This window comes from Enterobacter sp. JJBC (genome assembly GCF_036936505.1).
In the GTDB taxonomy this organism is placed as follows: domain Bacteria; phylum Pseudomonadota; class Gammaproteobacteria; order Enterobacterales; family Enterobacteriaceae; genus Enterobacter; species Enterobacter hormaechei_C.
Genome location: NZ_CP136935.1, coordinates 4,588,784 through 4,819,469, shown reverse-complemented (window position 1 = coordinate 4,819,469; position 230,686 = coordinate 4,588,784). Strand labels below are relative to the sequence as shown.

At 55.9% G+C, this 230,686-nt stretch carries 187 protein-coding genes, 7 tRNA genes, 9 rRNA genes, 2 pseudogenes and 1 riboswitch (2 of these 206 cut by a window edge); of the genes and pseudogenes, 107 read left to right on the top strand and 98 right to left on the bottom strand.

Going from position 1 to position 230,686, the window contains the following annotated elements:
• Together mioC and asnC are read right to left on the bottom strand one after the other, a co-directional pair.
• Window positions 1-353 carry the 5' portion of an FMN-binding protein MioC gene (mioC, locus tag RY075_RS23105; RefSeq protein WP_003862381.1) on the bottom strand. Its footprint begins 97 nt before the window's first position, so 353 of the gene's 450 nt are visible here — the first part of the coding sequence; the start codon lies at window positions 351-353; the stop codon falls past the left edge of the window.
• 90 nt (window positions 354-443) lie between these two features.
• Entirely contained in the window at window positions 444-902 is a 459-nt protein-coding gene (gene asnC, locus RY075_RS23100; protein WP_003862383.1) for a transcriptional regulator AsnC, read from the bottom strand.
• 151 nt (window positions 903-1,053) lie between these two features.
• Here asnC and asnA point away from each other — a divergent pair, with 151 nt between their 5' ends.
• Window positions 1,054-2,046, top strand: a complete 993-nt coding sequence (asnA, locus tag RY075_RS23095) for an aspartate--ammonia ligase (protein WP_003862385.1) — start codon at window positions 1,054-1,056, stop codon at window positions 2,044-2,046.
• Here asnA and viaA read toward each other — a convergent pair whose 3' ends face one another.
• Both viaA and ravA read right to left on the bottom strand, forming a co-directional pair.
• Window positions 2,047-3,498 (bottom strand): ATPase RavA stimulator ViaA, encoded by a 1,452-nt coding sequence (gene viaA / locus RY075_RS23090; protein WP_032660852.1) that lies wholly within the window; start codon window positions 3,496-3,498, stop codon window positions 2,047-2,049.
• Window positions 3,492-4,988: an ATPase RavA gene (gene ravA, locus RY075_RS23085; protein WP_003862389.1), complete on the bottom strand. Its 1,497-nt coding sequence runs from the start codon at window positions 4,986-4,988 to the stop codon at window positions 3,492-3,494. The genes viaA and ravA overlap by 7 nt, the downstream gene beginning before the upstream one ends.
• Window positions 4,989-5,210: 222 nt before the next feature.
• Here ravA and kup point away from each other — a divergent pair, with 222 nt between their 5' ends.
• From kup to rbsR, 7 genes are all read left to right on the top strand, one after another.
• On the top strand, window positions 5,211-7,079 hold the full coding sequence (gene kup, locus RY075_RS23080; protein WP_003862390.1) for a low affinity potassium transporter Kup: 1,869 nt from the start codon (window positions 5,211-5,213) through the stop codon (window positions 7,077-7,079).
• Window positions 7,080-7,304: 225 nt separating this feature from the next.
• Window positions 7,305-7,724, top strand: coding sequence for a D-ribose pyranase (rbsD, locus tag RY075_RS23075; RefSeq protein ID WP_003862392.1), 420 nt, complete (start codon window positions 7,305-7,307; stop codon window positions 7,722-7,724).
• A gap of 7 nt (window positions 7,725-7,731) precedes the next feature.
• Window positions 7,732-9,237, top strand: coding sequence for a ribose ABC transporter ATP-binding protein RbsA (rbsA, locus tag RY075_RS23070; protein ID WP_003862393.1), 1,506 nt, complete (start codon window positions 7,732-7,734; stop codon window positions 9,235-9,237).
• 4 nt (window positions 9,238-9,241) lie between these two features.
• The gene (rbsC, locus tag RY075_RS23065; RefSeq protein WP_003862395.1) at window positions 9,242-10,207 is read left to right on the top strand and encodes a ribose ABC transporter permease; all 966 of its coding nucleotides are present in this window, start codon (window positions 9,242-9,244) and stop codon (window positions 10,205-10,207) included.
• 27 nt (window positions 10,208-10,234) lie between these two features.
• Window positions 10,235-11,125: a ribose ABC transporter substrate-binding protein RbsB gene (gene rbsB, locus RY075_RS23060; RefSeq protein ID WP_003862397.1), complete on the top strand. Its 891-nt coding sequence runs from the start codon at window positions 10,235-10,237 to the stop codon at window positions 11,123-11,125.
• 108 nt (window positions 11,126-11,233) lie between these two features.
• Window positions 11,234-12,163 carry a ribokinase gene (rbsK, locus tag RY075_RS23055; RefSeq protein WP_003862399.1) on the top strand — a complete coding sequence of 310 codons (930 nt, stop codon included), beginning with the start codon at window positions 11,234-11,236 and terminating at the stop codon, window positions 12,161-12,163.
• A 3-nt stretch (window positions 12,164-12,166) separates the two neighbouring features.
• Window positions 12,167-13,159 (top strand): ribose operon transcriptional repressor RbsR, encoded by a 993-nt coding sequence (gene rbsR, locus RY075_RS23050; protein ID WP_003862402.1) that lies wholly within the window; start codon window positions 12,167-12,169, stop codon window positions 13,157-13,159.
• Here rbsR and mdtD read toward each other — a convergent pair.
• On the bottom strand, window positions 13,125-14,558 hold the full coding sequence (gene mdtD / locus RY075_RS23045; RefSeq protein ID WP_045895400.1) for a multidrug transporter subunit MdtD: 1,434 nt from the start codon (window positions 14,556-14,558) through the stop codon (window positions 13,125-13,127). The genes rbsR and mdtD overlap by 35 nt on opposite strands.
• On the bottom strand, window positions 14,555-15,262 hold the full coding sequence (locus tag RY075_RS23040; RefSeq protein WP_003862405.1) for a FadR/GntR family transcriptional regulator: 708 nt from the start codon (window positions 15,260-15,262) through the stop codon (window positions 14,555-14,557). The genes mdtD and RY075_RS23040 overlap by 4 nt, the downstream gene beginning before the upstream one ends.
• A gap of 456 nt (window positions 15,263-15,718) precedes the next feature.
• Between RY075_RS23040 and RY075_RS23035 the strand changes: the two genes are divergently transcribed.
• The 4 genes from RY075_RS23035 to rrf (RY075_RS23020) all read left to right on the top strand — a co-directional run bounded on the left by RY075_RS23035 (window position 15,719) and on the right by rrf (RY075_RS23020) (window position 20,694).
• A 16S ribosomal RNA gene (locus RY075_RS23035) occupies window positions 15,719-17,260 on the top strand.
• A gap of 84 nt (window positions 17,261-17,344) precedes the next feature.
• Window positions 17,345-17,420, top strand: a tRNA-Glu gene (locus RY075_RS23030).
• A 182-nt stretch (window positions 17,421-17,602) separates the two neighbouring features.
• Window positions 17,603-20,508: ribosomal RNA gene (locus RY075_RS23025) — 23S ribosomal RNA — on the top strand.
• Between the two features lie 70 nt (window positions 20,509-20,578).
• Window positions 20,579-20,694: ribosomal RNA gene (rrf, locus tag RY075_RS23020) — 5S ribosomal RNA — on the top strand.
• The 16S, 23S and 5S rRNA genes sit together here with 1 tRNA gene alongside, the layout of an rRNA operon.
• Before the next feature lie 94 nt (window positions 20,695-20,788).
• On the opposite strand, the gene mobB is transcribed toward rrf (RY075_RS23020), so the two are convergent.
• A complete protein-coding gene (gene mobB, locus RY075_RS23015) occupies window positions 20,789-21,292 on the bottom strand; it encodes a molybdopterin-guanine dinucleotide biosynthesis protein MobB (RefSeq protein WP_003861899.1) in 504 nt (167 codons plus the stop codon).
• Window positions 21,289-21,873, bottom strand: a complete 585-nt coding sequence (gene mobA / locus RY075_RS23010) for a molybdenum cofactor guanylyltransferase MobA (protein WP_045895052.1) — start codon at window positions 21,871-21,873, stop codon at window positions 21,289-21,291. Before mobA ends, mobB begins: the two co-directional genes overlap by 4 nt.
• A 68-nt stretch (window positions 21,874-21,941) precedes the next feature.
• Between mobA and RY075_RS23005 the strand changes: the two genes are divergently transcribed.
• From RY075_RS23005 to dsbA, 3 genes are all read left to right on the top strand, one after another.
• Window positions 21,942-22,211, top strand: coding sequence for a YihD family protein (locus RY075_RS23005; RefSeq protein ID WP_003861904.1), 270 nt, complete (start codon window positions 21,942-21,944; stop codon window positions 22,209-22,211).
• A gap of 75 nt (window positions 22,212-22,286) precedes the next feature.
• A complete protein-coding gene (locus RY075_RS23000) occupies window positions 22,287-23,273 on the top strand; it encodes a serine/threonine protein kinase (protein WP_302378301.1) in 987 nt (328 codons plus the stop codon).
• A 27-nt stretch (window positions 23,274-23,300) separates the two neighbouring features.
• Entirely contained in the window at window positions 23,301-23,924 is a 624-nt protein-coding gene (gene dsbA, locus RY075_RS22995; RefSeq protein WP_003861908.1) for a thiol:disulfide interchange protein DsbA, read from the top strand.
• A gap of 22 nt (window positions 23,925-23,946) precedes the next feature.
• On the opposite strand, the gene RY075_RS22990 is transcribed toward dsbA, so the two are convergent.
• Window positions 23,947-24,855, bottom strand: coding sequence for an acyltransferase (locus RY075_RS22990; protein ID WP_232967682.1), 909 nt, complete (start codon window positions 24,853-24,855; stop codon window positions 23,947-23,949).
• A gap of 439 nt (window positions 24,856-25,294) precedes the next feature.
• Here RY075_RS22990 and polA point away from each other — a divergent pair, with 439 nt between their 5' ends.
• The gene (gene polA / locus RY075_RS22985) at window positions 25,295-28,087 is read left to right on the top strand and encodes a DNA polymerase I (protein WP_032608128.1); all 2,793 of its coding nucleotides are present in this window, start codon (window positions 25,295-25,297) and stop codon (window positions 28,085-28,087) included.
• Between the two features lie 311 nt (window positions 28,088-28,398).
• On the opposite strand, the gene yihA is transcribed toward polA, so the two are convergent.
• A complete protein-coding gene (gene yihA / locus RY075_RS22980; RefSeq protein WP_003861913.1) occupies window positions 28,399-29,028 on the bottom strand; it encodes a ribosome biogenesis GTP-binding protein YihA/YsxC in 630 nt (209 codons plus the stop codon).
• Window positions 29,029-29,607: 579 nt separating this feature from the next.
• Here yihA and yihI point away from each other — a divergent pair.
• Window positions 29,608-30,123 carry a Der GTPase-activating protein YihI gene (gene yihI, locus RY075_RS22975; protein WP_008501860.1) on the top strand — a complete coding sequence of 172 codons (516 nt, stop codon included), beginning with the start codon at window positions 29,608-29,610 and terminating at the stop codon, window positions 30,121-30,123.
• Window positions 30,124-30,311: 188 nt separating this feature from the next.
• Window positions 30,312-31,685 carry an oxygen-independent coproporphyrinogen III oxidase gene (gene hemN / locus RY075_RS22970; RefSeq protein ID WP_022652087.1) on the top strand — a complete coding sequence of 458 codons (1,374 nt, stop codon included), beginning with the start codon at window positions 30,312-30,314 and terminating at the stop codon, window positions 31,683-31,685.
• A 51-nt stretch (window positions 31,686-31,736) separates the two neighbouring features.
• Here hemN and RY075_RS22965 read toward each other — a convergent pair whose 3' ends face one another.
• The 4 genes from RY075_RS22965 to glnA all read right to left on the bottom strand — a co-directional run bounded on the left by RY075_RS22965 (window position 31,737) and on the right by glnA (window position 36,008).
• Window positions 31,737-31,847, bottom strand: coding sequence for a YshB family small membrane protein (locus RY075_RS22965; RefSeq protein ID WP_017382667.1), 111 nt, complete (start codon window positions 31,845-31,847; stop codon window positions 31,737-31,739).
• 110 nt (window positions 31,848-31,957) lie between these two features.
• The gene (gene glnG / locus RY075_RS22960) at window positions 31,958-33,370 is read right to left on the bottom strand and encodes a nitrogen regulation protein NR(I) (RefSeq protein WP_003861919.1); all 1,413 of its coding nucleotides are present in this window, start codon (window positions 33,368-33,370) and stop codon (window positions 31,958-31,960) included.
• A gap of 11 nt (window positions 33,371-33,381) precedes the next feature.
• Window positions 33,382-34,431, bottom strand: coding sequence for a nitrogen regulation protein NR(II) (gene glnL, locus RY075_RS22955; RefSeq protein ID WP_003861923.1), 1,050 nt, complete (start codon window positions 34,429-34,431; stop codon window positions 33,382-33,384).
• 167 nt (window positions 34,432-34,598) lie between these two features.
• Window positions 34,599-36,008, bottom strand: a complete 1,410-nt coding sequence (gene glnA / locus RY075_RS22950; RefSeq protein WP_003861925.1) for a glutamate--ammonia ligase — start codon at window positions 36,006-36,008, stop codon at window positions 34,599-34,601.
• 377 nt (window positions 36,009-36,385) lie between these two features.
• On the opposite strand from glnA, the gene typA reads away from it, so the two are divergent.
• Window positions 36,386-38,209 (top strand): ribosome-dependent GTPase TypA, encoded by a 1,824-nt coding sequence (gene typA, locus RY075_RS22945; protein WP_003861927.1) that lies wholly within the window; start codon window positions 36,386-36,388, stop codon window positions 38,207-38,209.
• A 79-nt stretch (window positions 38,210-38,288) separates the two neighbouring features.
• On the opposite strand, the gene ompL is transcribed toward typA, so the two are convergent.
• The 7 genes from ompL to yihU form a co-directional block, all read right to left on the bottom strand.
• Window positions 38,289-38,975 carry a porin OmpL gene (ompL, locus tag RY075_RS22940; RefSeq protein ID WP_003861929.1) on the bottom strand — a complete coding sequence of 229 codons (687 nt, stop codon included), beginning with the start codon at window positions 38,973-38,975 and terminating at the stop codon, window positions 38,289-38,291.
• Between the two features lie 74 nt (window positions 38,976-39,049).
• Window positions 39,050-40,474 carry an MFS transporter gene (locus RY075_RS22935; protein WP_023315060.1) on the bottom strand — a complete coding sequence of 475 codons (1,425 nt, stop codon included), beginning with the start codon at window positions 40,472-40,474 and terminating at the stop codon, window positions 39,050-39,052.
• Window positions 40,475-40,517: 43 nt separating this feature from the next.
• On the bottom strand, window positions 40,518-41,900 hold the full coding sequence (locus RY075_RS22930) for an MFS transporter (protein ID WP_003861932.1): 1,383 nt from the start codon (window positions 41,898-41,900) through the stop codon (window positions 40,518-40,520).
• Window positions 41,901-41,945: 45 nt separating this feature from the next.
• Complete coding sequence (locus RY075_RS22925) at window positions 41,946-43,970, bottom strand: alpha-glucosidase (protein WP_048209948.1); 2,025 nt, start codon at window positions 43,968-43,970, stop codon at window positions 41,946-41,948.
• Window positions 43,971-43,986: 16 nt separating this feature from the next.
• Entirely contained in the window at window positions 43,987-45,228 is a 1,242-nt protein-coding gene (yihS, locus tag RY075_RS22920; RefSeq protein ID WP_003861936.1) for a sulfoquinovose isomerase, read from the bottom strand.
• 14 nt (window positions 45,229-45,242) lie between these two features.
• Window positions 45,243-46,118: a sulfofructosephosphate aldolase gene (yihT, locus tag RY075_RS22915; protein WP_325773932.1), complete on the bottom strand. Its 876-nt coding sequence runs from the start codon at window positions 46,116-46,118 to the stop codon at window positions 45,243-45,245.
• 17 nt (window positions 46,119-46,135) lie between these two features.
• The gene (gene yihU / locus RY075_RS22910; RefSeq protein ID WP_023323900.1) at window positions 46,136-47,026 is read right to left on the bottom strand and encodes a sulfolactaldehyde 3-reductase; all 891 of its coding nucleotides are present in this window, start codon (window positions 47,024-47,026) and stop codon (window positions 46,136-46,138) included.
• Window positions 47,027-47,181: 155 nt separating this feature from the next.
• Here yihU and RY075_RS22905 point away from each other — a divergent pair, with 155 nt between their 5' ends.
• The 6 genes from RY075_RS22905 (at window position 47,182) to fabY (ending at window position 51,926) form a co-directional block, all read left to right on the top strand.
• Entirely contained in the window at window positions 47,182-48,078 is an 897-nt protein-coding gene (locus RY075_RS22905; protein WP_109949135.1) for a sugar kinase, read from the top strand.
• A gap of 34 nt (window positions 48,079-48,112) precedes the next feature.
• Window positions 48,113-48,913: a DeoR/GlpR family DNA-binding transcription regulator gene (locus tag RY075_RS22900; RefSeq protein WP_003861944.1), complete on the top strand. Its 801-nt coding sequence runs from the start codon at window positions 48,113-48,115 to the stop codon at window positions 48,911-48,913.
• A gap of 118 nt (window positions 48,914-49,031) precedes the next feature.
• The gene (yihX, locus tag RY075_RS22895) at window positions 49,032-49,631 is read left to right on the top strand and encodes a glucose-1-phosphatase (RefSeq protein ID WP_003861947.1); all 600 of its coding nucleotides are present in this window, start codon (window positions 49,032-49,034) and stop codon (window positions 49,629-49,631) included.
• Window positions 49,625-50,506 (top strand): virulence factor BrkB family protein, encoded by an 882-nt coding sequence (locus RY075_RS22890; RefSeq protein ID WP_003861949.1) that lies wholly within the window; start codon window positions 49,625-49,627, stop codon window positions 50,504-50,506. The genes yihX and RY075_RS22890 overlap by 7 nt, the downstream gene beginning before the upstream one ends.
• Complete coding sequence (dtd, locus tag RY075_RS22885; protein WP_015569909.1) at window positions 50,503-50,940, top strand: D-aminoacyl-tRNA deacylase; 438 nt, start codon at window positions 50,503-50,505, stop codon at window positions 50,938-50,940. The genes RY075_RS22890 and dtd overlap by 4 nt, the downstream gene beginning before the upstream one ends.
• A gap of 44 nt (window positions 50,941-50,984) precedes the next feature.
• The gene (gene fabY / locus RY075_RS22880; protein ID WP_015569910.1) at window positions 50,985-51,926 is read left to right on the top strand and encodes a fatty acid biosynthesis protein FabY; all 942 of its coding nucleotides are present in this window, start codon (window positions 50,985-50,987) and stop codon (window positions 51,924-51,926) included.
• An 8-nt stretch (window positions 51,927-51,934) separates the two neighbouring features.
• On the opposite strand, the gene RY075_RS22875 is transcribed toward fabY, so the two are convergent.
• The 5 genes from RY075_RS22875 to fdnG all read right to left on the bottom strand — a co-directional run bounded on the left by RY075_RS22875 (window position 51,935) and on the right by fdnG (window position 58,694).
• Window positions 51,935-52,855: an alpha/beta hydrolase gene (locus RY075_RS22875; protein WP_109949134.1), complete on the bottom strand. Its 921-nt coding sequence runs from the start codon at window positions 52,853-52,855 to the stop codon at window positions 51,935-51,937.
• 315 nt (window positions 52,856-53,170) lie between these two features.
• Window positions 53,171-54,100, bottom strand: coding sequence for a formate dehydrogenase accessory protein FdhE (gene fdhE, locus RY075_RS22870; protein WP_023323896.1), 930 nt, complete (start codon window positions 54,098-54,100; stop codon window positions 53,171-53,173).
• The gene (fdoI, locus tag RY075_RS22865; protein WP_003861958.1) at window positions 54,097-54,732 is read right to left on the bottom strand and encodes a formate dehydrogenase cytochrome b556 subunit; all 636 of its coding nucleotides are present in this window, start codon (window positions 54,730-54,732) and stop codon (window positions 54,097-54,099) included. Before fdoI ends, fdhE begins: the two co-directional genes overlap by 4 nt.
• Window positions 54,729-55,631: a formate dehydrogenase subunit beta gene (gene fdxH, locus RY075_RS22860; RefSeq protein WP_014072386.1), complete on the bottom strand. Its 903-nt coding sequence runs from the start codon at window positions 55,629-55,631 to the stop codon at window positions 54,729-54,731. The genes fdoI and fdxH overlap by 4 nt, the downstream gene beginning before the upstream one ends.
• 12 nt (window positions 55,632-55,643) lie before the next feature.
• The gene (fdnG, locus tag RY075_RS22855; protein WP_086527948.1) at window positions 55,644-58,694 is read right to left on the bottom strand and encodes a formate dehydrogenase-N subunit alpha; all 3,051 of its coding nucleotides are present in this window, start codon (window positions 58,692-58,694) and stop codon (window positions 55,644-55,646) included.
• A gap of 371 nt (window positions 58,695-59,065) precedes the next feature.
• On the opposite strand from fdnG, the gene fdhD reads away from it, so the two are divergent.
• Both fdhD and RY075_RS22845 read left to right on the top strand, forming a co-directional pair.
• On the top strand, window positions 59,066-59,902 hold the full coding sequence (gene fdhD / locus RY075_RS22850; RefSeq protein WP_047653791.1) for a formate dehydrogenase accessory sulfurtransferase FdhD: 837 nt from the start codon (window positions 59,066-59,068) through the stop codon (window positions 59,900-59,902).
• A gap of 114 nt (window positions 59,903-60,016) precedes the next feature.
• Window positions 60,017-60,229 (top strand): DUF1471 domain-containing protein, encoded by a 213-nt coding sequence (locus tag RY075_RS22845; protein ID WP_003861966.1) that lies wholly within the window; start codon window positions 60,017-60,019, stop codon window positions 60,227-60,229.
• Window positions 60,230-60,268: 39 nt separating this feature from the next.
• On the opposite strand, the gene RY075_RS22840 is transcribed toward RY075_RS22845, so the two are convergent.
• Window positions 60,269-60,592, bottom strand: a complete 324-nt coding sequence (locus RY075_RS22840) for an AzlD domain-containing protein (protein WP_003861969.1) — start codon at window positions 60,590-60,592, stop codon at window positions 60,269-60,271.
• Window positions 60,592-61,251, bottom strand: coding sequence for an AzlC family ABC transporter permease (locus RY075_RS22835; protein ID WP_022652076.1), 660 nt, complete (start codon window positions 61,249-61,251; stop codon window positions 60,592-60,594). The genes RY075_RS22840 and RY075_RS22835 overlap by 1 nt, the downstream gene beginning before the upstream one ends.
• A gap of 103 nt (window positions 61,252-61,354) precedes the next feature.
• On the opposite strand from RY075_RS22835, the gene RY075_RS22830 reads away from it, so the two are divergent.
• The 4 genes from RY075_RS22830 (at window position 61,355) to RY075_RS22815 (ending at window position 66,455) form a co-directional block, all read left to right on the top strand.
• Window positions 61,355-61,903: an XRE family transcriptional regulator gene (locus tag RY075_RS22830; protein WP_109949133.1), complete on the top strand. Its 549-nt coding sequence runs from the start codon at window positions 61,355-61,357 to the stop codon at window positions 61,901-61,903.
• Window positions 61,904-61,920: 17 nt separating this feature from the next.
• Window positions 61,921-62,916 (top strand): LacI family DNA-binding transcriptional regulator, encoded by a 996-nt coding sequence (locus tag RY075_RS22825; protein ID WP_003861974.1) that lies wholly within the window; start codon window positions 61,921-61,923, stop codon window positions 62,914-62,916.
• 105 nt (window positions 62,917-63,021) lie between these two features.
• Complete coding sequence (locus RY075_RS22820) at window positions 63,022-65,145, top strand: alpha-galactosidase (RefSeq protein WP_023323893.1); 2,124 nt, start codon at window positions 63,022-63,024, stop codon at window positions 65,143-65,145.
• 44 nt (window positions 65,146-65,189) lie between these two features.
• A complete protein-coding gene (locus RY075_RS22815) occupies window positions 65,190-66,455 on the top strand; it encodes an MFS transporter (RefSeq protein ID WP_109949131.1) in 1,266 nt (421 codons plus the stop codon).
• A 36-nt stretch (window positions 66,456-66,491) separates the two neighbouring features.
• Here RY075_RS22815 and RY075_RS22810 read toward each other — a convergent pair.
• From RY075_RS22810 to rhaB, 12 genes and pseudogenes are all read right to left on the bottom strand, one after another.
• Window positions 66,492-68,273: pseudogene (locus tag RY075_RS22810) on the bottom strand (hypothetical protein); the annotation flags it as partial.
• Between the two features lie 3 nt (window positions 68,274-68,276).
• Complete coding sequence (locus RY075_RS22805; protein ID WP_063855752.1) at window positions 68,277-68,795, bottom strand: DUF3304 domain-containing protein; 519 nt, start codon at window positions 68,793-68,795, stop codon at window positions 68,277-68,279.
• On the bottom strand, window positions 68,795-69,280 hold the full coding sequence (locus tag RY075_RS22800) for a DUF3304 domain-containing protein (RefSeq protein WP_252061844.1): 486 nt from the start codon (window positions 69,278-69,280) through the stop codon (window positions 68,795-68,797). Before RY075_RS22800 ends, RY075_RS22805 begins: the two co-directional genes overlap by 1 nt.
• 381 nt (window positions 69,281-69,661) lie before the next feature.
• Entirely contained in the window at window positions 69,662-69,976 is a 315-nt protein-coding gene (rhaM, locus tag RY075_RS22795; protein ID WP_109949079.1) for an L-rhamnose mutarotase, read from the bottom strand.
• A complete protein-coding gene (gene fucO, locus RY075_RS22790; RefSeq protein ID WP_022652073.1) occupies window positions 69,973-71,121 on the bottom strand; it encodes a lactaldehyde reductase in 1,149 nt (382 codons plus the stop codon). The genes rhaM and fucO overlap by 4 nt, the downstream gene beginning before the upstream one ends.
• A gap of 97 nt (window positions 71,122-71,218) precedes the next feature.
• Entirely contained in the window at window positions 71,219-72,223 is a 1,005-nt protein-coding gene (locus tag RY075_RS22785) for an ABC transporter permease (RefSeq protein WP_003861982.1), read from the bottom strand.
• Window positions 72,220-73,224, bottom strand: coding sequence for an ABC transporter permease (locus RY075_RS22780; protein ID WP_023315047.1), 1,005 nt, complete (start codon window positions 73,222-73,224; stop codon window positions 72,220-72,222). Before RY075_RS22780 ends, RY075_RS22785 begins: the two co-directional genes overlap by 4 nt.
• Window positions 73,225-74,727, bottom strand: coding sequence for a sugar ABC transporter ATP-binding protein (locus tag RY075_RS22775; RefSeq protein ID WP_045895067.1), 1,503 nt, complete (start codon window positions 74,725-74,727; stop codon window positions 73,225-73,227).
• Between the two features lie 75 nt (window positions 74,728-74,802).
• Complete coding sequence (rhaS, locus tag RY075_RS22770) at window positions 74,803-75,789, bottom strand: rhamnose ABC transporter substrate-binding protein (protein WP_003861987.1); 987 nt, start codon at window positions 75,787-75,789, stop codon at window positions 74,803-74,805.
• Between the two features lie 82 nt (window positions 75,790-75,871).
• Window positions 75,872-76,702 carry a rhamnulose-1-phosphate aldolase gene (gene rhaD, locus RY075_RS22765; RefSeq protein ID WP_022652070.1) on the bottom strand — a complete coding sequence of 277 codons (831 nt, stop codon included), beginning with the start codon at window positions 76,700-76,702 and terminating at the stop codon, window positions 75,872-75,874.
• Between the two features lie 96 nt (window positions 76,703-76,798).
• Entirely contained in the window at window positions 76,799-78,058 is a 1,260-nt protein-coding gene (rhaA, locus tag RY075_RS22760; RefSeq protein ID WP_003861990.1) for an L-rhamnose isomerase, read from the bottom strand.
• Complete coding sequence (gene rhaB, locus RY075_RS22755; RefSeq protein WP_022652069.1) at window positions 78,055-79,524, bottom strand: rhamnulokinase; 1,470 nt, start codon at window positions 79,522-79,524, stop codon at window positions 78,055-78,057. The genes rhaA and rhaB overlap by 4 nt, the downstream gene beginning before the upstream one ends.
• A 136-nt stretch (window positions 79,525-79,660) precedes the next feature.
• Here rhaB and RY075_RS22750 point away from each other — a divergent pair, with 136 nt between their 5' ends.
• The 3 genes from RY075_RS22750 (at window position 79,661) to rhaR (ending at window position 81,584) form a co-directional block, all read left to right on the top strand.
• Complete coding sequence (locus tag RY075_RS22750; protein WP_015569933.1) at window positions 79,661-79,765, top strand: hypothetical protein; 105 nt, start codon at window positions 79,661-79,663, stop codon at window positions 79,763-79,765.
• Between the two features lie 60 nt (window positions 79,766-79,825).
• A complete protein-coding gene (rhaS, locus tag RY075_RS22745) occupies window positions 79,826-80,662 on the top strand; it encodes an HTH-type transcriptional activator RhaS (protein ID WP_022652068.1) in 837 nt (278 codons plus the stop codon).
• Between the two features lie 73 nt (window positions 80,663-80,735).
• Window positions 80,736-81,584 (top strand): HTH-type transcriptional activator RhaR, encoded by an 849-nt coding sequence (gene rhaR / locus RY075_RS22740; protein WP_022652067.1) that lies wholly within the window; start codon window positions 80,736-80,738, stop codon window positions 81,582-81,584.
• On the opposite strand, the gene rhaT is transcribed toward rhaR, so the two are convergent.
• Window positions 81,585-82,619: an L-rhamnose/proton symporter RhaT gene (gene rhaT / locus RY075_RS22735; RefSeq protein WP_302378298.1), complete on the bottom strand. Its 1,035-nt coding sequence runs from the start codon at window positions 82,617-82,619 to the stop codon at window positions 81,585-81,587.
• A gap of 288 nt (window positions 82,620-82,907) precedes the next feature.
• On the opposite strand from rhaT, the gene sodA reads away from it, so the two are divergent.
• Together sodA and yiiM are read left to right on the top strand one after the other, a co-directional pair.
• Window positions 82,908-83,528 (top strand): superoxide dismutase [Mn], encoded by a 621-nt coding sequence (sodA, locus tag RY075_RS22730; protein ID WP_003861999.1) that lies wholly within the window; start codon window positions 82,908-82,910, stop codon window positions 83,526-83,528.
• Between the two features lie 66 nt (window positions 83,529-83,594).
• Complete coding sequence (yiiM, locus tag RY075_RS22725; RefSeq protein WP_003862001.1) at window positions 83,595-84,269, top strand: 6-hydroxyaminopurine reductase; 675 nt, start codon at window positions 83,595-83,597, stop codon at window positions 84,267-84,269.
• 52 nt (window positions 84,270-84,321) lie between these two features.
• On the opposite strand, the gene cpxA is transcribed toward yiiM, so the two are convergent.
• Both cpxA and cpxR read right to left on the bottom strand, forming a co-directional pair.
• Window positions 84,322-85,695: an envelope stress sensor histidine kinase CpxA gene (cpxA, locus tag RY075_RS22720; protein WP_015569937.1), complete on the bottom strand. Its 1,374-nt coding sequence runs from the start codon at window positions 85,693-85,695 to the stop codon at window positions 84,322-84,324.
• On the bottom strand, window positions 85,692-86,390 hold the full coding sequence (cpxR, locus tag RY075_RS22715) for an envelope stress response regulator transcription factor CpxR (protein WP_003862004.1): 699 nt from the start codon (window positions 86,388-86,390) through the stop codon (window positions 85,692-85,694). The genes cpxA and cpxR overlap by 4 nt, the downstream gene beginning before the upstream one ends.
• A gap of 150 nt (window positions 86,391-86,540) precedes the next feature.
• Here cpxR and cpxP point away from each other — a divergent pair, with 150 nt between their 5' ends.
• The 6 genes from cpxP (at window position 86,541) to RY075_RS22685 (ending at window position 92,685) form a co-directional block, all read left to right on the top strand.
• On the top strand, window positions 86,541-87,047 hold the full coding sequence (gene cpxP, locus RY075_RS22710; protein WP_003862006.1) for a cell-envelope stress modulator CpxP: 507 nt from the start codon (window positions 86,541-86,543) through the stop codon (window positions 87,045-87,047).
• Window positions 87,048-87,200: 153 nt separating this feature from the next.
• Entirely contained in the window at window positions 87,201-88,085 is an 885-nt protein-coding gene (gene fieF / locus RY075_RS22705; protein WP_022652064.1) for a CDF family cation-efflux transporter FieF, read from the top strand.
• A 184-nt stretch (window positions 88,086-88,269) separates the two neighbouring features.
• Complete coding sequence (pfkA, locus tag RY075_RS22700) at window positions 88,270-89,232, top strand: 6-phosphofructokinase (protein ID WP_003862009.1); 963 nt, start codon at window positions 88,270-88,272, stop codon at window positions 89,230-89,232.
• Window positions 89,233-89,462: 230 nt separating this feature from the next.
• Complete coding sequence (locus tag RY075_RS22695; RefSeq protein WP_003862012.1) at window positions 89,463-90,452, top strand: sulfate ABC transporter substrate-binding protein; 990 nt, start codon at window positions 89,463-89,465, stop codon at window positions 90,450-90,452.
• A 111-nt stretch (window positions 90,453-90,563) separates the two neighbouring features.
• Window positions 90,564-91,307: a CDP-diacylglycerol diphosphatase gene (locus RY075_RS22690; protein ID WP_003862014.1), complete on the top strand. Its 744-nt coding sequence runs from the start codon at window positions 90,564-90,566 to the stop codon at window positions 91,305-91,307.
• A gap of 73 nt (window positions 91,308-91,380) precedes the next feature.
• Window positions 91,381-92,685, top strand: coding sequence for an SLC13 family permease (locus tag RY075_RS22685; RefSeq protein ID WP_045895071.1), 1,305 nt, complete (start codon window positions 91,381-91,383; stop codon window positions 92,683-92,685).
• 47 nt (window positions 92,686-92,732) lie between these two features.
• On the opposite strand, the gene tpiA is transcribed toward RY075_RS22685, so the two are convergent.
• Together tpiA and RY075_RS22675 are read right to left on the bottom strand one after the other, a co-directional pair.
• Window positions 92,733-93,500, bottom strand: coding sequence for a triose-phosphate isomerase (gene tpiA, locus RY075_RS22680; RefSeq protein WP_003862019.1), 768 nt, complete (start codon window positions 93,498-93,500; stop codon window positions 92,733-92,735).
• Between the two features lie 111 nt (window positions 93,501-93,611).
• Complete coding sequence (locus RY075_RS22675) at window positions 93,612-94,208, bottom strand: DUF1454 family protein (RefSeq protein ID WP_022652062.1); 597 nt, start codon at window positions 94,206-94,208, stop codon at window positions 93,612-93,614.
• 112 nt (window positions 94,209-94,320) lie between these two features.
• Here RY075_RS22675 and RY075_RS22670 point away from each other — a divergent pair, with 112 nt between their 5' ends.
• Window positions 94,321-94,740, top strand: a complete 420-nt coding sequence (locus tag RY075_RS22670; protein WP_003862022.1) for a DUF805 domain-containing protein — start codon at window positions 94,321-94,323, stop codon at window positions 94,738-94,740.
• Here the strand turns inward: RY075_RS22670 and fpr are convergent, their stop codons facing one another.
• The 4 genes from fpr to RY075_RS22650 all read right to left on the bottom strand — a co-directional run bounded on the left by fpr (window position 94,741) and on the right by RY075_RS22650 (window position 99,093).
• Window positions 94,741-95,487, bottom strand: coding sequence for a ferredoxin--NADP(+) reductase (gene fpr / locus RY075_RS22665; protein ID WP_003862024.1), 747 nt, complete (start codon window positions 95,485-95,487; stop codon window positions 94,741-94,743).
• Window positions 95,488-95,583: 96 nt separating this feature from the next.
• Window positions 95,584-96,594 carry a class II fructose-bisphosphatase gene (gene glpX / locus RY075_RS22660; RefSeq protein WP_023315041.1) on the bottom strand — a complete coding sequence of 337 codons (1,011 nt, stop codon included), beginning with the start codon at window positions 96,592-96,594 and terminating at the stop codon, window positions 95,584-95,586.
• A 123-nt stretch (window positions 96,595-96,717) separates the two neighbouring features.
• On the bottom strand, window positions 96,718-98,226 hold the full coding sequence (glpK, locus tag RY075_RS22655; RefSeq protein WP_003862028.1) for a glycerol kinase GlpK: 1,509 nt from the start codon (window positions 98,224-98,226) through the stop codon (window positions 96,718-96,720).
• A gap of 21 nt (window positions 98,227-98,247) precedes the next feature.
• Window positions 98,248-99,093 (bottom strand): MIP/aquaporin family protein, encoded by an 846-nt coding sequence (locus RY075_RS22650; protein WP_003862030.1) that lies wholly within the window; start codon window positions 99,091-99,093, stop codon window positions 98,248-98,250.
• 399 nt (window positions 99,094-99,492) lie between these two features.
• On the opposite strand from RY075_RS22650, the gene zapB reads away from it, so the two are divergent.
• Window positions 99,493-99,732 (top strand): septal ring assembly protein ZapB, encoded by a 240-nt coding sequence (gene zapB, locus RY075_RS22645; protein WP_003862031.1) that lies wholly within the window; start codon window positions 99,493-99,495, stop codon window positions 99,730-99,732.
• Window positions 99,733-99,812: 80 nt separating this feature from the next.
• Here zapB and rraA read toward each other — a convergent pair whose 3' ends face one another.
• From rraA to priA, 7 genes are all read right to left on the bottom strand, one after another.
• Window positions 99,813-100,298 carry a ribonuclease E activity regulator RraA gene (gene rraA, locus RY075_RS22640; RefSeq protein ID WP_003862032.1) on the bottom strand — a complete coding sequence of 162 codons (486 nt, stop codon included), beginning with the start codon at window positions 100,296-100,298 and terminating at the stop codon, window positions 99,813-99,815.
• A gap of 92 nt (window positions 100,299-100,390) precedes the next feature.
• Window positions 100,391-101,311: a 1,4-dihydroxy-2-naphthoate polyprenyltransferase gene (gene menA, locus RY075_RS22635; RefSeq protein WP_022652060.1), complete on the bottom strand. Its 921-nt coding sequence runs from the start codon at window positions 101,309-101,311 to the stop codon at window positions 100,391-100,393.
• 68 nt (window positions 101,312-101,379) lie between these two features.
• Window positions 101,380-102,711, bottom strand: a complete 1,332-nt coding sequence (gene hslU, locus RY075_RS22630; RefSeq protein WP_003862035.1) for an HslU--HslV peptidase ATPase subunit — start codon at window positions 102,709-102,711, stop codon at window positions 101,380-101,382.
• A 9-nt stretch (window positions 102,712-102,720) separates the two neighbouring features.
• Window positions 102,721-103,251, bottom strand: coding sequence for an ATP-dependent protease subunit HslV (gene hslV, locus RY075_RS22625; protein ID WP_003862036.1), 531 nt, complete (start codon window positions 103,249-103,251; stop codon window positions 102,721-102,723).
• Window positions 103,252-103,345: 94 nt separating this feature from the next.
• Window positions 103,346-104,314, bottom strand: a complete 969-nt coding sequence (gene ftsN, locus RY075_RS22620) for a cell division protein FtsN (RefSeq protein ID WP_003862037.1) — start codon at window positions 104,312-104,314, stop codon at window positions 103,346-103,348.
• Window positions 104,315-104,406: 92 nt separating this feature from the next.
• Complete coding sequence (cytR, locus tag RY075_RS22615; RefSeq protein ID WP_003862038.1) at window positions 104,407-105,432, bottom strand: DNA-binding transcriptional regulator CytR; 1,026 nt, start codon at window positions 105,430-105,432, stop codon at window positions 104,407-104,409.
• 119 nt (window positions 105,433-105,551) lie between these two features.
• On the bottom strand, window positions 105,552-107,747 hold the full coding sequence (gene priA / locus RY075_RS22610) for a primosomal protein N' (RefSeq protein ID WP_232967681.1): 2,196 nt from the start codon (window positions 107,745-107,747) through the stop codon (window positions 105,552-105,554).
• A gap of 200 nt (window positions 107,748-107,947) precedes the next feature.
• Between priA and rpmE the strand changes: the two genes are divergently transcribed.
• Both rpmE and RY075_RS22600 read left to right on the top strand, forming a co-directional pair.
• The gene (gene rpmE, locus RY075_RS22605) at window positions 107,948-108,160 is read left to right on the top strand and encodes a 50S ribosomal protein L31 (RefSeq protein ID WP_003862040.1); all 213 of its coding nucleotides are present in this window, start codon (window positions 107,948-107,950) and stop codon (window positions 108,158-108,160) included.
• 321 nt (window positions 108,161-108,481) lie between these two features.
• A complete protein-coding gene (locus tag RY075_RS22600) occupies window positions 108,482-109,162 on the top strand; it encodes an oligogalacturonate-specific porin KdgM family protein (RefSeq protein ID WP_032608106.1) in 681 nt (226 codons plus the stop codon).
• Between the two features lie 42 nt (window positions 109,163-109,204).
• Here RY075_RS22600 and metJ read toward each other — a convergent pair whose 3' ends face one another.
• Window positions 109,205-109,522, bottom strand: a complete 318-nt coding sequence (gene metJ, locus RY075_RS22595) for a met regulon transcriptional regulator MetJ (RefSeq protein WP_003862042.1) — start codon at window positions 109,520-109,522, stop codon at window positions 109,205-109,207.
• Between the two features lie 275 nt (window positions 109,523-109,797).
• Between metJ and metB the strand changes: the two genes are divergently transcribed.
• The 4 genes from metB to katG all read left to right on the top strand — a co-directional run bounded on the left by metB (window position 109,798) and on the right by katG (window position 116,835).
• Entirely contained in the window at window positions 109,798-110,958 is a 1,161-nt protein-coding gene (gene metB / locus RY075_RS22590; protein WP_003862043.1) for a cystathionine gamma-synthase, read from the top strand.
• Between the two features lie 2 nt (window positions 110,959-110,960).
• The gene (locus RY075_RS22585; protein ID WP_003862044.1) at window positions 110,961-113,393 is read left to right on the top strand and encodes a bifunctional aspartate kinase/homoserine dehydrogenase II; all 2,433 of its coding nucleotides are present in this window, start codon (window positions 110,961-110,963) and stop codon (window positions 113,391-113,393) included.
• 226 nt (window positions 113,394-113,619) lie between these two features.
• The gene (gene metF, locus RY075_RS22580; RefSeq protein WP_338627970.1) at window positions 113,620-114,510 is read left to right on the top strand and encodes a methylenetetrahydrofolate reductase; all 891 of its coding nucleotides are present in this window, start codon (window positions 113,620-113,622) and stop codon (window positions 114,508-114,510) included.
• Window positions 114,511-114,654: 144 nt separating this feature from the next.
• Complete coding sequence (katG, locus tag RY075_RS22575; protein WP_003862046.1) at window positions 114,655-116,835, top strand: catalase/peroxidase HPI; 2,181 nt, start codon at window positions 114,655-114,657, stop codon at window positions 116,833-116,835.
• Between the two features lie 92 nt (window positions 116,836-116,927).
• On the opposite strand, the gene RY075_RS22570 is transcribed toward katG, so the two are convergent.
• From RY075_RS22570 to ptsP, 3 genes are read right to left on the bottom strand one after another with little or no spacing between them, the layout of a single operon-like run.
• A complete protein-coding gene (locus RY075_RS22570) occupies window positions 116,928-118,031 on the bottom strand; it encodes a glycerol dehydrogenase (RefSeq protein WP_109949076.1) in 1,104 nt (367 codons plus the stop codon).
• 12 nt (window positions 118,032-118,043) lie between these two features.
• Window positions 118,044-118,706 (bottom strand): fructose-6-phosphate aldolase, encoded by a 663-nt coding sequence (gene fsa / locus RY075_RS22565; protein ID WP_109949075.1) that lies wholly within the window; start codon window positions 118,704-118,706, stop codon window positions 118,044-118,046.
• A gap of 14 nt (window positions 118,707-118,720) precedes the next feature.
• The gene (gene ptsP / locus RY075_RS22560) at window positions 118,721-121,222 is read right to left on the bottom strand and encodes a phosphoenolpyruvate--protein phosphotransferase (RefSeq protein WP_338627969.1); all 2,502 of its coding nucleotides are present in this window, start codon (window positions 121,220-121,222) and stop codon (window positions 118,721-118,723) included.
• A gap of 305 nt (window positions 121,223-121,527) precedes the next feature.
• Here ptsP and RY075_RS22555 point away from each other — a divergent pair, with 305 nt between their 5' ends.
• From RY075_RS22555 to RY075_RS22535, 5 genes are read left to right on the top strand one after another with little or no spacing between them, the layout of a single operon-like run.
• Complete coding sequence (locus RY075_RS22555; protein ID WP_050870475.1) at window positions 121,528-122,607, top strand: PTS fructose transporter subunit EIIC; 1,080 nt, start codon at window positions 121,528-121,530, stop codon at window positions 122,605-122,607.
• A 14-nt stretch (window positions 122,608-122,621) separates the two neighbouring features.
• Entirely contained in the window at window positions 122,622-122,942 is a 321-nt protein-coding gene (locus RY075_RS22550) for a PTS fructose-like transporter subunit IIB (protein WP_045346531.1), read from the top strand.
• A gap of 51 nt (window positions 122,943-122,993) precedes the next feature.
• Entirely contained in the window at window positions 122,994-125,291 is a 2,298-nt protein-coding gene (locus tag RY075_RS22545) for a formate C-acetyltransferase (protein ID WP_048245113.1), read from the top strand.
• Window positions 125,257-126,132 carry a [formate-C-acetyltransferase]-activating enzyme gene (locus RY075_RS22540; RefSeq protein WP_109949073.1) on the top strand — a complete coding sequence of 292 codons (876 nt, stop codon included), beginning with the start codon at window positions 125,257-125,259 and terminating at the stop codon, window positions 126,130-126,132. The genes RY075_RS22545 and RY075_RS22540 overlap by 35 nt, the downstream gene beginning before the upstream one ends.
• A gap of 2 nt (window positions 126,133-126,134) precedes the next feature.
• Entirely contained in the window at window positions 126,135-126,491 is a 357-nt protein-coding gene (locus RY075_RS22535) for a PTS fructose-like transporter subunit IIB (RefSeq protein WP_045343485.1), read from the top strand.
• Here RY075_RS22535 and RY075_RS22530 read toward each other — a convergent pair.
• From RY075_RS22530 to argE, 3 genes are all read right to left on the bottom strand, one after another.
• The gene (locus RY075_RS22530) at window positions 126,478-127,326 is read right to left on the bottom strand and encodes an AraC family transcriptional regulator (RefSeq protein ID WP_045343486.1); all 849 of its coding nucleotides are present in this window, start codon (window positions 127,324-127,326) and stop codon (window positions 126,478-126,480) included. The two genes, RY075_RS22535 and RY075_RS22530, sit on opposite strands and share 14 nt — an antisense overlap.
• Before the next feature lie 102 nt (window positions 127,327-127,428).
• Window positions 127,429-130,080, bottom strand: a complete 2,652-nt coding sequence (gene ppc, locus RY075_RS22525; protein WP_017383108.1) for a phosphoenolpyruvate carboxylase — start codon at window positions 130,078-130,080, stop codon at window positions 127,429-127,431.
• Between the two features lie 271 nt (window positions 130,081-130,351).
• Entirely contained in the window at window positions 130,352-131,503 is a 1,152-nt protein-coding gene (argE, locus tag RY075_RS22520) for an acetylornithine deacetylase (protein WP_003862050.1), read from the bottom strand.
• A gap of 88 nt (window positions 131,504-131,591) precedes the next feature.
• On the opposite strand from argE, the gene argC reads away from it, so the two are divergent.
• The 4 genes from argC (at window position 131,592) to oxyR (ending at window position 136,081) form a co-directional block, all read left to right on the top strand.
• Window positions 131,592-132,596 carry an N-acetyl-gamma-glutamyl-phosphate reductase gene (argC, locus tag RY075_RS22515; RefSeq protein ID WP_023315030.1) on the top strand — a complete coding sequence of 335 codons (1,005 nt, stop codon included), beginning with the start codon at window positions 131,592-131,594 and terminating at the stop codon, window positions 132,594-132,596.
• A gap of 6 nt (window positions 132,597-132,602) precedes the next feature.
• Window positions 132,603-133,379, top strand: a complete 777-nt coding sequence (gene argB, locus RY075_RS22510) for an acetylglutamate kinase (RefSeq protein WP_086527949.1) — start codon at window positions 132,603-132,605, stop codon at window positions 133,377-133,379.
• Window positions 133,380-133,484: 105 nt separating this feature from the next.
• Entirely contained in the window at window positions 133,485-134,858 is a 1,374-nt protein-coding gene (gene argH, locus RY075_RS22505; RefSeq protein ID WP_003862053.1) for an argininosuccinate lyase, read from the top strand.
• Window positions 134,859-135,163: 305 nt separating this feature from the next.
• Entirely contained in the window at window positions 135,164-136,081 is a 918-nt protein-coding gene (oxyR, locus tag RY075_RS22500) for a DNA-binding transcriptional regulator OxyR (RefSeq protein ID WP_008501786.1), read from the top strand.
• On the opposite strand, the gene sthA is transcribed toward oxyR, so the two are convergent.
• Window positions 136,064-137,464 carry a Si-specific NAD(P)(+) transhydrogenase gene (gene sthA / locus RY075_RS22495; protein WP_003862057.1) on the bottom strand — a complete coding sequence of 467 codons (1,401 nt, stop codon included), beginning with the start codon at window positions 137,462-137,464 and terminating at the stop codon, window positions 136,064-136,066. The two genes, oxyR and sthA, sit on opposite strands and share 18 nt — an antisense overlap.
• A 196-nt stretch (window positions 137,465-137,660) precedes the next feature.
• On the opposite strand from sthA, the gene fabR reads away from it, so the two are divergent.
• On the top strand, window positions 137,661-138,299 hold the full coding sequence (fabR, locus tag RY075_RS22490; RefSeq protein WP_003862059.1) for an HTH-type transcriptional repressor FabR: 639 nt from the start codon (window positions 137,661-137,663) through the stop codon (window positions 138,297-138,299).
• Between the two features lie 9 nt (window positions 138,300-138,308).
• Window positions 138,309-138,668 (top strand): YijD family membrane protein, encoded by a 360-nt coding sequence (locus tag RY075_RS22485; RefSeq protein ID WP_003862061.1) that lies wholly within the window; start codon window positions 138,309-138,311, stop codon window positions 138,666-138,668.
• 90 nt (window positions 138,669-138,758) lie between these two features.
• On the opposite strand, the gene trmA is transcribed toward RY075_RS22485, so the two are convergent.
• Complete coding sequence (gene trmA, locus RY075_RS22480) at window positions 138,759-139,859, bottom strand: tRNA (uridine(54)-C5)-methyltransferase TrmA (protein ID WP_003862063.1); 1,101 nt, start codon at window positions 139,857-139,859, stop codon at window positions 138,759-138,761.
• A 104-nt stretch (window positions 139,860-139,963) separates the two neighbouring features.
• Window positions 139,964-140,140, top strand: a riboswitch (cobalamin riboswitch).
• A 65-nt stretch (window positions 140,141-140,205) separates the two neighbouring features.
• Between trmA and btuB the strand changes: the two genes are divergently transcribed.
• The 9 genes from btuB (at window position 140,206) to RY075_RS22435 (ending at window position 148,748) form a co-directional block, all read left to right on the top strand.
• A complete protein-coding gene (gene btuB / locus RY075_RS22475; RefSeq protein WP_003862065.1) occupies window positions 140,206-142,056 on the top strand; it encodes a TonB-dependent vitamin B12 receptor BtuB in 1,851 nt (616 codons plus the stop codon).
• The gene (murI, locus tag RY075_RS22470; protein ID WP_032608099.1) at window positions 142,001-142,852 is read left to right on the top strand and encodes a glutamate racemase; all 852 of its coding nucleotides are present in this window, start codon (window positions 142,001-142,003) and stop codon (window positions 142,850-142,852) included. The genes btuB and murI overlap by 56 nt, the downstream gene beginning before the upstream one ends.
• Window positions 142,853-143,238: 386 nt before the next feature.
• Window positions 143,239-144,780, top strand: a 16S ribosomal RNA gene (locus RY075_RS22465).
• A gap of 70 nt (window positions 144,781-144,850) precedes the next feature.
• A tRNA-Ile gene (locus RY075_RS22460) sits at window positions 144,851-144,927 on the top strand.
• Window positions 144,928-145,032: 105 nt separating this feature from the next.
• Window positions 145,033-145,108 (top strand) — tRNA-Ala (locus RY075_RS22455).
• A 170-nt stretch (window positions 145,109-145,278) separates the two neighbouring features.
• Window positions 145,279-148,184 (top strand): 23S ribosomal RNA (locus RY075_RS22450).
• Between the two features lie 188 nt (window positions 148,185-148,372).
• Window positions 148,373-148,488 (top strand): 5S ribosomal RNA (gene rrf / locus RY075_RS22445).
• 55 nt (window positions 148,489-148,543) lie between these two features.
• Window positions 148,544-148,620 (top strand) — tRNA-Asp (locus RY075_RS22440).
• Window positions 148,621-148,672: 52 nt separating this feature from the next.
• Window positions 148,673-148,748 (top strand) — tRNA-Trp (locus tag RY075_RS22435).
• A 100-nt stretch (window positions 148,749-148,848) separates the two neighbouring features.
• Here RY075_RS22435 and hdfR read toward each other — a convergent pair.
• The gene (gene hdfR / locus RY075_RS22430) at window positions 148,849-149,670 is read right to left on the bottom strand and encodes an HTH-type transcriptional regulator HdfR (RefSeq protein WP_003860190.1); all 822 of its coding nucleotides are present in this window, start codon (window positions 149,668-149,670) and stop codon (window positions 148,849-148,851) included.
• A 118-nt stretch (window positions 149,671-149,788) separates the two neighbouring features.
• Between hdfR and RY075_RS22425 the strand changes: the two genes are divergently transcribed.
• Window positions 149,789-150,127 (top strand): DUF413 domain-containing protein, encoded by a 339-nt coding sequence (locus tag RY075_RS22425; protein ID WP_006808641.1) that lies wholly within the window; start codon window positions 149,789-149,791, stop codon window positions 150,125-150,127.
• Between the two features lie 30 nt (window positions 150,128-150,157).
• Here the strand turns inward: RY075_RS22425 and RY075_RS22420 are convergent, their stop codons facing one another.
• Entirely contained in the window at window positions 150,158-151,678 is a 1,521-nt protein-coding gene (locus RY075_RS22420) for a YifB family Mg chelatase-like AAA ATPase (RefSeq protein ID WP_109948947.1), read from the bottom strand.
• Between the two features lie 341 nt (window positions 151,679-152,019).
• Between RY075_RS22420 and ilvL the strand changes: the two genes are divergently transcribed.
• From ilvL to ilvA, 7 genes are all read left to right on the top strand, one after another.
• Complete coding sequence (ilvL, locus tag RY075_RS22415; RefSeq protein ID WP_001311244.1) at window positions 152,020-152,118, top strand: ilv operon leader peptide; 99 nt, start codon at window positions 152,020-152,022, stop codon at window positions 152,116-152,118.
• Between the two features lie 86 nt (window positions 152,119-152,204).
• Window positions 152,205-152,255 (top strand): peptide IlvX, encoded by a 51-nt coding sequence (ilvX, locus tag RY075_RS22410; RefSeq protein ID WP_192930497.1) that lies wholly within the window; start codon window positions 152,205-152,207, stop codon window positions 152,253-152,255.
• 2 nt (window positions 152,256-152,257) lie between these two features.
• Complete coding sequence (ilvG, locus tag RY075_RS22405) at window positions 152,258-153,904, top strand: acetolactate synthase 2 catalytic subunit (RefSeq protein ID WP_023323880.1); 1,647 nt, start codon at window positions 152,258-152,260, stop codon at window positions 153,902-153,904.
• Window positions 153,901-154,164 carry an acetolactate synthase 2 small subunit gene (ilvM, locus tag RY075_RS22400; protein WP_003860184.1) on the top strand — a complete coding sequence of 88 codons (264 nt, stop codon included), beginning with the start codon at window positions 153,901-153,903 and terminating at the stop codon, window positions 154,162-154,164. Before ilvG ends, ilvM begins: the two co-directional genes overlap by 4 nt.
• Window positions 154,165-154,182: 18 nt before the next feature.
• Window positions 154,183-155,112 carry a branched-chain-amino-acid transaminase gene (gene ilvE / locus RY075_RS22395; RefSeq protein WP_023323879.1) on the top strand — a complete coding sequence of 310 codons (930 nt, stop codon included), beginning with the start codon at window positions 154,183-154,185 and terminating at the stop codon, window positions 155,110-155,112.
• Window positions 155,113-155,172: 60 nt separating this feature from the next.
• The gene (ilvD, locus tag RY075_RS22390; RefSeq protein WP_109948950.1) at window positions 155,173-157,023 is read left to right on the top strand and encodes a dihydroxy-acid dehydratase; all 1,851 of its coding nucleotides are present in this window, start codon (window positions 155,173-155,175) and stop codon (window positions 157,021-157,023) included.
• Window positions 157,024-157,025: 2 nt separating this feature from the next.
• A complete protein-coding gene (gene ilvA, locus RY075_RS22385) occupies window positions 157,026-158,570 on the top strand; it encodes a threonine ammonia-lyase, biosynthetic (protein ID WP_032660750.1) in 1,545 nt (514 codons plus the stop codon).
• On the opposite strand, the gene ilvY is transcribed toward ilvA, so the two are convergent.
• Window positions 158,567-159,457 carry an HTH-type transcriptional activator IlvY gene (ilvY, locus tag RY075_RS22380; RefSeq protein ID WP_017693777.1) on the bottom strand — a complete coding sequence of 297 codons (891 nt, stop codon included), beginning with the start codon at window positions 159,455-159,457 and terminating at the stop codon, window positions 158,567-158,569. The two genes, ilvA and ilvY, sit on opposite strands and share 4 nt — an antisense overlap.
• Before the next feature lie 281 nt (window positions 159,458-159,738).
• On the opposite strand from ilvY, the gene ilvC reads away from it, so the two are divergent.
• Window positions 159,739-161,214: a ketol-acid reductoisomerase gene (gene ilvC / locus RY075_RS22375; RefSeq protein WP_109948951.1), complete on the top strand. Its 1,476-nt coding sequence runs from the start codon at window positions 159,739-159,741 to the stop codon at window positions 161,212-161,214.
• A gap of 38 nt (window positions 161,215-161,252) precedes the next feature.
• Here the strand turns inward: ilvC and trmL are convergent, their stop codons facing one another.
• The 5 genes from trmL to lldP all read right to left on the bottom strand — a co-directional run bounded on the left by trmL (window position 161,253) and on the right by lldP (window position 166,901).
• On the bottom strand, window positions 161,253-161,726 hold the full coding sequence (gene trmL / locus RY075_RS22370) for a tRNA (uridine(34)/cytosine(34)/5-carboxymethylaminomethyluridine(34)-2'-O)-methyltransferase TrmL (protein WP_003860178.1): 474 nt from the start codon (window positions 161,724-161,726) through the stop codon (window positions 161,253-161,255).
• A 45-nt stretch (window positions 161,727-161,771) separates the two neighbouring features.
• Window positions 161,772-163,112 (bottom strand): aromatic acid/H+ symport family MFS transporter, encoded by a 1,341-nt coding sequence (locus tag RY075_RS22365; RefSeq protein ID WP_023315025.1) that lies wholly within the window; start codon window positions 163,110-163,112, stop codon window positions 161,772-161,774.
• Between the two features lie 179 nt (window positions 163,113-163,291).
• On the bottom strand, window positions 163,292-164,479 hold the full coding sequence (gene lldD, locus RY075_RS22360; RefSeq protein ID WP_006808631.1) for a quinone-dependent L-lactate dehydrogenase: 1,188 nt from the start codon (window positions 164,477-164,479) through the stop codon (window positions 163,292-163,294).
• Window positions 164,476-165,249 (bottom strand): transcriptional regulator LldR, encoded by a 774-nt coding sequence (gene lldR, locus RY075_RS22355; RefSeq protein ID WP_006808630.1) that lies wholly within the window; start codon window positions 165,247-165,249, stop codon window positions 164,476-164,478. The genes lldD and lldR overlap by 4 nt, the downstream gene beginning before the upstream one ends.
• The gene (gene lldP, locus RY075_RS22350; RefSeq protein WP_338627968.1) at window positions 165,246-166,901 is read right to left on the bottom strand and encodes an L-lactate permease; all 1,656 of its coding nucleotides are present in this window, start codon (window positions 166,899-166,901) and stop codon (window positions 165,246-165,248) included. The genes lldR and lldP overlap by 4 nt, the downstream gene beginning before the upstream one ends.
• 1,099 nt (window positions 166,902-168,000) lie before the next feature.
• On the opposite strand from lldP, the gene RY075_RS22345 reads away from it, so the two are divergent.
• The 4 genes from RY075_RS22345 to RY075_RS22330 are packed head-to-tail and all read left to right on the top strand — an operon-like array spanning window position 168,001 to window position 172,876.
• Entirely contained in the window at window positions 168,001-168,582 is a 582-nt protein-coding gene (locus RY075_RS22345; RefSeq protein WP_032627973.1) for a fimbrial protein, read from the top strand.
• Between the two features lie 30 nt (window positions 168,583-168,612).
• Complete coding sequence (locus RY075_RS22340; protein WP_109948952.1) at window positions 168,613-169,287, top strand: molecular chaperone; 675 nt, start codon at window positions 168,613-168,615, stop codon at window positions 169,285-169,287.
• A gap of 4 nt (window positions 169,288-169,291) precedes the next feature.
• Window positions 169,292-171,772: a fimbria/pilus outer membrane usher protein gene (locus tag RY075_RS22335; RefSeq protein ID WP_032608568.1), complete on the top strand. Its 2,481-nt coding sequence runs from the start codon at window positions 169,292-169,294 to the stop codon at window positions 171,770-171,772.
• Window positions 171,773-171,781: 9 nt separating this feature from the next.
• On the top strand, window positions 171,782-172,876 hold the full coding sequence (locus RY075_RS22330; RefSeq protein WP_032608569.1) for a fimbrial protein: 1,095 nt from the start codon (window positions 171,782-171,784) through the stop codon (window positions 172,874-172,876).
• 32 nt (window positions 172,877-172,908) lie between these two features.
• Here RY075_RS22330 and RY075_RS22325 read toward each other — a convergent pair whose 3' ends face one another.
• From RY075_RS22325 to RY075_RS22310, 4 genes are all read right to left on the bottom strand, one after another.
• On the bottom strand, window positions 172,909-173,271 hold the full coding sequence (locus tag RY075_RS22325; RefSeq protein ID WP_022652042.1) for a YibL family ribosome-associated protein: 363 nt from the start codon (window positions 173,269-173,271) through the stop codon (window positions 172,909-172,911).
• A gap of 58 nt (window positions 173,272-173,329) precedes the next feature.
• On the bottom strand, window positions 173,330-173,920 hold the full coding sequence (gene mtlR, locus RY075_RS22320; protein ID WP_023315021.1) for a mannitol operon repressor MtlR: 591 nt from the start codon (window positions 173,918-173,920) through the stop codon (window positions 173,330-173,332).
• Entirely contained in the window at window positions 173,917-175,065 is a 1,149-nt protein-coding gene (mtlD, locus tag RY075_RS22315) for a mannitol-1-phosphate 5-dehydrogenase (RefSeq protein WP_232967750.1), read from the bottom strand. Before mtlD ends, mtlR begins: the two co-directional genes overlap by 4 nt.
• A gap of 100 nt (window positions 175,066-175,165) precedes the next feature.
• Window positions 175,166-177,073 (bottom strand): PTS mannitol transporter subunit IICBA, encoded by a 1,908-nt coding sequence (locus RY075_RS22310; protein WP_023315019.1) that lies wholly within the window; start codon window positions 177,071-177,073, stop codon window positions 175,166-175,168.
• Between the two features lie 436 nt (window positions 177,074-177,509).
• On the opposite strand from RY075_RS22310, the gene RY075_RS22305 reads away from it, so the two are divergent.
• From RY075_RS22305 to selB, 3 genes are all read left to right on the top strand, one after another.
• Entirely contained in the window at window positions 177,510-178,118 is a 609-nt protein-coding gene (locus tag RY075_RS22305) for a glutathione S-transferase (protein ID WP_015572763.1), read from the top strand.
• A gap of 103 nt (window positions 178,119-178,221) precedes the next feature.
• Window positions 178,222-179,607 carry an L-seryl-tRNA(Sec) selenium transferase gene (gene selA / locus RY075_RS22300; RefSeq protein ID WP_047653395.1) on the top strand — a complete coding sequence of 462 codons (1,386 nt, stop codon included), beginning with the start codon at window positions 178,222-178,224 and terminating at the stop codon, window positions 179,605-179,607.
• Window positions 179,604-181,442 (top strand): selenocysteine-specific translation elongation factor, encoded by a 1,839-nt coding sequence (gene selB / locus RY075_RS22295; RefSeq protein ID WP_063944962.1) that lies wholly within the window; start codon window positions 179,604-179,606, stop codon window positions 181,440-181,442. Before selA ends, selB begins: the two co-directional genes overlap by 4 nt.
• Before the next feature lie 3 nt (window positions 181,443-181,445).
• Here the strand turns inward: selB and RY075_RS22290 are convergent, their stop codons facing one another.
• Window positions 181,446-182,330: an ROK family protein gene (locus RY075_RS22290; RefSeq protein ID WP_109948955.1), complete on the bottom strand. Its 885-nt coding sequence runs from the start codon at window positions 182,328-182,330 to the stop codon at window positions 181,446-181,448.
• A 166-nt stretch (window positions 182,331-182,496) separates the two neighbouring features.
• On the opposite strand from RY075_RS22290, the gene aldB reads away from it, so the two are divergent.
• Window positions 182,497-184,035: an aldehyde dehydrogenase AldB gene (gene aldB / locus RY075_RS22285; protein WP_109948956.1), complete on the top strand. Its 1,539-nt coding sequence runs from the start codon at window positions 182,497-182,499 to the stop codon at window positions 184,033-184,035.
• A 137-nt stretch (window positions 184,036-184,172) separates the two neighbouring features.
• On the opposite strand, the gene RY075_RS22280 is transcribed toward aldB, so the two are convergent.
• Together RY075_RS22280 and RY075_RS22275 are read right to left on the bottom strand one after the other, a co-directional pair.
• Window positions 184,173-186,122 (bottom strand): glycoside hydrolase family 127 protein, encoded by a 1,950-nt coding sequence (locus tag RY075_RS22280; RefSeq protein WP_109948957.1) that lies wholly within the window; start codon window positions 186,120-186,122, stop codon window positions 184,173-184,175.
• Between the two features lie 10 nt (window positions 186,123-186,132).
• Window positions 186,133-187,533: an MFS transporter gene (locus tag RY075_RS22275; protein WP_338627967.1), complete on the bottom strand. Its 1,401-nt coding sequence runs from the start codon at window positions 187,531-187,533 to the stop codon at window positions 186,133-186,135.
• Between the two features lie 226 nt (window positions 187,534-187,759).
• Between RY075_RS22275 and RY075_RS22270 the strand changes: the two genes are divergently transcribed.
• Window positions 187,760-188,578 carry a helix-turn-helix domain-containing protein gene (locus tag RY075_RS22270; RefSeq protein ID WP_032649828.1) on the top strand — a complete coding sequence of 273 codons (819 nt, stop codon included), beginning with the start codon at window positions 187,760-187,762 and terminating at the stop codon, window positions 188,576-188,578.
• Here RY075_RS22270 and araD read toward each other — a convergent pair whose 3' ends face one another.
• The 8 genes from araD to yiaK form a co-directional block, all read right to left on the bottom strand.
• Window positions 188,579-189,274, bottom strand: a complete 696-nt coding sequence (araD, locus tag RY075_RS22265) for an L-ribulose-5-phosphate 4-epimerase (RefSeq protein ID WP_017382588.1) — start codon at window positions 189,272-189,274, stop codon at window positions 188,579-188,581. It lies immediately after the preceding gene.
• Window positions 189,268-190,128, bottom strand: coding sequence for an L-ribulose-5-phosphate 3-epimerase (locus RY075_RS22260; protein ID WP_048241661.1), 861 nt, complete (start codon window positions 190,126-190,128; stop codon window positions 189,268-189,270). Before RY075_RS22260 ends, araD begins: the two co-directional genes overlap by 7 nt.
• Before the next feature lie 2 nt (window positions 190,129-190,130).
• Entirely contained in the window at window positions 190,131-190,784 is a 654-nt protein-coding gene (gene ulaD / locus RY075_RS22255) for a 3-keto-L-gulonate-6-phosphate decarboxylase UlaD (protein WP_022652033.1), read from the bottom strand.
• Window positions 190,781-192,286: an FGGY-family carbohydrate kinase gene (locus RY075_RS22250; protein WP_045331999.1), complete on the bottom strand. Its 1,506-nt coding sequence runs from the start codon at window positions 192,284-192,286 to the stop codon at window positions 190,781-190,783. Before RY075_RS22250 ends, ulaD begins: the two co-directional genes overlap by 4 nt.
• A gap of 92 nt (window positions 192,287-192,378) precedes the next feature.
• Window positions 192,379-193,698, bottom strand: coding sequence for an MFS transporter (locus tag RY075_RS22245; protein ID WP_022652031.1), 1,320 nt, complete (start codon window positions 193,696-193,698; stop codon window positions 192,379-192,381).
• Window positions 193,699-193,743: 45 nt separating this feature from the next.
• Window positions 193,744-194,670 (bottom strand): DUF4862 family protein, encoded by a 927-nt coding sequence (locus tag RY075_RS22240; protein WP_232967752.1) that lies wholly within the window; start codon window positions 194,668-194,670, stop codon window positions 193,744-193,746.
• A 26-nt stretch (window positions 194,671-194,696) separates the two neighbouring features.
• Entirely contained in the window at window positions 194,697-195,164 is a 468-nt protein-coding gene (locus tag RY075_RS22235; RefSeq protein ID WP_015572753.1) for a YhcH/YjgK/YiaL family protein, read from the bottom strand.
• 10 nt (window positions 195,165-195,174) lie between these two features.
• Window positions 195,175-196,173, bottom strand: a complete 999-nt coding sequence (gene yiaK, locus RY075_RS22230) for a 3-dehydro-L-gulonate 2-dehydrogenase (protein WP_058652511.1) — start codon at window positions 196,171-196,173, stop codon at window positions 195,175-195,177.
• 224 nt (window positions 196,174-196,397) lie between these two features.
• Between yiaK and yiaJ the strand changes: the two genes are divergently transcribed.
• Window positions 196,398-197,216 (top strand): IclR family transcriptional regulator YiaJ, encoded by an 819-nt coding sequence (gene yiaJ, locus RY075_RS22225; protein ID WP_015572751.1) that lies wholly within the window; start codon window positions 196,398-196,400, stop codon window positions 197,214-197,216.
• Between the two features lie 3 nt (window positions 197,217-197,219).
• On the top strand, window positions 197,220-197,675 hold the full coding sequence (locus tag RY075_RS22220; RefSeq protein ID WP_063944963.1) for a 4Fe-4S dicluster domain-containing protein: 456 nt from the start codon (window positions 197,220-197,222) through the stop codon (window positions 197,673-197,675).
• A gap of 7 nt (window positions 197,676-197,682) precedes the next feature.
• On the opposite strand, the gene avtA is transcribed toward RY075_RS22220, so the two are convergent.
• Window positions 197,683-198,936 (bottom strand): valine--pyruvate transaminase, encoded by a 1,254-nt coding sequence (gene avtA, locus RY075_RS22215; RefSeq protein ID WP_015572749.1) that lies wholly within the window; start codon window positions 198,934-198,936, stop codon window positions 197,683-197,685.
• 190 nt (window positions 198,937-199,126) lie between these two features.
• A complete protein-coding gene (locus RY075_RS22210; protein WP_232967753.1) occupies window positions 199,127-201,157 on the bottom strand; it encodes an alpha-amylase in 2,031 nt (676 codons plus the stop codon).
• A 314-nt stretch (window positions 201,158-201,471) separates the two neighbouring features.
• On the opposite strand from RY075_RS22210, the gene RY075_RS22205 reads away from it, so the two are divergent.
• Window positions 201,472-202,296: a protein bax gene (locus RY075_RS22205; RefSeq protein ID WP_022652025.1), complete on the top strand. Its 825-nt coding sequence runs from the start codon at window positions 201,472-201,474 to the stop codon at window positions 202,294-202,296.
• Window positions 202,297-202,331: 35 nt separating this feature from the next.
• Here RY075_RS22205 and xylR read toward each other — a convergent pair whose 3' ends face one another.
• The 4 genes and pseudogenes from xylR to xylF all read right to left on the bottom strand — a co-directional run bounded on the left by xylR (window position 202,332) and on the right by xylF (window position 207,309).
• Window positions 202,332-203,510: a D-xylose utilization transcriptional activator XylR gene (gene xylR / locus RY075_RS22200; protein ID WP_003860152.1), complete on the bottom strand. Its 1,179-nt coding sequence runs from the start codon at window positions 203,508-203,510 to the stop codon at window positions 202,332-202,334.
• Between the two features lie 33 nt (window positions 203,511-203,543).
• A complete protein-coding gene (gene xylH / locus RY075_RS22195; RefSeq protein ID WP_058658521.1) occupies window positions 203,544-204,725 on the bottom strand; it encodes a xylose ABC transporter permease XylH in 1,182 nt (393 codons plus the stop codon).
• Window positions 204,703-206,244: pseudogene (locus RY075_RS22190) on the bottom strand (xylose ABC transporter ATP-binding protein). The gene xylH and the pseudogene RY075_RS22190 overlap by 23 nt, the downstream one beginning before the upstream one ends.
• 72 nt (window positions 206,245-206,316) lie before the next feature.
• Complete coding sequence (xylF, locus tag RY075_RS22185; protein ID WP_006808602.1) at window positions 206,317-207,309, bottom strand: D-xylose ABC transporter substrate-binding protein; 993 nt, start codon at window positions 207,307-207,309, stop codon at window positions 206,317-206,319.
• Window positions 207,310-207,680: 371 nt separating this feature from the next.
• On the opposite strand from xylF, the gene xylA reads away from it, so the two are divergent.
• Both xylA and xylB read left to right on the top strand, forming a co-directional pair.
• On the top strand, window positions 207,681-209,003 hold the full coding sequence (gene xylA, locus RY075_RS22180; RefSeq protein ID WP_026080557.1) for a xylose isomerase: 1,323 nt from the start codon (window positions 207,681-207,683) through the stop codon (window positions 209,001-209,003).
• Window positions 209,004-209,062: 59 nt separating this feature from the next.
• The gene (gene xylB / locus RY075_RS22175; protein WP_232967754.1) at window positions 209,063-210,517 is read left to right on the top strand and encodes a xylulokinase; all 1,455 of its coding nucleotides are present in this window, start codon (window positions 209,063-209,065) and stop codon (window positions 210,515-210,517) included.
• 52 nt (window positions 210,518-210,569) lie between these two features.
• Here xylB and RY075_RS22170 read toward each other — a convergent pair whose 3' ends face one another.
• A complete protein-coding gene (locus RY075_RS22170) occupies window positions 210,570-211,565 on the bottom strand; it encodes an acyltransferase (protein WP_032608574.1) in 996 nt (331 codons plus the stop codon).
• A 184-nt stretch (window positions 211,566-211,749) separates the two neighbouring features.
• Between RY075_RS22170 and RY075_RS22165 the strand changes: the two genes are divergently transcribed.
• The 3 genes from RY075_RS22165 to glyS all read left to right on the top strand — a co-directional run bounded on the left by RY075_RS22165 (window position 211,750) and on the right by glyS (window position 215,206).
• Window positions 211,750-212,055 (top strand): YsaB family lipoprotein, encoded by a 306-nt coding sequence (locus RY075_RS22165; RefSeq protein ID WP_017693801.1) that lies wholly within the window; start codon window positions 211,750-211,752, stop codon window positions 212,053-212,055.
• A gap of 160 nt (window positions 212,056-212,215) precedes the next feature.
• The gene (gene glyQ, locus RY075_RS22160) at window positions 212,216-213,127 is read left to right on the top strand and encodes a glycine--tRNA ligase subunit alpha (protein ID WP_003860141.1); all 912 of its coding nucleotides are present in this window, start codon (window positions 212,216-212,218) and stop codon (window positions 213,125-213,127) included.
• Between the two features lie 9 nt (window positions 213,128-213,136).
• Window positions 213,137-215,206 carry a glycine--tRNA ligase subunit beta gene (glyS, locus tag RY075_RS22155; RefSeq protein WP_008502753.1) on the top strand — a complete coding sequence of 690 codons (2,070 nt, stop codon included), beginning with the start codon at window positions 213,137-213,139 and terminating at the stop codon, window positions 215,204-215,206.
• 202 nt (window positions 215,207-215,408) lie between these two features.
• On the opposite strand, the gene fadA is transcribed toward glyS, so the two are convergent.
• Window positions 215,409-216,572 carry an acetyl-CoA C-acyltransferase FadA gene (gene fadA, locus RY075_RS22150; RefSeq protein ID WP_000416981.1) on the bottom strand — a complete coding sequence of 388 codons (1,164 nt, stop codon included), beginning with the start codon at window positions 216,570-216,572 and terminating at the stop codon, window positions 215,409-215,411.
• Between the two features lie 9 nt (window positions 216,573-216,581).
• Window positions 216,582-218,771 carry a fatty acid oxidation complex subunit alpha FadB gene (gene fadB / locus RY075_RS22145; protein ID WP_023315008.1) on the bottom strand — a complete coding sequence of 730 codons (2,190 nt, stop codon included), beginning with the start codon at window positions 218,769-218,771 and terminating at the stop codon, window positions 216,582-216,584.
• Window positions 218,772-218,961: 190 nt separating this feature from the next.
• Here fadB and pepQ point away from each other — a divergent pair, with 190 nt between their 5' ends.
• The 11 genes from pepQ (at window position 218,962) to birA (ending at window position 230,565) form a co-directional block, all read left to right on the top strand.
• Complete coding sequence (gene pepQ / locus RY075_RS22140) at window positions 218,962-220,293, top strand: Xaa-Pro dipeptidase (RefSeq protein WP_003860124.1); 1,332 nt, start codon at window positions 218,962-218,964, stop codon at window positions 220,291-220,293.
• Complete coding sequence (locus tag RY075_RS22135) at window positions 220,293-220,907, top strand: IMPACT family protein (protein WP_023323863.1); 615 nt, start codon at window positions 220,293-220,295, stop codon at window positions 220,905-220,907. Before pepQ ends, RY075_RS22135 begins: the two co-directional genes overlap by 1 nt.
• A 41-nt stretch (window positions 220,908-220,948) precedes the next feature.
• The gene (gene trkH / locus RY075_RS22130) at window positions 220,949-222,400 is read left to right on the top strand and encodes a Trk system potassium transporter TrkH (RefSeq protein WP_022649737.1); all 1,452 of its coding nucleotides are present in this window, start codon (window positions 220,949-220,951) and stop codon (window positions 222,398-222,400) included.
• Between the two features lie 10 nt (window positions 222,401-222,410).
• Window positions 222,411-222,953: a menaquinone-dependent protoporphyrinogen IX dehydrogenase gene (gene hemG / locus RY075_RS22125; protein WP_003860122.1), complete on the top strand. Its 543-nt coding sequence runs from the start codon at window positions 222,411-222,413 to the stop codon at window positions 222,951-222,953.
• A gap of 358 nt (window positions 222,954-223,311) precedes the next feature.
• A 16S ribosomal RNA gene (locus RY075_RS22120) occupies window positions 223,312-224,853 on the top strand.
• Between the two features lie 70 nt (window positions 224,854-224,923).
• A tRNA-Ile gene (locus tag RY075_RS22115) sits at window positions 224,924-225,000 on the top strand.
• Between the two features lie 105 nt (window positions 225,001-225,105).
• Window positions 225,106-225,181 (top strand) — tRNA-Ala (locus RY075_RS22110).
• Between the two features lie 170 nt (window positions 225,182-225,351).
• Window positions 225,352-228,257 (top strand): 23S ribosomal RNA (locus RY075_RS22105).
• A gap of 70 nt (window positions 228,258-228,327) precedes the next feature.
• Window positions 228,328-228,443 (top strand): 5S ribosomal RNA (rrf, locus tag RY075_RS22100).
• A 134-nt stretch (window positions 228,444-228,577) separates the two neighbouring features.
• Complete coding sequence (murB, locus tag RY075_RS22095; RefSeq protein WP_302378230.1) at window positions 228,578-229,606, top strand: UDP-N-acetylmuramate dehydrogenase; 1,029 nt, start codon at window positions 228,578-228,580, stop codon at window positions 229,604-229,606.
• Window positions 229,603-230,565, top strand: coding sequence for a bifunctional biotin--[acetyl-CoA-carboxylase] ligase/biotin operon repressor BirA (gene birA / locus RY075_RS22090; RefSeq protein ID WP_003861169.1), 963 nt, complete (start codon window positions 229,603-229,605; stop codon window positions 230,563-230,565). Before murB ends, birA begins: the two co-directional genes overlap by 4 nt.
• A 35-nt stretch (window positions 230,566-230,600) precedes the next feature.
• Here birA and bcsG read toward each other — a convergent pair whose 3' ends face one another.
• Window positions 230,601-230,686: the 3' portion of a cellulose biosynthesis protein BcsG gene (bcsG, locus tag RY075_RS22085; RefSeq protein WP_058662934.1), read on the bottom strand. The gene runs 1,594 nt beyond the window's last position; 86 of the gene's 1,680 nt are visible here — the last part of the coding sequence; its start codon lies off the right edge, out of view; the stop codon is at window positions 230,601-230,603.

The window sequence follows — 230,686 nt, the reverse complement described above, 5'->3', positions numbered from 1 at the left end:
CCCAGCTGTTTTGCTCCGCAGGCGGTCACCGCAGCTTCTACTTTCTCTATGGCGCCACAGAAAGTGTCATATTCACGGCTACCTATCCCCACAGCGCCAAACCGGACGTTTGACAGATCGGGCTGTTGTTCCAGCAGTTCGTCATATAAAGGTTGCAGGTTATCTGGCAGATCGCCCGCGCCGTGCGTGGAGGTGATCAGCAGCCAGACCCCGTCAGTCGGGAGATCTTCCAGCAGCGGTCCGTGCAGCGTTTGTGTAGAAAAGCCCGCGTCTTCCAGCTTCTCAGCCAGATGTTCCGCTACATATTCCGCACCGCCCAGGGTGCTGCCGCTGATAAGAGTAATGTCCGCCATTGATCGCTCGCTCAGATAAAGAGGCGGCCATTGTACGCTGTGAACGAGCTGGGATCTACCTGTGGAAAATGTGGGAATGAAATTGCCCGATCACGGGCGGATAGTACGCATGATCGGGTTTTGCAGGGAGATCAGGGTTTCAGTGGACTGAATTTCATCGATTGTTTGGATCTTGTTGATAAGTACCTGCTGGAGGGCGTCAATGGATCGGCACATGACCTTTATAAAGATGCTGTAGTGCCCGGTGGTGTAGTACGCCTCGGTGACTTCATCCAGCGCGTTCAGTTTCTCCAGCGCGGAGGGGTAATCTTTGGCGCTTTTCAGAATAATGCCAATGAAGCAGCAGACGTCGTAGCCGAGTTGCTTCGGGCTGACATCAATGCGTGCGCCGGTGATAATCCCGGCCTGCTTCATTTTCTCTACGCGAACGTGAATGGTCCCCGGGCTGACGCCAAATTGTTTAGCCAGTTCGGCATACGCGGTGCGTGCGTTGGCCATGAGCGCTTCCAGAATGCCGCGGTCCAGATTGTCGATCTGATAATTTTCCATAGGTTTTTCTTATGAAGATTAATGATTCCTTCTATTCTAGCGTCTTATTTTAACGAATCAAAAGTGAAGGAGGCTTTTTGTTGATGAGTTATTGAATTAAGCGCCTGTTCTGTTGCTTAATCAGTATCAACAGGACGCAGGAGTATAAATAATGAAAACCGCTTACATCGCAAAACAACGCCAGATCAGTTTCGTTAAATCCCATTTTTCCCGCCAGCTGGAAGAGAAGCTTGGCCTTATTGAAGTTCAGGCGCCGATTCTGAGCCGCGTGGGTGACGGGACGCAGGATAACTTGTCTGGTTGCGAAAAAGCGGTACAGGTAAAAGTGAAAACACTGCCAGACGCCCAGTTCGAAGTGGTTCATTCCCTGGCGAAGTGGAAGCGTCAAACCCTGGGACAACACGACTTCAGCGCAGGCGAAGGGCTTTACACGCACATGAAAGCCCTTCGCCCCGATGAAGACCGTCTCTCCCCAATTCACTCTGTCTACGTTGACCAGTGGGACTGGGAGCGCGTAATGGGTGACGGCGAGCGCCACGTTGGCACGCTGAAGTCTACCGTTGAGGCGATCTACGCCGGGATCAAAGCGACCGAAGCGGCCGTAAGCAAAGAGTTTGGTCTGGCACCGTTCCTGCCGGAAACGATCCACTTTGTTCACAGTCAGGAATTGCTGAGCCGTTTCCCGGATCTGGATGCCAAAGGCCGTGAACGCGCGATTGCCAAAGAGCTTGGCGCGGTATTCCTGATCGGCATTGGCGGAAAATTGTCTGATGGTAAACGTCACGACGTCCGTGCGCCGGATTACGATGACTGGAGCACAGTGGGCGAAAGCGAATATGCTGGTCTGAACGGCGATATTCTGGTCTGGAACCCGGTTCTGGAAGATGCGTTTGAACTCTCTTCAATGGGGATCCGCGTGGATGCTGAAGCACTGAAGCGTCAGCTGGCCGTGACCGGTGATGAGGATCGTCTGCAACTGGAATGGCACCAGGCGCTGCTGCGCGGTGAAATGCCGCAGACCATCGGCGGTGGTATTGGCCAGTCTCGTCTGACCATGCTGCTGTTGCAACTGTCCCATATCGGTCAGGTGCAGTGTGGGGTCTGGCCGCAGCAGGTACGTGAGAGCGTCGGTTCTCTTCTTTAATTAACGTCGCCAGCGTCTGAGCAGGCGGCTACGCAACCCGGTATCAAAGCGCCAGATATGATCGAAGATGCGCATGATGCCGGGTTTTCCATGTGCAGACATCGCCACGGCATGGAAACGGTGCTGGTGCACGCGCTGCATCTCCTTCACTTTATTCACGACCTCGTCCGGCAGCCGCTGGGCAATAAAATCGGAAATCACCACCGCATCCGCGTCGTACCAGTCACCGCCCTGCATGCGCTCAATGATACTGCGAAAACAGCTGGCCAGATCGGTGCCGCCGCGAAAGCGCTGGCTTAAAAAGCGGATCGCCTGCTCCAGCCCCTGCGGGCTGGTCAGTTCATACCCCACCACTTCGCTGGAAAAGAGCATGATGTAGCAGCGACGACGATCGGCGAGCGCCACGCGCATCAGGGCCAGGCAGAACGCTTTTGCGCACTGTTCATTAAAGCCCCCCATCGATCCGGACGTATCGACGCAAACAATGAATGGGCCGCGCGGTTGCTCATCAAAATCCTGGTGCACCACCGGACGCTGGCTGATCTTCTCGCGCCAGGCTTCGCCATGCAGTCGATAGGTAATGAGCTGTTTTTCCACCAGCCGACGATAAAACTCATACTCCAGTTCGGTCATTCCCAGCGTGCTGAGTTCCGTTGGCAGCAGGCGCAGGATGTCATCGCTTTGCTGTAGCCCGTCCACCTGCTCCGGTACGGTGGAGGGTTCGCGTACCAGCGTTCGGAAGGTCTCCATCGGCGCATCTTTCTTTGGGACCGACCGGGCCTCCCGGGAGCGGCCGAGCTGTTCTGCGAGCTTCATCAGCTCCGGCTGTTGCGCCAGAAAGTCGCCGTACTTCACGATCAGCTGATAATCGCCCCGCTTTAACTGGCCGGCACTCATATCCCAGAGTCGACCAGCGGCGTTTTCATTCTCCACCAGCACCTGTTCTAACTGGCCGCTCAGGGTCATTCGCTCCTGGACCTCACTGAGCAACTGTTCGCGCTCTTCGTCCAGCAACTGCTGATTGAGGGCCGTGGCCTGGACCACAAGGCTCAGTCGCCAGCGCTGTAAAAACAGCGTATGCAGGGCGGAAGTGAAGCTGGGGTTGTCCGTGACCAGCGCTCTGGCCTGGCTGGCAAACGGGGAGTGAACGTTATCAAGCAGCGTCAGAGTTTGCTGTAGCTGGGCAATAAACTGCGGCGTTGAAAGCCGCTGGCACTGCTGGTAACCAGCCACTTCCTCTGTCAGTTCCGGTGGGACTTCCGTCTCCTTAAACCGCTGGCGCAGGTTATCGCGCCAGCGGGGAAGATCGTCCGTCATTGCTTTTCGGAGCTTCGGGAATTTTTCAAAGAAGGCCGCCAGCTGCGGTGAAGCGAGCAGGGTAATGACGACCTCTTCGATCAACCCTTCCTCGCTAACCGCCAGCATGACGTTAAGCGTGTCCAGCGTTAGCATTGACGCGCCTGTTTAATCTGCGCGCTGACATCCTGCAAGCTGGCTTCAATGCGACCTAACCAGTCGCTATGGATAAAGAGGCATTTCTGCTGCTCGCTGAAGCGGGTGTGCTGCTGATGCCATTCGTTATCCAGCGCGTCGAGCTGCTGTTTGATCTCCTCCGGCACAGTGTCGGAGGCCGTGCCCGGCAGAGCCAGGCGCGATCCCTGAAGGCTGACGTCGCGGATCACAAGGTGCTGGCTGCTGTCGACTTCCATCGACAACGGCTGTGCAAAGCCGATACCGTTGAGTTTACCGCGGATCTCACCGCCCTTATCCAGCCACTGAACCAGCGCAACGCGTTCGATAGTCACATGCACAACCTGCATATCATGAAGCTTCAGCGGCTGCTGAAGAAGAAGCGTTAGCGAGGCGTCAGTCAGCCCGGCTGGCAGTTCGTAGTGCGGTTTACGGGCAAACATCCCGCCAAGACGGTTCACCTTCAGCGCGGTTTTGTCACTTTGCTGCTGCTGGAGCTGAAGGCGACGTTGAGCAATCGCCCCCAGTTGATTAAGCATGGATTGCTGACCCCACGCGTGTCCGGTCATCAAAACGTCCAGCTGCTGCTGCATCAGATTCATCCCTTCTGCGTCATGCCACAGGCAGTCTTTCAGCAGGATCAGATCGATGGGAGCGACAGCATCGCGACCGCTAAACAGCGCGCTTGCCTGGAGCAGACGAATGGCTTTTTTCCAGCGACGATCGGAGACGTACGGCGCGGAGGGCAGTAAATCAAGCTGCTGGCGCAGCATGAAGATCAGCTCAAAAACGGGATCGGGCAGTTTTATCTTGCCGATCTCCTCCTGCCATTGGTGGTATTCCTCGTCCGTGACCTGCAATGACGCTGCCACCGGATTTTCGTTTTCATCCTGCTGGCTTACCAGCATAGAACGGAAGTTTGATTTATCCTGGACTTTATCCAGCCACAGGCGGATCAACATACGGTCATACAGCGCTTCCAGGCTGCTGTCGGCTTCGGGCAATTCGTTTGACGCGGCCACCAGCAGGCGCATGGGGATCTTCTCTTCGCTGGCGCCGTTGCGGAATCGGCGTTCGTTAATTGCCGTCAGCAGGGTATTCAGAATGGCCGGGCCGGCTTTCCAGATCTCATCAAGAAAGACGATTTCCGCTTCCGGGAGATAGCCCGCCGTCAGACGTTCATAGCGTCCCTCATCTTTTAGCGCCTGAATGGAGAGTGGGCCGAAAACCTCTTCCGGCGTGGAGAAGCGCGTCATCAAATACTCGAATGCGCGCGCGTTCTGGAAAGCGAATTTGAGGCGGCGTGCGATCAGACTTTTGGCAATGCCCGGCGGCCCCAGCAGAAACACGCTTTCCCCGCTCAGCGCCGCCAGTAAACAGAGACGAATGGCGTGGCTACGCTCGTAAAGGCCTTTTTCCAGCGCACTGCTAAGGCGGGAAATTCTTTCTGCTAATAAATGTGAGTGAGCCATAATAGTTTTGCATCCTTTCGCCGTCGTGGCGGCTAATTGAAGCGAGTATAGACGTTTCGGTCTGGCCTGGTAATAGGCTGAAGTGCGGCGCTATTTTCTTTGCGCTACATTAATGTGGCTGCATTTAGGGGTACGATTTTGCATTGAATCGTGCATACTGTGCGCTTTTTGTGGGCCAAGGGACTAAGCACACATTTGTTATTCAAACGAAAAGACTAGTCTATGAGCACTGATAATAAGCAATCATTACCCGCAGTAACGCTTGCGGCGATCGGGGTTGTCTACGGTGATATCGGCACCAGCCCGCTTTATACGCTTCGTGAATGTCTGTCCGGTCAGTTTGGTTTTGGTGTAGAGCGTGACGCCGTATTTGGTTTCCTCTCGCTCATCTTCTGGCTGCTGATCCTGGTGGTCTCCCTTAAATATCTCTCTTTCGTTATGCGGGCTGATAACGCGGGCGAGGGCGGTATTCTGACCCTGATGTCCCTTGCCGGGCGCAATACGTCTGCAAGAATGACCTCCGTGCTGGTCATCATTGGCCTGATTGGCGGCAGCTTCTTCTATGGAGAAGTCGTGATTACGCCGGCGATTTCGGTAATGTCGGCCATAGAGGGGCTGGAGATTGTCGCGCCACAGCTTGATACTTGGGTGGTGCCACTCGCTATTATCGTGCTGACGTTGCTGTTTGCTATACAAAAACACGGTACCGGGCTGGTGGGTAAGCTGTTCGCGCCTATTATGCTGGCCTGGTTCCTGATCCTGGCGGCGCTGGGCTTACGCAGTATTATCGCCAACCCGGATGTCCTGCACGCGCTGAACCCATTGTGGGCGGTGCATTTCTTCCTGGAATATAAAGTGGTGTCGTTTGTGGCGCTGGGCGCGGTGGTACTTTCCATTACCGGTGTTGAAGCGCTGTATGCGGATATGGGCCACTTCGGGAAACTCCCTATTCGCGTCGCATGGTTTAGCGTGGTCTTGCCTTCACTGGTGCTGAATTACTTCGGTCAGGGCGCGCTGCTGCTTGCACACCCTGAAGCGATTAAAAACCCGTTCTTCCTGCTGGCGCCGGACTGGGCGCTGGTTCCGATGCTGATCCTGGCGACGCTGGCGACGGTCATTGCCTCTCAGGCTGTCATTTCCGGCGTATTCTCCCTGACGCGTCAGGCCGTGCGGTTGGGTTATCTCTCCCCAATGCGCATTATCCATACCTCAGAGATGGAGTCTGGCCAGATCTACATTCCGTTCGTCAACTGGCTGCTCTACTTCGCGGTGGTGATTGTCATCGTCAGCTTTGAGCACTCCAGTAATCTGGCGGCGGCGTACGGTATCGCGGTAACCGGAACGATGGTGTTGACCTCTATTCTCTCCACCACGGTGGCGTACCGTAACTGGCACTGGAATAAGTTCCTCGTGGGGCTGATCCTGGTTGGCTTCCTCTGTATCGACGTGCCGCTGTTCTCTGCGAATCTCGACAAGATTGTCTCCGGTGGCTGGCTGCCGCTGACGCTGGGTCTGGTGATGTTTATTGTGATGACGACGTGGAAGAGCGAACGTTTCCGCCTGCTGCGTCGTATGCATGAGCACGGTAACTCTCTGGAGGCCATGATCGCCTCGCTGGAGAAATCCCCACCGGTGCGCGTGCCGGGCACGGCGGTGTATATGTCTCGCGCGCTGAACGTAATCCCGTTTGCGCTGATGCATAACCTCAAGCACAACAAAGTGCTGCACGAGCGCGTGATCCTGCTGACGCTGCGTACTGAAGATGCGCCGTACGTTCACAACGTGCGTCGCGTACAGATTGAACAGCTGTCGCCAACCTTCTGGCGCGTGGTGGCAAGCTACGGCTGGCGCGAAACGCCGAACGTGGAAGAGGTGTTCCACCGCTGCGGTCTGGAAGGCCTGAGTTGCCGCATGATGGAGACGTCGTTCTTTATGTCCCACGAGTCGCTGATCATCGGCAAGCGCCCATGGTATTTGCGCCTGCGCGGCAAGCTGTATCTCATTCTGCAACGTAACGCCCTGCGTGCGCCTGACCAGTTTGAGATCCCGCCTAATCGCGTGATTGAGCTGGGGACGCAGGTCGAGATTTAAGACTCCGTGCGGGCTGATGCCCTCACCCCGACCCTCTCCCACAGGGAGAGGGTGCAACCATAAAAAACGGTAACCTGACGGTTACCGTTTTGCATTTACCTCCTCTGCATTTCACTTAGCGAAACGTTTCGACGTTGATCACAAATCCGTTACGTCATGATGGTTTTCTGAACACTTCTGCGGCTACACTGTTTTTAGCGAAACGTTTCGCTAGTGGAGCAAAAAATGAAGAAAGGCACAGTACTCAACTCAGAAATCTCATCGGTGATTTCCCGTCTTGGGCATACCGATACGCTGGTGGTTTGCGATGCAGGCTTACCGGTTCCGCGCAGCACAACCCGTATCGATATGGCGTTAACGCAGGGCGTGCCCTCGTTCATGCAGGTACTGGAAGTGGTCACCGCGGAGATGCAGGTTGAGGCGGCCATTCTCGCGGCGGAAATCAAACAACATAATCCGCAACTCCACGAAACGTTGCTCAGCCACATTGAGCAACTGCAACAGCACCAGGGAAACACCATAGAAATTCGTTACACAACGCACGAGCAGTTCAAACAACAAACCGCAGACAGTCAGGCGGTGATTCGCAGCGGGGAGTGTTCCCCGTATGCGAATATCATTCTCTGTGCTGGCGTCACCTTCTGAGGCCATCATGGACGCATTACTGCAACTCAAAGGGATCGATAAATCGTTCCCGGGCGTAAAAGCCCTCTCCGGCGCGGCGCTGAACGTCTATTCCGGGCGCGTCATGGCGCTGGTGGGCGAAAACGGCGCCGGCAAATCCACCATGATGAAAGTGCTGACCGGTATCTACCAACGCGATGCCGGTTCGCTGCTGTGGCTGGGTAAAGAGACCACCTTCAACGGCCCTAAATCCTCTCAGGAAGCGGGCATCGGCATCATCCACCAGGAGCTGAACCTGATCCCGCAGCTCACCATTGCGGAGAACATCTTCCTCGGCCGTGAGTTCGTGAACCGGTTTGGCAAAATCGACTGGAAAACCATGTATGCCGAAGCGGACAAACTGCTGGCGAAGCTGAATCTGCGCTTTAAGAGCGACCGACTGGTGGGCGACCTTTCCATCGGCGATCAGCAGATGGTGGAAATCGCGAAGGTGCTGAGCTTCGAGTCGAAGGTCATCATTATGGATGAACCGACCGACGCCCTGACCGATACCGAAACCGAATCCTTGTTCCGCGTGATCCGTGAGCTGAAATCCCAGGGCCGCGGCATTGTCTATATCTCACACCGCATGAAAGAGATCTTCGAAATCTGCGACGACGTCACCGTCTTTCGCGACGGGCAGTTTATTGCCGAGCGCGAAGTAGCAACCCTGACCGAAGATTCGCTGATCGAAATGATGGTGGGACGTAAGCTCGAAGATCAGTATCCACATCTGGAGAAAGCGCCGGGTGAGATCCGCCTGAAGGTGGATAACCTCTGCGGACCGGGCGTGAATGACGTCTCCTTTACCCTGCGCAAGGGCGAGATCCTTGGCGTCGCGGGCCTGATGGGGGCGGGGCGTACTGAACTGATGAAAGTGCTCTATGGCGCACTGCCGCGCACCAGCGGCTACGTTACCCTTGACGGCCATGAAGTGGTCACCCGCTCGCCGCAGGACGGGCTGGCGAATGGCATCGTCTATATCTCTGAAGACCGTAAGCGCGACGGCTTAGTGCTGGGCATGTCGGTAAAAGAGAACATGTCCCTGACTGCGCTAGGCTATTTCAGCCGCAGCGGCGGCAGCCTGAAACACAAAGATGAGCAGCAGGCGGTCAGCGATTTTATCCGTCTCTTTAACGTTAAAACCCCATCGATGGAGCAGGCGATTGGCCTGTTGTCCGGCGGTAATCAGCAGAAAGTGGCGATTGCCCGCGGGTTGATGACGCGCCCGAAAGTACTGATCCTCGATGAGCCCACCCGCGGCGTGGACGTGGGCGCGAAAAAAGAGATCTATCAGCTGATTAACCAGTTCAAGGCCGACGGTCTGAGCATCATTCTGGTCTCTTCCGAGATGCCAGAAGTATTAGGCATGAGCGATCGCATTATCGTCATGCATGAAGGGCATCTCGGCGGTGAATTCACTCGCGAGCAGGCCACCCAGGAAGTTCTGATGGCTGCCGCTGTGGGCAAGCTTAATCGCGTGAATCAGGAGTAAGAAGATGACTACCCAGGCTGTTTCTGGTCGCCGCTATTTCACAAAGGCATGGCTGATGGAACAAAAATCGCTGATTGCCCTGCTGGTGCTGATCGCGATTGTCTCGACCATGAGCCCGAACTTTTTTACCGTCAATAACCTGTTCAACATTCTTCAGCAGACCTCTGTCAACGCCATTATGGCGGTGGGGATGACGCTGGTGATTTTGACCTCGGGTATCGATCTGTCCGTCGGTTCCCTGCTGGCCCTCACCGGCGCGATCGCCGCGTCGATTGTCGGTATTGAGGTCAACGCGCTGGTGGCCGTTGCCGCTGCGCTGGCGGCAGGTGCGGCAATTGGCGCCGTAACCGGCGTAATTGTGGCGAAAGGTCGCGTTCAGGCGTTCATCGCCACGCTGGTGATGATGCTGCTGCTGCGCGGTGTGACCATGGTGTACACCAACGGCAGCCCGATTAATACCGGCTTTACCGATAACGCCGATCTGTTTGGCTGGTTCGGTATCGGTCGCCCGCTGGGTGTCCCGACCCCGGTCTGGATCATGGCTATCGTTTTCCTGGCGGCGTGGTACATGCTGCACCATACCCGTCTGGGTCGTTATATCTATGCGCTGGGCGGTAACGAAGCGGCAACGCGCCTGTCCGGTATCAGCGTTAATAAAGTCAAAATTATCGTTTACTCCCTGTGCGGCCTGCTGGCGTCTCTGGCGGGCATCATCGAAGTGGCGCGCCTCTCTTCCGCACAGCCAACGGCGGGTACGGGCTATGAGCTGGATGCCATCGCGGCAGTGGTTCTGGGCGGTACGAGTCTTGCGGGCGGTAAAGGTCGCATTGTTGGGACATTGATCGGCGCACTGATCCTCGGTTTCCTGAATAATGGTTTGAATTTGTTAGGTGTTTCCTCCTATTACCAGATGATCGTTAAGGCAGTGGTGATTTTGCTGGCGGTACTGGTAGACAACAAAAAACAGTAACTGACGACACTACAGGACATCTTAGATATGAACATGAAAAAACTGGCTACCCTGGTTTCTGCTGTCGCGCTGAGCGCAACCGTAAGTGCTAACGCCATGGCGAAGGACACCATCGCGCTGGTTGTCTCTACCCTGAACAACCCGTTCTTCGTCTCCCTGAAGGATGGCGCGCAGAAAGAAGCAGATAAACTGGGCTACAACCTGGTGGTGCTGGATTCTCAGAACAACCCGGCGAAAGAGCTGGCTAACGTTCAGGACTTAACCGTTCGTGGCACCAAAATCCTGCTGATCAACCCAACCGATTCCGACGCGGTCGGTAATGCCGTGAAGATGGCAAACCAGGCGAAGATCCCGGTAATCACCCTTGACCGTCAGGCAACGAAAGGGGATGTGGTCAGCCACATTGCGTCTGATAACGTACTGGGCGGTAAAATCGCCGGCGACTACATCGCGAAGAAAGCCGGTGAAGGCGCGAAAGTGATTGAGTTGCAGGGTATCGCCGGGACTTCCGCGGCCCGTGAACGTGGTGAGGGTTTCCAGCAGGCTGTAGCGGCGCACAAATTCAACGTGCTGGCGAGCCAGCCGGCAGACTTCGACCGTACAAAGGGTCTGAACGTCATGCAGAACCTGCTGACCGCGCATCCTGATGTGCAGGCGGTATTCGCACAGAACGACGAAATGGCGCTCGGTGCGCTGCGTGCGCTCCAGACTGCGGGTAAATCAGATGTGATGGTTGTCGGATTTGACGGCACGCCGGATGGTGAAAAAGCAGTAAATGATGGCAAACTGGCTGCGACCATCGCTCAGCTGCCTGAGCAGATTGGCGCGACTGGCGTGCAAACTGCCGATAAAGTGCTGAAGGGCGAAAAAGTTCAGGCCAAATATCCTGTTGACCTGAAACTGGTCATTAAGCAGTAAAGGCGATTCAGGCAGTCGCTGGCTGCCTGAGGGACACCAAATAAAAGAAAAGTGTGGCATACGCCACCGGGTAATACCGGTGGCGCTCTTAGATGGACACCTCAATACATGAAAACCGCAGGCAACCTCGTCGTCCTTGGCAGTATCAATGCCGATCACATTCTTAACCTTGAAACGTTCCCCACTCCGGGCGAAACCGTCACCGGCAATCAGTATCAGGTGGCGTTCGGCGGTAAGGGCGCAAACCAGGCGGTTGCCGCCGGACGCAGCGGGGCGAATATCGCGTTTATCGCCTGTACGGGTGATGACGATACCGGCGAGCGCGTACGCAAACAGCTCGCAAGCGACAACATCGACATCGCACCCGTCAGCGTGGTTGCAGGGGAATCTACCGGCGTGGCGCTGATTTTTGTCAATGCGGAAGGTGAGAATGTCATCGGTATTCATGCAGGGGCTAATGCCGCGTTAACGACTGAACGCGTCGAAGCGCAGCGTGGGATCATCGCCGGAGCGGAAGCCCTGCTGATGCAGCTGGAGTCACCGGTCGAAAGCGTGCTGGCCGCTGCGAAAATTGCGCATGAAAATCATACCTCTGTCGTACTTAACCCGGCACCTGCCCGTGTATTATCAGACGAGCTGCTGGCGCTGGTGGATATTATCACCCCGAACGAAACCGAAGCGGAAAAGCTGACGGGTATCCGTGTCGAAAATGATGACGATGCAGCGCGTGCCGCGCTTGCGCTGCATGATAAAGGCATCGGCACCGTGATCATCACCCTCGGCAGCCGTGGGGTGTGGGCTAGCGTCAATGGCGAAGGTCGTCGCGTGCCGGGCTTTAAGGTCAAAGCCATTGATACCATCGCCGCAGGAGACACCTTCAACGGTGCGCTGGTAACGGCGCTGCTGGAAGGAAAAGCAATGGATGACGCGATCCGCTTCGCGCATGCCGCCGCTGCGATCGCGGTGACGCGTAAAGGCGCTCAGCCTTCTGTTCCATGGCGTAAAGAGATTGATGAATTCTTAAGTCAGCAGGGGTAACGCTTGGCCACAATGAAAGATGTCGCCCGTATGGCGGGCGTTTCTACCTCGACTGTTTCCCACGTTATCAATAACGATCGCTTCGTCAGCGAGGCGATTCGGGAGAAAGTTGACGCTGCAATTAAAGAACTCAACTATGCGCCGTCCGCGCTGGCGCGCAGCCTTAAGCTTAACCAGACGCGCACCATCGGCATGCTGATCACGGCCAGTACCAATCCTTTCTATTCTGAACTGGTGCGCGGCGTGGAGCGCAGCTGCTTCGAGCGCGGCTACAGCCTGGTGCTGTGCAATACCGAAGGCGATGAGCAGCGCATGAACCGTAACCTGGAAACGCTGATGCAAAAACGCGTCGACGGGCTGCTGCTGCTCTGTACCGAAACGCATCAACCTTCGAAAGAGATCATCCAGCGCTACCCTTCTATTCCCACGGTGATGATGGACTGGGCGCCGTTCGACGGCACCAGCGATCTGATCCAGGATAACTCGCTGCTGGGCGGCGATATGGCGACTCAGCATCTGATCGATAAAGGTCATACCCGCATTGCCTGTATTACCGGCCCGCTGGATAAAACCCCGGCGCGCTTGCGTCTGGAAGGCTATCTTTCGGCCATGGAACGTGCGGGGCTTGCCATTCCTGATGGCTATCGCATCACCGGCGATTTCGAATTTAACGGTGGATTTGAAGCAATGCAGAAACTGCTGGCGCAAGAGCCGCGCCCGCAGGCGGTGTTTATCGGTAATGATGCGATGGCATTCGGAGCTTATCAGGCGCTTTATCAGGCGGGATTACGTGTCCCGGACGACATGGCGATCGTCGGTTACGATGATATCGAACTGGCGCGCTACATGACGCCGCCGCTGACCACCATCCATCAGCCGAAAGATGAACTGGGCGAGCTGGCCATCGATGTGTTGATCCACCGCATGGCCCAGCCCACGCTGCAACAGCAACGTTTGCAGCTTACTCCTGTTCTGATGGAACGCGGTTCGGTTTAGCCTTCTCTTTGTGACGCTCTTTAATCAGGTTCCGGCCGTCTTTTGGTTTTAACAACATAAAGACCACCGCCGATACCACGGTAAGCGCGCCCATGGTGATAAAGGTATAGTGGAACTGCTCAACGGTATTTGTACCGTCAAACCCTTCATAAAACCGCAGTACCGCCGCGCTTACGGCAACCCCGAGGCTGATCGACAGCTGTTGAGTGACCGCCAGTACGCTGTTGCCGCTGCTGGCATTCTCGTCGGTGAGGTCCGCAAGGGTGATGGTGTTCATCGACGTAAACTGCGTCGACATGGCCATACCCAGCACAAACAGCGGCAGGATCAGCATCCAGATTGGTAACGCCGCAGATTGCAGAGAGAACTGCGCAATCATCAATCCGATAAAGATCGTCACGCCAACCAGCGTCTTACGATAGCCAAACCAGCGCAGCACCTGCGTGACCGTCGATTTTGCCAGAATCGAGCCCATCGCCGTGGGCGCCATCATGCAGCCAGCAATCAGGGCCGGATAGCCGAAACCGACCTGGAGCATCAGCGGCATCAGGAACGGTACGCAGCCCGTGCCCAGACGCGAGGCAATATTGCCCGCGATCCCGACGGAAAACGTTCGGGTGTTAAACAGAGATAAAGAGATAAGCGGTGTCGGATGGCGACGCGCATGACGTATATATAGAAGGAACAGCAGAATCCCGCTAATGATGACGGCCAGCGCCAGCCACGTCGCTACGATTTTCTCGCCAAACAGCTCCATCCCGCTGGAGAACAGGACCAGGCTCAGGCCAAACAGGAAGAAGCCGCCCATATCGAAGCTGCGTCTTGGCGTGGTGAAGTTCGGCATATATTTACGGGCATAAATCAGCCCTGCCACACCAATCGGAATATTAATCAGGAAGATCCAGTGCCAGCTTGCCCAGGTCACCAGGACGCCGCCGAGAACCGGGCCAAGTATCGGGCCGACCAGCCCCGGCATAGTCACAAAGTTGAGCACCGGGAGCAGTTCGCTGCGCGGATAGGCGCGCAATAACGCCAGACGCGCGACGGGCATCATCATCGCGCCGCCTATCCCCTGTAGAACGCGGAAGATAACCAGTTCCGTCAGAGAGGTGGAGAGGGCGCAAGCCAGAGAACCGAGGGTGAACAACGTCACCGCCAGCATGAATACTTTACGCGTGCCGAAACGATCGGCCAGCCAGCCGCTGACCGGAATAAGCATCGCCACCGTCAGGGTGTAGCTGATGATGGCGGATTGCATCGCCAGAGGGGAGCGGTTAAGGCTTTGTGCTATGGCGGGAAGGGCGGTATTGAGGATAGTGGCATCAAGTGCCTGCATAAAGAACGCCATGGCTGCAATCCACGGCAATCCGGCCATACTGCGTGCTTTTTTCTCTGTCATTTATTTACCTGCTGGTGGGTTGGCGCGGCCAGCAACGCCTGGCACGCACTCAGGGCTCGCTGCCCGTCGCTCTCCTGAATGGCATCGACTATCGCCTGATGCAGATCCAGCTTCACCACCTCATCCTGTGTGATAGAGGTAAAGTAAGTGTGGTACACAGAATGGAATAAAGAAGCAAAGGAGGTCAGGAAAGGATTTCCGCTCATATTATAGATATGTTCATGCCAGGCCATATCGACCGCTATCCAGCGCTCGCGGTTAAAGTGCTTTTTCAGATCCACCATCTCTTCCATCAAAGTATTGAGCTGCGCTTTTTGCTCTGCTGTGCCGAGCGTGGCGGCAAGCAGACAGGCCTGAGGTTCAAGACTGCTGCGCATGACCAGAAAGTGATCGACGACCTGATTAAAGTTATCTTCGGTCATCCACCAGGTGAGCAACTCCTGATCGAGAAAGTTCCAGTTTCCCTGAGGCATAACGCGGGTGCCAATGCGCGGGCGTGGAAGCACCATCCCTTTCGCCGTCAATGTTTTTACCGCTTCGCGAACGGCTGTACGGCTAACGCCAAACTGATCTCCCAGCTCCATCTCGCTGGGCAGGATGCTACCTGGAGCATATTTACCCGCTAAGATCAGCTGCGCCAGTTTCTCTGCCAGCACATAGGACAGGTTTTTTTGAGCTGCCAGCTGTTGTGCGCTTAATGGCATCGCTTTTATTCCTTAGATATTGATGCGGCTAATTATGCCATCTCAGGTGTGATTGTGGTTGCAGATACATCAAATAGAACAATTTGTAGCTGGATCTCATCGCTTTTGGTGAAAAAAAACACGGTCAGAAATTTTTTTTTAAATTTCCTCTTGTCACTTCAGAAGAACTCCCTATAATGCGCCTCCACTGACACGGAACAACGGCACACACGCCGCCGGGTCAGCAGAGAAAAGCAAAACAAACGCTTGACTCTGAAGCGGGAAAGCGTAATATGCACACCCCGCGCCGCAGCGAAAACGAAGCGGCACTGCTCTTTAACAATTTATCAGACAATCTGTGTGGGCACTCAAAGTGACATGGATTCTTAATGTCCTCGGACACTAAATGAATACCAAGTCTCAACGAGTGAACACGTAATTCATTACGAAGTTTAATTCATTGAGCATCAAACTTTTAAATTGAAGAGTTTGATCATGGCTCAGATTGAACGCTGGCGGCAGGCCTAACACATGCAAGTCGAACGGTAACAGGAAGCAGCTTGCTGCTTCGCTGACGAGTGGCGGACGGGTGAGTAATGTCTGGGAAACTGCCTGATGGAGGGGGATAACTACTGGAAACGGTAGCTAATACCGCATAACGTCGCAAGACCAAAGAGGGGGACCTTCGGGCCTCTTGCCATCGGATGTGCCCAGATGGGATTAGCTAGTAGGTGGGGTAACGGCTCACCTAGGCGACGATCCCTAGCTGGTCTGAGAGGATGACCAGCCACACTGGAACTGAGACACGGTCCAGACTCCTACGGGAGGCAGCAGTGGGGAATATTGCACAATGGGCGCAAGCCTGATGCAGCCATGCCGCGTGTATGAAGAAGGCCTTCGGGTTGTAAAGTACTTTCAGCGGGGAGGAAGGCGATAAGGTTAATAACCTTGTCGATTGACGTTACCCGCAGAAGAAGCACCGGCTAACTCCGTGCCAGCAGCCGCGGTAATACGGAGGGTGCAAGCGTTAATCGGAATTACTGGGCGTAAAGCGCACGCAGGCGGTCTGTCAAGTCGGATGTGAAATCCCCGGGCTCAACCTGGGAACTGCATTCGAAACTGGCAGGCTAGAGTCTTGTAGAGGGGGGTAGAATTCCAGGTGTAGCGGTGAAATGCGTAGAGATCTGGAGGAATACCGGTGGCGAAGGCGGCCCCCTGGACAAAGACTGACGCTCAGGTGCGAAAGCGTGGGGAGCAAACAGGATTAGATACCCTGGTAGTCCACGCCGTAAACGATGTCGACTTGGAGGTTGTGCCCTTGAGGCGTGGCTTCCGGAGCTAACGCGTTAAGTCGACCGCCTGGGGAGTACGGCCGCAAGGTTAAAACTCAAATGAATTGACGGGGGCCCGCACAAGCGGTGGAGCATGTGGTTTAATTCGATGCAACGCGAAGAACCTTACCTACTCTTGACATCCAGAGAACTTAGCAGAGATGCTTTGGTGCCTTCGGGAACTCTGAGACAGGTGCTGCATGGCTGTCGTCAGCTCGTGTTGTGAAATGTTGGGTTAAGTCCCGCAACGAGCGCAACCCTTATCCTTTGTTGCCAGCGGTTAGGCCGGGAACTCAAAGGAGACTGCCAGTGATAAACTGGAGGAAGGTGGGGATGACGTCAAGTCATCATGGCCCTTACGAGTAGGGCTACACACGTGCTACAATGGCGCATACAAAGAGAAGCGACCTCGCGAGAGCAAGCGGACCTCATAAAGTGCGTCGTAGTCCGGATTGGAGTCTGCAACTCGACTCCATGAAGTCGGAATCGCTAGTAATCGTGGATCAGAATGCCACGGTGAATACGTTCCCGGGCCTTGTACACACCGCCCGTCACACCATGGGAGTGGGTTGCAAAAGAAGTAGGTAGCTTAACCTTCGGGAGGGCGCTTACCACTTTGTGATTCATGACTGGGGTGAAGTCGTAACAAGGTAACCGTAGGGGAACCTGCGGTTGGATCACCTCCTTACCTTAAAGAACCTGCCTTTGCAGTGCTCACACAGATTGTCTGATGAAAAGTAAATAGCAAGGCGTCTTGCGATTGAGACTGTACGTCCCCTTCGTCTAGAGGCCCAGGACACCGCCCTTTCACGGCGGTAACAGGGGTTCGAATCCCCTAGGGGACGCCACTTGCTGGTTCGTGAGTGAAAGTCACCTGCCGTCATATCTCAAAACTGACTTGCGAGTCACGTTTGAGATATTTGCTCTTTAAAAATCTGGATCAAGCTGAAAATTGAAACGACACACAGCTCATGTGTGTTCGAGTCTCTCAAATTTTCGCAATCAGAAGTGAAACATCTTCGGGTTGTGAGGTTAAGCGACTAAGCGTACACGGTGGATGCCCTGGCAGTCAGAGGCGATGAAGGACGTGCTAATCTGCGAAAAGCGCCGGCGAGGTGATATGAACCTTTGACCCGGCGATGTCCGAATGGGGAAACCCAGTGTGTTCCGACACACTATCGTTAACTGAATACATAGGTTAACGAGGCGAACCGGGGGAACTGAAACATCTAAGTACCCCGAGGAAAAGAAATCAACCGAGATTCCCCCAGTAGCGGCGAGCGAACGGGGAGCAGCCCGGAGTCTGAATCAGCTTGTGTGTTAGTGGAACGGTCTGGAAAGTCCGACGGTACAGGGTGATAGTCCCGTACACGAAAATGCACATGCTGTGAACTCGAAGAGTAGGGCGGGACACGTGGTATCCTGTCTGAATATGGGGGGACCATCCTCCAAGGCTAAATACTCCTGACTGACCGATAGTGAACCAGTACCGTGAGGGAAAGGCGAAAAGAACCCCGGCGAGGGGAGTGAAAAAGAACCTGAAACCGTGTACGTACAAGCAGTGGGAGCCTCTTTATGGGGTGACTGCGTACCTTTTGTATAATGGGTCAGCGACTTATATTCTGTAGCAAGGTTAACCGTATAGGGGAGCCGAAGGGAAACCGAGTCTTAACTGGGCGTTAAGTTGCAGGGTATAGACCCGAAACCCGGTGATCTAGCCATGGGCAGGTTGAAGGTTGGGTAACACTAACTGGAGGACCGAACCGACTAATGTTGAAAAATTAGCGGATGACCTGTGGCTGGGGGTGAAAGGCCAATCAAACCGGGAGATAGCTGGTTCTCCCCGAAAGCTATTTAGGTAGCGCCTCGTGAACTCATCTTCGGGGGTAGAGCACTGTTTCGGCTAGGGGGCCATCCCGGCTTACCAACCCGATGCAAACTACGAATACCGAAGAATGTTATCACGGGAGACACACGGCGGGTGCTAACGTCCGTCGTGAAGAGGGAAACAACCCAGACCGCCAGCTAAGGTCCCAAAGTCATGGTTAAGTGGGAAACGATGTGGGAAGGCACAGACAGCCAGGATGTTGGCTTAGAAGCAGCCATCATTTAAAGAAAGCGTAATAGCTCACTGGTCGAGTCGGCCTGCGCGGAAGATGTAACGGGGCTAAACCATGCACCGAAGCTGCGGCAGCGACGCTTATGCGTTGTTGGGTAGGGGAGCGTTCTGTAAGCCGTTGAAGGTGTGCTGTGAGGCATGCTGGAGGTATCAGAAGTGCGAATGCTGACATAAGTAACGATAAAGCGGGTGAAAAGCCCGCTCGCCGGAAGACCAAGGGTTCCTGTCCAACGTTAATCGGGGCAGGGTGAGTCGACCCCTAAGGCGAGGCCGAAAGGCGTAGTCGATGGGAAACAGGTTAATATTCCTGTACTTGGTGTTACTGCGAAGGGGGGACGGAGAAGGCTATGTCAGCCGGGCGACGGTTGTCCCGGTTTAAGCATGTAGGCGGAGGTTCCAGGTAAATCCGGTACCTTGTTAACGCTGAGGTGTGATGACGAGGCACTACGGTGCTGAAGTGATAAATGCCCTGCTTCCAGGAAAAGCCTCTAAGCATCAGGTAACACGAAATCGTACCCCAAACCGACACAGGTGGTCAGGTAGAGAATACCAAGGCGCTTGAGAGAACTCGGGTGAAGGAACTAGGCAAAATGGTGCCGTAACTTCGGGAGAAGGCACGCTGATATGTAGGTGAAGTCCCTGCGGACGGAGCTGAAATCAGTCGAAGATACCAGCTGGCTGCAACTGTTTATTAAAAACACAGCACTGTGCAAACACGAAAGTGGACGTATACGGTGTGACGCCTGCCCGGTGCCGGAAGGTTAATTGATGGGGTCAGCGGCAACGCGAAGCTCTTGATCGAAGCCCCGGTAAACGGCGGCCGTAACTATAACGGTCCTAAGGTAGCGAAATTCCTTGTCGGGTAAGTTCCGACCTGCACGAATGGCGTAATGATGGCCAGGCTGTCTCCACCCGAGACTCAGTGAAATTGAACTCGCTGTGAAGATGCAGTGTACCCGCGGCAAGACGGAAAGACCCCGTGAACCTTTACTATAGCTTGACACTGAACACTGGTCCTTGATGTGTAGGATAGGTGGGAGGCTTTGAAGCGTGGACGCCAGTCTGCGTGGAGCCATCCTTGAAATACCACCCTTTAATGGCTGGTGTTCTAACGTAGACCCGTGATCCGGGTTGCGGACAGTGTCTGGTGGGTAGTTTGACTGGGGCGGTCTCCTCCCAAAGAGTAACGGAGGAGCACGAAGGTTGGCTAATCCTGGTCGGACATCAGGAGGTTAGTGCAATGGCATAAGCCAGCTTGACTGCGAGCGTGACGGCGCGAGCAGGTGCGAAAGCAGGTCATAGTGATCCGGTGGTTCTGAATGGAAGGGCCATCGCTCAACGGATAAAAGGTACTCCGGGGATAACAGGCTGATACCGCCCAAGAGTTCATATCGACGGCGGTGTTTGGCACCTCGATGTCGGCTCATCACATCCTGGGGCTGAAGTAGGTCCCAAGGGTATGGCTGTTCGCCATTTAAAGTGGTACGCGAGCTGGGTTTAGAACGTCGTGAGACAGTTCGGTCCCTATCTGCCGTGGGCGCTGGAGAATTGAGGGGGGCTGCTCCTAGTACGAGAGGACCGGAGTGGACGCATCACTGGTGTTCGGGTTGTCATGCCAATGGCACTGCCCGGTAGCTAAATGCGGAAGAGATAAGTGCTGAAAGCATCTAAGCACGAAACTTGCCCCGAGATGAGTTCTCCCTGAGACTTTAAGTCTCCTGAAGGAACGTTGAAGACGACGACGTTGATAGGTCGGGTGTGTAAGCGCAGCGATGCGTTGAGCTAACCGATACTAATGAACCGTGAGGCTTAACCTTACAACGCCGAAGGTGTTTTGGCGAAGAGACAGACACGATTTTCAGCCTGATACAGATTAAACAGAATTTGCCTGGCGGCTTTAGCGCGGTGGTCCCACCTGACCCCATGCCGAACTCAGAAGTGAAACGCCGTAGCGCCGATGGTAGTGTGGGGTCTCCCCATGTGAGAGTAGGGAACTGCCAGGCATCAAACAAGTGAAGAGGCCATCCGCAAGGATGGCCTTTTTGCGTTTGTTTGCTGAAAAACGGCAGGCCTTAAGAAGCCGTCACCCGGCAGATTTCAGACTGCACACCACGCCGAAATAAACGCTGCAATCCCCTCCACATTATTCAAATCCAGAACCGGTACTTTCAGCGTCAACGCAACGTCACTGGCCACGGCAATCACATGTTCATCCAGCGTTAACTCACTTACGTCATGTCCGGCATCGCTTCTGAATAGCAGGATCTTCGCAACAGCCTCATGCTTAAACCCCTCAACCAGCACCAAATCCAGCGTGGAGTGATCCATCCGGCTGACAAGATAAGCGAGATCCAGCGGTGCTTCATCCGGTGTTTCTGTCATTAACGCCCAGCGCTGGTTACTCGCCACCATCGTTTGTGCAGCGCCAGCCTTACGCAGCTCATAGCTATCTTTCCCCGGTTTATCGACATCCATGTTATGGTGCGTATGCTTAATCAATCCGGGACGAATGCCTTTGGCGCAAAGTGCAGGTATCAGTTTTTTTAGCAGCGAAGTTTTCCCGGTGCCACTCCAGGCTGAGATCGCTAATACGGGTATCATTTTCTCTCCTGCATCATCTGCAAATCTTCCGTCGTGTTTACATTCACAAACGCCGATTTCATGTCGCTGAAATCAACGGAATGCCCTCCGGACTGGCGCATAAATACCATGACGCGTCGCTCTCCTGCGGCCAGGTAATCTTCCAGCGCGGATATTAACGAGCGATTAATCAATGCGATCGTTGGATGGTCGCGTTCACCGTCGTGTACCCAGACGACGGGAGCACCACCGCGCCGCTGCACCAGACGTTCAACCAGACAGGACGGGATGAAGGGCGTATCACATGGACAAAAGAGAAACCACTCTCCGTACGACTGCTGCATAACAGAAAGCATTCCCGCCAGCGGACCGGGGTAGTCCACCAGGTTATCCTGATAAACCGGATACCCGCTGCGCTGATAGATATCAACATGTCGGTTAGCGCTGATCGCCATCGATGACACCTGATCTGCAAGCGTATCAGCAACATGCTGCCATAATGGTGTGTTGTTCAGGAGCTGAAGTCCCTTATCCTTTCCACCCATTCGCGTTGCCCTGCCCCCGGCCAGAACAACCCCGATGATTTCCTGGCATTGATTCACGAATATCGCCTCTTTTATTGTGGGATTGACCCTGCTAACGTGTCTCTCTAAATGAAAGGAGCACTACTATGAAATGTAAACGTCTTAATGAAGTCATTGAGCTTCTCCAGCCGGCCTGGCAAAAAGAGCCAGAGCTGAATCTGATGCAATTTTTACAGAAACTGGCGAAAGAGTCAGGTTTTGATGGCGAACTGGCGGACCTTTCTGACGACATCCTGATCTACCACCTGAAAATGCGTGACTCGGCTAAAGATGCTGTTATTCCTGGCATTCAGAAAGATTATGAAGAGGATTTTAAAACCGCATTACTGCGCGCCCGAGGCGTAATTAAAGAGTAAAAGCTTGTAAGCGGAGCCACCGAAATCGCCACAAGATGATATCCTGAATCATTCGTATAATTTCCGGATGATCGGATGAACGACCAGGCTTTTACTTTCCAGACACTACACCCGGATACCATTATGGATGCGCTGTTCGAGCAGGGTATTCGGGTGGATTCCGGGTTAACCGCTTTAAACAGCTACGAAAACCGTGTCTACCAATTTCAGGACGAAGAGCGCCAGCGCTTTGTCGTAAAGTTTTACCGTCCACAGCGCTGGTCCGCAGAACAAATTCAGGAAGAACATCAGTTTGCCCACGATCTACTGGATGATGATGTTCCCGTTGCGGCACCGATTAAATTCAATAACCAAACGCTGCTGACCCATCAGGGCTTTTACTACGCGGTATTTCCGAGCCTGGGCGGAAGACAGTTTGAGGCAGATAATATCGATCAGCTGGAATGGGTTGCCCGCTATCTGGGGCGCATTCATCAGACGGGACGTAAAAAACCGTTCGTTGCCCGTCCGACGATTGGTGTTAAGGAATATCTTATTGAGCCGCGACAGGTATTCGAAACATCGGCGCTGATCCCGAATGCACTAAAGGATAATTTCCTCACGGCGACCGATAAGCTTATTGATGCTGTAAAAGCCTGCTGGCGGGATGATATTACTACTCTGCGCCTGCACGGTGACTGCCACGCCGGGAATATTCTCTGGCGCGATGGGCCGCTATTTGTCGATCTTGATGACGCACGTATGGGACCCGCGGTGCAGGATCTGTGGATGCAACTCAACGGTGATAAAGCCGAGCAGCGCATGCAGCTTGAGACCATAATTGAAGCTTATGAAGAATTTAGCTCCTTTAATTCAGACGAAATTGCCTTGATAGAGCCTTTACGTGCGATGCGATTTGTTTATTATCTCGCGTGGTTAATCAGGCGTTGGGAAGACCCGGCTTTTCCCCGAAATTTCCCCTGGCTTACCGGGGAGGATTACTGGCGCAACCAGATATCTACATTTACCGAGCAGGTTAAGGTTCTACAGGAACCCCCTTTGCAATTAACGCCGATGTATTAATTGGACACACCCAGGAGAGAGTTGATCATGAAAAAAATTTGGCTGGCGCTGGCTGGTATGATTCTGGCATTTAGCGCAACTGCTGCGCAGTTTACCGACGGCAAGCAGTACATTACGCTAGACAAGCCTGTTGCTGGCGAGCCTCAGGTGCTGGAGTTCTTCTCCTTCTACTGCCCGCACTGCTACGAGTTTGAGCAGGTACTTCATGTTTCTGACAACGTGAAGAAAAAGCTGCCGGAAGGCACCAAAATGACGAAATACCACGTTGAGTTCCTTGGCCCACTGGGCAAAGATCTGACTCAGGCATGGGCGGTCGCGATTGCGCTGGGTGTGGAAGATAAGATCACCGCGCCTATGTTTGAAGCCGTACAGAAAACCCAGACCGTACAAACTACGGCAGATATCCGTAAAGTGTTCGTAGATGCCGGTGTGAAAGGTGAAGACTACGACGCTGCCTGGAACAGTTTTGTGGTGAAATCTCTCGTGGCACAGCAGGAAAAAGCTGCCGCTGACTTCCAGTTGCAGGGCGTGCCGGCGATGTATGTTAACGGCAAATACCAGGTGAATATGCGTGGTATGGACACGACCAGCATGGATATCTTCGTACAACAGTACGCTGATACCGTGAAATACCTGGTTGAGAAAAAGTAACAACCATAAAGAAAAACGCCGGTCACTGACCGGCGTTTTTGTATGAAGATTTAATCTTCGCTATCTGCTCGTCTTTCTCTTTCCAGAGTGTATTAAGCCAAAGCTGGAAACGACGTTTGAAGTTTTTATCGTTGACGTAATCCCCGTGCAGTTCAGTATTGACGGGCACCAGATCAACGCGGACAACGATACGCGTCAGCCTGCCGCTGAGCATGTCGTAGAATGGCGTCCTGTCGTTTTCCGGATAGCAGAGCGTTACGTTCAACAATTTATCGAACTGCTCCCCCAGCACGTTGAGCGCCATTGCGATGCCCGCAGCCTTTGGCGGCAACAGGTTCTGATAAGGAGAGCGAGTTTGTTGGCGCTTCTCTTCGGTAAAGCGCGATCCTTCGACGAAGTTAACAATGGTGGTGGGATGCGCGCGAAACTTCTCGCAAGAACGGCGCGTGGTTTCCACGTCCTTACCGCGGCGTTCCGGATGACGAATCAAATAGCTGCGTGAATAGCGTTTCATAAACGGCATATCCAGCGCCCAGCAGGCCAGACCAATGAAAGGCACCCAGGCCAGCTGCTGTTTCAGAAAGTATTTATTCATCGGAATGTGTTTGCGAAACAGTACGCACAATACAACAATGTCGGCCCAGCTGTGGTGATTGCAGATCAGCAGATACCAGTTCTTTTTGTTCAGCTTCTCCAGACCCTGAACGTCCCACTTCAGCCAGGGGTTCAGATGCAGCAGGATCGCCAGGCCTTCACACCAGCAGTACATCATAAAATTACAAAAAGCAGACACCGCGCGCCATACCGGAGGGACAGGCAACAGGAGCTTAATTATTCCGGCAACGATGATTGGCACAGAACAGACGATAGTAACCAGAATAGTTAAAATGACGCTTAACAATAATGTTATCGCAGCGAGTATTCTCGACATGATGAATTTTTTCAGATAGTTAGCTGTAATTGAGCAGCCGGCTATCCGGTGCTGGGCGCCGATCTTATCAGAAATTCGCTCAGACCAGGGCGCTTTCACACCAGGAGGCCGCGGCTTTTCCTGGCAGGCCGCGAATTTTTCCCTATAGACAAGGTGCTTAAGCCTTATATCCACAAAGACTAAATAACCATCAGTGAGGTGTGATCTTAATTGATCTTGTATTAATTGTTTGATTTAAATAGATAAATAAGTTTTCAATATCACTTTTATCAAGCTGTTATTCACCTGCATTAAAAATATGCACAAACTTATCCACAGTTTTGTTTTGCGAGCGATCTTCCCGATCGCAAAATCTTTTTCTGTATAAAGCGCTAAAACCTGATGTTTTCATCCTTCTGTGGCATCCTTTACCCATAAATTCATAACAGGCACGGACATTATGGTTCAGATCCCAGAAAACCCACTTATACTCGTCGATGGCTCTTCTTACCTGTATCGGGCGTATCATGCGTTTCCTCCTCTGACCAACAGCGCAGGGGAACCTACCGGCGCAATGTACGGCGTGCTGAATATGCTGCGCAGCCTGATTCTGCAATACCATCCAACCCATGCGGCCGTGGTGTTTGATGCGAAGGGTAAAACCTTCCGCGATGAATTATTTGAGCACTACAAATCACACCGTCCCCCTATGCCTGACGATCTGCGTGCGCAGATTGAACCGCTGCACGCTATGGTGAAAGCGATGGGGCTGCCACTGCTGGCGGTCTCTGGCGTTGAAGCTGACGACGTAATTGGTACCCTGGCGCGCGAAGCGGAAAAAGCAGGCCGCCCGGTTCTGATCAGTACCGGTGATAAAGACATGGCGCAGCTGGTAACGCCAGGGATTACGCTGATCAACACCATGACAAACACCATTCTTGGCCCGGAAGAAGTGGTCGCCAAATATGGTGTGCCGCCAGAGCTCATTATTGATTTCCTCGCCCTGATGGGCGATTCCTCGGATAACATTCCTGGCGTGCCGGGCGTGGGTGAAAAAACAGCTCAGGCGCTGCTGCAAGGGCTGGGCGGGCTGGATACGCTGTATGCAGAGTCCGACAAAATTGCCGGTCTTACCTTCCGTGGCGCAAAAACCATGGCCGGAAAGCTCGCCGATAACAAAGAGGTGGCTTATCTCTCCTATCAGTTGGCCACTATCAAAACTGACGTAGAGCTGGAGCTTACCTGCGAGCAGCTGGAAGTGCAGGAACCCGCCGCCGACGAACTGCTTGGTCTGTTCAGAAAATACGAATTTAAACGCTGGACCGCGGATGTTGAAGCCGGGAAATGGCTTCAGGCGAAAGGGGCTAAACCTGCGGCGAAGCCGAAAGAGACCATCGTTGTCGATGCCGAAGAGCAGGCAGAAGAAGAGGCGATAGCGCTCTCCTTCGACAACTATGAAACCATCCTGGAAGAGTCACGGCTCGTCGCCTGGATTGAAAAGCTGAAAAAAGCGCCAGTCTTTGCTTTCGATACCGAAACGGATAGCCTTGATAACATTACGGCTAATATGGTGGGTCTGTCATTCGCGACGGAGCCGGGTGTTGCCGCCTATGTTCCGGTTGCTCACGACTATCTGGATGCGCCGGAGCAAATCTCCCGCGAGCGCGCCTTAGAACTGCTGAAGCCGATTCTGGAAGACGAGAAAGCGCTGAAGGTCGGGCAAAACCTGAAGTATGACCGCGGTATTCTGCAAAACTACGGCATTGAGCTGCGTGGTATCGCTTTTGACACCATGCTTGAATCTTACATTCTGGACAGCGTGGCGGGCCGCCATGATATGGATTCCTTATCCGATCGTTGGCTGAAACACAAAACCATCACCTTTGAAGAAATTGCCGGTAAGGGTAAAAATCAGCTGACCTTTAACCAGATCGCGCTGGAAGAGGCAGGCCGCTACGCCGCGGAAGACGCTGACGTCACGCTACAGCTGCATCTCAAAATGTGGCCGAAATTGCAGAAGCACGAAGGGCCGCTGAATGTGTTCGAGAACATTGAGATGCCGCTGGTGCCTGTGCTGTCCCGCATTGAGCGCAATGGCGTTAAAATCGACCCAACGGTGCTGCATAACCACTCTGGTGAGCTGGCGCAGCGCCTGACCGAGCTTGAACAGAAAGCGCATGAGCTTGCTGGCGAGGCATTTAACCTGTCTTCACCGAAACAGCTGCAAACCATCCTGTTTGAAAAACAGGGTATCAAGCCGCTGAAGAAAACCCCGGGCGGCGCTCCTTCAACGTCTGAAGAGGTGCTGGAAGAGCTGGCGCTGGACTATCCGCTGCCAAAAGTTATTCTGCAATACCGCGGTCTGGCTAAGCTGAAATCGACCTATACCGACAAACTGCCGTTGATGATCAACCCGAAAACGGGCCGCGTGCACACCTCCTATCACCAGGCTGTGGCGGCGACCGGGCGACTTTCGTCAACCGATCCTAACCTTCAGAACATTCCGGTGCGTAATGAAGAGGGCCGCCGTATTCGCCAGGCTTTCATTGCGCCAGAGGATTATCTGATTGTCTCCGCGGACTACTCGCAAATCGAACTGCGTATTATGGCGCACCTGTCACGCGACAAAGGCCTGCTGACGGCCTTTGCCGAAGGGAAGGACATTCACCGGGCAACCGCTGCCGAAGTGTTTGGGCTGCCGCTGGAGAGCGTGACAAATGAGCAGCGTCGTAGCGCAAAAGCGATCAACTTCGGTCTGATTTACGGCATGAGTGCCTTTGGTCTTTCACGCCAGCTCAATATTCCGCGTAAAGAGTCGCAGAAGTATATGGATCTCTACTTCGAGCGGTATCCGGGCGTGCTGGAATATATGGAACGTACCCGCGCGCAGGCGAAAGAGAAAGGCTACGTTGAAACGCTGGATGGCCGTCGTCTCTACCTTCCGGACATCAAATCCAGCAACGCCGCGCGCCGCGCGGGTGCTGAACGTGCTGCGATTAACGCCCCTATGCAGGGCACTGCGGCGGACATCATTAAACGCGCAATGATCGCCGTCGATGCCTGGTTGGAAAAAGAGAAGCCGCGCGTGAAAATGATCATGCAGGTACACGATGAACTGGTCTTTGAAGTTCATAAAGACGATCTGGAGACGGTCTCTCAGAAGATCCATGAACTGATGGAAAACAGCATGAAGCTGGACGTTCCGTTGCTGGTGGAAGTGGGTAGCGGCGAAAACTGGGATCAGGCTCACTAAGGGCTAACGGAATAACGCGCGTTTTATGTAAGTAAGCAACATAAGTACGCGCGTTTTGTGACGATCATTAGAATTCCCTATGTAAAGAATGAAAAAAAACTACAAAAAGTGCTTTGTCCAGCGATAAAAAAAGAGTAGAGTTAACGACGTAGGGTACAGAGGTAAGATGTTCTATCTTTCAGACCTTTTACTTCACGTAATCGGATTTGGCTGAATATTTTAGCCGCCCCAGTCAGTAATGACTGGGGCGTTTTTTATTGCGGCAAAGAAAGTTTCAGGCGAAAAAAGCGCGGTCATCGCCGCGCCTGTTATTACTCTGCTTCCGCTTCTGTCGCCGGTTCCAGATCGTTAAACCAGCTGTCGAGCTTCTGACGCAGTTTATCCACGCCCTGCTTTTTCAGCGAGGAGAACGGTTCAACCTGTACATCACCGTTGAATGCCAGCACCGCTTCACGAACCTTATTCACCTGTGCCTTGCGCGCGCCGCTCGCCAGCTTATCCGCTTTTGTCAGCAGTACCAGCACCGCAATATCGCTTGCCACCGCCCAGTCAATCATCTGCTGGTCGAGATCTTTCAGCGGATGACGAATATCCATCAGCACCACCAGGCCTTTCAGACACATGCGTTTTTCCAGGTATTCACCCAGCGCACGCTGCCATTTGATCTTCATCTCTTCCGGTACCTGCGCGTAACCGTAGCCCGGTAAATCGACCAGGCGTTTGCCTTCAGCCACTTCAAACAGGTTAATCAGTTGTGTACGGCCAGGTGTTTTTGAGGTACGCGCCAGGTTTTTCTGATTGGTCAGCGTATTCAGGGCACTGGATTTTCCCGCATTGGAGCGGCCAGCAAATGCCACTTCAATCCCTGTGTCTGAGGGCAGGTGGCGAATATCGGGCGCACTAGTGACAAAATGCGTCTGTTGGTAGTTCCAGGTAGTCACGTGGTCGTCTCCAAAAATCGTAATCTGCGGGGATTATACCTGAATGCGGGCAAAAGGCTTTTCCCTTCGTCATTGACATGTAAGTGAAAGCCCTGCGAAATGTAAGAGATTTGCCCTTAAGCGTATGAGAAATTTAAGAGAAATCGCAGGGGCTAAAAAACTCAAGATATTAAAATTCAAAGAGTTATTAATGAGTAATTATCTGAAAATCCGGTTTTGTACCTTTTCGTTGCTTGTTAGTTTAAAGGAACAAGGTAAAGTGTGTGCTACGGCGAGGATGCCAACAGGATAACGACTTAAGGATAAGGGTCAGGAGCGCCAGGAGGCGAAGACTCAGGATTGTCAGGACGACCGGCGCCTGGAGGCGTTTTTAACAGGAAACGGAACCGTATCACGGACGGTAGTAGCCAAGGGATAAACAGGGTTTGTTGCAGGCAAACAGGGAATGTCTGACCCGTTAAGGGTTGTGAGTCAGGAAAAAAGGCGACAGATTGCTCTGTCGCCTTTTTTCTTTGCTTGCTTTCTGCTAGATTTCGCCGCAATTCTATACTGAAGAAAACGACTTAAAGATAAAACATCATGAAAAAACCGACCTCCGCTGCGGGCGCGAAACGCCCTGCAAAAGCACGCCGCAAAACGCGCGAAGAACTGAATCAGGAAGCGCGCGATCGCAAACGCGATAAAAAACATCGTGGCCATGCTGCGGGTAGCCGTGCTAACGGTGGCGGTGCCGCAGGCGCTTCTGCAAAAAGCAAGCAGCAGAAAGATCCTCGTATCGGCAGTAAAACTCCCATTCCACTGGGCGTGACAGACACCCCGGTCACTAAGCAGCACAAACCAAAGAGCGAGAAACCTATGCTTTCACCGCAGGCTGAGCTGGATTTGCTGGAGAACGATGAGCGCCTGGACGCGCTGCTGGAACGTCTTGAAGAGGGTGAAACCTTGACCGCCGAAGAGCAGTCATGGGTGGATGCCAAACTGGATCGCATCGACGAGCTGATGCAGAAGCTGGGTCTGTCTTACGATGACGAAGACGACGAAGAGGAAGACGAAAAGCAGGAAGATATGATGCGTCTTCTGAAGGGTGGAAACTAACATTTGCACCCGGCAGGTACACTCGTCCTGCTTATAACCCTTCCGGTTATATGTTATCTGGTGTGGTTATTCGTTAAACTACGGCGGTTGTCGCGGCGACAGAAGTGGCTGCGCACCCGAATGATGGCCCGCAACGGGACCAGAACGGGCCGCCGTATACGAACGCGACACCAACGGAAGGAGTGAGCATGTCTGTACCATCTATCGACTGGGATTTGGCCCTGATCCAGAAATATAACTATTCTGGGCCGCGTTATACCTCATACCCCACCGCGCTGGAGTTTTCTGACGCTTTCGGCGAGGCGGATTTTCAGCATGCTGTGGCGCGCTATCCCGAGCGCCCGCTGTCGCTCTACGTCCATATTCCATTCTGCCATAAGCTCTGCTACTTCTGCGGCTGCAATAAAATCGTTACCCGCCAGCAGCACAAAGCCGATCAATACCTCGATGCGCTCGAACAGGAAATTCTGCACCGCGCACCGCTGTTTAAAGGGCGTCACGTTAGCCAGCTTCACTGGGGCGGTGGTACGCCAACCTATCTGAATAAAGCGCAGATCAGCCGCCTGATGGCGCTGCTGCGCGACAATTTCAGTTTTAACGACGACGCCGAAATTTCGATCGAGGTCGATCCACGTGAAATCGAGCTGGATGTGCTGGATCATTTACGCGCTGAAGGCTTCAACCGCCTGAGTATGGGCGTACAGGACTTCAATAAAGAAGTACAGCGCCTGGTAAACCGCGAGCAGGACGAAGCGTTTATCTTTGCCTTACTCAACCATGCGCGTGAAATCGGCTTTACCTCAACGAATATAGACCTGATTTACGGCCTGCCGAAGCAGACGCCGGAGAGCTTCGCCTACACGCTTAAACGCGTGGCTGAGCTTAACCCGGACCGTCTGAGCGTCTTTAATTACGCGCACCTGCCGACGCTGTTCGCCGCTCAGCGCAAAATCAAAGATGCGGATCTGCCTTCCGCCCAGCAGAAGCTGGACATTTTGCAGGAGACCATCGCCTCGCTGACCGAAACCGGCTATCAGTTTATCGGGATGGATCACTTTGCCCGCCCTGACGACGAACTGGCAATTGCCCAGCGCGAAGGTGTTCTCCACCGTAACTTCCAGGGTTACACCACCCAGGGCGATACCGATCTGCTCGGAATGGGCGTCTCCGCCATCAGCATGATTGGCGACTGCTACGCTCAGAACCAGAAAGAGCTGAAGCTGTACTACCAGCAGGTTGATGAAACGGGTAACGCATTGTGGCGCGGCATTGCGTTAACGCGTGACGACTGCATCCGTCGTGATGTGATTAAGGCGCTTATCTGCAACTTCCGTCTCGAATTCCGCGAGGTGGAGTCGCAATGGGATCTGCAATTCAGCGATTACTTTGCCGAAGACCTGAAACTCCTTGCGCCGCTGGCGAAGGACGGGCTGGTGGATGTGTCGGAAAGCGCGGTGGTCGTCACGCCGAAAGGACGTCTGTTGATTCGTAATATCTGCATGTGCTTCGATGCCTATCTGCGTCAGAAGGCGCGTTTACAGCAGTTCTCGCGGGTGATTTAAGTTGAAAAGCCGGGTAAGCGAAGCGCCACCCGGCTTTTCATCAACAGCTCGTTAGCTAAACAGCCCAACCAGCGCCGCACACAGCACCGCCGCAACGGCAGTTTGTGGCGTGTGGCTTTCTGCTGCTCCGCTCGAAAGCAAAGTCACTAATGATTCCAGCATGATGCTCCCCCCTGTTTCCGGGCACGATCATACAAAACTCATCGGAACAGTAAAGCGCAAAATAACGGCACTTTGCGCTCAATTAGTAACCTTTACACAGCGGAGTAAGATCACTCCATTCCCAGCTCTTTCAGCTTGCGCGTCAGGGTGTTTCGACCCCATCCCAACAGGCGAGCCGCTTCCTGTTTGTGGCCCTGGGTATGACGAAGCGCGGTAGTTAACAGCGTGCGCTCCATCTCCGGCTGCGCTTCGGAGAGCAGATTTTGATGACCGGAACGCAGCGCGCGATCTGCCCACTGCGCCAGCAGCGTCGCCCAGCTGTCCGGCAGCGCATGTCCGGCGGTGCTTTCGGGCACGGTGGCTTCAAACAGCTCGGCGGGGAGATCCTGAATCAACACTTCCTGTCCGGCGGCCATCACGGTCAGCCAGCGACAGGTGTTTTCCAGCTGACGCACGTTGCCAGGCCACGCCAGACGGGTGAGGGCGGCATCCGTTTCCGGATGAAGCTGCTTGGCTTCCACGCCCAGCTCGCGGGCCGCCACTTGCAGGAAATGGCGCGCCAGACGCGGGATATCTTCCCGACGCTCGCGCAGCGGCGGCAGGTGGACACGGATCACGTTCAGACGATGGAATAAATCCTCACGGAATTTCCCCTCCTGCACGCGCAGCTCCAGGTTCTGGTGCGTCGCGGCAATAATACGCACGTCCACCTTCACCGGCGCATACCCGCCCACGCGGTAAAACTGGCCATCTGCCAGCACGCGCAGCAGTCGGGTCTGAACATCCAGCGGCATATCGCCGATTTCATCCAGGAAAAGCGTGCCGCCGTCAGCCTGTTCAAAGCGTCCCTGACGAATGGTATTGGCTCCGGTAAACGCCCCTTTTTCGTGGCCGAACAGCTCAGATTCAATTAAATCCTTAGGGATCGCTGCCATGTTCAGGGCGATAAAGGGGGCTTTCGCCCGCGGGCTGTGGCGATGCAGGGCGTGTGCAACCAGCTCTTTACCGGTCCCTGATTCACCGTTAATCAAGACGCTGATAGACGAGCGCGACAGACGCCCGATGATGCGAAACACGTCCTGCATGGCCGGCGCTTCACCGATGATGTCTGTCGTAGGCCCGAAATCCGGCGCGTGGCGGGGCTGCTGTTGCTCCTGATAGTGGCTGATGGCGCGTTCGACCAGGGCAACGGCTTCGTCGATATCAAACGGTTTTGGCAGATAATCAAACGCTCCCTGCTGGTAGGCGCTAACGGCGGCATCCAGGTCGGAGTGGGCGGTCATTATGATGACCGGAAGCATGGGGTGGCGCTGTTTGATCTGCTTTAAGAGCGCCAGTCCGTCCATGCCCGGCATGCGAATATCCGAGAGCAGAACGTCCGGCGTTTTGGTGGTGAGTGCGTCGAGCACCTCGCTGCCGCTCTCAAACGTCGTGCAGCTTAATCCCGCTCCTGTGAGCGCGCGTTCAAGCACCCAACGGATGGAGCTATCGTCATCGACTACCCAGACTATCCCTCGTTGCATAAACGTCACCTTTATTTTTTAATCGGCAGGAAAACCGAAAACTCGGTATGTCCCGGCCAACTGGTAAATTCAATTTTGCCGGAGTGTTGGTCAATCAAATTACGGGCTATGGATAACCCCAGCCCGGTGCCGCCTTCGCGACCGCTGACCATCGGGTAGAACAGAGTGTCCTGGAGATGCGGCGGGATCCCCGGCCCGTTATCTTCCACATCAATACGTGCCGCCAGACGATAACGCACGCCGTGCAGCGTCAGCTGGAACGCGGTGCGGGTACGCAGAATAATTTCGCCACCCTCCGGGCCCAGCGCCTGCAACGCGTTACGCACAATGTTCAACAGCACCTGTTCAATCTGGTCCGGATCGTGCGCCAGCTCCGGCAGGCTTGGGTCGTAATCACGCACCAGCGTGACGTTATCCGGCAGCTCCATAGAGACGAGTTTCACCACCCGCTCCGCGACCTTGTGAATGCTTTCTGAAACATGCATCCCCGGCTGCTGTGGCCCGAGCAGGCGATCGACCAGATTACGCAGACGGTCCGCCTGCTCGATAATGACGTTGGTATACTCCGCCAGGGCAGGGTCAGGCAGCGCTTTGGTCAAAAGCTGTGCCGCACCGCGTAAGCCGCCCAGCGGGTTTTTGATCTCATGGGCCAGCCCGCGCACCAGGTCGCGCGCCGCAATCTGCTGCGCATGCTGAAGCTGCTCCTGGCTGAGACGACGCTGGTTATCCATCGGCGCCATTTCCAGCAGAATCATGCCATCTGGCAGGCGCTGTGCGGTGAGGGACAAAATATGCGAGCGTCCGTCAATCACCAGCGTCACTTCGTTATCGGTGAAGCCCTGACCCGCCTGCAAACTCTCCTGCATCAGACCAATATTCAGCGAGAAATAGCTCAGCAGTTCCGGCAGCGGCGTGCCAAACAGTTTTCTGGCGCTTTGGGCGAGCAGCTGTTGCGCCGCCGGGTTGGCGTAATGCACCGCCAGCTCGTCGTCGACCAGCAAAATACTGTTAATCAAAGAATTGAGGATCTGCCCAGCATCGGGCAGCGTGCCAGTTGCCATTCAGCAGTCTCCTGGAGTCGTTGCACTATTTTAGTGCAGTATAGCGTTTTAGAGGTAAAAAGCGCGTGAGATCAGGTTGTTGGTGGAGAAAAAAGCCCATCCGAAGATGGGCTAAAGTTTCCACGGCAACTACTCCCGACGCGTATGCGCCGGGTAAAACAAAACAATTAAACGCTGTAGTACAGTTCAAACTCAACCGGGTGCGGCGTCATGCGAACGCGGTCGTTTTCTTCGGTACGCAGCGCGATGTAAGCGTCGATAGCTTCATCGGTGAACACACCGCCAGCGGTCAGGAACTCGCGGTCTGCGTCCAGCGCTTGCAGGGCTTCTTCCAGAGAGCCGGCAACCTGTGGGATCTCTTTCGCTTCTTCTGGCGGCAGGTCGTACAGGTTTTTGTCCATGGCTTCGCCCGGGTGGATCTTGTTCTTGATACCGTCCAGACCGGCCATCAGCAGTGCTGCGAAGCACAGGTATGGGTTAGCCGCCGGGTCCGGGAAGCGCACTTCGATACGACGCGCTTTCGGAGACGCAACCACCGGGATACGGATAGAAGCAGAACGGTTACGGGCAGAGTACGCCAGCATCACGGGTGCTTCGTAGCCTGGAACCAGACGCTTGTAGGAGTTCGTGGTCGGATTCGCCAGGGCGTTGATCGCTTTAGCGTGTTTGATAACACCGCCGATGTAGTGCAGCGCCTGCTCAGACAGACCCGCATACTTGTCACCAGAGAACAGGTTGGTGCCGTTCTTGGACAGGGACATGTGGCAGTGCATGCCGGAACCGTTGTCGCCAAACATTGGTTTTGGCATGAAGGTCGCGGTTTTACCGAAACGGTGCGCAACGTTGTGTACAACGTATTTGTAGATCTGAATCTCATCCGCTTTTTTGGTCATGGTGTTGAAGCGGGTAGCGATCTCGTTCTGGCCAGCCGTTGCCACTTCGTGGTGGTGCGCTTCAACAACCAGGCCCATCTCTTCCATGATCAGACACATGGTAGAACGGATGTCCTGTGAAGAATCGACCGGAGGAACCGGGAAGTAACCGCCTTTCACGCCCGGACGGTGACCTTTGTTACCACCTTCGTACTTGGTGGAAGAGTTCCATGCGCCTTCGATGTCATCGATAGCGACGTGGGAGCCAGAAATGGAAGCACCAAAACGGATGTCGTCGAACAGGAAGAACTCTGGCTCTGGCCCGAACAGAACGGTGTCTGCGATGCCGGTAGAGCGCAGGTACTCTTCAGCGCGTTTTGCGATGGAGCGTGGGTCACGGTCATAGCCTTGCAGCGTGCCAGGTTCCAGAATATCGCAGCGGATGATCAGCGTAGGTTCTTCGTAGAACGGGTCAATGAGCGCAGTGGTTGCATCTGGCATCAGAACCATGTCGGATTCGTTAATGCCTTTCCAGCCGCCAATGGAGGAGCCGTCAAACATTTTGCCTTCTTCAAAGAATTCGGCGTTCACCTGATGAGCAGGGATCGTGACGTGCTGTTCTTTACCTTTGGTATCGGTGAAGCGCAGATCAACAAACTTCACTTCATGTTCGTTCAGCATCGTCAAAACGTGTTCAGCGGACATACTTAACTCTCCAGATTGGTCATTGTCGTCGTGGTAACGAGGTCTTCAAATCGGCTGGGCTGCCATATTTTTACTGTATTTCTGTAAAGCGAAATCTGTGCCAACTTTTAAAACACCCCAAAAAGGCGTTATCATGCGCACCATAGTGCAGAAGGGCTGCACCACATTGGATTTGTTGCACCATTATAGTGCTTCTGTGTGAACATCGAGCACCATATTGGTGCAATTTACGTTAAAGTGCCCTTTTACCGCTCCGTGAAAGCGATCACAAAGCATCTCTGCAATACTTGTTTGCGGGGGATGTTTGTGATCCTGTTTTGTAGTGCGATTAATCCGTGTACAATAACGCGCTATTTCTAAATGCCTGAGGCAAAGTTGTGATCGAAAAATTGCGTAATATCGCCATCATCGCGCACGTCGACCATGGTAAAACTACCCTGGTTGATAAGCTGCTACAGCAGTCCGGTACGTTTGATGCTCGTGCCGAAACTCAAGAGCGTGTGATGGACTCCAACGATTTGGAGAAAGAGCGTGGGATTACCATCCTCGCCAAAAACACCGCTATCAAATGGAATGACTACCGTATCAACATCGTTGATACCCCAGGGCACGCCGACTTCGGTGGTGAAGTTGAGCGCGTGATGTCCATGGTGGATTCCGTGCTGCTGGTGGTTGACGCATTTGATGGCCCTATGCCGCAAACGCGCTTCGTGACCAAAAAAGCATTTGCCCACGGCCTGAAACCTATCGTTGTGATCAACAAGGTTGACCGTCCTGGCGCGCGTCCTGACTGGGTTGTTGACCAGGTCTTCGACCTGTTCGTTAACCTCGACGCGACCGATGAACAGCTGGACTTCCCTATCGTTTATGCGTCTGCGCTGAACGGTATCGCCGGTCTGGATCACGAAGACATGGCGGAAGACATGACTCCGCTGTACCAGACGATTGTTGACCGCGTTCCTGCGCCAAACGTTGACCTGGAAGGCACCCTGCAAATGCAGATCTCTCAGCTCGACTACAACAACTATGTTGGCGTAATCGGCATTGGTCGTATCAAGCGCGGTAAAGTGAAGCCTAATCAGCAGGTCACTATCATCGATAGCGAAGGCAAAACCCGTAACGGTAAAGTCGGTAAAGTGCTGACTCACCTGGGTCTTGAGCGTATCGAGAGCGACATCGCTGAAGCGGGCGACATCATCGCTATCACCGGTCTGGGTGAACTGAACATCTCCGACACCATCTGCGATCCGCAGAACGTCGAAGCGCTGCCAGCCCTGTCCGTTGATGAACCAACCGTATCCATGTTCTTCAACGTCAACACCTCTCCGTTCTGTGGTAAAGAAGGTAAGTTCGTTACCTCTCGTCAGATCCTTGACCGCCTGAACAAAGAGCTGGTGCACAACGTTGCGCTGCGCGTTGAAGAAACCGAAGACGCTGATGCATTCCGCGTTTCGGGTCGTGGTGAGCTGCACCTGTCTGTTCTGATTGAGAACATGCGTCGTGAAGGTTTCGAGATGGCGGTTTCCCGTCCGAAAGTTATCTTCCGCGAAATCGATGGCCGTAAACAAGAGCCGTTCGAAAACGTAACGCTGGACGTTGAAGAGCAGCACCAGGGTTCTGTGATGCAGGCACTGGGTGAGCGTAAAGGCGACCTGAAAAACATGAATCCAGATGGCAAAGGCCGCGTACGTCTCGACTACGTGATCCCAAGCCGTGGCCTGATCGGCTTCCGTTCTGAGTTCATGACCATGACTTCCGGTACCGGTCTGCTGTACTCCACCTTCAGCCACTACGACGACGTTCGTCCGGGCGAAGTGGGCCAGCGTAACAACGGCGTGCTGATCTCCAACGGTCAGGGTAAAGCGGTTGCGTTTGCGCTGTTCGGTTTGCAGGATCGCGGTAAGCTGTTCCTGGGTCACGGTGCTGAAGTTTACGAAGGCCAGATCATCGGTATTCACAGCCGTTCTAACGACCTGACGGTAAACTGCCTGACCGGTAAGAAACTGACCAACATGCGTGCGTCCGGTACTGACGAAGCAACGGTTCTGGTTCCACCGATCAAGATGACCCTGGAGCAGGCGCTGGAATTCATCGATGATGACGAACTGGTCGAAGTGACGCCTCAGTCAATTCGTATCCGTAAACGTCACCTGACTGAGAACGATCGTAAACGTGCAATGCGCGGTGCGAAAGAAGACTAATTCGGTTATGCCGTAGGCCGGGTAAGCGCATGCGCCACCCGGCAACGAAAAAGCCGCTGAGCGATCAGCGGCTTTTTTATTAGAACGAATACCGTAACCCTAAACGGATCCGGTACTGCTCCCGGTTGTAATCATTCCATCGGTCCAGCCACTGTAGCTCAAGATACGGCAGCCAGTTTCTGTCGATTTTATAGCTGAACTTGTTAGTAATTTCCCAGTGATGATCTTTGCCATTTTTGCTGTGGTAATCATTCACCCGCTGGAAAAAGTGCGGCTCAAAGGTGTAGAAAAACGCATCCGTCACTTTGAAATTCCAGTAGTTGGCGAATTCATGCGTGTCGTTCTTATCCATCTGCCCGTTATAGTCCGGCGTATCGTAATTGTTATGGTTATAGCGATAGCGGAACGTCAGATTAAACCAGTCCGTAAATTTGTAATTGGTATCTAAATAAACCGCGCCACCTGATCCTGCGCTGCTGTCATTAATTAAGCCGCCGGGCTGGAAGGTCAGTTTGTCGGTCGGTTTGAAGAGCGGATACCACCCCTCGATTTCGTTATAGCTGTGTTTCAGTTCGTCCCATTTCCCCACGTTATAAGCGTTGGTGAACATCAGCCCCGCGCCCATATCGAAGTTATAGCCCGCACGCAGGATCACTTCGTGCAGCTCTGAGGCGGTGTTGTAGGCTTCGCGCGTTTCGACGTAGGCCCCGGCAAATACCGGGCAGGACACAGACGACACGATCAGTACGGTGATGATTCTTTTCATAATTTGTCCATGTATCAGGTACAGAAAGGCCTCCCTCCTGATAAACAGGAAGGACATAGTGGCCGGATTTATTGTTATAAAGTGACTGCTGACGCTTTATTGTTGGTGGTTATCTCAGGGGTATTTGCTGTCTGTTTCTTCCGTTTTCCAATCTCCTCGATAATAAAGGCGAAGCGCGCTTCGTTGAGTTTATAAAATAGCCCCATGGTCACGGCGGCGACGATTGCCAGGCCGCACGGCCAGAGGAAAATAAGCTGACGCAACCCAAGCAGCGTGCCCGCGCTCTGCACGGCGTGAGGAACGTAGCCAATCTGGGTCAGCATGATGCCGGGCAGGAAACCGGCGAGCGCGGCGGAGATTTTGCGCGAGAAGGTATAGCCGGTATACACCGACCCTTCGGCGCGAATGCCGGTTTTCCACTCGCCGTAATCAACGGTATCCGGCACCAGCGCCCAGTTCAGGCTATTAACAAACGCCGTGCCGAAGAAGGCCATGCAGGAAAACAGCACGAACAGCAGGGAGCTGGTCCCCCAGAAAAAATTCAGCACGTCGCCCACCGCCCACAGCGTCAGCCCGCCCAGATAGACCGGCTTCTTGCCAAAGCGCTTCACCGCGCCGGGCACCAGAAACACGCCAATCAGAATGCAGCCCATGCTGAAAAAGCCCATCCACGACAGGAGATGCAGATCGTTCAGCACGTACTGGGTGTAATAGACCTGAATCGCCAGCTTGATGTTAAACGCGGCGAGGGTACAGAGGTTGGCGATGCACAGCACCAGCAGCGGCGGATTGCGGAAAATCGCGCAGAATGATTTCAGAATGCCGGGCTTATGGTGATCGGGCGTAAGCTCGACGTAGCGTTCTTTCACCCCGCTGTAGCACCACCACATGCAGAACAGTCCCCCGGTGACGAACACCAGCGCGGCCACCAGATAGCCGAGTGAGGGCTGGCTGATGAACAGCGCCTGAATCGGCATAAAGCCGACGGTGCAGAGCAACAGTCCTACCGTTGCGCCGCCTTGACGCCACGCCGCAAGCTGCGCGCGCTCGTTCGGGTTTTTGGTGATGGCCGGAACCATTGCACCGTAGGCGCAGTTCATCAGGCTGTAGCAGAGGCCAAACATCATGAAGAGCACGGTGGCGAGGGCCGTTTTCACCGTCAGGCTAAAGTCGTTGGCCATAAACTGCGCCGTCGCGACCAGCGCCACCGGAACGGAGGCGTAAAGTATGAATGGCCTGAACTTCCCCCTCGGGCCAATGTTACGCCGGGAATCCAGCAGCACCCCGGTCAGCATGTCGGTGAACGCGGTAAAGAACTTGGCGACCAGAAAAATGATGCCGCCGTAGAACGCGGGCATGCCCAGCTCGTCCGTGTAAAACTTAAGCAGATACAGCGTGCCAATACACAGCATCAGGTTCGAGCCAAAATCACCCATCCCGTAGGCGCACTTCTCTCGCAGGCTCAATTTCAGGGTTAACGGATCAGTATTATGTGTCATGGTCGATCCTCAAAGCGCCCCGCAGGGCGCTCAATCACGTCATTTATGCCGTACGTTTGCGCAGTTCGATCTCTTCCACTATGCGCACATACATCTTCTCGTTGAGGTTGTAGAAGCAGCCCATCGCCACGATGGTGATGACCGCCAGCAGGCTCGGGTAGATAAATATCAGCTGCCGCAGCCCTTCAACCGTCCCGGCGGACTGCACCACGTTCGGCACATAGCCGATCTGGGTGAGCATGATCCCCGGGAAGAAGCCCGCCAGCGCCTGCGAGACCTTCCTGAAGAAGGTAAAGCCGGTGTAGACCGTTCCCTCGGAGCGCACGCCGGTGCGCCACTCGCCGTATTCCACGGTATCGGACACCAGCGCCCAGTTCAGGCTGTTCACGAACGCGGAACCGAAGAACGCCAGGCAGGAGAACGCCACAAAGCTCACCGAGCCGCCGCCGAAGAAGTAGTTAAGCAGATCGCCCGCCACCCAAATCATCAGCCCGCTGATGTAGACCTTTTTCTTGCCGAAGCGCCGCACCGCGCCGGGCATCATAAAGACGCCGATAAAAATACAGCCCATGCTGAAGAAGCCCATATACGACAGCAGGATCGGGTCGTTCAGCACGTACTGCGTGTAGTAGACCTGAATGGCGAGTTTGACGTTAAAGGCGCCCAGCGTGCACAGGTTAGCGATGCACAGGATAAACAGCGGACGGTTCCCGGCGATGGCGCGAAACGACTGCAACAGCCCCGGTTTCTGCGCCGGGTTAGCAGGCTGCGTCTCGACGTAACGCTCGGTAACGCCCTTATAGCACCACCACATAAAGAACAGCCCGAACAGCGAGAAGAGGGTGGCGGCAAAGATGTAGCCAAGCTGGTCGTTGCCCTCAATCAGGTTCATCACCGGGACAAAGCCCACCGTACAGAGCAGCAGACCCAGCGTGGCGCCGCCCTGGCGCCAGGCGGCCAGCGAAGCACGCTCGTCCGGGTTTTTGGTAATGGCGGGCACCATCGCGCCGTAGGAGCAGTTCATCATGCTGAAGAACAGGCCGTACAGCATGAACAGCACCGTCGCCATCACCGTTTTACCGGTGATTTCAAACGGTGTTCCGACGAAGTTGGCAATCGCCAGCAACGTTACCGGGAAGGCTGCATACAGCACAAACGGGCGGAATTTCCCTTTCGGGCCGATCTTGCGCCGGGAATCGAGCATGATCCCGGTGCCCATATCGGTGAAGGCGGTAAAAAACTTCGCAATCAGGAAGATAATCCCGCCGTAGGTGCCCGGCAGCCCCAGCACGTCGGTGTAGAACTTCAGCAGATACAGCGTGCCGATATCAAGCAGGATGTTAGAGCCGAGATCGCCCATCCCGTAGGCGAGTTTTTCTTTAAACGGCAGGCGCAGGGTTGCCGGATCAGAAGTATGTTGACTCATTATTGTTCTCCGTCTGCCCGCAGGTTTCCCCGCGGGCGAGCCTTATCAGATATGACGTAAGGTGCTAAACAGATCGGCCCATTCGCTTTGCTGGCGATAGAAGACCGGCGGTTTGCCGAGCGGGGCATCAACGGTGATGTCACCGCCCTGGCAGGTTTCTCCGGTCCACGCATTGACCCAGGTGTCCTGCGGCAGATAGAGCGACCAGTCGCGGCGTCCCTCTTCATGGACCGGCGCCACCAGCAGATCGCGGCCAAACAGATACTGGTATTTCAGCGTGTAGGCGCGCGCGTCGTCCTCGTAGTGCAGGAAAAGCGGACGCATCACCGGCAGGCCGCTTTTCGCGTTCTGCGCAACCGCAGCTTTGATATACGGCTTCAGGGTGGTGAAGACGGTGGTCATGCGCGCGAAGTGCGCAATGGTTTCCGCGTCGCCGTCGAACTGCCAGTTATCGCCAGGGCGGTTGCCCTCGTGGGTACGCATCATCGGCGTAAAGGCGCTGAAATCACACCAGCGCAGCAGCAGCTCTTTGCTGCGCTTCATCTCGAAGAGCGTCGTATAGCCGCCAATGTCGCTGTGGTGCAGGCCGTGCCCGGTCATCGCCAGCGACAGCGCCGCCGGTACGACGGAAGCCAGACCGTCGTCCAGGCTCCAGTCGACGTTCTGATCCCCCGCCCACATCATCACCGAGTGCTTCTGGCTACCGGTGTAGCCTGCGCGCATGAAGAACAGGATCTCCCCGAGCTTGCCGGTCTCCTCCAGCGCTTCGAAGTTACATTTCGCCCACAGGGCAGGCCAGGCGTTATGCATGATCTCCGCGCTCACGCCGTTGTGCAGGAAGGTATCGGTCGGCAGATATTCCCCGAAATCGGCCATCCAGCCGCCGCAGCCCAGTTCGATCAGGTTCTTTTTAATGACCTCTTTGTACCAGTCGTAGGCTGCCGGGTTGGTCAGGTCGATAACGCCCGCGTAGAACTCGCCGAACTCGACGTGGTAGTCCTTGCCGTCGGCGTTTTTGGTCAGATAGCCGCGTTTCGCGGCCTCTTCGCAGAGATCTTTATCGCTGGCGACGTACGGGTTGATATAGGAGAGGAACTGCACGCCTTCCTCTTTCCACTGCGCAATACGCGCATCAAGCTGCGGATAGAGCGCGCTGTTCCACTTCCAGTTCCACATTACGCGTTTGCCAAAGGAGGTCATGCGGATGCCGGACCAGTCCTGCGCCCAGATGCCGTTCACCTTTACGCCGCCGTTACGCATGGTGTCGAGCTTCTGCTGGCACACCTCGGTGCCGCCCTGGATGCCCAGCGTCACGCCGTCGTACACCCAGTCCGGCAGCTCCGGCTGGCGTCCCAGCAGGCCGGTCAGTTTTTCCAGCAGATCGACGTACGTTTCCGCACATTCGAAGCGCAGCGTGGCGTTATCTTCCCAGAACGCCAGCTCGTGGAAGTCAGGGGCGCTGAAGTCAAAGTTCATGTAGCAGCTGTTATCCACGTGGCAGTAGTACTTCTGGGTGCTCACGAAGGTGGGCTGCGGGAAGAAGGTCCAGTAGTAGTCACCGCCCGCGTTCTCTTTGCAGTCGGCCTGCCAGGTGACGTAGGTCTGCTTATTGCGGCCCACGCCCTGCTCGCTGGTCCACAGCGGGAACGGCTTGCCGCGCAAATCGAAATACGAGAACTGCTCGCCGCAGCCGTAAATATGATCGTCAGGCTGAGCTGCCAGCCGCAACCAGATGCGGTTATGGCCGGGAGCATCATTTTTCAGCTTCAGCTCCAGACGGCCTTCACCATCCACGCCCACCAGCAGCGTCGCGCTTACCGCATCGCCGCGGGTAAAGCGGATTGCCCAGCCCGCGCTTTGCTGCGTAACGGTCGCGTTCGTCAGGGCAATCTTTTCGTTGAGCTTGTCTTTGATGCTGAAGTTGCCGCGAAACATCTCGATATCCGCCTCACCTGCGCCAATCCACAGGCAAGGGGCATCCGCGGTGTGGGATAAAATCAGACGGTCCTGCCAGCGCAGGGTGAAGCCACTTTCGTTATTTTTCAGGTCAATATTGTGTAGGGTACGCATAAAAACTCCATCTTAATTATTTGGCCTGGCTATCCAGTAATCCGGCGGCGACGGCAGGCGCTAAGCCCGGCGCCAGCGGCAGGCGGGGGATCACCAGGCAGTGCAGCAGATGGTAAATATCCTGCTTGCCGTCCCAGACTTTGGTGGTCACTTCGTTATTGGTGTCCAGCTCCTGCCACCAGGATCCGTTTTCGTAATCCATCAGGTACTTGATGCAGTAATCCCACCATTTCTGATACCAGGCTTCGTACTGCGCCTCGCCGGTCACGGTATAGAGGGCATAGGCCGTGCCCATCGCCTCGACGATTGGCCAGCGCACGCGTTCGCGCACGATTGGCTTGCCGTCCCAGCCCACGGAGTAGACAAAGCCGTCCGCCCCGTCGGGTGCCCAGGCGTCGCGGATGGTGGCGTGGAACAGTCCTTTCGCATCTTCCAGCAGCCACTCCGGCGGGGTTTCAAAGCGCGCTTCCAGGGCGGCGCGCAGGTGCAGCATCAGGCGGCCCCACTCGATCCAGTGCCCCGGCGTGCCGCCATAGGCGCGGAAGCGGTGGGCGGGGTTATCGATGTTATAGTCGCGGATCGGGTTCCAGTTGGTGTCAAAATGCTCGTTAACGCGGTACTCCCCTTTGCGCGCCACGTCGTGAATAATCACCGAGGCGATGCGCAGGGCGCGGTCGAGCCATTTGCGGTCGTGGGTCACGTCATAAACGATGAGGAAAGCTTCCACGGCGTGCATGTTGGCGTTACCGCCGCGATAGTCTTCCGTTTTGCTGAAGGCTTCGTCCCAGGACTCCAGGCACATCTGCTCCTGTTCGCTCCAGAAATAGCGCTCAATCACCTCGATGGCGTCGTCCAGCAACTTGCGTGCCTGCGGATGGCCGGTGGTGACGGCGCTCGCCGCGCCCAGCAGAACGAAGAAATGCTGATAGCCCTGCTTGGACGCATCAATCACGCCTTCATCGTTTACGCAGGCGTACCAGCCGCCGTGCTGCTTGTCGCGCAGCGGACCGTTCAGGGCATTAATGCCGTGCTCAACCAGGGCGTACGCGCCGGGGCGCCCCATGTTCGCCGCCACCGCGTACACATGCAGCATGCGGGCGGTGATCCACAGATGTGTGCCCATATCGCTACGCACCTGCCCGTTATTGCCCAGCCAGCCAAAGCCGGTCGGTACGGCGGCGTTTTTACCGAAATCGAGAATGCGGTCGGTCTCTTGTTCGAGCCAGCGGTTATGGCTCAGGGTGTTAAACCATTTCATGTTCGGATCCTTTCTTAACGGCGAGCCATCATTTCGTCGACGATCTCACCCAGACGCTGAAGTTTTGGTACGGAAATATCACGCAGCATCAGCTCGGTGTCCGGCAGGCCAATCACAGAGGACCAGACGGCGCGACCGGCTAAAAAGCCCGATGCCCCCGCCTGCATCGCCACGCTCACCGCGCGCGGGAATAACTTATCGTCAACGCCGGACGAGAGGATCACCCACGGCATGGCGATGTTCTCGTTAAGCTTTTGCGAGGCCGCCAGCAGCTCTTGCTGCGTGCCCTTGCCAAACAGTGGCATCTCCACTTTGTAGAGGTCGGCACCGCTGTCGCCCAGCTCTTTGGCCGCGTCGATAATCGCCTGTTCGCGGTTAAACGCGGCACCGCGACGCGGTGGACGCACCACCGGCTCGATAATGCTCAGCAGACCGTTATCGTGGCACAGCGTATTGAACGCTTTCACCATCTCCAGGCGCTGCTGCGGATCTTCATCGCTGCGCCACAGCACCAGCAGCTTCAGTGCTTTGCCGCCATCGCGTTTGACCGTCTGCGCGTCGACGTTCTTGTCGATCACCACGCTGTCGACCGGAATACCGTTCCCCGGAATAAACTCGTCGGCTGCAACAATCATCGCGCAGCTTTTTGCCACGGCCTGCTGCCCGACAATCTGGCGATAGCAGAACTGCTGGTCGACAAGGATCGCAGAGGCGTACGGCGACAGAATTTTTGCCGCGTTGACTTTAAAATCCGTCAGGTGCTGGTCGGTTACCGGTACCGGCGCGCCTGCCGCCGCAAACATCAGGCGCATCGCTTCGCGCTGATCCACGGCCAGCATCGCAAAACCGCCGGAAGGTCGGGTGATATCTTTCAGGGTGTACATCGTCATTCCTCAGTCCTTTCGTATCAGTGTGATTTTTTCAGCCCGGCAGATGCGCGAACCTGTTCAAGAATGGCCGTCCAGTCCTCGCGCCCGCGCCCGGCGGCGCGAGCCTGGTTGTAAACTTCGCGGGAGGCCGCGCCCAGCGGCATCGGAACGTGGAGCTGGTTGGCCACGTCGAGGGCGATCCCCAGGTCTTTATGCGCAAGGTCGATCATGAAGGCGGGAGAAAGATCCCCTTTCAGCACCTTGTTCGGCCAGGATGTCGTGAAGTGGCCTTTACCCGCAGGCGTACCGCTCATGACCTTGAGCGCCACGTCAAAGGAGAGGCCAAGCGCTTCGCACAGCACGGCGGCCTCGGCGGAAAGGGCGTTCAGGGCAATGCTCATGTAGTTATTGATAAGCTTCACGCGGATGCCCATGCCTGGCCCGCCGGCGTTAATCAGCTCATTGCCCATCGCCATTAAGACCGGGGTGGCGCGCTCAACCTGCTGGGCCGTGCCGCCTGCCAGCAGGAGCAGCGTGCCGGCGATGGCATGGTCAGAGGTGCGTCCGACGGGCACGTCCATCAGGCTGAAGCCTTGCTCAGCCATGTCGCGTATCAGCGCGTCGGTTTGCAGCGGGTGAATGGTGGACATATCAATGACCAGCGCGTCGCGGGATAATCCTTCGCACACGCCGTGCTCGCCGAACAGGACGCTGCGTACCAGGTCGCCGTTTGGCAGCATGGTAATTACGAATTCCGCGTCCGTTGCTGCCTGTGCTGGCGTAGCCGCCGCCCGAGCGCCGCTCTCTACCAGCGCCTGAACCGCCTGCGGGTTCACATCAAAAACGTTAAGCTGGTGGCCCTGTTTCAACAGATTCTTCGCCATGGGCGCGCCCATCTGTCCTAAGCCGATAAATGCGATTGCTGACATGCCTCTCTCCTGTCACATCGTGTCAATTTTTGCGCGTTTGTAGTGTCTGTTTTTGATCGTATTTGTAATTTATAGTCAAAAAATTGACACGGGTCACTTTTTAAACATTTGGTGAAATTAAAATGAAGGCATCAGAAATCGCAGAAGGAATCACCATGACTCGCATCGTTTGTGTCGGCATTACCGTGCTGGATCGCATCTGGTATCTCGATGATTTACCGAAAGAAGGTGGGAAATATGTCGCAAAAGACTATACGGAAGTGGGCGGCGGCCCGGCGGCAACGGCGGCAGTGGCAGCCGCGAAACTGGGCGCGGAAGTGGATTTTATTGGCCGGGTGGGGGACGACGATACCGGCAGACGGCTGCTTGCGGAGCTGGAATCCCTGGGGGTGAATACCCGCTACACGCACGTAGTTAAGGGAGCCCGATCGTCGCAATCGGCGGTGCTGGTGGACGCAGGTGGGGAAAGAGTGATTGCCAACTACCCCAGCCCCGATCTCCCTGCGGCGGCAGACTGGCTGCATGAAATCGACTTCTCGCAGTGGGACATTGTCTTAGCCGACGTGCGCTGGCATGACGGGGCAAAACAGGCATTTACCCTGGCCCGTCAGCAGGGCGTACCGACGTTGCTTGATGCGGATGTCACCCCGCAGGACATCGCGGAGCTGATCGCCCTAAGCGACCACGCGGCCTTCTCCGCGCCGGGATTGCGGCGTTTAACGCAGCGGGATGACACCGAAGACGCGCTGAAAAAAGCACAAACGCTCACAAATGGACATGTGTATGTTACGCAGGGGCGAGACGGCTGCTTCTGGCTGGAAAACGGCGCATTGTGTCATCAGCCCGGCTTTGAGGTGAACGTGGTGGATACCACGGGGGCGGGCGACGTGTTCCACGGTGCGCTGGCGGTCAGTCTGGGGCAACAATCGTCCACTTCAGACGCCGTGCGTTTTGCCAGCGCCGTCGCAGCGCTGAAATGCACAAAGCCCGGTGGACGCGCGGGTATACCCGACTGTGATCAAACCCGCTCTTTTTTGTCACTTTTTGTATAAAATGCGGGGCGTGATGGTTTTCAGAGGACAGCCCATGAGCCTTACCGAACTGACCGGCAACCCGCGTCACGATCAGCTGCTGACGCTGATTGCCGATCGCGGCTATATGAACATTGATGAACTGGCGCAGCTGCTGGATGTGTCGACGCAAACCGTGCGCCGGGATATCCGTAAGCTCAGCGAGCAGGGGCTGATCACCCGTCATCACGGCGGCGCGGGCAGGGCATCCAGCGTGGTCAACACGGCGTTCGAACAGCGTGAAGTCTCGCTTACCGAAGAGAAACGGGCGATTGCCGAAGCGATTGCGGACTATATTCCCGACGGTTCGACCATTTTTATCACCATCGGGACGACCGTGGAGCACGTTGCCCGGGCGCTGCTTAACCATAATCATCTGCGCATCATCACTAACAGCCTGCGGGTGGCGCACATTCTTTATAAGAATCCGCGCTTTGAGGTGATGGTGCCCGGCGGTACGCTGCGCCCGCATAACGGCGGCATTATCGGTCCTGCGGCAACGGCGTTCGTGTCAGGATTTCGCGCAGATTACCTGGTCACCAGCGTCGGGGCGATAGAGCACGACGGCGCGATGATGGAATTTGACGTTAACGAAGCCAGCGTGGTGAAAACCATGATCGCTCACTCCCGCCACATTTTACTGGCGGCCGATCATACGAAATACCACGCCTCCGCGGCGGTTGAAATTGGCAACGTGGCGCAGGCGACGGCGCTGTTCACCGATGAGCTGCCCGGCCCGGCGCTGCAAAATCACCTCAAATCCAGCAAGGTTGAGGTTGTCGAAGTCAATTCCGGAGAAGAACAGCAGGCTGGCTGATCCTCTTATGGCCCGATATTGCGATTCGGGCCTTTCCTTTCTCTAAGCTGAATCTGGCGCATAGCTAAAGTTTCTCTTTCCCGCTACAGTTACTTCTCCACGGCGAAAGGAGATAAACATGCTTTATATCTTTGACTTAGGAAATGTAATCGTCGATATCGATTTTAACCGGGTGTTGGGCGCATGGAGCGATTTTAGCCGTGTTCCGCTGGCGACGTTAAAGCAGAATTTCGCGATGGGTGAGACTTTCCATCTGCACGAGCGAGGTGAGATCAGCGACGAAGCGTTCGCAGAGCGTTTCTGCCAGGAAATGGGTCTTTCGTTAAGCTACGAGCAGTTTTCCCACGGCTGGCAGGCCATATTTGTCGCGATCCGCCCGGAAGTGATCGACATCATGCACAAGCTGCGCGAGCAGGGGCATCGTGTTGTCGTGCTGTCTAATACTAACCGCCTGCATACCACCTTCTGGCCGGATGAATACCCGGAAATTCACGCGGCGGCAGATAAAGTGTATCTCTCCCAGGAGATGGGGATGCGTAAACCTGAGGCGCGCATCTATCAGGCAGTATTGCAGGAAGAAGGATTCACGGCAGCGGATGCGGTCTTTTTTGACGACAACGCCGATAATATAGAAGGGGCTAATCAGTTAGGTATCACCTCCATTCTGGTGACCGGAAAAGAGACGATACCGAACTACTTTGCGAAGCAGTTATGCTAAAAACCGTTCATCAAAAAGCCAATCACCACACGCGCCCGCTGAGGGCGTGGCTGAAACTCCTCTGGCATCGCATTGATGAGGACAACATGACCACGCTGGCGGGCAATCTCGCTTACGTGTCGTTGCTCTCGCTGGTGCCGCTGGTGGCGGTGATTTTTGCGCTTTTTTCGGCATTTCCAATGTTTGCCGATGTGAGCATGCAGCTTCGCCATTTTGTTTTCGCAAACTTTATTCCTGCCACCGGCGATGTGATCCAGAACTACATTGAGCAGTTTGTCGCAAACTCCAGCAAGATGACGGCGGTGGGGGCGTGTGGGCTTATTGTTACCGCGCTGCTGCTGATGTACTCCATCGACAGTGCGCTCAACACCATCTGGCGGAGCAAAAAAGTCCGCCCGAAGGTTTACTCCTTTGCCGTCTACTGGATGATTTTAACCCTTGGCCCATTGCTGGCGGGGGCAAGCCTGGCGATCAGCTCCTACCTTCTTTCGCTGCGCTGGGCGACCGACTTAAACAGCGTGATCGATAACGTGCTGCGTATCTTCCCGCTGATTTTATCGTGGCTTTCGTTCTGGCTGCTCTACAGCGTGGTACCAACCACGCGCGTACCCAACCGGGATGCCGTGGTGGGTGCGCTGGTCGCGGCGTTGCTCTTTGAGCTGGGCAAGAAAGGATTCGCGCTTTATATCACCATGTTCCCCTCTTATCAGCTGATTTACGGTGTGCTGGCGGTGATCCCCATTTTGTTTGTCTGGGTCTACTGGACGTGGTGTATCGTCTTGCTTGGCGCCGAAATAACTGTCACTCTCGGAGTCTACCGCGAACTCAAAAAAGCAGCAGAAGCTGAAAAACAACAAGAAGCAGACCAACCATGATTGCATTGATTCAGCGCGTAACCCGTGCCAGCGTCACCGTGGCGGATGAGGTGACGGGTGAAATTGGCCCAGGACTTTTGGTGCTCCTGGGTGTCGAAAAAGATGACGACGAACAAAAAGCTAACCGCTTATGTGAGCGCGTGCTGGGCTACCGCATTTTCAGCGATGCGGAAGGCAAGATGAACCTGAACGTTCAGCAGGCGGGCGGCAGCGTGCTGGTGGTTTCCCAGTTTACGTTGGCTGCGGATACCGAACGCGGCATGCGGCCGAGTTTTTCGAAGGGCGCGGCACCGGATCGCGCAGAAGCCCTATACGAGTACTTTGTTGAGCGCTGTCGCCAACAGGACATGAATACACAAACCGGACGATTCGCTGCGGATATGCAGGTTTCGCTGGTGAACGATGGCCCCGTCACATTCTGGCTCCAGGTATGAGCCAACTGGCGGTATGGCCGCGGGTAACAAGAGAGAGTACAGCTATGTATCACCTTCGAGTACCGCAAACGGAAGAAGAATTAGACGCTTATTACCATTTCCGCTGGGAAATGCTGCGCAAACCACTGCATCAACCGAAAGGCTCTGAACGCGACGCCTGGGACGCGATGGCGCACCACCAGATGGTGGTTGATGAAGAGGGCAACCTCGTTGCCGTGGGACGTCTGTACATCAATGCCGACAACGAAGCTTCAATCCGCTTTATGGCCGTTCATCCCTCCGTGCAGGACAAAGGCCTTGGAACGCTGATGGCAATGACGCTGGAATCCGTTGCCCGTCAGGAAGGGGTCAAGCGCGTCACCTGTAGCGCCCGCGAAGATGCCGTTGAGTTCTTTGCCAAGCTTGGTTTCGTGAATCAGGGGGAAATCACCGCCCCGCAAACTACGCCGATTCGTCACTTTTTGATGATCAAACCCATCGCCACGCTGGACGATATTCTCCATCGCGCCGACTGGTGCGGGCAGCTCCAGCAGGCGTGGTATCAGCACATTCCGCTCAGTGAAAAAATGGGCGTGCGTATTCAGCAGTATACCGGACAAAAATTTATCACCACCATGCCGGAAACCGGCAACCAGAACCCGCACCATACCCTGTTTGCCGGCAGCCTGTTTTCACTCGCCACGCTCACCGGATGGGGACTGATCTGGCTGATGCTGCGCGAACGTCATCTCGGCGGCACCATTATTCTGGCCGATGCCCATATCCGCTACAGCGCGCCGATCAGCGGCAAGCCGAGCGCGGTAGCTGACCTGGGCGCACTGGGCGGCGATCTCGACCGTCTGGCGCGTGGACGTAAAGCACGCGTACAGATGCAGGTTGAGCTGTTCGGCGATGAAACGCCAGGCGCGGTGTTTGAAGGCACCTATATCGTTCTGCCTGCGAAGCCGTATGGCGCGTATGAAGAGGGTGGGAACGAGGAGGAGTAGTCTCCTTCTCACTCTCGCCCGGCATGGTTAATGCGCCAGGCAATATCTCGCATAATGTCTCGCGCTGACTGGCTAATTCCACCCAACTGGAAGAAGCCGTGAATTACACCCCGCCATTGTTGAGCGGTACACTTCACGCCTTGCGCCGTGAGGCGCTGATAAAGCGCCTCGCCTTCGTCACGTAACGGATCATACTCAGCGGTAACAATATGGACCTTCGGCAGGCCGCTGAAGTCTTCCCGCCACAGTGGGCTAGCTTCAGGATGCTGAAGGTCGGCTCCAGCCAGATATATTTCATAGCCGCTCAGCAGGGTATCGCTAGTAATCACGTAATCCATGCCGTTGAGGGTATAGCTTTCAAAACTGGCCGTGGCGTCGAGCATGGGATAGATAAGAATAAGCTGCGCAGGTTGCCACAGCCCTTTAACCTTAAGCCGCAGCGCCGTTACCAGCGCCAAATGCCCTCCTGCGCTGTCTCCACAGAGGGTGAGTCGGTTCTTATCCACGCCTAATTCGTCTGCATACTGCCAGACCAGATTCGCACCTCTTTCAGCATCGTCATGTGCGGCGGGGAAGGTATGCTCCGGCGCCAGTCTGTACTGAATCGCAATCACCCGGCAATTGCCGTAGTAGGCTAACTGACGGAGCTGGTTGTCATGGGTATCAAAGCCGCCGCTGATAAAACATCCGCCGTGGTAGTAGATGGCAGCAGGCAATATTTCAGGCGCATTGAGAGGTGAAAATACCCGAATGGTAAGACCCTCAAGAACAAGCGTCTCCAGCTGAACGCGCGTTTCGGTCTTCCCGGCAAGCTCCGTGCTGGCAATATAGCCTGCTCGTCGTACCTCAATTGTCTGGCGACGCGATGAGGGGCGACCTGCAGCGATAAATCCTTGAACCAGCCGTTCAATACCCTTTTCCAGTGCCATGAAAACACCTTTTAACTGTATGAATGTACAGCTTTATAGCCTGGTTTGATTCAAAAGAAAACAAGAATATTATTGAGGGGAAAAGTCTTGAAAGCTGCTCGCAAAGGCGAGAGCTTTTTTATTATCTGCTTTCGTCACAGACATAAAGTGCGGATGTTGCCTGAGATTTGCCGTGGAAGCGATGCTAAAGCGATAACGCGTCTTTAGACGGATCCTGGACTACGGGCTGAAGAGCATCTGGCATATAAGACGGCAGGTATTGCTGTCGAGGTGTAGGCCGGGCAAACTCGCGCCGCCCGGCATTCTCACAGGAGATTACTCCCCTTCCCCCGGGAACAGGAACGGGTTGATCGAGCTGCGGGCAAAGCCCTCCTGCTCCATCTTCGCGTCCAGAATCAGCGAGGCGAGATCGTCGGCCACCGCTTCGACTTTCGGGTCTTTTTCCTGATACAGAATCTTCAGGTAAGTCCCGCAGTCGCCGCAGCTTTCGGCTTTCACCGCCGCGTCTTCGTTTTCCAGCGACCAGTAGTTCAGATCGCGGGTCTGCTCGCAGTTGCTGCACTTCACGCGCACCACGTGCCATTCGGTTTCACACAGGTTGCAGTGCAGGTAGCGCAGCCCCTGTGTCGTACCAATCTGTACCATGCTGGAGACCGGCATTGAACCACACACCGGACAGAACTGGCGCGCTTCGCCGTATTCGGCGCGGGCTTTGCCTGGGATCAGGCTCGCCATTTGCGCCCAGTAGAGCGACAGCGCAGCCCAGATGAACGGCGCTTTATCGCTGCTCACCAGCGAGAAGTCGGAGGCAAACAGCGCGCTCGCCATCTCTTCCAGCTCTTGCTCTGAGGCTTTTTCCAGGTTCTCAATGACCGCCAGCGCCGTGCCGCTCATCTCGGGCTTCAGCTCGGCAATCAGCGAATGCAGCAGCTTATGCCAGTGCTTGTCGCGCGGCAGAACGTGAATGTCCAGCGGCGGCTTGCCTTGTTCGTTGGCTTCTTTGATGCGTGCGGTCAGGTCCATTTGCAGCGGATGGTCGTACAGCACCACTTCCTGCGCATGGGCGACCAGCGCGGCAAAACGCAGAAAATCGCCCAGCGGGTTGTTCTCTGCCAGCTCGCGCAGACGCTCTGCGCGGCGGTTGTAGAGGTTCTTGAGTCTGGGGAATAACAACGGCGGAATATACTCCGCCGTACGTTTCTCGCTCGACCCCAGCTCATCTTGCGGGATTATGCGAATACTCATTCAGATGACTTTTCCTGTTTCTGGCGGACTTCACGGTACCAGCGCGGGTGATGTTTCTTCGCCCACGTTTTGGTGACCCAGCCTTCCACCATCGCGGTAATGGTGCCTTTCACCCAAAGGGCGGCGTAAATATGCACCATGATAACCACAATTAACGCTACTGCGGCAAATGAATGCAGCATCAGCGCGAATCGGATCACCGGGATTGAGAAAGCAGGCGCAAAGTACGGACGCCAGATGATCACGCCGCTCACCAGCAACAGGACCAGGAAGATAATCGCCGCCCAGAATACGCATTTCTGGCCGAAGTTATAACGCCCGGTATCACCCACTTCCTCGTTGACGACGATCTTACGAATATTCTTCGCCCAAAAGATATCATCCCGATTGATTAGGTTATGGTGCCAGTAACGGAAAAACATGATGATGAACGACGCGAACATGATGACGCCCACAAACGGGTGCAGTATACGCGCCAGCTGTGGTGTCCCCATGATCTGCATCAGCCAGTTGAAGGACGGGAAGAAGAACCCCAGCCCGCTTATCGCCGCCAGCATGAAGCAGAAGGCGGTGACCCAGTGGTTGATGCGTTCCGGCGCGGTGTAGCGCACGATGGTGTCACGTTTTCTCATTTGCGCACCTCGTCTTTCTCTTCATGCAGGTTGTCGTCTTCCTCTTCCGCACGGTTCGGACCAACGCCGACGTAGTGGAAGATGCTCGCTGCGAAGGTGGCCGCAAAACCGACCGCGGCCAGCGGTTTCCAGATGCCTTTCCAGAACTTCACGGTCGCGCTGATTTCCGGGTTCTCCGGCAGGCCGTGATACAGGTTCGGCTTGTCGGCGTGGTGCAGCACGTACATCACGTGCGTACCGCCAACCCCGGCCGGATCGTACAGGCCCGCGTTATCGTAACCACGAGTTTTCAGCTCGCCCACGCGCTCTGCCGCCAGCGTTTTCATATCCTCTTTGGAGCCAAAGTGGATAGCGCCGGTTGGACAGGTCTTCACGCACGCTGGCTCCTGGCCGACATTTACGCGGTCAACGCACAGCGTACATTTGTAGACGCGGTTGTCTTCCGGGTTCAGGCGCGGCACGTCAAACGGACAGCCCGCGATGCAGTAGCCGCAGCCAATGCACTGCTCGGACTGGAAGTCGACGATGCCGTTGGCATACTGAATGATAGCCCCTTCTGACGGACACGCCTTCAGGCAGCCCGGATCCGCACAGTGCATACAGCCGTCTTTGCGAATAAGCCATTCCAGCTTGTCGTTCTGCTCCACTTCCGAGAAACGCATTACCGTCCAGGACTTGGCGGTCAGGTCCGCCGGGTTGTCGTACACCCCGACGTTGTGACCCACTTCGTCACGGATGTCGTTCCACTCAGAGCAGGCCACCTGACAGGCTTTACAGCCGATACAGGTGGTCACGTCGATAAGCTTCGCCACTTCCTGCTGGTGGTCCCGCGCCTGAGGCGCGGGCGTGAAACCGTTAGTCGCGGAACGACGGATAATGTCTTGAGATTGATAAGCCATAAGTCGTCTCCGTTACACCTTTTCCACGTTCACGAGGAAGGCCTTAAACTCCGGCGTCTGCGTGTTCGCATCACCGACGAACGGCGTCAGGGTGTTCGCAATGAACCCTTTCTTCGCCACGCCCTCATAACCCCAGTGAATCGGGATGCCGATGGTATCCACCTGCTGACCGTGAACGTTCAGCGTGCGAATACGCTTGGTCACCACCGCCTTGGCTTTGATGTAGCCGCGGTTAGAGGAGACCTTCACGGTATCGCCATGGGCAATGCCGAGTTTGTTCGCCAGCTTCTCGCCGATCTCCACAAACTGTTCCGGCTGCGCGATGGCATTCAGCAGCGCGTGCTTGGTCCAGTAGTGGAAGTGTTCGGTCAGACGGTAAGTGGTGCCGACATACGGGAACTTGTCCTTTTTACCCAGCGCTTCAAAATCGCTCTTGAAGATACGGGCTGCCGGGTTAGAGACCACGTTCGGGTGCAGCGGGTTAGTACCCAGCGGCGTCTCAAACGGCTCGTAGTGTTCCGGGAATGGCCCTTCCGCCATCTTATCGATAGCAAACAGACGGCCCATCCCTTCAGGCTGCATGATAAACGGCCCGACATCGCTGCCTGGTGCGGCAGTGCTGTAGTCCGGAATATCCACGCCGCCCCATTTCGCGCCGTCCCACTTCAGAAGCTGACGCTTCGGATCCCACGGGTTGCCCTGCGGATCAGCGGAGGCACGGTTATAGAGGATGCGGCGGTTAAGCGGCCACGCCCATGCCCAGCCCAGCGTATTACCGAGGCCCGACGGGTCGGCGTTATCGCGGTTGGCCATCTGGTTGCCTTTCGGCGTCCAGCTCCCGGCAAAGATCCAGCAGCCGCTGGAGGTCGTACCGTCATCGCGCAGGTGCGCGAAGGTGCTGAGCTGATCGCCTTTCTTCGCCAGCACCGCACCGGTCGCCGGGTCGATAACGTCCGCCAGCGCTTTACCGTTGCTCTCCATGGCCACTTCTTCCGGCGCTGGGTTTTCCGGCGTCGAGTAGTTCCAGGTCATGTTCAGTACCGGCTCAGGCGTTGCGCCGCCCTCAGAGGCGTACATCTTACGCAGGCGTAAGAAGATGCCGGCCAGGATCTCGCCGTCATTCAGGGCGATGCCCGGGGCGTCTGCGCCTTTCCAGTGCCACTGCAACCAGCGGCCGGAGTTGACGATAGACCCGTTCTCTTCCGCGAAGCAGGTGGACGGCAGACGGAACACTTCGGTCTGAATCTTCGACGGATCGACGTCGTTCGACTCACCGTGGTTCTGCCAGAACGTAGACGTTTCGGTATTGAGCGGGTCAATCGTCACCAGGAACTTCAGCTTCGACAGAGACTCGACAACCTTGTTCTTGTTCGGGAACGATGCCACCGGGTTAAAGCCCTGGCAGATATAGCCGTTGACCTGGCCCTGGTGCATCATTTCGAAGTACTGAAGTACGTCGTAACCTTTGTCCCACTTCGGCAGCCAGTCAAAGCCCCAGCTGTTTTCCGCCGTCGCCTTGTCGCCGTAGAAGGCTTTCATCAGCGAGACGAAGAACTTCGGATAGTTGCCCCAGTAGTTCACCTGGCCTTCGAGCAGCGGTTTTGGCGTGCTGGCCGTCAGGTAGGTTTGCAGGTCAGTCTGTTTCTCGCTCGGCAGGTTCATGTAACCCGTCAGGCTCTGAGACAGCAGGCCGAGGTCGGTCAGACCCTGAATGTTGGAGTGACCGCGCAGGGCGTTCACGCCGCCGCCTGCCATCCCCATGTTGCCGAGGAGCAGCTGAACCATCGCCATGGTGCGGATGTTCTGCGCGCCGATGGAGTGCTGCGTCCAGCCGAGCGCATACAGGAACGACGCGGTTTTATCTTTCGCGCTGGTTTCCGCAATCAACTCGCACACCTTCAGGAAATCCGCTTTCGGCGTCCCACAGATGTTTTCGACAACCTCCGGCGTGTAGCGGGAAACGTGCTCTTTCAGCAGGTTCCACACGCAGCGCGGGTGTTGCAGGGTGGTGTCGCGCTTCGCAAAGCCGTTTTCGTCCAGCTCGTAGTTCCAGCTGGTTTTGTCGTACTTGCGTTTTTCGGCGTCGTAACCGCTGAACAGGCCATCTTCGAAGTGGTAATCCTCACGCACGATCAGGCTGGCGTTGGTATAGGCTTCGGTGTACTCGCGGTTATATTTTTCGTTGGTCATCAGGTACAGCAGTACGCCTGACAGGAAAGTGATGTCAGTACCTGAACGAATAGGGGTGTAGAAATCCGCCACTGACGCTGTACGCGTAAAGCGGGGATCGATCACAATCAGCTTCGCGCCGTTGTGGATTTTGGCTTCCATCGCCCAGCGGAACCCGACAGGGTGCGCTTCAGCGGCGTTACCGCCCATCACCACAATAAGGTTGGCGTTCTTGATGTCGACCCAGTGGTTGGTCATCGCACCGCGACCAAATGTTGGAGCAAGACTTGCTACCGTTGGTCCGTGTCAGACACGCGCCTGGTTGTCGACCGCGAGCATACCGAGTGCGCGCGTAAATTTCTGGGTTAAATAGCCGGTTTCGTTACTGGACGCTGAAGCACACAGCATGCCGGTGGAGAGCCAACGGTTAACGGTGGTGCCTTCGGCATTCTTCGCGATAAAGTTGGCATCGCGGTCTTCTTTCATCAGCTTAGCGATGCGATCGAACGCTTCTTCCCAGCTGATTTGCTGCCATTTGTCAGAGCCGGGAGCGCGATACTCAGGAAACTTCAGGCGGCTTTCGGAGTGGATAAAATCTACCAGACCGGCCCCTTTCGGACAGAGTGCACCACGGTTTACCGGGTGATCCGGATCGCCTTCGATGTGGAAAATAGATGCTTTGGCGTTTTTCGCACCGTCGCCGAGGCTATACATTAACAGCCCACAGCCGACGGAGCAGTACGTACAGGTGTTACGGGTTTCGCGGGTGCGCAGCAGTTTATACTGCCGTGTTTCCGCCAGCGCTACACCGGGCGCAAAGCCCAGTGCCGCCGCCGTGGTGCCTGCCATACCGCCAGCGCAGATCTTAAAGAACTGCCTTCTGCTGACCTGCATGGGTCACTCCTTGGTTCATTACGACATTGCTATGTAGTTTTACTCTGCGGTTGAGAATTAACCGCAAAGGAGAAAAATTTGCGTTAATCCCTCATTTCTCCGAGGGATAAGCCCAGAATACCACAATGTCGGTACGCCTGTTCCAACGGGGTTAAAACAAAGTGAACGTATTATCACGGCATTGATTATAAAATGTGATATCAATCACATTTTACCCTGTGCATGTTAAAGAGGTGTAGCAGGTGATCGGTTGCACCCCTCCGTATTGAGTAGGAGAATGGTTGCTGAAAAGTTGATCCATACTATGCGTAAGGCCTGCCGTTTGTGTTGCAATAGCAGGCTCACTTCCGTGGTTGTTCAGGAATACCGTTGTGTCTAAACAAAACCGTGTTGCCCACGCGTCGCCACTGCCTGCGGGTATTGTGGAACTGTCGGTACACAGACCGCCTCACATTTCACATGCCACGCCGGATTTTCTGGCGGAAGAGGTCCCCGTTGCCCTGGTTTACAACGGTATTTCGCATGTGGTGATGATGGCCTCGCCGAAAGATCTGGAGCTGTTCGCCATAGGTTTTTCCCTCTCGGAAGGCATCATTGCGCATCCGCAGGAGATCTACGGCATGGATGTGGTTCATGCCTGTAATGGTCTTGAAGTGCAAATCGAACTCTCCAGCCGCCGCTTTATGGGGCTGAAAGAGCGCCGCCGGGCGCTGGCCGGACGTACCGGCTGCGGCGTGTGCGGCGTTGAACAGCTTAACGATATCGGCAAACCCATTATCCCGCTGCCGTTCACCCAGACGTTCAATCTGGCGCACCTTGATCGGGCGCTTGAGCACCTGAACGACGTGCAACCCATCGGTCAGCTCAGCGGCTGTACCCACGCGGCGGCATGGATATTGCCGTCAGGCAACATTGCCGGCGGTCATGAAGATGTGGGCCGCCACGTCGCGCTGGATAAGCTGTTAGGTCGCCGCGCTCGGGAAAGCAACGTCTGGCAGCAGGGCGCGGCGTTAGTCTCCAGCCGCGCCAGCTATGAGATGGTGCAAAAGTCCGCCATGTGCGGCGTGGAAATTCTGTTTGCGGTGTCAGCGGCAACCACGCTGGCGGTGGAAGTGGCGGAGCGCTGCAACCTGACGCTGGTGGGGTTCTGCAAGCCGGGTAAAGCAACTATTTACACCCATCCGCAGCGATTGATAGTTGATCAGTAATTTTGAATGAGTATAGCAAATCCTTCCGCTTTTAGTTGTTCATGATGAGATCTAATATTTATCTCATCAAGGCACAGCGCCTTATCTAAACAACTTAACGAAAGGGTTTATCTCATGAAAAGCATCAAAACTTTTGTCGCAGTAATCGCTCTGGCTACCTCTTTTGGTTCTTTCGCTGCGCAGACAGTGACCGCATCCGCCTCTACCCTGGATGGTGCAGAAGCTAAAATCGCTGCACAGGCTCAGGAAGCGGGCGCGTCATCCTACAAAATTACCCAGGCATTCACCGGTAACCGCGTACACATGACCGCTGAACTGAACAAATAATTCCGCTATACCGTCGAAAGAGCGCCCCTGGGGCGCTTTTTAGTTTATGCCTGCCAGACGCAGCAGTGCGGTCACCACCGCCGCCGCGACGATCACCACAATTAACGGCATTTTGCGCCAGGCCAGAAACACCGCGAACCCCACGCCCAGCACACGTGCCATCCCGGCAAAATGGTCCCCTTCATAAAACGTTGTCGCCAACGCGACGGAGAACAGCAAAACGGTAGCCGCGTCTGAAAGCAGCGCCTGCGACCGTTCTGAAAGCGCCAGCCGGTTGCCAAGCTTCGCTCCGCCAAGACGCATCAGATAGGTTCCGGCAGAAAGAATGGCGATGCCGAGAATAAAGACCGTCATGTTTTCCATTATTTTTTCCTCGCGGCAAGGCCGAGCAAAGAGAGCAGCACCGGCAGACCCACCGGCGCAAACGGTACGGCGGCCAGCGACAACACTGCGCCGCTACAGGCGCGGATCAGCGTGGTACGGTTTTTAAATGCCGGCACCACTAACGCCAGCAGGATCGCCGGGAACACCGCGTCCAGCCCGATGGTTTCCGGGTCTGGCAGCAGCTTGCCGACCATCGCCCCCAGTACCGCCCCCAGCGGCCAGATAATTGCCACGCCCAGGCCGCACAGCCAGTAGGCCGCTTTACGCTGCTCGGCGGTTTTTTGCGAAAGGCCGAACACCACGCTTTCATCGTTCATAATATGACAGCCCAGAAAGCTCAGGCCGCGCTTGCCCACCAGGTCACGCACCGTTACGCCGAACGGCACATGGCGTGCGTTTACCAGTAAACCGGCCGCGGCCGCTGCCAGCGGATTGCCGCCGCTTGCCACGATGCCAATAAACATAAACTCGGATGCGCCTGCCAGCACCGTGAGGGAGAGGACAAACGGCACCCACAGCGGGAAACCGTAGGCCATCGCCAGTGAGCCATAAGACATGCCGACTACGCCCACCGCGAGGCAGACCAGGACGATCGCTTTTATCGTGTCGCCTTTCAGACAGGAGAGGTGTTTCTTCATACCATTTTAGCCATATCGAACGTATTTCCATTATAATGAACGCATCAAAATCGTTTTACAAGGCGAACGATTCGTTCGTTATAGAGAGAAAGAGGCCGTTTTTATGGCGCAGCCAATCAGCGTGATCGCCAAAAGCCTGGTACGAGAACGCCTGCGAACCGGGCTCTCACTGGCGGAAATTGCCCGCCGTGCCGGGATCGCCAAATCCACGCTTTCACAACTGGAGTCTGGCAACGGCAATCCTAGCCTGGAAACGCTGTGGTCGCTTTGCGTGGCGCTGGATATTCCGTTTGCCCGGTTACTGGAGCCGCAGCAACCCGTCACGCAGGTGATCCGCCGCGGCGAGGGCACAAAAGTCGTCGCCGGGCAGGCGAACTACGAGGCGATTTTGCTCGCGGCGTGTCCGCCGGGCGCGCGTCGTGATATCTATCTGCTGCTGACTCAGCCGGGGGCAGACCGTATTTCCCAGCCCCATCCGCCTGGTTCGGTTGAGCATATTATCGTGACCCAGGGGCGGGCGATGGTCGGTCTGATCGACGCGGCGGAAGAACTCGGCCCGGGAGATTACATTTGCTACCCTGCTGACCAGCCGCATATCTTTAAGGCGCTGGAGCCCGATACGCACGCGCTGCTGGTGGCGGAACAAAACTAAAGAAGATACGGAAAATCATGTCGCTTAAAGCCATTGCCAAAGAACTGGGGCTGTCTGTTACCACCGTCAGCCGCGCCCTCAACGGATATGACGACGTTTCTGCTGAGACGCGCGCCCGCGTGGAAGCGGAGGCCCAGCGCCGTGGCTACCGACCAAATACCTTTGCCCGTCGCCTGAAGATGGGCAAAATCGACGCCGTCGGGCTGGTATTTCCGGTGCATCCTGTTCCGCTCAATAACAGCGTTTTTATGGACATGGTCGGCGAAATTAGCCACGAACTGGCGCGACATGAGATTGACCTGCTGCTCATCGCTGACGACGATCTGGCGGACAAACACAGCTATATGCGCATGGTGCAGAGCCGACGCGTGGATGCGCTGATAGTGGCGCATACGCTGGATCACGATCCGCGTCTTGAGCAGCTTCAGGCCGCCGGGTTTCCGTTTCTGGCGCTAGGCCGCAGCCAGCTCCCGCAGCCGTACGCGTGGTTCGATTTCGACAACTATGCCGGTACGTATCAGGCCACCCGCTGGCTGATCGAGAAAGGCCATCAGCGCATTGCGCTGCTGGGCGAAAGCAACAACCAGGCATTCATCACCCAGCGCCGCCAGGGCTACCTGGACGCGCTGCGGGAAGCCGGACTTTCCAGCGAATGGCTGCGCGCCATGCCTCCTTCGCGCCGCGTGGGTTATGCCACCACGCAAGAACTTCTCTCCCTGCCGCAGCCGCCCACGGCCATCATTACCGACTGCAACACCCACGGCGACGGCGCAGCGATGGCCCTGGCGCAGATGGGACGCTTAACCGGTGAAAATGCCGTCTCGCTGGTGGTCTATGACGGCTTACCGCAGGACAGCATTGTCGATATCGACGTCGCGGCGGTGATCCAGTCTACCCGTCAGGGCGTCGGGAAACAGATTGCCGATATGGTGCGCCAGCTGATTAACGGCGACGACATTGACACCCTTCAGGTGCTCTGGCAGCCAGAATTCTCCCCAGGCCAGACGGCCTAATCACACGAAAAATTCCAAACCCGATCACAGATCCGAAACGTTTTGGTTTGTATCCGAAACGTTTCGGATCAAAACTCAGGACATCCCGATGACAGGAGATGTCCGATGCAAGATGCCATTTTTCGACTTGAAAGCAATACGGTTGACGTGGTGCTAAAAACCCACCCATTCGCCGAAATTCTCTACTGGGGGCCGCACCTTCAGCACTTCTCGCCGCAGGATGTCCTGAGTATTGCGCGCCCGGTTGCTAACGGCAGGCTGGACGTCGACTCCCCCGTCACGCTGATGGCAGAGCTGGGGCATGGGCTGTTTGGCTCGCCGGGCATCGAGGGGCATCGCCAGGGGCTGGACGGATCGCCGGTATTTAAAACCACGCAGGTGCAGCAGGCGTTAAACGCCCTGACAATCACTGCTGAAGACGAGCATGCAGGCTTGCGCCTGACCAGTGAAATAACGCTGGATGCCAGCGGCGTACTGGTGGTGCGCCATGGGTTAACCAACCTGAAAACGCTGGCGTGGCAGGTGGATCGCTTTGCCGTGACGCTGCCGGTGGCCGAACGCGCGCAGGAGGTGATGGCCTTCCACGGACGCTGGATCAGGGAGTTTCAGCCGCACCGCGTTACGCTTGAGCACGACAGCTTCGTGATTGAAAACCGCCGGGGTAAAACCTCCCACGAACATTTCCCGGCACTGATTTCAGGTACGCCGTCATTCAGTGAAATGCACGGCCACGTCTGGGGTGTGCATCTGGGCTGGAGCGGCAACCACCGCCTGCGCGCAGAGGCGAAAACCGATGGCCGCCGCTATATGCAGGCCGAAGCGCTCTACCTGCCGGGTGAAATGGCGATTGAAGAGGGGGAAACGCTCTGGACGCCGCGCCTGTATGCCAGCCACTCCCCGCACGGGCTGAACGGCATGAGCCAGCAGTTCCACCGCTACCTGCGCGATAACGTTATCCGCTTCCCGGAAGATAAACCGCGCCCGGTGCATCTCAACACCTGGGAGGGGATCTACTTCGACCACGATCCGGACTACATCATGCGCATGGCCGACGAGGCCGCAGCGCTGGGCGTGGAGCGCTTTATCATTGACGACGGCTGGTTCAAAGGCCGCAACGACGACCACGCCGCGCTGGGCGACTGGTATCTGGACGAGAAAAAATACCCGAACGGCCTTAAGCCGGTGATCGATCACGTTAAACAGCTCGGCATGGAGTTTGGTATCTGGGTTGAGCCGGAGATGATTAACCCGGATTCCGATCTGTACCGCGCGCACCCTGACTGGGTGCTGGCGCTGCCGGGCTACGCCCAGGCGACCGGGCGACACCAGCTGGTGCTCAATCTTAATATTCCTCAGGCCTTTGATTATCTGGTCGAGCGCATGAGTTGGCTGCTGGGCGAACACGCGGTCGACTACGTGAAATGGGACATGAACCGCGAGCTGGTGCAGCCAGGGCACAAGGGCAAAGCCGCCGCCGACGCCCAGACGCGCCAGTTTTATCGCCTGCTGGACGTGCTGGGCGAGCGTTTCCCGCACATTGAGTTTGAATCCTGCTCCTCCGGCGGCGGGCGAATCGATTATGAAGTGCTGACCCGCTGCCACCGCTTCTGGGCGTCCGACAATAACGACGCGCTGGAGCGCAACACTATCCAGCGCGGCATGAGCTACTTCTTCCCGCCGGAGGTGATGGGGGCGCATATCGGTCATCATAAGTGTCACGCTACCTTCCGCCAGCACAGCATTCAGTTCCGCGGGCTGACGGCGCTGTTTGGTCACATGGGGCTGGAGCTGGATCCGCTCACCGTCGACGCGCAGGAGCGTGAAGGCTATCGACATTACGCCGCGCTGTATAAGCGGTGGCGCGAGGTCATTCATCACGGCACCCAGTGGCGCGTGGATATGCCGGACGCCACCACCCTGGCGCAGGGTATAGTGAGCGAAGACAAGACGCAGGGGCTGTTTTTGGTCAGCCAGCTCGCGATGCCGGATTACACCCTGATGATGCCGCTGCGTATGCCGGGGTTAGACGCCAGCGCGCAGTACCGCATCACGCTGCTCGATCACCCGAACATTCAGATTACGGGCGAGGGCGGGCACACCATGCGCAAGCTGCCGGCGTGGATGGACGCGCCGCAAACGGTAAGCGGTGAATGGCTGATGCAGGCGGGTATTGCGCTGCCGATTCTGGATCCGGAAACCACCATTCTGATTGGTGTGGAACGCGTGTAAGGGTGACGGGCCGGGCAACCGGCCCTCCGTTGAGGATAAAAATAATGAACACAACAACCTGTACCCACAAAGACAACCCTAACTTCTGGATCTTCGGGCTGTTCTTCTTTCTCTACTTCTTCATCATGGCCACCTGTTTTCCGTTCCTGCCGATCTGGCTGTCGGACATCATCGGCCTGAACAAAACCCATACGGGGATTGTTTTCTCCTGCATCTCGCTGTCGGCCATTGCCTTCCAGCCGGTGCTGGGGGTCATTTCGGACAAGCTGGGGCTGAAAAAACATTTGCTTTGGATCATTTCGGTGCTGCTGTTCCTGTTCGCGCCGTTCTTCCTGTACGTCTTCGCCCCGCTGCTGAAAACCAATATCTGGCTGGGAGCGCTGAGCGGTGGGTTGTATATCGGCTTTGTCTTCTCAGCGGGTTCGGGGGCGATTGAGGCCTACATTGAACGCGTGAGCCGCAACAGCTTTTTTGAGTACGGCAAGGCGCGCATGTTCGGCTGTCTCGGCTGGGGGCTGTGCGCCTCAACGGGCGGCATCCTGTTCGGCATCGATCCGTCGTATGTTTTCTGGATGGGATCGGCGGCGGCGCTGTTGCTAATGCTGCTGCTGGTGGTCGCGAAACCGAAGCCCAACCAGACGGCGCAGGTCATGAACGCCCTGGGCGCGAACCAGCGGCAGATCACTGCTAAAACAGTGTTCAACCTGTTCCGCCAGCGCAGAATGTGGATGTTCATCCTGTACGTGATTGGCGTGGCCTGCGTATATGACGTCTTCGACCAGCAGTTTGCTACCTTCTTCAAAACCTTCTTCGCCACGCCGCAGGAGGGGACCCGCGCCTTTGGTTTCGCCACCTCAGCGGGGGAAATCTGTAACGCGATCATCATGTTCTGCTCGCCGTGGATCATTAACCGCATCGGTGCGAAAAACACGCTGCTGATTGCCGGGGTGATCATGGCGACGCGCATTATCGGATCGTCGTTTGCCACCACCGCCGTGGAGGTGATTGCCCTGAAGATGCTGCACGCGCTGGAAGTCCCGTTCCTGCTGGTGGGGGCATTCAAGTACATCACCGGGGTGTTTGATACGCGCCTGTCGGCCACCATCTACCTGATTGGCTTCCAGTTTGCCAAACAGTCGGCGGCGATCTTCCTCTCCGCCTTTGCCGGAAATATGTATGACCGGGTCGGCTTCCAGGAGACGTATCTGATACTGGGCTGTTTCGTGCTGGCGATCACGGTGGTGTCGGCGTTTACGCTGAGTGGCAGGCGGGAGATTGCTGCTAGCAGGGGCGCGGTGGAGGTGAATTAGGGAAGGGTGCTGCCGCGAATGCGGCAGCATGACATAGGCTTCAGGCATCTCCATTGAGCGGATCGCAAAAAAGTCCTGCGAAATACCCGCCCCTTTGTCGACCGTCTGCAGATCGTGAACGAACCATGCGTATATTTCTGGCGGTGCGGTATCCAGGGGTAATGGCCGGGGCTTACCGAGATTTGCCGCGTGGAAGTATTCCAGAAACCGCTTCGCACGCCACAGCGCGGGTCCATATACGTTTGAAACGATATCCCTGCGTTTGTCCCTGGGGTCCTGTTCCATACTGTTTCGCATTCTTATGGCGGCATCCTTCACGTCATCAAGCCAGCCCCAGTTTTGCTGCAATACGGCCAGTTCACTGGCGTACTGCCCGGCGGTCTCTTTCGCCTCCTGCGTGATGCCAGCAAACCCTGCCGATGCGCCAGCTGCGGCCAGCGTATCCCCGCGATGTTTTTCATATTTCATGCATTCCGTGCGGTACTGATAGTACTGACGGCCCAGCCAGTCGATATAGCTGTCCAGATGACGGTTCTGGCATGCGGTGCTTAATGAAGTAAAGGGTAGTGCGCTCTGGTACGCCTCTGCCCACTGCAGGACGGACTGGTTTTTGACGTTGTCCTGGACGATGAAATACTCGGCAACAACAGGGTTGCTTTCATTTAACGACTGAAAATCAGGGAAAGGCACGCCCGCCATGGCCGCCTCACGGTACATCCTGTGGAGCGCCACGCGACAAAGCTCCGCACTGGGCTTCTGTTCGTCAGGTTTCAGGCCCCCGCCGATATCCTCCGCGCATCCGGGATAGAGTTCTTCCTTGTGCGCCGGGTTATTGCCGGTGCGGTACAGGCAGCGCCAGACGCGGGTTTCATGGGCGGCAACCAGATGCAGGCTTTTCTTTACCGACTCAGGCAAGGGGGTATCCTGGTCGATGGACTTGTCTCCCAGCAACACGCTAATCCCTTTTATCGGCCCGCCAAACGCAGAGATAAAGTAATCCACGCCGTTGTTGTTGCTGGCCGACGTGCGTCGCGAGCAGTCAAACAGGCCGGTAAAGACGATATCGACGGGTATGCCCTGGTAGGTGTATTTATCCCCCTCTTTCTTACAGATATCTTTCAGCAGACTGTCCAGGAATTTACGTGCCAAGGTAGCGCCGAGGTCAAAACCGAAAAGGGAGACAGAAATGAGTTTAACGGGGACCGGGCTTTTTTTAACGGCTTCTTTGTATCCCTCTTCAAACGTTATTTTGGTCGATACAATACGGGTATCGGCGCCAGTCACCAGCATATCCGCTATTGTGGGGTTATCGCGCAGCCAGGGGGTGGCTTCGATACTGACTTTTTTGGCCGCATTTTTTGCAGTGTCGAAGGCCAGATTTTTCCATTCCACAGGGTTAAGGAGTTTCTTACCCTGATGTTTTAAAATCTCGTACCAGCTGTTGCCTTTTAAAAAATCCACACCCGATTCTTTGGCCATTTCACCGGGCTGATCTTTTAAATTATCCGTTATGCTGTCCAGGCCGCCATCCATGATGGTGTGAAGCTTTTCAGCAATGGTTTCATGGAAAGGGGTACCCAGGCCAGAAATGTAAAACTTTGAGTAGTACTCTTTACTTGTTTTTTGCGCATCATCAGGAAATGCACGAAACAAACGAGCAATATTGCTAAGTCGACGTTCTGCTGCGTCCTGTTCTATATTCCTGTGAATACCGTCAAAGAAGAAGCCAACATGCCATATCCGCGAACAGTTCCCTAAACCAGCATCTTCTGCCTGCTGGGCCCGATTTGCCGCGGCGATAAGGCTTTCAATATCCATATATTATTTATCCTTTTTTAATTCTGAGGTTTGGTCTTTAATATCGCGAGAATCAGGATGATTAAAACCGGTACTCCACCATAACCGGACGTTTTCTTCAGGCAGGAAATAGGTATGAAGGTAATTTTCTCCCCACTGACGTTGCGGCATGGGCAATATTTTTTTGTGGACTTCTGATCGCACCCCCGCCTTGTATTGCGCAAGTGTGTAATCTACAGTCCAGATAATTTCTGCCTTATCCCCGCTTATGCTGCCGCAGCAGGTTGCTCCACCGCCACCATAAGCAAATGCATTTGCCCCCGCCACGCCGTTTACGCTAAACTCTCTTATTGGCCTGTCAATTTCACTGTGAATAATCAGCGTTACCGGCCCTGACGGTGGTCCCCAGACCGCAGCCCATACCGACCAGCCAAGATAAATCACCACCGGCAGTATCAGTGCTCCCCAGAGCCATTTTCCCCAGCGGGCATAACCGCGATTCACGGCGCTGTCTATATTTTGATATTTACCGAACCATCCCATTATTTTGTTTCCCTGTTATTAGCATTCTCCTGATGCGTTTCATAAGGCGACCATGCGTTATCACTCCATCCCAACAGGACTTTATCGCCCGGGAGGAAATGAACGTGTAAATCATTTTCGCCCTGCTTCCGTACTGGCATAGGCATTTCTGTGCGACGAGTTTCGAGACGCATACCTTTAAGATATTGTTCATGAGTAATATCCAGCGTCCAGATTATTTCAGCCTTATCCCCGCTAATATTCCCACAGCAGGTTGCCCCTCCCCCCCCTTGCGCAAAGGCATTCGCCCCCGCCACGCCATTTACGCTAAACCCCAGGATAGGTCTGTCAATTTCACTGTGAATAATCAGCGTTACCGGCCCTGACGGTGGTCCCCAGACCGCAGCCCACACCGACCAGCCAAGATAAACCACCACCGGCAGTATAAGTGTTCCCCAGAGCCATTTTCCCCAGCGGGCATAACCCCGGTTAACCGCGCCGTCTATTTTTTATACACGCTGAAAAATCCCATTCTGTGCATTCATCCATGATGTTGGGGGTTGTTAATCAAGAAGTCGTAAAGCAGTGTCATACGCTAACTCAGTACCACCCTGTAATGGGGCAGCCCGGAAAAATGTATGGTTCATCTAAAGGCAAGTGGCAGGGTTACCCTGCCACAAAATGCGGAGAATCTGACGTGATCGGATAATTTAGTCACGCGAGGTTGTCCGTTGAAATGCTTTCGCCAGTAATCCATCATTAAAACCTGACTTATCTTAAGGTTAATCAGGATGGTTACATGAAGAAGAGATGCTGTAAACGGATGAAATGCATGTCTAATTCTGAAAAATGCCTCCCCGTAGAGCGGCCTCCAGGGGGAGTATTCATCAGTCCAGGTAAAACACCTCTTCCAGCTCCGCACTCACCGGGCTGTTATCCGGGTTCGACGGCATAACGTCACCCATATGCTTCCACCAGCGCTGGCAGACGTCGGTATTCGCTACCGCGTTCCAGCGCTCCTCCGATTCAATCTCCACCGTCGCAAACAGCAGGTTGCGGGCTTTGTCGAGGTAAATGGCGTAGTGGCGCGCGCCGTGGGCTTTCAGTACCGCCTCCAGCTCAGGCCAGATCGGGTTGTGGCGACGCGCGTACTCCTCGTGCGCGTCCGGGTTTACCTGCATCACAAACGCTTTGCGGATCATAAAGCCTCCAGGTACAGCTCGCGGACCTCATCGCGGCTGGCGGTGCGCGGGTTACACGGCGCGCACGGGTCTGCGAGAGCTTTATCCAGCCAGCCTTCAATATCGGCTTTGGTCACGCCGAGCTGGCTAAATCCGGACGGAATGCCGACCCGGGCGCTCAGGTCGCGAATCGCCTGAATGGCTGACATGCTGGCCGCTTCATCGCTCATGCCGCGCGTGTCAACGCCCATCGCCTGCGCCACGCGGGCAAATCGGGCAACCGCGTTCGGGCGGTTAAAGTTTTCGATGATCGGCAGCAGAATGGCGTTGCACACGCCGTGCGGCAGGTTGTGCGTCGCGCCCGGCTGGTGCGCCAGGGCATGCACCAGCCCCAGACCGGCGCTGTTAAACGCCATGCCCGCCAGATACTGACCAAAGGCCATCTGCTCGCGCGCTTCCAGGTTGTGACCGTCGTCGACCGCTTTCGGCAGCCAGAGGTTGATCAGGCGAATCGCCTCCAGCGCGTTGGCATCGGTCAGCGGGTGCGCGCCGACGGACACGTAGGCTTCAATCGCATGAGTCAACGCATCCATGCCGGTTGCGGCGGTCACGGAGGCGGGAATATCGAGCATCACGCTGGCATCGTCCACGGCGATATCCGGGATGATGTTCGGGTCGATGATCACCTCTTTCACCTGCCGCGCGGAGTCGATGATCACCGCGTTGCTGGTCATCTCCGCTGCCGTGCCTGCGGTGGTGTTGATCGCCACCAGCGGCACGCCCGCGTTTTTCACCTTGCCGACGCCAGAGTAATCGGTTGACGGACCGGGGTTGGCGGTGAGGATTTTGATTGCCTTGGCGGTATCAATCGGGCTGCCGCCGCCAAAGGCAATCAGGTAATCACACTCCGCATCCTGATATGCCGCATAGCCTTTTTGCACCAGCGCTTCCGTCGGATTCGGGAATACCTCATCGAACAGGTGATACGACATCTGATGGGCGTCGAGCGCGGTAAACAGGCTGTCGAGCAGGCCCAGCTTCACCAGCTGACCGTCGGTGACAATCAGCGCTTTTCCCCACTGTTTGTTTGCCACCAGATTGACCATATCGCCGATCGCGCCCGCGCCGTGCAGGCTGATTTTGGGGAGTGCCAACATAAAGCTCATGATAATTCTCCTTAATTACTGTGAATTTTATGCCCGGCGGCGCTGCGCTTGCGCGGGCCTACGGTTAAGCAGGCCGGGTAAACGCAGTGCCACCCGGCTATGAGATCCGTCTTCGCTGCATAATCCGGCGGGTAATAATCGGCAGCGAAATCACCACGATCAGCATCGCGCCGATAATCACCGACATCACAATGCCGGGCACGTTGAGCAGGCTCAGGCCGAAGGTCACCAGCCCCATCAGGAAGGCGGCGATAATCACGCCCACCATGCTGCCGGACCCACCGAGAATATTGACGCCGCCGAGCACCGCCATCGTCACCACCGCCAGCTCCCAGCCCATCGCGATGGTCGGACGGGTGCTGCCCAGACGCGAGGTGAGCAGCACCGACGCCAGGCCGGACATCAGCCCCACCAGCGCGAAGAGGATCAGGTTGTGGCGCTTCACGTTGATGCCGGAGTACCACGCGCCGGTCGGGTTGTTGCCGATGGCGTAGGTGCGGCGGCCAAAGTTGGTACGGTGCAGCACAAAGGCAAACAGAGCGGCCAGGACGATAAACAGCGCGAACTCAAACGACAACGCGCCCCAGACGTAGCCCTGGCCGAACCAGGCAAAGCTCTCCGGGTAGCTGTTCAGCGCCTGGTCCCCGAGCAGGATGTAGGTGATCCCGCGGTACAGGCTCATGGTGCCGATGGTGATGACGATGGACGACAGGTTAAAGCGCGTCACCAGAATGCCGTTGAACAACCCGCACAGTAGCCCGACGCCTAATCCCACGCACACCAGCAGTGGCGTATCGACGCCCGCCGCCGCGCAAAAGCCCATCACCGTGGAGCTGAGCGCGATGGTGGAGGCCACCGACAGGTCAATTTCCCGGGCGATAATCAGCATCGCCATCGGCAACACAATGATCGCTTTTTCCGTGAAGTTGAACGTCGCGTCGGAGAGGTTCCAGATATTGAGGAAGTAGGGCGAGGCGAGCGCGTTCACCACAAACACCGCCAGCGTCACCGCCAGCAGGAAGCCCTCCCAGCACAGCAGACGCTGGAAGATGCCCGGCGCAGAAGTGGGTTTGAACTCTTCAGATGTCATCATTTTACTCATGGTTTCACCGCCAGTTTCTGACGTGCCAGCGCCGCGTCGCGCAGGATCAGCCTGCCTTTGCGTTTGTTGCCGCGCTCGTTCAGCAGCACAGCGATGACAATGACCGAGCCGGAAATCGCCATCTGCCAGAACGGGGAGACGCCGATCACCGGCAGGGCGTTGTTGATGACGCCAAGGAACAGCGCCCCGAACAGACAGCCGAGCACGCGGCCGGTGCCGCCCATGGTGCTGATCCCGCCAATCACGCAGGCTGCCACCACCTGCAATTCAAAACCGTTAGCGACGTCAACATACGCAACGGCAAAGCGCGATATCCACAGGTAGCCGCAGAACCCGGCCAGCAGACCGGAAAGGCAGAAGCTGATGAACTGCATTTTCCCGGCGTTGATCCCGGTGTAGTACGCTGCCGTGGCGTTCCCGCCTGCGGTGTAGAGCGCCCGTCCGGTGCGGCTGTAGCGCAGGAAGTAGCCCACCAGCAGCAGTACGGCGATGGCGCACCAGCTCAGCACCGGCAGGCCCAGCACTGACGCACGCGGCAGGCCGAGGAAGTCTGCACCCATCTGGTTGGAGTTCACCCAGCCGCCGCCGGAGAGCAAAAAGATCATTCCGCGGTAGATGCTCATGGTGCCGAGTGTTACCACAATCGCCGGAATGCCCAGCTTCCACACAAGCAGGCCGTTTATCGCGCCCATCAGTAGCCCAAGCGCGCTGGCGAGGATCAGCAGCGCCCAGACGGGCACGTCCGGGTAATGGAAGTTAATCAGGGCGACAATCATCCCGGTCAGGGCCAGATTGGCCGCCATCGACAGGTCGATGCCTTTAGTGAGCAGCACCAGCATCTGCCCGAGCGCGAGGACGATCAGAATGGCGGTGTCGTTAAACATCTCCACCAGGTTGCCCGGCGCGATAAACGATGGCACGCGGCTGCCAATGGCGACGATCATCAGGATAATCACCGCGCCCAGCAGGGCTTCGCGGTGTTTTAAGAGTGAGCTAAGCATTTATGCCGCCTCCTGTTTTGCACCGCTGGCGGCGCTGACGATGGTTTCCGCCGTCGCGTCTCCCGCCTGGTATTCGGCCACCATCAGCCCCTCGTGCATGACGATAATGCGATCCGCCATGCCCATCACTTCCGGTAGTTCGGACGAGACCATAATCACCGCCAGCCCCTGACTGACCAGCTCGGACATAAACTGATGAACGGCTGCCTTTGAGCCGATATCGATGCCTTTTGTTGGCTCATCGAGGATGATCACGTCAGGGTGCGTCGCCAGCCATTTGCCGATCACCACCTTTTGCTGGTTGCCGCCAGAGAGGGTCTCCACCGCCTGCTTCCAGCTGAAGGCTTTCACTTGCAGGCGTTTGGCGTACTCGTTCGCCAGTTTCCATTCACGGTCGTCATGCAGCACGCCGTTCGGATTGAGCGTGCCAAGCTGAGGCAGGCTGATGTTCTGGGCAATCGGCAGGGCGATAATCGCCCCCTGTTTCTGCCTTTCTTCCGGCACGCAGACAATACCGGCTTTGATCGCATCCGCAGGCTGGCGGAAGCGCCGGGGCTGTCCGTTGAGGATAATTTCCCCGGACGATGGCCGCGTGACGCCGGAAAGCGCCTGCATCAATTCGGTACGCCCGGCACCCACCAGCCCGTAAAAGCCGAGGATTTCCCCTTTACGCAGGGAGAACGAGATATGCGCAAACTCGGTCGGATGGCAGAGGTTTTTCACCTCCAGCACCGTCTCGCCTTTTTCGCAGTCGATTTTCGGGAAGGTTTGGGTAATGGCGCGCCCGACCATCATCGACACCATCCGCTCCTCGGTGATCTCATTTATTGCCCCTGCACCGACGAACACGCCGTCGCGCAAAATGGTGTAGTGATCGGCCAGCTCAAAAATCTCGTCGAACTTGTGGGAGATAAACAGGATGGCTTTTCCCTCCTGCTTTAAGCGCTCCACAATCTGGTAAAACTCGAGGATTTCATGCTGCGACAACGCCGCCGTGGGTTCGTCGAGGATCACCACCTGCGCCTCAAACGACAGCGCGCGGGCAATCGCCACCATGTGACGCTGGGCGATGCTCAGGGTTTTCAGCGTTGCGCGCGGGTCGATTTGCACCTCAAGGCGGGCGAGAATAGCCTGCGCCCGGCGGTGCATTTCCGGCCAGTCGAGCTTTTTCAGGAAGCCTTTGTGAAGGTACTGACCAACAAAGATATTTTCGGTGACCGAGAGTTCATCAAACAGGACGGTTTCCTGGTGTATGGCGGTGATACCCATTTTATGCGCCGACTCCGGCGTTGGAAGGTGAACGGGGATCGCCTTGTAGAGAATTTCGCCCTCGTCGGGCTGGTATATGCCGGTCATCACTTTGACCAGCGTCGACTTGCCCGCGCCGTTTTCGCCGATAAGCGCCGTCACTTTGCCGGGCCACAGCGCAAGCTGCACGTTCTCAAGAGCACGTACGCCGGGGAACACCTTGGTGATGCCAGAAAGCTGTAGCAATGGGGTCATGATAGTTCTCCGTTTGGTTCACCCTCACCCCGACCCTCTCCCTTTGGGAGAGGGCTAGGGTGAGGGGGGAAAGGATCAAAAGATTTTCGAGAACTTATCAATATTGCTGGCATCGTAGACGAACGGCTCGGCCATCGCGCCGTTGCCGTCCGCATCCAGCTTCACTTTGCCCAGTTTGCCCATGCTGGCCTCACCTTTCGTGGCCGTGCCTTTCACCAGATCGTCCGCTAAGTAAGTCGCGGCATAGCCCAGGTCAATCGGGTTCCAGATGGCAAAGCTCTTGCTCGCGCCGGATTTCACCGCGCCCGCCATCTCAGACGGCAGGCCTAAACCGGTGACGTACACTTTGCCAATCTTGCCCTGGTCCTTCACCGCCTGCGCGGCAGCCACAATGCCCACGGACGACGGCGAGACGATGACTTTCAGCTCCGGGTAGGTTTTCAGCAGGCCGACCGCTTCGCGGTAGCTTTTGTCAGAGAGATCGTCTCCGTAGGCCACGGTCACCAGATTGACGGACGGGTACTTCGGCAGCACCTTTTTCATCTCCGCAATCCAGGTGTTCTGGTTGGTGGAGGTTGGCGTGGCGCTCAGCACCGCTACTTCGCCCTTCTCCACGTTCAGCGCTTTCAGGGCATCGGCGGCGAGCTTGACGTTGGTTTCGCCAATCAGGGCGTTATTGGACGGGTTGAGATGGATCTGACGCCCGGCTTTCGCCACCCCGGAATCCCACGACACAACCTTAATGCCGCGCTGCATCGCTTTTTTCAGCACCGGCACGACGGCGTCCGGATCGTTCGCGGAAATTGCGATCGCATCCACGCCCTGGGCGATCAGCCCGTTCAGCACCTCGATCTGCGCTTCCGCCGTGGTGGTGGTCGGGCCGGTATAAATCACTTTTACATCGCCTAACTCTTTGGCCGCCTCCTGCGCGCCGACGTTCGCTGCCTCGAAGAATCCATTCCCTAAGGACTTCGCCACCAGGGCGATTTTCACTTCTGCTAAAGCGGAACCGGACAACGCCAGAGCGGCAACGGTGAGGATCAAGCTTGCTTTTATTTTCATTGCTTTTACTCCACTGACTTGAGTTAGTTGTAGGGATTGCAGGTGGTTTTCGCCCCGTCTCGGTGAGCGGGGCGCGATGTTGTTATTGGTACAGATCTAACGCCGACTGCATCGGGGTGACGCCAAAGCGTTTGCCCAGGGCAATCAGCTCTTCCCGGGTGATGGTCTGCTTCATGCTGCCCATGGAATAGACCTTCACCAGCACCTCCGCGGATTTCTCGGCGGTGTCGATCAGGCCGAAGGTTTCATCCAGTGTCGGGCCGCTGCCGAAGACGCCGTGGAACGGCCACAGCACCAGTGAGTGCTTCTGCATGTCCGTCGCGGTCGCCTGGCCGATTTCGTCGGTACCCGGCACCATCCACGGCAGAATGCCGACGCCGTCCGGGAACACCACCAGACACTCGGTGCTGCCTTCCCACAGTTTGCGGGTGAAGAAATCAGAATTATTTTCCAGCACGTAGGTCAGGGCGATCAGGTTGGTGGCGTGGCAGTGCATGATTACGCGGTCCTTGCCATTGGTCGCCTTAATGCGCTCGCAGTGGGAGAGGAAGTGCGCCGGCAGTTCGGATGTCGGTACCGCGTCGTCCGTCAGTCCCCAGAGAATGTGGTAACCCGCGCCGTCGCTGTCCACCTTCACCACGCCGAGGTTGGCTTCCGGGTCCAGCTGTACGTTGCGGAAAAACTTCCCGGAACCGGTGACGATAAACGGCGTGTTGGCGAGCAGCGGCATCGGCTGGCTCAGGGCGATATAGCGCGGCTTCTGGTGGAAATCGGAGGCAAATGGCTCGATATCCGCGTCGTCCAGGCGTAGCGTCAGGTTGCCGCCGTTGCGCTCATCCCAGCCCTTGAGCCAGGCGTCAGAGGTGGCTTTGATCATGCCCTGGACGAACCAGGAAGTGGTGATGGTCTGCATACTGTAGTTCCTTTGAAAATGCCGGGTGGCGTTACGCTTACCCGGCCTGGTCTTATCTGTAGGCCCGGCAAGCAACGCGCCGCCGGGCGATGTTTTTTACTGACGAGCGGCAAGAACCTCTTTCTCATACGCCCGCACGTTATCCAGCCACTGGCTGCCCGCAGGTGCATCGTGACGCTGGCAGTACATCTCCCACACCGCCTGCCACGGCAGGGATTTCTGCTCTTCCAGCAGCGCCAGGCGCGCGGTGTAGTCGCCGTTTTCTTCCAGCTGTTTCAGGGCGGCGACAGGCTCCAGCAGCGCGCGCAGCAGGGCTTTCTTCATGTTACGGGTGCCGATAACCCACGCCGCGATGCGGTTGATGGAGGCGTCGAAGAAGTCGAGGCCGATATGTACGCGGTCAAAGAGGTTGTGGCGGATGATTTCGCTGGCAATGGCCTGGGTTTCGTCATCCAGCAGCACCACGTGGTCGCTGTCCCAGCGCACCGGGCGGCTGACGTGCAGCAGAAGGCGCGGCACGTAGAGCATGGCGGCGGAGATCTTGTCGGAGATGACTTCCGTTGGGTGGAAGTGGCCAGCATCCAGGCACAGCGCGGTCTGGCGGCTGGTGGCATAACCCATGTAGAACTCGTTTGAGCCCACGGTGTAGCTCTCTGCGCCAATGCCGAACAGCTTGCTCTCGACGGCGTCGATGTGGTGCGCCGGGTCCAGCTTCTCGCTGATGGCTTCATCCAGCGCGGCCAGCAGGCGCTGACGCGGGGCCAGTCGGTCTACGGTGATGTCCTTCATGCCGTCCGGGATCCAGATATTCATTACCGATGGCGTGCCAAGCTGCTCGCCAAAATAAGCCGAGACGCGGCGGCTGGCTTTGACATGGTCGATCCAGAACTGGCGGATTTCATCGTTGGCATGCGCAAGGGTAAACCCGTCCGCGCTCAGCGGGTGCGAGAAGCAGGACGGGTTAAAATCCAGACCCAGCCGGTTGGCTTTCGCCCACGCCACCCAGTTCGTAAAGTGTTCCGGTTTGATTTCGTTACGCGCGACCGGCTCATCGGATTCGAGATAAATGGCGTGCAGGTTCAGGCGCTTTGGCCCGGGGATCAGGCTCAGCGCCAGCTCCAGATCCGCACGCAGTTCGGTGGCGTTGCGCGCTTTGCCAGGATAGTTACCCGTGGCCTGAATACCCCCCGTCAGGGAACCGCCCGGGTTCTCGAAACCGGCGACATCATCACCCTGCCAGCAGTGCATGGAGACGGGCAGACGATCGAGCTGGCGCAGCGCCTCTTCGACATCCACGCCGACGGCGGCGAAACGCTGTTTAGCCAGGTCCCAGGCTTGTTCAAGTTGAGTGGTCATGCGCAAAGCTCCTTAGTCAGTCGTTTTTGCTGAAACTGCGCCCGGTAGCGGGCAATTTCATGGCAGGGATGGGGGGTGAAGGTGGTCAGGCTGTTATTCGCCGTCACCACCGAACGGAAATCGTCGACGTTGGACAGTTCGTCCAGGGTCATCAGCTGAATGCCGATATTGCCGAGCGTGGAGGCTTCAATCGGACCTGCCACCACGGTAATGCCGCATGCATCCGCGCAGAGCTGGTTCAGCAGTTGGTTCTGGCAGCCGCCGCCCACGATATGCAGTTGTGTGAACGGTTTGCCGCGAAGGTCAGCCAGCTCGCTCAGGATGTCGGCATACAGCAGGGCGAGACTGTCAAAAATGCAGCGTGCCAGCTCGGCGGGGCGGGAAGGTACCGGCTGCCCCGCTTCAAAACAGGCGGCCTGGATTTCGGCGCTCATGTGCGCCGGGTTGATAAAGCGGTCATCGTTCGGGTTAATCAGGAAGGTACAGGCCTTCAGCGTTTCGGTTTCGGCGATAAGCTCGGGCAGGTCGGTGATGTTCTGCTCTTTCAGCACCCGCTGGAGCAGCCACAGGCCCATGATGTTCTTCAGCACCCGGTAGCGCCCTTCGGCACCGCCTTCGTTGGTGATGTTCGCGGCCAGCGCGGCATCGCTGGTGTAGGGCGTTTTGCTCTCAAAGCCCATCAGCGACCAGGTGCCGGATGAGAGGTAGGCCGCATCTTTGCCGGCGAGCGGCGAGGCAATGACCGCGCTCGCGGTGTCGTGGCTGGCGACGGCGACAACGGGGATTTTATTCCCCTGCGGGCAAAGCCAGTGGCCGATCACATTGCCCGGATGGGTTGGCGCGCCAAACCAGGACGGCGAGGCGCCCGTCCAGGCCAGCAGATGTTCATCCCAGTTATCGGTGTTGATGTTGACCAGCTGCGTGGTGGTGGCGTTGGTGTATTCCCAGTTCATGTTGCCGGTCAGACGGTAGCTTAAGTAGTCCGGGATCAGCAGCGCATGCGCCACCTTTTCGACCAGCTCTGGCTGTTGCTCAACCAGCGCGCGCAGCTGATACAGCGTGTTAAACGGCAGAAACTGAATGCCGCTGCGACCATAGATGTTCTCCTTGCCAAGCTGGGCGATGGCGTGCGCCATTAGCCCATCGGTGCGGCTGTCGCGGTAGGAGACGGGCAGGCCGACGCGTTCGCCGTGACGGTCCAGCAGTACGTAATCCACACCCCAGGTATCAATGCCGATACTGTCGATGCGAATACCGTCTTCGCAGACGTTGTGAAGTCCGGTGCGGATCTCTGCTTCCAGGGCGTCGATATCCCAGGTAACAAAACCGTCCTGTTTTTGCAGACAATTGGCGAAACGGTGCATTTCGCGAAGCGTAAGGGTGTGCAGGTCGCAGTCCCAGGTGGCGAGCATTACACGGCCGCTGGATGCGCCTAAATCGACAGCCACACAATGGCGAAAAGTCATGGTCGGGTCCTTTCTTAAGTCATTAGCGAGGAGTGTAAGAAAGGGAAGAAATAGCCACCTTCTCGCCACTGACAGCCCAAATCTCGCGCTGGCAAGAAAGCAAAGATGAACGTGAGGGAGTTCACAGTTTCCAGTAATGGCGGGGTTTGCAGGCAGTGTGACGCTGACCGCATTTCCCGATCTTTCCGCCTGTTTCTTGAAAAACCGACAGCTTTTGCGCGGTTTGCTGTCAAAAATTTAAGGTGAGCGTGAAAGGCCTTAATTACTATTTTGAGAACTTTTCTCATTGGTGGGGGCCGTTATGACCGTACTGCACAGCGTCGATTTTTTTCCTACGGGGGCTTCGCCGGTCGCGATTGAGCCACGGCTGCCTCAGGCTGCGTTCCCGGAGCATCATCATGATTTTCATGAAATTGTGATTGTTGAGCACGGAACGGGCATCCACGTGTTTAACGGTCAGCCGTATACCATCAGCGGCGGTACGGTGTGCTTCGTGCGCGATCACGACAGGCACCTGTATGAACATACCGACAACCTGTGCCTGACCAATGTGCTCTATCGTTCTCCGGATGCGTTCCAGTTTCTTTCCGGGCTGAATCAGCTGTTGCCGCAGGAGAAGGACGGCCATTATCCGTCGCACTGGCGGGTGAATCAGTCCACGTTGCAGCAGGTGCGTCAGCTGGTGAGCCAGATGGAGCAGAGCGAGGATGGACAGGAGACGCACGCCATTGCTACCCGCGAGCTGCTGTTTATGCAGCTGCTGGTGCTGCTGCGGCGCAGCAGCCTGGTGGAAGGGCTGGAAAATAACGACGCGCGCCTGAATCAGCTGATGGCATGGCTGGAAGATCATTTCGCCGAAGATGTCTGCTGGGAAACGCTGGCGGATGACTTTTCGCTCTCGCTGCGCACGCTGCATCGTCAGCTCAAGCAGCATACCGGCCTGACGCCGCAGCGTTACCTTAACCGTCTGCGCCTGATCAAAGCGCGTCACCTTTTACGTCATACCGACGAAAGCGTCACCGATATCGCCTATCGCTGCGGTTTCGGCGACAGTAACCACTTTTCGACGCTGTTTCGCCGGGAGTTTAGCTGGTCGCCGCGCGATATTCGTCAGGGGAAAGACGCGTTGCTTCAGTAACGCGAGGGCAGTCACCGTTTTTTTGCTGCAAAAAGGCTAATAATGTCCGGTTATTCGCCGTAGAGGTTGTGGTGTGGCTGCTCAGCTCATTCTTCGCAAAGATGATTTTTTTGCCTCCGCGAGTCAGGCCGTCGCGGTGGCCGACCGCTACCCGCAAAACGTCTTCGCCGAGCACACCCACGAGTTTTGCGAGCTGGTGCTGGTGTGGCGGGGCAATGGCCTGCACGTCCTCAACGACCGTCCCTACCGCATCACGCGCGGAGACCTGTTCTACATCCGCGCTGAAGACAAACACTCCTACGCCTCGGTTAACGATCTGGTGTTGCAGAACGTCATCTATTGCCCCGACAGACTTAAACTGAATGTCGACTGGGCGGGCAATATCCCCGGTTTTCATAATGCCAGAGGCGAACCGCACTGGCGCTTAAGCAGCAACGGCATGGCTCAGGTGCGCCAGACGATTTCCCAGCTGGAGCAGGAGAGCCAGAAGAGCGATCCGGCGGCTAACCAGATGTCGGAGCTGCTTTTCGCCCAGCTGGTGATGACCCTGAAGCGCCATCGTTACGCTACGGATAATCCCTCTGCCACCATGCAGGAAGCGCTGCTGGATAAGCTCATCACCCGGCTTGCGGGCAGTCTGAACAAGAGTTTCGTGCTGGAAAAATTCTGCGAGCAGGAGCAGTGCAGCGAGCGCGCGCTGCGCCAGCAGTTCCGCACCCAGACGGGGATGACGGTCAACCACTATCTGCGCCAGCTGCGCATCTGCCACGCCCAGTACCTGTTACAGCATACGGAGCTGATGGTGAGTGAAGTGGCGATGCGCTGCGGCTTTGAGGACAGTAACTACTTTTCGGTGGTGTTTAACCGTGAGGTGGGGATGACGCCGGTTCAGTGGCGTCATCGCAGTCGAAAGGCAGCGTAATCAGTTCGCCATGCCGAGGCCGACGATATTGGCCGCAATGATAATCACCACGCAGCCCAGGCTCAGCACGCCAACCGGACGACGCCCGGCGTTGTTCCACTCTTTCAGCACCAGCCCAACCAGCCCGCCGCACAGCACGTAGAAGCTCATGTGCAGCATCCAGCTCATGTAGTCATACTGCGCCGGAATACTGGCGTGACCCCAGGCGTAGAAGAAGAATTGCAGATACCACATCAGGCCGCCAAGGGCGGAGAGCAGGACGTTGGTGACGATCAGCGGTTTTGCCAGCGAGAAGTCGGCTTTTACCGACAGGTTGTTCACTTTTGCCAGACGAATAAAGCAGAAGCCGAGGTTTACCAGCGCGCCGCCGCCCATGATCACCACGTAGCTTGGCAGGGCAACGTACAGCGGATCGACGCCCAGCGCCGCAGCGGCGTCGTGCATCGGTTTGGCGGCATTCATGGCGAACGACATGCCCGCCGAGAAGATGCCGCACATCACCGCCAGCAGCAGCCCTTTCTTCAGGTTGAACTCTTCGGCTTTGATGCCCATCTTGCGTTCTTTCAGCTGGCCCGCGCGGGTGACGATGCCCACGCCGATCACCGCCACCAGCACGCCCAGCAGGGTCATTCGCCCTCCCTGGGTGTTGATCAGCACATCGAAGTTGCCGTTGAGGATTGGCGTCATCAGGGTGCCAACAATCAACGTTATGCCAATCGCGATGCCAATCCCCATCGACATGCCGAGGTAGCGCATGGTGAGGCCGTAGTTGATATTACCGATGCCCCACATCGCGCCGAACAGGAATACCGGCAGCAGGGTGGAGGCGTTGAAGGAGGAGAAGTAGCCCCAGAAATCGGGCAGCAGCATGGCGCTGATTGTCCACGGCAAAATCAGCCAGGACACGGTACCGCCAACGGACCACATGGTTTCCCATGACCAGCCTTTCACCTTTTTAAACGGGGCATAGAAACAGGCTGCACTGGCCGCGCATATCAAATGCCAGAAGATACCCATCGTAATCGCATGATTCATTTTTACATCCTCATCGTTTTTATAGCCGGAGGCTTCCCGCCGACTTGATGAGTGTAAAAATGAGGCGGTTTGGGAACCTTCAGAAGGTTGCCGCACTTTTGTTCAGGATGGCAATCAGCACGTTAAACACGTGAGCAGACTCACAATTCCTTCATTTCTCAAAAACCGAATAACCTTATAAAAACTACGGCATTGATAATCATTTTCAATATCATTTAATTAACTATAATGAACCAACTGCTTACGCGGCATTAACAGCTGTGCCGCCCGACAATAATGGAGAGGATTATGAGTTATACACTGCCATCCCTGCCGTATGCCTACGACGCACTGGAACCGCATTTCGACAAGCAGACGATGGAAATCCATCACACTAAACACCACCAGACCTACGTGAACAACGCGAATGCTGCGCTGGAAAGCCTGCCAGAGTTCGCTAATCTGCCTGTTGAAGAGCTGATCACCAAACTGGACCAGCTGCCAGCAGACAAGAAAACCGTGCTGCGCAACAACGCGGGCGGTCACGCTAACCACAGCCTGTTCTGGAAAGGCCTGAAAACCGGCACCACCCTTCAGGGCGACCTGAAAGCGGCTATCGAGCGTGACTTCGGTTCCGTTGACAACTTCAAAGCGGAATTCGAAAAAGCCGCTGCAACCCGTTTCGGCTCTGGCTGGGCGTGGCTGGTTCTGAAAGGTGACAAACTGGCGGTCGTTTCTACCGCTAACCAGGATTCCCCGCTTATGGGTGAAGCTATCTCTGGCGCATCCGGCTTCCCAATTCTGGGTCTGGACGTGTGGGAACACGCTTACTACCTGAAGTTCCAGAACCGTCGCCCTGACTACATCAAAGCCTTCTGGGACGTGGTGAACTGGGACGAAGCAGCAGCGCGTTTCGCCGCTAAAAAATAAGGTTGCATTGACGCCTGTGAGAAGCGAGTCTGATGACTCGCTTTTTTTGTATCTGAAGGAGTGGAGATGCATTACCCGGTGAATGTGTTTACAGGCAAGGTAAGGGAGTACGAAGGCAGCCGCCCGAGTGCCATCGCCAAAGTGCAGGTCGACGGTGAGCTGACGTTGACCGATCTCGGGCTTGCGGGTGACCAGCAGGCTGAAAAGAAAATCCACGGCGGGCCCGATCGCGCGCTGTGCCATTATCCGCGCGAGCACTATCAGCACTGGAAAACCGAATTTCCTGAACAGGCTGACCTCTTCGTCGCCCCCGCGTTTGGCGAAAATCTCTCAACGGAGGGGCTGACGGAGAAGAACGTCTTTATCGGCGATATTTACCGCTGGGGCGATGCTTTGATTCAGGTCACCCAGCCGCGCTCACCGTGCTTTAAGCTTAATTACCATTTCGGCATTCAGGATATGTCGGCCCAGTTGCAAAACGCGGGTAAAACCGGCTGGCTGTATCGCGTTGTGCAGGCGGGACAGGTTTCGGCGGATGCGCCGCTTGAGCTGGCTTCGCGTTTGAGTGAGGTGTCGGTGTACGAGGCCTGCGCAATTGCCTGGCATATGCCGTTTGATGACGATCAGTATCACCGTCTGCTGTCAGCGGCGGGATTATCCACCAGCTGGACCAGAACGATGCAGAAGCGGCGGATAAGCGGCAAGATCGAGAGCAGTTCGCGGAGATTATGGGGGAAATAGTTCCCGCAGAAAGTAGGCCGGGTAAGGCGAAGCCGCCACCCGGCACATACGGTTACGAACGCTTATACAGCGGCAGCCACAGCGTTAACCTGAGCCCGCCCAGCGGGCTGTCATCGGCTTTCACCCAGCCACGGTGCTGTTGCATGGCGGTTTCAACAATCGCCAGACCCAGTCCCGTACCGCCCGATTCCCGGTCGCGCGCCTCGTCGGTACGGTAGAACGGACGGAAAATCTGCTCGCGATCTTCCGGGCTGACGCCAGGACCGTCGTCGTCGACGATGACGGTTATCCCGTCTTTATCCACCGAGAACGCCACCTCAATCTTCGTGTGCGAGTAGCGCAGGGCGTTACGCACGATATTCTCCAGCGCGCTTTCCAGCGTGTTGGGGTTACCGTAGAGCGGCCACGGGCCCGGCGGGAAGTTGACGGTGAACGATTTGCCCATCTGCTCCGCTTCGAACGCCGCGTTGTCCAGCACCTCATGCCAGAGGTGATTGGCTTTCACCGTTTCGCTCACCAGCGCGTTTTTCTGCTGATTGCGCGACATCACCAGCAGATCGTTTATCATGCTGTCCAGGCGATGCGCTTCCGTCTCAATACGCTCCAGCTCTTTGCTCTCACCGCTGCGGCGGCGCAGCAGGGCGGTACCCAGCTGTAAGCGCGTGAGCGGCGTCCGCAGCTCGTGGGAGATATCCGACAGCAGGCGTTGCTGCGCGGTCATCATGCGGTCAAGAGCAGAGACCATCTGGTTAAAACTGGTTCCGGCGGCCAGGAACTCCTGCGGCCCGGATTCCAGCTCCGGATGCTGCCTCAGGTTGCCCTGCGCCACTTCGTCCGCCGCATTTTTCAGCTTACGCGCCGGTTTCGCCAGGCTCCACGCCAGCCATAATAGCAGCGGGGAACTGACCAGCATCGTGACAATCAACAGCAAAAGCGGACGGTCAAACAGCAGGTTGATGAAGTCGGACTGGGAACTGCTCGCAGGGCGAATCAGGTAGAGCTGATAATTGTCTTCCCCATCCCGCACCGAGAAAGGACCGACCATCTCTACCCGACCATATTTCTTTTTCTGTGGGTGATCGGCATTATCCGCCTGGCCAATAAAGTTGCGGATAATCTGCATTTCATTGCGATCGGCCCCAATCACGCGGCCTTCACTGGTGACCAGTAAAAGACGTTGTCCGGGGGGCGCCCACTTGTCGATAGCGCGAAACAACCTGCGCCACCACATTAAATCGTTCGGCGGATCGTTTGCCAGCTCCGCTTCCACGTGCTGCTCGATCATCACGCCCTGACGTTGCTCGCTGTCGAGTAGCTCCGTCATCTGGCGTGAGTCGAGTTTTGGCAACATCAAAACGAGCATTAAAACCAGTGCCAGCGTCAGCCAGAAGATGGCGAAGATGCGGGCGGTTAAGCTGCCTATCATGAAGCGGAAACCATCAGATAACCGCGACCACGCAGGGTTTTGAACCAGGGATGACCGTCTTTACGCTCCGGCAGCTTACGGCGCAGGTTCGAGATATGCATGTCGATGGCGCGGTCAAACGGGGTGAGGCGTTTGCCCAGCACTTCCTGGCTTAAGTGTTCACGCGACACCACCTGGCCGAGATGCTGCGCCAGCAGATACAGCAGGGTGAACTCGGTGCCGGTTAGCTCCAGCGTTTCACCGTCGAAGCTCGCTTCCTGGCGGCCCGGGTTCAGGCTCAGGGAGTCCACTTCCAGCGTAGGTGAGCTGTTGTCGGTATTCTGCTGCTGCTCGCTCCAGTGAGAGCGGCGCAGGATCGCGCGAATACGGGCCACCAGTTCACGGTCGTTGAACGGCTTAGGTAAATAGTCATCCGCACCCAGCTCAAGGCCGAGTACGCGGTCAAGCTCGCTGCCGCGTGCGGTCAGCATAATGACGGGGGTCTGGTGTGTCTGGCGAAGCTCTTTCAACGTATCAATACCGTTTTTCTTCGGCATCATGACGTCGAGCAAAAGTAAATCGATGCTGTCGTCAAGGAGACTCAGCGCCTGCTCGCCATCATGGGCAACCAGGACGTTGAAACCTTCCATGTCGAGCAACTCCTTTAAAAGAGATGTGAGCTCTCGGTCATCATCAACTAACAGGATTTTATTCATTGTTTAAATACCTCCGAGGCAGAAATTACGACATCAAGGCTATCTAATCCATGACTTTACGTTGTTTTACACCCCCTGACGCATGTTTGCAGCCTGAATCGTAGACTGTCTCTCGTTGAATCGCGACACGAAAGATTTTGGGAGCAAGTGATGCGCAAAGTTACCGCTGCCGTCATGGCCTCAACGCTGGCCTTCAGTGCGTTTAGCCAGGCTGCTGTAGCTATCATCAGCGATAACGGTTCCTCAGCAGAGGGCGCAACGCAGCACAGCAGCCAAAGCCATATGTTTGACGGCATAAGTTTAACCGAACATCAGCGTCAACAGATGCGAGATCTGATGCAGAGGGCAAGACACGACCAGCCCCCTGTTAATGTTAGCGAAATGGAGACAATGCATCGCCTTGTCACCGCAGAAAATTTTGACGAAAGCGCTGTACGCGCTCAGGCCGAAAAAATGGCGCAGGAACAGGTTGCCCGCCAGGTAGAGATGGCGAAGGTTCGCAACCAGATGTTCCACCTGCTAACGCCCGAGCAGCAAGCGGTTTTGAATACCAAACATCAGCAACGTATGAACCAGTTGCGTGAGGTTGCACGGATGCAGCGAAGCTCAGATATGACGCTTTTCAGTAGCAATAGCAGTACCCGTAGTAACCAGTAAACCCTGTTTTCCTTGCCATAGACACCATCCCTGTCTTCCCCCACATGATGTGGGGGTTTTTTTTGCCCATCGTTCCGGTTTGTTAACGCTTTATTCATCCTTTCACTCCACCACCATCCGTTATACTAGCGCCATGGCATGACAGGAGTGTTTATGAATCAATCCTATGGACGGCTGGTAAGCCGGGCCGCAATAGCCGCGACGGTGATGGCGTCGTGTTTACTGATCATTAAAATTTTCGCGTGGTGGTACACCGGATCGGTCAGTATTCTGGCGGCGCTGGTGGACTCACTGGTGGATATTGCCGCCTCGCTGACCAACCTGCTGGTGGTGCGCTACTCGCTGCAACCGGCGGATGAAGAGCATACGTTTGGCCACGGCAAAGCGGAATCGCTGGCGGCGCTGGCACAAAGCATGTTTATTTCGGGCTCTGCGCTTTTCCTGTTTTTGACCGGCATTCAGCATCTTGTTTCGCCGTCACCAATGAACGATCCGGGCGTTGGCGTGGTCGTAACGGTAGTTGCACTTATAAGCACACTTGTTCTTGTAACGTTCCAGCGCTGGGTTGTACGCAAAACACAAAGCCAGGCTGTACGGGCCGATATGCTTCATTATCAGTCTGATGTTATGATGAATGGGGCTATTCTTATTGCGCTTGGTCTGGCCTGGTATGGCTGGCATCGGGCCGATGCGTTGTTTGCGTTAGGGATAGGGATCTATATTTTATACAGCGCCTTGCGGATGGGGTATGACGCGGTACAGTCGCTTCTTGACCGTGCGCTTCCGGATGCAGAACGTGATGAAATTTATGCCATCGTGACCAACTGGCCCGGCGTCAGTGGTGCTCACGATCTTCGTACGCGGCAGTCAGGGCCGACCCGCTTTATTCAGATTCATTTGGAAATGGAAGACAACCTGCCACTGGTTCAGGCGCATATGGTCGCTGAACAGGTGGAGCAGGCGATTTTGCAGCGTTTCCCTGGGTCAGACGTCATTATTCACCAGGATCCGTGTTCTGTCGTACCCAGGGCGTTTTGAGCTTTCGTAATTCGTTGTAAAAAAGTGAGCCAGAGCAGCATTTTGTGGATAAATTACCACCATATGGCCTGACCTGAATCAATTCAGCTGGAAGGGATTGATATACTATTTGCAGTATTCGACGGTTGAACAGTTTCTTCCGGCAGCAGATTTCAATTTTGCATTCCTAAGTTCAGAGGTAGTCATGATTAAGAAAATCGGTGTGTTGACAAGCGGCGGTGATGCGCCGGGCATGAACGCGGCAATCCGTGGGGTTGTCCGTGCAGCGCTGACGGAAGGTCTGGAAGTTTTTGGTATCTATGACGGTTACCTGGGTCTGTATGAAGACCGCATGGTTCAGCTCGACCGCTACAGCGTGTCTGACATGATCAACCGTGGCGGTACTTTCCTCGGTTCTGCACGCTTCCCGGAATTCCGTGACGAACACATCCGTGAAGTGGCTATCGAAAACATGAAAAAACGGGGTCTGGATGCGCTGGTGGTTATCGGCGGCGACGGCTCCTACATGGGTGCAAAACGTCTGACTGAAATGGGCTTCCCGTGCATCGGCCTGCCTGGCACCATCGACAACGACATTAAAGGCACCGACTACACCATCGGTTACTTCACCGCGCTGGGTACCGTTGTGGAAGCGATTGACCGCCTGCGTGACACCTCTTCCTCTCACCAGCGTATTTCCATTGTTGAAGTGATGGGCCGTTACTGCGGTGACCTGACTCTGGCGGCGGCAATTGCCGGTGGCTGTGAGTTCGTGGTGGTGCCGGAAGTGGAATTCAGCCGTGAAGATCTGGTCGCTGAAATCAAAGCTGGTATCGCGAAAGGCAAAAAACATGCGATCGTTGCCATCACCGAGCACATCTGTGACGTTGACGAGCTGGCGAAGTACATCGAAACCGAAACCAAACGCGAAACCCGCGCGACCGTTCTGGGTCACATTCAGCGTGGCGGTTCCCCAGGCCCGTACGACCGTATCCTGGCGTCCCGCATGGGCGCGTACGCGATCGAGCTGCTGCTACAGGGCCACGGCGGCCGCTGCGTCGGTATCCAGAACGAGAAACTGGTTCACCATGACATCATCGACGCCATTGAAAACATGAAGCGTCCGTTCAAAGGTGACTGGCTGGACTGCGCGAAAAAACTGTACTGATTGGCTCTGTTGCCCGGTGGTGACAAGGTAAATGCAAAACGGTAACCCAAGGGTTACCGTTTTTTATGGTTGCTCCCTCTCCCGTGGGAGAGGGTTGGGGTGAGGGCATCAGGCCGCTCATTCATTTTTTTATTCCTTCACGTTATAGCCAATCTTTTTTTATTCTTTAATCATCGATTAGCTTTCTGGCACGCTGCATTCATCAAAACACTACACAAGAGAGCTGGGCGATGAATAAATGGGGCGTGGGGTTAACATTATTGCTGGCATCAACCAGCGTTCTGGCAAAGGACATTCAGTTACTGAATGTGTCGTACGATCCGACGCGTGAACTGTACGACCAGTACAACAAAGCTTTCGCGGCGCACTGGAAACAGGAAACCGGCGATAACGTGGTGGTTCGCCAGTCTCACGGCGGTTCCGGTAAGCAGGCGACATCGGTGATCAACGGTATCGAAGCCGACGTGGTGACCCTGGCGCTGGCTTATGACGTGGATGCGATCGCGGAGCGTGGCCGTATCGACAAAAACTGGATCAAGCGCCTGCCGGACAACTCTGCGCCATACACCTCGACCATCGTCTTCCTGGTGCGCAAAGGCAACCCGAAACAGATTAAAGATTGGAACGACCTGATTAAGCCTGGCGTGTCTGTCATTACCCCGAACCCGAAAAGTTCCGGCGGCGCACGCTGGAACTACCTGGCGGCCTGGGGCTACGCGCTGCACCACAACAACGGCGATCAGGCCAAAGCACAGGACTTCGTCAAAGCACTGTTTAAAAACGTCGAAGTGCTGGACTCCGGCGCGCGCGGCGCAACCAACACCTTCGTCGAGCGCGGCATCGGCGACGTGCTGATCGCCTGGGAAAACGAAGCCCTGCTGGCGACCAACGAGCTGGGTAAAGACAAGTTCGAGATCGTCACCCCGAGCGAATCCATCCTCGCTGAGCCGACCGTCTCCGTCGTCGATAAGGTTGTTGATAAGAAGGGCACCAAAGCGGTGGCGGAAGCCTACCTGAAGTACCTCTACTCACCGGAAGGGCAGGAAATTGCGGCGAAAAACTTCTACCGCCCACGCGATGAGGCCGTCGCGAAGAAATACGAAAACGCCTTCCCGAAACTGAAGCTGTTTACTATCGATGATGTTTTTGGCGGCTGGACCAAAGCGCAGAAAGAGCACTTCTCTAACGGCGGCACCTTCGACCAGATCAGCAAGCGCTAAGCGTTTTACAAAGAACGACACGGTAACCCGGTGTGAGAAATCCGCCGGGTTTTTTATTTGGTCATCATTTTGCGTTACTCTTTTGCCTCTATTGAAAACAGGGAACGCGTTGTGAAAAAAATTATCTTACTGATTCTGATCGTTATCGCCCTTGCCGCAGGCGGCGTGTACTGGATGAAAGCGGGTAATCCGAATGCGTTGCGTCATATCGTTCTCGACCAGTGTGTGCCCAACCAGCTGCATAACCGTAACCCGGCACCGTGCGCGCAGGTGAAGCCAGATGCGGGCTACGTGGTGTTCAAAGACCGCAACGGACCGTTGCAATACCTGCTGATGCCCACGTACCGTATCAACGGCACTGAAAGCCCGCTGCTGACAGAGCCGCAGACACCGAATTTCTTCTGGCTGGCATGGCAGTCTCGTCATTTTATGAGCATGAAACGAGGGGCCGACGTGCCTGACAGCGCCGTTTCGCTAACCATCAACTCCCCGACCGGGCGCACGCAAAACCATTTTCATATCCACATCTCCTGTCTGCGCCCAGACGTGCGCGAGAAGCTGAACGCGTCGCAGGGGCAAATCAGCACCCAGTGGTTACCGCTTCCGGGCGGGCTGGAAGGGCATGAATACCTTGCCCGTCGGGTGACGGAGAACGAACTGGTGCAGCGCAGCCCGTTTATGATGCTGGCGGAAGAGCTGCCAGAAGCGCGCGACCATATGGGACGCTTCGCGCTGGCGATGGCGCAGCAGTCAGACGGCTCGTTTGTATTGCTGGCGACAGAGCGTAATTTGCTTACCTTTAACCGCGCGTCAGCTGAGGAATTGCAGGATCATCAATGCGATATCCTGAAGTGACCCCACCATAAATAGCGTTTACTCGCCCTGCCTGTCGCCGTAGACTTGCTGAAAAATTCTACAGGAGACAGGTATGTCGCTCTGGTTAACGCATCCTCTGCTGCTTCCCTCGCTGATCGTCGGCGTCACCATCGTGCTGTGGGCGACGTCGCTGTTGCCCGAATTTATCACCGCGCTGTTGTTTTTCACGGCGGCGATGACCGCCAGAATCGCCCCGCCGGAAGTGATCTTCGGCGGCTTCGCCTCGTCTGCCTTCTGGCTGGTGTTCAGCGGCTTTGTGCTGGGTGTGGCGATTCGGAAAACCGGCCTGGCGGACAGGGCCGCCCGGGCGCTGTCGGCAAAGCTTACCGACTCCTGGGTGCTGATGGTGGCAAGCGTTGTGCTACTGAGCTATGCCCTGGCATTCGTGATGCCGTCGAACATGGGACGTATTGCGCTTCTGATGCCGATTGTCGCCGCGATGGCGAAGCGGGCCGGCATTCCTGATGGCTCGCGGGCCTGGTTTGGCCTGGCGCTGGCGGTCGGGTTTGGCACCTTCCAGCTCTCGGCCACTATTTTGCCCGCCAACGTGCCCAACCTGGTGATGAGCGGCGCGGCGGAAGGCTCATACGGCATCCACCTGAACTATGTTCCGTATCTGCTGCTGCACACCCCGGTGCTGGGTATTCTCAAAGGCCTGATTCTGATTGGCCTGATCTGCTGGCTGTTCCCCGGCAACCCGAAACCGGCGAAGGATCTCGCGCCATCGGAACCGATGGGGCGTGACGAAAAACGGCTCGCCTGGCTGCTGGCGGTGGTGTTGACGATGTGGGTGACGGAGAGCTGGCACGGCGTAGGCCCAGCGTGGACAGGGCTGGCGGCCTCAGTCGTCGTTATGCTGCCGCGTATAGGTTTTATCACCGGGGAGGAGTTCTCGGCGGGGGTGAATATGCGTACCTGTATTTACGTCGCGGGTATACTCGGGCTGGCCATTACGGTAACGCAGACCGGTATCGGTTCGACCGTAGGTGAAGCGTTGCTCCATATCATGCCGCTGGATGCAGATCGCCCGTTTACCAGCTTCCTGGCGCTGACGGGGATCACCACGGCGCTCAACTTCATTATGACCGCCAATGGCGTTCCGGCGCTGTACACCACGCTGGCGCAGAGCTTCTCCGACGCGACCGGCTTCCCGCTGCTGTCGGTGATCATGATTCAGGTGCTGGGGTATTCCACGCCGCTGCTGCCGTATCAGGCGTCGCCAATTGTGGTGGCGATGGGCTTAGGGAAAGTGCCTGCGAAGGCGGGGATGCTGCTCTGTCTGGCGCTGGCGATTGCGACGTACCTGGTGCTGCTGCCGCTGGATTATTTGTGGTTTAGCGTATTAGGACGTTTGTAGTGGTTTTGTAGGGCGGGTTAGCGAAGCGCCACCCGCCACAAAGGCAATTACGCCTGCTTAGCCGCTTCTGCCGCTTTAACGATCACCGCGAAAGCGTCTGCTTTCAGGGATGCGCCGCCAACCAGCGCGCCATCGATGTCTGGCTGGGTGAACAGCTCAGCTGCGTTTGATGCGTTAACGGAACCGCCGTACTGGATGATGACCTGCTCCGCCACTTTCGCGTCTGCTTTCGCAATGTGGTCACGAATGAACTTGTGCACCGCCTGTGCCTGCGCTGGAGTTGCAGATTTGCCGGTACCGATCGCCCAGACTGGCTCGTATGCGATAACCGCGCCTTCGAACGCTGCCGCGCCCTGGGTTTTCAGCACAGCGTCGATCTGACGTGCGCACACTTCTTCGGTTTTACCCGCTTCGTTTTCTGCTTCGGTTTCACCGATGCACAGAACCGGGATCAGACCCTGCTCTTTCAGCACAGCGAATTTCTTCGCGATGAACTCGTCAGATTCTTTGTGGTAGGTGCGACGCTCAGAGTGGCCGATGATGATGTATTTCGCGCCGATGTCTTTCAGCATTTCAGCGGAGGTTTCACCGGTAAACGCGCCAGACAGGTTAACGTCAACGTTCTGCGCGCCCAGAATGATGTGGCTGCCGTCAGCGGCACGTTTAGCCAGATCCAGGTACATATCCGGCGGAGCGATAGCAACCGCGCAGCCGGTCACGCCAGCCAGCTCTTTACGCAGGTTAGCAACCAGTTCGTTTACCATGTGGCGGCTGCCGTTCAGTTTCCAGTTACCCATCACTAAAGGATGTCGCATTTCAATTCTCCACGCTCAATAAGCGAATTAAGGAATATGGCCACCCTTAAGGGCAGCATGGTCTGTGAATCAGTATAGAGATTTTCCCTCGAAAGGCTTTGCTTTTTGTCATTAATTCGCCCCCTCGAGTGCGTCTGATAGGGCCAGCTTAATCGGTTCAACCGCGAAGGTCAGCCCCTTTTCGCCGTTATCTGCGACGACATAGCGAACGGCACCTTCCGTATCGGCGTAATAGCGTTTGTTTTTCCCCGCGGTAAGTAGTTTTTGCAGCTTTTGCTGGCTTTGTGCTTTCGTGAAGGTGGGGGTAAAGGCGCGCAGAATAGCGCTCATGTACTCCAGCGCTTTCGCTTTCGCCGCTTTCTGCTCTGGGCCCTGAATCGGCAGCCAGGTGATCTGCATGCTTTTGATTTTTAACGTTCCGCGCTCAAGGGCGGTAGAGGCATACAGATTCTCGTTAATTTTGCTGGCCGCGCGGGTCAGGGTCGGCGTATCGCGGGCGCTGTCAATCGCTCGGAACTCTCCCAACGGAAGTGAGGGGTTTTCTTTGTTGAAGGCTTCGCGGAACTGGCTGATAGATTGATCGAAAGAGGGAGCGCCCGCCAGAAGATAGGGGGCGGTGACCGGGGAAGCCGTTTCCGTGGCGTACAGGGAAAAACTGGCGCACAGCATCGCTAAACACAAATAAAGAGAGTGTGCCGAACTTTTCATCAACATTGCCCCTGGCCGTCATTGCCCATGATTAAAACGATATCTGGTCGGCTTGTCAAAAGGTCACAACTCCAGGGTAAAATGCGGGCTAAACAATAATAAGGAACCTTACATGACCATACAGCAGTGGCTGTTTTCATTCAAAGGGCGTATTGGGCGCCGTGACTTCTGGATCTGGATTGCAACGTGGGTTGTCGCCATGCTGCTTCTGTTTTTTGTTGCCTACAACGCATGGCTGAGCACGCAAACCGCGGCATTTGCGCTGGTCTGTTTACTGTGGCCAACCGCCGCCGTGGTGGTGAAACGTCTGCACGATCGTGGCCGCTCCGGCGCATGGGCTTTCCTGATTATCCTGGCGTGGATGCTGGTGGCGGGGAACTGGTCATTGCTGCCCTCAATCCTCCCATGGGTGGTGGGCAGACTGCTGCCGACGGTTATCTTTGTGATGATGGTTGTCGAACTGGGCGCGTTTATCGGCACCCAGAGCGAGAACAAATATGGTAAAGATACCCTTGAGGTGAAGTACCGCTGATCACCAGTAGTGTTCAGCGGTCATGTGGCCCGGCCGGCGGCGAAGGTGCTTCGTCATCTGTCGGGTATCTTTCAGCAGCTGCTGCGTATCGCGTACCATCTGCGGGTTACCGCACAGCATCACATGGCTGGTTTCGGTATTCATCGGTAAACCCACCGCCTCTTCCAGCGCGCCGCTTTCAATCAACGCCGGAACGCGACCGGTTAACGAGCCAGCTGCGGTTTCGCGGCTGACCACCGTCTGAATTTTTAACTTTCCGCCATATCGCTGTTCCAGCGCCTGCATCTGCGGCAAATAGCTCAGGTCTGCGGCGTAGCGCGCGGCGTGAACCAGCACGATATTTTTAAAGCGCTCCAGATCTTTGCCGTATTGCAGAATGGAAAGATACGGGCCGATGGCCGTGCCGGTCGCCAGCATCCAGAGCGTGTCACAGTCGGGGATTTCATCCAGCACGAAGAACCCCGCCGCGTCGGAGACAATCTGCACTTCATCGCCTGGCTTCAGCGCAGCGAGGCGCGGGCTGAGCTTACCGTCCGGGACGGTGACCAGATAGAACTCAAGGTCCGGGTTATCAGGCGCATTAACGTAAGAGTAGGCGCGCTGTACGCGTTCACCGTCGATATCCAGCCCGAGTTTGGCAAACTGCCCGGCAGTAAACGGATGAACGGGAGCGTGCAGCGTGAGGCTAAATAGCGCATCGGTCCAGAACTGTACCTTTGTGACTTTACCTGTTACCCAGTCCGCCATGATCTTCTCCTGTGCTGTTTCTCTCTTCTATCTTCCGTACTTGTGGGAAACATTTCCAGCCCATTCGGGCCGGAAAGCTCTATCGATCAAACGGTTTTACAGAATGTGCGTCTGTACGTCCGGATCTTTACGATCGAGATAATGAATGGACTTAATGCGGCGAATAGTGCGGGATTTACCGCGGATCAGCAGGGTTTCAGTGGTGGCCATGTTGCCCTTGCGGGTGATGCCGTCCAGCAGATCGCCTTTGGTGATGCCGGTTGCGGAGAAGACCACGTTATCGCTGCGGGCCATCTCGTTTAGCGCGAGCACTTTATTGGCCTCGATGCCCATCGCCGCGCAGCGCGCCAGTTCGTCTGCACCAATGCGAAGGTTCTCGTCGCTGTCGCCTTTCACCTCATGGCGTGGCAGCAGACGCGCCTGCATATCGCCGTCCAGCGCGCGGATCACTGCCGCAGAGACCACACCCTCCGGCGCGCCGCCGATGCCGTAAAGCACGTCGACTTCGCTGTCAGGCATGCAGGTCAGAATAGAGGCGGCAACGTCGCCATCCGGAATAGCAAATACGCGCACGCCAAGCGTTTGCAGGTACGCGATGGTGGCGTCGTGGCGCGGTTTTGCCAGAATGGTCACGGTGAGTTCGCTGAGCGCTTTACCCAGCGCCGCAGCGATATTGCGCAGGTTGGCGTCCAGCGGCAGACTAAGGTCGATAGCGCCTTTAGCGCCAGGACCGACGATCAGCTTTTCCATATACATATCGGGCGCGTTGAGGAAGCAGCCCTTATCGCCCACCGCCAGTACCGCCAGCGCGTTGGCCTGGCCCATCGCCGTCATGCGCGTGCCTTCGATCGGGTCGACCGCGATATCCACCGCATCGCCTTTGCCGGTCCCGACCTTTTCACCGATGTAGAGCATCGGCGCTTCGTCGATCTCGCCTTCACCGATGACGATAGTGCCGTCGATGTTGACCTGGTTAAGCACAATGCGCATGGCGTGGACGGCTGCGCCGTCTGCGGTATTTTTGTCGCCACGGCCCAGCCACTTGTAGCCTGCGAGGGCGGCAGCTTCGGTGACGCGGGAAAACTCGATAGCAAGTTCACGTTTCATGAGGTACTCGTACAATCAAAAGGAATTGCACGAAGTTTATCACAGAGTGGGGAGGGTCGAGGGGACCGGTGCGGTTGGAGCCCCTCACCCTAACCCTCTCCCCAGGGGAGAGGGAATATAGGCTTACTCGTCGTGCTCTTCCCACGCCAGGGCACGTTTCACCGCTTTCTTCCAGCCGCTGTAGCGGTAGTTGCGCTCGGTGGTTTCGATGCCAGGACGGAATTCGCGTTCGATAACCGCTTTTTCCTGAAGCTCGTCGAGGTTTTGCCAGAAGCCAACCGCCAGACCTGCCAGATACGCCGCGCCCAGCGCCGTCACTTCTCGCACCTCAGGACGTTCAACGCGAGTGCCCAGAATGTCGGACTGGAACTGCATCAGAAAGTTGTTGGCTACTGCACCGCCGTCCACGCGCAGGGCGTGCAGACGAATGCCAGAGTCAGCCTGCATCGCTTCCAGCACGTCGCGCGTCTGGTAGGCGATGGATTCCAGCGTCGCGCGAATGATGTGGTTTGAGTTCACGCCGCGCGTCAGGCCGAAAATCGCGCCGCGGGCGTACGGATCCCAGTACGGTGCGCCCAGACCGGTGAACGCTGGCACCACGTACACGCCGTTGGTGTCTTTCACTTTGGTCGCGAAGTATTCGGAGTCAAACGCGTCGCTAATCAGCTTCATCTCGTCGCGCAGCCACTGAATGGAGGCACCCGCCATGAATACCGCGCCTTCCAGGGCATAGTTCACTTCGCCGCGCGGGCCGCAGGCGATGGTGGTCAGCAGACCGTTTTCTGATTTCACCGCTTTCTCGCCCGTGTTCATCAGCATAAAGCAGCCGGTGCCGTAGGTGTTCTTCGCCATCCCTTCTTTTACGCACAGCTGGCCGAACAGGGCTGCCTGCTGGTCACCGGCGATACCGGCGATAGGAATACGCGTGCCGCCTTTACCGCCAATGTTGGTCTGGCCGTACACTTCTGAAGATTTACGCACGTCTGGCAGCATCGCTCGCGGAATGTCCAGCGCGTCCAGCATCTTGTCATCCCACTCCAGAGTGTTGATGTTGAACAGCATGGTGCGCGAGGCGTTGGTGTAGTCGGTGACGTGAACGCGTCCCTGAGTCATCTTCCAGATAAGCCAGGTATCGACGGTACCGAAGAGCAGCTCGCCACGACGTGCGCGCTCGCGTGAACCTTCCACGTGGTCGAGGATCCACTTCACTTTGGTGCCGGAGAAATAGGGGTCAACCACCAGGCCGGTGGCGCTGCGCACGTACTCTTCCATGCCGTCGCGCTTCAGCTGTTCGCAGATCTCTGACGTACGGCGGCACTGCCAGACGATGGCGTTGTAGATGGGCTTACCGGTTTCGCGCTCCCAGACCACAGTCGTTTCACGCTGGTTGGTGATACCGATAGCGGCAATCTGGTCAGAACTGATGTCGGCTTTCGCCAGCACTTCCACCAGCGTGGAGCTTTGTGACGCCCAGATCTCCATCGGGTCGTGTTCAACCCAGCCTGGACGCGGATAAATTTGCTCAAATTCGCGTTGAGACACGCTGACAATGTTCGCGTCATGATCCATTACGACAGCGCGGGAGCTGGTAGTGCCCTGGTCGAGCGCAACGATATATTTTTTTTCGGTCATGGTATGTGTCCCGTAGTCAGATTACAGCGAAGCTTTTTGTTGTGTGGTGGAAGTTGTCTCTTTTTCCTCTTCCACACAGGTGTCGCACGGTAAGTGGCGACCAATTAATTTGCGATAGCCGAATGCGCCCAGCGCCGCCCCTACAATTGGCCCGAACAGCGGAACCAGGAAGTAAGGAATGTCTTTGCCGCCCGTAAAGGCGACATCGCCCCATCCCGCAAAGAAGGCGAAGGTTTTTGGACCCAGGTCACGCGCCGGATTCATCGCAAAACCGGTCAGCGGACCCATGGATGCGCCAATCACCGCAATCAGAAGGCCAATCAGAAGTGGTGCCAGCGGGCCGCGCGGAATGCCGTTTCCGTCGTCGCCCAGCGCCATAATGACGCCCATCAGAATAGCGGTAATCACCATTTCAACTGCGAACGCCTGCACAAAATTGATATGCGGATTCGGATACGTTGAGAAAATGCCTGCCAGATCCAGACTTTCGACACTGCCACGCACCATATGATGCGTCTGTTCGAAGTCGATGAAAAGATTGTAATAAAGCCCGTAAACTAACGCCGCTGCGCAAAAGGCGCCGGCAAATTGCGAAATGATGAAAGGAACAACTTTGCGTCCGTCAAAGCACGCGAATAGCCACAACGCGATGGTCACCGCCGGGTTAAGATGTGCGCCGGAAACCCCTGCGGTCAGGTAGATGGCCATCGCCACGCCCAGACCCCAGATAATACTGATTTCCCACTGACCAAAACTGGCACCCGCCACTTTCAGTGCAGCGACACAGCCTACTCCGAAGAATATCAACAACCCGGTACCCAGGAACTCGGCAATGCACTGGCCTTTTAAGGTTGATGTCTGACTCATAATCGGAATCCTGCAAAAGAGTAATGTTTATTGTTTGCGTGACCGCCCGTGACAGTCACGATGCCCTGTAGACATAGTGTTAATTTATCGTTAACGAGCACAAACGAGAAATATCGAAATCGAAATGTGTGGTCTGTGTCAATAAAATGAGCGTTTTCGCGCCATAAAGCGCGTTTTTGCATCAGGTAATGATTGTGGGTTGAATCATTTCTTTAACTTATGGGTTAACAACTTAGGGGTATATGCGGCGAACGCACCAGGACGAGGCCGAAAAGTGTTGCAAACCACGATCTGCGTGGCATGCCGCTGGACAGGGGCGACGGCGCTCCATACAATCGGAACATATGTTGTGCGCGTTTACGTTAAAGCGTCGCCTTGCAATTCAGGAGAGGTAGGATCATGTCTTTAGAAGTGTTTGAGAAACTGGAATCGAAAGTACAGCAGGCGATTGACACCATCACGCTGCTGCAAATGGAAATTGAAGAACTGAAAGAGAAGAACAACTCCCTGTCTCAGGAAGTTCAGAACGCTCAGCACAGCCGCGAAGAACTGGAGCGCGAAAACAACCAGCTGCGCGAACAGCAGAACGGCTGGCAGGAACGCTTGCAGGCGCTGCTGGGACGTATGGAAGAAGTCTGATTTCCTTGGGAATGAATTGAACAGGCCGGGTAAGGCGTAGCCGCCACCCGGCTTTTTTATGCATCTCGCTTACCGATTAACTACTCAATATCCAGCGCATCCTCAGAAAGGATAATGCCGGTATTGTCAGCATAAAGGTGGTCACCCGAGAAGAAGGTCACGCCGCCGAAGTTAACGCGCACGTCGCTTTCGCCGATGCCTTCACCCGCTGCGCCAACCGGAATGGCGGCAATGGCCTGAATACCGATATCCAGATCTTCCAGATCGTCCACCTGGCGCACGGAGCCGTAGACCACAATCCCTTCCCACTCGTTTTGCACCGCAAGGCGGGCGAGGTCCGCATCGATCAGTGCACGGCGCACTGAACCGCCACCATCCACTAGCAGAACGCGGCCACGACCGTTCTCTTCGAGCAGATCGTACAGCAACCCGTTGTCCTCGAAACATTTCACCGTGATGATTTGTCCGCCAAACGACGACCGTCCACCAAAGTTGGAGAACAGGGGTTCAACGACGTTGACATCTTCCTGGTAGATGTCACAAAGCTCGGAGGTATCGTATTTCATAGGTTTAACGCTCTGTTGCTGCGAATGTGTTCAGTATATCGTGCGAAATGCGTTGTTGGCAAAATCATCAATTGTTAATTGATATTTGTCAGCTAACTCAGCGTCTGGCTTAAGACAATCCCGATGACGAACAGCAGGTTAGTCAGTAACGCGCCTTTTACCGTACGTTCCAGCATCGGTGGCATGGCGGCCGGGCTGCGTTCACGCATGACATAGCGGGCCTGCTTAATCAGCAGCGGTGCGGCGAGCACAAACAGCCAGCCCCACAGGCTGTGCAGAGAGATCAGATTGAACAGTGCCAGGCAGACCAGCGCGCCGATGAGCAGGAAGGCGTGATAGCGGCGTGCATTCACCGGACCCAGACGCACGGCCAGCGTGTTTTTACCGTTCTCGCGGTCGCTGTCGATGTCGCGCAGGTTATTGATATTCAGCACCGCCGTCGCCAGCAGACCGCAGGCGGTCGCTGGCAGGAACAGGGCAGGTATCACCGTATGCGCCTGCAAGTACCAGCTTCCCATCACGCTCAGCCAGCCGAAGAACACCAGCACGGAGATGTCGCCCAGGCCAATATACCCGTAAGGACGCGTCCCGACGGTATAGGTAATGGCTGCAATAATGGCAAGCAAGCCCAGCACCAGGAAGCCAATGAAATCACTGGTGGTTTTCGACGCGACCGTCACCAGCGCCAGCCCGGACAGGCAAATCAATACCACGGTGATAATCAGCGCCCGTTTCATCTGTGCCTGGGTAATCACCCCTTTTTGCATCCCGCGCAGCGGCCCGATACGGTCAGGCTTGTCGCTGCCCTTTACCGCATCGCCGTAATCATTGGCGAGATTAGAGAGGATTTGCAGCAGCCCGGCGGTGACAAGCGCCAGGCCTGCTACCAGCGGATCGAAATGACCCTGCCACCAGGCAAGCGTGGTACCGACAATAATGGCGGCAAAAGCCAGAGGAAGCGTTTTAGGGCGCAGACTTTCGAGCCACGCCTGTGTACGGCTGATATCAGTCATAGTTATTTAGCCAATAAAAATGGGGGCCATAGCCCCCATCAACAGTGATGAAAATGCATTGAACGCGATTATAGAATAAAACGGCTCAGATCTTCATCTGCCACTAACGCATCCAGGTGTTTGCCCACATAGTCTGCGTCAATGGTAATGCTTTGACCGTTAAGGTCGCTCGCATCATAAGAGATGTCTTCCATCAGGCGTTCCAGCACGGTGTGCAGACGACGCGCACCGATGTTCTCGGTGGTTTCGTTGACCTGCCACGCGGCCTGGGCGATGCGCTTGATACCGTCATCGGTAAATTCAATGTTCACGCCTTCGGTCGCCATCAGCGCTTTATACTGTACGGTCACAGAAGCGTTTGGCTCAGTCAGGATACGTTCGAAATCTTCGGTGGTCAGCGCCTGCAACTCAACGCGGATTGGCAGACGACCCTGGAGTTCCGGGATCAGGTCAGACGGGCTGGCAATCTGGAACGCACCGGAGGCGATAAACAGAATGTGGTCAGTCTTAACCATGCCGTGCTTGGTGGAGACGGTGCACCCTTCCACCAGCGGCAGCAGGTCGCGCTGAACGCCTTCGCGGGAGACATCCGGGCCGGACGCGTTGCCGCGCTTACAGATTTTGTCGATTTCGTCGATAAACACGATACCGTGCTGCTCAACCGCGTCGATAGCGTCCTGTTTCAGCTCCTCCGGGTTAACCAGCTTCGCGGCTTCTTCTTCAATCAGCAGCTTCATCGCGTCTTTGATTTTCAGCTTACGCGCTTTCTGCTTTTGCCCGCCCAGGTTCTGGAACATGGACTGCAACTGGCTGGTCATCTCTTCCATGCCCGGAGGCGCCATAATTTCCACGCCCATTGGCGCGGCAGCGAGATCGATCTCAATCTCTTTATCGTCCAGCTCGCCTTCGCGCAGTTTTTTGCGGAATGCCTGACGCGCAGCAGAAGGTTCAGACTGCTGTTCAGCCTGTCCCCAGTTGTTTTTTGCCGGTGGGATCAGCACGTCGAGAATACGCTCTTCGGCCATCTCTTCGGCGCGATAGCGGTTTTTCTCAATCGCCTGGACGCGCACCATCTTAATCGCCGAATCGGTCAGATCGCGGATGATGGAGTCCACTTCTTTGCCCACATAGCCCACTTCGGTGAACTTAGTGGCTTCAACTTTGATGAACGGCGCGTTAGCCAGTTTGGCCAGACGACGGGCGATTTCGGTTTTACCCACACCGGTCGGGCCGATCATCAGAATATTTTTTGGCGTCACTTCGTGGCGAAGCTCTTCGTCGAGCTGCATGCGACGCCAGCGGTTACGCAGTGCGATAGCCACGGAGCGCTTGGCATTGTCCTGGCCGATAATGTGTTTGTTCAGTTCGCTGACAATTTCGCGTGGGGTCATTTCAGACATGGGCGATCCTTACGCTTTAGACGGTAATTCTTCGATGGTGTGATTGTGGTTGGTATAGATGCAGATATCACCTGCAATATCCAACGCTTTCACCGCGATATCGCGCGCGTTCATGTCGGTATTTTCCAACAGCGCACGGGCTGCGGCCTGGGCGTACGGGCCGCCAGAGCCGATGGCAATCAGGTCGTTTTCAGGCTGAACTACGTCGCCGTTACCGGTGATGATCAGCGAGGCGTTTTCGTCAGCCACGGCCAGCAGCGCTTCGAGCTTGCGTAGCATGCGGTCGGTACGCCAGTCTTTTGCCAGCTCAACGGCGGCTTTCACCAGATGACCCTGATGCATTTCCAGTTTGCGTTCAAACAGTTCAAACAGCGTGAAGGCATCAGCCGTGCCGCCTGCGAAACCGGCGATCACTTTGTCGTTATAAAGACGACGTACTTTCTTCACGTTGCCTTTCATGACGGTATTACCCAGCGTGGCCTGGCCATCACCGGCAATTACCACCTGGCCGTTACGGCGTACACTTACTATTGTTGTCACGAGCAGACCCCCTGGTTACAGATTCGGGAAACAGAAGCCCTGAGCCTGTGCTCAGGGCTGAATTAAATGATAGATGGGGGGGATTTTGGGGGTTTCAACCCCCGGAGGCGAGTCGAATGCAGTTTGTGTGGCCAGCCACTTTCAAACGGGAAATGGTGCCGTCTGCATTTTCTTTGCCTTTGACCGGTCCAATCACTACGCGATTCCAGCCGTTATTGGTGGTAATGCGTGAGTCAAATCCTTCAAATGCCAGCTGAGCACGCACCGTTTCTGCCTGTTCGGCGCCTTTAAACGAACCGCACTGAACCATCCAGCGGCGTTCATCTTTTTTCTCAGCCGTCTGCTTCGGCACCTCGGTCTCTTTGGTGACCGGCGCAGCCTGCTGCGTTTTTGGCTGTTGCGCAGTGGTATGCGCAGGCGTCTGCAACAGATCCTGATACGGCTGTGCCGTTTGCTTCTGCGGCTGCGCCTTCGGTTGCTGCTGGACAGGCTGAGTTTGTACGGTACGCGTCTGCTGCTGCGGTTGTGAACGCGGCTGCTGTACCGGCTGCGTCTGCGTCCACTGCTGCTGTTGCGTTTGCTGCTGAGCCTGACGCTGGCGCTGCAATGTTTGCTGACGCTGCGCCGGGGTTTGTTCGTTCCACGGCACTTCGTTCAACTGCGTAGGCTGCTGGCGCATGTCCGCCTGCATCTGAGCGAGCAATTGACGCTGTTCGTCCGTCAGCTGATCGGCATTCTTCACTTCACCCCCGGCAGAAGGCTCGGTAGGCGCACGTACGCCAGGCTGGCGGCTTTCCAGCTCTTTAATGTAGCGCCAGCGCTCTTCAGGCTTAGGAGGAAGGCCGTTGCCGACGACCTTGTTACCCTGAAGGGCTTCAGACTCTTCTTTTTTATGATGCGTAATGAAGTAGAGGCCGCCAATAAAGGCCACCAGCACGGCCGCAGCAATGGCGACCATGGCTGGGGAGACAGCAGACAGGCTACGTTGCTTGCTTTTTGAACTACTCTTTTTGCGTCGCGAAGGTGCCGGCTGGCCGCGACGTACATAATCTCGTTGTGCCACTATCGTTTCGCTGTATTTATTCGTTCGTCAGCCCGCCATGTTACTTAAGCGACGGGGCTTTGACCAGATAAGGGTGTCGAAAGGTATTTACTTTAAGTTAATGCCTGGGTAGAGCCGCGCACAATTAGCTCACAATCCAGTAGCCGTGACCCACTGCTAACTGTTTGACCGTGCAGCTGATCCAGCAAAAGCAGCATCGCTTCCCGGCCAATGTCATACCGCGGCTGTGCAACGGTCGAAAGCGGCGGATCGCAAAACTCCGAAAGCGAAATATTATCAAAACCGATTATCGACAGGTCCTGCGGCACACGCAGGCCGTGACGTTTGGCGTAGGATAACGCCCCTAGCGCCATCACGTCGCTGTGGCAGAAGACCGCGGTAGGCGGTTCTGGCAAGGCCAGCAATTTTTCCAGCGCCTGCCCGCCCGCTTCAAAGGTGAAATCACCGCGCGCAATGTAGTGCGGATCGACGATAGCCCCGGTACGGCGCAGCGCCTGAACGTAGCCCTGCAAGCGGTAATGACACAGCGGCATCTCTTCTGGTCCGGCGATACAACCGATGCGCTTATGCCCCAGTTCCTGAAGATAGTTCACGGCGTTGAACGCGGCGGTGAGGTTATCGATATGAACGGTTGGCAGCTCCAGCTCCGGCGCGAATTCGTTCGCCATGACCATCGGCGGTAAATTGCGCTGTTCTTCAATGCTGGCATCAAACGGCAGGCGTGAGCCAAGCAGCAGCATGCCATCAATCTGCTTGGTGATGATCAGGTCGATGAACGTTTTTTCCTGCTGGTTCTGGTGGGCACAATCGCCAATCAGCACCAGATAGCCCTGGGCGGCGGCCGTGACTTCAATGCCGCGGATGATTTCGCTGAAGAAGGGATCGCAGATGTCGGGCACGATCACCAGGATGGTGCGGGATTCGTTGCGTTTTACGTTACGCCCCATGGCTTGCGGAAAATAACCGACCTCAAGCGCCGCCTTTTCAACCCGGTTTCGGGTCGCCTGGGAGACTTTGTCAGGGTTCATCAATGCGCGGGACACGGTTGCTGTTGAGACTTGTGCTTTCTCGGCAACGTCTTTCATGGTCGCCGAGGCAACCTCTTTCCTGGACTTCAACGTCTTCTCCTCGCCTGAACACCGAACTGCGGACCGCACCATTTTTACAGATAGTTAATGGAATCGGTTACAGAATTTTCATAAAAAGTGTGAGGCGCATTAAATTTTTCGATCCGTCTTCAGCCTTCAATCGGATCGACGTCCAGAACCCACTTCACTTTTCGCGCTTCCGGCAGGGTAGTGATCAGCGCCAGCGTGCCGCTGACGATCTGCTGTAAACGGATACGCGAGGGGTGCTGAAGTAAGAGTTGCCAGCGGAAACGGCCGCCGCGTTTCGGGGCGAGCGCGGGTACCGGGCCTAAAATCCACAGCTGATTATCCACCAGCGGGCTGGCTTGCAGGAGGTTTCTCAGCTGTTGCAGGAACAGCGGCGCCTGCTGGTTATTATGGTCTTCCGCACGGATGATAACGTGGCTGGTCCACGGGGGAAGCTGCATCGTCTGACGTTCGGCCAGCGCCTGGTCCGCGAAGGCGTCATAGCCTTTGTGCAGCAGGGTTTGCAGCAGCGGATGTTCAGGGTGGTGCGTTTGCAGCACCACCTCGCCCTGCTTACCCGCTCGACCAGCGCGACCGGCAACCTGGGTATAAAGCTGGGCGAAACGCTCGGCGGAGCGAAAATCCGCGGAGAACAGCGCGCCGTCGACGTCCAGCAGGGCGACCAGCGTCACGTCCGGGAAGTGGTGCCCTTTCGCCAGCATCTGAGTACCAATCAGGATACGCGCGCCGCCACGATGTACTTCCGCCAGTTGCTGCTCAAGCGCCCCTTTACGGCTGGTGGTATCCCTGTCGATACGGGAGATGGGCACATCCGGGAAGAAGGGCGCGAGCGCCTGTTCAAGCTGTTCCGTTCCCAGACCGACCGGCACGATGTGCGTTGAGCCGCAGGACGGGCACTGACGGGGGACCGGACGCTGGCTGTCGCAGTGGTGGCAGCGCAAATGGCGCTGAGCCTGGTGGAAGGTGTAGTAGTGATCGCAGCGCGGGCACTCCGCGATCCAGCCGCAGTCGTGGCACAGCAGCGCAGGCGCAAAGCCGCGGCGGTTCAGGAACAGGATCACCTGGTTGCCCGCCTGCAAATGCTGACGCATGCGGCTAATCAGCGCAGGCGCTAACCCGGCCTGCACCTGCTGACCTTTCAGATCCAGCACATGCTGAATGGCCGGGCGGGCATTTCCCGCGCGGCGCGTCAGGCGCAGCATGTGGTATTTACGCTGGCGAACGTTGTGCAGCGTTTCAAGCGCGGGGGTGGCAGACCCGAGAATAATGGGGATTTGCTCGCTGTGGGCGCGGTACACGGCTAAGTCGCGGGCGTGATAGCGCCAGCCTTCCTGCTGTTTATAGGAGCTGTCATGCTCTTCATCGATCACGATAACGCCGAGATTTTTAAACGGCGTAAACAGCGATGAACGGGTGCCGATCACAATCGCCGCTTCGCCGTTTTTCGCTTTCAGCCAGGCGCTGAGGCGCTCGCTGTCGTTCAGGCCGGAGTGCAGAACCTCAACGGGCGCATTAAAACGTTCACGGAAACGCGCGATGGTTTGCGGCGTCAGGCCGATTTCCGGCACCATCACCAGCGCCTGTTTGCCCTGCGCGAGCACGTTTTCCAGCACGCTCAGATACACTTCGGTTTTACCGGAGCCGGTGACGCCCGCCAGCAGCCAGGCGGAAAAACGATCGGCAGCGCTGTGAATCGCGCCTACGGCGGTGGCCTGCTCGGTATTCAGACGCAGACGATCGCCCGAGACGGAAAAGCCGTCGCGCCAGTCGTGAAGGGCAGGTGCTTCACTGGCCAGCTCGCTCAGCCCTTTCTTCCTTAATGCCTGCAACGCGGTTTCGCTTACCTCAAGCTCGTCGACCTGATGGCGCCAGATTTTTCCCTGGCGCAGCGCGGCCAATGCCTGCTGCTGTTTTTGCGAGCGCTTCAGGCTGTTAATGTCCACCGCCTGGCCCTGCTCGGTGGCAAACCAGTACCACATTGGCGCGTGGCTGGCGCTCTTACCCTGGCGCAGCATAATGGGCAGGGCATGGAACAGGACGTCGCCAATCGGATGATGATAATAATCTGCCGCCCACAGCAGCAGTCGCCAGGTGCTGGTGGAGTAAACCGGCTCGCTGTCCAGCACCTCAACAACCGATTTCAGCTCGTTTAGCGGCAGTTCGCTTTTATTACTGACGGACACCACGATCCCCACGCGCTGCTGTTTGCCAAACGGCACGGTCACGCGACAGCCCGCTTTGGCGCTCATGCTGTCGGGCAGCAGGTAGTCAAAGGTGCGGGGAAGCGGAACGGGCAGGGCAACGTGAGCGACGGGCATCGAATCTTCCTGACTTGAAAAGTGGCGCGTTAGTATACACATTAGTGAAAGCGGCGTGCGGATCAGTTTGCATACGTTGGTCAAATTCTGTATGATTCGCCGCCTTTGGTGTATTTTACGCCAAAGAACTTACATTCAACATCGCGTGGTGTCTGGCGTTAGGGCTGGAAGAGCGACGCGGCCTTAACTGAGGTTCTCCCATGAAAAAAGATATTCACCCGAAATACGAAATGATTACTGCAAACTGCTCTTGCGGTAACTCTATCCAGATCCGCTCTACCGTGGGTCACGATCTGAACCTGGACGTGTGCGGCAAATGCCACCCGTTCTACACTGGTAAGCAGCGTGATGTTGCAACCGGTGGCCGTGTTGACCGCTTCAACAAGCGTTTCAGCATCCCGGGCGCTAAATAAGCATCCAGAAGAAACCGCCTCCGGGCGGTTTTTTTGTGCCTGTAATATCTCTCCTGAATTAATTCTGTATTTATATTTTCTCTTCAAATATATATTTTAATTTTTCCGAAAAATAATCACCGTGTCTTAATATATTCCTATTTATACGGATAGTGAGCTTTATCTCTGTATTCTTGGCCTGTTTGCCATTTTATTGCCGGATATGGCAATAAATAAAAGGTTTCCCTCTGGGTGTAAAATTACACTGCGCTCGACATAAATTCTTATTTGCCATTTCAACAGCGATGGCTTTCAGGGTGTATTTACTTTGAGGGAAAAAGGATGAAACTGAAGCAACTTTTATTCGTGCTTCCATTACTATCGTGCGCGGCGCAGGCGGGATATGTTGATTACCGACACGAGTATTACGACGATGGACGTAACTATGACCGTGTGTACATGTCACACCGTTTCGGGACGGGCTTTGGTGTGGCCGTAGAGGCCGTCTCACGCTCAGACGAAAAGCAATCTAATGATGCGCTCAATAATATGGAGAGTAACAGCAACGAATATACTGCCAGCTACCAGTTTACCTGGCAGGGATTTATCTGGCAGCCGGGTGTCGCGGTTGAAATGGGTGACGACATGGCTATTTATAAACCCTATTTACGCGTACAGTATAATATTAATGACAGCTGGTGGACGGCGTTCCGTTATCGTACCGAATATACCCGCCGTAATGCAGACGGTAAAGATGACAGACTGGTATATCGCCCGGAAATGTGGCTGGGATATAATATTGATAACTGGATGTTTGAGCTGAACGGAATTTATAAATTCGCCGACAACGAAGATCTGTATAACAACAAAAAAGAGGATTACGAATATAACTTCCGCGTGGCGTATAACATCGATTCGTGGGTGCCATTCGTGGAGGTGGGTAATGTCTCTTCCGGCTATAACACTGCTACCACTGACGACCGACAAACGCGTCTGCGTGTCGGCTTAGGTTACAACTTCTGAGAAACCATCCCGCTGAGCACCCTCAGCGGGACCGCATCGCTGTTAGTATTCCCAGGTCTCCGGGTCGATACCCAGTTCACGCATGATCACCTTCGCCTCTTCCGGGATTTCGTCACTGCGTTCTTTACGCAGATCGTCATCGTTCGGCAACGGTTGGCCGGTAAACGCATGCAGGAACGCTTCGCACAGCAGTTCGCTGTTAGTGGCGTGACGCAGGTTGTTCACCTGACGACGCGTACGTTCATCGGTGAGGATCTTCAACACCTTCAGAGGAATGGACACCGTGATTTTCTTGACTTGCTCACTCTTCTTACCGTGCTCAGCGTATGGGCTGATATATTCGCCGCTCCATTCAGCCATGAGATACCTTTAATCCTCTCAGTCATTAATCTAAAGGTGCAAAACCCGTAACCATCAGTTTTGAACCGTAATCTTGCGTAGTTTACCGTAGAGACGATACCGAGGCACGGATATTGCCGCTGTAGCGTGTCCTAAAGCATATAATTTTAACGGCTATTTGCGCATTGCTCAATCTATACGCAAAGAAGTTTAGATGTCCAGATGTATTGACGTCCATACTTTCAATGTTTACTCTGGTGCCTGACTTTTCACCTCATTCGCCAGGAAGCCTCACCATGACGCGTAAACAGGCCACCATCGCAGTGCGTAGCGGATTGAATGATGACGAGCAGTACGGCTGCGTTGTCCCGCCAATTCATCTCTCCAGTACCTATAATTTCACCGGATTTAATGAACCTCGCGCGCATGACTACTCGCGTCGCGGCAATCCTACGCGCGACGTCACCCAGCGCGCGCTGGCGGAACTGGAAGGCGGCGCAGGGGCGGTATTAACCAATACCGGCATGTCTGCCATTCACCTGGTAACCACAGTGTTCCTGAAACCTGGCGATCTGCTGGTGGCGCCACACGACTGTTACGGCGGCAGCTATCGTCTGTTTGATAGCCTGGCGAAACGTGGCTGCTACCGTGTGCTGTTTGTCGATCAAAACGACGAACAGGCGCTGAAACAGGCGCTTGCCGAGCAGCCGAAGCTGGTTCTGGTGGAAAGTCCAAGCAATCCATTGTTGCGCGTAGTCGATATTGCGAAAATTTGTCAGCTCGCAAGGGATGCGGGAGCGATAAGTGTAGTGGATAATACGTTCCTCAGTCCGGCCCTTCAGAACCCACTGGCACTGGGTGCCGATCTGGTGTTGCATTCATGCACGAAATATCTGAACGGCCATTCTGACGTGGTGGCGGGCGTGGTGATTGCCAAAGATCCCGACGTTGTCACCGAACTGGCATGGTGGGCCAATAACATTGGCGTCACCGCGGGCGCGTTCGACAGCTATTTGCTGCTGCGCGGTATTCGCACGCTATCACCGCGTATGGACGTGGCGCAGCGTAATGCCCAGGCGATCGTGGATTTCCTGAAAAACCAGCCGCTGGTGAAAAAGCTTTATCACCCGTCGCTGCCGGAAAACCAGGGGCACGAGATTGCCGCGCGCCAACAGAAAGGATTTGGCGCGATGTTAAGTTTTGAACTGGACGGTGACGAGCAAACGCTGCGTCGCTTCCTGAGCGGATTGTCATTGTTTACGCTGGCGGAATCCTTAGGGGGAGTAGAAAGCTTGATCTCCCACGCCGCAACTATGACGCACGCAGGTATGGCACCCGAAGCACGTGCCGCCGCCGGGATTTCCGAGACGCTGCTGCGTATCTCGACCGGTATTGAAGATTCTGAAGATTTAATTGCCGATCTGGAAAATGGCTTCCGGGTCGCAGCCAAGGGGTAATCATGAGTGTGATAGCGCAGGCAGGGGCGAAGGGTCGTCAGCTGCACAAGTTTGGTGGTAGTAGTCTTGCTGATGTGAAATGTTACCTGCGTGTCGCAGGGATCATGACCGAGTATTCACAGCCGGGGGACATGATGGTTGTCTCTGCGGCAGGCAGCACCACCAACCAGTTGATTAGCTGGCTGAAACTGAGCCAGACCGATCGCCTCTCTGCGCATCAGGTGCAACAGTCCTTACGTCGTTACCAGAGCGAACTGATTGCCGGTTTGCTGCCTGCTGACGTGGCGGACGGGCTGATTAGCGCTTTTACGCACGACCTTGAGCGTCTGGCCGCTCTGCTGGACAGCGGCATTACCGATGCGGTGTATGCCGAAGTGGTTGGCCACGGTGAAGTGTGGTCTGCGCGCCTGATGGCCGCCGTGCTGCAACACCTGGGTGTGGAAGCCGCCTGGCTCGACGCGCGTGATTTCCTGCGTGCCGAACGTGCCGCGCAGCCGCAGGTGGACGAAGGGTTGTCCTACCCACTGCTGCAACAGCTGCTGGTGCAACATCCCGGTAAACGTATTGTCGTCACCGGCTTTATCAGCCGCAGCAATGCCGGCGAAACCGTTCTGCTGGGCCGTAACGGCTCTGACTACTCGGCAACACAGATTGGTGCCCTGGCGGGCGTGTCCCGCGTCACCATCTGGAGCGACGTGGCCGGTGTGTACAGCGCGGACCCGCGCAAAGTGAAAGATGCCTGCCTGCTGCCGCTGCTGCGTCTCGACGAAGCGAGCGAGCTGGCGCGTCTGGCGGCCCCGGTGCTGCACGCGCGCACGCTACAGCCGGTTTCCGGCAGCGACATCGACCTGCAACTACGCTGTAGCTACACGCCGGATCAGGGTTCCACCCGCATCGAGCGCGTGCTGGCATCCGGTACGGGCGCGCGCATTGTCACCAGCCACGATGACATCTGCCTGATTGAGTTCCAGGTGCCTGCGGGCCAGGATTTCAAACTGGCGCACAAAGATATCGACACCATCCTGAAACGTGCTCAGGTGCGTCCGCTGGCCGTTGGCGTGCATAACGATCGCCAGCTGTTGCAGTTCTGCTATACCGCCGAAGTGGTGGACAGCGCCCTGAAAATTCTGGATGAAGCGGGCCTGCCGGGCGAGCTTCGCCTGCGTCAGGGGCTGGCGCTGGTGGCGATGGTGGGCGCGGGCGTCACCCGTAACCCGCTCCACTGCCACCGCTTCTGGCAGCAGCTGAAAGGCCAGCCGGTGGAGTTCACCTGGCAATCAGAAGAGGGCATCAGCCTGGTTGCCGTTCTGCGTAAAGGGCCAACCGAAAGCCTGATTCAGGGCCTGCATACCTCCCTGTTCCGTGCGGAAAAACGCATCGGCCTGGTGCTGTTTGGTAAAGGCAACATCGGTTCCCGCTGGCTGGAGCTGTTCGCCCGCGAACAGGTCACGCTCTCGGCGCGTACCGGGTTCGAATTCATTCTCGCAGGCGTGGTGGACAGCCGCCGCAGCCTGCTGAACTACGAAGGGCTGGATGCCAGCCGCGCGCTGGCCTTCTTTAATGATGAAGCCGTCGAGCAAGATGAAGAGTCGCTGTTCCTGTGGATGCGTGCGCACCCGTATGACGATCTGGTAGTGCTGGATGTGACCGCCAGCGAGCAGCTGGCCGATCAGTATCTGGATTTCGCCAGCCACGGGTTCCACGTCATCAGCGCCAACAAGCTGGCGGGCGCGAGCAGCACTGATAAATATCGCCAGATCCACGACGCGTTCGAAAAAACGGGTCGTCACTGGCTGTATAACGCCACCGTTGGCGCAGGTCTGCCGGTTAACCATACCGTGCGCGATCTGATTGAAAGCGGCGACAGCATTCTGGCGCTGAGCGGGATCTTCTCCGGCACGCTCTCCTGGCTGTTCCTGCAATTTGACGGCACCGTGCCGTTCACCGACCTGGTGGATCAGGCGTGGCAGCAGGGTTTAACCGAGCCGGATCCGCGCGTTGACCTTGCCGGTAAAGACGTGATGCGCAAGCTGGTGATCCTGGCGCGTGAAGCCGGCTACGACATTGAGCCGGGTCAGGTACGCGTTGAGTCGCTGGTGCCTGCGGGCTGCGAGGAAGGGTCCGTCGATCACTTCTTCGAGAACGGCGACGAGCTGAACGAGCAGATGGTGCAACGTCTGGAAGCGGCTAACGAGATGGGGCTGGTGCTGCGTTACGTGGCGCGCTTCGAGGCGAACGGTAAAGCGCGCGTGGGCGTGGAGGCGGTGCGTCCTGAACATCCGCTGGCGGCGCTCCTGCCATGCGACAACGTCTTCGCCATCGAAAGCCGCTGGTACCGCGATAACCCGCTGGTGATCCGTGGCCCGGGCGCGGGACGCGATGTCACCGCCGGAGCCATTCAGTCCGACATTAATCGTCTGGCTAAGCTGCTGTAACGTCTGCATTTCCCTCTCCCTGTGGGAGAGGGTCGGGGTGAGGGTATCAGACCGCACTCACCCCCATCATGAATGCCCTTCATCTTCCCTGAACAAACCTCACCGTTAATGTTGATTATTTCTGTTGACGTCATCCCGCTTTTCCGTCATTTTTACATCTGGACGTCTAAACGTATAGAAGTTCACAACACAACAGACAATGACACGCGATTGATAGGGGTAGGGTATGAGCTTTTTTCACGCCAACCAGCGGGAAGCACTGAACCAGAGCCTGGCCGAAGTAAACGGCCAGATTAACGTCTCTTTTGAATTTTTCCCGCCGTGCACCAGTGAAATGGAGCAAACCCTGTGGAGCTCTATCGATCGCCTGAGCAGCCTCAAGCCGAAGTTCGTCTCCGTGACCTACGGCGCCAACTCCGGTGAGCGTGACCGCACGCACAGCATCATTAAGGGCATTAAAGACCGAACCGGTCTGGAAGCGGCGCCGCACCTGACCTGTATCGACGCCACCCGTGATGAACTGCGCGCCATTGCCCAGGACTACTGGAATAACGGCATTCGCCACATTGTGGCCCTGCGCGGCGACCTCCCGCCAGGCAGCGGTAAGCCAGAGATGTTTGCCGCCGATCTGATCGGCCTGCTGAAAGACGTTGCCGACTTTGATATCTCCGTGGCCGCCTACCCTGAAGTTCACCCGGAAGCCAAAAGTGCCCAGGCGGATCTGCTCAACCTGAAGCGTAAAGTGGAGGCTGGTGCTAACCGTGCGATTACTCAGTTCTTCTTTGACGTTGAAAGCTACCTGCGCTTTCGTGACCGCTGCGTCTCGGCAGGTATTGATGTCGAAATCATCCCTGGTATTCTGCCGGTCTCGAACTTCAAACAGGCGAAGAAATTCGCGGATATGACCAACGTGCGCATTCCGCTGTGGATGTCCAAAATGTATGAAGGGCTGGACGACGACCCGGAAACCCGCAAGCTGGTGGGGGCCAATATCGCGATGGACATGGTGAAGATTTTAAGCCGCGAAGGGGTGAAAGATTTCCATTTCTATACCCTGAATCGCGCGGAAATGAGCTATGCCATTTGCCATACGCTCGGTGTTCGCCCGGCGCTGTAAAGTAAAAAGCCCTCATAAAACGAGGGCTTTTTAATCGAACAGAGAGTTAAAAGGTATTAGCTATCGAATCTGTGGATTAATTCAACTATCTCTTATCGCTAGTGGTGTATATCGTAACGGTAACACTGTAAAGGGAGCATAGCGATGAGCATGTCAGACGAGACCAATAACGCGGCATCCGCCGGCAAATGTCCGTTCCACCAGGGCGGCGTCGATCACAGCGCGGGTGCAGGTACCGGCAGCAAAGATTGGTGGCCTAAACAACTCCGCATCGATCTTCTAAACCAACATTCCAACCGTTCGAACCCGCTGGGTGAAGACTTCGACTACCGCAAAGAATTCAGCAAGCTCGACTATTCCGCCCTTAAGGGCGATCTCAAAGCCCTTTTAACCGACTCACAACCGTGGTGGCCTGCCGACTGGGGAAGCTATGCGGGCCTGTTTATTCGTATGGCCTGGCACGGTGCGGGTACCTATCGCTCCGTTGACGGTCGCGGCGGCGCGGGGCGCGGCCAGCAACGTTTTGCGCCGCTGAACTCCTGGCCTGATAACGTCAGCCTGGATAAGGCTCGCCGTCTGCTGTGGCCAGTTAAGCAAAAATACGGACAAAAAATCTCCTGGGCCGACCTGTTTATCCTCGCGGGTAACGTGGCGCTGGAGAACTCCGGCTTCCGCACTTTTGGTTTCGGTGCCGGGCGTGAAGACGTCTGGGAACCGGATCTGGATGTGAACTGGGGCGATGAAAAAGCCTGGCTGACCCACCGTGACCCGGAAGCGCTGGCGAAGCGCCCGCTTGCGGCCACTGAAATGGGCCTGATTTACGTTAACCCGGAAGGGCCAAACGCCAGCGGTGAACCGCTGTCTGCGGCGGCGGCGATCCGCGCTACCTTTGGCAATATGGGCATGAACGACGAAGAGACCGTCGCGCTGATTGCAGGCGGCCATACGCTCGGTAAAACGCACGGCGCAGGCGAAGCCACGCATGTGGGCACTGACCCGGAAGCGTCGCCGATTGAAGCGCAGGGTCTGGGCTGGGCCAGCACGCACGGCACCGGTATTGGCGCTGACGCCATCACCTCCGGGCTGGAAGTTATCTGGTCTCAAACCCCGACCCAGTGGAGCAACTACTTCTTCGAGAACCTGTTCAAATACGAATGGGTGCAGACGCGTAGCCCGGCGGGCGCCATTCAGTTTGAAGCCGTGGATGCGCCAGAAATTATGCCTGACCCGTTTGACCCGTCGAAAAAACGCAAGCCAACCATGCTGGTCACCGACCTGACGCTGCGTTTTGATCCGGAATTCGAGAAAATTTCCCGTCGCTTCCTGAACGATCCGCAGGCCTTCAACGAAGCCTTTGCGCGCGCGTGGTTCAAGCTGACCCATCGCGATATGGGGCCAAAAGCGCGGTACATTGGCCCGGAAGTGCCGAAAGAAGATTTGATTTGGCAGGATCCGCTGCCTCAGCCGGTGTTCCATCCGACGCAGGAAGATATTGAAAGCCTGAAAGCGGAAATCGCGGCCTCTGGTCTCTCCGTGAGCGAGCTGGTTTCCGTGGCCTGGGCGTCGGCATCGACCTTCCGCGGCGGCGACAAGCGTGGCGGCGCTAACGGCGCGCGTCTGGCGCTGGCGCCTCAGCGCGACTGGGATGTGAACGCCGCGGCGGTACGGGCGTTACCGGCTCTGGAAGCTATTCAGCGCACCACTAATAAAGCCTCACTGGCCGATATCATCGTGCTGGCAGGTGTTGTGGGCGTTGAGCAGGCGGCGAAAGCGGCAGGCGTTTACGTCAACGTACCGTTTACCCCAGGCCGCGTAGATGCGCGTCAGGACCAGACGGACATCGAGATGTTTAACCTGCTCGAACCGGTTGCCGACGGTTTCCGCAACTACCGTGCGCAGGTGGATGTGTCCACCACCGAGTCGCTGCTGATCGACAAAGCCCAGCAGCTGACCCTGACCGCGCCGGAACTGACGGTGCTAATCGGCGGTCTGCGCGTACTGGGTGCAAACTTCGATGGCAGCAAGAATGGCGTGTTTACCAACCGCGAGGGCGTGCTGAGCAACGACTTCTTCGTTAATCTGCTGGATATGAACACCCAGTGGAAAGCGACCGATGACTCAAACGAGCTGTTTGCCGGTAGCGATCGCGCCAGCGGGGAAGTGAAATACACCGCCACCCGCGCCGATCTGGTCTTCGGTTCAAACGCCGTCCTGCGTGCGCTGGCCGAAGTTTACGCCAGCAGTGATGCACACGAGAAGTTCGTCCGTGATTTTGTTGCCGCGTGGGCGCGAGTGATGGATTTGGACCGGTTTGACGTGAAGTAACCCATGTGCCGGGTGGCGGCTACGCCTTACCCGGCCTACAAATTAAAGTGCCATGTAGGCCGGGTAAGCGCAGCGCCACCCGGCTTTTTTCGTTACTCCCACTCCTGCAAGAATCGCTGTCCATACTGGTCGGCCACCAGCAGCGCCGCATAGACCTGATCCGGCGTGACGCCGCCAGGCATGTTGTGAATGGTTTCACCTTCGGCGCAGGACGCTTCCGCGATCAGCCGCATTTTGGCCGGAATATCCTCTTTGATGTTCAGCTGCGCCAGGGTGATCGGCAGCCCAACGCTGTGGCAAAGCGCGGCGACGGTCTCAATTTCTTCTACCGGCGCATTTTCCAGCACCAGCTGTGTCAGCGTGCCGAACGCGACTTTTTCACCATGGTAAAAATGATGCGCATCCGGCACCGCCGTCATGCCGTTGTGAATGGCATGCGCCGCCGCCAGCCCGCCGCTTTCAAAGCCCACCCCGCTGAGATAGGTGTTGGCTTCGATAATGCGTTCCAGCGCCGGTGTGACCACGTGCTGCTCTGCCGCCAGCATCGCTTTCTCGCCCTCTTCAACCAGCGTGTTGTAGCACAGCTCTGCCAGCGCTAACGCTGCCTGCGTGCACTTGCCACCCGCCATGGTCGTGGCGCCGCTGCGCGAACAGGCGCGCGCTTCAAACCAGGTTGCCAGTGCATCGCCAATCCCGGCGGCCAGCAGGCGCGCAGGTGCGCCTGCCACCACTTTGGTATCGACAATCACCATGTTCGGGTTGTGCGGCAGCATCAGGTAGCGATCGAACTCACCGCTGTCGGTATAAATCACGGAGAGGGCGCTGCACGGCGCATCGGTGGAGGCAATGGTCGGGGCAATAGCCACCGGCACGTCCATAAAGTGCGCCAGCGCTTTGGCGGTATCCAGCGTTTTTCCGCCACCGATACCCAGCACCGCCAGGCAGTCGGCGCTGTCGGCCAGCTTTTTCAGGCGATCGATTTCATTTTGCGAACATTCGCCACCAAACGGTGCGATTTCGGCATGGAGTCCGGATTTTTTAAAACTCTGACGCAGGGTTTCTTCAGCAAAACCCAGCACAAATTTATCGCCCACCACCAGCCAGCGATTCGCCAGCGGCTTCAGGTAGTCGCCGAGGCGAGTAAGAACATCTGCACCCTGGATGTATTTCCCCGGCGATTGAATAATACGGTCCATAACAGTTCTCCCTTAGAGGTTGAGGTTACCAAACGCGTTTTTCCAGTCCTGCTTGAACTTCTCTATGGCTGACTCTACCGCTGGTGTGTCGAGCATTTGTTGCGCTACGTCTAAGGGAAGCGTGATTGCCTCACATCCTGCCAACAGGCAATCCAGCGCCTGGCGCGGCGTTTTAAAGCTGGCAGCCAGCACCATGCTTTCCGGCGCATGCAGTTCCAGCAGGGACTGCAGCTCCTGTACCATGCCAATACCGTCGCCGCCCTGTGCGTCGACGCGGTTGACGTACGGCGCAACGTATTTCGCGCCTGCCAGCGCGGCCAGTAAACCCTGAGCGGCGCTGTAAACGGCGGTGCCCAGCGTGGTAATTCCCTCTTTCTTCAGCGCCTTAATCGCGATGAGCCCCTGTGCAGTGACGGGAATTTTTACCACGATGTCCGGCAGGGCATTGTTCAGCCGTTTTGCTTCCGCCACCATTTCTTCGGCATCGCGGCTCATGGTTTGAGCAAACAGCATGCCTTCCGGCCCAATGGCTTTTTGCAGGCGCGGCAGCACGTCCCAGATGGATTCACGGCTGGCGGCAATGATGCTTGGGTTGGTGGTGACGCCCGCGATGGGGAAGATGCGTGCAAGGCGTTCAACTTCCGCCACGTTGGCGGTATCCAGATACAGTTCCATCACTCTTCCTCGTTTTACAGATCTAATTCGTGTTGTAGCAGGGAAGCAATCGCCTCCCCTGAGCTGGCGTTAACCAGCGCATTGCGGAAATCCTCATGCATGATGCGGCGTGCCAGTCGGGAGAAAATACGCATATGCTGATCGCCCGCGGCGTGTTTATTCAGCGTTAGCATGATGATGAATTGTGCTTCTTCATCTCCCCACATGACGGGGGCTTTCAGGCGTGCAACGCTGATGGTGGATTGCTCAATGTGCTCCGATTTGCTGTGCGGGATAGCAAAGCTAAAGCCGAGCCCGGTGGAGAAGACCGCTTCGCGTGCCCACAGATCGGCCTCCAGCTTGCGTGGGTAGCGGCAACGTCCTGCGAGCAGCAGGTTATCGGTCATTCCCTTCATGACCTCTTCTTTGCTGTTCCAGTCATTGTCCAGTGAAATGCAGCGAGGTGTAACCAGAGGTGTGTCCTGCTGATTCATGCGGAACTGCGCCAGCAGGTGCTCCACTTCAAGTGAGGTGCGACACGCCATGGCCTGATTCAGCAACTGGCGGCAGGCGCGGCTATCAAGCTGAGCCAGACGCGCTTTGGTTGCCGGGATAGCGGGCGACCCCATGCTCAGCTCGTCCAAACCCAGACCCACCAGCAATGGCAACACCGAGCCTTTTGCACCCAGTTCGCCGCACAGGCCAATCCATTTCCCCTGGCGATGGACGGCTTGTACCGCGTAATCCAGCGCCCTCAGGAAGGCCGGGTTCAGGCTGTTGTAATGGCGTGTGACTTTGGCGTTATCGCGATCAACAGCCAGCAGATACTGCGTCAGGTCATTGCTACCGATGCTAAAGAAATCAATCTCTTCGCAGCACTTGTCGATGATAAACATCACCGAAGGGACTTCCAGCATGATGCCAAGCGGGATTTTCTCATCAAACGGAATATGCTCAGCGCGGAGCTGTTGTTTCGCTTCGGCAAGTTTCTCTTTCACCCACAGGATCTCTTCCATGGAAGAGATCATCGGGATCATGATCTTCAGGCTGCCGTGAGCAGAGGCGCGCAGGATCGCCCGAAGCTGGGTGGTGAAAAGCACTGCATACTCTTCGTAAATACGTACGGCGCGGTAACCGAGGAACGGGTTATTTTCGGCCGGGATCTTCAGGTACTCTACCGGCTTATCGCCGCCGATATCCATGGTCCGCACGATGATGCTGCGCCCGTTTGCACTTTCCAGTGCCTGACAGAAAATGTTGTAGAGCTCGTTTTCACCGGGCGCGCTGCTGCGGTCCATATAAAGCATTTCGGTGCGAAACAGGCCAACGCCCTCGGCGCCGTTCTCAAAGGCTGCCTGCGCTTCCACCGCATGGGCGATGTTCGCGGCAATCTCAACCCGCAGGCCGTCGGCGGTTCTGGCTTCCCGGTCCAGCCAGATGCCCTGCTGCTCGCGTAGTGCCTGTTGTACCCGTGCTTCCTGTCGGTAGTAGCGCGCCACCGCATCGCTGGCATCGACCACGACGGCACCAGCATTGCCATCGATAAATACGGATTGATTGCGCCACTGCAGCAGGCTTTCATTGTCGACGCCCACCAGCGTCGGAATATTAAAGGAACGTGCAAGAATAACCGTATGCGAGGTTGTTCCACCGCTTTTTAACAGCAGCCCTTTTAGCAAGGTTTTATCCAGTTCCAGGAACTGGCCGGGCGTGAGGTCGTCAGCAAGGCAGACGCTCGGCTGCGTCAGTTGCCCCGGAGACGGGAAACGCGCTTCACCGTAGATATGCTGTAAAAGCTGATAGCAGACGTCGCGTACGTCCAGCACACGCTCCTGCAAATACGTGCTGCTGGAACGAGAGAACGTATCGCAGAAATAGTTCGCCGTGGCGATGATGGCCTGAGCGCAGCTTAAGCCCCGGTTGACCCCTGACAGGAGGTGCTGGCGCAGCGAGGTATCCGTAGCCAGCGAACGATGGGCTTCAAGAATGGCGCTGGCGGTGCTGTCGCTGTCCAGCGCGCGCAGCTCAATGTTTTTCACCAGCAGGGTGAGACCATTATCCAGTGCTAACTGCTCATCTCCTTCGTCTTTCGCTTCGGGTAAATCTGACAGTGCGTTGAGATCCAGCGAGGCCAGCAAGGTCAACACGCCCTGGGCGCTACCGCTGCAAACGGGCAGGGCGCGGAAAAGCATTGGATTAAGGCGCGCGAGGGATTCTGGCAGCGGATCGCGCTCAATATTAATGGCTTCTGCGAGCGGCGCATCACAGTGTGGGAACTCTTCCCGGAGCCATTGTTCCAGTTGCTGATAGGCGTTCTGCTCATCTTCACCTTGGATCACCAGACGACAGGCATCGCCTGCCAGCGTATCGGTGCCAATGACTGCCAGTGCGCTCTTGGCATTCCCTTTACGGTCTGTGCGCAGGTTGTGCCATTCGATTTGCGAGATAAACGTATTGCACAGCGTTTCCACATGACTTGCCGGACGCGCGTGAACACCGTTGGGTAATTCACAGGTAAATTCCACTACGAGAGCCATACACACTCCTGAAATCAATCCTCATTCATTGGGCAACAGCATACGAGTGTGTGGATGACGCGCGCCATGTGACAAATCTGCCAAAAGCTGGACAAATGTAATGTCACGTGGAAAGTGAGATTTGACTCACAGGTTGTGGTCCTTTGTCTTATGCGTAACGTCTATCAGAAATGTCGAGGCGGATCGCATTTTTATTTCGACATTACAAAAATCCAGTAAATGGCCTTTTTGTCTCCTGTCCGCCGTCTTCCTGATTGCCTATTGTTTGCCACAACATCTTTATGGTTTTAGGCCAGGAGCGACATATGAAAGAGTTGGTGCATATTCTCAAGAACACGCGGCAGCATCTGATGACTGGGGTGTCGCACATGATCCCGTTTGTGGTCTCGGGCGGCATTTTGCTGGCGGTTTCGGTCATGTTGTATGGCAAAGGCGCGGTGCCCGATGCCGCAACTGATCCCAACCTGAAAAAGCTCTTTGATATCGGCGTGGCGGGGTTAACGCTGATGGTGCCATTCCTCGCCGCCTATATCGGCTACTCCATTGCAGAACGTGCCGCGCTGGCTCCCTGTGCAATTGCCGCCTGGGTGGGCAACAGCTTCGGTGCCGGGTTCTTTGGCGCGATTATCGCCGGGATTTTCGGTGGGATTGTCGTTTGGTACTTGAAAAAACTGCCGGTCCCGAAAGTGCTGCGCTCCGTTATGCCAATTTTCATCATCCCGATTATCGGCACGTTTATCACAGCAGGCATCATGATGTGGGGGCTGGGCGAGCCTGTAGGCTCGCTGACCACGGGCCTTACCCAGTGGCTGCAAGGAATGCAGCAGGGCAGCATTGTGGTACTCGCCATTATTATCGGTCTCATGCTGGCGTTCGATATGGGCGGCCCGGTCAACAAAGTGGCGTATGCCTTCATGCTGATTTGCGTTGCGCAGGGCGTCTATACCGTCGTTGCAATTGCCGCCGTGGCTATTTGCATACCACCGCTAGGATTAGGCCTGGCGACGCTGATTAATCGCAAGAATTTTACCGGTGAAGAGCGTGAAGCGGGTAAGGCTGCATTAGTGATGGGCTGCGTGGGGGTCACCGAAGGGGCCATTCCGTTCGCTGCTGCTGATCCTCTGCGCGTTATTCCCTCCATCATGCTGGGATCCGCATGTGGCGCAGTGACGGCCGCCGTGATGGGCGCACAATGCTATGCCGGTTGGGGCGGGCTCATCGTTCTCCCTGTGGTGGAGGGCAAGCTGGGCTACATCGTGGCGGTTGCCGTGGGGGCTGTTGTGACGGCCATTAGCGTTAACGTGCTGAAGAGTTTTGCCCGCAAGAATGCAAAACAGGTCGAGGAAAAAGAGGACGACCTGGATCTGGATTTCGAAATTAACTGATTGAGGAAAAGAACATGGCCCGAATTATCGCAGTAACAGCTTGTCCGTCAGGCGTTGCCCATACCTACATGGCGGCCGAAGCGCTGGAAAGTGCCGCCAAATCTAAAGGTTGGGAAGTGAAGGTTGAAACGCAGGGGTCAATTGGCCTGGAGAACGAACTGACGGCAGAAGACGTTGCCGCCGCCGATATGGTGATCCTGACCAAAGATATCGGCATTAAATTCGAAGAGCGCTTTGCCGGGAAAACCATTGTACGCGTCAATATCAGCGACGCGGTAAAACGCGCCGACGCCATCATGAACAAAATTGATGCCCACCTGGCGCAAATCGCCTGACGCTCTCCCGCCCTTCGGGGCGGGTTCGTTTTCCGTTACAGGAGTTCCCTCATGACGAATCGTATCCAGCGTTTGAAAGACGCACTTTTTGCCAGTCCACGTGAAATCTCGCTTGAGCGTGCTTTGCTCTATACCGCCAGCCATCAACAGACGGAGGGCGAGCCGGTTATCCTCAGGCGAGCAAAAGCCACGGCGTACATTCTTGACCATGTGAATATCGCGATTCGTGATGAGGAACTGATTGCCGGAAACCGCACCGTTAAACCGCGCGCGGGCATTATGTCCCCTGAGATGGATCCGTACTGGCTACTTAAGGAGCTGGACCAGTTTTCCACACGTCCGCAGGACCGCTTCGAGATCGGCGAAGCGGATAAGCAGATCTACCGCGACGTGCTGTATCCCTATTGGGAAAAACGGTCGATGAAAGATTTCATCAACAGCCAGATGACGGATGAGGTGAAAGCCGCTGTAGGGACGCAAATTTTCAGCGTCAACCAGACGGACAAAGGGCAGGGGCATATCATTATTGATTATCCGCGCCTGCTGAATAACGGGCTGGGTGCGCTGGTGGAGCAAATGCGAGAATATTGTGCCCGCGATGCTCAGAACACGTTCTATGCCGCCGCGCTGATTCTGCTTGAAGCCTCCCAGCGCCATATTCTGCGCTATGCTGCGCTGGCTGAAACGCTTGCAACCGTCTGTGATGACGCTTCACGGCGTGAAGAGCTACGAAAGATTGCCGAAATCTCGCGGCACAACGCGGAGCATAAGCCGCAAACGTTCTGGCAGGCGTGTCAGCTGTTCTGGTATATGAACGTCATTTTGCAATACGAATCTAACGCCAGCTCGCTTTCTATTGGGCGCTTCGACCAGTATATGCTGCCGTTTTATCAGGCCTCGTTAACGCAGGGAGACGACCCGGCATTTCTGAAAGAGCTGCTGGAATCGCTGTGGGTGAAGTGTAACGACGTGGTGCTCTTGCGCTCGACCAGCAGCGCCCGTTATTTTGCCGGCTTCCCGACCGGGTATACCGCGTTATTGGGCGGACTGACGGAAAGCGGGCGTAACGCGGTGAATGTGCTTTCCTTCCTGTGCCTGGATGCTTACCAAAGCGTTCAGCTTCCTCAACCGAACCTTGGCGTACGGGTTAATGAACTTATCGACCGACCTTTCCTGCTTAAAACGGCAGAGACGATCCGCCTGGGCACTGGTATTCCGCAGATTTTCAATGATGAAGTGGTGGTACCCGCTTTCCTGAATCGGGGTGTGTCGCTGGAGGATGCGCGCGACTACGCGGTGGTAGGCTGTGTAGAACTGTCAATTCCGGGTAAAACCTACGGTCTGCACGATATCGCGATGTTTAACCTGCTGAAAGTAATGGAAATCGCGATGCTGGAGAACGAAGGCAATTCAACGCTGAGTTATGAAGGCTTGCTGGACCATATTCGGGCCAAAATTAACCACTACATTGCGCTGATGGTTGAGGGGAGCAACATTTGCGATATCGGCCATCGAGACTGGGCACCGGTACCGTTGCTCTCTTCATTTATCAGCGATTGCCTTGAATCAGGGAAAGATATTACCGACGGCGGGGCGCGATATAACTTTTCTGGCGTTCAGGGGATCGGGATAGCCAACCTGAGTGATTCACTGCACGCCCTGAAAGGGCTGGTCTTTGAACAGCATCGCTTAAGTTTTGATGAGCTCTTAGCCGTGTTAAAAGCGAACTTTGCCACCCCTGAGGGAGAAAAGGTGCGTGCAAGGTTGATCAATCGCTTCGAAAAATACGGCAATGATATCGATGATGTCGACAATATCAGCGCTGAACTGTTGCGCCATTACTGTAAAGAGGTCGAAAAATACCGGAACCCGCGCGGCGGACAGTTCACGCCAGGCTCTTATACCGTATCGGCACACGTGCCGCTGGGGGCAGTGGTGGGAGCTACACCGGATGGCCGCTTTGCCGGAGAGCAACTGGCTGACGGTGGGCTCTCGCCGATGCTTGGGCAAGATATGCAGGGCCCAACGGCGGTACTTAAATCGGTAAGCAAGCTGGATAACTATCTGTTATCTAACGGTACGCTGTTAAACGTTAAATTTACCCCTGCGACGCTGGAAGGCGATGCCGGGCTGCAAAAGCTGGCGGATTTCCTTCGCGCTTTCACCCAGCTTAAGTTGCAGCATATCCAGTTCAACGTGGTGAACGCGGAAACATTGCGTGAAGCGCAACAGCGTCCACAGGATTTTGCCGGGCTGGTGGTGCGCGTTGCCGGCTACAGCGCCTTCTTTGTTGAGTTATCGAAGGAGATCCAGGATGACATTATCCGCCGCACAGCGCATCAGCTGTGACGTGGTTGAAACGCGCGCCGAGGTGGCGCGTATTTTCAATATCCAGCGCTACTCATTGAATGACGGTCGCGGCATCCGTACGGTGGTCTTTTTTAAAGGTTGTCCTCATCGCTGTCCGTGGTGTGCGAATCCGGAGTCGATTTCACCGAAAATCGAGACGGTACGTAGAGAAAGTAAATGTCTTCACTGCGCCCCCTGTTTGCGGGACGTCGATGAGTGCCCCTCCGGCGCATTTGAGCCTATCGGGCGGGATGTTACGCTGGAGGAGCTGATAAACGAGGTCATGAAAGACGATGTCTTCTTTCGTTCCTCGGGAGGCGGGGTGACGCTCTCGGGTGGCGAAGTGTTGCTGCAGGCGCCTTTCGCGACACAATTTCTACAGCGATTACGCCGTTTCGGCGTGCATACGGCCATTGAAACGGCAGGCGATGCCCCTTTGTCCCGACTCATGCCGCTGGCTCGCCAGTGTGATGAAGTGTTGTTTGATTTGAAGATCATGGACGCGGATCTGGCCCAATCGATTGTGGCAATGAATCTTCCCAGAGTGCTGGATAATTTCCGCCAGCTGGTGGCTAACGGGATAAACGTGATTCCTCGTGTGCCGCTTATTCCTGGCTATACGCTTAACGAAACGAACATGGCACGCGTGCTGGCTTTCCTGCTACCTTCAGGAATACGGCAACTGCATTTATTGCCCTTTCATCAGTATGGGGAGCCAAAATACCGTCTGCTGGGACAGGAGTGGGGAATGCGGCAAGCGACCCCTCCGACAGAAGATGAGGTGTCAGCGATGCGTCAACTGGCAGAGCGCGAAGGTTTCAATGTTACCGTGGGAGGCTGAACATGACAGTGATAACGGGACGTCATCTGGTGGCGGTGACCGCGTGTGTCAGTGGCGTCGCACATACCTATATGGCTGCCGAACGTCTGGAAAAGCTCTGCCAGCAGGAGAAGTGGAGCGTTAACATTGAGACGCAGGGAGCGCTGGGTGTTGAGTGCGAGCTTACGGAAGACGACATACGGCGAGCCGATGTCGTATTGCTCATTACCGATATCGAACTGGCGGGCAGCGAACGTTTCGAGCATGCGCGCTACGTGAAGTGCGGTATTAGCGCCTTTTTACGCGACCCACAAAAGGTGATGGGGGCGGTGCGTAAAATGTTAGCCGCTCCGCAGCATACTCAGGTCATTCTGGACTAATGACCTTCCCGGTGAGCTGGCTGTGATACTGGCGACGGTATTCTGACGGCGAACGCTCGGTGTTTTTACGAAACAACCGGCAGAAATAGTTGCTGTCGACAAATCCGCAGGCATGCGCCACCTCTTTCACTTTCAAATCATATCCTTTCAGTAACTGGCGCGCGTGTTCCAGTCGGGTGTGCGTCAGGTACTCATTGAAACCCACTGCGCCCGTTTTCTGGAACAGATGCGACAGGTAGTTTGGGGAGATATAAAACGCCTGCGCGACGGATTCCCGGGTAAGGGGAGTGGCGTAGTGTTCGTCAATATAGACCCGAATTGCTTCAAACAAAGCCTGGCTGCGGGAGGCGGTTTGGATCTGACTACCCAGCAGGTCGACGCAGTGGCTAAGCAGGCTGGCAATAATCAGCCGCGCGGTTTGTTGCTCATGCGGTTGCATCTGCATTTCATGAAGCGTCTGTAAAAGTAACGATCCAATACGGGGACCGCGGCGGGCAACGTGCTGCTTTGTCAGGTTTCGCACGTCTATACCATTCCAGTGCAAAAGGCTAAACCCAAGCTGCTGTTTGCCAAACAGGATGCTCAGCGTTGTTGCGGGTGCTTGCCATTGTGGATTATTCCAGCCGCCAGCCGGGACGTATAAAACATCACCCTGCTGTAAAACGCAGCCAGCCTGGTCTTTCATCGAACCTTCGATCGCGATCTCCAGACGTGGAAAATCGACCTGCAAGGCAAGTTCGGGGGCGGAGGTAGCGGAGTTTGCAAAATGCACCTGACGCAGCGGCGTTGTGCCGTTGATCAGGTTAGTCAGGATCTGGGTAATGTCGTGGTGCATGGTGTGGATACCAGGGTATTGCCCGGCGGCGCTGGTGCTTGCCGGGCCTACGAAAAGCCTATTTTAGGCCGGGTAAACGTAAACGCCACCCGGCAAAACCGATTAACCAGTGTTACGCATACCCGCCGCAACGCCCGCAATCGTCACCATCAGCGCCTGTTCAACGCGCGGATCCGGCTCTTTACCTTCCTCTTCCGCCAGACGCGAACGGTGCAGCAGTTCAGCCTGTAAAACGTTCAGCGGGTCGGTGTAGATGTTACGCAGCTGGATAGACTCGGCGATCCACGGCAGGTCTTCCATCAGGTGGGAGTCATTGGCGATGTCCAGCACCACTTTGATGTCGCCTTCCAGCAGTTCGCGCAGCTCTTTGCCCAGCGCCCACAGCTCCGGCTTCACCAGGCGCTGATCGTAGTATTCCGCCAGCCACAGGTCGGCCTTCGAGAAGACCATCTCCAGCATTCCCAGACGGGTAGAGAAGAATGGCCAGTCGCGGCACATGGTTTCCAGTTCGCTCTGCTTACCGTCTTCCACCACTTTTTGCAGCGCCGCACCGGCACCCAGCCAGGCTGGCAGCATTAAGCGGTTTTGCGTCCAGGCGAAGATCCATGGAATGGCGCGCAGGGATTCAACGCCACCGGTCGGGCGACGCTTTGCAGGACGCGAGCCCAGCGGCAGTTTACCCAGCTCCTGTTCAGGCGTGGCCGAGCGGAAGTAAGGGACAAAATCTTTGTTTTCACGCACGTAGCCGCGGTACAGATCGCAGGAGATGTCAGACAGTTCGTCCATAATCCGGCACCAGGATTCTTTTGGCTCCGGCGGCGGCAGCAGGTTGGCTTCGAGGATCGCGCTGGTATAAAGCGACAGGCTGCTGATGGTCACTTCCGGCAGGCCGTACTTGAAGCGGATCATCTCGCCCTGCTCGGTCACGCGCAGGCCGCCTTTCAGGCTTCCTGGTGGTTGAGAGAGCAGCGCCGCGTGTGCAGGCGCACCGCCACGACCAATTGAGCCACCGCGTCCGTGGAACAGGGTCAGCTCGATACCGGCTTTCTCACAGGTTTTGATCAGTGCATCCTGTGCCTGATACTGCGCCCAGGAGGCTGCCATCACCCCCGCATCTTTCGCGGAGTCGGAATAGCCGATCATCACCATCTGTTTGCCCTGAATAAAGCCGCGATACCAGTCGATGTTCAGCAGCTGGGTCATCACGTCGTTAGCGTTGTTCAGGTCGTCGAGAGTCTCAAACAGCGGTGCTACCGGCAGAGCATAGTCAATGCCCGCTTCTTTCAGCAGAAGGTGAACGCCCAGCACGTCGGACGGGGTCTTCGCCATGGAGATCACGTAGGCGGCCACAGATCCTTTCGGCGCATCTACAATCGCTTTACAGGTGTTGAGCACTTCGCGGGTGTCATTGCTTGGCTCCCAGTTGCGCGGCAGCAGCGGGCGCTTGGAGTTCAGCTCGCGGATCAGGAACGCCTGTTTGTCGGCTTCTGACCAGCTTTCGTAGTCGCCAATGCCGAGGTAGCGGGTCAGCTCGCCCAGCGCTTCGGTATGACGGGTACTTTCCTGACGAACGTCGATACGCACCAGCGGCACGCCGAAACACTTCACGCGGCGCAGGGTGTCGAGCAGTTCGCCGTTGGCAATGATGCCCATCCCACAGGCCTGGAGCGATTTATAGCAGGCGTATAGCGGCTCCCAGAGCTGTTCGTTCTGGCTCAGCAGACCTTCCGGCTTCGGCAGGCGCTGGCCTTTCAGGCGCGCTTCCAGCCAGGCCTGAGTGGCCATCAGCTGACCGCGCAGCTTTTTCATCAGGAAGCGGTACGGCTCGCTGGCGCCTTCTTCACCGGCCAGCGCGCGCAGTTCCGGCGTCGCTTCCACCATCGACAGCTCGGAGATCAGCACCTGAATATCTTTCAGGAACAGGTCGGTTGCTTTCCAGCGGCTCAGCAGCAGGACGTGACGGGTGATTTCCGCCGTCACGTTCGGGTTGCCGTCGCGGTCGCCGCCCATCCAGGAGGTGAAGCGAACCGGCACAAAGTCGACCGGCAGGCGATAGCCCAGATTTTCTTCCAGCTGTTCGTTCAGCTCGCGCAGGTAGTTGGGTACCCCTTCCCACAGGCTGTTTTCCACCACCGCAAAGCCCCACTTGGCTTCGTCGACCGGGCTTGGGCGATGCTTACGAATTTCATCGGTGTGCCAGGACTGGGCAATCAGCTGGCGCAGGCGGCGCATAAGCTGGTTACGTTCGTAGTCGGCGATGTCTTTGTTATCCAACTGCTTCAGACAGTTGTTCACTTCCACCATTTTGTGGATCAGCGTACGACGGGTGATTTCGGTTGGGTGTGCGGTCAGCACCAGCTCCAGCGAAAGGGATTCCACCGCTTTTTTGATGGTCGCTTCGTTGAGGTCGGGCTGGTCTTTGAGTTTACGAAGGGTGCGGGCAATGACTTCCGGGTTGCTGGCCGCTTCGCCTTTTGGCGAAATGCTGTGGTATTGCTCAGCGGTGTTTGCCAGGTTCAGGAACTGGCTGAAGGCGCGGGCAACGGGCAGCAGCTCATCGTTGGAGAGGTTCTGCAAGGTGGTAAGCAGCTCCTGACGGTTGGCCTCATTACCGGCGCGGGAAGATTTGGACAGCTTGCGGATGGTTTCAACGCGGTCGAGGATGTTCTCCCCCAGTGCGTCTTTGATGGTATCTCCAAGCACTTTGCCGAGCATACTGACATTACTACGCAACGCGGAATATTGTTCGTTCATAAAAACCCAGTCACCCCATCATTTTTGTTTATGCCCAGGCGAAAATCTTCTGGACATTATTTTGTCATCTCCCTTTATAAAGCCACGTAAAACCCCCGTCGTCAATTGCTGCGAAAACGGTTCAGCAGACGAATAAATGCGGACAATTTACGAAATTTAATTCGCATTGCGTCAGATAAGAGATGCTTATGGAAATGTGACGGTGATCATGCGATTTGTTGCCCTCACCCTAACCCTCTCCCACAGGGAGAGGGGACTTTTCGGTGCGGTTTTAATGCCAGCAGAAGTGATGCACAACCTGGGTAATGAGTTCGCGGGTGGGCTTGATGAAGCGGGTTTCGAGATATTCGTCCGGCTGGTGTGCCTGGTTGATGGAGCCAGGGCCCAGAACCAGCGTCGGGCACAGCGTCTGAATAAACGGCGCTTCGGTGCAGTAGTTCACCACGTCGGTTTTCTCGCCGAGCAGTTTTTCCACTACCTGAACCAGCTGATGGTCAGGCGGGCATTCGTAGCCTGGAATCGGCGGATGCAGTTCGGAGACCGTCAGACGGCCCGGCCAGCGCTCGCTGACCGGTGCCAGCGCTTCGTTCAGTAAGCCATCCAGATCGCTTAGCGTCATGCCCGGCAGAGGACGGATATCCATATGCAGTTCGCAGCAGGCGCAGATACGGTTGGACGCATCACCGCCGTGCAGGCTGCCGAGGTTAAGCGTTGGGTAAGGCACGGTGAACGCCTCGTAGTGATAGCGCTCTTTCAGATCGTCGCGCAGGGTCATGATGCGGCCAATCGCGTCATGCATCAGCTCAATGGCGTTCACGCCGCGCGCCGGATCGCTGGAGTGGCCAGACTGGCCCAGTACGCGCACCGCGGTAGAAATATGGCCTTTGTGCGCCCGAATCGGTTGCAGAGAGGTTGGTTCGCCGATGATCGCGCAGTCAGGACGAATCGATGTGTTTTCAGAGAAATAACGTGCGCCCGCCATGCTGGTCTCTTCATCGGCGGTCGCCAGAATGTAGAGTGGTTTTTTCAGCTTCGTCACGTCCACGTCACGCAGCGCGTCGAGGATAAAGGCGAAGAAGCCTTTCATGTCGGCGGTGCCCAGACCATAAAGCTTGTTGTCATGCTCGGTCAGCGTGAACGGATCGCGCGTCCAGCGGCCATCATCAAACGGCACGGTGTCAGTGTGCCCAGCCAGCAGCAGGCCGCCCGCGCCATGTCCGGTACTGGCGAGCAGGTTAAATTTGTGGCGTGTTCCGGGGACGGGCTGAACCTCAACGTTAAACCCAAGATCGCTAAACCAACCCGCCAGCAGATTGATTAAAGACTCATTGCTCTGATCCAGGGCTTCTTCCGTCGCGCTGATGGAGGGTGTGGCGATCAGGGCGCGGTAAATCTCGATAAATGGCGGTAAGTTCATTTTCATTGTTGACACACCTTAGGTCGTGATAGTATCAATATTCATGCAATAAATGTGAATAAAAATACATTAACGTTGAGCATAAAGGAACCCGATGTTGAATACGCTGATTGTAGGCGCTAGCGGTTATGCGGGCGCAGAGCTTGTAAGCTACGTAAATCGCCACCCTCATATGACCATAACCGCTTTGACCGTGTCAGCGCAAAGCAATGATGCCGGAAAGTTAATTTCCGATTTGCATCCACAACTTAAGGGCGTGGTTGATTTGCCTTTGCAGCCCATGTCTGACATCAGCGAGTTTACCGACGGCGTTGACGTGGTGTTTTTAGCCACCGCACACGAGGTCAGTCACGACCTGGCGCCGCAGTTCCTGGCAGCCGGATGCGTGGTGTTCGATCTCTCCGGCGCGTTCCGCGTTAACGACGGCGCGTTCTACGAAAAATATTACGGTTTCACCCACCAGCATCCGGAACTGCTTGAAAAAGCGGTGTACGGCCTGGCGGAGTGGAGCGCAGATAAACTGAAAGAAGCGAACCTGATTGCCGTTCCGGGATGCTACCCGACGGCGGCGCAGCTTTCCCTGAAGCCGCTGATCGACGCCGGGTTGCTGGATCTGAACCAGTGGCCGGTGATCAACGCCACCAGTGGCGTGAGCGGCGCCGGGCGCAAAGCGGCAATCTCCAACAGCTTCTGCGAAGTGAGCCTTCAGCCGTATGGCGTGTTTAACCACCGTCATCATCCTGAAATCACGACGCATCTGGGCGCGGACGTCATTTTCACCCCGCATCTGGGCAGCTTCCCGCGCGGGATCCTCGAAACCATTACCTGCCGCCTGAAGCCGGGTGTGACCAAAGAACAGGTGAACGAGGTCTTCACGCAGGCGTATGCGGACAAACCGCTGGTGCGCCTGTACGACAAAGGCGTGCCGGCGCTGAAAAATGTGGTCGGCCTGCCGTTCTGCGATATCGGCTTTGCCGTGCAGGGTGAGCATCTCATCGTGGTGGCAGCAGAAGATAACCTACTCAAAGGCGCTGCCGCACAGGCAATGCAGTGTGCAAATATTCGTTTCGGCTTCCCTGAAACGCAGGCTCTTATTTAAGGTGTGATGATGAACCCATTAATTATCAAACTCGGTGGTGTACTGCTGGACAGCGAAGAAGCGCTGGAGCGCCTGTTTAACGCACTGGTGAACTATCGTGAATCACACCAACGTCCGCTGGTGATTGTGCACGGCGGCGGCTGTGTGGTGGATGAGCTGATGAAAGGGCTCAACCTGCCGGTGAAAAAGAAAAATGGCCTGCGCGTGACGCCTGCCGACCAGATTGACATCATTACCGGCGCGCTGGCGGGCACAGCGAACAAAACGCTGCTGGCGTGGGCGAAGAAACACCATATCGCCTCCGTTGGCCTCTGTCTGGGCGATGGCGATAGCGTGAAAGTGACCCAGCTCGACGAAGAGCTTGGCCATGTTGGACTGGCGCAGCCGGGTTCGCCTAAGCTGATTAACACCCTGCTGGAAGGCGGTTTCCTGCCGGTGGTGAGCTCAATCGGCGTGACCGAAGAGGGCGAGCTGATGAACGTTAACGCTGACCAGGCGGCAACCGCGCTGGCGGCCACGCTGGGCGCAGACCTGATCCTGCTCTCCGACGTGAGCGGCATACTGGACGGCAAAGGCCAGCGTATTGCGGAAATGACCGCCGCCAAAGCCGAGCAGCTGATCGATCAAGGCATTATCACCGATGGCATGATTGTTAAAGTGAATGCGGCGCTGGATGCGGCCCGCACGTTGGGTCGCCCGGTGGATATCGCCTCCTGGCGGCACGCGGAGCAACTCCCGGCGCTGTTTAACGGTACGCCGATTGGTACGCGTATTCTGGCTTAAGTTTCTGTGCCGGATGGCGCTTTGCTTATCCGGCCTACGTGAATTTTGTAGGCCCGGTAAGCGCAGCGCCACCGGGCAAAAATATCATCATTAAGGAAATTCGTTATGGCACTTTGGGGTGGGCGTTTTACACAGGCAGCGGATCAGCGGTTCAAACAGTTCAACGACTCTTTGCGCTTCGACTACCGCCTGGCCGAACAGGATATTGTCGGCTCTGTGGCCTGGTCCAAAGCGCTGGTGACCGTTGGCGTGCTGACCGCAGACGAACAGCAGCAGCTGGAAGAGGCGCTGAACAATCTGCTGGAAGAGGTGCGTCTGGATCCGCAGCAAATCCTCCAGAGCGATGCTGAAGATATTCACAGCTGGGTGGAAGGCAAACTGATCGACAAAGTCGGCCAGTTGGGTAAAAAGCTCCATACCGGGCGTAGCCGTAATGACCAGGTGGCGACCGACCTGAAGCTGTGGTGCAAAGAGACCGTCGGCGAACTGCTGGCGGCGAATCGTCAGTTGCAGGGCGCGCTGGTGGACACCGCGCAGAACAATCAGGACGCGGTGATGCCGGGTTATACCCACCTGCAACGCGCGCAGCCGGTGACGTTCGCGCACTGGTGTCTGGCCTATGTTGAGATGCTGGCGCGTGATGAGAGTCGTTTACAGGATACCTTAAAGCGTCTGGACGTGAGCCCGCTGGGCAGCGGCGCGCTTGCCGGTACGGCTTATGAAATTGACCGTGAGCAGCTGGCAGGCTGGCTGGGCTTTGCCTCCGCCACCCGCAATAGTCTGGACAGCGTCTCTGACCGTGACCACGTGCTGGAACTGCTCTCAAATGCGTCTATCGGGATGGTGCACCTGTCGCGCTTTGCCGAAGACCTGATCTTCTTTAACTCTGGCGAAGCCGGGTTTGTGGAGCTGTCCGACCGTGTGACGTCCGGCTCCTCCCTGATGCCGCAGAAGAAAAACCCGGACGCGCTGGAGCTGATCCGCGGGAAATGTGGCCGCGTGCAGGGTGCGCTGACCGGTATGATGATGACCCTGAAAGGGCTGCCGCTGGCGTACAACAAAGACATGCAGGAAGACAAAGAGGGGCTGTTCGACGCGCTCGACACCTGGCTGGACTGTCTGCATATGGGCGCGCTGGTGCTGGACGGCATTCAGGTGAAACGTCCGCGCTGCCAGGAAGCGGCGCAGCAGGGGTATGCTAACTCTACCGAGCTGGCGGACTACCTGGTGGCGAAAGGCGTACCGTTCCGCGAGGCGCACCATATTGTGGGTGAAGCGGTAGTGGAAGCGATTCGTCAGGGTAAAGCCCTTGAAGAGCTGGCGCTTGCCGACCTGCAAAAATTCAGCGCGGTTATCGGGGATGATGTCTACCCGATTCTGGCCCTGCAATCCTGCCTGGATAAGCGTGCAGCGAAAGGCGGCGTGTCACCGAAGCAGGTAGCGCAGGCGATTGCGGATGCGAAAAACCGGTTGGTTTAAACCGTGCGGGCTGGTGCCCTCACCCCGGCCCTCTCCCACTGGGAGAGGGAGAAAAACGGAGCCTGGCTTAGTGCTGGGCTTTTTTTTACGCAAAAAAAAGCGGACCACGGGGTCCGCAAAAGTTCACGTTGGCTTTAGTTTTTCGAGTTTTGAGAGAAACTCGCTGACGGTGCGGGGACGTCAAGGGTCAAACACGTGCCGCCTCGTCTATGTGATGTATTATTCAACAGAATGCTTGATAGGGATAATCGTTCGTTGCTATGCTATCTATCGCCATGAACTATCGTGGCGACGGAGGATGAATAATGAATATTCGTGATCTTGAATACCTGGTAGCGTTAGCTGAGCATCGCCATTTTCGCCGCGCGGCAGACTCCTGCCATGTCAGCCAGCCAACGCTGAGCGGTCAGATCCGCAAGCTGGAAGATGAGCTGGGCGTGATGCTGCTGGAGCGCACCAGTCGTAAAGTACTGTTCACGCAGGCAGGTCTGCTGCTGGTGGATCAGGCGCGCACCGTACTGCGCGAGGTCAAAGTGCTCAAGGAAATGGCAAGCCAGCAGGGGGAAGCGATGTCCGGCCCGCTGCATATTGGCCTGATCCCAACCGTTGGCCCGTACCTGTTGCCGCACATCATTCCGATGCTGCACCAGACGTTCCCGAAACTCGAAATGTACCTGCATGAAGCGCAAACCCATCAGCTGCTGGCGCAGTTAGACAGCGGTAAGCTCGACTGTGCGATTCTGGCGCTCGTTAAAGAGAGTGAAGCGTTTATTGAAGTACCGCTGTTCGATGAGCCGATGATGCTGGCGATCTATGAAGATCACCCGTGGGCGAACCGCGATCGCGTACCGATGGCCGATCTGGCCGGTGAAAAACTGCTGATGCTGGAAGACGGCCACTGTCTGCGCGATCAGGCGATGGGCTTCTGCTTCGAAGCGGGTGCCGATGAAGATACCCATTTCCGCGCAACCAGCCTGGAAACGCTGCGTAATATGGTGGCGGCGGGAAGCGGTATTACGCTGTTGCCGGCGCTGGCGGTGCCGCACGAGCGTAAACGTGATGGCGTGGTCTATCTGCCGTGTATTAAGCCGGAGCCGCGTCGCACCATTGGTCTGGTTTATCGTCCGGGGTCACCGCTGCGCAGCCGCTATGAGCAGCTGGCAGAGGCCATCCGCGGTGCGATGGATGGCCATTTTGACAGCGCGTTAAAACAGGCGGTTTAAGCCGTTCAGCGCAGCGACCCGATAAGCTTCCGCCATGGTCGGGTAGTTAAAGGTGGTGTTAACGAAGTACTCAATGGTGTTGCCACCACCTTTTTGCTCCATGATCGCCTGGCCGATATGAATGATTTCCGCCGCGCGTTCACCGAAGCAGTGAATACCGAGGATCTCTTTCGTCTCGCGATGGAACAGGATCTTCAGTGTACCTACGCTCATTCCCACGATTTGCGCCCGCGCCAGATGTTTAAACTGGGCACGACCCACCTCGTAAGGCACCTTCATGGCCGTCAGCTGCTGCTCGGTTTTGCCGACAGAGCTGATTTCCGGAATGGTGTAGATGCCCGTCGGGATATCTTCAATCAGATGCGCCGTCGCTTCACCTTTCACCAGCGCCTGTGCGGCGATGCGGCCCTGATCGTAAGCGGCGGAGGCCAGGCTTGGGTAACCAATCACGTCGCCGACCGCGTAAACGTGCGGCAGCGCAGTCTGGTACATGCTGTTGACCTTGAGCTGACCGCGGCTGTCGGTTTCAAGCCCGATATTCTCCAGCTGCAATGAATCCGTATTGCCGGTACGGCCGTTGGCATACAGCAGGCAGTCGGCTTTCAGCTTCTTACCGGATTTCAGGTGCATGATCACACCGTCGTCGCAGCCTTCGATTTTCTCGTACTCTTCGTTGTGGCGAATCACCACGCCGCTGTTCCAGAAGTGGTAGGAGAGGGAATCTGACATCTCCTGATCGAGGAACGCCAGCAGGCGGTCGCGGGTGTTGATCAGATCAACTTTGACCTCCATTCCCCTGAAAATCGACGCATATTCGCAGCCAATCACGCCCGCGCCGTAGATGATCACATGGCGTGGCTCGTGGTGCAGGCTGAGGATGGAGTCGCTGTCGTAAATGCGCGGGTGCGAGAAATCCACGTCTGCCGGATGGTAAGGACGGGAGCCGCAGGCGATCACAAATTTTTCAGCGGTGAGCGTCTCAACCGAACCGTCGTGGCACTCCAGCGCCAGGGTGTGTTCATCCACAAAATGCGCGTTCCCTTGCAGAATTTCACAGTGGTTGCGCTCATAGAAACCCTGACGCATGCGCGTCTGCTGGTTAATGACCGTGTCTGCGTGATTCAGGATATCGGCAAAGGAGGAGCGAAGAAGTCGGGAGTGGTCGCTGTAAAGAGGGTTCTGGTTAAATTCGATAATGCGGCTAACGGCGTGGCGGAGGGCTTTCGAAGGGATGGTGCCCCAGTGGGTGCAACCGCCGCCGACATTATGGTAGCGCTCAATAACCGCTACTCTGGCTCCCTGTTTTACCAGACCCATAGCAGCACCTTCGCCGCCGGGGCCGGAACCAATAACTATTGCGTCGTAATCGTAGGAATGTGGCATGGCAAGGCTTACCTGTTCTTATACATAAAAGCAACAGAATCATAACATCATTGCCAGGGTAACCCAATTATCGTTGTGCTTTTTTCGGGCAGTGGAGCACAAACCGCGCGTAAACAATCATTCACAAAGTCAGGTAAACAGATTAATTTTATTCTCTGGTATAGTGCCAACGGGCCTTTGGAAGGATTCAACTATCGTGATGGGCGTAAGAGCACAACAAAAAGAGAAAACCCGGCGTTCGCTGGTGGAAGCCGCATTCAGTCAACTGAGTGCTGAGCGGAGTTTTGCCAGTTTGAGCCTGCGTGAAGTGGCGCGCGAGGCCGGGATTGCGCCAACGTCCTTCTATCGTCATTTCCGTGATGTGGATGAACTGGGCCTGACCATGGTCGACGAGAGCGGTTTGATGCTGCGCCAGCTTATGCGTCAGGCGCGTCAGCGTATCGCCAAGGGCGGCAGCGTGATCCGCACTTCCGTGTCGACATTTATGGAATTTATCGGCAATAACCCTAACGCGTTTCGCCTGCTGTTGCGTGAGCGTTCCGGAACGTCAGCCGCGTTTCGTGCCGCCGTCGCGCGTGAAATTCAGCATTTCATCGCGGAACTTGCCGACTATCTTGAACTCGAAAACCATATGCCGCGTGCGTTTACTGAAGCACAGGCTGAGGCGATGGTGACGATTGTGTTCAGCGCGGGTGCTGAAGCGCTGGATGTCAGCATTGAACAACGCAAGCAACTCGAAGAGCGACTGGTATTGCAGCTGCGGATGATTTCTAAAGGTGCGTACTACTGGTATCGCCGTGAACAAGAGAAGTTGGCACATCAAAACGATGAGTGAAGGTGAGTAATGAAACAGTCAGGTCAGGATAAAGGAACGCTGTTGCTGGCATTGATCGCTGGCTTATCCATTAATGGTACGTTTGCGGCGGTTTTCAGCTCAATTGTACCGTTCTCGATTTTCCCGATTATCGCGCTGGTGCTGACGGTGTACTGCCTGCATCAACGTTATCTGAACCGCACGATGCCAGTTGGGTTACCGGGACTGGCCGCAGCCTGTTTTATTCTGGGTGTATTGCTTTATAGCACGGTGGTGCGCGCGGAGTATCCGGATATTGGCTCTAACTTCCTGCCTGCGGTACTGTCTGTGGCGCTGGTGTTCTGGATTGGCTCTCGCATGCGTAGCCGCAAGAGCGAGTTGCCGGAGTAGAGAATGGTTTTGTAGTCGTTGTAGGGCAGGTAAGCGAAGCGCCACCTGCCAAAAAATGCCGGATGGCGCTACGCTTATCCGGCCTAAAGATTATCGTGCAGTAAGCAGTACGCCGCACTCCATATGGTGCGTATACGGGAACTGATCGAACAGCGCCAGACGTTCAACCTTGTGCGTCTGGCTTAATGTTTCCAGATTCTTGCACAGCGTCTCCGGGTTACAGGAGATGTACAAAATACGCGGGTACGCCTGCACCATCTTCTCGGTTTCGCTGTCCAGGCCACTGCGCGGCGGATCGACAAAAATTGTCTCACACTGGTAGCTCTTCAAATCAATCCCTTGCAGGCGGTTAAACTCGCGTACGCCGTTCATCGCCTGGGTAAACTCTTCTGCCGCCATACGAATAATTTGTACGTTATCAATATGGTTAGCGGCGATGTTGTACTGCGCGGCTGCCACCGACGGTTTGGCGATTTCCGTCGCCAGCACGCGTTCGAAGTTACGCGCCAGCGCCAGCGAGAAGTTGCCGTTACCGCAGTAGAGTTCCAGCAGATCGCCCTTAGACCCTTCCGTCGCCTTCAACGCCCACTCCAGCATCTGCACGTTCATGGCGGCATTCGGCTGGGTGAAGCTGTTCTCCACCTGACGGTAAACCATCTCTTTTCCTGCCACCGGCAGACGCTCGTCGATGTAATCCTGGTCCAGCATGATTTTGGTTTTGGTCGCGCGGCCAATCAGGTGCACGTTGATATTCTGCGCGCGCAGCGCATCGCGCAGGGCTTCTGCCTGCTCGCGCCACTCGTCGGTCAGTGCTTTGTGATAGAGCAGAGAAACAATGGCCTGATTGCTTTGGGTGGTCAGGTAGTCAATCTGGAACAGCTTGTTGCGCAGTACCGGATTGTTGCGCACACCGTCGATCATCAGCGTCATCAGCTGGTTGATGAGCTCACTCGCCGCCGGAAAACTGTCTACGCGAATACGGGATTTCGTCTGCTGATCGAAAATGATGTGGTACAGGTCATCGCCATCGTGCCAGATGCGGAACTCAGCGCGCATACGGTAGTGGCTGACCGGAGAACGAAACACCTCGGGAACGGGCGCGTTGAAAGGCGTCATCATACTTTGCAGGCGGACAACTTTTTCAGCCAGCTGTGCGTCGTACTGTTCTGTCGGGAGGTGTTCGGGGGTCATGATGCGTCCTGAGTGATAAAGAATTACGCGGGGATTGTAGGGATTGTGCAGTGGATGTCCAGATTTAATGGCTAATAGCTATCTGGACATCTATACGTGTCTAATTGTAGCATTCTGTTTCCGGTCTCCTGAGAGTGAAAAGGGAATCCAGTGCAAATCTGGAGCTGACGCGCAGCGGTAAAGACTGGCGGGATGAGAGTTGCAGACACTGTGAAAATGGGAAGTCTTCATCCGTATAACGCCACCCAGCCCGAAGACCTGCCGGGATCACGTCGCATTTGGTTTCATCATCGCGTGCTATCGGTGAGGCCTGCGGCATCCTTCTTATATTGTGGATGCTTTAACAATGATTAAAAAAGTATCGCTGTTGACGGTGTTTTCCGTCACGGCATTTTCGGGCTGGGCGCAGGAAAGTGCCGACTCGTTGGTGGTGACAGCAAACCGTTTCGAACAACCAGCAAAAACCGTTCTGGCTCCGACCTCCGTCGTGACGCGTGAGGATATTGAACGCTGGCAGGCAACGAGTGTTGTGGAAATCATGTCACGCCTGCCGGGTGTGGACATCGCACAAAGCGGCGGGATGGGGTCGACCTCTTCAACGTTTATTCGCGGTACGGAATCCCGCCATGTTCTGGTACTGATTGATGGTATCCCTCTGAATAATGCCGGGATCAGCAACGTTCCCGATTTAAGCCAAATTCCGACGTCGCTGATTCAGCGTATTGAGTACATTCGCGGCCCACGTTCGGCGCTGTATGGCTCCGACGCGATTGGCGGTGTGATTAACATCATTACCGGGCGCGACAAGCCGGGTGCGGAAATTTCTGCGGGTGTCGGTTCAAAGGGGTATCAAAACTATAACGGTGCCTTCCAGCAGGTGTTCGATAAAACCAAAATCACCATGGCCGGTGATTATACCTATACCCGTGGTTTTGATATTGCCGCAAAAGATGCCCCGCGCCAGCCAGACCGCGATGGTTTTATGAGTAAATCGCTGTTTGGCTCGGTGGAGCAGCAGTTTACCGACAGCGTCAGCGGATTCGTCCGTGGTTTTGGCTACGATAACCGCTCCGCGTATGACGGTTACGATCACTATGGCGCGACCGGCATTGATGGGCGGCCGGACACGCGTCAGGTTTACAGCCAGAACTGGGACACCGGGTTGCGCTATAACCAGGGTATTTTCCAGTCACAGCTGGTGGCAGGGTATGGCCGTAGCAAAGATCAGAACTATGATCCGAAAAAAGGCCGCTACGCTGACTCCGCAACCATGGATGACGTGAAGCAGTACACCACCCAGTGGCTGAATACGGTTGAAGTGGGGCACGGCAATATCGGCGCGGGTCTGGACTGGCAGAAGCAGAAAACCCAGGCGGGTACGGGCTATCTGGAAAAAGGTTACGAACAACGTAATACCGGCGTGTTCCTTTCGGCGATGCAGCAGTTCAACAGCGTGACGCTGGAAGCGGCGGCGCGTAATGACGATAACTCTAACTTTGGCAATCATGCCACCTGGCAGACCAGCGCCGCATGGGAGTTCATCGACGGGTATCGCATCATCGGTTCTTACGGCACAGCGTATAAAGCGCCGACCATGAGCCAGATCCACAGTAAGGATTACGGCAATCCGGACCTGAAGCCAGAAGAGAGTAAGCAGTGGGAAGGTGGTTTTGAAGGCCTGACGGGGCCGGTAAACTGGCGCGTGACGGGTTATCGTAATGATATTGATAACCTGATTAACAGCGACCCGCGGACCTACCGTTATTACAACGTGGATGAGGCTCGCATCAAAGGGATTGAGGTGACGGCGCAGTTCGATACCGGACCGGTAGGGCACCAAATTTCCTATGACTACGTTGACCCGCGCAATGCGAAAACCAACGAAGTCCTGGCACGTCGCTCAAAGCAGCAGGTTAAGTATCAGCTTGACTGGCAGGTGTGGGATCTCGACTGGAATCTGGCGTACCGTTATCTGGGCACTCGCTATGACGTTGCCGTTGATCCGAATACCTATGCAACAGAACGCGTGAAAATGGGCGGCGTCAGCCTGTGGGACGTCGCGGTTTCATATCCCGTCACCTCTCATCTCACAGTTCGTGGTAAAATAGCCAACCTGTTCGATAAAGATTACGAGACAGTTTATGGCTACCAAACTGCAGGACGGGAATACACCTTGTCTGGCAGCTACACCTTCTGATCCGCGTCCCACCGTGCTGGTGTTTGATTCCGGCGTCGGTGGGCTTTCGGTCTATGATGAGATTCGGCAGCTCCTGCCGGATCTCCATTACATCTACGCCTTCGATAACGTCGCGTTCCCGTATGGGGAAAAGAGTGAAGACTTTATTGTTGAGCGTGTGGTTGAAATCGTCACCGCGGTACAAAAGCGTTATCCTCTGGCGCTGGCGGTCATTGCCTGTAATACGGCAAGCACGGTCTCTCTTCCTGCCCTGCGCGAAAAATTCCCGTTCCCGGTTGTGGGCGTTGTGCCGGCAATTAAACCTGCTGCGCGTCTGACGGCGAACGGCATCGTGGGTTTGCTGGCGACGCGTGGTACGGTAAAACGTCCTTATACGCGCGAGCTTATTGAGCGCTTTGCCAATGAATGCCAGATCGCCATGCTCGGTTCCGCGGAGCTGGTGGAAATGGCGGAAGCGAAGCTGCACGGCGAGACGGTCTCGCTTGAAGAGCTGCGCCGCATTCTGCGTCCATGGCTGCGGATGCAGGAACCCCCGGATACGGTTGTTCTTGGATGTACCCATTTCCCGCTGTTACAGGAAGAGCTATTAAAGGTCCTGCCTGAAGGAACCCGGCTGGTGGATTCCGGTGCGGCGATTGCGCGTCGGACGGCCTGGCTGCTGGAACACGAGGCGCCGGATGCGAAATCAGCGGAAGCGAACATCGCTTTTTGTATGGCGATAACAAAAGAAACTGAACAACTTTTACCCGTTTTACAGCGTTACGGCTTCGAAACGCTCGAAAAACTGGCGCTGTAGCACGGTTTTGAGCAAAAAAGAGACGGTTGAACGTTTTTTTTCAAAGAGGGGTTGTCAACGTCTGAGAACTCCCTATAATGCGCCTCCACTGACACGGAACAACGGCTTACAAGCCGCCGGGGCAGCGGGGTTCAGAGATGAACGCCAACAGAGAAAAGTGAAAATAATTGCTTGACTCTGAATGAGGAAAACGTAATATACGGGACCTCGCAACGATGTGCTGAAAGCCGCGTTGCAACTGCTCTTTAACAATTTATCAGACAATCTGTGTGGGCACTCAAAGTGACATGGATTCTTAACGTCCTCGGACGAAAAATGAATACCAAGTCTCAACGAGTGAACACGTAATTCATTACGAAGTTTAATTCATTGAGCATCAAACTTTTAAATTGAAGAGTTTGATCATGGCTCAGATTGAACGCTGGCGGCAGGCCTAACACATGCAAGTCGAACGGTAACAGGAAGCAGCTTGCTGCTTCGCTGACGAGTGGCGGACGGGTGAGTAATGTCTGGGAAACTGCCTGATGGAGGGGGATAACTACTGGAAACGGTAGCTAATACCGCATAACGTCGCAAGACCAAAGAGGGGGACCTTCGGGCCTCTTGCCATCGGATGTGCCCAGATGGGATTAGCTAGTAGGTGGGGTAACGGCTCACCTAGGCGACGATCCCTAGCTGGTCTGAGAGGATGACCAGCCACACTGGAACTGAGACACGGTCCAGACTCCTACGGGAGGCAGCAGTGGGGAATATTGCACAATGGGCGCAAGCCTGATGCAGCCATGCCGCGTGTATGAAGAAGGCCTTCGGGTTGTAAAGTACTTTCAGCGGGGAGGAAGGTGTTGAGGTTAATAACCTCAGCAATTGACGTTACCCGCAGAAGAAGCACCGGCTAACTCCGTGCCAGCAGCCGCGGTAATACGGAGGGTGCAAGCGTTAATCGGAATTACTGGGCGTAAAGCGCACGCAGGCGGTCTGTCAAGTCGGATGTGAAATCCCCGGGCTCAACCTGGGAACTGCATTCGAAACTGGCAGGCTAGAGTCTTGTAGAGGGGGGTAGAATTCCAGGTGTAGCGGTGAAATGCGTAGAGATCTGGAGGAATACCGGTGGCGAAGGCGGCCCCCTGGACAAAGACTGACGCTCAGGTGCGAAAGCGTGGGGAGCAAACAGGATTAGATACCCTGGTAGTCCACGCCGTAAACGATGTCGACTTGGAGGTTGTGCCCTTGAGGCGTGGCTTCCGGAGCTAACGCGTTAAGTCGACCGCCTGGGGAGTACGGCCGCAAGGTTAAAACTCAAATGAATTGACGGGGGCCCGCACAAGCGGTGGAGCATGTGGTTTAATTCGATGCAACGCGAAGAACCTTACCTACTCTTGACATCCAGAGAACTTAGCAGAGATGCTTTGGTGCCTTCGGGAACTCTGAGACAGGTGCTGCATGGCTGTCGTCAGCTCGTGTTGTGAAATGTTGGGTTAAGTCCCGCAACGAGCGCAACCCTTATCCTTTGTTGCCAGCGGTTAGGCCGGGAACTCAAAGGAGACTGCCAGTGATAAACTGGAGGAAGGTGGGGATGACGTCAAGTCATCATGGCCCTTACGAGTAGGGCTACACACGTGCTACAATGGCGCATACAAAGAGAAGCGACCTCGCGAGAGCAAGCGGACCTCATAAAGTGCGTCGTAGTCCGGATTGGAGTCTGCAACTCGACTCCATGAAGTCGGAATCGCTAGTAATCGTGGATCAGAATGCCACGGTGAATACGTTCCCGGGCCTTGTACACACCGCCCGTCACACCATGGGAGTGGGTTGCAAAAGAAGTAGGTAGCTTAACCTTCGGGAGGGCGCTTACCACTTTGTGATTCATGACTGGGGTGAAGTCGTAACAAGGTAACCGTAGGGGAACCTGCGGTTGGATCACCTCCTTACCTTAAAGAACCTGCCTTTGCAGTGCTCACACAGATTGTCTGATGAAAAACAGCAGTAAAAAACCTCTACAGGCTTGTAGCTCAGGTGGTTAGAGCGCACCCCTGATAAGGGTGAGGTCGGTGGTTCAAGTCCACTCAGGCCTACCAAATTTTTGCTGATGCTGCGTTGCGGCGACACTCACATACCTGAGTATGCTTCGTGTCACCACGCCTTGCCTCAACAAAAATTACCGGTACAGAGGTGACTACGATGGGGCTATAGCTCAGCTGGGAGAGCGCCTGCCTTGCACGCAGGAGGTCTGCGGTTCGATCCCGCATAGCTCCACCATCTTTTACTGCGAACACAAGAAAACTTCAGAGTGAACCTGAAAAGGTGCACTGCGAAGTTTTGCTCTTTAAAAATCTGGATCAAGCTGAAAATTGAAACGACACACAGCTCATGTGTGTTCGAGTCTCTCAAATTTTCGCAATCAGAAGTGAAACATCTTCGGGTTGTGAGGTTAAGCGACTAAGCGTACACGGTGGATGCCCTGGCAGTCAGAGGCGATGAAGGACGTGCTAATCTGCGAAAAGCGCCGGCGAGGTGATATGAACCTTTGACCCGGCGATGTCCGAATGGGGAAACCCAGTGCAATCCGTTGCACTATCGTTAACTGAATACATAGGTTAACGAGGCGAACCGGGGGAACTGAAACATCTAAGTACCCCGAGGAAAAGAAATCAACCGAGATTCCCCCAGTAGCGGCGAGCGAACGGGGAGCAGCCCGGAGTCTGAATCAGCTTGTGTGTTAGTGGAACGGTCTGGAAAGTCCGACGGTACAGGGTGATAGTCCCGTACACGAAAATGCACATGCTGTGAACTCGAAGAGTAGGGCGGGACACGTGGTATCCTGTCTGAATATGGGGGGACCATCCTCCAAGGCTAAATACTCCTGACTGACCGATAGTGAACCAGTACCGTGAGGGAAAGGCGAAAAGAACCCCGGCGAGGGGAGTGAAAAAGAACCTGAAACCGTGTACGTACAAGCAGTGGGAGCCTCTTTATGGGGTGACTGCGTACCTTTTGTATAATGGGTCAGCGACTTATATTCTGTAGCAAGGTTAACCGTATAGGGGAGCCGAAGGGAAACCGAGTCTTAACTGGGCGTTAAGTTGCAGGGTATAGACCCGAAACCCGGTGATCTAGCCATGGGCAGGTTGAAGGTTGGGTAACACTAACTGGAGGACCGAACCGACTAATGTTGAAAAATTAGCGGATGACCTGTGGCTGGGGGTGAAAGGCCAATCAAACCGGGAGATAGCTGGTTCTCCCCGAAAGCTATTTAGGTAGCGCCTCGTGAACTCATCTTCGGGGGTAGAGCACTGTTTCGGCTAGGGGGCCATCCCGGCTTACCAACCCGATGCAAACTACGAATACCGAAGAATGTTATCACGGGAGACACACGGCGGGTGCTAACGTCCGTCGTGAAGAGGGAAACAACCCAGACCGCCAGCTAAGGTCCCAAAGTCATGGTTAAGTGGGAAACGATGTGGGAAGGCACAGACAGCCAGGATGTTGGCTTAGAAGCAGCCATCATTTAAAGAAAGCGTAATAGCTCACTGGTCGAGTCGGCCTGCGCGGAAGATGTAACGGGGCTAAACCATGCACCGAAGCTGCGGCAGCGACGCTTATGCGTTGTTGGGTAGGGGAGCGTTCTGTAAGCCGTTGAAGGTGTGCTGTGAGGCATGCTGGAGGTATCAGAAGTGCGAATGCTGACATAAGTAACGATAAAGCGGGTGAAAAGCCCGCTCGCCGGAAGACCAAGGGTTCCTGTCCAACGTTAATCGGGGCAGGGTGAGTCGACCCCTAAGGCGAGGCCGAAAGGCGTAGTCGATGGGAAACAGGTTAATATTCCTGTACTTGGTGTTACTGCGAAGGGGGGACGGAGAAGGCTATGTCAGCCGGGCGACGGTTGTCCCGGTTTAAGCATGTAGGCGGAGGTTCCAGGTAAATCCGGTACCTTGTTAACGCTGAGGTGTGATGACGAGGCACTACGGTGCTGAAGTGATAAATGCCCTGCTTCCAGGAAAAGCCTCTAAGCATCAGGTAACACGAAATCGTACCCCAAACCGACACAGGTGGTCAGGTAGAGAATACCAAGGCGCTTGAGAGAACTCGGGTGAAGGAACTAGGCAAAATGGTGCCGTAACTTCGGGAGAAGGCACGCTGATATGTAGGTGAAGTCCCTGCGGACGGAGCTGAAATCAGTCGAAGATACCAGCTGGCTGCAACTGTTTATTAAAAACACAGCACTGTGCAAACACGAAAGTGGACGTATACGGTGTGACGCCTGCCCGGTGCCGGAAGGTTAATTGATGGGGTCAGCGGCAACGCGAAGCTCTTGATCGAAGCCCCGGTAAACGGCGGCCGTAACTATAACGGTCCTAAGGTAGCGAAATTCCTTGTCGGGTAAGTTCCGACCTGCACGAATGGCGTAATGATGGCCAGGCTGTCTCCACCCGAGACTCAGTGAAATTGAACTCGCTGTGAAGATGCAGTGTACCCGCGGCAAGACGGAAAGACCCCGTGAACCTTTACTATAGCTTGACACTGAACACTGGTCCTTGATGTGTAGGATAGGTGGGAGGCTTTGAAGCGTGGACGCCAGTCTGCGTGGAGCCATCCTTGAAATACCACCCTTTAATGGCTGGTGTTCTAACGTAGACCCGTGATCCGGGTTGCGGACAGTGTCTGGTGGGTAGTTTGACTGGGGCGGTCTCCTCCCAAAGAGTAACGGAGGAGCACGAAGGTTGGCTAATCCTGGTCGGACATCAGGAGGTTAGTGCAATGGCATAAGCCAGCTTGACTGCGAGCGTGACGGCGCGAGCAGGTGCGAAAGCAGGTCATAGTGATCCGGTGGTTCTGAATGGAAGGGCCATCGCTCAACGGATAAAAGGTACTCCGGGGATAACAGGCTGATACCGCCCAAGAGTTCATATCGACGGCGGTGTTTGGCACCTCGATGTCGGCTCATCACATCCTGGGGCTGAAGTAGGTCCCAAGGGTATGGCTGTTCGCCATTTAAAGTGGTACGCGAGCTGGGTTTAGAACGTCGTGAGACAGTTCGGTCCCTATCTGCCGTGGGCGCTGGAGAATTGAGGGGGGCTGCTCCTAGTACGAGAGGACCGGAGTGGACGCATCACTGGTGTTCGGGTTGTCATGCCAATGGCACTGCCCGGTAGCTAAATGCGGAAGAGATAAGTGCTGAAAGCATCTAAGCACGAAACTTGCCCCGAGATGAGTTCTCCCTGAGACCTTGAGTCTCCTGAAGGAACGTTGAAGACGACGACGTTGATAGGTCGGGTGTGTAAGCGCAGCGATGCGTTGAGCTAACCGATACTAATGAACCGTGAGGCTTAACCTTACAACGCCGAAGATGTTTTGGCGAAGAGACAGAATTTTCAGCTTAGATTCAGAGTCCGAAGGATTTTGCGCTGAGACAAGGCGGCAAACGAAGGAAAGGAAGGAGCATACTTAGGTATGTGACTGACTTTACGAGAGCAGCCAACGCAGTATCAGTGCGAAAGACACAGGACAGAGCACAAGAATTTGCCTGGCGGCTTTAGCGCGGTGGTCCCACCTGACCCCATGCCGAACTCAGAAGTGAAACGCCGTAGCGCCGATGGTAGTGTGGGGTCTCCCCATGTGAGAGTAGGGAACTGCCAGGCATCAAATTAAGTAGTAAGCCGGTGCATTAATCCGGTGGTTACAGAAGTATTCGGTGGAGCGGTAGTTCAGTCGGTTAGAATACCTGCCTGTCACGCAGGGGGTCGCGGGTTCGAGTCCCGTCCGTTCCGCCACTTATTAAGACATTAAGCCTGCCCTTTCGGCAGGCTTAATGGCAAAAACTTTAGGGGCGTAGCTCAGTTGGTAGAGCACCGGTCTCCAAAACCGGGTGTCGCGAGTTCGAGTCTCTCCGCCCCTGCCATATAGAATCCTTTGCTTCGGCAAAGGATTTTTTTTTGCCTGCAAAACAGCTCAACACCTTCCTGAAGAATAAGCAGCCTGCGTTTCCGCAGGCTTTTGCGTTAATCCAGTATGCTGGTTTTTAACAGATCTTTTATCTGCGACTGCTTATCGCTGTTTTGCAGCCAAATGGCATACAGCGGCCTGGAGAGAGTTGTCGAATCGGTGACAACATGGAGTGCGGGTTTATTATCCGCCCAGCGAACAGGTAACCATGTACAGCCTTTCAATGCGGGAAGATGCTGGCATGCGATCTCCGCAGAGCTTGTCGTGAGTTGCGGGATATCATCGCTGGCAATTAACCCCGTCTCGTGCTGCTGAAAATCAGGCCCCCATTCCAGGCGTAAATAATTCAGGTCGGCCTTCATCATTGCAGGCTCGGATGCATAGAGCGCCAGGCTAAACTGTCCAACAATCTGGCTGCTAAATTCGTCCATCTTGGGCGCTTCTGTGGTGATCAGGAGATCAAGCTGCCGCTCGTGGAGTTGCTTAACCAGCGACTGGCGTTGCGCAATCCTCGCCTCAAATTGCAGATGGTTGTGTGAGCGATATAGCCGCATAAGCCACTGGCTGAGCATGCATTCCCATAGTGAAGCGCTGGCACCGATCGAGAATTCATTATGCCGGGAGGTGTGCGCAACCTCCTTCCGCGCTGCCTGCCAGGTATTCATCAGGGTTTCTGCATAAGGCAATAGCTTTTCACCGGCCGGAGTTAAACGAATATTGTTGCGATGGCGGGTAAAAAGGTTCACACCCAGTTGATTTTCCAGCTGTCGAATACGAAAACTGACTGCTGACTGCGTCAGGTAGAGGGCTTCAGCTGCTCGCCCAAAGTGTCGCGTTCTGCTCACTTCGAGGAAAGTTTTTAGCAATTCCGTATCCACATCTTTCTCCGCAAAATTATTTGTCGTTATGATTTAAATGTTTTGTTTTACACTCTGTCAAGCGTAACTAATACTCCGCGCCATAAATAGCTCGGCCAAAGAATTAGGAGCGTGTAGGATGGCGGAAAGCTTTACGACGACTAATCGTTTTTTCGACAATAAACATTATCCGCGCGGGTTCTCTCGTCACGGCGATTTCACTATCAAAGAAGCTCAACTTCTTGAGCGCCATGGTTATGCCTTTAACGAGCTGGATCTGGGTAAACGTGAACCGGCAACCGAAGATGAAAAACAGTTTGTCTCTGTTTGCCGTGGTGAGCGTGAGCCGCAGTCTGATGCAGAACGTGTATGGATCAAGTATATGGCTCGCATTAAGCGTCCTAAGCGTTTCCATACGCTGTCTGGCGGCAAGCCGCAGATGGAAGGTGCAGAAGACTACACCGAGTCTGACGATTAAGAAGAGAAGGGGCTACGGCCCCTTTTTTTTTTACGCCAGCATTTTTTGCAGATGCAACAGCAGCCGATCGATCGCACGGTAACTTAATGCCTCCTGCAAATGCCGCCTCTCTATTCCGGGGCAGCCTTCCACGTCGGCGACCGTGCGCGCAACTTTCAACAAACGCTGCCACGCGCGAATGGATAGCCCAAACCGCGTCAGTGTCTCTTCCAGCCAGCCTGCATCTTCAGCGTTGAGAGAACAAAACTGTCGGATCCCGCTGTTATCCAGCCGGGCATTCAGCCTGTTCTGACGAGCATACTGCCGCGCCTGCGCCGCAATAACCCGTTCACGCACAGTTGCTGAGCTTTCGCCCTTAATACCGGTTTGCCTCAGCAGACCGGGCGGGGGCAGGGGGATCTCGAGAGATAAATCAAAACGGTCGAGGAAGGGGCCGGACAGCTTACTCAGATAGCGCAGTGTCTGCTCCGGCGTACAGCGGTTATGATTGCCCTGATAATGACCCGTAGGGCTAGGGTTCATCGCGGCGACCAGCTGAAACTGCGCAGGGTAGCTTAATTTGGCCCGTGTACGAGACAAATGGATTTCGCCGGATTCAATCGGCTCCCGCAATGCATCCAGCACTCGGCGTTCAAACTCTGGCAATTCATCCAGGAAGAGAATGCCGTTGTGCGCCAGTGAGATTTCACCCGGACCGGGGATCGAACCCCCGCCCACCATCGCGGTAAGAGACGCACTGTGGTGTGGAGAGCGGAAAGGACGGCGGCGCCACTGTTTATGCAGCGACGTAGAACTGACCAGGCTAAATATCGCGGCGCTTTCCAGCGCTTCGTGATTATTGAGGGGTGGCAACAGGCCGTTCAATCTGCTCGCCAGCATCGTTTTCCCCGTGCCTGGCGGACCTATCAGTAACAGGTTATGCCCACCCGCGGCCGTTATCTCTAACGCCCGTTTACCCTGTTCCTGACCCATAATATCGCTGAGATCCTCGGGCGAATCTGGCGCTACCTCGTCATTCTCCTGCGGCTCGGCAAGCTCGTGTCGGCCTTCCAGCCAGGCGCAAACCTCCTGCAAATGTCCCGCGACAAGACACCCCTTTTCGGCGATAAGGCTTACTTCAGAGGCGTTTTCATTAGCTACAATGATTTGTCTTCCCGCACGTATGGCTTCAAGCGCACCCGATATTGCACCGGGAACGCCCCTTAACGCGCCTGTAAGCGCTAATTCACCCACGAACTCGCACGAGCTTAGCCCTGGCGTATTGAGCTGTTCAGAAGCCGCGAGAAGCGCTATAGCAATAGGTAAATCATATCGCCCTCCCTCCTTTGGCAAATCGGCGGGCGCAAGGTTGATGGTGATCTTCTTCGCCGGAAAAGCATAACCGCTATTAATAATTGCGCTGCGCACGCGATCCCTCGCCTCTTTAACGGTCGTTTCTGGTAAGCCGACCAGCGTCAGTCCGGGCAGTCCATTACTTAAATGAACCTCTACAGAAATAAGCGGTGCCTTCACGCCGATGGCCGCGCGTGTATAAACAACTGACAGTGACATAAGCCCTCCTTGGCGGTGACTATGCCAGCATCATTTTTTCCTGTTTAGCGCTAATTCACTGAATTACGGCGCTCGTTCCAGCCTTTTAGCGGCAAAATGTAATCCTTACATGTCGGTGGGATCGGCCTCGCAGAAAAGGAATCATGCGCGCCTTGCCTGATGAAACAGGACAAAAAAAATGAAAAATCTTCATTTCTATTCTTTCCCTATATAAAACAACGATTTTGAAAGAAATAGTTCGCCTGCTACAGAAACAGGTCATAAAAAAATCTTGTGTCAGATGAAATATCTGTGGTAACTCTTTAGGTATTCCTTCGAACAAGATGCAAAAAGAACTGAAAATGACAGCCCTTCTACGAGTGATTAGCCTGGTCGTGATTAGCGTGGTGGTGATTATTATCCCACCGTGCGGGGCTGCACTTGGACGAGGAAAGGCTTAGAAATCAAGCCTTAACGAACTAAGACCCCCGCACCGAAAGGTCCGGGGGTTTTTTTATGACTAAAAAACGTAAATGAGGAGCAGAGAATGACAAGTAGCACAAAATTCTGTTTCTCCCGATTTATGACGGGGAACTAACTATGAATGGGGCACAGTGGGTAGTACATGCGTTGCGCGCGCAGGGAGTCGAGACAGTATTCGGTTATCCGGGTGGCGCAATTATGCCGATTTACGATGCACTGTATGACGGCGGCGTGGAGCACCTGTTGTGCCGACACGAGCAGGGCGCAGCGATGGCCGCCATCGGTTATGCCCGTGCCACCGGTAAAACCGGTGTCTGTATGGCGACCTCAGGTCCGGGCGCAACGAACCTGATCACCGGTCTTGCTGATGCACTGCTGGATTCTGTTCCCGTTGTTGCCATCACCGGACAGGTTGCCTCTCCGTTCATCGGCACCGATGCCTTCCAGGAAGTGGATGTGCTCGGTTTATCGCTGGCCTGCACCAAACACAGCTTCCTCGTTCAGTCTCTTGAAGAGCTGCCGCGGGTGATGGCCGAAGCGTTCGAGGTTGCCAGCTCTGGCCGTCCTGGCCCGGTTCTGGTTGATATCCCGAAAGATATCCAGGTTGCACTCGGCGATCTGGAACCGCATTTCTCTACCGTGAAAAGCGATGATGCGTTCCCGCATGCACAGGTGGAAGAGGCGCGTCAGATGATGGTGCAGGCCAAACAACCGATGCTGTACGTTGGTGGTGGCGTAGGTATGGCGCAGGCGGCTCCTGCCCTGCGCGAATTTATCGCGGCAACGCAAATGCCTGCCACCTGCACGCTGAAAGGGTTGGGTGCGGTAGATGCTGATTACCCCTACTATCTGGGCATGCTGGGGATGCATGGTACCAAAGCGGCAAACCTGGCGGTGCAGGAGTGTGACCTGCTCATCGCCGTCGGCGCCCGTTTTGACGACCGCGTCACCGGCAAACTGAACACCTTCGCGCCAAACGCCAAAGTGATCCATATGGACATCGACCCGGCGGAGATGAACAAACTGCGTCAGGCGCATGTCGCGTTGCAGGGCGATCTTAACGCGCTGTTACCGGCCCTGGAGCAGCCGCTGGATATTAACCCATGGCGTCAGCACACCGCCGATATGCGCGCTGAACACGCCTGGCGTTACGACCACCCCGGCGAGGCCATCTACGCGCCGCTGCTGTTGAAGCAGTTGTCCGACCGTAAGCCCGCCGACAGCGTGGTGACGACCGATGTCGGCCAGCATCAGATGTGGTCTGCCCAGCACATGACCTACACCCGTCCGGAAAACTTCATCACGTCCAGCGGGTTAGGGACGATGGGCTTCGGTCTGCCAGCCGCCGTTGGTGCACAGGTTGCCCGCCCGAACGATACCGTTATCTGTATCTCCGGTGACGGCTCCTTCATGATGAACGTTCAGGAGCTCGGCACCGTGAAGCGCAAGCAGTTACCGTTGAAGATCGTGTTGCTCGATAACCAGCGTTTAGGGATGGTTCGCCAGTGGCAACAGCTGTTCTTCCAGGAACGTTACAGTGAAACCACCCTGACCGATAACCCCGATTTCCTCACCCTGGCCAGCGCCTTCGGCATTCCTGGCCAGCACATCACCCGTAAAGACCAGGTTGAAGCGGCACTCGACACCATGCTGTCAAGCGAAGGGCCATACCTGCTTCATGTCTCAATCGATGAGCTTGAGAACGTCTGGCCGTTGGTACCGCCCGGTGCCAGTAACTCACAAATGCTGGAGAAATTATCATGATGCAACATCAGGTCGCCGTGCAGGCTCGCTTCAACCCGGAAACGTTAGAACGCGTTTTGCGCGTGGTGCGTCATCGTGGCTTTCAGATTTGCTCTATGAATATGGAAACGGCCACCGACGCGCAAAACATCAGTATCGAATTAACCGTTGCCAGCCCGCGGCCGGTCGACTTACTGTTTAGTCAGTTATCAAAACTGGTAGACGTTGCCCATGTTGCCATCTGCCAGAGCACAACCACATCACAACAAATCCGCGCTTAAGCGTGACAGGACGAAAAAATGACGACAAAAAAAGCTGATTACATTTGGTTCAATGGTGAGATGGTTCGCTGGGAAGACGCGAAAGTTCACGTGATGTCCCACGCGCTGCACTACGGCACCTCCGTGTTTGAAGGGATCCGTTGCTACGACTCTCACAAAGGACCAGTGGTGTTCCGCCACCGTGAACACATGCAGCGTCTGCATGACTCAGCCAAAATTTATCGTTTCCCGGTCTCCCAAAGCGTTGATGAGTTGATGGAAGCCTGCCGCGAGGTGATTCGCCAGAACAAACTGACCAGCGCCTATATTCGTCCGCTGGTCTTCGTGGGTGATGTCGGCATGGGCGTCAACCCGCCCGCTGGCTATAACACCGATGTGATTATTGCTGCGTTCCCGTGGGGCGCCTACCTGGGCGCGGAAGCACTGGATCAGGGGATCGACGCAATGGTTTCTTCCTGGAACCGCGTGGCGCCAAACACTATCCCGACTGCGGCTAAAGCGGGCGGTAACTACCTGTCCTCACTGCTGGTCGGCAGCGAAGCGCGCCGTCACGGTTACCAGGAAGGTATCGCGCTGGATGTGAATGGCTACATCTCCGAAGGTGCGGGCGAAAACCTGTTTGAAGTAAAAGACGGAATTCTGTTCACCCCGCCGTTTACCTCGTCCGCGCTGCCAGGCATCACCCGTGACGCCATCATCAAGCTGGCAAAAGATCTGGGTATCGAAGTGCGCGAGCAGGTGCTATCCCGCGAATCCCTGTACCTGGCTGACGAAGTGTTTATGTCCGGTACCGCGGCTGAAATTACGCCGGTGCGTAGCGTCGATGGCATTCAGGTGGGCGAAGGCCGCTGTGGCCCGGTGACCAAACGCATTCAGCAAGCGTTCTTTGGCCTCTTCACCGGCGAGACAGAAGATAAATACGGCTGGTTGGATCAGGTTAATAACTAAATATAAATGTGGGACGGCACGCACCGTCCCATTAAATAGTCAGACGGGAGTAAATAAAGCATGCCTAAGTATCGTTCAGCCACCACCACCCACGGCCGTAATATGGCGGGTGCCCGCGCACTGTGGCGCGCCACCGGAATGACCGACGCCGATTTCGGCAAGCCAATTATCGCCGTGGTGAACTCCTTCACCCAGTTTGTGCCGGGCCACGTACACCTGCGCGATCTCGGTAAGCTGGTTGCCGAGCAAATCGAAGCCTCCGGCGGCGTGGCGAAAGAGTTCAACACCATTGCGGTGGATGACGGTATCGCAATGGGCCACGGAGGGATGCTCTATTCGCTGCCGTCGCGCGAGCTGATCGCCGACTCGGTGGAGTATATGGTTAACGCCCACTGCGCCGATGCGATGGTCTGTATCTCCAACTGCGACAAAATCACCCCGGGGATGCTGATGGCCTCCCTGCGTCTGAACATTCCGGTGATCTTCGTTTCCGGCGGCCCGATGGAAGCGGGGAAAACCAAGCTTTCCGACAAAATCATCAAGCTCGACCTGGTCGATGCGATGATCCAGGGCGCGGACCCGAAAGTCTCTGACGAGCAGAGCGACCAGGTGGAACGCTCCGCGTGCCCGACCTGCGGCTCCTGTTCCGGGATGTTCACCGCCAACTCCATGAACTGCCTGACCGAAGCGCTGGGCCTTTCTCAGCCGGGCAACGGCTCGCTGCTGGCGACCCACGCCGACCGTAAACAGCTGTTCCTTAACGCGGGCAAGCGCATCGTTGAGCTGACCAAACGCTACTACGAGCAGGACGATGCCAGCGCGCTGCCGCGCAACATCGCCAGTAAAGCGGCGTTCGAAAACGCCATGACGCTGGATATCGCCATGGGCGGCTCCACCAACACCGTTCTCCACCTGCTGGCCGCCGCGCAGGAAGCTGAAATCGACTTCACCATGAGCGACATCGACAAGCTCTCCCGCAAAGTGCCGCAGCTGTGTAAAGTCGCGCCGAGTACCCAGAAGTACCACATGGAAGATGTCCACCGTGCGGGTGGCGTGATTGGTATTCTCGGCGAGCTGGATCGCGCCGGGCTGCTTAACCGCGACGTGAAAAACGTGCTCGGCCTGACGCTGCCGGAGTCGCTGGAGCAGTACGACGTGATGCTGACCAAAGACGACGCGGTGAAAAACATGTATCGCGCCGGTCCGGCGGGCATCCGTACCACCCAGGCGTTCTCGCAGGATTGCCGTTGGGACACGCTTGATGACGATCGCGCCGAAGGCTGCATTCGCTCGCTGGAACATGCCTATAGCAAAGACGGCGGCCTGGCCGTGCTGTACGGTAACTTTGCGGAAAATGGCTGTATCGTGAAAACCGCTGGCGTGGACGACAGCATCCTGAAATTCACCGGTCCGGCAAAAGTGTATGAAAGCCAGGACGAAGCGGTAGACGCCATCCTCGGTGGCAAAGTGGTGGAAGGCGACGTGGTGGTCATTCGCTACGAAGGACCGAAAGGCGGTCCCGGCATGCAGGAGATGCTCTACCCGACCACCTTCCTGAAATCGATGGGCCTCGGCAAAGCCTGCGCGCTGATCACCGATGGTCGTTTCTCCGGCGGCACGTCTGGTCTCTCCATCGGCCACGTCTCCCCGGAAGCGGCAAGCGGCGGCAATATCGCGATCATCAAAGATGGCGATCTGATTGAAATCGACATTCCAAACCGCGGCATTCAGCTGAAGTTGAGCGACCAGGAGATTGCGGGCCGTCGTGAAGCGCAGGAAGCCCGCGGCGACAAAGCCTGGACGCCGAAAGATCGCCAGCGCGAAGTCTCCTTCGCCCTGCGCGCCTACGCGAGCCTTGCAACCAGTGCAGATAAAGGCGCGGTGCGCGATAAATCTAAACTGGGGGGCTAACGATGGCCGAGTCACAACCCTTATCCGCCGCCCCTGAGGGGGCGGAATACCTGAGAGCGGTGCTACGCGCGCCGGTCTATGAAGCCGTGCAGGTCACGCCCCTGCAAAAAATGGAAAAACTCTCTTCGCGCCTCGACAACGTCATTCTGGTGAAGCGTGAAGACAGGCAGCCGGTGCACAGCTTCAAGCTGCGCGGAGCCTACGCGATGATGGCCGGGCTGACCGACGAGCAAAAAGCGCGCGGCGTGATTACCGCGTCGGCGGGCAACCACGCCCAGGGCGTCGCGTTCTCGTCTGCCCGTCTGGGGCTTAAGGCGCTGATCGTGATGCCGGTTGCTACCGCCGATATCAAGGTCGACGCGGTGCGCGGATTCGGCGGAGAAGTGCTGCTTCACGGCGCTAACTTTGACGAAGCCAAAGCCAAAGCGATTGAGCTGGCGCAGCAGCAGGGCTTCACCTGGGTGCCGCCGTTCGACCACCCGATGGTGATTGCCGGGCAGGGTACGCTGGCGCTGGAGCTGTTGCAGCAGGACGCCCATCTCGACCGCGTTTTCGTCCCGGTGGGCGGCGGTGGCTTAGCCGCAGGTGTGGCGGTGCTGATCAAACAGCTGATGCCGCAGATCAAAGTGATTGCGGTTGAAGCGGAAGACTCTGCCTGCCTGAAGGCGGCGCTGGACGCCGGACATCCTGTGGATCTGCCGCGCGTCGGGCTGTTCGCCGAGGGCGTGGCGGTGAAGCGCATTGGCGACGAAACGTTCCGTCTGTGCCAGGAGTATCTCGACGATATCGTCACGGTTGATAGCGACGCTATCTGCGCGGCGATGAAAGATCTGTTCGAAGACGTGCGTGCGGTGGCGGAACCCTCCGGCGCGCTGGCGCTGGCGGGGATGAAGAAATACATCGCCCAGCACAATATCCGCGGCGAGCGTCTGGCGCACGTGCTTTCCGGTGCCAATGTGAACTTCCACGGCCTGCGCTACGTTTCCGAGCGCTGTGAGCTGGGCGAGCAGCGTGAAGCGCTGCTGGCGGTGACGATTCCGGAAGAGAAGGGCAGCTTCCTGAAGTTCTGCCAGCTGCTGGGCGGCCGTTCGGTAACGGAGTTCAACTACCGCTTTGCCGACGCCAAAGATGCCTGCATTTTTGTCGGCGTGCGTCTGAGCCGTGGCGTGGAGGAGCGCAAAGAGATCCTCAGCCTGCTGCACGACGGCGGCTACAGCGTGGTCGATCTCTCTGACGATGAGATGGCGAAGCTGCACGTGCGTTACATGGTCGGCGGCCGTCCTTCCAAGCCGCTCCAGGAACGCCTGTTCAGCTTCGAGTTCCCGGAATCACCGGGCGCGCTGCTCAAGTTCCTGCACACGCTCGGCACGCACTGGAACATCTCTCTGTTCCACTACCGCAGCCACGGCACCGACTATGGCCGCGTGCTGGCGGCGTTCGAACTGGGCGAGCACGAGCCGGATTTCGAAACGCGCCTGAACGAACTGGGCTATGAATGTCATGACGAAACCCATAACCCGGCTTTCAGGTTCTTTCTGGCTGGCTAGTGGTTCGGCAATATCGTCCAGAACGCATCAATAAGCGGCTCATGCAGCCGCTTTTTTTGTGCGCACACGCCCAGCTCAAACGGCGTCTTCTCGTCGCTGCGCTCCAGAATCATCACGCGGTTGCGCACCGGTTCCGGGCTGTTTTCCAGCACCACTTCCGGCAGCAGCGCCACGCCGCAGCCAAGCGCCACCATCGACACCATCGCCTCATGGCCGCCGACCGTGGCGTAAATCGACGGGTTACTGATCTTCTGGCGGCGGAACCACAGCTCAATGCGGCGGCGCACCGGCCCCTGATCGGCCATGATAAACGGCACCGTGGACCAGTCCGGTTTCTCCACCGAAACCTGGTTGCGCACCGGGCAGGGCAGCGCCGGGGCAATCAGCACTACCGCCAGATTCTCCAGCATCGAGAACGCCACCGCCCCCGGCAGCGTTTCAGGTTTTCCGGCAATCGCCAGATCCGCTTCGCCCGTAACCACTTTTTCCATCGCGTCGGCGGCATCGCCGGTGGTGAGCTTAATTTCAACCGACGGATGTTCCGCGCGGAAGCGGTCGAGAATGGGGGGAAGATGGCTGTAGGCAGCGGTCACGGAACAGAAAATATGCAGCTCGCCGGAAAGCGATGGCCCCTGCTGGTCGATGGTGTGCCGCAGCTGCTGATACTGTAATAACGTCTGCTGAGCAAAGATGCGCAGCTCTTCACCTGCTTCCGTCAGCGTGACGGTGCGGTTATCGCGCACGAACAGCGGCTGGCCGAGGTCTTCCTCAAGGCGCTGGATCTGGCGCGACAGCGTGGAGGGGCTGACGTGCATCGCCCGGGCGCTGCGGCCAAAGTGACGGCTTTCCGCCAGGTGCAGGAACATTTTCAGATCGCGTAAATCCACCGATTCCACTCCCTCTTTTTACATTGCATAAATTGCAATATGACGTTGTGAATATATCAATTTCCGCAATAAATTTCCTGTTGTAATGTGGGTACATTGTCGCTGAAAGGCGAACCGAACAATAAATTACTCGTCGTCTTTCACGTTGTAGGTGCGTTGTCTGCGTCAACTCGCCCCAGTCACTTACCAGAGTAAGCTCCTGGGGGTTCGCAGACTTGACGCCTTCCTAAAACGTGAAATCCATAGAGTAATAAACAACACAACATCACGAGGTATCACCCATGGCTAACTACTTTAATACACTGAACTTGCGCCAGCAGCTGGCGCAGCTGGGCAAATGCCGCTTCATGGCGCGCGATGAATTTGCTGATGGCGCGAGCTACCTTCAGGGTAAAAAAGTGGTCATTGTCGGCTGTGGCGCACAGGGTCTGAACCAGGGCCTGAACATGCGTGACTCCGGGCTGGATATCTCCTACGCCCTGCGCAAAGAAGCGATTGCCGAGAAGCGCGCTTCATGGCGTAAAGCGACCGAAAACGGCTTCAAAGTGGGCACCTACGAAGAGCTGATCCCGCAGGCGGATCTGGTGGTTAACCTGACGCCGGACAAGCAGCACTCTGACGTTGTGCGTTCCGTACAGCCGCTGATGAAAGACGGCGCCGCGCTGGGTTACTCCCACGGCTTCAACATCGTTGAAGTGGGCGAGCAGATCCGTAAAGACATCACCGTGGTGATGGTGGCACCGAAGTGCCCGGGCACCGAAGTGCGCGAAGAGTACAAACGTGGCTTCGGCGTACCGACGCTGATCGCCGTTCACCCGGAAAACGATCCGAAAGGCGAGGGCATGGCGATTGCCAAAGCCTGGGCTGCGGCCACTGGCGGCCATCGTGCGGGCGTGCTGGAATCTTCCTTCGTTGCGGAAGTGAAATCTGACCTGATGGGCGAGCAGACTATCCTGTGCGGCATGCTCCAGGCTGGCTCTCTGCTGTGCTTCGACAAGCTGGTGGAAGAAGGCACCGATCCGGCATACGCGGAAAAACTGATTCAGTTCGGCTGGGAAACCATCACCGAAGCGCTGAAGCAGGGCGGCATTACGCTGATGATGGACCGTCTGTCCAACCCGGCAAAACTGCGCGCGTTCGCACTCTCTGAACAGCTGAAAACCATCATGGCGCCGCTGTTCCAGAAACATATGGACGACATCATCTCCGGCGAGTTCTCCTCCGGCATGATGGCAGACTGGGCGAACGACGATAAGAAACTGCTGACCTGGCGTGAAGAGACCGGTAAAACCGCGTTCGAAACCGCGCCACAGTATGAAGGTAAAATCGGCGAGCAGGAGTACTTCGATAAAGGCGTCCTGATGATCGCGATGGTGAAAGCAGGCGTTGAGCTGGCGTTCGAAACCATGGTGGATTCCGGCATCATTGAAGAGTCTGCGTACTACGAATCGCTGCACGAGCTGCCGCTGATCGCAAACACCATCGCCCGTAAGCGTCTGTATGAGATGAACGTGGTGATCTCCGATACCGCCGAGTACGGTAACTACCTGTTCTCTTACGCCTGCGTACCGCTGCTGAAAGAGTTCATGACCACCCTGCAAGCGGGCGATCTGGGCCAGGCGATTGCGGAAGGTGCGGTTGATAACGCGCAGCTGCGTGACGTTAACGAAGCGATCCGCAGCCACGAAATCGAGAAAGTGGGCCAGAAACTGCGTGGCTACATGACCGATATGAAACGTATCGCGGTAGCAGGCTAAACACGATGAATCGGGTGGCGCAAGCCACCCGAACTGTTTTAGCTACGCAGTATCGCGCCGGGATAACCCAGCTGGCGCCACGCCTCATACACCACCACCGACACCGCATTCGACAGGTTCATGCTGCGGCTGTCCGGCATCATCGGAATACGAATTTTCTGCTCGGCTGGCAGGGCATCCAGAATGGTGGCCGGCAGGCCGCGGGTTTCCGGACCAAACATCAGATAATCCCCGTCCTGATAGCTTACGGCGCTGTGCGCTGGCGTGCCTTTGGTGGTCAGGGCGAACATGCGCTGTGGTTTTTCGGATCCCAGAAACGCGGCGTAATCGTGATGACGAACGACGGCGGTAAACTCATGGTAGTCCAGCCCCGCGCGGCGCAGACGTTTGTCGTCCCACGTAAAGCCCATCGGCTCAATGATGTGCAGACGAAAACCGGTGTTGGCGCACAGGCGGATAATATTGCCGGTGTTCGGCGGAATTTCTGGTTCGAATAAGACGATGTTAAGCATGCTGCCCCCTTAATTGCGGGGGCAGAATAGCAGAAAAGAGAGGGACTAGGCGACGCCCGGCTCCTGCGCGCGGCTATACAGCATTTTGTAGACGGTTGCCGCCGCGGCCACGAGAGCAGGCACGCTGAGGATCATTAAAATACTGTCTGCCTGCCACTGCATGGAAAGAAGCTGGGCGCTGGTCATGGTGCCCGCCACGCCGCCGAAGCGGCCGATCCCCTGCATCCAGGCGATACCCGTCGCGCGGCACTCGGTAGGGTAAAAGGTGGCGGCCAGGGTCTGCATGCCCGACTGCGCGCCGTTCATCGCGATCCCCATCAGGAAAATTAACCCGCCAAACAGGGCGATATGGTTATGCTCAATGCCGAGTAAAAGAATCAGGCCCATCGTCAGCACGAAACCACACGCGACCACCTTGTGCGCTTCCCAGCGATCCATCATCCAGCCCGCGAGCAAAATGCCAGCGGTGCCGCCGAAGGTGAACAGCGAGGTGAGCCAGGCGGATTCCGCCAGCGCATACCCCATCCCCTGCATCAGCGTCGGCATCCAGCTCAGCAGGACGTAATAAATCACCAGTCCCATAAAGTAGGTGACCCACAGCATCAGGGTGCCGGGCAGCCAGGGCATGGAAAACAGCTGCGACACGCTGCCTTTTTTCGACGCGACTTTCTCCTCTGTCAGGAAAAAGCCCGTGACGCTATCCAGCGTGCTGCGGGCGAACCGGCTGGCGATGCGGCGAACCTGGGCGACGTCTTTCCCGCGCTGCACCAGAAACTTCACCGACTCCGGCAACAGCAGCGCCAGCAGCACCGTTAAAATCAGCGGCGCAATCGCGCCGGTCAGCAGCACGCTTCGCCAGCCATGGTGAGGGATAAGCCAGGACGAGATCGCCCCGCCGCCCGCCGCACCCAGCGGAAAGCCGCAGTACATGGTGTTAATTGCCATGGCGCGGCAGCGCTGGGGGGCAAACTCTGAGATCAGCGTGATGGCGTTAGGCATCGCGGCGCCCAGCCCGAGACCGGTCAGAAATCGCCATAGCGTCAGGGTATTCAGACTTTGCGCCCAGGCCGTGCCCAGGCTCGCCAGGCCGAAGAAGAGACATGAAAAGACCAGCACGCGCTTGCGTCCCATCCGGTCCGATACCGGACCTGCAATCAGGGCTCCCAGCGACAGCCCCAGCAGCGCCGCACTCAGCACCGGCCCCAGATCCTGTTTATGTATTCCCCACTCCGTCGACAGCGTAGGCGCAATGTAACCCATCGCTGCGGTATCAAACCCATCGATCGCCAGCACCAGAAAGCCCAGCACAATAAGAAGCCAGTGAAACCCTGAAAAAGGACTTTCATCGATCACCTGCTGAATATCCACCCGACCTGAATACGTCATACGTTCCCCTCCGATGTGATGTTGTTTTTGTGTTCTTGTATTTGCTTGTCTATACAATTGCGGAGGGGCGGGGTGTGTCAAATTTTCTTATCAAGAATGTTACGCAGGTGTTATTTTCGACAAAAAAACGCCCGAGGGGAAAGTCGGGCGCGGAAGAAGGGGAGGCTAACCGGGGAAGATCAGGCCGCGTTTCCTTGGGAAAGAGGGGCCAGCGCCGCAGGCAGCTTACTGAGCTCCTGCACCAGAGAGTCTTTGCTGATTTCGCTAATCGACTTCGCCCCGGTCAGGGTCATCGCTACTTTCATCTCTTTCTCGATCAGGTTCAGCAGATTCGCCACGCCCGCCTGGCCGCTGGTGGCCAGCGCGTACAGGTAAGCACGGCCCAGCAGCACGCTGTCGGCGCCGAGCGCAATCATGCGCACCACGTCCAGCCCGTTACGGATGCCGCTATCGGCCAGGATCGCAATATCGCCTTTCACCGCATCGGCAATGGCCGGCAGGGCGCGGGCGGAGGAGAGCACCCCATCAAGCTGGCGGCCACCATGGTTAGAGACCACGATCCCATCGGCGCCAAAACGCACCGCGTCGCGGGCATCTTCCGGGTCGAGGATCCCTTTGATCACCATCGGGCCGTCCCAGAATTCGCGGATCCACTCCAGGTCTTTCCAGGAGATCGACGGATCGAAATTGTTCGCCAGCCAGCCAATGTAGTCCTCCAGCCCGGTCGGTTTACCCAGGTAGGCCGAAATATTGCCCAGATCGTGCGGACGGCCGTTCAACCCGACATCCCACGCCCACTGCGGGTGCGTCACCGCCTGCCAGTAACGGCGCAGGGCCGCGTTAGGGCCGCTCATGCCGGAGTGGGCGTCGCGGTAGCGCGCGCCGGGGGTCGGCATGTCGACGGTAAAGACCAGGGTTGAGCAGCCCGCCGCTTTGGCGCGCTCCAGCGCGTTGCGCATAAAACCGCGATCGCGCAGGACGTACAGCTGGAACCACATCGGGCGCTTGATGGTCGGGGCGACTTCTTCAATCGGGCAGACGGACACGGTGGAAAGGGTAAACGGAATGCCTTTGGCATCTGCGGCGGCGGCGGCCTGCACTTCACCGCGACGGGCATACATGCCACATAAACCGACAGGTGCGAGCGCTACCGGCATGGAGAGCGTCTCGTTAAACAGCTTCGTCTCAAGGCTCAGGTCAGACATATTTTTCAGCACGCGCTGGCGCAGGGCCACTTCCGACAGATCCTCCACGTTACGGCGCAGGGTATATTCGGCATACGCCCCGCCGTCGATATAGTGGAACAGGAACGGGGGCAAAATGCGCTGCGCCGCGGCGCGATAGTCACTGGCTGCTGAAATAATCATGCTTTGTTCTCCCTGGAAATATCACTCTCGCCAGGCAGACGGGTAATACGCGCCTGTCGGGCCTGATCTTCATCGAATCGTTTAATGGTGGTATGCACGAAGCCGAGATGCGCCATCATCGCCTTGCGCGCGGCCTCGGCATCTCCGGCCAGAATGGCGTTGAGCACCGCCTCGTGCTGTTCGGTCAGCTGGGCAAACACCGGCGGCACCAGATACATGCGCTGGCGGCTCTGCTTGACGGAGGATTGCAGCAGGTCGAAGAACCCGCGCATGGTTTGCAGCAGCACCACGTTGTGCGAGGCCTCGGCAATCGCCAGATGGAACCGCACGTCCGCCTGGGAGGCGATGTCCGGGTCGCTGCTTTGCGTGGCTTCAAAACAGGCTTTGAGCTTCTCTTTGTCGGCGTCGGTTGCCCGCATCGCCGCGTGCCACGCGGTGCTGGTTTCGATGGCGTGACGCGCTTCGAGGATGTCGAAGCTGTAGTCCGGGTCGTTTTCCATCAGCGTCTTCAGCGGCTGCACGATGTTTTGTTCGGACCAGTCGTCATGCTGCCAGCGCACGAAGGTGCCGCCGCCGCGACGGCTCAGCAGCACCCCTTCACTAACCAGCGTCGCCAGCGCCTCGCGCAGTGAGTTGCGCGACACGCCAAGCTGAGCGGCAAGCTGACGCTCGGCGGGCAATCTCATGCCCGCTTCCAGCTGTTGTTCTTCTATCAGCGCCCGTACGCGAGTGGCAATCTCGTCGGACAGGCGTCTGGGCATCACTATCATGGAATCATCCAGGTTAAGACATAGGCCTGCAATGTGGTGACCACGCCCACCATGCAGGTAAATATCAGGCTGTGTTTAACGGTAAAGCGGAACAGATCCGACTCTTTGCCTACCAGCCCCACCGCAGCACAGGCAATGGCGATGGACTGCGGCGAGATCATCTTCCCGGTCACGCCGCCGGTGGTGTTCGCGGCGACCAGCAGCACGTCCGAGACGCCAATCTGCTGCGCGGCCGTGGCCTGTAGGGCAGCAAACAGGGCGTTAGATGACGTATCTGAACCGGTCAGGAACACCCCCAGCCAGCCGAGGAACGGCGAGAAGAAGGTAAACGCGTGGCCGGTATGCGCCAGCGCTAACGCCAGCGTCGACGACAGGCCGGAGTAATTCGAAATAAACGCGAACGCCAGCACCATGCCGATGGAGTAAATCGGCAGCATCAGCTCTTTAATCGTCGCCGCAAAGGTCTGTACCGCGGCGGCAGGCTTCATGCGCAGCCACACAACGGAAAGGATAGCGGCAAACAGGATGGCCGTACCGGTGGCTGAGAACCAGTCGAACTTAAACACTGCCGCATACGGCGTGGCGTCGTGCACCACCGGCGGCATACGGGCGACCATTTTGTCGAGGAACGGCACGGAGATATTAATCACCATGTCGTACAGCGCGCCGCCCGGGGCGAACAGGGCTTTAAACGGCGGAATGCTCCACAGCGTCACGGTGGCGGTCAGGAACAGGAACGGTGACCACGCGCGCACAATCTGTCCGGCGGTATAGCCGGTGCGCGCCAGCGTCTGATCCACGTGCGATGCGCCCATGTCAGCAAAGCGGAAGATACGTACCGGCTGCCAGCGTTTCAGGAACAGCGTCAGGCAGACCAGCGACACCAGGGAAGAGATGATGTCCGGCAGTTCCGGGCCGAGGAAGTTGGAGCTGAGATACTGGGCAATGGCGAACGAACCGCCCGCTACCATCACCGCAGGCCAGGTCTCCTTCACGCCGCGCCAGCCGTCCATAATCGCCATGATCCAGAACAGCACGATAATGGTCAGGAACGGCAGCTGGCGGCCCACCATCTGGCCGATCTCGAAGCTGTCCAGCCCGGTCACCTGGCCCGCCACCAGAATCGGAATGCCCATCGCGCCAAACGCCACCGGGGCGGTGTTCACAATCAGGCACAGGCCAGCGGCATACAGCGGATTAAAGCCCAGCCCGACCAGCAGAGCGGCGGTGATCGCCACCGGCGCGCCGAATCCTGCCGCCCCTTCAAGGAACGCCCCGAAGGAGAAACCGACAATCAGCATCTGTAAACGCTGGTCCGGTGTAATAGAGAGAATCGACGAGCGAATAATGTCGAACTGCCCGGTTTTCACCGAGATTTTGTAGACAAAGACGGCGGCGATGATGATCCACGCAATCGGCCACAGGCCGTAGAAGAAACCATACACCACGGAGGCCAGCGCGCGATCGACCGGCATTTTATAGAAGAACAGCGCCACCAGCAGGGCGATGGCAACGGTGTACGTTGCGGCAAGGTAGCCCTTCAGCTTGAGCTTTATCAGCGCAAAGAAGAAGAACAGGATCGGTAGCGATGCGATCAGGCTCGACAGCCAGATATTCCCGGCCGGATCGTAGTTTTGTTGCCAGAGGCTCATGCAGGTCTCCTGAGGACCACACAGGTGTTCGTCGGGTGAGTCTCTGCTCATCTCAGCGTCACACTTAGTGTAAAAGTGGTCCTTCCAATATTGTGATGTAGGGTTAATGGCAATAAATGGTTAACCAAGTGTTGCTATTCAGCAATGCTTTTGTGAAGTGGAGCATCGAAACTGTGAACGATGGATAGCTTTGCGCATGATTGGTAGGACCAAAACCGCAAGTTCAACTCACCGCGTGCGTTGGGAGCGGTAGTCAGGTGGAGGGCATTACATTCGCCTTTTGAGCAGATACGGCGCGTAAAAGAGGTTGAATAAAATGGGTATGTGATAATATTGCGTGAATCAAATGAGGTTTGTTTGTTTTATTTATGTTTTTGAAAATCTGTATATGTGTGATCAGAGTGATATATTTCCTATAAATAAAAAATTTTTTTGGTTAAAAATGCGAAATCGAAGCTGTAGCAAAAAATTTTAATTAAGGTAAATTTCACATATAGATTTTAACAGTGTATTACAAACGATCAATTGCTGATCGATAAGGAAATATCCTGTTTAACCGTGATTTTTCAGGATAAAGTGAAAGAATTTTTTGCTGAAGTGACATTTTTTGGCTAATAATATTCTGAAATAAATTGATCAAACAATGATCAGTTAACTCTCTTGTTATTTAGTTGCGGTATTAAAAGCAGATTAATAATTATTAGGGCAATGGAAAGGGGTTAAATTTGTTAGCTGAGTGTTAATTTCAGAATGTTTACAAGCGCGGCGTATTACTTTTCAATACGTAGACGTTAAAAGGCATTTGATTTACTATTTATTCAGAAGCAACGTAACAGAAGATTTTAAATTTATTACTAACCACAACGTATTCAGTGTTATTTTCGGCCAGAAGTCATTCCTCAGTTGAAGGATATCTGTGTATGGCCTTCTGAAAATATACGGATTATCACCATGGGATGGACCCTGCTTTATTCTATAAGGTCGCGTCACCCATTCTGCTAAAACCCTTTCGGTGGCGTTTTTAAATCCTTATAGCGGTTATTGTACCTGGTACAACAAGTCTATATCTGTTTAATTTACAGAGGGGAAAGTGTTCCAAATGAAAATCAAAAATGTGGCGCTGGCGATTGCCGCGGCGGGGCTGCTGTTATCTTCTCAATCGATACTGGCAAGCAGTGATTCTGGCGTTAATGCTTCTCTGGATACCGGTGCGGGTTCGCAAAGTACGGGCGGGGTGATCAATTTTACCGGGAAGATTACCCTTATTTCCTGTGATATTACTCCGGCCTCTAAAAACAAAACGGTAGACCTTGGGGCGTGGGCAAAAAGCTACTTTGACGATCACAACGAAACGACGCCGCGCGAGTTCAAAATCAACGTGGAAAACTGCCCGGAGACGGTTGAATCGGTTGCGGTACTGTTTGACGGAACCAAAGATACGGTGAATGACACACTGCTTCAGGTTACGCCAGGTGAAGGTATGGCGACGGGTGTCGGCGTGAAGCTTTATAACAGCGATCGCAGCACGGCGATTAAACCGGGTACGGTATCTGAAACAACCTCACCGGATGATGAAGGCAATGCTGAATTAACTTTCTATGCCGCACTTGACAAAGATGGCACAGAAATCAACGCTGGCGATGTTAACGCCGTTTCTAACTTCCTGATGGTTTATAACTGATTTCACTGTCAGCCACCTCCAGAGATAATAATGATGAAACGTTTATCGTATATTATGCTCATTGCATTAATGGTTAGTTCTGCGTCAGTTTCCGCTGGCGTTGTAATGGGGGGAACACGGATCGTATACCCACAACATAGCAAGGAGGTGGCATTTTCTGTTTCTAATATGGAAAGTGCGGTTCCCTATCTTATTCAGTCGTGGGTTGAAGGGGATGGGCAGGGTAAAAATAACGCTGCGCCATTTATTGTCACGCCACCTCTGTTCAGACTTGATCCGGAGCAGACCAACACGCTGCGTATTCAATATACCGGCGCTCCGCTGCCCACAGATCGTGAATCTGTATTCTGGCTCGATATTAAAGCGATTGCGCCAAAGCCAAAAGAGAGCAGCAACGAATTACAAGTTAACGTTAAATCGAAATTTAAAATTTTCCACCGCCCGGACAATCTGAAAGGGGACGCTGCAACTGCCTGGCAGAAAATAACGTTTTCGCGGACGGGAAAAGGGCTTAAGGCCGCTAACCCGACGCCATACTACGTCTCTTTTTATCGGCTGACCGTTGGCGGGCATAAAATTGAGCAGCCGGGCATGATCGGTCCAGGGGAAACCCGTGAATGGCCTGTGTCCGCCTCCGGGGGCGTAAGCTGGTCGGCTATTAATGATTTTGGTGCCATCACCGCCACCCACACCCAGCCTCTTTAAGATCATGCCTTTTCGCCTGTTTCGTTACGCGCCGCTTTCAGTGTTGCTGCTTAGCTTCAGCCGTGCGGGGATGGCCGAGGATTACTTTGATCCCGCCGCGCTGGAGCTTTCCTCTACCGAACAGAAAACGGCGGATCTGCACTATTTCTCTGAAAAGGGCGGGCAGATGCCAGGCACCTGGCTCGTGACGCTGGAGATTAACGGACGCGAGGAGCGGCATCAGGAGATCACCTTCGTCAATGAGAAAGGCAGCCTGCAACCCGTTTTTAGCGTATCGCTGCTGGAAGCGCTTGGCGTAAATGTAGGGGCCATTCCTGCATTCTCCCGGTTGCAGGAGGGAGAAACGTTCACGCACCTCGAGGATTTTATTCCGGCAGCGCGAACCTCCTATGATTTCAACCAACAGCGCCTTTTTCTCAACCTGCCGCAGGCGGCGATGAAACACCGCAGCCGTGGCTACGTGCCGCAGTCGCAGTGGGACGATGGTATCCCGGCGGCATTTACTGATTACAGTCTGTCGGGCGGTCAGGCCCGTCATCAGAGCGGGGTCACGACATCCAGCTATCTGAGCCTGCGTAACGGCATCAATCTGGGGGCGTGGCGGTTGCGCAACACTTCGGCCTGGAGCCACAGCGACGCGGGCGGCAACCATTTTCAGTCGCAAAGTAGCTGGCTGAGCCGGGATATTCGCCGTCTTAACAGCCAGCTACGGATCGGCGATGCCTGGACCGCAGGCGACGTCTTCGATAGCGTGGCGTTTCGCGGGGTTCAGCTCTCGTCCAGCGAGAGCATGTTACCCGACAGCCAGCGCGGCTTCGCACCAACCATCCGCGGCGTTGCACACAGCTTCGCTAAAGTCTCCGTTTCGCAAAATGGCTATGTGATCTATGAAACCTGGGTGGCCGCCGGGCCATTTATCATTAACGATCTGTTCCCCGGCGCACAAAGCGGCGATCTACAGGTTACGGTCACGGAAAGTGACGGCTCAACGCGCGTCTTTACCCAACCCTATTCTGCGGTGCCGTTTATGCGACGCCAGGGCAGCCTGAAATACAGTCTCAATGCAGGACGATTTCACTCCGGTTCCGGCGATGCGCGTTCGCCTGAGTTTGTTGAAGGCGCTTTTTTCTACGGTCTGCTCTCCAGGATGACGGTGTATGGCGGCTTTCGTACGGCGAGCAACTACCAGGCCGGTGCAATTGGCATAGGCAGAGGGTTTGGCGCATTTGGCTCGCTGGGCATTGACGATACGCTGGCAAAAAGCCATTTACCCGACGGCAAAAACGCGATAGGGCAGGCGTGGCGCATTCAGTATCAGAAAGATTTCAGCGCTACCGGCACCGCCTTCAACCTGGCGAGTTATCGCTATGCCTCGCGCAATTACTATGAATTTAGTGAACTGAATCAGTCTGACAGCCAACAGCTGCAACTCAATAATCGCCGTAGCCGCTCGCAGGTCACCTTTTCACAGACGCTGGGTCAGTTCGGCAGCCTCAGCGTCTCGGCATGGATGCAGGATTACTGGCATACGTCCGGGCAGGATAAAACCATCCACATTGGCTGGTACACTAGCTGGCGGGGCATTTCCTGGGGCGCGGGATATGACTACACCGACTCAGCGCGTGAGCAGCATCCCGATCGCACCGTGTCGTTTAACGTCAATGTTCCGCTTGGCCACTGGTTACCGGACAGCTCGGTCAGTTACTTCATCAACCACAACAATCGTGGAATGACCACGCAGCAGATGTCTCTCAACGGCAGCGCGCTGGCGAATCGCAACCTTAATTACAGCGTTCAGCAGAGTAAGGCCAGCGAGGGACAAGCCGACAGTACCAGCCTGGCGCTGCAATACAACGGTGGCTACGGCAACGTCAGCCTCGGTTATGACCACAGCCGAAGCGGTAGCAACGCGAGCCTCGGACTCGCCGGAGGCGTTATCGCCACGCAGTATGGCGTCACGCTTAGCGAGCCGCTGGGCGATACCGTCGCCCTGCTGCGCGTGCCCGGTGCGGCGAACGTTGAGCCGGAGGGTTACAACGGGATCCATACCGACAGCCGCGGCTATGCGGTCATGCCAACGCTCTCGGCGTATCGCAAAAATACCGTCAGCCTTGATACGGCGACGCTGGGTGAGAACGTCGACGTTGAGCAGAGCGGTCTGACGCTCATTCCCACCAGCGGCGCGGTGGTGCTGGCCAATTACAAAACCCACATTGGTTATCGCGTTCTGTTTTCCCTGCGCTACCACGGTGAACCGTTGCCGTTTGGCGCGCAGGCTGAAGTGGTGGAGCAGAACCGCCATTCTGCAAACCGAAGCATGGTCGCTGACGGCGGTCAGGCCTACCTGAGCGGAGTACCCGAGCGCGGCACCCTGCGCGTCACTTGGTATGAAAACGGGGAGCAGCAGCAATGCCAGACACCTTTCAGACTGGGGAAAGCTCATATGGCCCCCGGCATCGCTACGCTGTCTCTTGAGTGCCACTAGAGGAATATCATGCGTCGTTTTATTCACTGGTTTTTCTATCTCAGTCTGCTTTCGCTTTTTGGCATGCTGAGTTTTCATGCCCATGCCCAGACTTCAACCTGCCGCACCACGCGCGATCAGTGGGTCGTTCAGGTGCCTTATGCCATAGGGTATGCGCCCGGCACGTCTGACTGGACGCCGATATCTGCGCCGATACAGTCTACCGGGGCGGATTTCTACAGCTGTGATGGCGGGAATGACGCCTGGCGTAGTATCGGCTTTGTCGACATGGATAACCCCGTCGGCACCGTGGTGGGGGAAGACGGCGCGTCACGTCACGTCTATAAAACTCAGATCGACGGCATCGGCTACGCGCTGGGGTTCCGGGAACAGCAGTACTGCGGCGCCGATGCGGTACGCTATATTGACGGCACAAGTCAGGTGAATGGCAAAGAGTCCCGGCGTATCTGCGATGCCTCACAGAATCCTGCCTTTGCCAGCGCCCCAACGTATAAATTGCAGTTCTGGGTGGTGTTTTACAAAATCCCGACGACCAGCCCCATGCCTGACGATAACGCCAACTCCCAGGAGCAAAATGTCGGATCGCTGATATTGCAGGCGGGAGAAAATCAAGCCAGCGCCACCAACGTGGCGACACCAGTACAGATTCATCTCGCCAGCTTCACCGTCAGGCGTACCAGCTGTTCAGTGGGCTCTCGCAGCATTCTTGTTCCCATGGGGAGCGTGAGCCAGCGTGAATTTCACGGCATCGGCTCCCGCGCCGGGGGCGGACGCTTCAGCATTCCGGTGACTTGCGAAAATAACACGGCGGTGAAGATGGGTTTCTTTGGCGATACCACGCCGGGCAACGATCGGGCGCTGGCGTTGACGAAGCAGGAGGATAGCGCCAGCGGTGTCGGGATCGAACTGCTTTACGGTGACAATACCGGTTCGGTTCAGGGGCAGGTGGTACCGTGGAACACCCCGCAGGTGTCAGCGCTTGGGCAAGTAGGGGATAACCAGACGCAAACCTTCTGGTTTGATGCGCATTACATTCAGACGGAAGCGAACGTGACGGCGGGAAAAGCGGATGCGATGGCCACGTTTAACCTGATTTACAACTGAGTTTCCCCTGCCGCAGCGGCAGGGGAGGACGATCAGAACGCGGTCTTACAAAAACCCGTCATCTCTTTCAGGCCCATTTCGCGACCAAGCTCAGTCATCGGGTGCACCACCACCAGGCCACGGACGCTTTTCTTCAGCTTGCCCATGTCGGCCTGCTCTTTTTTGGTGATCGCGCGGCGATGCGGCATGTTCATCAGCTTCTGCGCTTCTTTACTCAGCTTCTGGCCTTTCACTTCGCGCAGGCGTTCAATTTCCGCCTCCAGCTTCACGGACTCTTTTTCCAGCTCGGCATATTTCTCGGCGGAATCAACAAGGGAGAGGCCGGCCATCTGATGGCGGATCATATCCAGACGGTCGCTCAGGCGTTTAATTTCGTTCTTTTCGACTTCTTTCATGACAAATAACTCTGAAAACGGGGAATTTACAGGGAAGGATACACCAATGTGTGCGGGCTTACTTCTGAAACGCTTTTTTTAAGCTGATTTTAGAAATCAGCTCAGTCAGGGAAAGCACCATGGTGGAGCGGACAACCTGTTGATAACGCAGCTTTTGCATCGCGTACAGCTCTGGGTCGCTGTTATCAAACTGAGGTGCGGGAGGGAGCGCGGATACGCAGTGCAGTTCGCCGAAGGGCCCCAGTATCTCATCATCGGTAAAGGTGTACTCATTGCCGTCATGATTGAGCTCTTCGCGCAGCGCCATTAACAGCTCGGCGTCTTCATACTCCTGACGGTTCAGCACGCCGAGACCGTAAATCAGCTTCAGCCGTACCGATAAATCGCCCAGCGGTCCGTCTCCGTCCAGTAACGGTTCTACAGCGTACTTTACCGCGTAGTCGTCTTTGCGAAACACCTGAAGCACCAGAATGTTTACCGCCTCGGTTAACAGCTCGACGGCGGTAATCAGGAAACTTCGTACGGTTTTGCCAGCATTCAGACGCTCAAGCACACGATTTTCAAAGGCCTGGGTTTGTTCCATTATTGCCTGCATATCTGACAATCTGTTATTCGGGCGCAGGCTCACCTGCGCCGGACTCTGCATCATTTGGTTGCGTTGTATGCGCTGACCGCCTCCGCAACTACGTCACTGTTGGCATCCAGACCGGAGGTCTGCGCCAGCGCAGCTTGCGCGCCTTTGTCATCAATCAGCTGAGCCAGCTCAATTGCCTGCGGGTCCTGCTCGCTGCGGTAGTGCATTGCGGCAGCGATTCCCTTCACCAGGTTAGCGTGCGGCAGGCCGTATTCCAGCGTGCCCAGCAGCGGTTTAATCAGGCGATCGCCCGCGCTCAGTTTACGCAGCGGCTGACGACCCACGCGCTCAACGTCATCTTTCAGATACGGGTTTTCAAAACGACCGAGGATTTTCTGGATGTATGCTGCGTGTTTATCAGCATCAAAACCGTAGCGTTTGATCAGCACCGCGCCGCTCTCTTCCATTGCCCCTTTGGCCACCGCACGGATGTTCTCATCGAGGATCGCGTCACGAATGGTCTGATGACCGGCCAATTTTCCGAGGTACGCGGTTATAGCATGCCCGGTGTTCAGCGTGAAGAGTTTACGTTCGACAAATGCCATCAGGTTATCGGTTAATTCCATTCCCGGAATGGTCGGCAGCGCGCCCTTAAACTGGGTTTTATCAACGATCCACTCGCTGAAGGTTTCCACGGTCACTTCCAGCGGGTCGTTGGTGGCGGATGCTGACGGCGGAACGATGCGATCCACGGCGGAATCAACAAAACCTACGTGCGCTTCAACCCAGGCTTTATCTTCGTCGGCGACGGCCGCAAGAACGTGGCCTTTCAGCTGCGTGGTGCCGCGCACCATGTTTTCACAGGCGATGATGTTCAGCGGCGTTTCAACGCCCTGTGCTTTACGCTTCGCCAGGCCTTTCGCGACCGCCGGGGCGATACGCTCAAGCACCACCGGACCCACGGCTGTGGTGACCAGATCAACGCTGGCAATAAGATCGATAACATCGTCGCCAATGCTGCTTACCGCGTTGACGCCAGAGACCGTTTCAACCTGTTCGTTTTCACCCACCACGTGAACCTGATAGCTATGACGGGCATTCAGGGCATCCAGAACCACCTGATTCACATCGGCGAATGTCAGGGTAATGCCCGCGTCTGCCAGCAGTTTACCGATAAAGCCACGACCAATATTACCTGCGCCAAAATGTAATGCTTTCATAGTGTTAACCTTCATCAATGTTTTTACCCGAGAGGGCTGGGGTGAGGAACGTTTTCCCCTCACCCTAGCCCTCTCCCCGGGGGGAGAGGGAGGAGTACCGTTATTTGTTAAGCAGGGCCAGAACTTCTTCAACGCTGGTGGTGTTGGCCAGACGCTCAATAACCGTTTCGTCATCCAGCGCGTTGGTCAGGCTGGTAATCACCTGGATATGCTCGTTGTTGCGAGCGGCGATACCAATCACCAGACGGGCGATGTCGTCCTCTTCTTCACCGAAGCGCACGCCATCAGGATACTGACAGAACACCACGCCGGTTTTCAGCACGCGGTCTTTGGCTTCCACCGTACCGTGTGGAACCGCGATGGATTCACCCAGGTAGGTTGGGGTCAGCTTTTCACGCTCCAGCATCGCCTCAACGTATTCCGGCTGAACGTAGCCACCTTTCACCAGCTGCTCACCGGCGAAGCGAATGGCCTCTTCTTTATTGGTCGCCGTGCGGCCAAGGAAGATGTTTTCTGCGCCCAGTTTGAACAGATGCGCGTTGCTCTCGTCGAAGCTGTCTTGCAGGCTGGTACGTACTTTCACTTCGTTATCTTCATGGCGCTGCGCCGCCACCAGACGTTCGGTCAGGCTCGTGTACAGGCCGCTGTCGAGGAAGTTGGTCAGGGAAATGTGCTGCGCCTGCGGTACCTGACGCATAGCGCGTTCGGTCAGATCGCGGTGCGTGATCACCAGGTCAACGTCCGGCGGCAGGCTGTTAATCGCGCTGTTGGTGACGGAGATGTTGGTCAGACCCGCATCCTGCACTTTCTTACGCAGCACGCCCGCACCCATTGCGCTGGAGCCCATACCGGCATCGCAGGCCACGATGATTTTACGAACGTGGCTCAGGTCGTTAGAGACATCGCCTGCCGCCAGCGGCGTTGCGCCTTTGGATTCGGCTTTCATGTCATGCATACGACGGGTTGCCGCTTCGATATCGTCGTCTTCTTTCACCTTGCTGGTTTTCAGCAGGATAGCGGAGGCCACGAAGGAGACCGCCATGGCCGCACAGATCGCCGCGATGTTCGCGAAGTAGGCGCCTTTCGGGGTCATCGCCAGCACCGCCAGGATAGAGCCTGGAGAAGCCGGAGAGACCAGACCGCCGCCCAGTACGCTCAGGGTGAACACGCCGGTCATACCGCCGAGGATAACGGCCAGGATCAGGCGTGGGTTCATCAGCACGTACGGGAAGTAAATTTCGTGAATACCGCCCAGGAAGTGAATGATTGCCGCGCCGCCAGCAGACTGCTTCGCGCTGCCGCGACCGAAGAACATATATGCCAGCAGAACGCCCATACCCGGACCCGGGTTCGCTTCAATCAGGAAGAAGATGGACTTGCCGAGATCGTGAGACTGCTGAATACCCAGCGGCGAGAAGATACCGTGGTTGATGGCGTTGTTCAGGAACAGGATTTTCGCCGGTTCAACGAAGATTGACGCCAGCGGCAGCATGTCATGCGCCACCATGAAGTTAACGCCCGCCGCCAGCAGCTTGGAGAGCACTTCAACCGCAGGGCCAATGCCGAGGAACGCCAGAATCGCGAGGATCATCCCGATGATGCCCGCAGAGAAGTTGTTCACCAGCATTTCGAAGCCGGATTTGATCTTGCCATCAACCCAGACGTCAAATTTCTTAATCGCCCAGCCGCCCAGAGGACCGGCAATCATCGCACCGAGGAACATCGGCATATCCGCACCGACGATCACCCCCATGGTTGTGATGGCACCCACGACGCCACCACGGTCACCGCCCACCAGACGACCACCGGTATAACCGATGAGCAGCGGCAGCAGGTACGTAATCATTGGGCCAACAAGTTTCGCCAGCGTTTCGTTAGGCAACCACCCTGTCGGAATAAATAATGCGGTGATAATACCCCACGCGATAAACGCGCCGATATTTGGCATCACCATGTTGCTGAGGAAACGACCAAAGCTTTGCACTTTGATCTTGAAATCGGATGACATAAAACACCCCTTCTTATGTTTACGCTTAGGCTTGTGGCCCGAGGTTTATCGTTAATGTGCGGCGGCAGAGGTAGCCGGGCCCTGTTCTGATGCTGTGAAATCTGGCACTGAATCGTTCAACTGTCCAGACAGCGAAATTTTGTGTGATCTGAATCACATGAATGTAGGGGGTGAGGACATTAATGAAGTGATCGCGATCACATAATGTGTGTGTAAAAAAAATACATCGTTCAGAATTACGCCAAAATGGGCGGGTTTTTGTGATTAATATCACAATGTTAAGTTGGCTGTTTGTTTTCAGATTGTGATTTGATTCACAAAATATTTTTATGCAGATTTCTCCCGTATCCCCTCACGACAGGAATGCGATACGCACACCTGCCTTTTACCACGGCTTGATCCATACTGACCTCTTTGTGGGCATTAAGGATAAGCAATGAAACTCATCGGCAGTTATACAAGTCCTTTCGTGCGTAAGATTTCGATTCTCCTGCTGGAGAAAGGGATTGAATTTGAATTCGTAAATGAACAACCCTACAACGCTGAGAACGGCGTTGCGCAGTACAACCCGCTGGGGAAAGTCCCGGCGCTGGTAACGGACGAGGGCGACTACTGGTTTGATTCCCCGATCATTGCGGAGTACATCGAGCTGCTTGGCGTTGCGCCGGCCATGCTGCCGGCGGATCCAAAAGCAGCGCTGGCGATGAAGCAAATTGAAGCCCTGGCGGATGGCATTATGGATGCGGCATTAACGTCCGTACGCGAGCAGGCAAGGCCCGCCGCCCAGCAGTCAGAAAATGAGCTGCTGCGCCAGCGCGAAAAAATCAGCCGCAGCCTGGATATGTGCGAACAGCTGATCCGCGACGGGAAAATTCAGAGCGATAGCCTGAATCTGGCGACGATCGCCATCGCCTGCGCCATCGGCTACCTCAATTTCCGCCGCGTCTCGCCGGGCTGGTGCGTGGATCGTCCGCTGCTGGTCAAACTGGCGGAGACGCTCTTCCAGCGCGAAAGTTTCGCCCGGACTGAACCACCAAAGGCTTGATGCGGGTTATAACACTTCCTGGCGGGAGGCGGTACAATCCCCCCACATGTTAACTCCCTCTCCCGTCGGGAGGGGGGAAGATATTTACTCGCCAGGCGCATTCATGACTACTCATCATTCCCTCTACAGCCAGATCCCCGCTACCGATCGTCTGCTTCGTGACCCGCGCATCACTGCGGTGCTGGAGCAGTTTGGCCATACTGCAACGGTCGACATGCTACGCCAGCTTCAGGACGATGCGCGTCGCCATATTCAGGCTGAGAACGCGCTACCCGGCTGGTGCGAGGCATGGGCGCAGGAAGTTGAAAGGAGGTTGAGCAAGCACGCGCAAAGCGCGTTGCGCCCGGTTATTAACCTGACAGGCACGGTTTTGCACACCAATCTGGGCCGGGCACAGCAGGCAGAAGAGGCAATAGAGGCCGTCACCCGGGCCATGCGCTCGCCGGTGACGCTGGAGTACGATCTGGACGGCGCCGGGCGCGGACATCGCGATCGCGCGCTGGCGGATCTTCTCTGCCAGATCACCGGCGCGGAAGATGCCTGCATTGTGAATAACAACGCGGCGGCGGTGCTATTAATGCTGGCGGCCACCGCGAGCGGAAAAGAGGTTGTCGTCTCTCGCGGCGAGCTGGTGGAGATCGGCGGGGCGTTTCGTATTCCGGATGTCATGCGCCAGGCGGGCTGCACGCTGCATGAAGTGGGCACAACCAACCGTACCCATGCAAAAGATTATCGCACGGCGGTGAATGAAAACACCGCCCTGCTGATGAAAGTGCATACCAGCAATTACCACATTGAGGGTTTCACCAAAACGGTGGAAGAGGCTGAACTGGCCGCCATCGGGCGCGAGCTAAACGTGCCGGTGATTGCCGATCTTGGCAGTGGGTCGCTGGTGGATATGCGCCAGTATGGTCTGCCAAAAGAGCCAATGGTGCAGGAAATGGTTGCCGCGGGCGTAAGCCTGGTTAGTTTCTCTGGCGATAAACTGCTGGGCGGGCCGCAGGCGGGTATTATCGTCGGCAGGCGCGAGCTGATTGCGCAGCTACAGCAGCATCCGCTGAAGCGCGCCCTGCGTGCCGATAAAATGACGCTGGCCGCGCTGGAAGCCACGCTGCGGCTCTATCTCCACCCGGAGAAACTGGCTGACCGCCTGCCCACGTTGCGTTTGCTGAGCCGTGATGCGGCCTCTGTTCGCGCGCAGGCGGAAGCGCTACTGCCGCAGGTTGCTCCTCATTACCCTGAGTTTGAAGTTCGTATCGAGCCTTGCCTGTCGCAAATTGGCAGCGGCTCGCTGCCGGTGGACAGGTTACCGAGCGAAGCGCTGACGTTCACCCCGCGCGACGGACGCGGAAGCCAGCTTGAGGCGCTGTCGGCGCGCTGGCGCGCATTACCGACGCCGGTGATTGGCCGGATCGGTGACGGGCGCATGTGGCTGGATTTACGCTGTCTGGAAGATGAAGTGCGGTTTCTGGAGATGATGTTGAAATGATTATTGCCACCGCCGGTCACGTTGACCACGGCAAAACCACGTTATTGCAGGCCATTACGGGCGTGAATGCCGATCGCCTGCCGGAAGAGAAAAAGCGCGGCATGACCATTGACCTGGGTTACGCCTACTGGCCGCAGCCCGACGGTCGCGTGCTGGGCTTTATCGACGTGCCCGGCCACGAGAAGTTTCTTTCCAATATGCTCGCGGGCGTGGGCGGGATCGATCACGCTCTGCTGGTGGTCGCGTGCGATGACGGGGTGATGGCGCAAACGCGCGAGCATCTGGCGATCCTCCAGCTGACGGGAAACCCGCAGTTGACCGTCGCCCTCACCAAAGCGGACCGTGTGGAGGAGGCGCGTATCGACGAGGTGCGTCAAGAGGTGCTGGCGGCGCTGAGTGAATACGGTTTTAAGGATGCCGCACTGTTTGTCACCGTAGCGACAGAAGGCCGCGGTATCGATGCTCTTCGCAACCATTTGCAGCAGATCCCGTCTCGTGAACAGGCCAGCCATCACCGCTTCCGTCTGGCGATCGACAGGGCGTTTACCGTGAAAGGGGCTGGGCTGGTGGTGACCGGTACCGCGCTGAGCGGGGAAGTGAACGTGGGCGATACCCTGTGGCTCACGGGCGTGAACAAACCGATGCGCGTGCGCGGGCTTCATGCGCAAAACCAGCCGGTGGAACAGGCCCACGCCGGGCAGCGTATCGCGCTGAATATTGCCGGTGATGCCGAAAAGGACCAGCTTAACCGCGGCGACTGGCTGCTGGCCGACGCGCCGCCGGAGCCTTCTGAACGGGTCATCGTTTCTCTCCAGACCCATACGCCGCTGACCCAGTGGCAGCCGCTGCATATCCACCACGCGGCCAGCCACATCACCGGACGCGTGTCGCTGCTGGAAAACGATCTCGCCGAACTGGTGTTCGACTCCCCGCTCTGGCTGGCGGATAACGACCGCCTGGTTCTGCGCGATATTTCGGCGCGGGAAACGCTGGCGGGCGCGCGCGTGGTCATGCTGGATCCGCCCCGTCGCGGCAAGCGTAAGCCCGAGTATTTACAGTGGCTGGCCGCGCTGGCCCAGACCCGCGATGATAAGTCTGCGTTAGATATCCACCTTGAGCGTGGCGCGGTGGATCTGGCGGCGTTCGCCTGGGCGCGCCAGCTCAGCGGCGAAGGATTGCGTCTTCTGACGCAGGAGCCAGGTTTTATTCAGGCCGGAAACAGCCTGCTGAACGCGCCGGTGGCGGCGCGCTGGCAGCGCAAAGTGCTGAGCACGCTGGCGACCTACCATGAACAGCATCAGGATGAGCCCGGCCCGGGCCGTGAACGTCTGCGGCGCATGGCGTTGCCCATGGAAGAAGACGCGCTGGTGCTGTTGCTGATTGAAAACATGCGTGAAAGCGGCGTGATTGCAAGTCATCACGGCTGGCTACACCTGCCGGAACACAAGGCCGGTTTTACCGCTGAGCAGGACGCGGTCTGGCAAAAAGTGGCGGCGCTGTTTGGCGATGAACCGTGGTGGGTGCGCGATCTGGCGCGTGAAACTAATACCGATGAGCAGCTGATGCGTCAGGTACTGCGCCATGCGGCACAGCAGGGGATGATTGTGGCGATCGTGAAAGATCGTTATTACCGCAACGATCGGATCGTAGCGTTTGCGAACCTGATCCGGGAGCTGGATCAGGCGCGCGGATCAACCTGCGCCGCAGACTTCCGCGATCGGCTGAATGTGGGACGCAAACTGGCGATTCAGATCCTGGAGTATTTCAACCGCATCGGGTTTACGCGTCGTCGTGGCAATGACCATGTGCTACGCGACGCGCAGTTATTTCCGTAAGCGTTAAGCGCTGCGCGCCTGCTTCTGCTTAGCCAGCCAGACCGCGCCCAGCCTTCCCGCCTGGTTACCCAGCTCGCAGGGAAGGATGGGCACCCGGAGCGCCTCCCACTCCTCGAATCGCTGTAGGTATTTATCCAGCAGGAGATAGATTTTCTCCTGCTCGCTAATGCCGCCGCCAATCAGCACCGCCTGCGGATCAAACATGGAGATCACGCTGTAGATGCCCCGCGAGAGGAAATGCGCCCACTCTTCTATGGCCTCACGCAGATGCACGTCGCTGTCCATGCGTCTAAACAGCTCCTCACCATCAGGCATCTCATCTTCCGACACGGCCAGCGCGCGGCGGCAGGCTTTCATCAGGCCGCTGGCTGACGCCACTTCGTGCATCGGCTCGCCGTTGTTGCCAACGGGCAGCACGCCAAACTCACCCGCCCGGTAGTGCGACCCACGGTAGAGATCGCCCTCCATGACGATACCGCCGCCGATGCCGGTGCCGATGGTGATGCAGACAAAATGCTCATAGTCCTTGCCGGCGCCCTGCCAGCGTTCGCCCAGTGCCGCGCAGTTGGCGTCATTTTCGGTTGTTACGGGAAGATCGGTCAGCTGTGCGAAAAGCTCGCACAGGTTTTCACCGTCAAGGTAATCCAGCGCCCCGGCCTTGGCCGCTTCGCCGGTATGGTGATTGATGTGGCCCGGAAAACTCACGCCGATGCCGACGATCTCATGCTCCTGGCGGTACTTATCCACCACCGCTTTCCACTTCTGTTTGAAGGTGCTTTCATCGTCAGGCGTATTATATTCATCGGATGTCAGTTCTTCGCCGTTTTCGTTAATCACGCCGTGTTTGATGTGGGTTCCGCCCACGTCAAAGCCGATAAATAGCTGCATTGCATCGTTCCTCATGAGCCCCTGAGCTATTAAGTATGGCTCTGGCGGCAGAAACGAAACGTAAAGTACGGTAATCCGTGATACGGCTCGTAAACCCGTTACCGACAGGCGAGAAAACCACCAGCCGGAACTACCCTTGTTGTACACCTACTGCAAGGAGACGGTCATGACAAACAATCCTCCCTCATCGCGTATCCAGCCAGGCGAGTATGGTTTTCCCCTTAAGCTGAAGCCCCGCTATGACAACTTTATTGGCGGCGACTGGGTGGCGCCCGTCGACGGTGAATACTATCCCAACCTGACGCCCGTTACCGGCCAGCCGCTGTGTGAAATTGCCAGTTCGGGCAAGCGGGATATCGATTTAGCGCTGGATGCGGCGCATAAGGCGAAAGATAAGTGGGGACAAACGTCCGTTCAGGACAGAGCGGCCATTTTGTTCAAAATCGCCGATCGGATGGAGCAGAATCTGGAGCTGCTGGCGACCGCAGAAACGTGGGACAACGGCAAGCCGATCCGGGAAACCATGGCGGCGGACGTGCCGCTGGCGATTGACCATTTCCGCTATTTTGCGTCCTGCATTCGTGCCCAGGAGGGGGGAATAAGTGAAGTTGACAAAGATACCGTGGCGTATCACTTCCACGAGCCGCTCGGCGTGGTGGGGCAAATTATTCCGTGGAACTTCCCGCTGCTGATGGCGAGCTGGAAAATGGCGCCCGCGCTGGCGGCGGGTAACTGCGTTGTGCTGAAACCCGCTCGCTTAACGCCGCTTTCGGTACTGCTGCTGATGGAGGTGATTGGCGACCTGTTGCCGCCGGGGGTCATTAACGTGGTCAACGGGGCCGGGGGAGAGATCGGCGAATATCTGGCTACCTCAAAACGTATCGCCAAAGTGGCGTTCACCGGCTCAACGGAAGTGGGCCAGCAGATCATGCAGTACGCGACCCAGAACATCATTCCGGTCACGCTCGAGCTGGGCGGCAAATCGCCGAACATCTTCTTTGCCGACGTGATGGACGAAGAGGACGCCTTCTTCGACAAAGCGCTGGAAGGGTTTGCGCTGTTCGCGTTCAACCAGGGTGAAGTCTGCACCTGTCCGAGCCGCGCGCTGGTGCAGGAATCCATTTATGAGCGCTTTATGGAGCGGGCGATCCGGCGCGTGGAGTCGATTCGCAGCGGTAATCCGCTGGATAACGTTACCCAGATGGGGGCGCAGGTATCGCATGGCCAGCTGGAAACCATCCTCAACTATATTGATATCGGTAAAAAAGAGGGGGCCGATGTGTTGACCGGCGGTCGTCGTAAGGTGCTGGGCGGCGATTTGCAGGAGGGCTACTACCTTGAGCCGACTATCCTGTTCGGTAAGAACAACATGCGCGTTTTCCAGGAGGAAATTTTTGGACCGGTGCTGGCCGTCACCACGTTTAAAACCATGGACGAGGCGCTGGAGCTCGCCAACGACACGCAGTATGGCCTGGGGGCGGGCGTCTGGAGCCGTAACGGTAATCTGGCCTATAAAATGGGCCGGGGCATTCAGGCCGGACGCGTATGGACAAACTGCTATCACGCCTATCCGGCTCATGCGGCGTTTGGCGGCTACAAGCAGTCGGGCATCGGGCGTGAAACCCATAAGATGATGCTGGAGCACTACCAGCAAACGAAATGTCTGTTGGTCAGCTACTCCGATAAACCGCTGGGGTTGTTTTAATCTCCGGGCTCAGGCCGTCCCGGGTGGGGTGGCCTGAGCCGGGTTAAAGCCGGGTGGCGGCTTCGCCTTACCCGGCCTACTTTTTACTCCCTCTCCCGTGGGAGAGGGCTGGGGTGAGGGCAACAGGCCGCAGTTATTCAGCTTTCATCCACCCATATCCGCATTTCCCCTTCTCCCCGGTTTGCCCAACTGAACCACGGAATAAAGGTCAGCGTCCGGGGCTGACGTTCTACCGGTGAGTGGTCGTACTGCCACAGGGCATCAGTGTCCTTCGCCTGACACCCGATCCCTTCTGCCTGTATCAGCATCTTGTGCGCGAAAATGCCTTTGCCTTCAAATACCCGAAACGCGCTGTCCTGGGGCAAAGAAAGGTTATGCAGATTTGCGCCGTTATCGGCTTCTTCCAGGCAGTAAATCAGCGGCCCACGCTGCAATGCGACTTTCCCCGCCTGCTGGCGCACCTGCGGGTTGCCGTACACGCGGCGGACCGGCATCGGTAACGTCAGCGTCAGCGTGTCGCCTTCCTGCCAGCTTCGGTTGAGGTATAAGTATCCACGGGAGACCTCGCCTGTAATGGCCTGACCATTGAGCGAAACAGCCGGTTCCGCACACCAGTCCGGCAGCCTCAGGGCCAGCGTGTGAGTCACCGGAACTGGTGAGGTAATCTCGATTTTCACCTGCTCATGCCACGGATAGTTCCCGCTAATCCGCAGCTGGAGGATGTTATCCCCAACCGGAATGGCGACGTCGTTCCCCACGTACAGGTTGATCAACAGCGCGTCCGGGCGAACGGTATAAATGTAGTGCCCCAGCGAGGTCAGCACGCGCGCAATATTCGGCGGGCAACAGGCGCAGCCGAACCAGCGCTGGCGCACCGGTTTGACGTGGTCATAGATATGGTTAAAGGCCAGGGTTTTCGGGTGCACTTCCAGCGGATTCACATAAAAGAAATGCTTACCGTCCAGCGCCATGCCGCCCAGCACCGTGTTGTACAGCGCGCGCTCCATCACGTCGGCGTAGTGGCCGTCCGCCTCCATCTCCAGCATCCGGCGGGCAAACATCATCAGGCCGATGGAGGCGCAGCTTTCGGCGTAGACCGTATCGTTGGGCAGATCGTAATCGCTGCTGAACGCCTCGCCGCTGCTTTGGGAGCCAATCCCGCCGGTGATGTACAGCTGGCGCTGTGCCATGTTGTTCCACAGCCGCAGGCAATCCTGACGTTTCCCCTCGTCGTTGCTCAGGCGCGCCAGATGCGCCATGCCCGCCATCAGATAGACAAAACGCACGGCGTGGCCGATGGCCGTTTGTTGTGCGGCAAGGGGCAGATGCGCCTGGCTGTAGGCTTTGTCCTTGACCATCCACGCCGGGCCATAGGTGTTCCAGTATGACGTTCTGCCGCGCTTCTCGTATTCGATATCGTAGAAGTGAGGCTGCGCGCCGCGTTCCTCAATAAAGTATTTCACCAGATTGAGATAGCGTGGCTCCTGCGTGACGTCGTACAGCCGCATCAGCGCCAGCTCGATTTCCGGGTGGCCCGGATAGCCGTGCAGCTGGTTTTCGCCCGGGCCAAACACGCTGTCGATATGATCCGCCAGCCTGCACACCACGTCCAGCAGGCGGCGCTTTCCGGTTCCCTGGAAATACGCCACACCCGCTTCAATCATATGCCCGGCGCAGTACAGTTCGTGGCATTCGGCCAGATTGGTCCAGCGCTCGGCCGGTGCTTTCACCGTGAAATAGGTATTGAGATAGCCATCTTCACACTGCGCCGCTGCGACCAGCTCGATCACCTCGTCGGCGGTTTTTTCCAGTTCAGCATCCGGCTTCTGGCACAGCGACCACGCCACGGCTTCGAGCCATTTCGCCACGTCGCTGTCCTGAAAGACCATCCCGTAGAACTCCCCCTGTTCCAGACCGGCCGCGATGCGGAAGTTGGCGATGGCGTGGCTGGGTTCGGCCTCTGCCACGCGATCGTTAAGCGCATCCCACTGGTAGGGGATCACCACATCGCGGACCAGCCGTTGGTACTGACCAAGAAACGGGTCGTTGATTTTCAGCTGATGCAGGTCGGCTTCCATTATGGTCATATCGTTCTCCTCAGGACTGTACATGACGCTGGCGCAAATCGGTGGCAATGCGCGACATCACGGGATTGTTAAGCCTGCACCAGCGGATAGCGACCGCCAGAAGCAGGTGGAAAAGGGCAGGGAGCAGCGTCTCCATGGCGGTGATGCCCTGCAATGAGGCGGGCGTCTGGTTACCCGCGCCTGGCTGATAGGCCACGGCAATAAACACCAGGCTGATGATCCCGGCGCTGGATGCCCACGCGAGCTTGATGAAAAACAGATTGAAGGCGAAGTTCATCCCCGAGGAGCGCACGCCGGTTTTCCATTCGCCGTAATCATCGGCAAAGGCCATCAGTGAGAAGTGCAGCGGCAGGGTGAAGCCCAGGATCACGCCGTTACTTAAAATCACGATCAGCCAGAGCGTCTGGTGCGCCGGGCCACCCGGCAGGAACCACATTCCCACCGCAAGCGCAGCAAGTACCAGGTTGGTGTAGTAGTAGAGTTTGACGGTATCAATCCGCCGCGACAGCGGGCTGACGATCACCGCGCCCAGAATGGCAGCAAAGGTCACCATGGTGAAAAACAGCGAGGTGTACGCCGTGCTGCCCTGAAGCACGTAGGTGATGAAATACATGTATCCGCCGCCGCGAATGTTGAAGACGTTGATCAGCAGAAACGACATCACCAGCATCAGCAGCAGCTGATCGTTTTTCCGCAGGCCAGCCAGGTGTTCGCGCAGGGTGAATTTACCCATCAGCGCAAGCGGGACGCGCTCGCGCACCCAGAAGAAGCAGCACAGGAACATCACCACAGCGATGGCGCACAGCACGCCAACGCCCAACTGATAACCCCGGGCGGTATTGCCCTGTCCCAGCTCTGACACCAGCCACGGCAGGCCAACGGAGACCAGAAAGCCCGCCACGCCGCACAGTACGAAGCGCCAGGACTGGCAGGATATAACCTCGTTGTGGCGGGTGGTCATGGTGTTGATCAGCGCGCAATACGGCACGTTGATGGCGGTATAGCCCACTGAAAGCAACAGATAGGTGCCGAACGCCCAGGCGATTTTCACGCCCATGCTGGCGTCCGGGACGGTGAAGGTCAGCACGCCGACGATCCCGATAGGAAGCGCGACCCACAGCTGCCACGGACGAAAACGCCCCCAGCGGCTGTGCGTGCGGTCGGCAATCACGCCCATCACCGGATCGGAAATCGCGTCAAATACCCGAAGGGCAATAAACAGCGTGCCCACCAGCGCGGGCGTCAGGCCAAATACATCGGTATAGAAAAAGGTCAGGAAGTTCATGATCAGGCAGGTAATTACCGTGCCGCCCGCGTCGCCCAGGCCGTAGCCAATTTTCTCGCGGACTGACAGCCGTTCATCGGCAGCCTGTTTTGCAACTTCTGCGTCTGTAATCGGTGTGGAAGTCATGGGGTAACTCCTCGATAAACGATTTTTTTATCGTATTTGTGCAAGGTACCCCATTTATTCTGCATTCAACGGGCAGACCAACAAGGGAAGGGAAAAGTATAAAAAGGTGACAATTCCGACCTGATGATAAAACTGTGAGTTTGATCGAGCCGTTCTGCTGATATTTATTAATAATCAAGGGATAAAGACAATATTAGCCACCATAAAAGCGGAAAAATGAATATCCATGCTTGAATTATCCATAGCACTTCCGATCAGGGTTCAAAATGGCGGGTTATTTATCTCCCGGGGAGTGGGCCGTCATCCCGCACGAAAATTATCTTCATGGGAAATAATTTTTGTCGAAAAAGGGACATTAACGATCCAGGAGGAAAATACGCTGTTTGAGGTAAACGCTGGCGAGAGTTTATTACTTTGGCCGAAGCGGCGGCATGTCGGCGTGGAAGATTTTCCGGGCGATCTCAAATTTTACTGGCTGCATTTTGAGGTGGATGAACGCTTGCCGGTGTTGCCAGGCGCGACGCCGCTGTCGATTGAGCAACACTGTAGCGTGCGGGATCCGCAATATGTTATTGCGTTATTCCGTCAGTTTTTAAGCGAGCAGGAAAAATTACAGCGTAGCCAGGCGCTGGAGATAATCTTGCTGTTAATTTTGCAGCAGATATCGCTCTCGCCGGGATATGAAGATAAAGCGGATGATGCGGGCGCAGCAATGGCGTGGAAGGCCAAGCAGCTTATCCGCACGCACTTTCATTTGCCCCTGTCCACTTCACAGCTGGCGAAAGAGCTGCACTGCAACGCCGATTATCTGGGGCGAGTATTTCGCCGGACGTTTCATTTAACCCTGACGGAGGCAATTCACCGCCAGCGCGTCAGGGCCGCTGAAAAACTGCTGCTGAACGATGCGGCCTCATTAACTGAAGTGGCCGCCCGGTGCGGTTTTAATGACGTGGGTTATTTCCGGCAAATATTCTCGAAACATACCGGGTTAACGCCCGCCGTCTGGAAACGGCGGTACTGTAAAGAGCATATTAATTCTGGATGATCACTGGCCGTAATAGGCATTTGCGCCATGCTTGCGCAGGTAATGCTTATCCAGCAATTCCTGCTGCATAACCGGAAGCTGTGGTGCAAGCTGGCGTGAGAAAAGCCCCATATAGGCGCACTCTTCCAGCACCACGGCATTGTGTACCGCATCGGCAGCGTCTTTGCCCCAGGCAAACGGGCCGTGAGAATGAACCAGCACCGCCGGGACCTGCATCGGGCTTATGTCGCGCTCCTCGAAGGTTTTGATAATGACTTCCCCCGTCTGGTATTCATATTCACCCGCGATTTCAGCCGGGGTCATCAGCCGCGTGCAGGGGATCGCACCGTAGAAATAGTCCGCGTGCGTTGTGCCCCACGCGGGTAAATCCTGCCCCGCCTGCGACCAGATGGTGGCGTGGCGGGAATGGGTATGCACAATGCCGCCAATTTCCGGGTAACGACGATACAGCGCGAGATGGGTCGGGGTGTCGGAGGAGGGTTTTTTACTCCCCTCGACCACTTTACCCGTGGCGATATTTACCACCACCATATCTTCTGCGGTCATCACGTCGTACTCCACGCCGGATGGTTTGATCACCATCATGCCGCTGTCACGGTCAACAGCGCTGACGTTGCCCCAGGTGAACGTCACCAGCTGGTGGGCGGGCAGGGCGAGATTTGCCGCCAGCACCTCGGCTTTGAGTTGTTCTAACATGTCATGCCTCCTTCCTGCATTCGGGCTTCAATCCAGCGGCGCGCCTGGATGATCTCCAGCACCGGCTCTTTGGCTTTCTCGGTCCACATTTCAATCAGAAATGCGCCGCGATAGTTAAGTTGATTCAGCGTGTTAAACACGCCAACGAAATCGACGCAGCCCTCGCCAAACGGCACGTCGCGGAACTGGCCGGGGCTTTTTTCGGTTACGGGCCGGGTATCTTTCAGGTGGATAGCGGCGATGCGGTCAATGCCCAGCGTCAGCTCGGCGGTGACGTCGTTGCCCCACGCGCTCAGGTTGCCGATGTCCGGGTAAACGCTGAACCACGGCGAGGCGAGCATGTCGTCCCACTTTTTCCACTTGCTGATGGAGTTCATAAACGCGGTGTCCATGATCTCTACCGCCAGCATTACCTGTGCGGCGGCAGCCTGCTCCACGGCCCACGCCAGCCCTTCGGCAAAGCGCTGTTGCGTGCCCTCGTCATGCTCCTCGTAGTACACGTCATAACCCGCAAGCTGGATGGTGCGAATACCCAAATCACGGGCCAGCCGGATGGCTTTGGTCATGATCTCGCGGGCACGTTCGCGCACGATTTCTTCGCGGCTGCCAAACGGGAAGCGACGGTGGGCAGACAAGCACATCGACGGGATCGCCACGCCGGTCTCCAGCATCGCTTCCACCAGAGAGGCGCGCTGCGTGGTACTCCATTCAAGGCGCGATAAACGCTCGTCGGTCTCATCCACCGACATCTCCACAAAATCGAAGCCGCAGCTTTTTGCCAGAACCAGGCGCTCCGGCCAGGAGAGATCTTTTGGCAGCGCTTTTTCGTAAATGCCTAACGGATGCTGACGCATGGTTACTCTCCCCAGATGTCGCGGATTTGCGAATGGAATGCCTGTGCCACCTGCGGCGGATTATCGGCGCCTGCCAGCGCGCGCCCGGCAATGAAGGCTTTGACGTTGATCTGCTTAAACAGCGGCAGGTCAGCGGGGGTGATACCGCCAGTGATGGAAAGCTGTAGCCCGATATCGGACAGCGCCTTCATTTTGCTGAGATCCGCCTCGCCCCACTGCTGGCCGCTGGCCTGTGCGTCGCGCCCGCGGTGGTATATCGCCTGCTTCACCCCGATGCGGTGCCACGCGCGCGCGTCGTCCAGCGTCCAGTTGCCAAACAGCTCCATCTGGATCTCGCCGCCGCCGCGCAGTGCGACCTCGTGGCCACGTTCAACGGTGGCCAGCGGGGCGGCACAGATGATGGTCATCCAGTTTGCGCCTGCGCCAAACGCCTGTTCAGCCAGCGTTTCTCCGGCATCGGCGACTTTCCAGTCCGCCACGATAATTTTATCCGGACACTGCGCACGCAGGGCGCGAACGGCGTTTAGCCCTTCGGTCAGGCACAAAATGGTGCCAGCTTCGACGATGTCGACGTGCTCGGAAAGCGTCGCGACATCGCGCTGCGCGGCCTGAAGCGAGGTGTGGTCGAGCGCCAGCTGCAATAATGGTCGGCTCATAGGTCGTACTCCTTAACACGGGCGTGATAGCCCTGTAATGCTGAAATCAGTAGCTGGTAACGGTGATATTTGCGCTGGTAGGCGGCATGGGCACGCATGTCAGGTTCAATCATCCGGATGTCATGCCTGAGGGCGCGCTGAGCGGCGTAAAAATCAGGATAGAGACCTGTACCGACGAGCGCGGCCAGCGCCGCACCGGAACAGCCGGTCTCTTCCACCTGCGGGAGTTCAATCGCCAGGCCGCTGACGTCCGCGAGCATCTGCATCCACACGTCCGAATGGGTGGGGCCGCCCGTCACGCGCAGGGCCTGCACATGGGGAAAGCGTTCGAGCATACGATTGAGGTGGGTCATGTGGCTGAATACCACCCCTTCATAAACCGCCTGGAGGAGGTGCGCGCGGGTATGCAGCGCCTGCAAGCCATAGAAGCCGCTGGTCATCTCCAGCCCGGCGTTGCTGCCGTAGAGGAAAGGCAGGAAGAACACATCGCTTTCAGCTTTTGGCAGGCTGGCCACGGCGTGGTTAATCTCATCAAATGACATATCGCCCCATTGGGCCGTCAGCCATTCCAGGTTGCCGGACGACGTGGGGCTGGCTTCATGAACGATGAACTGCTGCGGATGGACGTAGCGGCCATAGACGTAGGGGAACGGCTCGTTGTCGCGGATGCCGTGGGCAATCCCACTGGTCACGGCCCAGGTCCCCATTACGGCATTCAGCGTATGTTCGTCATGCAGCCCGGCGCAGATCGCGGTGGAAACCACATCAAACAGTCCACCAACGACGGGAGTACCCGCCGTGAGACCGGTCAGTGCGGCTGCCTGAGCGGTGATTTCCCCGCAAATTTCTGCTGAACCGATAATGGACGGCAGGGCACCGTCAATGTCGCTGATGCCGAGCCAGCGCGTGAGCTGCGGATCGTACTGCCCGGTATTCATGTTGTAGAGATTGGATTCCGAGATGTTGCTCTCTTCGCAGCCTTTGACCCCGGTCAGACACCAGCGCAGGTAATCGTGCGCCATCATCACGCTGCCAATTTGCTGATACCGCTGCGGCTCGTTCTCTTTAACCCAGCGCAGGAGCGAGGCCGGATGCCCCGTCCACAGCGTCTGGCGAGTATGCGGATAGAGCTTTTCGGGTATACCGTCCTGCTGCCAGCGTTGCACGATCTCCAGCGCACGGCGATCGGAGGAGAGTATGGCGTTACCCAAGGGGCGATCCTGTTTATCGAGCAAAAACAGCCCCTTCCCCTGGGCTGAAATGCCAACGCCTTTGATCTGACCGCCGTCAGCGCCTGAATTTTTGAGCAGCAGGGCGACCGTTATGTGGCAGTGCTGCCAGAGCTGGTGCATATCCCGCTCGGCGTAGCCGGCGCGTGGGCTGAGCGTGGCCACTGAGCGGCGTTCAATACAGACTTCTTTGCCCTGACTGTTGTATAAACCGGCTTTCAGATAAGTACCGCCACAATCGATACCCAGCCAGAAGGGCTCTTTTTCACTCATCTTCTTCTCGCTTAATTGCCGGGTGCTTCGCTTACCCGGCCTACGGTTCGGTTTTCTCCCTCTCCCCGTGGGAGAGGGCTAGGGTGAGGGCATCAGGCCGCACGTTTATGTGGAGTCACCGTGGGATTAGGCTCTGCTCCGGCATCGCATTTCGCCGGTAACAGCAGGGCCAGCAGCGATGCCAGCGCCAGCGAAACCGCCAGGCAGTAAACGCCTGCGTCTTTGCTGTACAGGGTGATCAGTACGCCTACCGCATAAGGACCGCAGAACCCGCCGAGGTTGCCCAGGGCATTGATCACGCCGCGAGCGCCACCCGCCATCTCAGCGCTGAACAGACGCGCCGGGATAGTCCAGAACACGCCCGCTGCGGATTGCAGGAAGAAGCCACAGCCCACCAGCGCGGCATAGGCCAGCCAGGTGTGCTCTTTCAGCGCCACGGAGAGGAACATGCAGAGCGCAAAGCCAATCAATGGCAGGGAGACAAACAGCTTGCGCTTGCCGGTGCGGTCAGAGAGTGAAGAGAACAGGAACATACCGGCAATGGCGCCGATGTAAGGCAGAATAGCGAGCATTCCCACCTGGCCGATGCTGGTGTGCGTCAGTTCTTTCAGAATGGTGGGCAGCCAGAGGGTGTAACCGTATATGCCAGTCTGGTAGAAGAAGTTGAGGGCGATCAGCTGCCACATGGTTTTATCAGACAGCACCGCGCTGAGCGAGGCGTTTTTCACCTCTTTACCCGCAATGGCCTGCTGCTCTGCCGCCAGCGTTTGTACCAGGTAGTTTTTCTCGGCCTCAGAGATCCAGCGCGCTTCCTGCGGCCGGTCGTAGACGGTGAACGCCCACAGCACCAGCACAACAACGGACATCAGACCTTCAATAATGAACAGCCAGCGCCAGTCGAGAGCGGTAATAATCCAGCCCGACAGCGGGGCGGTGATGATCCCGGCGATGGGCACGAACATGATCACAATCGCGTTGGCGCGGCCGCGCTCGGCATCCGGGAACCAGTTACTGATCATCGTGAGCACAACGGGCAGCATCCCGCCTTCCGCCACACCGAGTAAGAAGCGCAGCACCAGCAGCTGATACTGGTTGGTCACAAGCCCGGTCAGAACCGAGATCACCGCCCAGGCAACCAGCGACCAGCCGATAAACTTCTTACCGCTGCCGTGCACGGCAATTTTGCCGCCGGGAACTTGCAGGAACAAATAGCCGATAAAAAAGATCCCCCCCGCCAGGCCCGCCATCGTGGCGGAAATGCCCAGCTCTTCATCCATACCGCCGGGCATCGCAAAAGCTATATTTACGCGGTCCATATAGGAAATAATGCAGGCGATAAGAATAGGGGGAATGATCCTTAGCCAGCGTTGACGCGGAATGTCCGCGTGTAGAGCATTAGAAGAAATATTCATAGTTAATATCTCAGTGAAGGTAACCGGAAAATGTATTCTTTATTTTTATTGTGATGCTTTATTCATAGCGCTAATGCCATCGCGCAAAATAGCGATGCGATGGCTGACGTCAGCATTAGCATTTATTTCCAGTAATTTAATACCGGAGAATTTCAATGTTGCGGCGCTCGCCGCAGTAAACAGCGTTTTTACATGTTCAGTGGACATGAGACTGTCGGCGCAGAACGAAGAAAACGGCGCGTGCAGATCCTGCCATTCTCCATACTCACCGTGAGGGGTCGTGCCCGAAAACATCAGCGCCCCCAGTTTCCCGGCAGCGAGTGCCGCCTGAACATGTTCCAGCGGAAGGGCGGTGTTGCGACCTTCAATAGCCGAACGTGCCCAGTTGATACAGACGCTGATATCGGTCTCTTTCACTACCTCCAGCACCTGCTCTAAGGGCAAGAACCCTTTACGCGGCGCCGGGCCATTCATCGCATCACAGTGTTCCAGCACCAGATCGCAGCCCCAGTCCCAGCTCGCGATTTCCCGTACCGAGCGGGAAAATGCTTCTGTCGCTTGCTCGACAGATTCATTACCCGCCTGCGGTGCGGCCTGCATTTCCAGAGCGACCACTTTCCCGGGAAAGCGGGTGTGAACGGCATCAATCTTTTGATGCAGATGGCGGTAATATTCAGTGCACGCTTTACGCTGTTCTTCGTCCGCGGACGCCAGGCCAAACGCGCCGTTGCTGCCGCGGCGGCGCATGGTTTCCATAACGGCTGTGACAACGATCTGCCAGTTGCCCGGCGTATGACGAAACAGCCATTCATCACCAAACGGATGGAGATTTTCAAGGCAAGGTTGTTCCAGCCCGCGAATATTTGGCGTGTCGGAAAGTTCCCGCCAGAAGGTGTATTCTTCCTGCTCCCCTTTCTGGTGAAACGAGGGTGCGCAGGGGTACGCACCAATAATAAAACCGGTGTTGGTCATTTCGCATTCCTGTATTTATCAGAAAATTAATCTAATTCGCTGATGGCCACTTTCACCACAATTTTACGAATTGCGGATCCCTTGTTTTTAATACAGGCAGGACGGTGAACATCCTGCGGGAAAAATATGGCGTAGCTGCCAGGTATCATTTCGATAAACGACTCGTGTTCACTGTCGTGATAAAAAATAATATCCCGTTGCTCCAGCAATGATTCGCTGATTTTGTTATTCCCGGTATCAATAGCAATACCGATTTTTTCTTCACCCCAGGCCAGAAACTGGATATCCAGATAGCGGCGATGGACTTCAGGGCGGTTCTCGTGCTGCTCCTTTGTGGTGAGGTCGAGAACCTGGGCAAAAATGTTGCGGCCTTCAATTTCGATCACGCCCGGTGCCAGGGTGGTGAAATCCGTGGTACGCAGAAAATTAAGCGCCTTTTCTATCGCCAGTGGCAGGCGACATGGATTTGGCTGTGCAATATGTCCGAATATCATGACCCACTCCTTACAGAGACTGGATTTTCGCCCACACGCTGTCGTCGATGGTGATGCCGTCCCGGCGGTTTTCTTCCAGCAGGCGAGTAAATTCATGTCCAGGCAGACGGACGGCGACATTTTCATCAGCGCGTTCTGCGGTGGTGATGAAGTCCATGATGCGCTGTAGTTTGGCATCGCGGGTTGGACCGTCGATCAGGCGATCCACTTCGATGGCGATAAAGATCTGCGATACGCCGTATTCGTCGCTGTTGTCCTGGGTCACTTCCGCAACGGACGCGCCGTCAGAGAGCAGGGTGGCGATCATGTCGAGCACAATCGATAAGCCAGAACCTTTCCAGTAGCCCATGGGCAGAATGCGACGGTTTTTCTCAATCACGCCCGGCTCTCTGGTCAGATTGCCTTCATCGTCAAAGCCGCCGTCGACCGGTAATTCGCGTCCGGCCAGGCGATTCACCTCCAGCATGCCGTAGGAGAACATCGACATCGACATATCGACCATGGTGATTGGATTCGACGGGATAGCGACGATCAGCGGGTTTGTGCCGATGCAGCATTCTTTTGATCCCCACGCGGGCATCACGGCAATAGAGTTGGTCCAGCAGATGCCGATATAGCCTTTCTCCGCCGCCTGCCAGCCGTAGCTGCCGCCGCGCATCCAGTGGTTCGCGTTACGCAGCGCCACCAGGCCGATCCCGTGATCGGACGCCAGCTCAGTAGCACGGTCCATCATCTTCTTCGCCGTCAGGTTGCCGATGGAACGCTGCGCATCCCACTGTTCGATGGCGCCTAATGTCGTTACGCGTTTCGGCTGGGCGTCAGGGATGATGTCGCCTGCGTCAAGCTGCTGAATAAATCGCGGGAAGCGGTTGACGCCGTGTGAATAAACGCCGGACTCCGTGGTGCGGGCGAACATCTCGGCGCAGGCGTCAGCGGTATCCGCTTTTACACCGCGATCGAGCAGAACCCGATTGAACGCCGCTTTCAACTCTTCGAAGGTCACTTTCATCCCTGTTCTCCTGTTTTTTTAGGGGCAAGTGCGAGTGCTTTTTTATCACTAAATTTCACTATGCGAAATCTGATTTCAAATATAACGATCAAATTTTGTCAGATCAACGACATTCACGTTTTTCAAAATCGATTAAAATCAAATGGTTGTGTTTTTTGTGTTGAGATCGTGAACTAAACCACACTTTGCGCTACCATCAGGGCGCAATAAACAGGAGCTATTTGATGAGCATAAAAGAGAGCGAAATGACGCAAGAAAAAGAGAGGCCAGCAGGTAGCCAGAGCTTGTTTCGCGGCCTGATGCTGATTGAAATCCTCAGTAACTATCCGAACGGGTGTCCGCTTGCGCATTTATCAGAACTGGCGGGGCTGAATAAAAGTACCGTGCACCGGTTATTGCAGGGGTTGCAGTCGTGCGGGTACGTGACGCCAGCGCCGGCGGCAGGGAGCTATCGTTTGACCACCAAATTTATCGCCGTCGGGCAAAAGGCGCTTTCATCTCTCAATATTATTCACGTGGCGGCGCCGCACCTCGAGGCGCTGAACATTGCCACCGGCGAAACGGTCAACTTCTCCAGCCGTGAAGATGATCACGCGATCCTGATTTATAAGCTTGAGCCGACAACCGGTATGCTGCGCACGCGCGCATATATCGGCCAGCATATGCCGCTCTATTGTTCTGCAATGGGCAAAATCTATATGGCGTTTGGTCATCAGGATTACGTGGCGAGCTACTGGGAAAGCCACCAGGAACAGATCCAACCTTTGACCCGCAACACCATCACCGAACTGAGCGCGATGTATGATGAGCTGGCGGAAATTCGCGATCACAGTATGGCGATGGATAAAGAAGAGAACGAGCTGGGTGTGTCATGTATCGCCGTGCCGGTCTTTGATATTCACGGGCGCGTACCCTATGCCATCTCCATTTCGCTGTCGACGTCGCGCATGAAGCAGGTGGGTGAGAAAAACTTGCTAAAACCGCTGCGTGACACGGCGGAAGCTATCTCGAAAGAACTGGGTTTTAACGTGCGCGAGGCGTAACTGATGAACCGATTTATCCTGGCGGATCCTGAAAAATGTATCGGGTGCCGTACCTGTGAGGTAGCGTGCATGATGTCGCATCAAAGCAGCGCCACGCCAGAAGCGCTTACGTCACGGATCCGCGTGGTTAAGGGGGAAACCTTCACCACGGCAGTGGGCTGCCACCAGTGTGAAGATGCGCCCTGCGCGAATGTCTGCCCGACGGGGGCCATTCACCGCGCTGCGGGAGCCTGGCTCGTTAAGCAATCGCGCTGTATCGGCTGCAAAAGCTGTATGGTGGCGTGCCCGTTCGGGGCAATGCAGGTTCGGGTCGTGGAAGATCGCGTTCAGGCGCTGAAATGTGATTTGTGCGCGCATCGCGAGGGCGGTCCCGCCTGCGTCGAAGCCTGTCCCACCCACGCGCTGCGCTGCATAGACCCCGCCAGCTTACGCGCGGAACGGCTGCGTAATCTGGCCTGAGGTTTTATTAACCGGCCTCGCGCCAGGCGTTCTCAATCTCTTCGGCGAGAATTTTCACACCCGCTTCGATTTTTTCCGGGTCCGGGACGTAGTTCATGCGCATGCACTGGTGCGTGTGCGGCCACGGCTTATCCAGCCCCGGGAAGAAGTAATCCCCTGGCACCATCAGTACGCCACGTTTTTTCAGACGCTGATAAAGCAGCTCTGTCGTAATGGGCAGATCCTTAAACCACAGCCACAGGAAAATTGCCCCTTCCGGTTTATGGATCAGGCAGCGTTCTTCCGGTAAGTAGCGGCGAAGGATGGCTATAGTTTCCTGAACGCGCTGAGAGTAAAACGGCTTAATCACCTCATTCGACAGGCGCAGCAGGTCGTTACGCCTGATCATCTCACACATCATCGCCGGGCCGATGCCGCCAGGCGAAAGGCTGATAATGCCGTTCATGTTGGTAATGGCGGTGATGATTTTCTCGTTAGCAATGATAATGCCGCAACGGCTGCCCGGCAGGCCCAGCTTGGAGAGGCTCATGCAGAGGATGATATTCGGGTTCCATAGCGGACGCGCTTCGCTGAAGATGATCCCCGGGAACGGTACGCCATAGGCGTTATCGATCACCAGCGGGATGCCGTGCTGATTCGCCAGCGCATCCAGCTTCATCAGCTCGTCGTCGGTGATCACGTTGCCCGTCGGGTTGGTGGGACGTGATACGCAGATCATGCCCGTCTCTTCACCGATATGCAGATGTTCAAAATCGACGTGATATTTGAACTGGCCCTCTGGCAGCAACTCGATATTCGGACGTGCGGAAACAAACAGGTCTTCTTCGAGGCCGGCATCGGCATAGCCAATATACTCCGGTGCCAGCGGGAACAGCACTTTTTTCGTGGTGCCGTCGGCGCGGCGTCCGGCGAACAGATTGAATAAGTAGAAAAACGCGCTCTGACTGCCGTTTGTCAGTGCAATATTCTGTGGTTCGATATCCCAACCCAGCGCTTCCCGCAGCATTGCCGCCAGAAGCGTCAGTAGTTCTGTTTTACCCTGAGGGCCGTCGTAATTACATAGCGCATCGGTTGCTTTACCGTTTTCCAGCATCTCTGCCAGCAGCGTCTGGAAGTAGGTGTTCATCTCCGGAATTTGAGCCGGGTTTCCGCCGCCAAGCATGATAGCGCCTGGGGTGCGCAGCCCGTCGTTGAGGTCCTCCATCAGGCGGGTAATGCCTGAATGGCGGGTAAATTTGTCGCCGAAAAGTGAAAACGTCATAGCAGGTGATCTGTCGGGCTTAATATGAAAGGCAGTAACCATAACGCCAGCACCGTGTTGGTGCAAATCGGCGAATGTGGTCGGATTTGTTGTTTTATGTGGTAGATTTGTATTTGTGTGGTTAATTGTTCTGGTGAATGCCCCTCACCTCGGCCCTCTCCCCTTTGGGGAGAGGGTTAGGGTGAGGGGTCTATTGATTACCCGCCCAAACCACCATCACCTTATCGCCCTTGTGCTCGCGCACAAAGCCGTAGCCTTCTTTCATCGACAGCGTTGTTTGCTTGCCTTCACCCACCGCCGGATGACGGGCGCGGAACTGCCCCAGAAGCTGCCAGTGGGCGACAGTTAACGCCTGTTTATCCGTGACGTCCTGCCAGTTCATATCCGAACGGGTCCCCTGTAGCGGATCGGAGCCCGTAGGGCCGAATGGACGCTCTGATTCATCGCCGTAATAGATCTGTACGCTTCCCGGCGCCAGCAACAGTAACTCAGCGGCGCGCTGGCCCCCTTCACGGAACAGACGCGTATCATGGGAGGAGAGATAGCTCAGCACATTAAAACTTTGCAGCTTTTCTGCCATTTGCTGCCAGGTCAAATCCATATCGGCCAGGCAGTCCGCCGCTTTTGCCGCCTGCTCCTGATAGTCAAAATTGATCATCGCATCGAAGCCGTGGCGGTAATAATCGCTCTGCATCACGCCGTGGCCCCAGGATTCACCGGTCATCCAGAATGGCGCATCGTCGAGTTTTTTGTCCGGGTTGGCGGCTTTCCACGCGGCCAGCGCCTGGCTGGCCTGGTTTTTCAGTTGCAGCCAGGCTTCAGGCTCAACGTGCTTAGCGGTATCGACCCGGAAACCGTCGATGCCGTAGTCACGTACCCACTGGCTAAGCCAGTGGGTCAGGTAATCTCGCGGCGTGAAATTCGTCATCACTTTCGCGTTGGTGTCGGGCTTGTGTTGATAAAAGTTCGGCAAACCTGACGGGATCTTAGATTCCGTTTTCAGATCCGGCAGGAAGGCCAGCGACATGGTCAGATCGTCAAAGCCCGGGTTGTCATAATCACCGATATCGGTACGGATCCATTTTTTACCCCACCATTTTTCCCATGCGGCTTTGTCACTGAAGTTGATGTAATCGTTGAAGCTGTGCCAGCTTTGACCCGCGCCTGGCTTCCAGTCAGTCCAGCGCTCGCCGAGGGTTTTTTTCAGCTCATCGCCCTGTAAATAGAGCGCGCCAAACTGATATTCCTGCATATCTGCAAGCGTCGCATAACCCGCGTGGTTCATGACAATGTCAAACAGGACGCGTATACCGCGCCGGTGCGCGTTGTCGACAAGCTGGCGTAAATCATCTTCGCTGCCCATGTTGGCGTCGAGCTTCGTCCAGTCCTGAGTGTAATAGCCGTGATACGCGTAGTGAGGGAAATCCCCCTTGGTGCCGCCGCCCACCCAGCCGTGGATCTGTTCCAGCGGCGAGCTTATCCAGAGCGCATTCACGCCCAGTTGCTGAAGGTAATCCAGTTTGCTGGTAAGCCCTTTCAGATCGCCGCCGTGGAAAGTACCTATCTCCTGCATACCATCTTTATGGCGGCCATAGCTGTTGTCGTTGGTGGGGTCGCCATTTACGAAGCGATCGGTCAGCACGAAATAGACGGTGGCGTTTTGCCAGCTGAACGGCGCGGGTTTGTCCGTCTCGGCGCGTTCAAGCAGCAGCAGGCCATTGCTGTTGGCGGCTGGCTGAAGAGTTACTTTGCCGTTTTGAACGGTCGCGGTCTGTTTGCTGTAAAAATCACGCACCACCGTGCCTTCCGGAAAGGTGTTAACGACATCGATCGTGAGCGGTTTGCCGTCCCACTTCGGGCACTGGCGGGTAACGTTTGCGACAGGCTGTGGCGCCGCACTTTGTACTGTCAACATCAGCGTCGGCGTTCCCGAGCGCGTATCAATACGCATTTGATAAACGCCGTCACGGAATAACCGCCACTGCGGTGGGGCGCCTTCGCAGGGTTTGAGTGACAGCATCTCGTTGAGTTTAATGGCACCTGTCGGCTGCCAGCACGCGTTATCAAGACTCACCGTCAGCGGGCGGGTACCCTTCGCAAGCGTTGCCTGGCTGGTAAAGACGCCGGTACCTTCAGCGCTAAACGCGTTAAATCCCGGCGATGACCAGTCGGCATGCGCGAATGCGGGTAACATCAGAACAGCTAATGCAGTGCGTTTCATTCCATTTTCCTGTCGCGGCATTTTTGACCAGTGTGCCATTCGGCTCAGGGGAAAAACTCCTCCTCTACGGCTTTCTGCCAGGAGGACGCGAAGGGATGAGTGATCCCGCGCAAAATTAGGCAGTTATCTGCGATATCGCGCACATTTTTCCAGCGTTGATGCTTTAATGAGCATGTTCCGGATGACATAGTTTCGGAATTGGACTATTTATAGACGTGCTCTTGAAGACTATTTTTGGTACGATTTGAGATTCCGCTCTCAAATTTTTGAAGAAAATAAGGTGTTGGAATGTTTATATCCGACCAGGAGACCTAATGATATCGACTCCCATTCGACGATATGGGGCCGCGATACTCATGTTACTCACCATGGCATTTTCAGGTGAGGTGCTTGCAAAGACGCACACGGATACAACGAGTAAGAAAGCCCACGTAATAAAGACGACAAGCAGTAAGGTTAGCAGTAAACAAGAGTATTCTCGCAATAGTGCAAAGAGTAGTTCACTTCCTGATTTGCGAAAATACCCTTCCGGGACACCAAGGAAAAAAGCGTTTCTCCGGACGGTAATGCCTTACATTAAAAGCCAAAATGCCGCGATTACTGCGGATCGTAACTGGCTGATCTCCAAACAGTACGACAGCCGCTGGTCGCCGTCTGAGCGCACTCGCCTGAAAGATATCGCCAAACGCTATAAAGTGAAGTGGAGCGGGAACACGCGTCGCGTGCCTTGGAACTCACTGTTAGAACGTGTGGACATCATTCCAGGCAGTATGGTCGCGACAATGGCCGCCGCCGAAAGCGGTTGGGGCACCTCGAAGCTGGCGCGCAACAACAACAATCTGTTTGGCATGAAATGCGTAAAAGGTCGTTGTACTAACGCGCCCGGCAAGGTGAAGGGCTATTCACAGTTTGAATCGGTGAAAGATTCCGTGAATGCCTACGTGGTGAACCTGAACACCCACCCGGCCTATTCCTCGTTCCGTAAGTCACGCGCTCAGCTGCGTAAGGCGGATCAGGAAGTGACGGCCACGGCGATGATCCATAAGCTGAAAGGTTATTCCACTCAGGGACAGCGTTATAACAATTACCTGTTCTCCATGTACCAGGATAACCAGCGTCTGATTGCCGCACATATGTAATGAAAAACGCCTTCCACTGGAAGGCGTTCTTTTTTCTAGAGCAGGACTTCACTGTACCGTTCCCGGTACTCCTTCGGCGTGGTGTCATACTCTTTCCTGAACACCGAATAGAAATACTGAAGCGACGGATAGCCACACATCTGTGAAATCTCGTTGATCGACAGCGAGGTGGAGATCAGCAGACTGCGCGCTTTCTCCAGCTTTTCCGCATGGATCACGGCGTGGATCGTCTCACCCACTTCCTCTTTAAACCGCTTCTCCAGATTCGAACGTGATATGCCGACCGAATCGAGCACCTGATCGACCTTAATCCCTTTGCAGGCATGATTGCGAATGTAGTGCATCGCCTGAATCACGGCCGGATCGTTTAATGAGCGGTAGTCAGTTGAGCGACGTTCGACCACGCGAACGGGAGGAACCAGCAGACGCTGGAGCGGCAGGGATTCGTTGTCTAACAGTCTGTGCAGCAGCTTTGCGGCCTGATAGCCCATCTGACGGGTACCCTGAGCCACGGATGAGAGCGCCACGCGCGACAGATAGCGCGTAAGCTCTTCGTTATCAATACCAATCACGCACAGCTTTTCAGGCACCGGAATATGCAAATGTTCGCACACCTGTAATACGTGGCGGGCGCGTGCGTCCGTCACGGCGATAATCCCTGTCTGGGGCGGCAGCGTTTGCAGCCAGTCAGCCAGACGATTTTGTGCGTGCTGCCAGTTTTCTGGCGCGGTTTCCAGCCCCTGATAAACGACGCCGCGATACTTCTCCTGGGCAACCAGCTGGCAGAAGGCATACTCACGCTCCATCGCCCAGCGCTTTCCGCTCGTGGCGGGCAATCCGTAAAACGCAAAACGATGGACGCCTTTCTCCTTTAAATGGAGGAAGGCGGTCTCGACCAGAGCATGGTTATCCGTGGCGATGTAGTGAACGGGAGGATAATGTTCCGGTGTATGATAAGAGCCGCCAACGCCCACGATAGGCACGTCAACGCCACTCAGCAACTGTTCAATCACGGGGTCGTCAAAGTCAGCGATGACCCCGTCGCCCAGCCAGTCTTTGATGTTCTCCAGACGGGTACGAAAATCTTCTTCGATGAAAATATCCCATTCGGATTGCGACGCCTGCAAATATTCGCCAACCCCTTCAACCACCTGCCGGTCATAGGCTTTGTTGGCATTGAATAACAACGTAATGCGGTGACGCTTTTCAAACATGGCTTATTTCCCAAATTAGTCACGATACTGTTATCAGGCGCGCCGCTTGGTGGCAGAGTCCATCCAGACTGCCAGCAAAAGAATGGCACCCTTGACGATATACTGCCAAAACGTCGGCACGTCCATCATACTCATCCCGTTATCCAGCGAAGCCATAATAAATGCGCCCATCACCGCCCCCGCCACGCTGCCAATGCCCCCGGCGAGGCTGGTCCCGCCAATCACGCAGGCGGCGATGGCGTCCAGCTCGGCAATATTACCGGCAGAGGGGGAGCCCGCCCCCAAACGTGAGCTGAGGATCAGCCCCGCTATGGCCACCATCAGGCCGTTGATGGCAAAGACGGCGAGTTTGGTGCGTTCTACGTTAATGCCGGACAAACGCGCGGCTTCGAGATTGCCACCGATGGCATAAATACGGCGACCGAATGCGGTACGCGTGGCCATAAACATCCCACCTAACAGCAACAGCGCCAGCAGCAAAACGGGCGTTGGGACGCCGCGATAATCGTTTAACAGCCAGATGGCGCCCAGTACAATCACCGCAGTAAGCGCCTGACGGCCGACAACCGAGGTTGAAGCAGGCGAGGCCAGCCCCAGCGCCTGGCGACGCATGCGTCCTCGCCATTGCCACGCGACAAACGCCATCAGCCCAACCACGCCGATCGTAAAACCGACGCCATCAGAGAGGTAGCTTTGGCCAATCTGGGACATCGAGGCGCTGGTCGGGGAGACGGTAGTGCCGTTGGTGATCCCAATCAGAATGCCGCGGAAGGCCAGCATCCCCGCTAAGGTGACGATAAACGACGGGACCTTACGGTAGGCCACCCACCAGCCATTCCACGCCCCGAGCAGCAGACCCAGTACCAGCGTGACCGCAATCGTCAGCGGCAGCGGCCAGCCGAGCCAGACGTCAAAAATTGCCGCCACGCCGCCGAGCAGACCCATCATCGACCCTACTGACAGGTCAATTTCCGCTGAGATAATCACAAAGACCATCCCCACCGCCAGGATCCCGGTGATGGCGGTCTGACGCAGCAGGTTAGAAACGTTACGTGCGCTCAAATAGGAGCCATCGGTCATCAAGGTAAAGAACAACATGATCACGATAATGGCGGCAATCATTACAAAAACTTGCAGATTCAGCGATTTAAGTCCTGCGAACGCACCGGGCGTCGGAACAGCGACTTTGATATCAGACGGGTTGCTTTTCGACATGGCGTTCGCTCCTTAAGGCAGCTTCCATCACCTGCTCTTGCGTCAGGTTCTGGTTGTTCAGGTTGGCTTTGAGTTTCCCTTCATGCATGACCAGCACGCGGTCGCTCAGCCCCAGCACTTCAGGCAATTCGGACGAGATAACAATGACGGCAATCCCTTGCTGCACAAGCTGGTTGATCAGCTTGTAGATTTCATACTTCGCGCCGATATCGATCCCGCGCGTGGGTTCGTCCAGAATTAAAATGCGCGGATTAAGCAACAGGCAGCGCGCCAGAATCGCTTTCTGCTGGTTGCCGCCGCTCAGGCGACCTATCGCCAGTTCCGGCGAGGAGGTTTTCACCTTGAGCCTGGCAAGTGACTGAAGAATACACTGCTGTTCTGCGGCATCATCCAGGCTGCTCAGCGCGCCGGAAAACTGGCTGAGCGCCGCCAGCGTGATATTTTTTCCCACCGCCATGACCGGCACGATGCCGTCTTTTTTGCGGTCTTCGGGCACCATAGCAATGCCTTTGGCAATGGCCTGCTGGCAGTTGTCGATTTTTACCGGCTGACCGTCGATATAAATTTTGCCTTCCCAGCGCCCCGGCCAGACGCCAAACAGACACTGCACGGCCTCGGTTCTTCCGGCACCCACTAAACCCGCAATACCGAGAATTTCGCCGCGGTGCAGCGAGAAGGAGAGGTTATCCACGCGCTTGATGTGGCGGTTAACGGGATGCCACGCCGTCAGGTTTTCCACGCGCAGGAGTTCTTCGCCTATGGTGTGTGGTTCGTTGGGATACAGTGCGGTGAGTTCGCGACCCACCATCATGGTGATGATGTCATCTTCGCTCATGCCTTCTGCTTCACGCGTGCCAATGTGCTGCCCGTCGCGGATGACGCAGATGGTGTCGGAAATAGCTTTCACCTCATTGAGCTTGTGCGAAATATAGATGCAGGCGATACCGTGGTTTTGCAGGTCGCGGATGATATTGAGCAGAACGGCGGTTTCCTGTTCGGTGAGCGAGGCGGTTGGCTCGTCGAGGATCAGCAGGCGTACCTGCTTGTTCAGCGCCTTGGCGATCTCCACCAGCTGCTGCTGGCCCAAACCTAAGTCGCCCACGCGCGTATCCGGTGAGATAGCCAGGCTCACCTAGGCCAGCAGTTTTTCGCAGCGCAGCGTCATGGTGTCGTAATCCAGTACGCCGTGGCGTGAGAGTTCGGCGCCGAGAAAAATATTTTCCAGCACGGTAAGGTGCTTCACCAGCGCCAGCTCCTGGTGAATAATAGCGATGCCTTTACGTTCGGTATCGCGAATGTGCGTGGCCTGGAGCACCTCGCCGGCAAAGACGATTTCGCCCTCGTAGCTGCCGTGCGGATAGATCCCGCACAACACTTTCATCAGCGTGGATTTTCCCGAGCCATTTTCGCCGCACAGCGACATCACTTCGCCGGGATTCAGCCGCAGGCTTACGTTATCGACTGCTTTCACCGCCCCGAAGGCTTTGGTGATGCTTTTCATTTCAAGTAAATAAGACATAACTGCTCCGCATGGCCCGACAGATGTACAGGGCAGGTCGATGCGCCCCTGCCGGGCAGGGGCTGCGCTGGATTACAGTTCACTCTTCTTATGGAAACCGTCTTTCACCACGGTGGCGTCAATATTCTCTTTGTTGACTTCGATAGGGGTAAGCAGGCGAGCAGGTACGTCTTTCAGGCCGTTATTTAACGTCGCGTCTGCTTTAGGTTGCTGGCCATTGCCCAGCTCAACGGCAATTTCGGCGGCCGTATTGGCAAGCTCGGTAATGGGCTTATACACCGTCATGGTCTGGGTACCCGCGATGATGCGTTTTACACCCGCAAGGTCGGCGTCCTGTCCGGAAATAGCGACTTTCCCGGCCAGACCCTGCGCGCTCAGCGCCTGAATGGCGCCACCCGCAGTGGCATCGTTAGAGGCCACCACCGCATCGATTTTGTTGTTATTTGCAGTCAACGCGTTTTCCATAATTTTCAGCGCGTTTTCCGGTAACCAGCCGTCAGCCCACTGGTCGCCGACGACTTTAATTTTGCCCTCGTCGATATACGGCTTCAGCACTTTCATTTGTCCCTGGCGGAACAGTTTGGCGTTGTTATCCACGGGCGAGCCGCCCATCAGGAAATAATTCCCCTGAGGCACTTTTGCGACCAGGCTTTTAGCCTGTAATTCGCCCACCTTTTCATTGTCGAACGAAATATAATAATCAATGTCGGCATTATTAATCATGCGGTCATAAGCCAGGACTTTTATGCCTTCCTGTTTCGCTTCTTTCACCACGTTGCTTAATACCTGGCCGTTATACGGGATAATGACCAGCACATCGACGCCACGGTTGATCATATTCTCGATTTGCGACATTTGCGTCTCTTCGTTGCCGTTAGCGGACTGAACGAACACCTCCGCGCCGAGAGATTCCGCTTTTTTAACAAAGATATCGCGATCTTTTTGCCAGCGCTCCAGGCGTAAGTCATCAATCGCCATGCCGATTTTGACCTCTTTGGCGTGGCCGGCAAAGCTTGCAAGCAGGAGAGTAGTGCAGAGCGTTAGGGTCAGGTTCTTTATCTTCATAATTATTAGGCCTTTTTGTAGGGGTATGTGTAGCTGAGATAAAAGAAACATTCACTGCTGAGACGCAGCAAATTTTTAACGTGGAAAGGCCTGCTGGCAATTACAGATTTTTATCTTCTCATTACGATATTTGGTTTATTTCTGAATTTATGACCGCGATCGGATTTTAAAAAGCGTAACCTATTAATTACATTTGATTCTGGAATGCGCGCCGAAAAATAGTTTGTCTGCACATTATTTTGCGAGCCAGCGCACAATTGCGCATTCTCTCAATAGCAGTGTGAAATAACGTAATTGAGCAACCTCCAATGTCTATTCACTATTACTCCAGAAGCAAGACCACGCCGCATACCCTGATTATGGAGCTCAATATGCAAGCTTATTTCGACCAACTCGATCGCGTTCGTTTCGAAGGCACGAAAACGACCAATCCTTTAGCATTTCGTCACTACAACCCGGATGAGCTGGTGCTGGGTAAGCGCATGGAAGATCACTTGCGCTTTGCCGCCTGCTACTGGCACACCTTCTGCTGGAACGGTGCCGATATGTTCGGCGTGGGCTCTTTTGACCGTCCATGGCAACAGCCGGGCGAGGCCATTGAGCTGGCGAAGCGTAAAGCCGACGTCGCGTTCGAGTTCTTCCATAAGCTGAACGTGCCGTACTACTGTTTCCACGATGTGGACGTGTCGCCGGAAGGGGCATCGCTGAAAGAGTATCTGAACAACTTCGCGCAGATGGTCGACGTACTGGCTGAAAAACAGCAGCAAAGTGGCGTCAAGTTGCTCTGGGGTACGGCTAACTGCTTTACCAACCCTCGCTATGGCGCGGGCGCGGCAACCAACCCGGATCCGGAAGTCTTCAGCTGGGCGGCAACCCAGGTCGTGACTGCGATGAACGCCACGCATCAGCTGGGCGGTGAGAACTATGTACTCTGGGGCGGTCGTGAAGGATATGAAACGCTGCTGAATACCGACCTGCGTCAGGAGCGTGAGCAGATTGGTCGCTTTATGCAGATGGTGGTGGACCACAAACACAAAATCGGTTTCCGCGGCACGCTGCTGATTGAGCCAAAACCACAGGAGCCAACCAAGCATCAGTATGATTATGATGTCGCCACCGTGTATGGCTTCCTGAAGCAGTTTGGTCTGGAAAAAGAGATCAAAGTGAATATTGAGGCTAACCACGCTACCCTGGCGGGCCACTCGTTCCATCACGAAATTGCCTCTGCGATTGCGCTGGGCATCTTCGGCTCTGTCGATGCTAACCGTGGCGATCCACAGCTGGGCTGGGATACCGACCAGTTCCCGAACAGCGTGGAAGAGAATGCGCTGGTGATGTACGAGATCATCAAAGCGGGCGGTTTCACCACCGGCGGCCTGAACTTCGACGCCAAAGTGCGTCGCCAGAGCACCGACAAATACGATCTGTTCTACGGGCATATTGGCGCGATGGACACCATGGCGCTGGCGCTGAAAGTGGCAGCCCGTATGATTGAAGACGGTGAGCTGGATAAGCGCGTGGCGAAGCGCTACAGCGGCTGGAACAGTGAGCTGGGCCAGCAAATTTTGAAAGGTCAGTTATCGCTTGCGGAGATCGCGAAGTACGCTGAACAGCATCAGCTTGCGCCGCAGCATCAGAGCGGCCATCAGGAGCTGCTGGAAAACCTGGTCAATCACTACCTGTTCGATAAATAACAGCATTCATGCCCGGTAAGCGCTGCGCCACCGGGCATTTCTGTCAAAGGAGTCACCACATGTATATCGGGATCGATCTTGGCACGTCGGGGGTGAAAGCCATCCTGTTAAGCGAGCAGGGCGATGTGTTAGCCACGCAGACTGAAAAGTTGCAGGTTTCACGCCCGCATCCGCTTTGGTCGGAACAAGATCCGGAGCAGTGGTGGCAGGCGACGGACCGCGCGATGACAGCCTTAGGCGAGCAGCACAGCCTGCGCGACGTTAAAGCGCTGGGCATCGCCGGACAAATGCATGGCGCAACGTTGCTGGATAGCCAGCATCGCGTTCTGCGCCCGGCTATTCTCTGGAACGATGGCCGCTGTGCGGAAGAGTGCGCGATCCTTGAGGAACGTGTGCCTGCGTCCCGCGAGATTACGGGCAACCTGATGATGCCCGGTTTTACCGCGCCAAAACTCCTGTGGGTGCAGCGCCATGAGCCTGATATTTTTCGCCAGGTGGCGAAGGTTCTGTTGCCGAAAGACTACCTGCGTTTTCGCATGACGGGGGATTTTGCCAGCGACATGTCTGACGCCGCGGGCACGATGTGGCTCGACGTGGCGAAACGGGACTGGAGCGAGGCGATGCTGGATGCCTGCCAGCTGACGCGCGATCATATGCCTGCGCTGTTTGAAGGCAGCGAAATCACGGGCGCTTTGCAGCCTTCTGTTGCTGAACGCTGGAATATACCAGCCGTACCTGTCGTCGCCGGCGGCGGCGATAATGCGGCGGGGGCGGTCGGCGTGGGGATGGTCGAGGCAGGACAGGCCATGCTCTCGCTCGGCACTTCCGGCGTCTATTTTGCCGTCAGTGACGGGTATCGTAGCAATCCTGGAAGCGCCGTACACAGCTTCTGCCACGCGTTGCCGGGTAAATGGCATTTAATGTCGGTGATGCTGAGCGCGGCTTCCTGCCTCGACTGGGCGGCAAAACTAACCGGAATGGCGGACGTCCCGGCGCTTATCGCAGCGGCACAGCAGGCGGATGATAATGCCGGTGCGGTCTGGTTTTTACCGTACCTTTCCGGCGAGCGGACGCCTCATAACAACCCGGAAGCGAAAGGGGTGTTCTTCGGTCTTACCCATCAGCACGGCCCGGCAGAGCTGGCGCGCGCGGTGCTTGAAGGCGTTGGCTATGCTCTGGCGGACGGAATGGATGTCGTGCATGACTGTGGACTGACGCCATCCAGCATTACGTTAATTGGCGGCGGTGCGCGAAGCAGCTACTGGCGGCAAATGCTTTCCGATATCAGCGGGTTGCAGCTGGACTATCGTACGGGAGGCGATGTCGGCCCGGCGCTCGGTGCGGCACGGCTGGCGCAAATTGCGCTGAACCGGGATAAACCACTGCCCCAGCTTTTGCCCCAGCTGCCGCTTGAACAGCAGCATCGTCCTGATGCGAAAAATCATGCTCGCTACGCTGAAAGACGAGACGTTTTCCGCAAAATCTATCAGCAGCTTTTACCGCTAATGTCATAAACAGGAGCCGGGTGGCGCTAACGCTTACCCGGCCTGCCAGCCTTCAACCGGGTTAGCTCACAAACCGGCGCGTATCGATTCTTTGCAGCAACATTGACAGCAGCAGGCTGACAACCAGCGTAACGGTAAATATCCAGACAATATCCAGCACCGGCCAGCTTTTAAGCTCAACGCCACGGGTGCGCAGGGCGTGGATCACCAGCGCGTGAAAACCGTAAATGCCCAGCGAGTGGCGAGAGATAAACCCCAGCACCGGAAGCGGGCGGGCATTCAGGGTGTTTTTAACCAGCGTCAGCAGAGAGATCGCGCAGATAAAGACCATCGGGCCGCAGTACAGATACCAGGTATCGGCAAAGTTGCCGCGCCATTGCAGCTCATGCAGCGTCCCGCGAGAGATAATAAACACACCGACGAGAAACGCGGCCGCGCATAGCCAGTTTATTCCTCGCTTTTGCGTCTCCATCATGCCAATGGCGCGCCCCAGCATGCCGTACAGCACGTAATAAAACGTATCCCCGGTGATATAGAGGTTAACGGGCAGCCATTCAAAGCCATCAATTTTCTGTGAGACGGTATTCGGGTTGGCCACGATCCCGATGACCACCATCAGCGCCAGCAGCATTTTACCGTTGACGTTTTTTACCTGAATTAACGGTGAAACAAGATAAATAACGATTATCGCGAAGAAAAACCATAGATGATAGAACACCGGTTTTTGCAACAAGTTGAGCAGGGAACGTTCAGCGTTAATTGAAGTGAACAGGACGATATAGAGCAGCGAAATCGCGCTGTAAAACAGCAGACAGGAGACAATACGGATGAAATGTCTCGGCTGTGCGCTACGCTCGCCAAAAAAGAGAAAACCGGAAATCATAAAGAACAGCGGGACGCTCACGCGGGACGCCGAGTTCAGAACATTGGCGACATCCCAGTTAACAGGGCTGATACTGTGCGCGTTCGTGACATACCAGGTCGTTGTGTGGATCATCACCACCATCAGACAGGCTATTCCCCGCAGGTTATCAATCCAGTTAATTTTTGACTGCATCAGTTCCTCTGTATTCCTGATAAAGAAAGTGTGACTGCGATTGCGTAAAACTTTTCCCTTGGAAAATTCTGAGTTTAGCCAGGCTAACTTGTAGGGAGCTGGCGAGATTCGCAGAATGACGGACTTTAATCTATAAACGTGTTGCTACTAAAAATAACAGCCACTGACCAGGGCGGTAATAAAAATGATGATGAAGCGTGGGGTGTCACTCTTTCTGCTGCTCTTATTAACAGGATGCAGTGCTTCTGAGGAGATACCTGTCCAAAAAGCGCAGCAGGGGAAAATGAGCCCGGAGCGTTCCCTGAATATGGAACAGCTGTGCAGGGATCAGGCGGCTCACCGCTATAATTCTGAAGCACAGAAAATTCATATAAACGGCTTCGAGCGCTTTCAGGGCAGCTATGAACTGAAAGGCTATACGGCGCGTAAAGAGGGCTTTGTCTGCTCTTTTGATGCAGACGGCCAGTTTTTACATCTCTCAATGCGCTAAATTGCTCGGATAAGCAGCAACCAGAGCCTTCGCAGGTTCTGGCTGTAGGGCTTATTCCCCAATTTTCCCTAAACAACCCCGTTTCGTACTGTATATCTTGCAGCCAGCGGGTATACTGATCCCTTCCATTTAAAACCACACGTATCCAGCACGAAATACTATGCAAAAGTTTGATACCAAGACCTTCCAGGGCCTGATCCTGACCTTACAGGATTACTGGGCTCGTCAGGGCTGCACCATTGTTCAACCTTTGGACATGGAAGTTGGCGCAGGCACCTCACACCCGATGACCAGCCTGCGCGCGTTAGGGCCAGAGCCAATGGCGACCGCCTATGTGCAGCCATCCCGTCGTCCGACCGATGGCCGTTATGGCGAAAACCCGAACCGTTTGCAGCACTACTATCAGTTCCAGGTGGTGATTAAGCCATCACCCGACAACATTCAGGAACTGTACCTCGGGTCACTGAAAGAGCTGGGTATGGATCCAACCATTCACGACATTCGTTTCGTGGAAGATAACTGGGAAAACCCAACGCTGGGTGCCTGGGGTCTGGGTTGGGAAGTGTGGCTGAACGGCATGGAAGTGACCCAGTTCACTTACTTCCAGCAGGTTGGTGGTCTGGAATGTAAACCGATTACCGGCGAAATCACCTATGGTCTGGAACGTCTGGCCATGTACATTCAGGGCGTAGACAGCGTTTACGACCTGGTCTGGAGCGACGGCCCGCTGGGTAAAACCACCTACGGCGACGTGTTCCATCAGAACGAAGTGGAGCAATCCACCTATAACTTCGAATACGCGGACGTGGACTTCCTGTTCACCTGCTTCGAGCAGTACGAGAAAGAAGCCCAGCAGCTGCTGGCGCTGGAGACTCCGCTGCCGCTGCCTGCCTACGAGCGTATTCTGAAGGCTGCCCACAGCTTCAACCTGCTGGATGCCCGCAAAGCGATCTCCGTGACTGAACGTCAGCGCTACATTCTGCGTATTCGTACCCTGACCAAAGCCGTTGCAGAAGCTTACTACGCGTCCCGTGAAGCCCTTGGCTTCCCGATGTGCAACCGAAACAAATAAGAGGCGGCCATGTCTGAGAAAACTTTCCTGGTGGAAATCGGCACTGAAGAGCTGCCACCAAAAGCCCTGCGCAGCCTGGCTGAATCTTTTGCTGCGAACGTCACTGCTGAGCTGGATAACGCTGGCCTGGCGCACGGTAAAATTGAGTGGTTTGCTGCTCCGCGTCGTCTGGCGCTGAAAGTGGCAAACCTGGCGGCGTCCCAGCCGGATCGTGAAGTGGAAAAACGTGGCCCGGCCATTGCTCAGGCGTTTGACGCGGAAGGCAAGCCGAGCAAAGCGGCGGAAGGCTGGGCGCGCGGCTGCGGCATCACCGTCGATCAGGCCGAGCGTCTGACCACCGATAAAGGTGAGTGGCTGCTGTATCGTGCCCATGTGAAAGGCGAAAGCGCGGAAGCGCTGCTGCCGGACATGATTGCCACGTCTCTGGCGAAGCTGCCCATTCCTAAGCTGATGCGCTGGGGCGCGTCCGACGTGCACTTCGTGCGTCCGGTTCACACCGTGACCCTGCTGCTGGGCGACACCGTTATTCCGGCGACCATTTTGGGCGTGGCGTCCGATCGCGTGATTCGCGGCCACCGCTTTATGGGCGAGCCTGAGTTCACCATCGACAATGCCGACCAGTATCCGCAAATCCTGCTGGAGCGCGGCAAGGTCATTGCTGACTATGAACAGCGTAAAGCCAAAATCAAAGCGGACGCGGAAGACGCGGCGCGTAAGATTGGCGGTAAAGCCGATCTGAGCGACAGCCTGCTGGAAGAAGTGACCTCGCTGGTGGAATGGCCGGTTGTGCTGACCGCGAAGTTCGAAGAGAAATTCCTGGCCGTTCCGGCTGAAGCGCTGGTGTACACCATGAAGGGTGACCAGAAGTACTTCCCGGTCTATGCCAACGACGGCAAGCTGCTGCCAAACTTCATTTTCGTGGCGAACATCGAATCGAAAGATCCGAGCCAGATTATCTCCGGTAACGAGAAGGTCGTGCGCCCACGTCTGGCGGATGCCGAGTTCTTCTTCAACACCGACCGTAAAAAGCGTCTGGAAGATCATCTTCCACGCCTGCAGACCGTACTGTTCCAGCAGCAGCTGGGTACGCTGCGCGACAAGACCGACCGTATTGCGGAGCTGTCCGGCTGGATCGCTCGTGAAATCGGTGCCGACGTTAACCACGCGACCCGCGCAGGCCTGCTCTCCAAGTGTGACCTGATGACCAACATGGTGTTCGAATTTACCGACACCCAGGGCGTGATGGGTATGCACTACGCGCGTCACGATGGCGAAGCGGAAGACGTGGCGGTTGCCCTGAACGAGCAGTATCAGCCGCGCTTTGCGGGTGACGAACTGCCGTCCAACCCGGTGGCCTGCGCCGTAGCGATTGCCGATAAGATGGACACCCTGGCGGGTATCTTCGGTATCGGCCAGCATCCGAAAGGCGACAAAGACCCGTTTGCGCTGCGTCGTGCTGCGCTCGGCGTGCTGCGTATCATCGTTGAGAAGAACCTGAACCTGGATCTGCAGACCCTGACCGAAGAAGCGGTGCGTCTGTACGGCGACAAGCTGACCAACGCCAACGTTGTGGATGACGTGATCGACTTTATGCTCGGTCGTTTCCGCGCCTGGTATCAGGATGAAGGTTACACCGTCGACACCATTCAGGCGGTGCTGGCGCGTCGTCCGACCCGTCCGGCTGATTTCGATGCGCGTATGAAGGCGGTTTCCCACTTCCGTACGCTGGAAGCGGCATCTGCTCTGGCGGCGGCCAACAAGCGTGTCTCCAACATCCTGGCGAAGTCCGACGAGACGCTGAACGAGCGTGTGAACGCCGCGACGCTGAAAGAGCCGGAAGAGATCGCCCTGGCGATGCAGGTTGTGGTGCTGCGTGACAAGCTCGAGCCGGTCTTCGCGGAAGGTCGCTACCAGGAAGCGCTGGTGGAGCTGGCCGAGCTGCGTGACGTCATCGACGCCTTCTTCGAGAAAGTGATGGTAAACGTAGAAGATAAAGAGCTGCGTATTAACCGTCTCTCTATGCTTGAGAAACTGCGTGAGCTGTTCCTGCGCGTGGCGGATATTTCGCTGCTGCAATAACGTAAAAAACCCGCCCCTGACAGGCGGGAAGAACGGCAACTAAACTGTCTCTCTTCGCCAATGGCGCCATAACTGCGTTGGCTGCGCTCGTTCACCCGAATCACTTACTAATGTAAGCTCATCGGGATTCGCTCGCTTGCCGCCTTGTTCTGACGTCATTGGCTTTGAGATACTTTTCCTTATTTACACTCTCTCAATTAATTTACACCCTCTCAAACACTGTCGCGATCCCCTGACCCAACCCGATACACATCGTTGCCAGACCAAACTGGGCATCTTTGCGTTCCATCAGGTTAATCAGCGTGGTACTGATACGCGCCCCGGAACAGCCCAGCGGGTGTCCGAGGGCGATCGCGCCGCCGTTGAGGTTAATCTTCTCGTCGATCTGATCCATCAGCCCCAGATCCTTAATGCACGGCAGGATCTGCGCGGCGAACGCTTCGTTCATCTCAAAGAGGTCGATATCACTTGCGCTCAGCCCCGCTTTTTTCAGCGCCAGTTTTGACGCCGGAACCGGACCGTAGCCCATGATGGATGGATCGCAGCCCACGACCGCCATCGAACGCACGCGGGCGCGTGGCGTCAGGCCTAATTCGCGGGCGCGGCTTTCGCTCATCACCAGCATCGCGGCGGCACCGTCGGACAGGGCAGACGAGGTGCCCGCCGTTACCGTACCGGTGACCGGATCAAACGCCGGACGCAGGGTGGAAAGCGCTTCAACGGTGGTTTCCGGGCGGATGACTTCGTCATAGCTGAACTGCTTCAGTACGCCGTCTGCGTCGTGACCGCCGGTCGGGATGATCTCATTCTTAAAGGCACCAGACTGCGTGGCGGCCCAGGCGCGGGCATGCGAGCGAGCGGCAAAGGCATCCTGCATCTCACGGCTGATGCCGTGCAGACGGGAGAGCATCTCGGCGGTTAGGCCCATCATACCGGCGGCTTTCGCCACGTTGCGGCTCATACCTGGATGGAAATCGACCCCGTGGCTCATTGGCACGTGGCCCATGTGCTCCACGCCGCCCACCAGACAGGCCTGCGCATCGCCGGTCATGATCATCCGCGCCGCGTCGTGCAGCGCCTGCATCGACGAACCGCAAAGACGGTTGACGGTGACCGCCGGAACCGAATGCGGGATCTCCGCCAGCAGAGACGCGTTACGGGCAATGTTGAAGCCCTGCTCCAGCGTCTGCTGGACGCAGCCCCAGTAGATATCGTCCAGCGCAGCAGGGTCCAGCGCCGGGTTACGCGCCAGCAGGCTACGCATCAGGTGCGCGGAGAGGTCTTCCGCGCGCACGTTACGGAACGCACCGCCTTTTGAACGGCCCATCGGGGTGCGAATCGCATCAACAATGACAACCTTTTCCATTGTGACTCCTTAAGCCGTTTTCAGCGCGCCAACCGGACGGGCTGGCTCAACTGCTGGGTAGTAGGGTTCGTTATGACGCGCTTTGTTACGCAGACCTTCCGGCACCTCATAAAGCGGGCCGAGGTGCTGGTACTGCTGAGCCATATCGAGATAGCGAGCGCTGCCGAGCGTATCCAGCCAGCGGAACGCGCCGCCGTGGAACGGAGGGAAGCCGAGGCCGTACACCAGCGCCATATCCGCTTCTGCCGGGCTGGCGATAATGCCTTCTTCGAGGCAGCGCACCACTTCGTTGATCATCGGGATCATCATCCGGGCGATGATCTCGTCGTCAGTGAAGTCGCGTTTCGGCTGACTGACGTCGGCCAGCAGGCCATCCACCGCCGCATCTTCTTCTTTTTTCGGTTTGCCTTTGCTGTCTTCTTTATAGCGCCAGAAGCCCAGACCGTTTTTCTGACCAAAGCGGTTGGCGTCGAACAGGGCGTCAATGGCGTCGCGATAGTCTTTCTGCATGCGCTGCGGGAAGCCCGCCGCCATCACCGCCTGCGCGTGATGGGCAGTATCGATGCCGACAACGTCCAGCAGATACGCCGGGCCCATCGGCCAGCCGAACTGTTTTTCCATCACTTTATCGATTTTGCGGAAGTCTGCGCCGTCGCGCAGCAGCTGGCTGAAGCCGGCGAAGTAAGGGAACAACACGCGGTTAACGAAGAAGCCCGGGCAGTCGTTAACGACGATCGGCGTTTTGCCCATCTTGCTCGCCCACGCCACCACTTTGGCGATGGTTTCGTCGGAGGTTTTCTCCCCACGGATCACTTCGACCAGCGGCATGCGGTGCACCGGGTTAAAGAAGTGCATCCCGCAGAAGTTTTCCGGACGCTTCAGCACGCTCGCCAGTTCGCTGATAGGAATGGTGGAGGTGTTAGAGGCCAGCACGGTTTCCGGACGCACCTTGTCTTCGGTTTCGGCCAGCACCGCTTTTTTCACTTTCGGGTTCTCGACGACCGCTTCAACCACCACGTCCACACGGTCGAAACCGCTGTATTCCAGCACTGGCTGGATGGTGGAGATCACGCCTGCAAGCTTCAGACCATCAATTTTGCCGCGCTCAAGCTGTTTATTCAGCAGCTTGGCCGCTTCGGTCATGCCCAGCGTCAGGGATTTCTCGTTGATGTCCTTCATCACCACCGGCACGCCTTTCCAGGCAGACTGGTAGGCGATGCCGCCCCCCATAATGCCCGCGCCGAGTACCGCCGCGTGTTTTGGCGTTTCAACGTTTTTGGTGAGTTGTTTGGCTTTGCCCTTCACAAACTGATCGTTAAGGAAGATACCAACCAGCGCGCGGGCTTCGTTGGTGTGCGCCAGCGGGACAAAGCTCTGGTTTTCCAGCTTCAGGGCGTCATCACGGCCCAGACGGGCTGCCGCTTCAATGGTTTTCACCGCCGTGATCGGCGCCGGGTAGTGTTTACCCGCCGTCTGCATCACCATGCCTTTGGCGATAGTGAAGCTCATGGTGGCTTCAATCTTGCTGAGCTTTAACGGCTCCAGCTTCGGCTGACGTTTGGCTTTCCAGTCGAGGTCGCCGTTAATGGCCTGACGCAGAATGGCGAGTGCGCCTTCAACAAGCTTCTCAGGTTTTACAACGCCGTCGACCAGGCCAATTTTCTGCGCCTGTTCTGCGCCGACGTCTTTACCCGCGGCAATGATCTCCAGCGCGCTGTCGGCGCCCAGCATGCGCGGCATACGGACGGAGCCGCCAAAGCCCGGCATGATGCCCAGCTTGGTTTCCGGCAGGCCGATACGCAGGTCCGGGGTCGCCAGACGGTAATCAGTGGCTAACACGCATTCGCAGCCGCCGCCCAGCGCGTAACCGTTGACGGCAGAAAGGGTCGGGACAGGCAGATCTTCCAGACGATTAAAGACGCTGTTCGCGAAGTGCAGCCACTGGCTCAGCTGTTCTTCGGGCACCAGGAACAGCGACAGGAATTCGGTGATATCCGCGCCAACGATAAAGGCCGCTTTGTTGGAGCGCAGCAGCAGCCCTTTTAAATCTGATTGCTTTTCAAGTACATCCAGCGCCTGGCCAAGACTGGCCACCGTCGCGGTATCAAGCTTATTCACTGAGCCGGGGGCATCGAACACCAGTTCGGCAATGCCATCTTCCAGCCAGTCTACGTACAGGGTGTCGCCTTTGTAGAGCATGTCGGTCTCCTGAATCCAGCAATTGGATCTGGTCATACCAGATGAAACGGAGTGTGGAATTTATGTTAATAAAATGCAAATTAGTCATTAAGGAATTGCTGCGCTGATCACGGTCGGTGGAAATCACGCAGCCGGAGTGAGGTGTGCTAAGATGCGATGACTTGAGGTCAAAAAAACGAAAGGAAGAATGATGGACTCACTGGCTTCGCTTTATAAAAATCATATCGTTACCCTACAGGAACGTACCCGCGATGTACTGGCCCGCTTCAAGCTGGATGCCCTGCTGATCCACTCCGGCGAGCTGATGAATACTTTTCTTGATGACCATGCTTATCCCTTCAAGGTTAACCCGCAGTTTAAAGCCTGGGTGCCTGTCACGCAGGTTCCAAATTGCTGGCTGCTGGTGGATGGCGTGAACAAGCCGAAACTGTGGTTCTACCTGCCGGTCGATTACTGGCACAACGTGGAGCCGCTGCCGACCTCATTCTGGACCGAAGAAATTGACGTGATTGCGCTGCCAAAAGCAGACGGCATAGGCAGCCAGCTGCCAGCGGCGCGCGGCAACATCGGCTACATTGGTCCGGTTCCTGAGCGCGCGCTGGGTCTGGATATTCCGGCAGATAAACTCAACCCGAAAGGCGTGCTGGATTATCTGCACTACTATCGCGCCTACAAGACCGACTACGAACTTTACTGCATGCGTGAAGCGCAAAAAACGGCGGTGAATGGCCACCGTGCGGCGCACGAAGCGTTCCAGTCCGGTATGAGCGAGTTCGATATCAATCAGGCTTACCTGACGGCGACCGGCCACCGCGATACCGACGTGCCGTACAGCAACATCGTGGCGCTGAATGAACATGCCTCGGTTCTGCACTACACCAAACTGGACCATCAGGTTCCGGCTGAGATGCGTAGCTTCCTGCTGGACGCGGGGGCTGAGTACAATGGTTATGCGGCAGACCTGACCCGTACCTGGGCGGCGAATGCGGATACCGATTTTGCGCAATTGATTAAAGACGTGAACGACGAACAGCTGGCGCTGATTGGCACCATGAAGGCCGGAACCAGCTACGTGGATTATCACATCCAGTTCCATCAGCGCATCGCTAAACTGCTGCGTAAGCATCAGATTATCAAAGACATGAGCGAAGAGGCGATGGTTGAGAACGATTTGACCGGGCCATTTATGCCGCATGGTATCGGCCACCCGCTGGGTTTGCAGGTTCATGACGTCGCGGGCTTTATGCAGGATGATACCGGCACGCACCTGGCGGCACCGTCTAAATATCCTTATCTGCGCTGCACCCGCGTTCTGGCGCCGCGTATGGTATTGACCATCGAGCCGGGCATCTACTTTATTGAATCCCTGCTGGCGCCGTGGCGCGAAGGGCAATTCAGCAAGCACTTCAACTGGGAGAAAATTGAAGCGCTGAAGCCTTATGGCGGCATTCGTATCGAGGATAACGTGGTTATTCACGAGAACAGCATTGAGAACATGACGCGAGATTTGAAGCTGGCCTGATGGAAAGCTGGCTGATACCGGCCGAGCCGGTCACCTTTGTTGAGGAAATCAAAAAAAGCCGCTTTATCACGCTGTTGGCGCATACCGACGGCGTGGAGGCGGCGAAGGCGTTCGTCGAGTCCGTCCGCGCGCAGCACCCGGATGCCCGCCATCACTGTGTGGCGTGGGTCGCAGGGCCGCCAGACGACTCACAGCAGCTCGGGTTTTCTGACGACGGTGAACCGGCGGGTACGGCCGGAAAACCGATGCTCTCCCAGTTGATGGGCAGCGGCGTGGGTGAAATCACCGCCGTCGTGGTCCGCTACTACGGGGGCATTTTGTTAGGCACCGGAGGGCTGGTCAAAGCCTACGGAGGTGGTGTCCAGCAGGCGCTTAATCTTCTGATAACAACCCGCAAAACGCCACTTACGGAATATACTTTGTTATGCGATTACGCCCAGCTATCGGGTATCGAAGCACTGCTTAAACAGTTTAACGGTGTCATCGCACAGAGTGATTATCAGGCAATGGTGCAATTACGCGTGGCGCTTCCTCAGGCGGAACTGGCTGCTTTTTCAGCAAAACTCGCTGATTTTAGTCGCGGTTCATTGCAATTACTGCCGATTGAAGAATAATCCCCACCTCACAATTTTGAATACCTAAGGAAGCGGCAGAGATGCATTTTCGTGCCATTACCCGAATCGTTGGATTGCTGGTCATACTTTTCTCCGGGACAATGATCATTCCCGGACTGGTGGCGCTCATCTACCGGGACGGCGCGGGGCGTGCATTTACGCAAACCTTTTTTGTCGCGCTGACGATTGGCTCCCTGCTGTGGTGGCCAAACCGCCGTGAGAAAGGTGAACTGAAATCCCGGGAGGGGTTTCTGATTGTGGTCCTGTTCTGGACGGTACTGGGAAGCGTGGGTGCGCTGCCGTTTATCTTCTCCGAACAACCGAATCTCACCGTCACGGATGCGTTTTTTGAATCGTTCTCCGGATTAACGACCACCGGGGCCACCACGCTTGTGGGGCTGGATTCGCTCCCGCATGCGATTCTCTTTTACCGGCAGATGCTTCAGTGGTTCGGCGGTATGGGGATCATTGTCCTGGCGGTGGCTATCCTGCCGATTCTGGGCGTCGGGGGGATGCAGCTTTACCGGGCGGAGATGCCCGGCCCGCTGAAAGATAACAAAATGCGCCCGCGTATTGCGGAGACGGCGAAAACCCTGTGGCTTATCTATGTCCTGCTGACGGTGGCCTGCGCGCTGGCGCTGTGGTTTGCCGGGATGCCTGCGTTTGATGCCATCGGGCACAGCTTTGCGACTATTGCTATCGGCGGGTTCTCCACCCACGATGCCAGCGTCGGCTACTTCGACAGCCCGACAATCAATACCATCATTGCCATCTTTTTGCTGATCTCAGGCTGTAACTACGGTCTACACTTCTCGTTGCTTAGCGGACGGAGCCTGAAGGTGTACTGGCGCGACCCGGAATTCCGGATGTTTATTGGCGTCCAGCTGACTCTGGTGATCATCTGTACCTTGGTACTGTGGTTCCACGATGTCTATAACTCGGCGGTCACGACCCTGAACCAGGCCTTCTTCCAGGTGGTATCGATGGCAACAACCGCCGGTTTCACCACGGACAGTATTGCGCGTTGGCCGCTGTTCCTGCCGGTGCTGCTGTTGTGCTCTGCGTTTATCGGCGGCTGTGCCGGGTCAACGGGCGGCGGTCTGAAGGTGATCCGTATTCTGCTGCTGTTCAAGCAGGGGAACCGTGAGCTGAAACGTCTGGTCCACCCGAATGCGGTTTACAGTATTAAGCTGGGGAACCGCGCGCTGCCGGAACGCATCCTCGAAGCGGTGTGGGGATTCTTCTCCGCTTATGCACTGGTCTTTATTGTCAGTATGCTGGCGATTATCGCCACGGGCGTGGATGATTTCTCTGCCTTCGCCTCTGTGGTGGCAACGTTAAACAACCTGGGGCCGGGGCTGGGCGTCGTGGCGGATAACTTCGCCAGTATGAACCCGGTGGCGAAGTGGATCTTAATCGCCAATATGCTGTTTGGGCGTCTTGAGGTCTTTACGCTGCTGGTGCTGTTTACCCCAACATTCTGGCGTGAGTAAGGAGACATTGGTGAAAACGTTAATTCTTTTCTCAACGCGTGACGGACAAACGCGTGAGATTGCTTCATATCTGGCTTCTGAACTCAAAGAGCTGGGCATTTATTCTGATGTGGTGAACCTGAATCGCACAGAGCAGATTGCCTGGCAGGATTACGACCGCGTGGTCATTGGCGCTTCAATTCGTTACGGCCATTTCCATCCGGCGCTGGATCGCTTTGTGAAAAAGCATACGGCGGAACTCGCTCAGCTGCCTGGCGCGTTTTACTCGGTCAACCTGGTTGCCCGTAAAGCAGAGAAGCGTACGCCGCAGACTAACAGCTATACGCGTAAGTTTTTGCTGAGTTCGCCATGGCAGCCCGATATCTGTTCTGTCTTTGCTGGCGCGCTGCGTTACCCGCGTTACCGCTGGTACGACCGCTTTATGATCCGCCTGATCATGAAAATGACGGGCGGGGAAACGGATACGCGTAAAGAAGTGGTTTATACCGACTGGGCTCAGGTCGCCAGTTTTGCCCGTGAAATTGCGCATTTAACGGACGATGCGCGGGTTTAATAAGCGTTGAGTTTGAAAAATGAGCGAACGAAAAGTTTTTTGTATTTAGTGCTTGTCACTTCAGAAGAACTCCCTATAATGCGCCTCCACTGACACGGAACAACGGCACGCAAGCCGCCGGGTCAGCAGAGAAAAGCAAAATAAACGCTTGACTCTGAAGCGGGAAAGCGTAATATGCACACCCCGCGCCGCAGCGAAAACGAAGCGGCACTGCTCTTTAACAATTTATCAGACAATCTGTGTGGGCACTCAAAGTGACATGGATTCTTAACGTCCTCGGACGAAAAATGAATACCAAGTCTCAACGAGTGAACACGTAATTCATTACGAAGTTTAATTCATTGAGCATCAAACTTTTAAATTGAAGAGTTTGATCATGGCTCAGATTGAACGCTGGCGGCAGGCCTAACACATGCAAGTCGAACGGTAACAGGAAGCAGCTTGCTGCTTCGCTGACGAGTGGCGGACGGGTGAGTAATGTCTGGGAAACTGCCTGATGGAGGGGGATAACTACTGGAAACGGTAGCTAATACCGCATAACGTCGCAAGACCAAAGAGGGGGACCTTCGGGCCTCTTGCCATCGGATGTGCCCAGATGGGATTAGCTAGTAGGTGGGGTAACGGCTCACCTAGGCGACGATCCCTAGCTGGTCTGAGAGGATGACCAGCCACACTGGAACTGAGACACGGTCCAGACTCCTACGGGAGGCAGCAGTGGGGAATATTGCACAATGGGCGCAAGCCTGATGCAGCCATGCCGCGTGTATGAAGAAGGCCTTCGGGTTGTAAAGTACTTTCAGCGGGGAGGAAGGCGATAAGGTTAATAACCTTGTCGATTGACGTTACCCGCAGAAGAAGCACCGGCTAACTCCGTGCCAGCAGCCGCGGTAATACGGAGGGTGCAAGCGTTAATCGGAATTACTGGGCGTAAAGCGCACGCAGGCGGTCTGTCAAGTCGGATGTGAAATCCCCGGGCTCAACCTGGGAACTGCATTCGAAACTGGCAGGCTAGAGTCTTGTAGAGGGGGGTAGAATTCCAGGTGTAGCGGTGAAATGCGTAGAGATCTGGAGGAATACCGGTGGCGAAGGCGGCCCCCTGGACAAAGACTGACGCTCAGGTGCGAAAGCGTGGGGAGCAAACAGGATTAGATACCCTGGTAGTCCACGCCGTAAACGATGTCGACTTGGAGGTTGTGCCCTTGAGGCGTGGCTTCCGGAGCTAACGCGTTAAGTCGACCGCCTGGGGAGTACGGCCGCAAGGTTAAAACTCAAATGAATTGACGGGGGCCCGCACAAGCGGTGGAGCATGTGGTTTAATTCGATGCAACGCGAAGAACCTTACCTACTCTTGACATCCAGAGAACTTAGCAGAGATGCTTTGGTGCCTTCGGGAACTCTGAGACAGGTGCTGCATGGCTGTCGTCAGCTCGTGTTGTGAAATGTTGGGTTAAGTCCCGCAACGAGCGCAACCCTTATCCTTTGTTGCCAGCGGTCCGGCCGGGAACTCAAAGGAGACTGCCAGTGATAAACTGGAGGAAGGTGGGGATGACGTCAAGTCATCATGGCCCTTACGAGTAGGGCTACACACGTGCTACAATGGCGCATACAAAGAGAAGCGACCTCGCGAGAGCAAGCGGACCTCATAAAGTGCGTCGTAGTCCGGATTGGAGTCTGCAACTCGACTCCATGAAGTCGGAATCGCTAGTAATCGTGGATCAGAATGCCACGGTGAATACGTTCCCGGGCCTTGTACACACCGCCCGTCACACCATGGGAGTGGGTTGCAAAAGAAGTAGGTAGCTTAACCTTCGGGAGGGCGCTTACCACTTTGTGATTCATGACTGGGGTGAAGTCGTAACAAGGTAACCGTAGGGGAACCTGCGGTTGGATCACCTCCTTACCTTAAAGAACCTGCCTTTGTAGTGTCCACACAGATTGTCTGATGAAAAACAGCAGTAAAAAACCTCTACAGGCTTGTAGCTCAGGTGGTTAGAGCGCACCCCTGATAAGGGTGAGGTCGGTGGTTCAAGTCCACTCAGGCCTACCAAATTTTTGCTGATGCTGCGTTGCGGCGACACTCACATACCTGAGTATGCTTCGTGTCACCACGCCTTGCCTCAACAAAAATTACCGGTACAGAGGTGACTACGATGGGGCTATAGCTCAGCTGGGAGAGCGCCTGCCTTGCACGCAGGAGGTCTGCGGTTCGATCCCGCATAGCTCCACCATCTTTTACTGCGAACACAAGAAAACTTCAGAGTGAACCTGAAAAGGTGCACTGCGAAGTTTTGCTCTTTAAAAATCTGGATCAAGCTGAAAATTGAAACGACACACAGCTCATGTGTGTTCGAGTCTCTCAAATTTTCGCAATCAGAAGTGAAACATCTTCGGGTTGTGAGGTTAAGCGACTAAGCGTACACGGTGGATGCCCTGGCAGTCAGAGGCGATGAAGGACGTGCTAATCTGCGAAAAGCGCCGGCGAGGTGATATGAACCCTTGACCCGGCGATGTCCGAATGGGGAAACCCAGTGCAATTCGTTGCACTATCGTTAACTGAATACATAGGTTAACGAGGCGAACCGGGGGAACTGAAACATCTAAGTACCCCGAGGAAAAGAAATCAACCGAGATTCCCCCAGTAGCGGCGAGCGAACGGGGAGCAGCCCGGAGTCTGAATCAGCTTGTGTGTTAGTGGAACGGTCTGGAAAGTCCGACGGTACAGGGTGATAGTCCCGTACACGAAAATGCACATGCTGTGAACTCGAAGAGTAGGGCGGGACACGTGGTATCCTGTCTGAATATGGGGGGACCATCCTCCAAGGCTAAATACTCCTGACTGACCGATAGTGAACCAGTACCGTGAGGGAAAGGCGAAAAGAACCCCGGCGAGGGGAGTGAAAAAGAACCTGAAACCGTGTACGTACAAGCAGTGGGAGCCTCTTTATGGGGTGACTGCGTACCTTTTGTATAATGGGTCAGCGACTTATATTCTGTAGCAAGGTTAACCGTATAGGGGAGCCGAAGGGAAACCGAGTCTTAACTGGGCGTTAAGTTGCAGGGTATAGACCCGAAACCCGGTGATCTAGCCATGGGCAGGTTGAAGGTTGGGTAACACTAACTGGAGGACCGAACCGACTAATGTTGAAAAATTAGCGGATGACCTGTGGCTGGGGGTGAAAGGCCAATCAAACCGGGAGATAGCTGGTTCTCCCCGAAAGCTATTTAGGTAGCGCCTCGTGAACTCATCTTCGGGGGTAGAGCACTGTTTCGGCTAGGGGGCCATCCCGGCTTACCAACCCGATGCAAACTACGAATACCGAAGAATGTTATCACGGGAGACACACGGCGGGTGCTAACGTCCGTCGTGAAGAGGGAAACAACCCAGACCGCCAGCTAAGGTCCCAAAGTCATGGTTAAGTGGGAAACGATGTGGGAAGGCACAGACAGCCAGGATGTTGGCTTAGAAGCAGCCATCATTTAAAGAAAGCGTAATAGCTCACTGGTCGAGTCGGCCTGCGCGGAAGATGTAACGGGGCTAAACCATGCACCGAAGCTGCGGCAGCGACGCTTATGCGTTGTTGGGTAGGGGAGCGTTCTGTAAGCCGTTGAAGGTGTGCTGTGAGGCATGCTGGAGGTATCAGAAGTGCGAATGCTGACATAAGTAACGATAAAGCGGGTGAAAAGCCCGCTCGCCGGAAGACCAAGGGTTCCTGTCCAACGTTAATCGGGGCAGGGTGAGTCGACCCCTAAGGCGAGGCCGAAAGGCGTAGTCGATGGGAAACAGGTTAATATTCCTGTACTTGGTGTTACTGCGAAGGGGGGACGGAGAAGGCTATGTCAGCCGGGCGACGGTTGTCCCGGTTTAAGCATGTAGGCGGAGGTTCCAGGTAAATCCGGTACCTTGTTAACGCTGAGGTGTGATGACGAGGCACTACGGTGCTGAAGTGATAAATGCCCTGCTTCCAGGAAAAGCCTCTAAGCATCAGGTAACACGAAATCGTACCCCAAACCGACACAGGTGGTCAGGTAGAGAATACCAAGGCGCTTGAGAGAACTCGGGTGAAGGAACTAGGCAAAATGGTGCCGTAACTTCGGGAGAAGGCACGCTGATATGTAGGTGAAGTCCCTGCGGACGGAGCTGAAATCAGTCGAAGATACCAGCTGGCTGCAACTGTTTATTAAAAACACAGCACTGTGCAAACACGAAAGTGGACGTATACGGTGTGACGCCTGCCCGGTGCCGGAAGGTTAATTGATGGGGTCAGCGGCAACGCGAAGCTCTTGATCGAAGCCCCGGTAAACGGCGGCCGTAACTATAACGGTCCTAAGGTAGCGAAATTCCTTGTCGGGTAAGTTCCGACCTGCACGAATGGCGTAATGATGGCCAGGCTGTCTCCACCCGAGACTCAGTGAAATTGAACTCGCTGTGAAGATGCAGTGTACCCGCGGCAAGACGGAAAGACCCCGTGAACCTTTACTATAGCTTGACACTGAACACTGGTCCTTGATGTGTAGGATAGGTGGGAGGCTTTGAAGCGTGGACGCCAGTCTGCGTGGAGCCATCCTTGAAATACCACCCTTTAATGGCTGGTGTTCTAACGTAGACCCGTGATCCGGGTTGCGGACAGTGTCTGGTGGGTAGTTTGACTGGGGCGGTCTCCTCCCAAAGAGTAACGGAGGAGCACGAAGGTTGGCTAATCCTGGTCGGACATCAGGAGGTTAGTGCAATGGCATAAGCCAGCTTGACTGCGAGCGTGACGGCGCGAGCAGGTGCGAAAGCAGGTCATAGTGATCCGGTGGTTCTGAATGGAAGGGCCATCGCTCAACGGATAAAAGGTACTCCGGGGATAACAGGCTGATACCGCCCAAGAGTTCATATCGACGGCGGTGTTTGGCACCTCGATGTCGGCTCATCACATCCTGGGGCTGAAGTAGGTCCCAAGGGTATGGCTGTTCGCCATTTAAAGTGGTACGCGAGCTGGGTTTAGAACGTCGTGAGACAGTTCGGTCCCTATCTGCCGTGGGCGCTGGAGAATTGAGGGGGGCTGCTCCTAGTACGAGAGGACCGGAGTGGACGCATCACTGGTGTTCGGGTTGTCATGCCAATGGCACTGCCCGGTAGCTAAATGCGGAAGAGATAAGTGCTGAAAGCATCTAAGCACGAAACTTGCCCCGAGATGAGTTCTCCCTGAGACTTTAAGTCTCCTGAAGGAACGTTGAAGACGACGACGTTGATAGGTCGGGTGTGTAAGCGCAGCGATGCGTTGAGCTAACCGATACTAATGAACCGTGAGGCTTAACCTTACAACGCCGAAGGTGTTTTGGCGAAGAGACAGACACGATTTTCAGCCTGATACAGATTAAACAGAATTTGCCTGGCGGCTTTAGCGCGGTGGTCCCACCTGACCCCATGCCGAACTCAGAAGTGAAACGCCGTAGCGCCGATGGTAGTGTGGGGTCTCCCCATGTGAGAGTAGGGAACTGCCAGGCATCAAACAAGTGAAGAGGCCATCCGCAAGGATGGCCTTTTTGCGTTTCTACACCTGCTTCCTTTCCATAAACAAATCACCTATCCCCCCATATATACGGTAAACTATCCCGGTTTTTGCATCAGGATAGCGTCTATGAATCACTCCCTTAAGCCCTGGAATACCTTTGGTATTCAACGGAATGCTAATCAAATTGTACGTGCCGAAAGTGCTCAGCAGTTGCTGAATGCATGGCAAAACGCAACAGGAAACGGTGAACCCGTACTTATTCTGGGCGAAGGAAGTAATGTCCTGTTTCTCGATGATTTTGCGGGGACGGTAATCGTCAATCGCATCATGGGGATTGAGTGTAAAGAGAGCGCTGACAGCTGGCATTTACACGTGGGTGCTGGCGAGAACTGGCACCATCTGGTGCAATATAACCTTGAAAAAGGGATGCCCGGACTGGAAAACCTGGCCCTGATCCCGGGCTGTGCAGGATCATCTCCTATTCAAAACATCGGTGCCTACGGCATCGAACTGAAACACGTCTGCGAATATGTCGATTGCATCGAACTCGCGACCGGAACGGCGAAGCGCCTGACCGCAGAGCAGTGCCGCTTTGGTTATCGCGACAGCATTTTCAAGCACGATTATCAGGATCGTTTCGTCATTGTGGCCGTTGGTCTGCGCCTGGCGAAAGCCTGGAAACCCGTTCTGACTTACGGCGATCTGACCCGTCTTGACCCGGCTACCGTCACACCGCGTGAGGTATTTGATTCCGTATGCCACATGCGCATGACCAAGCTCCCGGACCCGAAAGTCAACGGAAATGCGGGCAGTTTCTTCAAAAACCCGGTGATCAGCAGCGAAAATGCAAAAGCATTTCTCGCTGGCTGGCCAACGGCCCCGCATTATCCTCAGGCGGATGGCAGCGTGAAGCTGGCCGCAGGCTGGCTTATCGATCAGTGTGAATTAAAAGGTACTACTCTTGGTGGCGCTGCTGTTCATCGTCAGCAGGCGCTGGTACTGATCAACCAGTCCAACGCGACAAGTGAGGATGTCGTCAACCTGGCGCACCATGTTCGTCAGCGCGTGGGCGAAAAATTCAACGTCTGGCTGGAGCCTGAAGTTCGCTTTATTGGCCGAACGGGCGAAGTGAATGCCGTGGAGACCATTGCGTGAAGGACAATACTATTCCGTTAACTCTCATCGGTATCCTTGCTGATGGCGAGTTTCATTCTGGCGAGCAGCTGGGCGAACAGCTGGGCATGAGCCGCGCTGCCATCAATAAACATATTCAAACGCTCCGCGACTGGGGCGTGGATGTGTTTACGGTGCCGGGAAAAGGCTACAGCCTGCCGGAACCGATCCAGTTACTGAATGAAGAGATCATCCGCAGCCAGATTGGGCACGGTAACGTCGCGGTATTGCCGGTCATTGATTCGACGAACCAGTATCTGCTGGATCGCCTGAGCGAGCTGAAATCCGGTGATGCCTGCGTTGCCGAGTACCAACAGGCAGGACGTGGCCGCCGGGGGCGTAAGTGGTTCTCACCATTTGGCGCCAACCTCTACCTTTCCATGTACTGGAGGCTTGAACAGGGGCCAGCTGCGGCCATCGGGCTGAGCCTGGTCATCGGCATTGTGATGGCAGAGGTGCTGCACGATCTGGGTGCCGATCAGGTGCGGGTAAAATGGCCCAACGATCTGTATCTCAACGATCGGAAGCTGGCGGGGATCCTGGTCGAACTGACGGGAAAAACAGGCGATGCCGCACAGATCGTTATTGGAGCGGGGCTGAACATGGTGATGCGAAACGTGCAGAACGATGTCGTGAACCAGGCCTGGACCAACCTACAGGAAGCGGGGATCACCATCGATCGCAATACGCTTGCCGTCCGCATGATCAATGAGTTGCGTAGTTCGCTGACGCTCTTTGAACAGGAGGGGTTAGCGCCATTCCTGTCCCGCTGGGAAAAGCTGGATAACTTTATTAACCGACCGGTGAAGCTGCTGATTGGGGATAAAGAGATTTACGGCACATCACGCGGCATTGACGCGCAGGGTGCGTTGCTTCTTGAACAGGATGGTGTGATTAAGCCCTGGGTGGGCGGTGAAATTTCGTTACGAAGTGCAGAGTAACCCTCTCCCCACAGGGGAGAGGGTGTAGCAGCTCATCACTGCGGATACGGCACCCAATCCCCGGCATTCAGTCGGACATAAGGCTTATTCTGATACTGGATCACCACCGCATTGGCGTTTT

Bases quoted from the DNA above. Each gene is read 5' to 3' on its own strand.
- RY075_RS22135 (WP_023323863.1), top strand. From the start codon at position 220,293: ATGGAAAGCTGGCTGATACCGGCCGAGCCGGTCACCTTTGTTGAGGAA.
- RY075_RS22485 (WP_003862061.1), top strand. From the start codon at position 138,309: ATGAAACAGTCAGGTCAGGATAAAGGAACGCTGTTGCTGGCATTGATC.
- asnA (WP_003862385.1), top strand. From the start codon at position 1,054: ATGAAAACCGCTTACATCGCAAAACAACGCCAGATCAGTTTCGTTAAA.
- fdxH (WP_014072386.1), bottom strand. From the start codon at position 55,631: ATGGCTTATCAATCTCAAGACATTATCCGTCGTTCCGCGACTAACGGT.
- rbsB (WP_003862397.1), top strand. From the start codon at position 10,235: ATGAACATGAAAAAACTGGCTACCCTGGTTTCTGCTGTCGCGCTGAGC.
- RY075_RS22545 (WP_048245113.1), top strand. From the start codon at position 122,994: ATGACGAATCGTATCCAGCGTTTGAAAGACGCACTTTTTGCCAGTCCA.
- glpX (WP_023315041.1), bottom strand. From the start codon at position 96,594: ATGAAACGTGAACTTGCTATCGAGTTTTCCCGCGTCACCGAAGCTGCC.
- dsbA (WP_003861908.1), top strand. From the start codon at position 23,301: ATGAAAAAAATTTGGCTGGCGCTGGCTGGTATGATTCTGGCATTTAGC.
- RY075_RS22830 (WP_109949133.1), top strand. From the start codon at position 61,355: ATGGCGCAGCCAATCAGCGTGATCGCCAAAAGCCTGGTACGAGAACGC.
- fdoI (WP_003861958.1), bottom strand. From the start codon at position 54,732: ATGAGAAAACGTGACACCATCGTGCGCTACACCGCGCCGGAACGCATC.
- RY075_RS22965 (WP_017382667.1), bottom strand. From the start codon at position 31,847: ATGCTGGAATCATTAGTGACTTTGCTTTCGAGCGGAGCAGCAGAAAGC.
- ilvL (WP_001311244.1), top strand. From the start codon at position 152,020: ATGACAGCCCTTCTACGAGTGATTAGCCTGGTCGTGATTAGCGTGGTG.
- RY075_RS22250 (WP_045331999.1), bottom strand. From the start codon at position 192,286: ATGAGTGAAAAAGAGCCCTTCTGGCTGGGTATCGATTGTGGCGGTACT.
- ompL (WP_003861929.1), bottom strand. From the start codon at position 38,975: ATGAAAAGAATCATCACCGTACTGATCGTGTCGTCTGTGTCCTGCCCG.
- zapB (WP_003862031.1), top strand. From the start codon at position 99,493: ATGTCTTTAGAAGTGTTTGAGAAACTGGAATCGAAAGTACAGCAGGCG.
- xylF (WP_006808602.1), bottom strand. From the start codon at position 207,309: ATGAAGATAAAGAACCTGACCCTAACGCTCTGCACTACTCTCCTGCTT.
- RY075_RS22600 (WP_032608106.1), top strand. From the start codon at position 108,482: ATGAAACTGAAGCAACTTTTATTCGTGCTTCCATTACTATCGTGCGCG.
- RY075_RS22840 (WP_003861969.1), bottom strand. From the start codon at position 60,592: ATGGAAAACATGACGGTCTTTATTCTCGGCATCGCCATTCTTTCTGCC.
- dtd (WP_015569909.1), top strand. From the start codon at position 50,503: ATGATTGCATTGATTCAGCGCGTAACCCGTGCCAGCGTCACCGTGGCG.
- RY075_RS22820 (WP_023323893.1), top strand. From the start codon at position 63,022: ATGCAAGATGCCATTTTTCGACTTGAAAGCAATACGGTTGACGTGGTG.
- hemN (WP_022652087.1), top strand. From the start codon at position 30,312: ATGTCTGTACCATCTATCGACTGGGATTTGGCCCTGATCCAGAAATAT.
- yihI (WP_008501860.1), top strand. From the start codon at position 29,608: ATGAAAAAACCGACCTCCGCTGCGGGCGCGAAACGCCCTGCAAAAGCA.
- RY075_RS22825 (WP_003861974.1), top strand. From the start codon at position 61,921: ATGTCGCTTAAAGCCATTGCCAAAGAACTGGGGCTGTCTGTTACCACC.
- pfkA (WP_003862009.1), top strand. From the start codon at position 88,270: ATGATTAAGAAAATCGGTGTGTTGACAAGCGGCGGTGATGCGCCGGGC.
- polA (WP_032608128.1), top strand. From the start codon at position 25,295: ATGGTTCAGATCCCAGAAAACCCACTTATACTCGTCGATGGCTCTTCT.
- ilvC (WP_109948951.1), top strand. From the start codon at position 159,739: ATGGCTAACTACTTTAATACACTGAACTTGCGCCAGCAGCTGGCGCAG.
- rraA (WP_003862032.1), bottom strand. From the start codon at position 100,298: ATGAAATACGATACCTCCGAGCTTTGTGACATCTACCAGGAAGATGTC.
- RY075_RS22935 (WP_023315060.1), bottom strand. From the start codon at position 40,474: ATGACACATAATACTGATCCGTTAACCCTGAAATTGAGCCTGCGAGAG.
- RY075_RS22260 (WP_048241661.1), bottom strand. From the start codon at position 190,128: ATGCGTCAGCATCCGTTAGGCATTTACGAAAAAGCGCTGCCAAAAGAT.
- xylA (WP_026080557.1), top strand. From the start codon at position 207,681: ATGCAAGCTTATTTCGACCAACTCGATCGCGTTCGTTTCGAAGGCACG.
- metF (WP_338627970.1), top strand. From the start codon at position 113,620: ATGAGCTTTTTTCACGCCAACCAGCGGGAAGCACTGAACCAGAGCCTG.
- asnC (WP_003862383.1), bottom strand. From the start codon at position 902: ATGGAAAATTATCAGATCGACAATCTGGACCGCGGCATTCTGGAAGCG.
- RY075_RS22555 (WP_050870475.1), top strand. From the start codon at position 121,528: ATGAAAGAGTTGGTGCATATTCTCAAGAACACGCGGCAGCATCTGATG.
- cpxA (WP_015569937.1), bottom strand. From the start codon at position 85,695: ATGATAGGCAGCTTAACCGCCCGCATCTTCGCCATCTTCTGGCTGACG.
- RY075_RS23005 (WP_003861904.1), top strand. From the start codon at position 21,942: ATGAAATGTAAACGTCTTAATGAAGTCATTGAGCTTCTCCAGCCGGCC.
- argE (WP_003862050.1), bottom strand. From the start codon at position 131,503: ATGAAAATGAACTTACCGCCATTTATCGAGATTTACCGCGCCCTGATC.
- xylB (WP_232967754.1), top strand. From the start codon at position 209,063: ATGTATATCGGGATCGATCTTGGCACGTCGGGGGTGAAAGCCATCCTG.
- RY075_RS22585 (WP_003862044.1), top strand. From the start codon at position 110,961: ATGAGTGTGATAGCGCAGGCAGGGGCGAAGGGTCGTCAGCTGCACAAG.
- glyQ (WP_003860141.1), top strand. From the start codon at position 212,216: ATGCAAAAGTTTGATACCAAGACCTTCCAGGGCCTGATCCTGACCTTA.
- RY075_RS22210 (WP_232967753.1), bottom strand. From the start codon at position 201,157: ATGAAACGCACTGCATTAGCTGTTCTGATGTTACCCGCATTCGCGCAT.
- ilvE (WP_023323879.1), top strand. From the start codon at position 154,183: ATGACGACAAAAAAAGCTGATTACATTTGGTTCAATGGTGAGATGGTT.
- trkH (WP_022649737.1), top strand. From the start codon at position 220,949: ATGCATTTTCGTGCCATTACCCGAATCGTTGGATTGCTGGTCATACTT.
- rpmE (WP_003862040.1), top strand. From the start codon at position 107,948: ATGAAAAAAGATATTCACCCGAAATACGAAATGATTACTGCAAACTGC.
- viaA (WP_032660852.1), bottom strand. From the start codon at position 3,498: ATGCTAACGCTGGACACGCTTAACGTCATGCTGGCGGTTAGCGAGGAA.
- RY075_RS23000 (WP_302378301.1), top strand. From the start codon at position 22,287: ATGAACGACCAGGCTTTTACTTTCCAGACACTACACCCGGATACCATT.
- fpr (WP_003862024.1), bottom strand. From the start codon at position 95,487: ATGGCGGACTGGGTAACAGGTAAAGTCACAAAGGTACAGTTCTGGACC.
- fieF (WP_022652064.1), top strand. From the start codon at position 87,201: ATGAATCAATCCTATGGACGGCTGGTAAGCCGGGCCGCAATAGCCGCG.
- RY075_RS22675 (WP_022652062.1), bottom strand. From the start codon at position 94,208: ATGAAAAGTTCGGCACACTCTCTTTATTTGTGTTTAGCGATGCTGTGC.
- glpK (WP_003862028.1), bottom strand. From the start codon at position 98,226: ATGACCGAAAAAAAATATATCGTTGCGCTCGACCAGGGCACTACCAGC.
- RY075_RS22290 (WP_109948955.1), bottom strand. From the start codon at position 182,330: ATGCAGCTATTTATCGGCTTTGACGTGGGCGGAACCCACATCAAACAC.
- mtlR (WP_023315021.1), bottom strand. From the start codon at position 173,920: ATGATGCAGAGTCCGGCGCAGGTGAGCCTGCGCCCGAATAACAGATTG.
- RY075_RS22420 (WP_109948947.1), bottom strand. From the start codon at position 151,678: ATGTCACTGTCAGTTGTTTATACACGCGCGGCCATCGGCGTGAAGGCA.
- RY075_RS22845 (WP_003861966.1), top strand. From the start codon at position 60,017: ATGAAAAGCATCAAAACTTTTGTCGCAGTAATCGCTCTGGCTACCTCT.
- RY075_RS22875 (WP_109949134.1), bottom strand. From the start codon at position 52,855: ATGGCACTGGAAAAGGGTATTGAACGGCTGGTTCAAGGATTTATCGCT.
- rhaS (WP_022652068.1), top strand. From the start codon at position 79,826: ATGACCGTACTGCACAGCGTCGATTTTTTTCCTACGGGGGCTTCGCCG.
- fadB (WP_023315008.1), bottom strand. From the start codon at position 218,771: ATGCTCTACAAAGGCGACACCCTGTACGTAGACTGGCTGGAAGATGGC.
- murB (WP_302378230.1), top strand. From the start codon at position 228,578: ATGAATCACTCCCTTAAGCCCTGGAATACCTTTGGTATTCAACGGAAT.
- lldD (WP_006808631.1), bottom strand. From the start codon at position 164,479: ATGATTATTTCAGCAGCCAGTGACTATCGCGCCGCGGCGCAGCGCATT.
- RY075_RS22240 (WP_232967752.1), bottom strand. From the start codon at position 194,670: ATGACCAACACCGGTTTTATTATTGGTGCGTACCCCTGCGCACCCTCG.
- glyS (WP_008502753.1), top strand. From the start codon at position 213,137: ATGTCTGAGAAAACTTTCCTGGTGGAAATCGGCACTGAAGAGCTGCCA.
- RY075_RS22550 (WP_045346531.1), top strand. From the start codon at position 122,622: ATGGCCCGAATTATCGCAGTAACAGCTTGTCCGTCAGGCGTTGCCCAT.
- aldB (WP_109948956.1), top strand. From the start codon at position 182,497: ATGACAAACAATCCTCCCTCATCGCGTATCCAGCCAGGCGAGTATGGT.
- lldP (WP_338627968.1), bottom strand. From the start codon at position 166,901: ATGAGCCTCTGGCAACAAAACTACGATCCGGCCGGGAATATCTGGCTG.
- metJ (WP_003862042.1), bottom strand. From the start codon at position 109,522: ATGGCTGAATGGAGCGGCGAATATATCAGCCCATACGCTGAGCACGGT.
- rbsK (WP_003862399.1), top strand. From the start codon at position 11,234: ATGAAAACCGCAGGCAACCTCGTCGTCCTTGGCAGTATCAATGCCGAT.
- RY075_RS22170 (WP_032608574.1), bottom strand. From the start codon at position 211,565: ATGCAGTCAAAAATTAACTGGATTGATAACCTGCGGGGAATAGCCTGT.
- fsa (WP_109949075.1), bottom strand. From the start codon at position 118,706: ATGGAACTGTATCTGGATACCGCCAACGTGGCGGAAGTTGAACGCCTT.
- RY075_RS22695 (WP_003862012.1), top strand. From the start codon at position 89,463: ATGAATAAATGGGGCGTGGGGTTAACATTATTGCTGGCATCAACCAGC.
- xylH (WP_058658521.1), bottom strand. From the start codon at position 204,725: ATGTCGAAAAGCAACCCGTCTGATATCAAAGTCGCTGTTCCGACGCCC.
- sodA (WP_003861999.1), top strand. From the start codon at position 82,908: ATGAGTTATACACTGCCATCCCTGCCGTATGCCTACGACGCACTGGAA.
- kup (WP_003862390.1), top strand. From the start codon at position 5,211: ATGAGCACTGATAATAAGCAATCATTACCCGCAGTAACGCTTGCGGCG.
- ppc (WP_017383108.1), bottom strand. From the start codon at position 130,080: ATGAACGAACAATATTCCGCGTTGCGTAGTAATGTCAGTATGCTCGGC.
- ptsP (WP_338627969.1), bottom strand. From the start codon at position 121,222: ATGGCTCTCGTAGTGGAATTTACCTGTGAATTACCCAACGGTGTTCAC.
- ilvA (WP_032660750.1), top strand. From the start codon at position 157,026: ATGGCCGAGTCACAACCCTTATCCGCCGCCCCTGAGGGGGCGGAATAC.
- ilvD (WP_109948950.1), top strand. From the start codon at position 155,173: ATGCCTAAGTATCGTTCAGCCACCACCACCCACGGCCGTAATATGGCG.
- RY075_RS22280 (WP_109948957.1), bottom strand. From the start codon at position 186,122: ATGACCATAATGGAAGCCGACCTGCATCAGCTGAAAATCAACGACCCG.
- RY075_RS22775 (WP_045895067.1), bottom strand. From the start codon at position 74,727: ATGACCCCATTGCTACAGCTTTCTGGCATCACCAAGGTGTTCCCCGGC.
- menA (WP_022652060.1), bottom strand. From the start codon at position 101,311: ATGACTGATATCAGCCGTACACAGGCGTGGCTCGAAAGTCTGCGCCCT.
- RY075_RS22570 (WP_109949076.1), bottom strand. From the start codon at position 118,031: ATGGACCGTATTATTCAATCGCCGGGGAAATACATCCAGGGTGCAGAT.
- cpxR (WP_003862004.1), bottom strand. From the start codon at position 86,390: ATGAATAAAATCCTGTTAGTTGATGATGACCGAGAGCTCACATCTCTT.
- araD (WP_017382588.1), bottom strand. From the start codon at position 189,274: ATGTTAGAACAACTCAAAGCCGAGGTGCTGGCGGCAAATCTCGCCCTG.
- RY075_RS22220 (WP_063944963.1), top strand. From the start codon at position 197,220: ATGAACCGATTTATCCTGGCGGATCCTGAAAAATGTATCGGGTGCCGT.
- RY075_RS22425 (WP_006808641.1), top strand. From the start codon at position 149,789: ATGGCGGAAAGCTTTACGACGACTAATCGTTTTTTCGACAATAAACAT.
- yiaK (WP_058652511.1), bottom strand. From the start codon at position 196,173: ATGAAAGTGACCTTCGAAGAGTTGAAAGCGGCGTTCAATCGGGTTCTG.
- trmA (WP_003862063.1), bottom strand. From the start codon at position 139,859: ATGACCCCCGAACACCTCCCGACAGAACAGTACGACGCACAGCTGGCT.
- rbsD (WP_003862392.1), top strand. From the start codon at position 7,305: ATGAAGAAAGGCACAGTACTCAACTCAGAAATCTCATCGGTGATTTCC.
- RY075_RS22540 (WP_109949073.1), top strand. From the start codon at position 125,257: ATGACATTATCCGCCGCACAGCGCATCAGCTGTGACGTGGTTGAAACG.
- katG (WP_003862046.1), top strand. From the start codon at position 114,655: ATGAGCATGTCAGACGAGACCAATAACGCGGCATCCGCCGGCAAATGT.
- RY075_RS22805 (WP_063855752.1), bottom strand. From the start codon at position 68,795: ATGGGATGGTTCGGTAAATATCAAAATATAGACAGCGCCGTGAATCGC.
- RY075_RS23040 (WP_003862405.1), bottom strand. From the start codon at position 15,262: ATGCCATTAAGCGCACAACAGCTGGCAGCTCAAAAAAACCTGTCCTAT.
- RY075_RS22270 (WP_032649828.1), top strand. From the start codon at position 187,760: ATGCTTGAATTATCCATAGCACTTCCGATCAGGGTTCAAAATGGCGGG.
- selA (WP_047653395.1), top strand. From the start codon at position 178,222: ATGACTACTCATCATTCCCTCTACAGCCAGATCCCCGCTACCGATCGT.
- mobB (WP_003861899.1), bottom strand. From the start codon at position 21,292: ATGATACCCGTATTAGCGATCTCAGCCTGGAGTGGCACCGGGAAAACT.
- RY075_RS22340 (WP_109948952.1), top strand. From the start codon at position 168,613: ATGATGAAACGTTTATCGTATATTATGCTCATTGCATTAATGGTTAGT.
- RY075_RS22330 (WP_032608569.1), top strand. From the start codon at position 171,782: ATGCGTCGTTTTATTCACTGGTTTTTCTATCTCAGTCTGCTTTCGCTT.
- RY075_RS22235 (WP_015572753.1), bottom strand. From the start codon at position 195,164: ATGATATTCGGACATATTGCACAGCCAAATCCATGTCGCCTGCCACTG.
- yihU (WP_023323900.1), bottom strand. From the start codon at position 47,026: ATGTCAGCAATCGCATTTATCGGCTTAGGACAGATGGGCGCGCCCATG.
- RY075_RS22275 (WP_338627967.1), bottom strand. From the start codon at position 187,533: ATGACTTCCACACCGATTACAGACGCAGAAGTTGCAAAACAGGCTGCC.
- RY075_RS22890 (WP_003861949.1), top strand. From the start codon at position 49,625: ATGCTAAAAACCGTTCATCAAAAAGCCAATCACCACACGCGCCCGCTG.
- metB (WP_003862043.1), top strand. From the start codon at position 109,798: ATGACGCGTAAACAGGCCACCATCGCAGTGCGTAGCGGATTGAATGAT.
- RY075_RS22685 (WP_045895071.1), top strand. From the start codon at position 91,381: ATGTCGCTCTGGTTAACGCATCCTCTGCTGCTTCCCTCGCTGATCGTC.
- murI (WP_032608099.1), top strand. From the start codon at position 142,001: ATGGCTACCAAACTGCAGGACGGGAATACACCTTGTCTGGCAGCTACA.
- RY075_RS22325 (WP_022652042.1), bottom strand. From the start codon at position 173,271: ATGAAAGAAGTCGAAAAGAACGAAATTAAACGCCTGAGCGACCGTCTG.
- RY075_RS22165 (WP_017693801.1), top strand. From the start codon at position 211,750: ATGATGATGAAGCGTGGGGTGTCACTCTTTCTGCTGCTCTTATTAACA.
- trmL (WP_003860178.1), bottom strand. From the start codon at position 161,726: ATGCTTAACATCGTCTTATTCGAACCAGAAATTCCGCCGAACACCGGC.
- argH (WP_003862053.1), top strand. From the start codon at position 133,485: ATGGCACTTTGGGGTGGGCGTTTTACACAGGCAGCGGATCAGCGGTTC.
- RY075_RS22670 (WP_003862022.1), top strand. From the start codon at position 94,321: ATGACCATACAGCAGTGGCTGTTTTCATTCAAAGGGCGTATTGGGCGC.
- fucO (WP_022652073.1), bottom strand. From the start codon at position 71,121: ATGAGCTTTATGTTGGCACTCCCCAAAATCAGCCTGCACGGCGCGGGC.
- oxyR (WP_008501786.1), top strand. From the start codon at position 135,164: ATGAATATTCGTGATCTTGAATACCTGGTAGCGTTAGCTGAGCATCGC.
- RY075_RS22365 (WP_023315025.1), bottom strand. From the start codon at position 163,112: ATGACGTATTCAGGTCGGGTGGATATTCAGCAGGTGATCGATGAAAGT.
- rhaA (WP_003861990.1), bottom strand. From the start codon at position 78,058: ATGACCACTCAACTTGAACAAGCCTGGGACCTGGCTAAACAGCGTTTC.
- RY075_RS22650 (WP_003862030.1), bottom strand. From the start codon at position 99,093: ATGAGTCAGACATCAACCTTAAAAGGCCAGTGCATTGCCGAGTTCCTG.
- cpxP (WP_003862006.1), top strand. From the start codon at position 86,541: ATGCGCAAAGTTACCGCTGCCGTCATGGCCTCAACGCTGGCCTTCAGT.
- glnA (WP_003861925.1), bottom strand. From the start codon at position 36,008: ATGTCCGCTGAACACGTTTTGACGATGCTGAACGAACATGAAGTGAAG.
- RY075_RS22900 (WP_003861944.1), top strand. From the start codon at position 48,113: ATGAGCCTTACCGAACTGACCGGCAACCCGCGTCACGATCAGCTGCTG.
- RY075_RS22925 (WP_048209948.1), bottom strand. From the start codon at position 43,970: ATGCGTACCCTACACAATATTGACCTGAAAAATAACGAAAGTGGCTTC.
- rhaM (WP_109949079.1), bottom strand. From the start codon at position 69,976: ATGATCCGCAAAGCGTTTGTGATGCAGGTAAACCCGGACGCGCACGAG.
- xylR (WP_003860152.1), bottom strand. From the start codon at position 203,510: ATGTTTGAAAAGCGTCACCGCATTACGTTGTTATTCAATGCCAACAAA.
- argB (WP_086527949.1), top strand. From the start codon at position 132,603: ATGATGAACCCATTAATTATCAAACTCGGTGGTGTACTGCTGGACAGC.
- mdtD (WP_045895400.1), bottom strand. From the start codon at position 14,558: ATGACAGAGAAAAAAGCACGCAGTATGGCCGGATTGCCGTGGATTGCA.
- mtlD (WP_232967750.1), bottom strand. From the start codon at position 175,065: ATGAAAGCATTACATTTTGGCGCAGGTAATATTGGTCGTGGCTTTATC.
- RY075_RS22205 (WP_022652025.1), top strand. From the start codon at position 201,472: ATGATATCGACTCCCATTCGACGATATGGGGCCGCGATACTCATGTTA.
- RY075_RS22990 (WP_232967682.1), bottom strand. From the start codon at position 24,855: ATGTCGAGAATACTCGCTGCGATAACATTATTGTTAAGCGTCATTTTA.
- selB (WP_063944962.1), top strand. From the start codon at position 179,604: ATGATTATTGCCACCGCCGGTCACGTTGACCACGGCAAAACCACGTTA.
- tpiA (WP_003862019.1), bottom strand. From the start codon at position 93,500: ATGCGACATCCTTTAGTGATGGGTAACTGGAAACTGAACGGCAGCCGC.
- sthA (WP_003862057.1), bottom strand. From the start codon at position 137,464: ATGCCACATTCCTACGATTACGACGCAATAGTTATTGGTTCCGGCCCC.
- glnG (WP_003861919.1), bottom strand. From the start codon at position 33,370: ATGCAACGAGGGATAGTCTGGGTAGTCGATGACGATAGCTCCATCCGT.
- RY075_RS22930 (WP_003861932.1), bottom strand. From the start codon at position 41,900: ATGAGTCAACATACTTCTGATCCGGCAACCCTGCGCCTGCCGTTTAAA.
- pepQ (WP_003860124.1), top strand. From the start codon at position 218,962: ATGGACTCACTGGCTTCGCTTTATAAAAATCATATCGTTACCCTACAG.
- rhaD (WP_022652070.1), bottom strand. From the start codon at position 76,702: ATGCAGACCATCACCACTTCCTGGTTCGTCCAGGGCATGATCAAAGCC.
- fabY (WP_015569910.1), top strand. From the start codon at position 50,985: ATGTATCACCTTCGAGTACCGCAAACGGAAGAAGAATTAGACGCTTAT.
- ilvM (WP_003860184.1), top strand. From the start codon at position 153,901: ATGATGCAACATCAGGTCGCCGTGCAGGCTCGCTTCAACCCGGAAACG.
- rhaB (WP_022652069.1), bottom strand. From the start codon at position 79,524: ATGACTTTTCGCCATTGTGTGGCTGTCGATTTAGGCGCATCCAGCGGC.
- argC (WP_023315030.1), top strand. From the start codon at position 131,592: ATGTTGAATACGCTGATTGTAGGCGCTAGCGGTTATGCGGGCGCAGAG.
- RY075_RS22905 (WP_109949135.1), top strand. From the start codon at position 47,182: ATGACTCGCATCGTTTGTGTCGGCATTACCGTGCTGGATCGCATCTGG.
- ravA (WP_003862389.1), bottom strand. From the start codon at position 4,988: ATGGCTCACTCACATTTATTAGCAGAAAGAATTTCCCGCCTTAGCAGT.
- yiaJ (WP_015572751.1), top strand. From the start codon at position 196,398: ATGAGCATAAAAGAGAGCGAAATGACGCAAGAAAAAGAGAGGCCAGCA.
- RY075_RS22310 (WP_023315019.1), bottom strand. From the start codon at position 177,073: ATGTCATCCGATTTCAAGATCAAAGTGCAAAGCTTTGGTCGTTTCCTC.
- RY075_RS22750 (WP_015569933.1), top strand. From the start codon at position 79,661: ATGGCGGGGTTTGCAGGCAGTGTGACGCTGACCGCATTTCCCGATCTT.
- ilvG (WP_023323880.1), top strand. From the start codon at position 152,258: ATGAATGGGGCACAGTGGGTAGTACATGCGTTGCGCGCGCAGGGAGTC.
- RY075_RS22335 (WP_032608568.1), top strand. From the start codon at position 169,292: ATGCCTTTTCGCCTGTTTCGTTACGCGCCGCTTTCAGTGTTGCTGCTT.
- ulaD (WP_022652033.1), bottom strand. From the start codon at position 190,784: ATGAGCCGACCATTATTGCAGCTGGCGCTCGACCACACCTCGCTTCAG.
- yihX (WP_003861947.1), top strand. From the start codon at position 49,032: ATGCTTTATATCTTTGACTTAGGAAATGTAATCGTCGATATCGATTTT.
- rhaT (WP_302378298.1), bottom strand. From the start codon at position 82,619: ATGAATCATGCGATTACGATGGGTATCTTCTGGCATTTGATATGCGCG.
- glnL (WP_003861923.1), bottom strand. From the start codon at position 34,431: ATGGCAACTGGCACGCTGCCCGATGCTGGGCAGATCCTCAATTCTTTG.
- RY075_RS22835 (WP_022652076.1), bottom strand. From the start codon at position 61,251: ATGAAGAAACACCTCTCCTGTCTGAAAGGCGACACGATAAAAGCGATC.
- RY075_RS22535 (WP_045343485.1), top strand. From the start codon at position 126,135: ATGACAGTGATAACGGGACGTCATCTGGTGGCGGTGACCGCGTGTGTC.
- RY075_RS22305 (WP_015572763.1), top strand. From the start codon at position 177,510: ATGAAACTCATCGGCAGTTATACAAGTCCTTTCGTGCGTAAGATTTCG.
- RY075_RS22815 (WP_109949131.1), top strand. From the start codon at position 65,190: ATGAACACAACAACCTGTACCCACAAAGACAACCCTAACTTCTGGATC.
- rbsC (WP_003862395.1), top strand. From the start codon at position 9,242: ATGACTACCCAGGCTGTTTCTGGTCGCCGCTATTTCACAAAGGCATGG.
- btuB (WP_003862065.1), top strand. From the start codon at position 140,206: ATGATTAAAAAAGTATCGCTGTTGACGGTGTTTTCCGTCACGGCATTT.
- lldR (WP_006808630.1), bottom strand. From the start codon at position 165,249: ATGATAGTGATGCCCAGACGCCTGTCCGACGAGATTGCCACTCGCGTA.
- yiiM (WP_003862001.1), top strand. From the start codon at position 83,595: ATGCATTACCCGGTGAATGTGTTTACAGGCAAGGTAAGGGAGTACGAA.
- hslU (WP_003862035.1), bottom strand. From the start codon at position 102,711: ATGTCTGAAATGACCCCACGCGAAATTGTCAGCGAACTGAACAAACAC.
- RY075_RS22780 (WP_023315047.1), bottom strand. From the start codon at position 73,224: ATGCTTAGCTCACTCTTAAAACACCGCGAAGCCCTGCTGGGCGCGGTG.
- yihT (WP_325773932.1), bottom strand. From the start codon at position 46,118: ATGACGATGTACACCCTGAAAGATATCACCCGACCTTCCGGCGGTTTT.
- RY075_RS22785 (WP_003861982.1), bottom strand. From the start codon at position 72,223: ATGAGTAAAATGATGACATCTGAAGAGTTCAAACCCACTTCTGCGCCG.
- RY075_RS22245 (WP_022652031.1), bottom strand. From the start codon at position 193,698: ATGAATATTTCTTCTAATGCTCTACACGCGGACATTCCGCGTCAACGC.
- avtA (WP_015572749.1), bottom strand. From the start codon at position 198,936: ATGACGTTTTCACTTTTCGGCGACAAATTTACCCGCCATTCAGGCATT.
- rbsA (WP_003862393.1), top strand. From the start codon at position 7,732: ATGGACGCATTACTGCAACTCAAAGGGATCGATAAATCGTTCCCGGGC.
- RY075_RS22530 (WP_045343486.1), bottom strand. From the start codon at position 127,326: ATGCACCACGACATTACCCAGATCCTGACTAACCTGATCAACGGCACA.
- priA (WP_232967681.1), bottom strand. From the start codon at position 107,747: ATGCCCGTCGCTCACGTTGCCCTGCCCGTTCCGCTTCCCCGCACCTTT.
- RY075_RS22345 (WP_032627973.1), top strand. From the start codon at position 168,001: ATGAAAATCAAAAATGTGGCGCTGGCGATTGCCGCGGCGGGGCTGCTG.
- yihS (WP_003861936.1), bottom strand. From the start codon at position 45,228: ATGAAATGGTTTAACACCCTGAGCCATAACCGCTGGCTCGAACAAGAG.
- rhaS (WP_003861987.1), bottom strand. From the start codon at position 75,789: ATGAAAATAAAAGCAAGCTTGATCCTCACCGTTGCCGCTCTGGCGTTG.
- fadA (WP_000416981.1), bottom strand. From the start codon at position 216,572: ATGGAAAAGGTTGTCATTGTTGATGCGATTCGCACCCCGATGGGCCGT.
- fdhE (WP_023323896.1), bottom strand. From the start codon at position 54,100: ATGAGTATTCGCATAATCCCGCAAGATGAGCTGGGGTCGAGCGAGAAA.